The organism is Pseudoduganella sp. R-43, from assembly GCF_049913255.1.
GTDB lineage: Bacteria > Pseudomonadota > Gammaproteobacteria > Burkholderiales > Burkholderiaceae_D > Rugamonas.
Genome location: NZ_CP183988.1, coordinates 1,693,498 through 1,924,183 on the forward strand (window position 1 = coordinate 1,693,498; position 230,686 = coordinate 1,924,183).

The window sequence follows — 230,686 nt, forward strand, 5'->3', positions numbered from 1 at the left end:
CTACTCCGCCATCTACGGCAAGAACCGCGAAGTCCTCGGCTTCAACAACATCGAGCTGATTACCGACCGCTCGCTGGAATTGAACCTGCAGGAAATCACGGAGGTGAAGAAGGCGTGGCCTGACCGCGCCATCGTGGTGTCGCTGATGCTGCCTTGCGAGGAACATTACTGGGCCGCGATCCTGCCGAAAGTCGAAGCTACGGGCGCCGACGGCATCGAGCTGAATTTTGGCTGCCCGCACGGCATGCCGGAGCGCGGCATGGGTTCCGCAGTCGGCCAGGTTCCGGAATACGTGGAGCAGGTGACGGCGTGGTGCAAGAAGCACACCAGGCTGCCGGTAATCGTGAAGCTGACGCCGAACATCACCGATATCCGCCGCCCGGCGCGTGCTGCCAAGGCCGGTGGCGCCGATGCTGTTTCGCTGATCAACACCATCAACTCCATTACCTCGCTGGACCTGGACAAGATGGTGGCCTTCCCCAACGTTGGCGGCGCCAGCACCCACGGCGGCTACTGCGGCCCGGCCGTCAAGCCGATTGCGCTGAACATGGTGGCCGAGATCGCGCGTGATCCGGAAACGCGCGGCCTGCCGATTTCCGGCATTGGCGGCATTGGCAACTGGAAGGATGCGGCCGAATTCATCGCATTGGGCGCCGGGTGCGTGCAAGTCTGCACGGCTGCGATGCTGCACGGCTTCCGCATCGTGCAGGAAATGAAGGACGGCCTGGCGCGCTGGATGGACTCCAAGGGCTACCAGACGCTGGACGACTTCATGGGCAAGGCGGTGCCGAACACCACGGACTGGAAGTTCCTGGATATGAACTACAAGTCCATCGCCCATATCAACCAGGACGACTGTATCAAGTGCGGCCGCTGCTATGTGGCCTGCGAGGATACGTCGCACCAGTCCATCTTCCAGTTGATCGATGAGGCAAGCGGCACGCGGACGTACAAGGTCAACGACGAGGAATGCGTCGGCTGCAACCTGTGCGAAATTACCTGTCCGGTGCAAGGTTGTATTACGATGGTCGCAGTCCCCACGGGCAAGCCTTACATGAACTGGACACAGGACCCGCGCAACCCGCGGGCCGAGATCAAGGAGACTGCATGAGCGACAATCCCCAGTTGTGGAACGAAGACCTGGCCCCGACCAATGAATCGCAGCGCACCTGGCGCTGGTATCACTTCGCTGCACTCTGGGTTGGGATGGTCATGTGCATCCCCGCCTACACGCTGGCGGCCAGCCTGATTGAAGGCGGCATGTCGGCGGGACAGGCTGTCCTCACCGTTTTCCTGGCCAATACCATTGTGCTGCTGCCGATGCTGCTGATCGGCCACGCCGGCACCAAGTACGGCATTCCGTACGCGGTGCTGGCGCGGGCCTCGTTCGGCACCTCCGGCGCGCGGCTGCCGGCGCTGATGCGCGCCATCGTGGCCTGCGGCTGGTATGGCATCCAGACCTGGTTCGGCGGGCAGATGATCTATACGCTGCTGGGCGTGATGATGGGCAGCGAGATCGGCGGTGCAAAGATCGGCGGCCTTGGCATCAATGGCGCCCAGCTGCTCTGCTTCATTGCCTTCTGGGCGATCCAGTTCTGGTACATCGTGCACGGCATGGATGCGATCCGCAAACTGGAAACCTATACCGCGCCACTGAAGATCATCATTTGCTTCGTGCTGCTTGGCTGGGTGTACCAGAAGGCGGGCGGCTTCGGTACCTTGCTGGAGCAGCCTTCGCAATTCGTTGAAGGCGGCAAGAAGGCCGGCCAGTTCTGGCCGACGTTCTGGCCTTCGCTGACAGCGATGATCGGCTTCTGGGCTACGCTGGCTTTGAATATCCCGGACTTCACCCGCTTCGCGAAAACGCAGCGCGACCAGGTGCTGGGGCAGTCGGTCGGCCTGCCGGTGCCTATGGGCCTGCTGGCGGCGCTGGCGGTGATCGTTACGTCCGCCACGGTCGTCTTGTACGGCAAGGCGATCTGGGACCCGGTTGACCTGGCCAGCCGCATGACCGGCGTGGCGGTGCTGGTCGCGCTGGTGGTCCTGTTGATCGATACGATCTCGGTCAACCTCGCCGCCAACCTGGTTGGCCCCGCGTATGATTTTTCCGCCCTGGCGCCAAAGCATATTTCCTATCGCACCGGCGGCTACATCACGGCCGGCATCGCGCTGGCGATGATGCCATGGAAGCTGCTGGAAACCACGCAGGGCTATATCTTCACCTGGCTGATCGGCTATTCGGCCCTGCTTGGCCCGATCGCCGGCGTGCTGATCGTCGACTATTACCTGATTCGCAAGACGGAGCTGAACGTCGGCGCGCTGTACGTCGACAACGGCGAATACAGCTATACAAACGGCTGGAATTCCGCTGCACTGCTGGCCTTCGCGTTTGGCGTAGCACCCAACGTGCCGGGCTTCCTGAATGCCGCCTTTCCGGCATCGTTCGGCGATGTCGGCGAGGGCTTCAAGCTGATTTATACCTATGCATGGTTCGTCGGCATCGCGATCGCGGCGCTGGTGTATGGCATCTTGATGAAGGGCAGGGCGGCCAAGGCCGTACCGCCACCCATTCCGGAGAAAGCATAAATGGCAACTTTGATTCGTGGCGGGACTGTAGTGAACGCGGACCGTGCCTTCCGCGCGGACGTGCTGTGCGAGGAGGACAAGATCGTCGCAGTTGGTCCCGCGCTTGAAGCGCCGGCCGGGGCGGAAGTGATTGATGCAGGCGGCCAGTACGTCATGCCGGGCGGGATCGACCCGCACACGCACATGAACCTGCCTTTCATGGGCACCGTCACCCAGGACGATTTTTTCACCGGCACCGCAGCCGGTCTTGCGGGCGGTAACACGACCATCATCGACTTCGTCATTCCCAACCCGCAGCAGCCGCTGCTCGAGGCTTACCACCAGTGGCGCGGCTGGGCCGAGAAGGCGGCCGGCGATTACACCTTCCACGTGGCGATCACCTGGTGGTCGGACAAGGTGCACGAGGAAATGGGCACGCTGGTGCGCAACCACGGCGTCAACAGTTTCAAGCACTTCATGGCGTACAAGAACGCCATCATGGCGGACGACGAAACGCTGGTGAAAAGCTTCCGCCGTGCACTGGAATTGGGGGCAATCCCGACTGTGCATGCCGAGAACGGCGAGCTGGTTTACCAGCTGCAGCAGGACCTGCTGCGCCAGGGGATTACCGGCCCGCGTGCGCATCCGCTGTCGCGCCCTCCAGCCGTGGAGGCGGAAGCGGCCAACCGCGCCATTGCCATTGCCAACGTCTTGAACACCCCGCTGTACATCGTGCACGTGTCGTGCAAGGAATCGCTGGACGCGATCACCCGCGCCCGCGCCGCAGGCCAGCGCGTGTATGGCGAAGCGCTGGCCGGCCACCTGATCGTGGACGACAGCGTGTACGACCATCCGGATTTCGAGTTTGCGGCAGGCCACGTCATGAGCCCTCCGTTCCGCAGCCGTGAGCACCAGAAGGCGCTGTGGCAAGGCCTGCAGGGCGGCAACCTGCACACCACGGCGACGGACCACTGCACCTTCTGCGCCGAGCAGAAAGCGGCGGGGCGCAACGACTTCACCAAAATCCCCAACGGCTGCGGCGGGGTCGAAGACCGCATGGCGGTGATCTGGGACGAAGGCGTCAACAGCGGCAAGCTGACGCCGTCGGAGTTCGTGCGTGTGACGTCTGCCAATGCGGCGCAGATCTTCAATATCTATCCGCGCAAGGGCCTGGTTGCCGCCGGCTCGGACGCGGATATCGTAGTGTGGGACCCGGAAGGCACCCGCACGATTTCGGCCAAGACCCAGTTCGCGAAGGGCGGCTTCAACGTCTTCGAGGGACGTACAGTCAAAGGGATTCCAAGCACCACCGTGGCGGCCGGCAAGGTCGTGTTCCATCGTGGAGATTTGCGGGCGGTCGAGGGCGCCGGGCGCCACGTCGACCGTCCCGCTTTTGCGCCCGTAACGGCGCGCTAAGGAGTGCATCATGAGCGATCTACGTATCAATAGCGACCGCCTGTGGGATTCGCTGATGGAACTGGCCAGGATCGGCGCGACGCCGAAAGGCGGCGTCAAGCGCCTGACGCTGACGGATCTCGACAAGCAGGGGCGCGACCTGGTGACAAGCTGGGCGCGCGCCGCCGGCTTGTCGATCACGGTCGACCAGATCGGCAACGTCTTCATGCGCCGCGATGGCGAAGACAACACGCTGCCGCCCGTCATGACCGGCAGCCATATCGACACGCAGCCGACCGGCGGCAAGTTCGATGGCAACTATGGCGTGCTGGCGGGGCTGGAAGTGGTCCGTACCCTGAACGACAAGGGCATCAAGACGCGTGCACCGGTCGAGGTCGCGTTCTGGACCAACGAGGAAGGCTCGCGCTTTGTACCCGTCATGATGGGCTCTGGCGTATTCTGTGGCGCCTTTACGCTGGAACATGCGTACGCCGCCAAAGACACTGAAGGCAAGACAGTAGGCGAGGAGCTGGAACGCATCGGCTACAAGGGCGACCAGGTGCCCGGCCAGCATCCAATCGGCGCATACTTCGAAACCCACATCGAGCAGGGGCCTGTGCTGGAGGATGCCGATAAAGTCATTGGCGTCGTGCCCGCCGTGATGGGCCTTTCGTGGTACGACTGCACGGTGACCGGGATGGAGGCCCATGCCGGCCCGACTCCAATGCACTTGCGCAAAGACGCGATGCAGGTGGCGGCACAGATCATCCCCGAGGTGGTGGCAATTGCCAACCGCTACCCGCCATACGGCCGCGGTACGGTCGGCATGATGCAGGTCTTCCCTAACAGCCGCAACGTGATTCCCGGCCAGGTCAAATTCAGCATCGACCTGCGCAATGTGAACGAAGAGCTGCTGAACAAGATGCACGAAGACATGCTGGCCTTCATCGACAAGACTTCCGCTGAGACGGGCCTGCCTGTCAAGATTGAGCGTGTGTCGTACTATCCGCCATGCCCGTTCCATCCAGACTGCGTTGGCGCTGTCCGCAAGGCGACCGAGAAATTAGGCTATTCCACCATGGACGTCGTTTCCGGTGCGGGCCACGACGCGATCTATGCGGCCCGTGTCGCTCCCGCTGGCATGATTTTCGTCCCCTGCAAGGATGGCATCAGCCACAACGAAATCGAAGACGCCAAGAAGGAGCACTTGGAGGCAGGGTGCAACGTGCTGCTCCACGCCATGCTGGAACGCGCCGGTATCGCTTGAGTTACCTCAACAGCGTGGCGGTATCTACCTTGATATGTATCGGTGCCGGCATATAGTGAAGTTATGGCAGATACCGCAAAACTCTTCTTTACCGGGCGCAGCCAAGCTGTTCGGTTGCCCAAGGATTATCGCTTCGAGGGGACTGAGGTGTTCATTCGGCGCGACCCGGTGACAGGCGATGTGATTCTTTCCCCCCGGCCGAATACTTGGGACGGGTTGTTCGCACTTTACGAAACCACAGTTGTGCCAGCAGACTTCATGAGCGGAATTGAACGTGGTGCACAAGAAGGGCAGCGCGATCCATTCGATGAAAATTCATGAGACCGCATCTGCTCGACACCAATATCGCGAGTCACGCGATCAGAGGCGATAAGCCTGGCGTCATTACCCGACTGGCGCTGTTGCCGTTGAGCTCAGCTTTCGTTTCGGTGATCACGGAAGCGGAACTGCGGTACGGCCTTGAGAAGTGCGGGAATCCAGACGGCCTCGCTGCTCGCGTCAATGCATTTCTGGTGCGTTCAACTATCTTGCCCTGGACCAGGGATGCGGCGAAGGCTTATGCGTATCTCCAAGCCAAATACGAGCGCAATGGTCATCCATTGGCACGAATGGATATGTTAATAGCGGCCCATGCCTGTGCCATCGGAGCAATCCTGGTGACGCGCGACAAGTCGTTTGCAATGTTGAGCGCCGATCTGGAGATTCAGGATTGGCTTGACTGATTCGTTACCTGCCGAAGGCGATACGGGTGATGGCGACCGTTGCTTCGTGCGCAAGGTCCTCTAGTTCTTTATGCTGCGGGCGGGTCTCGGAGATGAACAGCATGGTGCCCAGCATCTGCGCCACGATCAGCGTGCCGCGGATTTCGCATTGCTGCATCGACAGGGCTGGATCGATTTCGTGGATCAGGTTGCGCAGCGTCCGGCGGGCGCGGGTCATCATCGTGTCGAACAGCTTGGTGGCGACTGGATGGCGGTTCGCCAGCGCTGCGATCTCGAAGAACAGGCCGCTCGACACCTGGTCGCGCAGGTCGGCCAGGAAGTAATCGATGATCGATTCAAACAATTCCACGCGCGGACCGATACCGGCTGCGGCAACGCGTTCGTCGATACCGGCCTGGTAGCGGGCGAAAGTCTGCTCCAGCAGCGCTTCGATCAGCGCGTCCCGGCTCGGGTAGTAGTGCTGCACTGTCGACAGGCTGACGCCTACCTGCTGCGCCACGCTGCGCATTGCCAGCGCCGCATAACCGTCGTGCGCCAACAACAACCGCGCTGCCTCCAGGATGGCGCTGGCGCGCTCAAACCCTTTGGTGGTGGTGTTGGATTCCTTTGCCTGCAGGGGCGTGTCTGACTTTTTCCTCATAAGACTCGAATTATCCCGTTGATTGACAAATAGGTCAACTGACCGATACTATTTCGGTCAACTGACCTATAACTTCCAACGGAGACCACGCCTGATGATCCCTCGCACCTTATTCACCGAAGAACACGACATGCTGCGCGAATCCGCGCGCCGCTTCATGGAAACCGAAATCGCCCCGCACCACGAGCGCTGGGAAGAGCAAGGCTATGTTGATCGCGATGCCTGGCTGAAGGCCGGCGCTGCAGGCTTCCTGTGCCCGACCATGCCGGAGCAGTACGGCGGCGTTGGCGTGGACCGCCGCTACAGCATGGTGCTGATCGAAGAACAGGCGCGCGTCGGTGCGTCCGGCCCCGGCTTCATGTTGCACTCGGAAATCGTGGCGCCCTACATCCTGCACTACGGCAGCGAATACCTGAAGTCGCACTACATTCCCAAGCTGGCGACCGGCGAGATGATCGGCGCCATCGCGATGACCGAACCGGGCACCGGTTCCGACCTGCAGGGCGTGGCGACCACCGCGATCCGCGACGGTGACCACTACATCATGAACGGCTCCAAGACCTTCATCACCAACGGCTGGAATGCCGACGTGGTGATCGTGGTTGCCAAGACCGATCCGACTGCCGGCGCCAAGGGCATCAGCCTGTTCGTGGTCGACACTTCGATGGAGGGCTTCAGCAAGGGCAAGCGCCTGAAGAAGGCAGGCATGAAGGCGCAGGATACCTCCGAGCTGTTCTTCGAAAATGTGCGCGTGCCGGCGAAGAACCTGCTGGGCGAGGAGGGCGCGGGCTTCAAATACCTGATGCAGGAACTGCCGTGGGAGCGCATGCAGATCGCCATCATGGCCGTGCAAGCTGCTGAATCAGGCCTGGAATGGACCGTGCAATACACGCGCGACCGCAAGGCCTTCAAGCGTCCGATCGCCGAGTTCCAGACCATCGCCCATACGCTGGCCGAGATCAAGACCGAGGTCCAGATGTGCCGCGTGTTCGTGGATCGCTGCATGGAGCTGCTGATCGAGGACAAGCTGGATGCCGCCACAGCATCCATGGCTAAATACTGGACCACCGAAATGCAATTCCGCGTTCTGGACAAGTGCGTGCAGCTGCACGGCGGCTATGGTTATATGTGGGAATACCCGATCACCCGCGCCTGGGCCGACGCACGCGTACAGCGCGTGTACGGCGGCACCAACGAAATCATGAAAGAACTGATCAGCCGCACGCTGTAAGGAGACCAGCTTGGAAGCTTACATCTTTGACGCCGTGCGCACGCCGCGCGGCAAGGGCAAGAAAGACGGCTCGCTGCACGGCGTAACGCCGCTGCGCCTGGCGGAGACTGCGCTGCGGGCGCTGGTCAGCCGCAACAACTTCGACAGCGCGCTCATCGACGACGTGGTGCTCGGTTGCGTGGAGCCGGTCGGCGAGCAGGGCGCCTGCATCGGCCGGGTTGCCGCGCTGGCTGCCGGCTACGCTGAATCGGTCGCGGGCGTGCAGATCAACCGCTTCTGCGCGTCCGGCCTGGAGGCCTGCAACATGGCGGCGGCGCAGGTGATGTCCGGCCAGTCCGACATGGTGGTCGGCGGCGGCGTGGAAGCGATGTCGCGCGTGCCGATGGGTTCTTCGGGCGGCGCCTGGCCGGTCGACCCGCAAAGCGCTTTCGATTCCTACTTCGTGCCGCAAGGGATTTCGGCGGACGCGATTGCGACCATCTGGGGCTATAGCCGCCGCGATGTCGACGCCTACGCCGTCGAATCGCAGCAGCGCGCGTATCGCGCCTGGCAGGAAGGCCGTTTTGCACGTTCCGTGGTGCCGGTGGTGGACCGCAATGGCCTGACCATGCTGGCGCGCGATGAGCTGGTGCGTCCCGAAACTACCGTTGAATCGCTTGGCGCGCTGAAAGCATCGTTCGCCGACATGGGCGCCAACTTCGGCTTCGACTTGGTCATCACGCAACGCTATCCGCAGATCGAGCAGATGCAGCACGTGCACCATGCCGGCAACAGCTCCGGCATCGTGGACGGCGCCGCAGCGGTGCTGATCGGCACGCGCGAATCCGGCGAGCGCGCCGGCCTCAAGCCGCGTGCCCGCATCCGTTCCTTCGCGTCGATCGGCAGCGAACCTTCCATCATGCTGACCGGGCCAAGCTACGCTGCCGAGAAAGCGCTGAAGCGCGCCGGCATGAAGGCTTCCGACATCGACCTGTACGAACTGAACGAGGCATTCGCCTCCGTGGTGCTGCGCTTCATGGAAGTGATGAACGTGCCGCACGGGAAAATGAACGTCAACGGCGGCGCCATTGCCATGGGACACCCGCTGGGCGCAACTGGCGCAATGATCCTTGGCACACTGCTGGACGAGCTGGAACGCCGCAACCTGCAAACCGGCCTGGCCACGCTGTGCGTTGGTGCCGGCATGGGCACTGCCACCATCATCGAGCGCATTTAAGGGAGGCAGACAATGATTGATTACAGCCTGGATTCCCACGGCATCGCGACCCTCAGCTGGAACATGCCGGGACGCAGCCAGAATGTGCTGAACGAAGAAAGCTGCAGCGCGCTGTGCGAACTGGTAGACCGCGTGGCCGCGGATGCTGCCGTCAAGGGCGTGCTGATGACGTCCTCCAAGCCGGACTTCATTGCTGGCGGCGACCTGGAGTGGCTGCTGTCCGCCAGGACCGCCGAGGTTCTGTTCGAACGCGTCGTGTGCCTCGATCGGGCGCTGCGCAAGCTGGAGACTTGCGGCAAGCCGGTCGCGATGGCGCTGCCAGGCACCACGCTTGGCGGCGGCCTGGAGGTGGCGCTGTGCGGCCATTACCGCGTGGCGGCTGACAATCCGAAGGCCCGTTTCGGCCTGCCTGAAGTCACCCTTGGCCTGTTGCCGGGCGGTGGCGGAACGCAGCGCTTGCCACGCCTGGTCGGCATCCAGAAATCGCTGCCGCTGCTGTTGGAAGGCAAGCGCCTGACTGCCGGCGCTGCGCGTGAGCTGGGCATCCTGAATGAAGTAGTCCCTGCTGGCACCGAGCTGGTTGCGGCACGCGCATGGGTCGAAAGTGCGATCCCTGCGGGCGGCGTGCATCAGCCCTGGGATGCCAAGGGCTTCAAGATTCCGGGCGGCGCCGTGTCGTCGCCGGCAGTGCAGCAGGTCTTCATGGCGGCCAACGCCATGTTGCGCGCCAAGACCTATGGCAACTATCCGGCGCCGCGCAATATCCTGTCCTGCGTGTATGAAGGCCTGATCACGGACCTCGACACCGGCTTGATGACGGAAGCGCGCTATTTCGTGCAAACCGTGTTGTCGCCGGAAGCGAAGAACATGATCCGCACGCTGTTCTTCAGCATGAACGAGGCGAACAAGCTGGCTTCGCGTCCAAAGGATGTGCCGCAGCAGAAGTACACCAGGATCGGCGTGCTGGGCGCCGGCATGATGGGCGCGGGCATCGCCTATGTCGCCGCCAAGGCGGGTATCGAGGTAGTACTGGTCGATACCGCGCAGGAGGCCGCAGAACGCGGCAAAGCCTACTCGGCGGGACTGCTGGCGAAACAGCAGCAGCGCGGCCAGGTCAGCGCCGACAAGGCGGAAGCGCTGCTGGCGCGCATCACGCCGACCACCGACTTTGCGTTGCTGGCAGGCGCTGAACTGGTGGTGGAGGCAGTGTTCGAGGATCGCGGCATCAAGGCCGACGTGACGCGCCGCGCGGAAGCGGTACTCGGAGCCGATGCGATCTTCGCGTCCAACACTTCCACCTTGCCCATCACCGGCCTGGCAGAAGCGAGCGCGCGGCCGGCCAACTTCATCGGCCTGCACTTCTTCTCGCCGGTGGATCGCATGGCTATCGTTGAGATCATCGTCGGCAAGCAGACTTCCGATGCAACGCTGGCGCGCTCGATGGACCTGGTGCGCGCGCTGGGCATGACGCCGATCGTGGTCAACGACTCGCGCGGCTTCTACACCAGCCGCGTGTTCTCGACCTATGTGCTGGAAGGCCTGGCGCTGCTGGCGGAGGGCGTGGCGCCCGCGCTGATCGAAAACGCCGGCCTGCAGGCTGGCATGCCGGTCGGTCCGCTGGCGCTGACCGATGAAGTCTCGTCCGAATTGATCTGGAAGATCGACCGCCAGACCCGCCTTGACCTGGGCGATGCCTACAAGGCGCGTCCGGGCCACGAAGTCGCCGCACGCATGGTGGAGCTGGGCCGCATCGGCAAGAAGGCCGGCAAGGGTTTCTACGACTATCCGGAAGGCGGCAAAAAGGTCCTGTGGAGCGGTCTGGCGGAGCTTTTCCCCCGTGCCGAAGTTCAGCCCGACGTGAGCCAGGTGGTCGAACGCCTGACCGTGGTGCAGGCCGTCGAAACCGCGCGCTGCATGGACGAAGGCGTGCTGCGTTCTGCGCGCGACGCGGACGTCGGTGCTATTCTCGCATGGGGCTTCCCGCCATTCCGCGGCGGTCCATTGAGCATGATCGACCATGCTGGTTCGGCGGCCTTCGTGGCGCAGTGCGAACGCCTGGCGGCCGCCCACGGCGACCGCTTTGCGCCACCTGCGCAGTTGAAGGCGATGGCCGCTACGGGTGCGGCTTACTACACGGAGCGTTGAGATGGGTGTGCTGTCCGGCGTCAGGATTATCGAAATTGCGGGCATCGGCCCGGGTCCGTTTTGCGGCATGCTGCTGGCGGACCTGGGCGCGGAGGTGATCGTCGTGGAGCGTCCCGGCCCGGCGGAGATTCCGACCGCCGGCATCCTGCGCCGTGGCAAGCGTTCGCTGGCGCTGGACCTCAAGGAACCCGGCGCGATCGACACCGTGCTGCAATTGATCGAGGGCGCGGACGGCCTGATCGAAGGCATGCGGCCCGGTGCGATGGAGCGCCTTGGCCTGGGTCCTGAGGTATGCCTGGCGCGCAATCCTCGCCTGGCCTATGGCCGCATGACCGGTTGGGGCCAGGACGGCCCGCTCTCGCAGTCGGCCGGGCACGACAACAACTACATCGCGCTGTCCGGCGCGCTGCATTACGCTGGGAGCGGCGAAGCGCCGCCGGTCGCACCGCCAACGCTGGTAGGCGACCTTGGCGGCGGCGCGCTTTATCTTGCGCTGGGCATTGTCTCCGCTATCCTGCATGCACGCGGCGGCGGCAAGGGACAAGTGATTGATGCCGCCATCGTCGATGGCTCGGCGCACTTGATGAACCTCCTGCTTGATTTGTCCGGCGCGGGCCTGATGCGCGAGCAGCGCGGCACATCGGTGCTGGATGGCCCGCATTGGTTCAATACTTACCGTTGCAAGGACGGGCGCGACATCACGGTCGGTGCCCTGGAAGCCAAGTTCTATAGGCTGCTGCTGGAAAGACTCGGCCTGGCCGGAGATCGCCGCTTTGCGTCCCAGCACGCGGCGGGCCAATGGCCGCTTCAGCGCGCCGCGTTTGCGGAGTTGTTTGCGATGCGCACGCGCGACGAATGGTGTGCCCTGCTGGAGGGCAGCGACGCCTGCTTCGCTCCAGTGCTGGCGCCATCGGAAGCGGCGCAGCATCCGCACATGCAGGCGCGCGGCGTTTATTCCAGCGAAGGCGTATTGCAGGCGAACGCCGCGCCGCGGTTCTCCGCCACGCCGGCACCGGCGGCGCCAAATGCGATTCCCGCCATCGGCCAGCACAACGAGGAAATCTTGTCGCGGCTTCGCTGATGGCGCTAGAATCCCCTATTTCATGAAATTTAAACAACTCCTGCTGGCGCTGCCGCTTGCGTGTCTGATGCACCTCGCCTCCGATGCCATGGCCCAGCCCTCGCCTGAGTCGGCCCTGGTGCAGGCGCGCGCCGGATTCACCACCAAAATTATTCGCCAGGGCGAGAAGTTCCCAGCCCTCCCTGCGCCACCGGCAGGTGTCTTCGAACGCGTGCACTACAAGTCGCCGGCTGGCGCCCTGGCAGCTTATGTCACGCCGAAGCCGGACGGCAATGGCAAGTATCCCGCAATCATCTGGATCGCCGGCGGCGACAGCAGTTCGCTGGAAGAGATGTGGAAGCCGAGGCCGCGCGAAAACGACCAGAGCGCAGCGGCCTATCGCAAGCCCGGCCTCGTGCTGATGCTGCCAAGCCTGCGCGGCGGGAACGACAATCCGGGCCGGCGCGAAGGCTTCTACGGTGAAGTGGATGATGTGATCGCGGCCGCGGATTACCTGGCCAGTTTGCCGTATGTGGACCCGCAGCGTATCTACCTGGGCGGGCACAGTACGGGCGCAACCTTGGTGATGCTGGTCGCAGAAAGCACGAAACGGTTCCGCGGCGTCTTTGCTTTCGGGCCGGTAGCGGCGGCGCATTATTACGGCGAAGACTACAACTACTATGACATCAAGGATATGCAGGAAGCGAAGCGCCGCGCTCCGATCCTGTGGATGGATTCAGTCCGCAGTCCGCTGTTCGTACTGGAGGGGGCCGTTGGCGGCAACGTGCAGGACCTGCAGGAAATGCGACAGAAGAACAAGAACAAGGCCATCCGCTTCATGGAAGTGGCGAACAAGTCGCACTTCAGCATCCTTGCTCCCGCCAACGACATGATTGCGGCAAAAATTGTCTCCGCCGCGCGTAGTGGCGGCGAAGTCGATATCAGCCCGGCAGATATCAGCGACCTGTCGCAGCGCCGCTAACGAAACTGCGGAGGAAGTCGAGCAGCACCTGCGCTGCGACTTCCGCATCGTCGGCGGTCATGGTCTCCAGCGGGTTGTGGCTGATGCCGCCGTTGCCGCAACGTGTGAACAACATGCAAACGTCGGTGATTGCGGCAATCGCCATCGCATCGTGGCCGGCGCCGGACAGCAGGTCGAATCGTGGCAGGCCGCTGCGCTGGACTGCATCGCCCAGCTGCTGCATCAGCCACGGCGCACATGGGGCGGCCTTGGCTTCGACAATCTTCTCCACCTTGAATTCGATATTGCGCCGCGCGCAAATTGTCGCCAGGCCGTCCAATACATCGCGCACCGCCGCCTCGCGCACTGCATCGTCGGCAGCGCGGATGTCGAGCGACAGCTTGCAGGCGCCGGGAATGACGTTGACGGAACCGCCCGGCACCTGGAGCTGTCCGACCGTGCCGACCAATGCTTCGCCCCGTGCGCAGCGCTGCTCGACCAGCAACACGATCTCGGCTGCCGCCGCGGCTGCGTCTTTGCGCATATGCATCGGCGTGGTACCGGCATGGCTGGCGACGCCGTGCAGCTCGACCAGGAAGCGCGAACTTCCCGCGATGGCCGTTACAACACCGACTGGCAGGCCCCGTTCCAGCAATACCGGGCCTTGCTCGATGTGGACTTCGACATAGGCGGCGATATCCTCGCGCCGCCGCGCTATCGCAGGAATGGCTGCCGCGTCGTGGCCAGCGGCGGCCAGTGCGTCGCGCATCCTGATGCCGTCGGCGTCCACAGCATCCAGCAGGGACATGTCGAACTTGCCGGTGACCGCATTACTGCCGAGGAAGGTGCTGCGGAAGCGCACGCCTTCTTCTTCCGCAAAGCCGATCACCTCAAAATTGAACGGCAGCCTCTCGCCCTTGGCGTGCAGGTGGCGCACGATTGCGATCGGCAGCAGGATGCCAAGCCGGCCATCGTACTTGCCTCCGTTGCGCACCGTGTCGTAATGGGAGCCGGTGAGGACGGTTTTCGCACCCGGCGCGCCGGACTGGTAGCGGCCAACGACGTTGCCGACAGCATCAATCTCGACCTGCATGCCGGCCTCGCGCATCCAGCTGGCCAACTGCGCGGCGGTGGCGCGGTGAGCATCGGTCATGTAAGCGCAGGTGAGGGCGCCAGCCTCGTCGCTCCACTGTGCCAGGTCTTCCGACCATTGCATGATCTGCGGGCCGAACTCCAGCTTCACGCCCAGCAGGTCGTTCAAGCGTATTTCGGCAATGCGGTGGATCTGGCGCAGGCACTCCGCCATTTCGTCGGCCTTCTGGTTTTTCAGGCGGCGCGCGAAGGCGGCGATGACGGCTTCACGCGTCAAGCCTTGTCCAGTCGGGCCTTTGACCGCCAGGATGAACGGGAAGCCGAACTTCGCGTTGTAGTCGGCGTTCAGCTTGTGCAGGGTGGCGAATTCCTCCGCGCTGCACAGGTTCAAGCCGGACCTGGCCTGTTCGCTGGTTGATTCGGCTGTCAGTTCGCCTGCGATGGCCGCCTTGCCCGCCAGTTCCGGGTGCGCGCGGATCAGGCCAAGCTGCTCGCCTTCAGTCGCGCTGGTGACCACGCCTTGCAAGGCCTGTTTCAACGCCGCCAGCGTCGCAAATGGCCGCTGCGCCGCCGCCCGTTCCGGAATCCAGGGCGAATGCTCATAGATGCCGCGCAGGTGGTCGATAAAAGCAGCCGGACTGCAGGAGTTCAGTTCAGTAAGAGTCGTGGTCATCGCATTTGTCCTATCTTGAACAATCGATCATACCCAGTCCCGAGCGCCCCGCCATAATCGCTCCTTTATACCTGCAATTATGAAAGTCGGGGTCAGGTCTGGCAATCCGCCACATTTTTCGCATAGCGAAAAATGTGGCGGATTGCCAGACCTGACCCCGACTTTCAATTAGAGCGCCTTGGCGGCAGCAGTGACCTGGTCGCGCAGCCATTTGTGCTCGGGGGCCTGGTGCACACGCTCGTGCCACAGCTGGTAGAAGCGCATCGGCGGGAACTTGACCGGGGGCGTAAAGACCTTGAGCGGCAGCGAGTTTTCGTAGAAGCGCAGGAACTGGCGGCCGGTGGTCAGCACCAGGTCGGTCTGCGCCAGCATGTACGGGATCAGGCTGAAATAGGCTGATTCCACCGCCACATTGCGCCGCATGCCCTGGCGTTCCAGGAAGGAGTCGATCACGCCGCCGTAGCCGGGCACCATTTGCGATGGTGCGACGTGGGGGAGGGTGAGGTAGTCGTCCAGCGACATCGCATCGCTGGCGGTGCGCTTGGCATAGGGGCTGCCGGCGTGCATGGCGCAGATGATCGGGTCTTCGAACAGCTTGGAGATGTGCAGGTGCTGCGGCGGCTCGTCCCAGTTGGCGATGACCAGGTCCATGTCGCCGTCCGACAGCAGCCGCAGATAGTCTGTACCGGGACCGATTGAGTGGATCACCACGCGGCTCCTGGGCGAGCCTCGGCGTAACAAGGCCACCACGTTCGGCAGGAACTGGCTGTCCAGGTAGTCGGGTGCGGCGATATTGAAGGTGCGCGCTTCCTCCTGCGCCACGAAGGGCGTCTTCTTCACGAACAGCGATTCCGTTTCGTCCAGGATGCGCTTGGCCGGCTTGAGCAGGCTTTCGCCGTGCTGGGTCGGCACCATGCCGCGCGCGCCGCGCACCAGCAGCGGGTCGCCGGTCAGTTCGCGCAGCTTGCGCAAGGACGCCGAAATGGAGGGTTGCGGCTGGTTCAGCTTGAGCGCCACGCGCGATACGTTCTTCTCGACCAGCAGCAGGTAGAGAATGCGAATGAGGTGAATATCGAGGTGTTGCGGCAGGCCGGACATCTTGCTTACGTATATGAATTCGAATATCTTGAATATACGACATATTTCATGTTGTGGGGGCTCGAAAACGCGTATCTTCGATAGATTGCCACTTCTTCAACTCAAGGATTTACATGGATTACCTGCTGCCCTACGGCCTGGAATGGGCGAACCTGCTGGTACGCTGGCTGCACATCATCACGGGCATTGCCTGGATCGGCGCGTCGTTCTATTTCGTCTGGCTGGACAATTCGATCCGGCCACCGGCGCCGGGCTCGGACCTGGCGAAGAAGGGCGTCTCCGGCGAATTGTGGGCCGTGCACGGCGGCGGTTTCTATAACCCGCAGAAATACCTGGTGGCGCCGGCCGAACTGCCGAAGGAGCTGCACTGGTTCAAGTGGGAGGCTTACAGCACCTGGCTGTCGGGCATCGCGCTGCTGACCATCGCCTATTATTTCAACGCGCAGGCGATGATGGTGGACAAGCAGGTGGCGGATCTCTCCAGCCCGCAGGCTGTCGGCATTGGCATCGGCTTCCTGGTGGCAGGCTGGGTGGTGTACGACGCGCTGTGCCGCTCGCCGCTGGGCAAGAGCGAGAAGTGGCTTGGCCTGGTCGTATTCCTGCTGCTGGTTGCCGCGGCCTATGCGCTGACTCACCTGCTGAGCGGGCGCGCTGCCTTCATCCACATCGGCGCCATGATCGGCACCATCATGGTGGCCAACGTGGCGATGCTGATCATTCCAGGCCAGCGCAAGATGGTGCAGGCGATGCAGGCGGGCAGCCTGCCCGATCCGATCCATGGCATCAAGGCCAAGCAGCGCAGCGTGCATAACAACTACTTCACGCTGCCGGTGCTGTTCATCATGATCAGCAACCACTACGCGATGACTTACCAGAACAAGAATGCCTGGCTGGTGCTCGGCTTCATCATGGCGGCCGGCGTCTTCATTCGCCACTTCTTCAACCTGCGCCACAAGGGCCGCATCGAATGGCGCTATCCTGTCATTGGCGTAGCGCTGCTGCTGGCGGTTGCCGTGGCGATTGCGCCGTCCAAGCCTGCTGCCGTGAAGCCAGCCGCCGACCCTGCTGCGCAATTCGCGAAAGTGAAAGCGATCGTCGATCAGCGCTGCCTGGCCTGCCATTCGGCCACACCGACGCAGCCCGGCTTTGCCACGGCGCCGGCTGGCGTGATGTTCGATACGGCCGACCAGGTGCACCAGCGTGCAGCCCAGATTCACAAGCGCGCCGTGGAGCAGAAGGACATGCCGATCGGTAACCTGACCAATATGACCGAAGCGGAACGCGCCGAGCTGGGCGCTTGGTTCGCCGCAGGAGCGAAATAATGAACGACAAACTCACCCGGTGGATCGACGACCATTTCGACGAGGAAGTGTCCTTCCTGCAACAGGTGCTGCGCGTGCCGACCGATACGCCGCCCGGCAACAATACGCCGCATGCGGAAACCGTGGCGGGCATGGTAAAAGCCTATGGCTGGAACGCCGAGAAGCACGCCGTGCCGGAACAGGAAGTGCGGGACTACGGCATGGAGTCGATCACCAACCTGATCATCCGCCGCCCGTATGAAGCCGGCGGCCCGACGATCGCGCTGAATGCCCACGGCGACGTGGTGCCGCCGGGCGAGGGCTGGACGTATCCGCCCTACGGCGGGGTGATCGACGACGGCTATATCTACGGCCGCGCAGCAGCGGTATCGAAATGCGACTTCGCTACCTACATCTTCGCCGTGCGCGCGCTGGAAGCGCTGGGCGTCAAGCTGAAAGGCGGCGTGGAGCTGCATTTCACGTATGACGAGGAATTTGGCGGCCTGCTTGGCCCTGGCTTCCTGCTGCGCGAAAAGCTGACCAGGCCGGATTACGTGATCGCGGCAGGCTTCAGCTACAACATCGTTACCGCGCACAATGCCTGCCTCCAGCTTGAAATCACGGTGCACGGCAAGTCAGGCCATGGCGCCATGCCGGAAACCGGGCATGACGCGCTGCAGGCGGCAACGAAGATCCTGAATGCGGTCTACGGCCAGTTGCCTGAGCTGAAAAAGATCAAATCGAAGGTGCCAGGCATCGATTCCCCGACCATGCTGGTGGGCCGCATCGACGGCGGCACCAATACCAATGTCGTGCCGGGCAAGGTCGTGATGAAGCTGGACCGCCGCATGATCCCGGAAGAGGACCCGGTGGCGGTGGAGGCGCAGGTGCGCAAGCTGATCGAAGAGGCAGTGCAGGGTGAACCCGGGATTCGTCTCGAGATCAAGCGCCTGTTGCTGTCGCACGCCTTGCGTCCGCTGCCGGCCGGCGAAAAGATGGTGGCCAGGCTGCAGAAGAACGCGCGCGAGGTGCTGGGCGAGGATATCCCGGCGGTCGGCACGCCGCTGTACGCCGATGCGCGACTGTACGGCGAACAAGGCATTCCCGCAGTACTATATGGCGCAGGGCCGCGCAGCGTGCCCGAATCGAATGCCAAGAAGGCAGATGAAAAACTGCTGCTGGAAGATTTGCGCAAGGCGACCAAGATCGTGGCCCTGACTTTGCTGGACTTCCTCGCAGCCGAGTAAGGGGGAGTGGCAATGTTTGAACGCAAGATGCTGGCCGGCTGGGGCGATATGGATTTCAACAGCCATATGGCCAACACGGCATACCTGAACAAGGCGGGCGATATCCGCATGATGTTCCTGGGCGAGAATGGGTTCCCGATGGCGGAATTCAAGCGCCTGAATATCGGCCCGGTCGTGATGAAGGACGATATCGCGTATTTCAAGGAAGTGCTGCTGATGGATACCATCACCGTCACGCTGGCGCTGGCCGGGATGTCTCAGGATGGCAGCCGCTGGATGCTGCGCAGCGACGTGTATCGCAGTGATGGCAAGCTGTCCGCCCGGATCAACAGCTCGGGCGGCTGGCTGGACCTGACGGCGCGCAAGCTGGTCACGCCGCCGCCGGCGCTGCTGGCAGCCTGGCACTCGCTGTATCAGACAGACGACTTCCAGGCGTTGCCAAGCAGCGTGGCGAAACCTACTTGAGGGTGCTCTCGAACAGCTTGTAGATGCGGCGGTACTGGTCGTACCAGCTCTCAGGCTGGACGTAGGCATGGCGTTCCATTGGATACGCCGCCAGTTCCCAGTTGTCCTTTTTCAGTTCGATGAAGCGCTGCGCCATGCGCACCGAATCCTGGAAGAACACATTGTCGTCCACCATGCCGTGGGCGATCAGCAGGTGGCCTTTCAGCTTGTCCGCGTACTCGATCGGCGAAGATTTGCGGTAAGCCTCCGGGTCGATGTCCGGCGTATTCAGGATGTTGGCGGTGTAGCCGTGGTTATAGGTGGTCCAGTCGGTCACCGGGCGCAGCGCGGCGCCTGCCTTGAACAGCTCCGGTTCGCGCAGCAGCGCCATGAAGGTCATGAAGCCGCCATAGCTGCCGCCGTAGATACCGACCTTGTCGATGTCGCCCTGGTGGTTCGCTGCCAGCCATTTGGCGCCGTCCACATAATCGTCCAGTTCAGGATGGCCCATCTGGCGATAGATCGCCGTGCGCCAGTCGCGTCCATAGCCCTTCGACGCGCGGTAATCCATGTCCAGCACGATGTAGCCCTTTTCAACCAGCAGGTTGTGGAACATCTGCTCGCGGAAGTAGTTCGGGAAGCGGTTGTGCGTGTTCTGCAGGTAGCCTGCGCCGTGCACGAACATCACGATCGGGTACTTCTTGCCCGGTTCCAGCGTGGCCGGGCGATACAGCTTGGACCAGATCGGCTGGCCAGCGCCGTGGGTCGACGGCACGGCCACCATCTGCGGCTGGATCCATTCGCGTGTCTTGTATTCGGCGCTGCGGGTATCGGTCAGCCTGGTTGCTGCGCCGCCGGTAGCAGGCACGGTAGCCAGTTGCGAAGGGACGTAGGCCGATGAATAGTGGACCAGCAGCTTGCGCTGGTCAGGCGACAGGTCGAACTGTTCGACGCCTCCATTGAGCTGGGTGACTTCGCGCACGGTGGCGTCCTTGGCTGAAGCGGAGCACACCTCGTATTCGCCGGGCGTGCGGCGGTTGCACAGCATATAGGCCAGGGTGCCGTCGGCGTTCCACTTCACGTTCGATGCTTCCCATTTGCCGCTGGTCAGGGCGCGCTGCTTGCCGTCGGCGCCGAGGGTGTACAGGTGGGCGTATCCGGTTTCCTCGGACATGAACCACAGCGTGTTGTTGTCCGGCAGCCAGCCGAAGTCGTTGTAGCTGTAGTTGATCCAGGCATTGTCGGTCAGGCGGTGCAGGGACTTCAGCTTGGCGCCTTCCAGGTCGATGCCGGCCAGCCAGCGGTCTTTATTGTCCACGGTGCGCAGCATGACGGCGACCTTGGCGCCGTTGTCGCTCCAGGCAATGCCGTCGCCTTCATCGGCTTCCAGGCGGGTGGCGCGGTTGCCCTTCAGGGCCGGCTGCTTGGCTGCTTCGCGCAGGCTGGCCAGCGGGTCGGTGGCGATGCCCGGCAGGGAATCGAAGGACAGGTCCTTGATGGCGCCGGTGCGCAGGTCCACCAGTTTGAGCGATTGCGCCAGCGGCAGGTTGCGGCCAACGCGAGCACGCTGGTCGTCGAATTCTTCGTAGCCCGACTCGGTCACGTAGCGCGGCATCTTGCCGACGCGGCCGTTCTCGCTGCTTTTCGGCGAAGTGGCGACCACCAGCCAGCGCCCATCTGGCGACAGAGATGAGGCATCGATGGATACCTTGTCGCCAAAGTAAAGCGGCGCCGGCGCGCGGGTGGCGTCGGCAGCGCGTTCGGCTTTGGCGCGGGCGCGTGTCTCGTCGCGTTCATCCTTCTGGCGCTTGAGGGTGGTGATCAGGCGCAGCTGCAGGTCGCGCAAGTAGTCTTCATCCGGTGCGGCGGCCGGGTCCTTGGCGGCGCGCGGCAAGGCGACAGGGGAGAGCAGGCGCTCGGCGCGGCTCCAGCTGAACCAGTCGTTGCCGACCTTGAACTGCACGCTGCGGCCATCTGCCGAGTACTGGGGGGAGGAAGCGTTGGCAGTGCCGCGGCTGATCTGCACCAGGGCGCCGGATTTCAGGTCGCGTTCGAACAGGTCGCCGTTGCGCAGCACGATGGCGCGGGTGCGCTCGCGATTGAACACCATGTTCGGGCTGTCCTGGTTGGACAGCTCGGAGTCCGCCACCAGGCGCGGCTTGTCGCCGGCCTGGAAGGTGTCGCGCAGCGAGGAGCCGACGCGCTTTTGTTTATAGAAAATCTGCTTGCCGTCCCAGCTCCACCATGCCGCTTCAACTGGCGTGCCGATCCAGTCCGGGTGGGACATGGCCTGGTCGAGGGTGATGGGGGTTGGGCTAGTGGCAAATGCGGGGGCTGCCAGCAGGGCTGCCAGCAAGGGAAGTGCAAGTGGTCGCATGGTCTCGAAAGGGAAATGAAGAACTTCGAGGAAGGATTCTAACAGCCGCCCCCTGTACGAAAAGTATCAGGCTTGTAACAGGGTAGCGCCGGCGCCGCCGGGCCTCTAGAATGTCGGGCATTCAGCACATTCAGGAGACAAAATGGCAAAAAGCCATGTAGCGGCGCTGGTCCTGGCCTTGATGGCCGCCGGCGCGATGGCGCAGCAGCAGCCTGCCATGCAGTGGGAAACCGCGGCATTGGCGGGCTCTTATAAAGAAAACATCAGCGAGGATGAAAAGGTCGCCGGCCTGTCCAAGCTGTGGTCGGAAGTCAAATACAACTTCGTCGATACCGCCACCCTGGAAAAGCTGGACTGGGACAAGCTGTACCTGGAAGCCCTGCCGCGCGTGCGCGCAACGCGCAGTACTGAAGACTATTACCGCGTGCTGACGGAACTGGTGGCCAGGCTGAAAGATGGTCACACCAACGTGATGGTGCCAAACGAGCTGTCCGACCGCATGGGCGGCCTGCCGCTGCTGGTGACCCGGCCGGTCGAAGGCCGCGTCATCGTGACCGAAGTCCTGGACCCCGGCTTGCGCGCCAAGGGCATCATGCCCGGACTGGAAGTGGTGGCGGTGGATGGCGCCGAAGTGAAGGCTTACGTAGCCCGCGAGATCACGCCGTATGTGAGTGCCTCCTCGCCGCAGGACGAAGCACTGCGCGCCTTCGGCACCCAGTTCCTGCGTGGTGCGGCCGGCTCGGCCGTGCGCGCGACCTTCCGCGATGCTGCTGGTAAGCAGTTCGACCAGCAGCTTGCGCGCGTGGGCCGGGAAGCCCGCAAGGCCGCTGCCGCCAACTTTCCTTCGTTTGAGTTCAGCATGCTGCCGGGCGACGTTGCCTACGTTGCGTTGAACAGCTTCGATGACAACAGTGCGGCAGACGCCTGGATGGCCGCCTTCGCCGACATTGCCAAGTCTTCGGCGCTGGTGATTGATGTGCGCCGCAATGGCGGTGGCAATTCGGAAGTGGGCTACAAGATCCTGTCGACGCTGGATGACAAGGCTTTCCTGACCAGCCGCTGGGCCACCCGCGACTATAAGCCGGCCTGGCGCGCCTGGGAAAAGGCACAGCCGATGTACGCCGAAGCTTCCGATGTGGTGCAGCCCGACCCGCAGCGCCAATACAAAAAGCCGGTGCTGGTGCTGACCAGCGCAGCGACCTTCTCGGCGGCGGAAGATTTTGCCGTGGCTTTCGATGTCATGCAGCGCGGTACCCTGGTGGGCGAGGCGACCGCTGGCAGCACCGGCCAGCCGCTCTTCATCAAACTGCCGGGCGGCGGCAGTGCGCGCATCTGCACGAAACAGGATACTTATCCGGACGGCCGCGCCTTCGTCGGCGTGGGTGTGCAGCCGCAGCACCTGGTCAAGCAAACGGTTGAAGGCGTACGGGCAGGCCGCGACGAAGTCCTGGAAGCAGCCCTGGCTTCACTGCAGCCCAAATAGAAAAAAGCCACCGGACCAGGTCCGGCGGCTCTCTGTGCGAAGCAACAGCTTAGAAGTGGTAAGCCACGCCAGCGCTGATGTTGTTCGAGCCGCTAATTGGACGCTGCCATTCAACACGGCCGCTGATTTCTTTGGTGAACTGGTAGCTCACGCCAACGCCGAACAGCGCTTTGTTTTCGTGTTCTTTTTCGCCAAGAGCCTTGGCTTCAACGCGGTTGTAGCCCACGCGGCCGTACACGGCAACTTGGTCAGCCACTGGTACGGAGCCGATTACGGACAGTGCCAGTTGGTTGGTTTTCAGGTCAACGCCCAGGATGTCCCACTTACCCAGGTTGCGGTAGCCGGCTTCAATGGCGAAGTTCTCGTCGAACTGGTAGCCTGCGAAGATGCCGTAGGAGGCTTTACGGCCGTCCAGGTCTTCGTGCTTGCTCGAGCCCACGTCGCCGCCGACGTAGAACGATGGTTCAGCTGCGGATGCAGCGAAGGATGCTACTGCCAGCAGGGTGGCAGCGGTGATTTGCTTGATCATTTTAAGTGTTCCTATTTCTAGTTAGGTTGCCTGCTCTTGATACAAGGCAACATACTATTCTAGCAATGTTATTTTAATGTTGCAAGTGTACTGTGCTTGCATACAGTATAATTTCAGCATGCCTGGTTTTATCCTCACCCGCGCCTGGCGCGACGCCCGCGACGGCACGGAAATCGAGTTCTGGCTCGCGACCGACGACGGCCCCCGCAAAATATTGCTGACAGCACAAGCTTCGGTGGCTTTCGCCGAGGCTTCGCTGCGCGAAACGATTGCGACCCTGGTGGCGGGCATGCCGGGCATCGACATTCGCGAAGTTGCACTCAAGACATTCCAGCGCGAGCCGGTGGTCGGCATCTACGCCAGCCATTACAAGCAGTTGCTGGCGCTGGAGCGCAAGCTGGGCGAGCGCGGCATCCGCCTGTACGAGGCGGACATCAAGCCGCCGGAACGCTACCTGATGGAACGCTTCATCACGGCCGGCGTGGACTTCGAGGGTGGCAAGCTGCGTCCCGCGCCGGCATACCGCCCGCACCTGCGCATGGTGTCGCTTGATATCGAAACCAGCGCTTTCGGCGACCTGTACTCGATCGCGCTGGAAGGCTGCGGCCAGCGCCAGGTCTACATGCTGGGCGAACAGCCGGCCGCGCCGCCCGCGGTGGATTTCGACCTCGAATACTGCCCGACCCCGCGTCGCGTGATCGAGAAACTCAACGAGTGGTTCCGCGTGCACGATCCGGACGCCATCATCGGCTGGAGCGTGGTGCAGTTCGACCTGCAAACGCTGCAAAAGAATGCCGAAAAATACAAGGTGCCGCTGCTGCTGGGCCGTGAAGGCCGTCCGGTCGAATGGCGTACCCACCAGGCGCGCGACGGCTACGTGTTCGCCACCATTCCTGGCCGCATCGCCATCGACGGCATCGAGGCCTTGCGCGCCGCGTCATGGAGTTTCCCTTCCTTCAGCCTGGAGAACGTGTCGCAAGCCTTGCTGGGGGAGGGCAAGGAAATCGGCAGCGACTACGACAAGATGGCCGAGATCGAGCGCCGCTTCCGTGAAGACAAGCCGGCCCTGGCCACCTACAACCTGAAAGACTGCGAGCTGGTGACGCGCATCTTCGAGAAGACGCGCGTGATGGACTTCATCCTGGAGCGCTCCCACGTGACGGGGCTGGTGCCCGACCATATGGGCGGTTCGATTGCCGCTTTCAGCCACCAGTACCTGCCGCGCATGCATCGCGAAGGCTATGTGGCGCCGAATGTCGGCGAAATTCCGGCCGTGGCGTCGCCCGGCGGCTTCGTGATGGATTCACGCCCCGGCCTGTACGACTCGGTGGTGGTGCTGGACTTCAAGAGCCTGTATCCGTCCATCATCCGCTCCTTCCTTGTCGACCCGGTCGGCATGGTCGAAGGCGAGGCGGAGGCGGAAGCCGGCGGCGATTCCGTACCCGGCATGCGCGGCGCCCAATTCTCGCGTACCCGCCACTGCCTTCCTGCCATCACCACCCAGCTCTGGCAGGGCCGCGATGCCGCCAAGCGCGAAAAGAACGATGCCCTGTCGACCGCGCTCAAGCTGCTGATGAATTCCTTCGTCGGCGTGCTCGGTTCCACCGACTGCCGCTTCTACCACCCGCAGCTGATTTCCTCCGTCACCTTGCGCGGCCACGAACTGCTCAAGCTCACGCGAGAGCTGGTGGAAAAGGAGGGCTATGAAGCGATCTACGGCGATACCGACTCCATCTTCATCTGGCTCAAGCGGCCGCATGAAACGGAGGAGGCGCTTGCAATTGCGCGCGCGCTGGTTGCCAAGATCAACAAATGGTGGAAGGATCGCTTGCACAGGAAATACAAGCTGCAGAGCTACCTGGAGATCGAGTTCGATACGTACTACCGGAAGTTTTTCATGCCGACGATCCGCGGTACCGACATGGGCAGCAAGAAGCGCTATGCGGGACTGACCAGCGACGGCGACATCATTTACCGCGGCCTGGAAGTGGCGCGCAGCGACTGGACCCCGCTGGCGCAGCAATTCCAGCAAGGCCTGTTTGCCCGCATTTTCCGCAACGAGCCTTACCAGGACTTCGTGCGCGAATATGCGCGCGATACGCTGTCCGGCGCCCACGATGAACTGCTGGTGTACCGCAAGCGCTTGCGCCATCGTCTCGACGAATACCAGGTCAACGTGCCGCCGCAGGTGCGCGCCGCGCGCCTGGCCGATGAATTCAACAAGGCACAAGGCCGGCCGCTGCGCTACCAGAACGGAGGCCGTATCAGCTATGTCGTCACCACCAGCGGACCGGAGCCGCTGGAAGTGCAGCGCTCACCGATCGATTACCAGCACTATCTCGACAAGCAACTGCAGCCGATCGCCGACGCCATCCTGCTGCCGCTGCACGACAGTTTCGCTGCCCTGACCACGGCGCAGCAGGCACTGTTTTAGTTGCGCGGCATCGACAGGCGCATGACCCATTTGGTGAAGAACAGCAGCAAGACAGTGCCGGCCAGGTCGCCCAATGCCATCACGGCAAAGCCTTGCAGCAGGTGGCCGCGCCCCTCGTACAGGGCAAACCAGATGTGGTGCAGCAGGGGGCTGGCCACGGAATAGGCGAAAGCGCACGCCAGCACCTGCCAGGCGGCCAGGCTGGCGAGCGAGCCTTGCAGGTCGAGCCAGCGCCTGGCGCCAAGGTAGACCAGGTAGGGCGCCGCGCTGGCCAGGATGCCGCCGGCAAAGGCACGCACAGGATCATGCGGGAAGAGGACGAGGAAGCAGTAAAGCCAGGAAACGGCCAGCAGGCCTATCGCGCCTGCTTCGGCAAAAAGCAGGGTGGCCAGCAAGCGCACGCCGGCCGGCAGGTAGATCCAGTTGATCCCTTCGGCGAACTCGAGTTGCTTGAACAGCAGTTCATTGATCAGCAGCGCGGCGCCGAACATGACCATTGTGGCGAGGATCATGGAAAGGTTCTGGCGGATGCTTGCCATGCTGATAGCTTGTCGTGGACGAATCGCCAAATCTTACCGAAAATGCGTGGCCCGGCGCAATCAGCCGTCAAATGGCCATGACAAATTGCGCGCCCCCAGCAACAGAGCAGCGATCGTGCATCAATGCTGCATTGCGATGCACAAGCTGCCCGGCCGTCGCGCCGGGCGTGCGTCGCCGTCAGCTTGAGGCATTCCTCCCGTGGGCTAGCGCGCAGGTGGCCACGCCTGCCACAAGCAAGGCCATTGCAGCGGTCTCGATTGCGGTTGGCCAGCGCGCTTCCCAAAGGAAGCCATACAGCGCCGCAAACAGCGTCTCGAACACGATCATCTGGCCGGTCAGCGTCAGCGGCAAGGCACGGCTGGCATAGTTCCAGAAACCGTTGCCGATGATGGAACAGAGTATGGCAACGCTGGTCACGACCGCTGCGAAGTACAGCCATTCCGAATTGCTGTGCTGCGGCGCTGCGGACGACAGGGCCGGCACCGCCAGCAGCAGCGCTTCGGCGCCGGTGACCAGGCCGGTGAGCATGCTCCATTCATGCGGCGTGACGGTCCCGAGGCGCGCCAGCCAGCGGCTGTTGCCGACTGCGTAAGCCGTCCAGGAAGCGAGGGCGCCGCTGGCATACAGCACGCCAGCCAGCGATCCGGTTTGAAGGTGCTGCCAGCTGATGCAAAACAGGCCTGCGGTGCTGAGGGCAATCGAAGGCAGCAGGCTGCGCAAGGGGACGGCGCCGGCATCGCGGCTGCCGACCAGGGTGATCACCACCGGCAGCAGGCCGATCACGATCGAGGCCATGGCGATGCCGCCAGTCTGCACCGCCTGCGCCAGGAAAAAGTAGTAGACGATATTGCCCGAGAAACTGAGCCAGGCGAGCGCCTTCCACTCGCGCCAGGCCAGCCTGGCGAACAGGCCGCGCCACGAGCGCGATACCAGGATGGCTGCGATCAGGCCGTAAGCGACGTAGCGCCCAGCCGAGAGCTGGATCGGCGTGAAGCCGCGCGTCAGTTCGGGCGCGAGAAAAACCAGTCCCCAGAATGCACCGGCGATGATGCCGGCAATAATGCCAAGTGAAATATTCAACGTCCATCTCCCAAATGGGACATGGTGGACGTCGCGCACTGCATGGTCTTGGCGCGGCCTACTGGATTTTTGTCGCAGGCTCCCGTCCCTGGCGACGATACGCCGCCGGCGTGGTGTCGAGCCGGCTGCGCATGGCGCGGGTGAGGGCGCTCTGGTCGCCGAAACCGCTATTCAATGCAATGTCCGCAATTGGCAGGCCGGTATGGCGCAGCAGTTCGCAGGCGCGATTGAGGCGCATGGAGAGAAGCCAGGCGCGTGGGCTGGTATTCAGCTGGTCCTGGAACAAGGCGTGCAGGCGGCTTACGCTCATGCACGCAAACTGCGCCATCGACTCGGTCGTCCAGGGCAGTGCAAGATTGGCTTCAGTATGCGCCAGCAGGGCGGCCAGGCGCGATTGCAGGCGTGGCGGCTCAAGCATGAGCGTATCCAGCATCAGCGGAACCCAGCCCTGGAGCAGCGATGGCGGCGCGGCGTGCGCTGCGACGGAAAGCTGCATGAACTCGACCAGTTTGCGCGCCGCAGGGCTGATGTCGGCAAATGGCCGCTGCGCGATGCGCTCCCAGATCGGGTGCACCATGGTGGCTTGGTCGACGTCGACGATCAGGGAGTGATTCGCCACGGCGCTCTGCTGCGAATGCCATGCACCCGCCACGACGACAGCACCTCTCAAGGGATTCAGGAGCGCGCCTTTGCCTTCGATGTCGAGCTCCACTTCGCCGGACAGTGGCAGCACCAGCTGGGCAAACGCGTGCTGGTCCGCCGCCCACCGCTCGCCGTAGCTGCGGATGTCGATAGCGGAGGAAGGCGGATGGATGATAGGCACTGCGACACCTGAAATGCTGGATTGATGGCTCCAGTTTACTAAAGTTCGCTAAAGTGTGGCCAGAATGTGCGGAGCCTGTTGAACAGGTCTTGTCTCCTTGCTATAACTTTTGCCGAGACATGGAGGGACACCTGGATGAAGGAAGTTGTGACAGCATTCGCGGCCCTGCTGGCCGCCGCCATTCCTGCCGTGGCCGCGGATTCCTCGCCGCTTGCCTATGAATGCCTGCGGGCTGCGAGCCCGATCATTATTGACGGAAGGCTGGACGACCCTGCATGGAAAAATGCGCCATGGACTTCCGATTTTGTCGACATCGAAGGCGAGCGCAGGCCCAAGCCGAAATTCCGCACCCGCGTGAGAATGCTGTGGGACGACCAATACCTGTATATCGCGGCCGAACTCGAAGAGCCGGAGGTGAAGGCGACGCTGACCCAGCGCGACTCGGTCATTTTCAAGGACAACGATTTCGAGGTCTTCATCAAGCCGCTGCCTGCCACCAAAAGCTATTACGAATTCGAGATCAACGCCCTCAACACGGGCTGGGACCTGCACCTGCCCAAGCCTTACAACGAAGGCGGACAAGCGGATAACAGCTGGGACATCAAGGGACTGAAGACGGCCACCGCCGTGTACGGAACCCTGAACCGGTCCGGCGACAAGGACCGGGGCTGGAGCGTGGAAATCGCCTATCCGCTGGATGCCTTCGCCTCGCGCCAGGCAGTGCCGCATCCCCGCCCTGGCACCACCTGGCGCATCAATTTCAGCCGAGTGGAATGGACCGCGGGCCAGCCAAAGGAGGACAACTGGGTATGGGCGCCGCAAGGCGTGATCGACATGCACGTGCCCGGCCGCTGGGGCTACCTGCGCTTTTCCGAAAATATTTCCACACTAAACAAATAGTCGCAAATCCGCCGCACTCTTGTTTACTAATCAAAACTAAACTTCATTCATTCTCTGAAAGTTTGTTGAAGTGCCATAGCCTCCTTTGTAAGAATTCTCCTTGAGTGGACGCGATCCCATCGATGTGCAGACGGCATCATCGTCGTTTAGTAAATCGAGGATCCGAGGCTTGCTACCGCGATATAAAGCCCGCAAGAGGGCATAACCAGGAGACCCGCATGACGTTCAGAACCCATCTCGCATCACGGCAGCGCGGCTGCCGCGCGACGCCCATCGCCATGGCGGTGAGCGTGGCACTGCTTTCCCTTGCAAGCGCCCAGGCGCAGACCGCGTCCACCGGGCAGGCGTCCGAGCAAAAGGCCGACCCGAATACCGTGGTCGTTACCGGTTACCGCTATGCGATCGAGAAGAGCCTTGACCAGAAGCGAGACGCCAATTCGATCGTTGAAGTGATCACCGCCGAAGATATCGGCAAGTTCCCGGACAAGAACGTGGCCGACGCGCTGCAGCGCGTGCCGGGCGTGGTGGTGACCCGCAGCGGCGGCGAGGGCAAGAACGTCAGCGTGCGCGGCCTGTCGTCGGAACTGACCCTGACCCAATTGAATGGCAACTATATCGCCACCGCAGAATCGAATGGCGATCCATCGCGCTCGTTCAATTACACGCTGCTGCCATCGAATATGCTGTCCAGCGCGGAACTGTTCAAGACCCCGGAAGCGCGCATCGATGAAGGCGGAGTTGGCGGTACCGTGATCTTGCATACCCGCCGTCCGCTGGAAGTAAAGTCCGGTTCCGGCTTCGTTTCCGCCGAGGGCACCTGGGCCGACACCACCAGGAAGACCGACGGCCAGTTCTCCGGCCAGTACGCCTGGCACGACGAGGACAACCGCTTCGGCATCCTGGTCGGCCTGACCAGCCAGAAGCGCACCACCCGCACCATGGGCGCCAGTACTGAGAACTGGCAATGGTATGGCGACGATTACGACGCCCACCCTGCCACCGACGTCAATGGCAAGCCTTCGGACCTGAGCTCTTACTGGTGGGGCCAGTCGGGCTTCTACGACCAGGGCGGCAAGTACTACGCCAACTTCATGATGCCGACTTCGGTCAACCTGAGCGTGAAGAACGAGGAGCGTGAACGCAAGGGCGGCCAGATGACGCTGCAGTTCAAGCCGGTCCGCAACCTGACCCTGACTGCCAATTACTTCCGTTTCGACCTGAAGCAGAATTCGCAGACCAATATCCTGAAGGTGCCTGAGTGGAATTTGGCCCGCTACAGCGGCGACGGCAACTGGCCGGGCGGCCGCATGCTGGATGGCCTGACTTTCGACCGCAGCGGCACCCTGGTGACCGGTGCGCAGTACAGCGTCCACCCCGGCAAAGCCTATTATTGCAGCGAGGCGCAAGCGGCGGCGGCCGGCCAGCAGCCTGGCGGCTGGGGCCCGGACGATTGCACCATTCCGACGCCGCAAATCACCGGCAGCTACAACCACGAGAAGTCGCTGTCGCAGACCGCCGACTTCGAAGCCGAATGGCGCGGCAAGTCGATGGACGGCATTTTCAAGTTCGGCCGTACCTGGGCCAACGGTGGCCCGCAAATGCAGATGACGATGCCGATCAAGCCGCGTGTCCAGAATGCGGACGGCAGCTGGACCCTCGGCAACTACGCCAGCTCCTGGAACACAGTCGGCACGCCGGCCATGGTGTTCTCGCCGGAGCTGATGGCCAACCTGGCCAAGGGCATCGGCGAAATCGACCTCGGTTCCACCTCATCCTCGTGGACGAAGAACAGCACCCAGCAGAAGTACGCCCAGGCCGACATGACCTGGCATGCCGACAGCAACTGGCTGGATTCGCTGCAGTTCGGCGCCAAGTATCGCAAGGGCGGCACCCATCGCGCCACCGGAAACAACTACTGGGTTTGCAAGGGCGCGGATCCAAAGGATTACGACATGCGCTACCAGGCAGGCTGCGATTCGAGCGCGAACAAGTTCCAGCCGCAGTTCCTGTACGGCCAGTCCCTGGGCAACCTGGCAGGCGGCATCAATGCCAGCGCATTCCCGGCGATTGACTACCCGGCCTATATCTCTTTCCTGAACCAGAACTATGGCCAGATGCAGACGCGTAACGAAGACAACTTCGTCTACAACGTGGACGAAAAGATCTCTTCGGCATATCTGCAGGCCAATGTGAAGGCCGATCGCCTGCGCGGCAACGTCGGCGTGCGCCTGGTGCGTACCCGGCAGCACGCCGATTCGACCGACCAGGTGGAAAGCTACAAAGACTACTTCTTCAACGGCGCCAATGGCAGCCCGGCACCTTGCCAGGCCGGCGGCTTGCCGGCTGCCGGCGCGCCTGCCGGTTCCGGCTGCACCAGCGGCTTTACCCGCCTGCCGGACAGCATCGCCCGTGATTCGTCGTTCGTGGTCAGCTCGCTCGACCGTACCTACAACGACGTGCTGCCAAGCTTTAACCTGGCCTATGACCTGACCTCGAACCTGCTGCTGCGTGCCGCCGCCTCCAAGGTGATCTCGCGTCCAAGCTACAACGACATCGCTTCGCCAGGCGCCCTGCGCTATTACAGCCAGGAGTACGTCAACGACCGCCGCCTGATCGGCGGCGGCGACCAGCAAGGCTGGTTCGGCGAAGGCAGCAACAAGCAGCTCGAGCCCTACAAGGCCAAGCAGGTCGACTTGGGCCTGGAGTGGTATTTCCATCGCGGCTCGGTGCTCGGCATCGACTTGTTCCGCAAGAACGTCAGCAACTTTGCGGTGCCGGTGGTGCGCGACGTGACCCTGAACGTGGGCGGCCAGAACGTGACCGTGCAGCGCTACTCGACCAGCGCCGGCGGCCGCGACGGCGTGTCGAAAGGCGTTGAGCTGTACGCCCAGCATACGCTGGACATGGGCCTGGGCTTCCAGTTCAACTACACCTACAACAAGACCAACCAGGCCGACATCACGATGGAAGATGGCACCAGGATCGGCAAGTCGCCGCTGGTCGGCAGCGCCAGGAACCAGGTGAACCTGACCGTGTTCTACGAGACCGACAAGTTCCTGGCGCGTGCGTCGTACAACCGTCGCGGCGAAGTGGTCGATGGCCTGGTCAACGGCTTGAACGTGTATGAAGAGCCGTACTACCAGGTCGACCTGAACGTGGCCTACAACATCACCAGGGAGTTGAGCCTGACCGCCTCGGTGCTGAACCTGACCAGGGAAGAGACGCGTTCCCACCTGGGTAACGACACCAAGGACCGCTTCTACTCCAACGGTTATGCCGGCCGTATTGCCTACTTTGGCTTGAACTACAAGTTCTGATGCTTCCCTCTTTCCTCCCCATGCCGTGCGGCTGGGGAGGTTTTTTCCTGTTTTGGGCCTGCCATGAACCAGCACAACCGAATCAGCAAGATCACCATCGCCGGCGGAGGGAGCGCAGGCTGGCTGGCCGCGGCAGCCCTGGCCACCTACCTCGGCAAGGGAGCCTCGGTGCGCCTGGTCGAGTCCGAGGAAATCGGCATCGTCGGCGTAGGCGAGGCGAGCGTGCCGCATATCCGCCTGTTCAATGGCCAGATGCTCGGCATCGATGAAGCAGAGTTCATGAAGCGCACCCAGGGCACGATCAAGCTCGGTATTGAATTCAAGGACTGGAGCCGCATCGGCGACAGCTATATCCATGGCTTCGGCACCATAGGCCGCTCGGTCGGGCCGCTGCCTTTCCACCAGTTCTGGCTGAAACTGTTCCAGTCCGGGCGCGCCGCGCCCATTGGAGAATACTCGCCGCAAACCGTGATGGCGCCGCAAGGCAAGTTCGCGCCCGGCGATCGCCGTGCAGCCCAGGGCTCGCCGCTGGCCGACATCGCCTATGCCTACCATTTCGACGCCAGCCTGTATGCGCGCTTCCTGCGCGAGCTGGGCGAGCAGCGCGGAGTGCAGCGCATCGAAGGCAAGATCGTTGGCGTCAAGCAGCGCGCCGACGACGGCTTTATCGAATCGGTGACGCTGGAAAGCGGCCAGGTAGTCGATGGAGAATTGTTCATCGATTGTTCCGGCTTCCGCGCGCTGCTGATCGAGCAGACGCTGAAAACCGGCTATGTGGACTGGTCGCACTGGCTGCCATGCGACCGCGCCATGGCCGTGCCTTGCGAAGGCGTGGCGCCGATCGCACCGTACACGCGTTCCACCGCCCGCACGGCAGGCTGGCAGTGGCGCATCCCGCTGCAGCACCGCACCGGCAATGGCTATGTATATTCGAGCCGGCATATCAGCGATGACGAAGCGGCTGCGACCCTGCTGGCGAACCTGGACGGCAAGGCGCTGGCCGAGCCGCGTGCGCTGCGCTTCACTACCGGCATGCGCCAGAAATTCTGGAACAGGAATGTGGTGGCGCTGGGGCTGGCCAGCGGTTTCCTCGAACCGCTCGAATCCACCAGCATCTACCTGGCGCAATCGGGCATTACCCGCCTGCTGGGGCTTTTCCCCAAGCGCGACTTCAACCCCTTGCTGGCGGAGCGCTTCAACCGCGAATCGGCGTTCGAATATGAACGGGTGCGCGATTTCCTGATCCTGCACTACAACGCCACCGAACGCAACGACTCGCCGTTCTGGGACTACTGCCGCACCATGCCCGTCCCTGACAGCCTGCGCGAGACGGTCGACTTGTTCCGCTGCGATGGCCGCTATTTCCGCAACGGCGAGGATTTCTTCGCCTTGCCAAGCTGGGTGCAGGTGATGCTGGGGCAGCGCATCATGCCGCAAGGCTATCATCCGATCGTCGACGACATGCCCGAAGAAAAGCTGGTTGACGTGGTCGAAAGCATGCGGGCGATGCTGGCCAATGCGGTCGACGCGATGCCGGTCCACCAGGATTGGATTGAGCGCCACTGGAAGGCGGCCGCGCCATGAGCACCCACCTGTACTGGCGTTCCCTGGCGGCCCTGATGCTGGGCCTTTGCCTTGCCGTGGTCGCCGTTGTGGCGACGGCTGCCACGCCAGGGCGCAGCGTAATCGATGGCGGTTGGGCCTTCCGCCTCATGCCCGGCAACGCGCAGCTGGCTGCGCATCCCGAAGCCTTGCCATGGCATGCGGCGAAAGTGCCAGGTACCGTGCATACCGACCTGCTTGCGAACAAGCTGATCCCCGATCCCTACGTTGGCGCGCCGGAAGCCGGCTTGCAATGGATCGGCCTGGCGGACTGGGAATACCGCACCCGTTTCGAGGCACCGCGCAGGGCAAAACGCAGCGACCTGGTATTCGAAGGCCTGGATACCTTCGCCGAGGTTTGGCTGAATGGAGAGAAGTTGTTCGAGGCGGACAATGCCTTCCGCACCTGGCGCATTCCGGTGCAGGACAAGCTGCGCGCGAAGGGCAACGAATTGCGCGTCGTCTTGCGTTCGCCGATCAGCCGCCTGCTGCCGGCCGTGCGGGCCATGCCGCGCAAGCTGGCCGGAAACTATCCCTCGCCCTATGGCGACGAATCGGCGGACGCGATGACAGCCAATTTCGCCCGCAAGCCGGGTTATCACTATGGATGGGATTGGGGGCCGCGCTACGTCAGCGCCGGCATCTGGCAACCGGTTGTGCTGGAAAGTTGGGACGCCGTGCGCATCGATAACCTGCAACTGAGGCAGGACCGCGTCGACCAGGCGCGCGCCGACATTGCCGCGGTCGTGCTGGCCGAAGCGGTGCGCGATGGCGCCTTCGACTTGCGCCTGTGGCAGGTCGCGCCGGACGGCAAGCGCTCGCTGGCGGCACTGCGACGCGTCGAGCTGCGCGCTGGCGACAACCGCATCGAACTTCCCGTGCGCATCGACCGCCCGCAACGCTGGTTCCCCAATGGATATGGGGCGCAGCCGCTGTACCGCTTCGAGCTGGAAATCGGCGACGGCAAGGCGGTTGCGGCCAGGGCCCGCGCCCGCACCGGTTTGCGCAGCGTCGCGCTGCGCCGTGAAGCGGACGACAAGGGCAGGAGTTTCTATTTCGAGGTCAACGGCATTCCGGTATTCGCCAAAGGTGCGAACAGCATCCCGTTCGACATGTTCCAGCCGCGCGTGGGCAAGGCGCAATTGCGCCGCGTGCTGCAATCGGCGCGCGACGCCAATATGAACTTCCTGCGCAGTTGGGGCGGCGGCTATTATGAAAGCGACGATTTCTTCGATCTCGCCGACGAACTTGGCCTGCTGGTATGGCAGGACTTCATGTTCGGCGGAGGCATGCAGCCGGCCTACGACGACGCCTTCCGCGCCAATGTGATCGCGGAAGCGCGCGACAATGTTCGGCGCCTGCGCAACCATCCGAGCCTTGTCCTGTGGTGCGGCAATAACGAGGAAGAAATCGCCTGGAAGTACTGGGGGCCGGGCAAGGCAATGACGGAAGCCGATCCGGAGTTCGCCGGCAAGGTGTGGAATGGCTATGTGCAGCTTTTCGGAACCGACCTGCGCAAGGTCGTGGCGGAAGAGGGGGGCGGGATTTCCTATTGGGCCAGCTCGCCCAGCGACGACCTGGCCGAAGTTGCCAATACGCCGGCCAGCGGCGACATGCATTACTGGGAAGTGTGGGGCAATCCGGCGTATCCGCCGTCGAAGTATCTGGAGATCACGCCGCGCTTCATGTCCGAGTACGGTTTGCAGGCGTGGCCGGTACAGCGCACGATCGAGGCTTTCGCCAGCCGTGGCCAGCAAGGCATCGCCACGCCGCTCATCGAGGCGCACCAGAAATTCATGGCAGGGAAGGGCAATGAACGCCTGATGAAGTACGTGAATTTCGAGTTCGGCGACCCGAAGGACTTTTCCAGTTTTGTCTATTTAAGCCAGGTGGCGCAGGCGGAAGGCATCGAGCTTGCAGCGTTGCACCATCGCGCCAGCCGGCCATACACAATGGGATCGCTGTACTGGCAACTCAATGACGTCTGGCCAGGAGCCTCGTGGTCGAGCGTGGACTGGTTCGGACGCTGGAAGGCGTTGCATTTCCATGCGCGCCGTTTCTACGCGCCTGTGGCCGTGGCAGCCCTGCGGAACGCTGAAGGCAGAACGAGGGTCAGCCTGCTCAACGACCGTACGCACCATGTGCGGGGCGAGCTGCGGCTGCGCCTGATGACGCTGGACGGCAAGCTGCTGCGTGACGAGCGCAAACCGGTGGAACTCGCACCGCTGTCGGCGTCGCAGTTGGCCAACTATAGCGACGCCGAGTTGCTTGGAAATGCTGATCCGGCGTCGACGGTCGCGGTCTTCGATTTGCAGTCGGAGGGCGAACCGGCCTCGCGCCGCGTGGTGTACTTCATGGCTGCCAAGGACATGCGCTGGCCCGATCCCGGCCTGCGCTCGGAATTGCGCCGGGACGGCGGCGGCGCCAGGCTCGCACTGCGCGCGACGAAGTTGGCCCGCGCAGTGTGGATCGACTTCGGCGACACCGATGCAGGGATTGCCGACAACGCGATGACGCTGCTGCCCGGGGAAGCCGTGGACCTGCACATTGCTTCCAGTGCCAGCCTGGCGACGCTGCGCACGGCGCTGCGACTGCGCTCATTGGCCGATGAGCTGCGTGTTTACTAAAACTGGCTAAAGATGATTGCTTCCGGCTGCTTTTGTTGACGCCTGCAAAAGGCGGCTGATATAAAACTTACCTATACCGGGAGCGAGAAAAGGCATTTCCGCTCGACGCTTGAAAGCGCCAGAATAGGCGTTTAATAAACTGAACATTGGAGACTCTTCATGCACTTGATTCCTTGCCCAGGGGTGCAGCCGTGAGCCAGGTCACTTTGCGCGACATCGCCGAAGCTACCGGGCTGTCGATCGGCACGGTCTCGCGCGCGCTGAAGAACCAGGCCGGCATGACCGAAGTCACCCGCAACCAGGTGCGCCAGGCCGCGGAGAAAATGGGCTACGACTTTGGACAGCTCAAGAAAGGGCGCATCCGCCGTATCGCCTTCCTCCTGCACAGCCAGCACAACACGCTGGCATCGAGCCAGTTCTATTCGCCGGTCCTGCATGGCGCGGAAGCGGCGTGCCGGCGCGAGGGTATCGCCCTGTCCTTCATCGCAGTAGGGCCGGCCGAACCGGTGCAGGGCCTGATCCGCGTGCACCAGCCAGACGCCATCCTGTGCGCAGGATTCTTCGAACCGGAAGTGCTGGCTGCCCTGCAGCAGTCCGGCAAGCCTATCGTGCTGGTGGACATGCACCGCCGCGGCTTCACTTCGGTCAACCCGGACAATGTGCGCGGCGGCTACCTCGCCACCCAGCACCTGCTGCGCTGCGGCCGCAAGCGCATCGCAATGATGTCCGGCTCGCTGGCCCACTACAGCATCCAGCAGCGCAACCGCGGCTTCCGCCAGGCGCTGTTCGATGCCAAGGTGTTTGCCGACCCGGAGCTGGAAGTCATCGTCCCTACCATGGGGGAGGGCGACGAGGCGGTGGTGGAAGCCATGCGCAGCCTGCTCAGTCTTCCCAAGCGGCCCGATGCCCTGTTCTGCTACAACGACAGCACCGCATTGGTCGCCATGAAGCATTGCCTGAACGAGGGCATGAAGATCCCGCATGACATTGCCATTGTCGGCTTCGACGATATCAGCAGCGCTGCCGCTGCCATTCCTCCGCTCAGCACTGTCCACGTCGACAAGGAGGACCTGGGGCGGGCGGGCATCGAATTACTGCTCCAGAAACCAGACGAAAACCCCTTTCAGATAACCATGCCAGTCGAATTGATCGTGCGCGAAAGCAGTTGCGACGACTAGCGTACCCACCAGGCCAAACATGAACAAACTCCCGAATTTCCGCAACCCGGACGTCCTGCTCGATCACGCGCGCCACACCATGCGCTTTTACCACCCGCGTGCGCTCGACCCTGCCGGCGGCCTGTATCACTACTTCAAGGATGATGGCACCGTCTACGACGCCGCGCACCGCCACCTGGTCAGCAGCACGCGCTTCGTGTTCACCTATTCCATGGCTTATCGCCATTTCCGCGATCCGGCCTACCTGGAGGGCGCACGCCATGCGTTGCGCTTCCTGCGCGAGGTGCACCGCGACCCGACGGGCAGCGGCTACGCCTGGATGCTCGATGGCCGTGACGTGGAGGACGGCACCCAGCACGCCTATGGCCAGGCCTTCGTGCTCCTGGCTTATTCGCATGCCACCATGGCCGGCCTGGAAGAGGCGCGCGGCTGGATCGGCGAAACCTTCGAGCTGATGGAAAAGCGTTTCTGGAACCAGCAAGACGGCCTGTACGCCGACGAAGCGAGCCGCGACTGGAGCGAGCTTTCGAGCTATCGCGGCCAGAACGCGAACATGCATGCCTGCGAAGCACTGCTGGCGGCGCACCAGGCCACCGGGGAGCTGCGCTACCTGGAACGGGCCTACACCGTGGCCTGCAACATCACCCAGCGCCAGGCTGCCCGTTGCGGCGGCCTGATCTGGGAGCACTACGACGCGAACTGGCAGCCGGACTGGCGCTTCAATATCGACGATCCGGAAAACCTGTTCCGCCCGTGGGGCTACCAGCCGGGCCACTTCACCGAGTGGGCCAAGCTGCTGCTGCAGCTGGAAGCGCGCGGCAGTGTGCTGGGCAAGGACCTGGGCTGGCTGCTGCCGACCGCGGAACGCCTGTTCCAGACCGCTGTGGACAAGGGATGGGATGCCGTGCATGGCGGCCTGGCTTACTCGCTGGCGCCTGACCTGACCGTGTGCGATCCGCACAAGTATTTCTGGGTGCAGGCCGAAAGCACGGCGGCTGCCGCTATGCTGGCCAAGCGCACCGGCAACGACGGGTACTGGGACTGGTACCAGCGCCTGTGGGCCTATAGCTGGACCCACTTCGTCGATCACGAGCATGGCGCCTGGTACCGCATCCTGTCCGGCGACAACCGCAAGCTGAGCGACGAAAAGAGCCCGGCCGGCAAGGTCGATTACCACACCATGGGTGCCTGCTATGACATCGTGGCGGCGCTGGGGGCGGGCGATCATGCATGACGCGCCAGTGATGCTGTGCGCTGGCGAGGCGCTGACCGACATGATTTACCAGGGCGACGAGCGCTGGGTCAGCCGCGTTGGCGGCTCGGTGTGGAACGTGGCGCGCGCGCTGGCCGTGCTGGGCGAGCGCACCGCCTTTGCCGGCGCAATCAGCCGCGATCGTTTCGGCGACGCCTTGTGGAGCGCCAGCGAGGCCGTAGGCCTGGACCTGCGCCTGCTGCAGCGCGTTGAACGCTCGCCGCTGCTGGCGATCGTGGAGCAGGGCGAGCCGCCGAGCTACTTCTTCATTGGCGACGATAGCGCCGACCTGCATTTCGATCCGGAGGCACTGCCTGAATACTGGTCGCGCGATTTGCGCTGGGCGCATTTCGGCGGCATCAGCCTGGCGCGCGAGCCGCTGGCGTCGAACCTGGTCGCGCTGGCCGAGAAGCTGAAAGAGCAGGGCGTGGCCATCAGCTATGACCCGAACTACCGCAACCTGATGGATGACCGCTACGCGCCAACCCTGCGCAGCATGGCCGAACTTGCCGACGTGATCAAGGTTTCCGACGACGACCTGCGCGGCTTGTTCCCCGGCGTGCCGCTGGATTCGGCCCTGCAGCAGCTGCGCGCCGCCGCGCCTTCCGCGTGCTGCTTGCTGACCCGCGGCGGCCAGGGCGCAAGCCTGTTCCATGGCGAGCAGCGTGCCGACGCGCGCGCGCCGGCGGTCTCGGTGGTCGACACGGTCGGCGCGGGCGATGCCAGCGTGGCCGGCCTGCTGCACAGCCTCGCACGCCATCCGGGCCGTTCGCTGCAGTCACACCTGCATGCGGCGCTGGCGGCGGGTTCCGCTGCCTGCCTGCAGTCCGGTGCAACCCCGCCGCCGCCCGCAGCCATGCAGCAGCTGTTCGAATTGCTTGAAGGAGAGGCACCGTAATGAAAGCAATCCGCTTTGCCATTCGCTCCGTCCTGCTGGCGGCATGCGCCCTGCCGCTGGCTGCAGCGCCGGCCGACATGCCGGTCAACACCTTCATCGGCACCCAGGACGAAGGCAATACCTTCCCCGGCGCCTCCGCACCCTTCGGCATGATCCAGGTCAGCCCGACCGGCGAACATTACGCCGGCTGGCACTATAGCGATGCGCGCATCCGCGGCTTTGGCCATTCCTTCCTGTCCGGCGCCGGCTGCTGGGAGCAGGGCGGCCAGCTTTCGGTGCTGCCGGTCACCGGCAGCATCGGCCCCGGCGGCGATTTCGACACCAAAAAGGCGGAAAGCTTCAATTACAAGCGCTATGCAGCCAACTACAGCCACGAAGGCGAAGTTGGCCAGGCAGGCTTCTACAAGGTGCAGCTCACCAGCTATGGCGGCATTACCGCCGAGGCCACAGCGCTGACCCGCGCAGCCGCGGAACGTTATACCTTTGCCCCCGGGACCGCCAGCGGCCACGTGCTGCTCAACCTGGGCCAGGCCAACGAGCGCCATTCCGTGGTCGGCAGCGAAGTGCGCGTACTGGACGAGCGCAGTGTCGAAGGCAAGATCGTCACCAGGAGTTTCTGCGGCGGCGCCCAGTACACCACCTGGTTCCGCATCGTGTTCGACCAGCCCTTCGTGGCCAACGGCATCTGGGATGACCGCGGCGGCTGGCCAGGCGTGAAGGGACCAAGCCAGCAAGGGGACAGCCGTCCGCATGGCGTGTGGCTGACATTCGACCTCAGGAACGGCCAGGCCGTGACGGCGGTCAGCGCCATTTCCCACGTTGACGCGGAAGGCGCACGCATCAACTTGAAGGCGGAAGGCATGGCCGGCGGCAAGCCGCTCACGTTCGACGCAATGCGGGCGCAGGCGCAGGCGGCGTGGCAGAAGGAACTGGGCACGGTCCGCATCGAAGGCGGCAGCAACGATGACCGCACCGTGTTCTACACCGCCCTGTATCATGCGCTGCTGCAGCCGCTGACGGGCAGCGATGCCGATGGCCGTTATCGCGGCTATGACGATGCGCTGCATAGCGCCAGGGACTGGACCTATTACGAGTTCTTCTCTCTGTGGGACACTTACCGCGCGCAGAACCAGTTGCTTGCCTTGCTGCGTCCGCAGCGCTCGCGCGACATCGCCAATTCCGTGCTGAAGATCCGCGAGCAGGGCGGCTGGCTGCCGCGCTGGGGCTACGCCAACTTCGACAGCAATGTGATGACTGGCGACCCGGTCACGCCGTTCCTGGTCGACCTGTGGCGCTTTGGAGCGTTGCAAGGACGTGAGCGCGAAGCGTACGCCGCGCTGCGCGAAAACGCCTTTGGCGTGCCGCCGTCGCGCATCCGCGCCGAGGGCCGCGCAGGCAATCCGAACTACCTGAGCCAGGGCTTTGTCCAGTATGACCGTGGCTTTGTCGCCAAGGGCATGGACATCGACCCGCACCACGGAGCGTCGGCGACGCTGGAATATGCGCTGGCCGACAGCTCGCTCGCGATCATGGCCAGGGCGCTTGGCCAACGCAAGGATGCAAAGCTGCTCGAACAGCGCGCCCTCAACTGGCGCAAGATTTGGGATCCGTCGGTTGTCGACGCACCAACCGGGCAGCGCGGCTTCCCGCGTCCGCGCACGCTGGATGGCAGCTGGTTCACCGACTTGAACGGCAGCTATGACCCGCGCGCCGAGCGCGGCTTCCACGAGGGCACCGCCTGGCAGTACCAATGGCTGGTGCCGCAGGACGTTCCGGGCCTGGCAGAGGCTATGGGCGGACGCGCCAAGGCCTTGCAGCGCCTCGACCAGTTCTTCGATTACGACGCCGTGCTGGCCGATCCGGCGGCCGTGCGCAAGTCGTGGGTGGTGGGCGCCTACAGCTACTACAGCCAGTTCCGCTACAACCCGAATAACGAACCGGACCTGCACGCGCCATGGATGTACACTCTGATGGGGCAGCCGTGGAAAACCACCACCGTGCTGCGCGCGGCGGAAACCCTGTTCGGTAACGGTCCCGGCGGCGTCACCGGCAACGACGACCTGGGCACGATGTCGGCCTGGTACCTGTTCAGTGCCCTGGGCCTGTATCCGGATGTGCCGGGCAGCGGCCGTTTCCTGCTGCACGCGCCGCGCTTTGCGCGCGCCGAGATCGACCTGCCGCAAGGCCGCACCCTGCGCATTGAAGCGCCGCAGGCCAGGCCGGGCGAGCGCCGCTTCGTGCAGTCGGTGCAGTGGGGCGGCCGGCCGCTGTCGCGCGTGTGGCTGGATTGGGAACAACTGCAGGGAGCTGGCACCCTGTCGTTCAAGCTTGCACCGCAGCCTGATACGGCCGGCTGGGGCACGCAGGGCCGTGACCTGCCGCGCCCACCAGCCGGCATGTAAACATAAAAACTGAGGAGACATTCATGGCATCCACCGTACCCAACGCTACGCCAACTGCACCGCCAGCGGCGGCAGGCGGCGCTCAGAACGGAACGAACACCGGCGCGCTGGTCATCGTCACACTGCTGTTCTTCATGTGGGGTTTGATTACCTCGCTGAACGACGTGCTGATTCCGCACCTGAAGGCGATCTATACGCTGTCCTATTTCCAGGCGATGCTGGTGCAGCTTTGCTTCTTCGGCGCTTACTTCATCGTATCGCTGCCGGCGGGCGCCCTGATCCGCCGCATCGGCTACCAGAAGGGTGCGGTAGCCGGCCTGCTGATTGCCGCCGGCGGCTGCGTGCTGTTCTATCCGGCTTCGTTCGGCGGCTACGGCCTGTTCCTGCTGGCGTTCTTTGTCCTGGCGTCGGGCATCACGGTGCTGCAGGTTGCCGCCAACCCGTACGTCACCGTGCTCGGGCCGCCGCGCACGGCCTCCAGCCGCCTGAACCTGACCCAGGCTTTCAATTCCCTCGGCACCACCATCGGCCCTTCCGTTGGCGGCATGCTGATCCTGTCGGCGGCCGGCGTGGCGGGCGCCGCGGCTGATGCAGCCACCGTGCGCGGCCCCTACCTGGCCCTGGCCGGTGCGCTGGCCTTGCTGGCTGTGCTGTTCTTTGTCGCCAAACTGCCGCAGATCGCCGACACCGAAGACGTTTCGCTGGCGGGCGAGGGACACGGTTCGGCCTGGGCCCACCGCCACCTCGTGCTGGGCGCCATCGGCATTTTCCTGTACGTTGGCGCGGAAGTCAGCATCGGTAGCTTCCTCATCAACTTCCTGGGCGAGTCGCACATTGCCGGCCTGGCCCACGCCGAAGCGGCGCATTACGTCAGCATCTACTGGGGCGGCGCCATGGTGGGTCGTTTCATCGGCTTCGTGGTGATGCGCGTGGCCAGCCCGGGCAAGACGCTGGCCGTCAACTCGCTGGTGGCAATCGGCCTGGTGCTGGCGGCGACCTTCGGCAAGGGCAGCGTGGCAATGTGGGCCATCCTGGCGGTGGGCCTGTGCAACTCGATCATGTTCCCGACCATCTTCAGCATGGCGCTGCATGGCCTGGGCAAGTACACCGGCCAGGGCTCTGGCATCCTGTGCATGGCCATTGTCGGCGGCGCGCTGGTGCCGTTCGCGCAGGGCGCGCTGGCGGATGCCATCGGCGTGCAGGCATCGTTCATGCTGCCTGCCGCCTGCTATGCCTTCATCCTTTACTTCGGCGCGAAGTATTCTTCGATGTATGCGGCCCAGTAGTGTCCTGGCCGTCCTCGCGCTGGGCGCAGCAAGTACGCTGCACGCGGAAACCGTGGAGCGCATGGTGCTCTCCCGCGGCGGCGTGGTGCTTGAAGTATCTGCACCGGCCAGCGGCATCGTGCGCATCCGCATGGGCCGCGGGAAATTGCCGGAAGATGCCTCGTGGGCGGTGCCGGCTGCAAGGCGCAGCGCGCGCCTGCCGCTGAAAGTCACGCGCCGTGGCGAACAGGTGCTGCTGCGCACGGCGAACATCGCCGCCCGCATCGATTTGCGTACCTTGCGGACGGACGTGCTCGATGGCGGCGGCCGGCTGCTGCTGGCCGACCTTGCCGGACGGGCCGCGCTTTCACCCGATGGCGGCTTCCGCATGCGTGGGCGCATGGGCGGCGACGATCATGTCTTTGGCCTGGGAGACAAGACCGGGACCTTCGACCGCAAGGGTGGCGCCTACACCATGTGGAATACGGACACCTACAAGTTCACGCAGGCGACAGATCCCCTTTACAAGACCGTTCCATTCTTCCTGGCCGTGAGCGACCGTGGGCAGGCCCATGGCCTGTTCCTCGACAACACCTGGCGCACCACTTTCGATTTCGGCAAGACCGAACGGGGCGTGCTGTCGATCAGCGGCGAGGGTGGACCTGTCGATTACTACGTCATGGCAGGCCCCGCACCGAAGGACGTGCTGCAGCAATATGCCCGGCTGACCGGCTCGGCGCCGCTGATGCCGCAATGGGCGCTGGGCTTCCAGCAGTCCAAGTGGAGCTACAAGACGGACGCCGAAGTGCGCGCGATCGCGCGGCGCCTGCGCAGCGAAAGGCTGCCCTCGGACGTGATCTACATGGATATCGACTATCAGGATCGCTCGCGCCCATTCACCGTCAACCGCCAGGCCTTCCCCCACGTGCGGCGGCTTGCCGACGACCTTCGCACGCAGGGCATCCGCCTGGTGCTGATTACCGACCCGCATATCGCCAATGCTCCAGGCCAGGGCTACGCCGCCTACGACAGCGGTGCGGCGCAAGACCTTTTCCTGAAACTGCCGGGTGGCCGGTACTACTCGGGCGATGTGTGGCCCGGCGCAGCCGTGTTCCCCGACTTCAGCCGCGCCCAGGCGCGCCGCTGGTGGGGCGAGCTGTATGCCGGATTCGTGAGTGACGGCGTGGCGGGCTTCTGGAACGACATGAATGAGCCTTCGATCTTCAATGCTCCGGGCAAGACCATGCCGCTCGAGGTCGTGCACCGGATTGAAAGCGACGACTTCGCGCCGCGCAGCACCTCGCACGCGGAAATGCACAACGTCTATGGCCAGCTCAATTCGCGCGCCACGTACGAAGGCCTGCTGCGGCTGCAGCCGGACGTGCGTCCCTTCGTGCTGACCCGCGCCACCTACGCCGGCGGCCAGCGTTATGCGGCAACGTGGACCGGCGACAACGTCTCGAGCTGGCAGCACCTCAAGATGGGCATGCAGCAGCTGGTCAATCTTGGTCTGAGCGGTTTCTCCTACGCCGGCAACGACATTGGCGGCTACGCCGGCGAGCGGCCGTCGCCCGAATTGCTGACGCGCTGGTTCCAGCTTGGCGCCTTCATGCCGCTGTTTCGCGCCCATGCGGAAACCGGCCGGGCCGACCAGGAACCCTGGGTTGGCGTCGCGGCGCAGGTCGAGATCCGCCGTCGTTTCATCTCGGAGCGCTACCGCCTGATGCCCTACCTGTATGCCGCAGCGGAGGAAAACAGCCGCAGCGGCATTCCTCTGCTGCGGCCAGTCTTCCTCAACTTCCCTTCAGTACTGGCGCATGGCGACCGGCTTGGCGGTTCGGAGGACCAGTTCATGATCGGCGGCGACCTGCTGCTGGCGCCATCGCCGATGCTTGAATCGCCGGGCGACTACAACGTGGAGCTGCCCGGCAAGGGCTGGTACGACTACTGGACGGGACGGCGCCTGGACGGCAAAGGGCTTGTCGTCAAACCGGATATCGCCCAGTTGCCGGTCTATGTGCGCCCGGGTGCGATCATCCCCCGCCAGCCCCTGGTGCAAAGCACGGCCTTCATCCCTGAGGGCAGGCTGGAACTCCATGTTTATCCTGGTGCCGGCTGCCAGGGCGACATCTACGCCGACGATGGCGTCAGCCTGGCATACCAGCGCGGCGGCTTCCTGCGCCAGCGCATCCGCTGCGAGCAAACGCCATCGGGCCTGAAGCTGTTGTTCGAGCAGCGCGAGGGGAGCTGGAGGCCGTGGTGGAATGGCATGGCGCTTTATGTCCATGGATGGGATGCCGAGGCCGCGCCGCAAGCGTATGCGGCCGGCGGCGCACTGGCCACTTCCGTGGATCGCGAGCAGAATGCGGCCGTGATCCTGGCGCCGGACCTGGCAGGCGGGGTGGTCGAAATCGACCGGCAGCGAGCGGTTGACCCTCAGGGGCCGCCCCAGCCACCGGCAAGCGCCTTGTAGACCACGACCAGCGAAACGGCCGCACCGGACTGCGCCTGCGCCAGCCGGTCGCGCGCCGACAGCAGTTCGCGTTCGGCATCCAGCACCACCAGGAAATCGGTCGAACCAACCGCAAAGCGCTCGCGCGCAATTTTGGCCGCCTGCTCGGAAGCGACGACCGCGTCGTACAGCAGCGCGGCCTGCTGCTGCGAGCGCGTGTAGTTGATGAATGCGCCCTCTGTTTCCTCCAGCGCCGCCAGTACGGCGCGCTCGTAGTTCACCACCGCCGCATCGGCGCGTGCATCAGATGCGGCAATATTGGCGCGGATGCGGCCGAAGTCGAGCAGGTTCCACGCCAGTTGCGCGCCGAGGTTATAGGCGTAGGACGCGCCCTTGCCAAGGTCGCTCGCATGAGAGGCGTTCTGCCCCAGCGTCCCGCCCAGCGTGATGGACGGGAACCATGCGCTGCGAGCGACGCCGGCATTGGCTGCCGCCGCGGCCAGTTGCGCTTCCGCCAGCTGCACGTCGGGCCGGCGGCGCAGCAGGTTTTCCGGCGTGCCGATGCCGCCGATATCGAAGGATTTGAGCCCCGGCAGCGGGCGCGGCTCGCCCAGCTCCGCATCCAGCCCGGTCGGCGGCAGGCCGCAAAGCACGGCAAGCCGATAGCGCGTGCGGGCTAGCGCCGATTCGAATGCAGGCACCGAAGCGGCAGTCGAATTCACCAGCGAACGAGCGCGTTCCGTATCGAGCGCGGTGCCGCGCCCAACGCTCTCGCGGGCCTCGACCAGCTGCAAGGCGGCGCGCTGGGTCTCCAGGGAAGCAACGGCAACGCGCAATTGCTCCTGCAATCCCCGCAAGTTGAAATAGTTGCGCGCCACTTCGGCCGCCACGCTTAGCTGCGCTGCCCGATAGCCCGCCTCGCCGGCCAGGACGCCGGCTTGCGCCGCGCGCCGCGCGTCGCCCAGGCGGCCGAACACATCGACTTCCCAAAGCACGTCCAGGCCTACTAAATAAGCATTGTCGGTCTTGGGAACGCCGTTGCTATCCTTGGCCCGCACGCGTGCTGCCCCCGCGTTGAGGTTCACGGTCGGCCACAGGTCGGCGTCGGCGAAGCGTCCGATTGCGCGCGACTCGGCCAGGCTGGCAGCCGCGCTGCGCACGTCGGTATTGGCCTTCAGTGCGCGCAGGACCAGGGAAGACAACTGCTCGTCCTCGAAGCGGCGCCAGAATTCGGCCACCGGTTCGCTGTTCGCTGCCTGGCCGGGGGCGTTGACGAAGCCCGCCTGCGCGGGAGGCTGGTAGCGCGCCAGTTGCGGCGCATGGGAGCAAGCGCCAAGGAGCAGCGCCGCAAGCAAGGATAAGGTGCTTTTCATGATTTTCCCTCGGGCGGCGGACTGGCGTCGTCAATGCCGGCGTGGAAGGGGTGGGCGGCGGCGTCGACCGCGCGCCGCACTTCGGCCGCGTGTTCACGGCGCTTGGCTGTGCTCTTGCGCACCATGCTGTAGAACACCGGCGTCAGGAAGATGCCGAAGAACGTCACGCCAACCATGCCCGAGAAGACCGCAATGCCCATGGCCCGGCGCATTTCGCTGCCTGCGCCGCTGCCGAGTATGAGCGGGACGACGCCGGCGCAGAATGCGATGGACGTCATCAGGATCGGTCGCAGCCGCAGGTGGCAGGCTTCAAGCACCGCTTCGACCATGGGCCTTCCGCGCTCTTCCAGCTCCTTGGCAAACTCCACGATCAGGATCGCATTCTTGCAGGCCAGGCCGACCAGCACCACCAGCGCCACCTGGGTAAAGATATTCAGGTCCCCGGTCTGCCCGAAGGGCGGCCAGTGCGACAGCCAGACCCCGAACAGCGCGCACAGTATGCACATCGGCACGATCAGGATGATCGCCAGCGGCAGGCTCCAGCTCTCATATTGCGCAGTGAGCACCAGCACCACCAGCACAACGGACAGGAACAGGACCGCCGCCAGCGTGGGTATCTTTGCGCCGATCACCGGCAAGGTCACGTCGCGCGTCAGGCGGTCCTGGTAGGTCAGGTCGGTCCATTCAAAGCCCATGCCGCGCGGCAGGCCCTTGATCAGCTTTTCGATTTCCGCTTCCGCCTGGCCGCTGGAGAAACCCGGCTTGGGAGCGCCATTCAGGTCGGCGGCGGGAAAGCCGTTGTAGCGGGTCACGCGTGTCGGTCCAAAGGTAGGCTGGACCTGCATGAGGGCGCCGAGTTGCACCATCTGCCCTGCGTCGTTACGGGTTTCAAGGCGTGCGATGCTATCTGCGCTGGAGCGGTAGGGCGCGTCTGCCTGCACCACCACCTGGTAGGTTTTTCCGAAGCGGGTAAAGTCGTTGACGTACAGGGAGCCCAGGTTGATCTGCAGCGTATCGTAGATCGACTGCAGCGGCACACCCATCTGCTTTGCCTTGGTCCTGTCCACATCGGCGAACAACTGCGGCACATTGATATCGTAAGTCGAGTAAGGCGTCGCGATGGTCGACTTGGGATTGCCGTAGATCGGCCCGAGTATGCCCCACACGCTGCCATAAAGCGCTTGCTCGCCCTGGCTGCTGCGGTCCTGCACCATCAGCTTGAAGCCGCCGGCGGCACCCAGGCCCTCCACGGCTGGTGGCGGCACCACGAAGATACGGGCGCCCTGTATCTGCTGCATGGCGCCGTTCACCTTGCCCAGGATGGCGTCCTTGGACAGTGCGGCCGAGGTTCGCTCTTCGAACGGCGTCAGTCCCAGGAAGACAATGCCCTCGTTTGGCGCCGCCGAGAATCCTGCAATCGAAAGACCGGGGAAGGCGATTGAATCGCGGATGCCCGGCACTTTGCGGGCGATATCGCTCATTTCCCGAATCACCTTCTCCGTGCGATCGAGGGTCGCCCCGGCCGGCAACTGGGCTACGCCGATCAGGTATTGCTTGTCCGGCGCCGGCACGAACCCGCTGGGAATGGCGCCGAACAGCACTGCGGTCAGGGCCAGAAGCACGCCATAGACAAGCAACGCCGCAGATTTTCGCTTCAGGATGGCGTCGACGCCGCGACTGTACTTCTTGCTCTGGCGCTGGAAGAAGCAGTTAAACCAATGGAAGAAGCGTCCGAACAGCTTGTCCATCCAGATCATCACGGTATCCTTGGGCGCATCGTGCGGACGCAGGAGCAGCGCCGCCATCGCGGGCGAAAGAGTCAGCGAGTTGATCGCGGATATGACTGTGGAAATTGCGATGGTGACGGCGAACTGCTTATAGAACTGGCCGGACAGGCCGGGCACGAAGGTCAGAGGGATGAAGACTGCGCACAGCACCAGCGCAATCGCCACGATAGGCCCGCTGACTTCGCTCATCGCCTTGTGCGTTGCGGCGTGCGGCGTAAGTCCGTCCGCGATATTGCGCTCGACGTTCTCCACCACCACGATCGCATCGTCGACGACAATGCCGATTGCCAGCACCAGGCCGAACAGCGTCAGAGTGTTGATCGAATAGCCGAGCAGCAGGAGCACCCCGAAGGTGCCGACAATCGACACCGGCACCGCCAGCAGGGGAATCACCGAAGCGCGCCAGGTCTGGAGGAAGATGATCACCACAAGCACCACCAGCAAGATGGCCTCGACCAGGGTGTGCACCACCTTTTCAATCGAGGTCTGCACGAAGCGTGTCGGGTCGTAGACGATGTCGTAGTCGACGCCCTGCGGGAAGGACTGTTTTAGCCGGGCCATGGTGGCGCGGACATTGTCGGAGAGCGCCAGCGAGTTGGATCCGGGCGCCTGGAAAATACCGATCGCCACGGCATCCTTGTTGTTCAACAGGCTGCGCAAGGCGAAGGTGCTTGCGCTCATCTCGACGCGGCCGATGTCCTTGATCCTCACGACCGCGCCGGTGCGCGTATCGCTGCGAACAATGATGTTTGCAAAATCCTCTTCCTTGACCAGCCGTCCCTGCGCGTTGACCGCCAGCTGGAATTCCGTGTTGTTCACGGCCGGCGGCGACCCGACCACGCCCGCCGCGACTTGCGCGTTCTGCTCGCGAATCGCCTGGATGACGTCGCCCGCAGTCATGCTGCGCGAAGCCAGTTTCTGCGGATCGAGCCAGATGCGCATTGCGTAATCGCCGCCGCCGAAGAACAGCACGGACCCCATGCCGGGAATGCGCAGCAGTTCGTCGCGTACATACAGGTTGGCGTAGTTGCGCAGGTAAAGCGTGTCGTGGCTGTTGTCCGGGCTGGCCATGTGCACCACCATGGTCAGGCTGGAGGACTGCTTCTCCGTCGTCACGCCGATCTGGCGCACGATGTCCGGCAGGCGGGGAAGGGCGCGGTTGATCCGGTTCTGTACTGCCGTTTCGGCTTGCTCCGGCACCGTGCCGATCTTGAACGTGACCGTAATGCTCATGCTGCCGTCGGCCGTGGCCTGGCTCTGGAAGTACAGCACGTTTTCCAGCCCATTGATCTGCTCTTCGAGCGGGGCCGCGACCGTCTCCGCAATCACGCGCGGATTCGCGCCCGGGAATTGCGCGCGTACCACCACCTGCGGCGGCGCCACCTCGGGATATTCCGAAATCGGCAGTTGGAAGATCGCCAGCAGCCCTGTCAGGAAAATGAAGATCGAAATGACGGTTGCAAGGCGCGGATGCTCGATGAAATGTTTTGAGAAGTCCATGGCTCCTCCTCAACCCTTGGCCGGTGCAGGGGCTCCGGGCGGCGGGGCAGGGATGGGCATGCCTTGCTCATTCACTTTCAGCACCTGCGGCGTGACGGGCGCGCCAGGGAAGGCGCGCAGCAAGCCGTCCACGATCACAAGTTCGCCTTCCTTCACGCCTTCCACCACACGCATGCCGTCGATCAGTGCTCCGGGCTTGACCTCGCGCTGTTCGACGATATTGTTCTTGCCTACCACCAGCACGACCTTGCGGGTCTGGTCGGTGGTGAGCGCGCGGTCCGCAATCACGGTGGCCATGTACTTGCCGCTGCCCACCAGCTTCAGGCGCGCGAACAGTCCCGGGGTGAACAGGCCGTCCTTGTTTTCGAATACTGCCCGCCCGCGCAGCGATGCAGTGGCGGGATTCAGCCGGTTGTCGACGAAGTCCATCTTGCCTTCGTGGGGGAAACCCTCTTCATTGGCCAGGCCGAGGTAGATGACGTTCGGCGTATCGCGCGACGAGGCGCGGGTACCATCGCGGGCTGCGCGCATGTATTTGAGGTATAGCGCCTCGCTGGCGTCAAAGTATGCGTAGACCTTGTCGGTCGAGACGACCGTTGTCAGTACCGGCTCGCCCGCATTCACCAGGTTGCCTTCGGTGACGTTGGCGCGCGAAGTGCGGCCTTCCACCGGAGAGGTAATGTTGGTGAATTCCAGGTTGAGGCGCGCCTGCGTGAGCGCCGCCTCCCCGGCACGTATCGACGACTGCGAATTGGCGACGGCAGCGCGCAGCTGGTCCAGTTCCTGCTGGCTGACGCCACGAACGGCGACCAGTTTTTCCGCACGCGCGAATTCGGATTTGTTCAATTCGAACTGGGTGCGGGCGGACTGCAACTGCGCCTCGGCTCGCGCCACCTCGGCCGCGTAGGGGCGGGGATCGATGGTGAAGAGCGGCTCGCCTTTCCTGACGACCTGGCCCTCCTTGAAATGGACTTTGACCAGGTTGCCGGTCACGCGCGAGCGCACGTCGACTGTGTGCGGCGCTTCCAGCCGTCCTGTGAATTCATCGAACTCCTGGACCTGCCGCTTGACGACCGGCGCCACCGAGACGGCGGGCGGACCTCCGGCTTGTTTGGAGGGATCTTCCTTGGCGCCGCAAGCGGCGAGAAGTGCCAGGACGGCAAAGGGGACAAGACGTGCTGCCAGCGTATTCATAGCTCGAACCTTCCAAACTGCGTTGCACAGCGGGGAAACCGATTCTTACAGCGTGATACTTACGGCGGGTTTTCAGGAAAATAGCACAAAAATAGCAGCGTGGGCAGGACACGCTTCCACCTTATTAAGACAGGAAATCGCTCGCGGACATGGTTCCCGCGAGGGCTCCGGGTTTCAGCACATAGGCCGCTGTATCCGGCGGCAGCGCCATGTCGCCATCAGCCTTGTTCGGGGAGCTGGTTTCGCGGTCCACGCAAGAACATGGCGGACAACTGGCCGATCTTTTTGGCGAGCGGCCGTGCGCCGCAATTGGCCCGGGCTTGCCGCCCGACGCAATGGAAGTGCTTGCCCTGCTGGACCCCAAGCAGGATGTCGAAGTTTCGCTGAAAGGCTTCGGCGAGCGCGTGCTCAGAACCTTTTTCACGCCGCAGAAATTCGCCATGCGGCGCATGGTGATTGCGGCCTCAGGCAACAATCCCGAAGTGGGGCGCACATTCTACGAGAACGGCCCAGGCAAGGGCATGAAGCTGGTCGCCGGCTATTTTGAAGCTGTGATGAAAGCAGGGAAGTTGCGCATGGCCGATCCCCATGTGGCAGCAAGCCAGTTCCGTGCCCTGCTCGATTGCGAATTGGAAGAGCGCGGCCTGATGAATGCCTTGCCCGAGTTTCACGATGCGCAGGTTGTTGCAACGGTAGCCCGCGCCGTGGACACCTTCATGCGCGCTTACCGCCCGGACTGAAGCCTGCGGTTATTCGCCCAGCGCTGTTTTTTCTTCGGCGGTCAGGCGCTTCGCCTTCACCACGACGATTGGAGTGGTGCTTGCTTTAACGCTGGCGACTTGAGCGGCCGGTGCCAGCAATTTCGGCACGGCGGCGGTGGCTGCGGCAGACACGCCGATCAGGATCAAAGCGCCCAAGAAGATGAATTCCATATGCTTACTGAGTTCCATACTGTTCTCCATAAAATGTAATTCCTTGGAAACATTATGTGGCAGTGCAGCATATAACTCAAATTCAAAGTTTCGATAATCGTCATTCGCAAAGAGAATGACTCGGTTGGCGCAGGGGAACCCCCAATGTGTTGTTCCGCACAGAACCGCCCAAAGCGTCGAGCCTAAACTGAAACAAAGAAACGCCAAGCTATTCGCGCATGTTCGGCGACCAGTTTATGCCACCAAATAGGCAGACACCATGCCCAGGGTTCCCGCCAATCCGGCGCAAGCCGCCTCACCCCGTTCACCACCGGCTATCGAAGTCAGCGGAGAAGGAGAGCGCCACGCACTGTCGGGCTCGCTCGTCATTGGCACCCTCACCACAGCCAGGAACTCGTTGAAGAGCTGGTCGAAGCCCGGGCCGTCGTGCACCCTTGATGTGGCCGGGATCACGCAGCTCGATACGCCGGGTGCCTTGTTTCTTTCAGCCCTCCGCAAACTGGGCGTGGCGCTCACCGGCGTGCGCCCGGAACACCAGACCCTGTTCGACTTGATCGACTCGCTCGATCTCAAGCCGCTGCCGGCTGTAGCAGCAGTTCCGCGCTGGCGCCAGCGGGTGATAGCGTTGGGAAAAAGTGCCCATGACACCTGGCACGAGGCGCGCTCTTTCATTACTTTTGTCGGCTGTGTCGCAAGCTGGACCTTCCATGCCCTGTTACACCCCACTTGCCTGCGTCCGGCGTCGATCTCGCGCCATGTCCGGGAGACCGGGATCCAGGCCTTGCCCATCATCGGCTTGATGGCGGTCATGATTGCAATCGTCATCGGCTACCAGGGTGTCGCGCAATTGCGCCAATATGGCGGAGAAGACCTCACCATCAACCTGGTCGCCGTCTCGGTGTTGCGTGAAATGGGCGTGTTAATCACCTCCATCATGGTGGCGGGCCGCTCCGGCTCCGCCTACACGGCTGAAATTGGCGTCATGAAGACGCGCGACGAAGTCGACGCGCTCACCGTGATGGGGCTGGAACCGATGCAGATGCTGGTCGTGCCCCGCGTGATCGCACTGGTCCTGACCTTGCCTGTGCTGGCCTTTTTTGCCGACATCATGGGCTTGATCGGCGGAGCGGCCATTGCACAAGTGCTGCTGCAGGTGGCGCCGGCGCAATACCTGGCGCGCTTGCCGCAGGTCGTCAGCCTCAGCGACCTGAATGTCGGCTTGTTCAAGGCGCCGGTATTCGCCTTCTGCATTGCAGTCATCGCGTGCATGCACGGGTTGCGGGTCAAGGGTACTGCCGAAAGCGTTGGCCGCGAAACCACCCGTTCCGTCGTGAAGTCGATTTTCCTGGTGCTGGTGCTTGATGCGCTCTTCTCGATCCTGTTTGAAAAGCTTGGAGTATGAAACCCGCCGCCACGCCCATCCTGTCTGCCCGGGGCATCGTCAACCGCTTCGGCAAACAGCTCATACATGACAAGCTTGACCTTGACGTCAAGCGTGGAGAAATCATTGGCATCGCCGGCGGCTCCGGTTCCGGCAAGTCGGTGCTGCTGAAGACCCTGATTGGCCTGCACCAGCCGGACGGCGGCGAAGTCTTGCTCGACGGCGTGGCGATCAGCACCATTTCAGCCCATGAGCGCGCCTTTGCGTTTGGTGTCCTGTTCCAGCAAGGCGCGCTGTTTTCCTCCCTGTCTGTGGCCGACAACATCATGCTGCCAATGCGCGAACATACGAGCTTGCAGGCCGACGACCGTGAGCAGATCGCCGCGATGAAACTGGCGCTGACCGGCCTGGAGGCGGACAGCGGCCTCAAGTTTCCGTCCGCACTGTCGGGCGGCATGGTCAAGCGCGCCGCGTTTGCCCGTGCCCTGGCGCTCGATCCTCAGATTCTTTTCCTCGATGAACCGAGCTCCGATCTTGATCCGATTGCCGCTGCAGGCATTGACGCCCTGATCCAGCAGCTCAATCGTAGTCTGGGGATCACGGCCGTCATCGTCACTCATGATCTCACGACCCTGGTGACCATCTGCGACCGCATCGCCTTGCTGGTTGACCGGAAGCTGACGATCGATACCGCCAGCCAGTTGCGGAAATCCAAACATCCGTGGATACACGACTTCTTCCACGGGCCGCGCGCCGAGGGCGCAATGTCCGCCAGGGAGGTGAGTCATGGAAACTGACAGGCGCTATTTCATGGAAGGGCTGTTCATCATCGCCTTTGCCGTTGCCGCCGCCTTGTTTGCCGTCTGGCTAGGCAGCCCGGGACAGCGCGATGATGTGCTGTACCGCATCCACTTCCCCGAATCGGTCGGCGGCCTGACCGTCGGCGACCCGGTGAAGTTCCGCGGCGTCGATGCCGGCACGGTCAAGTCGATCATCAATGATCCGGACGACCCGAGCCTGGTGCAGGTAGACGTGCGCTTGCGCAAAAATACACCGGTCAAGACAGACACCCGGGCCAGCCTTGCGCTCAAGGGCATTACCGGCGTCGTTTATGTCGAGCTGAGTGGCGGAGGAAAAACCGCCAAGCCCCTGCTTGCTGTGACGGCTCCGGACAAGATTCCCGAGATCCCGTTCCAGAAATCAGGGCTCAAAGCCATGCTCGATGAACTGCCCAAGGCCGTTGAAAAATTCATGGCGATCGAAAACCAGGCCAAGAAGGTCGTGACGGACGTTGGCGCCTTGACTGAGAAGGTCAAGGCTAATCCCTCTCTGCTGCTGCGCCGTCCTGACAAGGACAGCAATGACGGCGCCAAAAAATAGCGGCAATTTAAGAGCAGTGACAGTGCATCGAGATTTGCAACGGATATCGCGATAAGACTGAAGTCAACACAATTGAAAGACCATTGAGCTTCGTTCGTTTGAGGTGGAGCCGTTGACTTTAGTGCGTTGTCATTCATACTGTCTATATATACAGCATGCGCTCGGGTGTAATTGCAAATTGACAACAATTGCTCTTATTGATCAGCAAATGTCGTAATGCCTAACTCAATGAATGACCTAGCTGTAGTATTGTGACGCGATGGAAACACCAAAAGAACTTGATTTCAGCATTGATGCGTTCAGCCCTGACACCATACCAATGTCTCGGCTAGCTGAATACATGCAGCAGCTGGCCGCCTTGTACGGGAGCGAGCCTGCTGTGCATTTTCGAACAGTTCGACCAGGAAGCGCAATTCTCAGCGTGCTGATCGACACCGCCGCTGTCGATTGTGTTGAATCTAGGCTGCGTATGGTTCACGACGCTTCGGCACCCGATGACCTGAAGAAGGCCTATCAAAACCTCAATAATATGCTGAAGGCTGACAAGGCAATCGGAGAGGTTAGGCAGACGACCGGAGGAGTCGTCTTAGCCTTCCCTGGTAGAGACACCCCGATCCAAAAGACGTTCCGTGTCAAAGAAGCAGGCGTACTTGACGGCGTCGTCATTCGAATTGGTGGCAAAGACAACACTATCCCCGTTTGGTTGAAGGATGTCGACGGCACGATTCACAAATGCGAAGCAAACAGCGATATGGCGCGAGAGTTGATTCGAAATTACCTTTCGACCCCGATTCGCGTTTCGGGGCAAGGCGATTGGCTGCGCGGCGAAGATGGGGTTTGGTCGCTTGAGAAGTTTCGAATCAGTGGCTGGGAACCTTTAGACGATGTGTCGATAACGGACATTCTTAATGCAGCTCGGTTAGCTAAGGGCAATGGATGGAACGAAGTTGATGATCCAATCAAGGAGCACCTGCTGATACGAGGATCGGATTAATGGTAATTTTTGACGCGGGCATTCTCATAAAACTGCTTGATCCGCGCACATCGGATATTCAGCGCGATAAGCTGGACTATCTAGTAGTTCGATTGCAAAGATCGAAGACTAAGATATTGATTCCAACGCCGGCCCTTTCTGAGTTCTACGTCAAGGCTGACCCAGACGTTTTGGCTTCCTTCAAAGGCCGTTCGGCCTTCATCATTGCTCCCTTTGATGAAAAGGCTGCAATCGAGTGCGCGATAAGCGTCAGAGACGCGGTTCGTTCCGGTAAGAAGAAGGGTGTCCAAGATGCCGCACCCTGGCAGAAAGTGAAGTTCGACCATCAGATAGTCGCGATTGCCAAGGTTCACAGGGCTACCTGTATTTACTCCGAAGATGAAGGGCTGCGAAACTTTGCTGCATCACTTGGGCTGAGCGCTCAATGCACAGAAGAATTGCAAGAAAATCCGGAGTCTAAACAGCAGAAACTTGACTTGAACATGGAAGGCGACGGGGCAATCCCCCCACCAAATGATAGCCGCAGAAAGTAGAGATGGCACGACACTATGTCGAAGCTGGGCGCATGACCATCAAGAGCGCTTGCCTGGCGGTTTGCATCAGCCAGACCTGGTTTGTTAGGTGCTACGCGAGGTCAGTAAACCTCGGCTGGCATAAGGGACACTGGGACAACAGATTTACTCCATATCGTTATCAATAACTGATCAGTGTGAGATGGGAAACCGTTTGGGTTTAAAAGTATCTTTGGTCGGGGTGAGAGGATTCGAACCTCCGGCCTCTACGTCCCGAACGTAGCGCTCTACCGGGCTAAGCTACACCCCGACTGGTGTGAGCTAATTCTACACATAATTTTGTGGATTTATCAACTCCCTTGCCGGTGATATAGTGCGGCTTTGAATTAACTTCATTTGCATCATGGGAATCACCATTTATCACAACAATTCGTGCAGCAATTCGCGCGGCGCGCTGGCGCTGATCCGCGAAGCGGGCATTGAGCCGGAAATCGTTGAATACCTGAAGGCGCCGCCATCGCGCGAAGTCCTGATAGACCTGATTGCGCGAGCCGGCCTGACGGCGCGCGGCGCCATGCGCAACAAGGGTGAGCTGTACGACCAGCTTGGCCTGGCAGACGAATCGCTGCCGGAGGATGAGCTGGTTGACGCCATGATGGCGCACCCGGAACTGATCAACCGTCCCTTCGTGGTGACCGACAAGGGCGTGCGCCTGTGCCGTCCGCCGGAAACGGTCAAAGAGATCCTTTAAGTGCGCAAAGCCTTCGTTACCGCTTTGCTGGCGCTGGCCGCCAGCGCGCATGCCGACACTTCGGAATGCGAGATCCACAAGCTGGCCACCTACCCATTTCCGCATCGTCCGACGGCGGAGCAGGCCGCGGCATTGAAGGACTGCAATGCTGACAAGCTGTATTACGGCATCGGCGTGCATTTCGATTATGTGAAGGCGCGGCACTGCGCCTTTGCGGCGGATAGCCAGGATGTCCTGATGATGCTGTACGCGAACGGCCTGGGCGTGCCGCGCAATTATGCGGTGGCGAAGATGGCGGCCTGCCGCGCCGATGCCACCGAGATCGAAGCGCGCCTGGCGCGTTTGGCGCGCATGCAGACCGGCAAGGAAGGCCCATCGCCGAAGATCGACATGTGCGATGACGCGGCAAAAAGCCATCTGCTGTCGCGCTGTGCCGCGATCCGGCTGGACCTGGCCGACCAGGACCGCAACGCACGCATCGACACCATTTCGGCACGCTGGAACGATGCCGAGAAATCCGCTTTGCAGCAGGTGCGGCGTCACGGGACAGACCCTGCGCAAATTGAGGAAATCCTCAACTCCTTGCTGGATTTCGAGGCCGGCAAGCTGCCATCCTTCATGGCAGAAGATGCCGCGGCAGCCGAGCGTGAAATGAGCCAGATGAAGATCCCGGCCGAGAAGCAGCGCAGCTGGCTGGCCTACCGCGATGCATGGCTGGCGCTGGGCAAGCTGCGCTACCCAGCGGTCGCACCGCATGCGTGGAAGGCATACTTCGCCAAGCGGCGCATAGCCGCGGTCAAGGCGCAGTAAGAAAAAAGGCGCCGATTGGCGCCTTGTTCTTTAGTGGCTGCGGTCCACCGAGAAGCGGGCCAGTTGCAGCAAGGCTTGTTTGTAGGTGCCGTCCGGCATGCCTGCAATCGCGTCGATGGCGCGCTGCGCTGCCACTTCGGCGGCGCGACGGGTGTAGTCCAGTGCGCCGCTATTAGTGATCGCGGCCAGGATGGTATCGAAGTGCTGCTCGTCGCCGTTTTCGATGCAGGAACGGACCAGGGCGCGCTGTTCTTCGCTGCCGTTTTCCATCAGCCAGATCAGCGGCAGGGTAGGTTTGCCTTCGCGCAGGTCGTCGCCCACGTTCTTGCCGATCTCGCTTGCGTCGCCTGCGTAATCCAGCACGTCGTCGATCAACTGGAAGGCGGTGCCCAGCGAGCGGCCGTATTCGCCTGCTGCGGCGATGTCGGCGTCGGAAGCGCCCGCCACCAGTGCGCCCAGTTCCGCCGCCGCCTCGAACAGCTTGGCGGTCTTGGAACGGATCACCTGCAGGTAGCTTTCTTCGGTCACGTCCGGGTCGTGCATGTTCAGCAACTGCAGCACTTCGCCCTCGGCGATCACATTGGTCGCATCGGACAGGATCTGCATCACGCGCATGGAATCCAGCGACACCATCATCTGGAAGGCGCGCGAATACAGGAAGTCGCCCACCAGCACGGAAGCGGCATTGCCGAACAGTGCGTTGGCAGTCTGGCGGCCGCGACGCATTGACGATTCGTCAACAACATCATCGTGCAGCAGGGTTGCGGTGTGGATGAACTCCACCACTGCGGCCAGCTCGTGATGGCCGGCGCCCTTGTAGTTGTATGCATTCGCTACCAGCAGGACCAGGACTGGTCGGATACGCTTGCCGCCCGCGCTGATGATATATTCAGCGATCTGGTTGACCAGTGCCACTTCCGAGTGAAGGCGCTGGCGGATCACCGTATTGACCGCGTCCATATCGGCGGCAATGGTGCTCATGATGGTGTTCTGGGCGTTGTTCGACAAGGCAAACCTACTGGTAAGGTTGGTAAGAGTGCCGCGATTATACGTTACTCGTTGCCGACATACCACGACGGCCGCCCGTCGACAATACCTTTTGACCAGTTTCCCGAAACTATGTATAATCAGCGGTTCCCCGGCTTTCGTCTGTTGTTTTTGGGCGTCGAGCAAGCGGGACTTATTAACAATTCAAGAGGTTTCCAATCATGTACGCGGTCATAAAAACCGGCGGCAAACAATACAAAGTTGCTGCTGGCGAAAAAATTAAAGTAGAACAGTTGCCGGCTGACATTGGTTCCGAAATCACTATCGACCAGGTTCTCGCCGTTGGCGCGGGCGACAGCATCAAGTTTGGTGCTCCTCTGGTTGCAGGTGCATCGGTTCTGGTGAAAGTAGTTGCCCAAGGTCGTCACGACAAGGTACGCATCTTCAAGATGCGTCGTCGTAAGCACTACCAGAAGCGTCAAGGCCACCGCCAGAACTTCACCGAAATCCAAATCGTTTCGATCAACGGCTAATTGCTGCTTGCCCGAATTTACCGAGCTATCAAGGAGTAACTAAATGGCACACAAAAAAGGCGGCGGTACTACCCGCAACGGTCGCGACTCTGAATCAAAACGCCTGGGCGTTAAAGTGTACGGCGGCCAGTCCATCAATGCTGGTGGCATCATCATCCGTCAACGCGGCACCCCAGTGTCCGCTGGCGAAAACGTCGGTACCGGCAAGGACCACACCCTGTTCGCACTGGTGGACGGCGTTGTGAAGTTCGTGACCAAGGGTCCGGACAGCAAGAAGTACGTTACCGTCGTAGCTGCTGCTTAAACCAGCAAATACAGGTACAGTAAGGCGAAAGCCTTCTCTCCAAAAGGCTCTGCCAGTGGTAGGGCCTTTTTAGTTTTCAAGGTGGTCTTATGAAGTTTATTGACGAAGCACGCATCGAAGTTATCGCCGGCAGCGGCGGCAATGGCTGCGCCTCTTTTTGCCGTGAAAAATTCCGTCCATTCGGCGGCCCTGATGGCGGCGACGGCGGCAAAGGCGGCAGCATCTGGGCGGTAGCCGACCGTAACGTCAATACGCTGGTGGACTATCGCTATTCCAAGATGCACCGCGCCGGCAACGGCGAATCCGGCCGTGGCTCCGACTGCTACGGCAAGGGCGCAGACGACATCTTCCTGCGCATGCCGGTCGGCACCCTGATCATCGACGAAGTCACCGGCGAAATCATCGCCGACATGACCGAACATGGCCAGATGGAACTGCTGGCCAAGGGCGGCGAGGGCGGCTGGGGCAATATCCACTTCAAGACCTCGACCAACCGCGCACCGCGCCAGAAAACCGACGGCAAGGAAGGCGAACGCCGCGAGCTGCGCCTGGAGCTGAAAGTGCTGGCCGACGTTGGCCTGCTGGGCATGCCGAATGCCGGCAAGTCGACCTTCATCACCGCGGTATCGAATGCCCGTCCGAAGATTGCGGACTACCCGTTCACCACCCTGCACCCGAACCTGGGCGTGGTGCGTGTGTCGCACGAAAAATCGTTCGTGATCGCGGACATTCCTGGCCTGATCGAAGGTGCCGCCGAAGGTGCGGGCCTGGGCCACCAGTTCCTGCGCCACCTGTCGCGCACCGGCCTGCTGCTGCACATCGTCGACCTGGCGCCGTTCGAGGCGACTGTCGATCCGGTCAAGGAAGCCAAGGCCCTGGTCAAGGAACTGCAAAAGTACGATCCTGCGCTGGGCGACAAGCCGCGCTGGCTGGTGCTGAACAAGCTGGACGTGATTCCGGAAGAAGAACGCGCCAAGCGCGTCAAGGACTTCGTCAAGAAGTTCGGCTTCAAGGGTCCGGTATTTGAGATCTCCGCACTGTCGCACGAAGGCACGCAGGAACTGGTCAACGCCATCTACCTGCACCTGGAGCAGCAGCGCTATTCCGAGCAGCGCTCGGAAGAAGTGCAGATGACCGAAGAAGCCCGCGGTATCTCCTCCATCGACCCGGACGACCCACGTTTCAAAGTTCTCGATTAAAATCGAGACAACCTCTTATCTTTGCCGCCCCTGCCAACCGCGGGGGCGAGCATTGTCTGCGGCAAGCCGGCATCACCCCGCCCGGCGCATCACCAGAAGTTTCGCGTACCTTTTGTTTGATCAGACTTTTGCCGTCCTATGAATTCGCTTATCCAGAACTCCACCCGCATCATCATCAAAGTGGGCTCCTCGCTCGTCACCAATGACGGCCGCGGGCTCGATCATGCCGCTATCGCCCGCTGGGCCTCACAGATTTCCGCCCTGCGTGCGCTGGGCAAGGAAGTCGTGCTGGTCAGCTCCGGCGCCGTAGCAGAAGGCATGCTGCGCCTGGGCTTCGAAAAGCGACCGACGGACATACACGAACTGCAGGCATGCGCCGCCGTGGGCCAGATGGGCCTCGCGCAGATTTATGAAACCAGCTTCCGCGAGCACAGCATCGGCACTGCCCAGGTGCTGCTGACCCACGCCGACCTGGCCGACCGCGAACGCTACCTGAACGCGCGCTCCACGCTGACCACCTTGCTGCGCCTGGGCGTGGTCCCGATCATCAACGAGAACGACACCGTCGTCACCGATGAAATCAAGTTCGGCGACAACGACACGCTCGGCGCGCTGGTGGCAAACCTGATCGAAGCCGACGCGCTGATCATCCTGACCGACCAGCGCGGCCTGTTCAGCGCCGACCCGCGTAAGGACCCGGCGGCCTACCTCATCACACATGGCCGCGCCGGCGACCCTGCGCTGGAAGCGATGGCGGGCGGCGCCGGCTCCGCGCTGGGACGCGGCGGCATGCTGACCAAAATCCTGGCCGCCAAGCGTGCGGCCAAGTCCGGCGCCCATACCGTGATCGCCTTTGGCCGCGAAGCAGATGTGCTGACCCGCCTGGCTGCAGGCGAGAATATCGGCACCGAATTGTCCGCGCAGACCGGCCACCTGACGGCGCGCAAGCAGTGGATGGCAGACCACCTGCACACCGCAGGCCAGGTTGTGCTGGATGCCGGTGCCGTACAAAAGCTGGTGAAAGAGGGTAAATCCCTGCTGCCGATTGGCGTGACAGAAGTACACGGTGAATTCGGCCGAGGCGCGGTCGTCACCTGCATCGGCGAGGACGGTCACGCCATCGCGCGCGGCATCAGCAATTACACCAGTGCTGAAACCCGCCGCATCAAGCGCAAGCCCTCCGCCGAGATCGAAGCCATCCTCGGCTATGTCGAAGGACATGAGCTGATCCACCGCGACAATATGGTTTTACTCTAAACCGGTAAATCAGTGTCAGACCCGCGGGGTCTGACACTAACCCGCGGCGGCCGCTGGCCAGGTGTCTGACCCTGCGGGTCGGACACCGAAGTTCCGGTTTTCAGGCGTTGGCGGGGGCGGGCGTCTTGCCCTTGAATTCGCATAGGTCGGCGATGATGCAGTTCCAGCACTTGGGCTTGCGCGCGACACAGGTGTAGCGGCCGTGCAGGATCAGCCAGTGGTGCGCATCCATCAGGAATTCTTTCGGCACGAACTTCATCAGCTTCTGCTCGACGATGTCGACGTTCTTGCCCGGCGCGATGCCGGTGCGGTTGGAGACGCGGAAGATATGCGTGTCGACCGCCATTGCTACCTGCCGGAAGGCGGTATTCAGCACCACGTTGGCGGTCTTGCGGCCTACGCCCGGTAATTGCTCCAGTTCTTCGCGTGTCTGCGGTACTTCGCCGCCGTATTGGTCCACCAGGATCTGGCAGGTCGCAATCACGTTCTTCGCCTTGGTCTTGTACAGGCCAATGGTGCGGATGTATTCGGTGAGTTCGTCGAGGCCCAGGTCCAGGATCGCCTGCGGTGTGTTCGCCACCGGATAGAGCTTGCGCGTGGCCTTGTTCACGCCTACATCGGTCGCCTGCGCTGATAGCAGCACGGCGATCAGCAGCTCGAACGGCGTCGTGTATTCCAGTTCGGTTTCGGGATTGGGATTCGCCTCGCGCAGGCGTTCAAAGATCTGTTGGCGTTTGGCGTTGTTCATTTATTCTTGTCGGCTTCGGCGCGCTGGTGGGCGCGCTCCATGGCGGCGGCGATGATCTGGCGCTTGCGTTCCTTTTCCGCCAGCTCGGCTTCATTTTCCGGCGTCAGGCGTTCCACGGCAGCGGCTTTCGCGTGGGCCTTGGCGGCAAGGCGCGCATCGTTTTCTTCGCGCTCGCGGATCAGGCGCGCCAGGCGGAAGTCGTGGCGATCGCGCGCCTCGTCGGCCTGCGGTTGGGTCCAGGCATCCCAGCCGGTGGTTTCGGTCACCGGGTACATCACGATGCAGTCGACCGGGCAGGCCGGCACGCACAGGTCGCAGCCGGTGCACTGTTCCGGGATGATGGTATGCATCTGCTTGGCCGCGCCCATGATGGCGTCGACCGGGCAGGCCTGGATGCACAGCGTGCAGCCAATGCATAGCGATTCGTCGATGAAGGCCACCGCGCGCGGGCGCTCGAAACCATTGACGGGATTCAGCGGAATGACGGGGCGCCCGGTCACGCTGGATAAGCGGCGGATGCCTTCGGCGCCGCCAGGCGGGCATTGGTTGATGTTCGCTTCACCGGACGCAATCGCTTCTGCATACGGTCGGCAGCCCTTGTAGCTGCACTTCGTGCACTGGGTTTGCGGCAGCACGTCCTCGATGCGGTCGGCCAGGGTTTTCGGATCAGTCACGGCGAAAAGCGGAACGTTAAAGCGCTATTATCCAATATCTGCGCGGGCTTTGCGGAAGTTGCTTCGTATAAACTTGTGTGGAACATGCCGCTTCTTACCGGTCAACGTCTCCACGCTCCGTGAGCTGCGCGAGGAGAGCATCGGCATCGTGACCGCAAATTCGAACGCGACTACCTGCGCCGCCTCGACACCGACCGCCCGACAGCCAATTGACCTGCCTCAAAGCTTGTTAGCTTGGCCTTCCTGCTCGCCTTTCGACAATTTCGAATAGCGCCATCCCGCCAAGCATCGCAATGAAAAAAATCCATGGCTTGCTGCCGCCTGTCGCCAGCGATGCGACTGCCGGACCAGGACAGTAGCCGGCCAGTCCCCAGCCGATGCCGAAGCCAAGATTGCCCAGCACCAGGCGGCGGTCGATGTCGCGTTTGGTGGGAATGTTCATCGGGTTGCCAAGCAGTGCGCGCTGGCGCTTGCTGGCGAAGCGAAACGCGATGGTGCCAACCAGCAGGGCGCCGCCCATCACGAAGGCCAGCGATGGGTCCCATTTCCCGAACAGGTCGAGGAAGCCGATGATTTTGGCCGGGTTGGTCATGCCTGAAACGATCAGGCCAATCCCGAACAGAAGGCCGGCCAGCATGGAAGCCAGCGCGTTCATGCGAAGCTCCTTACGACGGCAACTGTCGCAAAGCCGGCTGCCATGAAGCACAGCGTGGCAACCAGCGAACGGGGCGACAGCCGCGATAGTCCGCACACGCCGTGGCCGCTGGTGCAGCCGGAGCCATAACGCGTCCCCACACCGACCAGCAAGCCGGCGGCGGCCAATGTGAGCGTGCCCGCATCGACCTGCACGGATGGCAATGCGGCGAGGGCGCCATACACTAGCGGTGCGGCCACCAGGCCGCCGAGGAAAGCGAAACGCCAGGCCGCATCGCCTTCCGTGGCCTGGCCAGGGAAGGCGCGCGACAGCAAGCCTCCCACGATTCCGCTGATGCCGGCAATCCGGCCGTTGACCAGCAACAGCATCGCTGTCGCCAGCCCGATCAAGATGCCGCCTGCCAGCGGCGCGTAGTAAGCACTCATTTGCATCACTCCTTGGGACAGTAAAGTTTGTACAGCACCTGCAGCACGGCCATCGCTTCCGCGCTGGCGATGCTGTAGAAAATCTGCTTGCCTTCGCGCCGCGTGGCAACCAGCTCGCCGTTGCGCAATACGGTCAATTGCTGCGACAAGGTCGGCTGCGAGATCCCGGTTGCCGCTTCCAGCTCCCCGACTGAATGCTCGCCTTGCACCAGCTGGCAAAGCAGCAGCAGGCGGTCCTGGTTGGACAGGGACTTCAACAATCCGGACGCGCGACCGGCAGCGGCCTGCAAAGCAACGGGATCAATCTTCATATTATATAAAAAAGTATAATGTATACGGTAATAAAAGCCGGGCACGCAGGCCCGGCCGGCTGAAGGGCAGGCCCTTAGCCGTGTTTCTTGATGAACGCCGCGATCCGCGGGCAGACCATCTCGCGCCAGCGGCGGCCGGAGAAGATGCCGTAGTGGCCGGCGCCCGGCACTACGAAGTCTTCCTGCATATTGGCTGGAATGCCGGAGCACAGGTCGTGCGCCGCCTGCGTCTGGCCGGCGCCGGAAATATCATCCAGTTCGCCTTCGACCGTCATCAGCGCTACGTTCTTGATGTCCTGCGGACGCACGAACACGCCATCGACTTCCCAGGTCCCTTGCGGCAGGCGGAATTCCTGGAATACGGTCTTGATCGTGTCGAGGTAGTACTCGGCCGGCATGTCCAGCACTGCATTGTATTCGTCGTAGAACTTGCGGTGGCTTTCCGCCGGTTCGTCGTCGCCGCGCACCAGGTGCATGTAGAACTCTCGATGCGACTGCGCATGGCGGCCCGGGTTCATGGCGATAAAGCCCGCGTGCTGCAGGAAACCGGGATAGACCTTGCGGCCAAAGCCCGGATAGTTCGGCGGCACAGCATAGATCACGGTGTTTTCGAACCACGAGAACTTCTTTTCCACTGCCAGGTTGTTGACCTGGGTCGGCGACTTGCGCGGATCGATCGGGCCGCCCATCATGGTCATGGTCTTCGGCAGCTTTGGATCCTTGGCCGTCGCCATCAGGGAGATGGCCGCCATGACGGGCACGGTAGGCTGGCAGACGGAAATGACATGCAGGTCAGGGCCGAGCAGGCGGATGAATTCCTGCACATATTTCACATAGTCGTTCAGGTGGAACGGGCCTTCCGACAGCGGCACCAGGCGCGCGTCGATCCAGTCGGTGATGTATACGTCGTGTTCGGACAGCAGCGCCTGCACGGTATCGCGCAGCAGCGTCGCGTGGTGGCCGGACAGCGGCGCCACCAGCAGCACGGTCGGCTGCTTGAGGGCCTTGAACTCCTTCTCGCTCAAGTCCTTGCGGAAGTGGAGCAATTTGCAGAAGGGCTTGTTTTCCACGACGCGTTCATCGATGTGGACTTGCTTGCCATTGACCACAGCCTGCTTGATGCCGAACTCCGGCTTCTCGTATTCCTTGCCCAGGCGGTACATCAATTCGTAGCCCGCTGCGATACGCTGTGAGAACGGTGTGTGCGCAAACGGCGAGACAGGATTGGTGAACAGCTTGGACGAGGCTTCAGCCCACTGCATCAGTGGATGCAGGAGCGAGCGTTGCATTTCGTGCAATTGGTAAAGCATAGTATGTCCCGCCGAAAATTGTGGCAATGCGCAAAGATGGTCCAATTATAGGCCATTTATACATGACCTACAGCATTCCGCAGTACCCCTCAGAAAGTACGTAAACAACGGCTAACACAACATGATTCCAACATAATACGAGGCGGGAAATAAAAAAAGCAGCGTTTCCGCTGCTTTTTTGTAGGATGCGTCCGAAGAACCGGTCGGATCAGTCGAACACCGGAGTTTCCACGCCCAGCACCTTGTGCAGTTTTGGCGACGTGGTGGTGTACTGCATGTGGATCTTCTTGTCCGGGAAGATATATGGTGCAGCGCCGAAAGCGGCCAGCGCGGCTTCGTGGAAGCCCGACAGGATCAGCTTTTTCTTGCCTGGGTAGGTGTTGATGTCGCCCACGGCGAAGATGCCCGGCACATTGGTTTCGAACTTCTCGGTCGACACCACTTTCAGCTGCTTGCGCTCGATATCCAGGCCCCACTCGGCGATCGGGCCCAGCTTTGGCGACAGGCCGTAGAATACCAGCAGCATGTCCAGCGGCACACGGCGGGTCACGCCGTCGGCGCCGGTTACGCGCAGTTCAGACAGCTTGTCATCCTTGGTTTCGATGCCCGACACCTGGCCGATGATCAGCTGCATCTCGTACTCTTCGCACAGCTGCTTCATCTTCGCCACGGAAGCCGGGGCAGCGCGGAAGTCTTCACGGCGGTGCAGCAGCACTACGGACTCGGCCTTGCCGACGAAGTTCAACGCCCAGTCCAGCGCGGAGTCGCCGCCGCCGCAGATGACCAGGTTCTTGCCTTCGAACATGGCCGGGTTTTTCACGCGGTAGAACAGCTGCGAGCCTTCGAAGGCGTCGATGCCGTCCACCTTCATGGTGCGCGGCTGGAACGAACCCACGCCGGCAGCGATGAAGATGGTCTTGGTGATGAACTTGGTGCCCAGCGAGGTCTCGACGTCGAAGCGGCCGTCTTCGCGCTTTTGCACGACAGTCACTTCCTGGCCCAGGTGGTAGGTCGCGCCGAACGGCTCGATCTGCTTCAGCAGGCCGTCAGTCAGTTCCTGGCCGGTGCAGGATGGAACGGCTGGAATGTCGTAGATCGGCTTGTCCGGATACAGTTCCACGCACTGGCCGCCAACGGCGCTCAGCGAGTCAATCACGTGGGCTTTGATCTCCAGCAGGCCGAGTTCGAAGACCTGGAACAGGCCGACCGGGCCGGCGCCGATGATGACTGCATCGGTCTCGTGGAGACCGCCTGGTGGGGTGCTGACGACATTCATAATGATTCTCATTCCATCTGAATAAGCGAACACCGCGTCAGGCGCGGTGTTGCACGGTGAATAACAGGCTGCTGGAAGCGTTTAGCGCTTCAGCAAGTGGGCCTTTTCCTTGACGTCCTTGAACTGCTCGGCTTCCGGCAGGGCAGGCTTGGTCTTGGTGATCGAAGGCCAGTTGCGCGACAAGTCAGCATTGATCTTGATGTATTGCTGCTGGTCGGACGGCACGTCTTCCTCAGCGAAGATGGCGTTGACCGGGCATTCGGCCACGCACACGGCGCAGTCGATGCACTCGTCTGGGTCAATGGCCAGGAAGTTCGGGCCTTCGCGGAAGCAATCTACCGGGCAAACATCGACGCAATCGGTATAGCGGCAGGCGATGCAGGATTCGGTGACAACGTGGGTCATAACAGTCCTATCTATGTTGGAGCGCTGGAAAAAGCTCAGCAAAGCACTGTATTTTAAGGCAATCCGCTATTTCTCACAATTCGGGCTTAGATACAATCTAAATAAGCAAATTCGTGGCGTGACTCTAACAGTCTTGCTTTCAGGCAGCGGAACGGATCAAATCGAGCAGATTTTGCCAGGGCGGCGCGCCAGTCTCGACAAAGCTTAAGCTATGTCGTCGACGGCCATCGTCGGCTGTGATAGTCCAGTGCCCCAGATCGGCGCCAAGCGGGGGCGAAAAATTTTCTGCGGACGCGAAAAAACCACTGGAGGCGAGGGCCGCCTCCAGCGCCGAACCGACTGGACTTGCATCCGTGTCAACTTCGAAGTGCTGGCTGAGGCCGGCGAAGCCGCCTCCACCGGTCGCGGTGATCTTCATTTTTCGACGGTCAATTCTCCATGGCGGGTACTGTAATTTTTGCACCAGGCCGCTAAAGCCTGGCGCTCGGCATCGAGCACGCCTTCCAGGTCGAAGTATTCGGCATGGTTCATGGTACCGCAGCAGGCGCGGCGGTCCTGGCGCGCGTCGGGGGCGTCTTCCACCATGGCCGGCAGTTCCAGGTTTTGCGGCTGGTCCTCGGTCAGCGGCACGGGCGAGACCACCACCTCGCGCAGGGCGAAGCGGTTGCGGATGAAGTTGGCGTAGTCGACAGGCTTGCCGTCTTCCTGCGCAATGCGCAGCATCTGGTTGACCACGTCGGCATACTTGGCGTTGGCGTCGGGTGCTGCGACCAGGGCGCGCAGCACCAGGCTGCACAGGTAGCCTGCCACGCCGTGCAGGCAGGCTGCATCGTCGCGCAGGCCCGGGGCGCGTTCGAACGAGAAGATGTCGGCCAGGATGTCATAGATGGCGCCGGTGAACACCTGGGAGATCGCGTGCACTTCATTGCCGGTTTCGGACAGCTTGAGGTCGTTGTCGGCATTGCGCAGGCCGTTCGGACGGCCGAGTGCGAGGCCGAACTGTTCCGCCATATCGGCCAGGAAGGTCTTGTCGTGCAGGTCAGCCTTGGTTTGCGCGATCACCGCTTCCACCTGGTCGAGCTGGGACAGCGCCAGGAAGATCGCCGTCAGGTCGCCGAAGGATTCATGCAGGCCGCCGGTTTGCGGCGGCGCGCTGTTCAGTATCCATTGTGGTTTCAGCCCGTCCAGCACGGCGTGGCCGGTCTCGTGCGAGACGATATCGAAGGAGCGGCAGGTGAACACGCGCCCGGCGGCGCCGGTCGGCACGAAGTCGCCGAATTTCAGCGCGCGGTCGCTGCGGCTGTAATAGGCGTTCATTACATTCGGCAGCCCATGCGGGAACACCTGCAGCGGATCGGTGTTGCTGCCGCTGTTCCAAGCCCAGGGCAGGGGCGCGCTTGTGTCGGCACGCGATAGCACGCGCTGGTACATGGTCAGGGTCGAGCGCACCACGGCAAAGGCATGCACGGCATCGAACTGGTCGGTGTCCGGCGCCATGATGAAGTCGCCGAAAGCATTCGGGCTGACCGGGGCAATGCCGGGCTGGCCGTACGTGATGCGGGCGTCGCGCGGACCTTCCAGGATCACGCCGGGCAGGAAAATCTTGCGGGTGCCGAGTTCGCTGACGGAAGGGTCCTGCTTCCAGATCAGCACGCGGGCGCCAGCGGGCGGTGCGGCGGCGGGACGCGTTGGCAACGCGGTATCTTTCAGGCGTGGCAGGCTGGGCTGCTGTAGCAGTTGCGCCGACTTACGGTGTGCGCGGTACAGGGCGGATGGTGTCGGCACAAAGCTGACAGGCAAAGTCATGCACATATTCTCATCCATGATCACTCTCCCAAGGGCGGTTGAATGACCATGGTTACCCTGTCTGTGGCATCGCCCTTTGATCCAGCACAAAGGTGCGTGCGTTAAAATAGCGCCTTTTGTGCTTTTTGATTAGCAGAGTATGGCCGATATCAACATCACCCAGGCCCACAGCCTGGAACCTGCGCAAGCGCGCGCAGCAGCAGAACAAGTCGCACAACGTATCGCCAAGGAATTCGACCTGGCCTGCCAATGGCACGGCGATACCCTGAAGTTCGGCCGCAGCGGCGTGGAGGGCACGCTGACCCTGGCCGACAGCGCAGCCCATATGAATATCAAGCTCGGCTTCCTGATGGGTGCCTTCAAGAGCGCCATCGAAGGCAAGGTGGCCGAGAAGATGCGCGCGGTATTCGCTCCGGCCTAAGCGGCCCTGGTGGGTTGGCCCACCGTCTCGCTCATCGCCACCGCAGCACGCTCCAGTTCCTGCCTGCCTGGCTCATGCTTGCCGCTGCCTGCCATGCGCTGCTCGATGTGCAGCAGGCGCTTGCTTCTTCATCGTTCCAGGTCCTTTCTCATCGCTAGGGCGGCTCGGCAGGCTGGATCTTCCTCGCCAAACTTGCACGATTTCTTGAGCGCTTCGAGGGCTTTCTGCCTGTTGCGCGGATTGCTCTTGTCCCCGCCAAGGATAAACCCGTACATCGAACAGCCCCATGGGTCGTTTGCCGCACAAGTTCGCTCGAACGTGCGCGCAGGGCAGCTTTGCGCGTCCACCTTCGCTGGACGTTCCGGCATCAAGGTGGCTGCACGGTTGGTGGGGATGCCACGCCTAATTTGCAGGATCGCTGGAACAGAATGTCCGACGCGCGATCATCCTGCTCCGATGCTTGCAGCGCAACCCCTAACCAATAACAATATTCGCCTTTGCCGGCCTTGCAAGCAGCCATGCATGCCGGCTGGCTGGACGCGGTCTCGCATTGCGCTTTGACGCCGTGGTTGTAGTCTGGCTGGCTGGTTGCAGGCATCAGGTCGGCAGGGCATCTTGCGAGATCGCCTGCCCAGTCCTTGCTTGCATTTATCTCCTTGACCAGCGCCGAAGTGTTTGATTCGGCCCACGCTGAAGGCAGCATCAAGCAAAGCAGCAGGAACATTAACTTCTTCATTCTTCTTCAAGGAATCGATGTAAAACGTAGGCGTCGACCAGTCCAAGTTCGCGATGACGGAAAGCTTGCGGCAAGATGCCGGCGATGTTGAAGCCAAGCTTGCGATACAGCGCCAACGCCGCGGCGTTGGTACTGACGACGTAATTGAACTGCATGGCGAGGAAGCCTTCGCGACGCGCCTGTGCCAGGCTGTGTTCGACCAGCGCGCGGCCGATGCCATTCCCATGCGCCGGTGCGGCGACGGCGTAGGTGGCGCTGGCGACGTGGGCTCCGTGGTCGGGATTGTTGGCGCCCATTTTGTACATGCCGAGAATGACGTCTCCCGCGCAGGCAACATAGGCCGGGTGGCTGCCGAACCAGTGCAACTGGAAGGTGGATTTCTCAAATCCCTGGCCAAACGGGAATGCGTCGCCGCCTGCCAGCAGCGGCTGGAAAATGCTCCACATTGAATCAAGGTCGCGCGGTTCGGCAAGGCGAATCGTCGTCGCTCGCTCGAGCCGGTAGTGCACATCGACGCCATTGCTGATCTCACCGCGCTGCCAGCCTTGGGCCAGATAGAAGCGATCGGCGCGCGTGTCGGCCGCAGTGGAGAGTTTGATGGATTGGGCGCCGCTGGCAAACAGCCATTGCGTCGCCAGTTGCAGCAAGCGCTTGCCCGCGCCCAATCCTTCAAATGCCGGCTCAACGAATAGTGCCCAGATCGAGTTGTCTTCGCGCGCAGCGTAAGAAAAGCCGATTACTGCTCCTTCGCGTTCGCACACCCAGCCCTGGCCAAGGCGATCCAGGTAATCTTCATACATCTGTTGCGTAACGCGAGCCGGATTGGAAAGTGCGTTTTCGCGCACGGCCAGCCTGATCGCACTCATGGCGGGAATATCGGCAGTTGTCGCGCGGCGGAAAAGAAGTGTCATGCGTCGGGATTGGCTTATAAAAAGCGCAACTCTAGCATGCAGGTGGAAGAGGTGGCGAGCTCGCGCGCCTGCTTGCACATTGGCGGCGTGTGCTACCGACAGCGATGCGCGAACGTCGCCAAGGCTGTCCTCTTCAGCATTGTCCTGACAATTATCTTGTGCAGAGGCGTGACCGGCAACATGTACAAGCGCCCCAGCCAATTGTGCACATGGACGACAGTGGTCACGCTGACCGCACCTTGCGGCGCTTTGCAGACGGATAGCACCACGTTCAGGTGCTTGTCCGAGTCGCCCAGCAGCACTTCATCCTGCGACAGGTAAAGCAGGGAGAAGATGCCGACGCGATCGCCGATACGATATTCGCTTACCGGTTTGGCCGCGCGCAGCGCGCCCAGGTGGCCCAGGTTTTTCAGCCCGGCCAGGCCGGCCAGCCAGTTGCGCAAGGCCATGAGCCGGTTTACCCAAGCTGGAGTCTGCTCCACAACGTGCAAGTACAGCTCCAGCGCGGAGACGTTGGCGTCCGGTGAGACGATCTGGTAGCAGTCATGGAAGTACGCGCCCGGCAGGCGCAGGCTGGCCTGGCTACCCGCTGGCGCTGAGGCGGGAGTAACTTGGCCGCGCATCATTTGCGCAGCAGCGCCCACAGGGAATAGCCGCCTGTCACGGTGCCGACTGGAACGTTGAACAGGGCGACAATGCTGAAGATGATCAGGGGCGTGCGCGCGGCGCGCGAACCCTTCAGGTAAGCGATGGCTGAGCCGATTTGCAGCAGGCAAAGCGCAACCAGCAGGCCAAGAATGATGGTGCCCGCACCCGTGATGAATTCAACGACACCCGGAGCATTGCGTACGATCTCCGCCAAGGCGTGGAAGAAGACGGCCAGGCAGGCCACCAGTAACAAGGAAAGGAAGCCGAGGACGATGTGGGCAATCGCGGCGATCCTGGAGTGGTTGTCCAGCATTTGACTGTTAATTATTTTGCAAATACTGGAGTGTGCAGCGCCGCGCTGGTTTTGACAAGCGCGGCGTCAAGGCGGGAGGATTACTTCAAGCTTTCGATCAGGTCGATGTACTGCTGCTTGGCGTCGTCCTGGCTGGTGCCTGCCAGTGCCGCCCATGCGTCGAACTTGGCGCGGTTGACGAAGTCGGTCATGCCAGGGCGCTCGCCGGTGGCGTCGCCTGCCGAGCCTTGCTTGAACAGGGCGTAGATCTTCAGCAGGGTCATATTGTCTGGGCGTTCCGGCAGGTTCTTGGAATCGGCCATCGCTTGGTCAAACTGTTCTTGCAGGCTCATGGTGTCTACCTTTGGTTTAGTGGAGTTATGAAGCGCCATCATACAAAAGAAAGCCTGCGCTGCCTTAGAGGGGAGGCTCCAAATTCGCTACTCCTGGGTCACCACGGTTGGCAGGTGCCAGGTTCCGCCAGGTGCGATCGCCTGGCACATGCCGGTCGTGGATGCTGCGGTGAGCTGAAATTGCTTGCCGTTCCAGCGCAGGGTTTTATAGGTCCAGCAGTCACCGAGGCCACGTCCCTTGTGCATCTCGCTGATCTTGCCGGAGGCGTAGTCGCTGCCGGTCGTGGTCACCAGGACTGGCCGGAACGGCGGCTTGTCGTTGACGACCCAGTAGCCAGCTCCTGCGTTATAGGCCGCTATCCAGCAGCGCATGGATACCAGCATCTGATTGGAAGTCAGCCTGACCGCTTTCAGCGAGTACAACATCTCGTCGTCAAAAAGTTCTTCGCAATCGTCCGGCTTCACGCTGGTGCGCAGGGCAGCCACCAGGTTCTTGCGATGGCGATCCACGAAGCGGGAGTCCGCCTGCTGCGTCATGGCGGTTGGCGCGGGCAGGAACTTCGGCTTGGCGACAGCCGGCGGGACGCTTGATTCGGGCCGCGAACCCTTGCGAACCACCGCGCCGGGCGTGCCAACCCGTCCCTGGTATTCGTCCATCTTCAGCAGGACTGCGGTGGCGCCAGCGTCGGATATCTCTCCCCATAGCTCGTCTCCCCGCTTCAGTTCAACGGTGGCATGCTGGGGCAATGCGGCCAGCAGCGCCGCGATCTGAGCCTGTGAAAGCTCGGCCACAAACGTTTCCCGGGCAAATTCCAGCGAACCTGTCGCCGTGTCGTTGATCCACAGTTCAAGCTTGAACTTTGCCGGCATGTGCGCGATCGCTTCCCTTTCGTCATAATGGCCCAGCATGACTTGTCCGCTGACTTGCTGGCCAGGGCCGGCTTGCCTGGTCAGCAGGATGGATGCTGCCTGGTCTTTCTGGAGATTCCCGCCGTAGCCGGCAGCACGGCAGGCGCCGGTGTTGTCGCAGGCCAGTTCCCATGCGTCGTGTTCGAAATACAGGCCGGACGGATTGAAGGCGTGGGCGCAAAGCGGCAGCAGTGCCGCGGCGAGGGCAAATATCAGGCGCATGAATTTTCCTGGCGTGGGCGCCGTGTGCGGCGCACCATATAAAAACGGCGGTTCAAGACAAGCCGCTTGGGCCAGCCTTGAACCGCCGTTCTGGCGGTAAGCCTGAAGAATTACTTCTTCTTGGTTGGGTTCACAGCGGCTTTCAGGGTTGCGCCAGCCGAGAACTTAGGGGTCTTGGATGCAGCGATCTTGATCGCTTCGCCGGTTGCCGGGTTGCGGCCTTTACGGGCAGCGCGCTTGGCGACGGAGAAGGTGCCGAAACCGGTGATGCCAACGGTGTCGCCCTTTTTCAGACGCTCGGTAACGATCGCGATCAGGGTGTTAATTGCGTCGTTAGCGGCTGCGCCGGACATTTCGGTACGCTTCGCAAATTCTGCAATCAGTTCGCCTTTTTTCATTACTACCTCCTTGGTTAATGGAGCGCGCAGATTAGCACATTAATTGAAAAAAGTGTGTACCGTTTTTTGAAGAAGCCCATATAGTGACTGGCTCGCCACGAAATCTGGGGCGGTTTATGGCGAAAACCTCAGCTAGTTTAAGCTTTTCCGCCGCGCCGCCCCAGCCTGGTGCGTCATTGCGCGGAGCCTTCAACGGCGGCGTTCCTGCCTGCCTGGGCGCTGAAACCGGCGTTCACACCGCCGTTTGCGGAAGCGCTTTTCGGCGATTGCTGCGCTGCGGTTTGGCTACCGCTGCGGGCGCTTTTGCTGGCGCTGGCGGAACCGTTGGCCGAGCCGTTTGCCGCGGCGTTGGCATGGCGGGAAGGCGTCGCTGCCTTGCCGCTGGCCGCGCCGTCTGCGCTGCCGCTCACCATGCTTGTGCCGCGCGCCAGGCTGGCGCCCAGGCCGGACGCGCCGTTGCCGCTGCCGGATGCCGAACCGGACTTGCCGCCGTTCGAAGTTCCGCTTGGGGTGTTATTGGCAGTGCTGTTGGAAGCGCCGTTCGCGATACCGCTTGCCGCGCCGTCGGCGTTGCCGCTGGCCGCACCTGCATTACGCGCGACCTGAGCGCCCAGGGAATGTGCGCCCGCTGCGCCGCCTGCCAGGCTACCCGCCAGGCCATTCGCCGCACCATTCGCCGCGCCGTTTGCTGCGCCGCCTGCGTTGCCGCTGGCGTTGCCGTTCGAGGTGCTGCTGGATGCTTTGTTTGCCGTGCCGTTTGCGGTGCCCGATGCGGCGCCGTCCACTGCACCGTTTGCGGAACCTGCACGGTGCGCCACCTTGCCGCCGAGGGCGGATGCGCCTGCCGCTGCGCCAGCCAGGCCGCCTTCCGCACCATTCGCGCCGCCACTGGCCGCGCCGCTAGCCGCGCCGTCGGCGCTGCCGCTGGCAGTACCAGCACCGCGCGTCAACTGGCCGCCGAGCGCAGATGCGCCGCCGGCACCACCGGCCAGGCTGCCGGCGATGCCGTTCGCCGCTCCATTAGCGGCGCCATTTGCTGCACCGTCTGCGTTACCGCCTGCCGCGCCAGCATTGCGCGACAGGTTGCCGGTCAGGTTGGCGGCGCCGTTGGCCGCACTGCTGGCGTCCAGGCCGCGCTGGGTGGCATTGTTAGCCGCCGAATCCGCAGCTGCGGCGCGGGAAGCGGTAGCGGTGACATTGCCTGCCGCATTGCCGGCGATATCCGCGCCGGCGCGATTGCCGCGCATGGTGCTGCCGGCGATATCGCCGGTCATTCCGCCGCGCATGGCGCCCATGCCGCCGCCAAAAGCACCGCCGATACCGCCGCCGATATTCCCCCCCAGTGCGCCGCCGAGCGGGCCAGCCTGGGCGATGGATGCGGCGCTGGCAGCAGCGATAAAGGCAGCGCGGATGATGGTTGCGATGTTGGTCTTCATATCAGTTCTCCTTGGTCTGGCTGCGGGAAATCCGCCGCGTACATACAGAGAACGAACCGGGAAATGGATTTCTTCCATCCATCCGGAAAAAAAATTCAAATTCTTTTCAGCGGAAGGCTGAAGGGGGAACGCGCAGGTTTTCGGCAACCACGCCGCGGCCGGTGCCGTCGCCGGCTGCGCTGGCATCGGCGGCGAGGGCGGAAAGCGCTTCGGCGGCCTGCGCCGGGGAGGGCGAGTGCAAGCGCGGCGCCAGTAGCGCCGCCACCAGGGGCGAGGCGAAACTCGTCCCGCGCACAAGCTTATACGGCGGCGTGCCGATGGCAGCTGCGGCCATCTGGCTGCCTGGCGCGGCGAACATCACTTGCGGGCCGCGCGCAGCTTCCGGCAGCGGGCGGCGCTTCGGATCGATGCCCGTCACGCCGACCACGCCGGGGTAGCTGGCCGGATATAAAGGAGGTGCAGCAGGCCCGTCGTTACCGACCGCAGCCACCAGCAAATGGCCGCGCGCCACCATCGCCTGCACCACACGGCCCAGCATCTGGTTGGGTGGGCCGACCAGGCTGATATTAATGACGCCGACTTGTTCCCTTGCCAGCCAGGCCAGTGCCTGTACGATCTGGCTGGCGGAGCCGCCGGTCGGCTGGTCGCAATATATATCTGCTGCATAGAGTTTCGCGCCCGGCGCCGCGCCGGTGAAGCGCTCGGACTTGCCGATCATCAGGGCGCCTACCGCCGTGCCATGGGGCGCAGGACGGGCCGCTCCGTCGCAGCCCCAGCGCACGATGCGGGCGTTCTCGAAAACCTCGTGGCTGCCATCGATGCCGCTGTCCACCAGGCCAACGCGCACATCGCCGCCAACCGCGCGGGCTGGCGCGGTACGCGGCAAGCTGCCCGCATTGTCTCGCGCCGCTGCCGGATCGGCATCTGGCGCATCGTTCGCACCGGCGCCTGTATACACATGGTTGAAATCGTAGCTGCTATCAGGATCGGCGGCGCGCAGCCTGGCCAGCGCGTCCGCCGTGGCAACGCCATCGGGCACCCGCAAGGTCACCAGCACCTGGCCGACCTCCGGCATTTCCTGCCGGCCGGTCAGCGTCAGCCCGGCCGCGACGGCTGCCGCAAGTCCGGCCTCCGATGGCGACCAGGCCAGGATTTCCTTGCGCACAATAGGAAATCCGGCGGGATCCGGCTCAAGCTGCGCCGGATGCCGCTGCAGCAATTGGCGCATGTTCAGCGCACGGAGCTGGTCCAGCGACACCTTGCCTGGCAGTTCGGCCGTGTCCAGCAATTTTTCGCGCAGCCGGTCGCGCAAGCCGTTGTCGCCAAGACGGGATGGCAGGCCGCCGGGCAACTGGGGCAAGCCAGGCAGGCCGATTTGCGCCGCCGCCGGCCCCGCGCCGGCCAGCAGGCCAAGGGCCAGCAGCAGGCAGCGGCAGGAACGCAACAGGGAATAAGTCGGGCGCAAGGTTGGCATGGTCGGATGATAATATAAGCTACCGGTATCTATTCTGTATTAACGACGGAGAGAGGGAAGAAAATCCCGATCCCGTTCGTTATCTTCATATGATGGACAACGATAGCGCCCTGCACGAGGAAATCGCCACACTGTTGCCGCGACTGCGGCGTTTCGCCCGTACCCTGGCCTGGCACCGCGAGGATGCCGACGACCTGGTCCAGCTCTCCGTGGAGCGCGCCATCCTGCACAGCAGCTCTTACCAGCCGGGAACCCGCCTGGATAGCTGGTTGTTCCGCATTATTAAAAATGCCTGGATCGACGAAGTGCGTTCCCGTACCCGCCGCAGCGAACTGTTTGCGCCGGAGGAGGAAGGCGAGCACGTAGGCGACGATTATGCCGAAGCGCACCAGCAGCGCATGGCGGTGCAAAAAGCCGTCAGCCTGCTGAGCGAAGAGCACCGGCTGGTGGTCGGCCTGGTGCTGGTGGAGGGGCTGCCTTATAAAGAGGCGGCCGAGGTGCTGGATATTCCGGTCGGCACCCTGACCAGCCGCCTGGCGCGTGCCCGCACCGCGTTGCAAGAAATGTTATCGGAACAAGCGAGGACAGTATGAAGAGTTTTTCCGACGAAATCCTGATGGCCTATGCCGACGGCGAGCTGGATGAAGTCACCCGCCGCGCAGTGGAAGAAGCCATGCACAAGGATGCCGCGCTGGCGCGCCGCGTCGCCCAGCACAAGGCCATGCGCAATGACGTCTTTGCCGCCTTTGCCCCGGTGGCGGAGGAAGCGGTGCCGCCAAGGCTGGCGCAGCCGCTGCGCCAGGCCACGGTGGTCAGCCTCGATTCCGTGCGCGCCCGGCGCGAGGCCGAGCAGCAGGCTGCCCGCAAGGCCACTCGTGGCCGGCGCTGGTCATGGCCGGAGTGGGGCGCGCTGGCGGCGATGTTGATGGTGGGCGTGATGGCCGGCCATTACGGCGTCGGCATGCTGCCGATCGACCGCGGCGAAACGGTGGCCAGCCGCGATGGCGTGCTGGTGGCGCAAGGCCGCCTGGCAACGGCGCTGGACCAGCAACTGGCCGGCAGCGGCGGCCCGGTGCGCATTGGCACCAGCTTCCTGGCGCAGGACAACAGCTACTGCCGCAGCTTCACCACGGCCCAGGATATGTCGGGCCTGGCCTGCAAGCAGGGCGGTGCATGGAAGGTGCAGCTGGCGGTGCAAAGCCAGGGCAAGGCCCAGCAGGGGGAATACCGGCAGGCGGCGGCGGACATGCCGACGCAGGTGTTGGATGCGATCGACCAGCGTATTGCCGGCCAACCGCTCGATGCAAAAGCGGAGCAGGAGGCCGTGCAGCGCAAGTGGCAGCGCTAGGCCTCCCGTCGCAGGGCTGGCTTATACGCCCAGCAGTTCCACGTCGAAGATCAGGGTGGCGTTGGGTGGAATCACGCCGCCGGCGCCGCGCGAGCCATAGCCCAGTTCAGCAGGGATGATCAGCTGGCGGGTGCCGCCTACCTTCATGCCTTGCACGCCTTCATCCCAGCCGCGGATCACCATGCCGGCACCCAGGGCGAATTCGAACGGATCATTGCGGTCCTTGGACGAATCGAATTTCGGGCCTTTGCTGCCGTCGTCGTTGCGCAGCCAGCCGGTGTAATGGACGGTGACGTTCTGGCCAGCTTTTGCTTCCGCGCCATCGCCAACCTTGATGTCGTCGTATTGCAGGCCGGATGCGTTAGTGATGATAGTCATTTGGATTCCTTAGAAATGTGGGGCTTAGGCCGCGATTGTAGTCCATTCGCGGCCGATACCCATTAAATGTTGTCGGCAATAACTTGATACAAGACGTTTGACCGTAAAATACTGGTTGGCTTAACCAATAAGCGAGTTTTCATGTTCCGCAGTATCCGTAGCGCAGCAGTTTTATGTGGTTTGCTGGCAGGCGTGCAGCCTGTCCAGGCAAACGTCGTCGTCGTGCTCAATTCGCGCGATGCCACGGTCCAGTTGCTGGACCAGGTAAGCTACAAGAGCCTGCAGACCTTCCCGGTGGGGAAAGAGCCCCACCACCTGATGGCCACGCCCGATAACAAGTCGCTGATCGTCGCCAGCGCCGTGGGCAATGAGCTGGTCTTCCTGGACCCTGTGACCGGCCAGGTGCAGCGCCACGTCAAGGATATCCTCGATCCATACCAGATCGGCTTTTCGCCGGACCAGAAATGGTTCGTCGCGACTTCGCTGCGCTTGCACCGGCTCGATGTCTATTCGTATAACGGCAAGGAAATGACCCTGGCCAAGCGGATTCCGCTGCCCAAGCTGCCCAGCCATATCGCCTTCGATGCCAAAAGCACCACGGCCTTCGTCACCCAGCAGGGCAGCGACCAGGTCAGCGCGGTCGACCTGAAGACGCAGAACGTGCTGTGGACTATCCCGGTCGGCAAGCTGCCGGCCGGTATCGCCATGACGCCGGACGATAAATACCTGCTGGTCGGGATCATGGGCAGCGACTACGTCGAAGTAATCGACTGGCGCACCCGCCAGACCGTCAAGCGCATCAAGGCCGGCGCCGGCACCCACAACTTCCGCGCGCTGGGCGATGGCCGCTACACCTATGTGTCGAACCGGGTGTCGAATACCATCAACATCATCGACCAGAAGACGCTGGAGAACGTCGGCACCATCGACGTGCCCGGCGGCCCCGATTGCATGGAAATCACGGCCGACAAGAAATACATGTGGGCCACGCTGCGCTGGATTAAAAAAGTGGCAGTGATCGACCTGCAGCAGAAGAAGGTCGTCAAGATGATCCCGGTCGGCCGCTCGCCGCACGGCGTCTTCTTCGCCAACTCGTCCGCGAGGATGTAATGCGGTTGCAGGCATGCGTGCTGGGACTGGCCGCTGCGGCGGCCACCGGCGCGTCGGCCGCCGCGCAGGCGCCCGCGCCGGCATGCCGCGGCACGATCTACCTCACCTTCGACACCGGCAGCCAGTCGCAGGCCCACCTGATCGCGACGGTCCTGGCGCGGCAAAACGTCAAGGCCACCTTCTTCCTGGCGAACGAAAAGACCGTCAAGGGCGACTACAGCCTGGACCCGTCCTGGCAAGCCTACTGGCGCGCCCGCGTCGCCGAGGGCCATGCCTTCGGCAGCCACACCTTCGACCACACCTATTACGTGCGCGACGCCGGCAACGGCAAGATCAGCGTCAAGCCGCAATTCGGCGCCCGCGCCGGCAAGGTGCAGGACTGGACTTCGCAACAGTACTGCGCGGAGTTGCGCCGCGTCGACCAGCGCTTCCAGGAACTGACCGGCAAGGCGCTGGACCCGTTCTGGCGCGCTCCCGGCGGCAAGACCAGCCCGCGCACCCTGGCTGCCGGCAAGGCCTGCGGCTACCAGCATGCGGGATGGGCCACGCCCGCCGGCTTCTCCGGCGACGAACTGCCGGTGGAACGCGCCTCCAACGCGCAATTGCTGAAGCGCGCCCTGGACGGCCTGCGCGACGGCGACATCTTCATGGCCCACATGGGCATCTGGTCGCGCAAGGACCCATGGGCGCCGGCCAACCTGGAACCCCTGATTGAAGGCTTGAAGCAGAAAGGCTTCTGCTTCGCCACCCTGAGAGAACACCCGGATTACAGCAAATGATTCAATTCTTCCTGGACCTCCTGGGCCAAGCCCAGGGCTGGCTGTTTGAAAACGCCATCCAGCCGCTGATCTATTACTCCGGCATGGGCGACATCACCGAAGAAGCCTTCGAAGGCACGGAATGGCTGCTGATCGGCATGGCCGAACTGCTGCTGATCTACCTGGTGCTGCGCCCGCTGGAAGCGGCCATCCCGGTGCACCAGTTCAGCGACAAGCGCGCGCGCTGGAATGACTTCATCTACACGGTGCTGCAGCGTATCGGCCTGATTCCGCTGCTGCTGTTCTTTACGCTCGATCCCGTCATGGACGCCATTTCCGGCGCCTTGCACATGGAAGGCGTGCAGCCCTTCAACCTGGAAAACCTGGTCACCAATATGCACCCGCTGGCCAGCTTTGCCGTCTACCTGCTGGTGCTGGACTTTTTCGATTACTGGTTCCACCGCGCCCAGCACCAGTTCAACTGGTGGTGGGGCCTGCACAGCCTGCACCACAGCCAGCAGAACATGAACCTGTGGAGCGACGACCGCAATCATTTGCTGGACGACCTGCTGCACGATGTCTTTATGGCGGTGCTGGCGCTGGCCATCGGCGTGCCGCCAAGCCAGTACGTGCTCCTCGTATCGCTGTCCCGTATCGTACAAAGCTTACAACACGCCAATGTTCGTATACACTTCGGCCGCATTGGCGAACGGCTGCTGGTGTCGCCGCGCTACCACCGCATGCATCACGCGATCGGCGTTGGCCATGAATCGAAGGGCCAGGGCACGCTGGGTGGTTGTAATTTCGCCGTGCTGTTCCCGATCTGGGACATTATTTTCCGCACCGCTAACTTCACGCCGCGCTTCGAAGCAACCGGCGTGCGTGACCAGTTGGCGGGCCGCGATTACGGCCGCGGCTTCTGGGCCCAGCAATGGCTGGGCCTGAAGCGGATGTTTGAATATTTGAGAAAGAAACCGAGTTAATGCGCGCTGTTATCCACGCTTATGGCAGGGCCCTGCTGTCCCAGTTCCACGGCAAGATCTTATTGCTGAGTATTGTTCCTTTCATTTTGTCAGTCGCCCTCTGGGCATTGCTGCTCTGGCTTGGCCTGCAGCCGCTGCTGGACTGGCTGCACGGCCACTTCGTGGAATTCGAGGTTTACCGCGTCACCAGCGACTGGCTGCAATCGATCGGCCTGGGCGGCTTGCGCTCGATCGTGGTGCCGCTGTTTGCGCTGCTGCTGCTGCTGCCGCTGATGATCGTGACGGCCATGATCTTCATCGGCGTGGCTGCCATGCCGTTCATCGTGCGCCACGTCGGCGGGCGCCATTTCCCGCAGCTGGAAAAGAAGCAGGGCGGTTCGATACTGGGCGGCGTCGTCAAGGCGCTGGGCGCCTTCGGCATCTTCGTCGTGGCCTGGCTGTGCATCCTGCCGATGTATATCTTCCCGCCGCTGGCCGGCCTGGCCACGGTGCTGCTGTGGGGCTGGCTCACCAGCCGCGTGATGAGCTATGACGCGCTGGCCGACTATGCCAGCCCGGAAGAACTGTCCAAGCTGCAGCGCGAACATCGCTGGCAGCTGATGTCGATCGGCGTGGTGTCCGGCCTGGCCGGCTCGCTGCCGGCACTGGTGTGGGTGGGCGGCGCGGCTGCTGCCATTGCCTTCTTCCCGATCCTGCTGGCCGCATCGATCTGGGTGTATGTGGTGATTTTCATCTTCACCGGCCTGTGGTTTGAGTATTATTGCCTGCAAGCGCTGGCGCAATTGCGCCATGAACCCTTCGAGGAAAGCCTATGCGAATCGGACTGATCATCATTGGCGACGAAATCCTTTCCGGCAAGCGAACCGACCAGCACTTCCCCAAAGTGGTGCAGCTGCTGGCGGCACGCGGCTTGCAACTGTCCTGGGCCGAATTCCTGGGCGATGACCGCGAGCGCATCACCGCCACCCTGAAGCGCACCTTTGCCAGCGGCGATATCGTGTTCTCCTGCGGCGGCATCGGCGCCACGCCGGACGACCATACGCGGCAGGCCGCCGCTGCGGCACTGAGCTTGCCGCTGGTGTTGCACGAAGGCGCAAAAGACAGCATCCAGCAGCGCGTGCGCCAGGTGGCTGAAGAGAAGGGCGAGGTAGCCGATCTCGCTTCGGCGGAAAATCTGCAGCGCCTGCAGATGGCCGAATTCCCGCAAGGCGCTGCGCTTATTCCAAATCCGTATAACAACGTGGCCGGATTCGCGCATGGAACACATTACTTCGTGCCCGGCTTCCCGGTCATGGCGTGGCCGATGATCGAATGGGTGCTCGACACGCACTACACCGACCTGTTCAATCGTGAGCCTCGCGCTGAGCGATCGGTGTTAGTGTACGAGGCAGCGGAAGCAGCGCTTACTCCGCTGATGCTGGCCCTGGAAGCAGCCTGGCCGCGCATCAAGGTCTTCAGCCTGCCAAGCGTGGGCGATGCGAAGACCAGGCGCCATATCGAGCTTGGCGTGAAAGGCGATCCGCCCCAATGCGAGGCTGCATTTTCCCAAATGTGCCGTGAGCTCGATGCCCTGAACGTGGAGTACGCGAAGCCCTGAAACCACAGTGTGAAAAGGGTGTTAACTGCTCTTGCAACGGCGCTCACAAACGTGTGAAGCGCCGTTGTTTTTTTGCGAAACTGAACCGCGAAGTTTAAATATTTTGCGAGTTGCCCCGTGCAGTGCGCGCCGATGTGGTGCAATGGTAATCAAGCAGAAATACTCTGCGTGTACTGTCCGGTTTGAACACTATGTTAAGCAATCGTCGTTTTCGCCGGCCCCGAGTTGTCGTTCGAGCGGTGCGCAAAATGCGCGCCGGCGCGGCAGCAATTGGATATGGCGGCAACAGGCGGCGTTTGCGCTCGGTACCTATGCCTTCCCAACAAGATCACGAATCAAGCTCCTTCGAACCAAGCCCGCCAACCGAGCCAGCACTGCCACCTCCATCTGAACCGAAGAAGGGTTCGCGCTTGCGCAATGCGCTGATTGTGCTGATCCTGGTGCTGCTGACCGTGGGCGGATTCTGGGGCTATCACGAGACCCGCACCTCGACGATGCAGGCCAAGGTGTTCACCGACCTGGTCGGCAAGCTGACCTACAAGGTGGAGCCGGGACCGAGCAAGTCGATCCGCTTTCCGCACGACAGCCCTTACGACGAACGGCTTGGCTACGCCAACCTGCCGGATTACCTGGACAAGCTGAAAGCGCGCGATTACGAAGTCATGTCGCAAGCGCGCTTCTCGCCGAAGATGGTGGAATTGACCGACATGGGCGTGTTCCCGACCTATCGCGAAAAGACCCGCACCGGCCTGTCAATCTTCGACTGCCGCGAACAGCCTCTATTCACTGCCAGCTATCCGGAGCGCATTTACGGAAGCTTCGAGCAGGCGCCGAACGCGCTGGTGCAAAGCCTGCTGTTCATCGAGAACCGCGAGCTGCTGGACAACAAATACCCGAAACGCAACCCGGCCGTCGAATGGGATCGCCTGTCCAAGGCCATCCTTGAAAAAACCGCGAGCGCCGTGGGCGCCGGCGGCCACCGCGCGGCGGGCGGCTCCACTCTGGCTACCCAGATCGAGAAGTATCGCCATTCGCCGGAGGGCCGCACGGGCTCGATGAAGGACAAGCTGCAGCAGATGATTTCGGCCTCGCTGCGTGCCTATCAGCAGGGCGAAGACACTACCAAGGTGCGGCGCCAGATCGTGGTCGACTACCTGAATACCGTGCCGCTTTCGGCCAAGCCGGGCTACGGTGAAGTGAACGGCGTGGGCGACGGCATGTGGGTCTGGTACGGCCGCGAGTTCGACGAAGTGGGGCGCCTGCTGGGCGGCAAGATGGACCAGCCGGGCAGCCCGCTGGCTTTCAAGGAAGCGCTGTCGCTGCTGATCGCGCAGCGCCGCCCGAGCTACTACCTGGGCGAGGGCGATGAAGACCTGGAGACGCTGGCCAACAGCCACCTGCGCCTGCTGGCCAGCGCCGGCATCATCACGCCGCAGCTGCGCGACGCCGCGCTGAAGGAAAAGCTGCACCCGGCCAAGGGCAACGGCGTGCAGGCTGCGCCGCCGATGACCTATGTCACCAAGAAGGCCTCGAACGCCGTGCGCGTGCACCTGGCCAACCTGTTGGGCGACAACCGCATGTACAACCTGGACCGCCTCGACCTGTCGGTGAACACCACGCTCGACGCGGAAACCCAGAAAACCGTCACCGCCATGCTGCGCCAGTTGCGCGAGCCGGAGACCGCCGTGCAGGCCGGCCTGACCGGCAAGGGCATGCTGGGCAATGGCGACCCGGCCAACGTGGTGTACAGCTTCACGCTGCTGGAGCGCGGCGAGCACGCCAACTACCTGCGCGTGCAGACCGATAACTACGACCAGCCGCTGGACATCAACGAAGGCGCCAAGCTGGACCTGGGCTCCACCGCCAAGCTGCGCACCCTTGTCACCTACATGGACATCGTTGACCAGCTGTACAAGAAGTATGGCCAGATGGAGGTGGCTGAACTGAAGAAGGTCAGCGTCGACCAGCGCGACCGCCTGACCACCTGGGGCATCGAGTACCTGACCATGACGCCGAAGGACAAGCGCAACCTGCCTGACATGCTGCAGGCGGCGCTGGAGCGCAAGTATTCGGCCAATCCTGGCGAGGGCTTCTTCACCGGCGGCGGCCTGCATTACTTCGGCAACTTCAGCAAGGACGACGACTTCAAAATCATGACCGTGCGCGAAGCGCTGCGCCGCTCCACCAACCTGGTGTTCGTGCGCCTGATGCGCGACGTGGTCAAGTATTACTCCTTCCAGATGCCGGGCTCCTCGCAGACGCTGCTGACCGATTCCGACGATCCGCGCCGCGCGGCCTATCTGGCGCGCTTCGCCGACAAGGAAGGCAAGGAATTCCTGTATCGCTTCTACGCCAAGTACAAGGGCAAGAAGACGTCGGAGCTCGATGCCATCCTGCTCGATACGATCCGCCCGACGCCGGTGCGCCTGGCGAATATCCACCGCACCGTATATCCAAACGCGACGCTGGCGGAGTTCGACAAGTTCGTGAACGAAAACCTGAAGGTGCAGAACGATGTGCCGGAAGAGCGGCTGGCGAAGATGTACGAGCAATACGCGATGGACAAATGGAACCTGGCCGACCGCGGTTACCTGGCTGCCGTGCACCCGCTGGAATTGTGGCTGGTGGCTTACCTGCACCAGAACGAAGGGGCTTCGTTGTCCGACGTGGTGGCCGCCAGCGAGAAGGAGCGCCAGGAGGTTTACCAGTGGCTGTTCAAGACCCATCACAAGTACGCGCAGGACAAGCGCATCGCCGGCCTGCTGGAGATGGAGGCCTTCATGGGCATCCACCGCCAGTGGAAGAAGATGGGCTATCCGTTCGATTCGCTGGTGCCATCGTATGCGACCACGCTGGGCGCGTCGGCCGATCGTCCGGCAGCGCTGGCCGAGATGATGGGGATCATCGTCAACGGCGGCGTGCGCAAGACAACGCAGCGCATCGAGTCGCTGCACTTTGCGGAAGGCACGCCCTACGAGACCACGGTGGCGCGCAACAAGTCGAGCAGCAATGAGCAGGTGCTGACGCCGGAAGTGGCGCGTGCCGTGGCCGACGCGATCCGTGAAGTGGTGTCGGATGGTACGGCGCGGCGCGTGAAGTCCGCTTTCGTCGGGTCGGACGGGCAGATCATTCCTGTGGGCGGCAAGACCGGTACCGGCGACCAGCGCTTTGACGTGTACGCGGCGGGCGGGCGCCTGATCGAGTCGCGTTACGTGAACCGCTCGGCCACTTTCGTGTTCAATATCGGGGAGCGCTTCTTCGGCTCGATGACGGCTTATGTGCATGGGCCGGAGTCGAAGAATTATGACTTCACCTCGGCGCTACCGGTGCAGCTGCTGACGGTGCTGGCGCCTTCGCTGATGCCGCTGATCGAGCCGAATGCGCAGAAGGCTGCGCCGGTGGTCACAGCGATGGCGGCTGGCGCGCCGGGCGGCGTGCAGCCGGTGGCCACGGCGGCTTTGGTGGCGGCGACTTCCGCTGCAGCTCCCGCCGCGCCGCTGCGCGCCTGCGGCGCGCGCTAAACCGGTAAACCTGGGTCTCCAGGCCGAGGGCTTGGGTTGTGCGCCGTTGATCTTCGTCGAAAGTCAAAAGCCTCAAACCCCGTCAGCGGCCGCCGCACTGACGGTGTCTGACCCTGCGGGTCAGACACCGGGTTACCGGTTTAAAATGCGCGAATGAAACTCATCACCAAGTTCACCCGCATCAGCCTGCGCGACCTGCTGGTCTCGTTCGCCCCCACCATCCTGCTGATCGCTGGCGCCTGCGCACTGGCCTACTGGATCATCGACCCCACCCCTCCGCGCGTGGTCAAGCTCTCCACCGGTCAGGAAAACAGTGCCTACGAAAACATCGGCAAGCGCTACGCGCAAGCGATGGCCAAGCACGGCATCAAGGTCGTCCTGCAGCAAAGCCAGGGGTCGCAGGAAAACCTGCAGCGCCTGAACAAAGGCGAAACCGACATCGCCTTCGTGCAAAGCGGCTCCACCAACGAAGCCGAAGCCGAACGCACCGGCCTGGTCTCGCTGGGCAGCCTGTTCACCGAACCTGTGTGGCTCTTCATGCGCGAGAAGAAAGCCGTCAACAGCCTGACCCGCCTCAAAGGACTGAAGGTCAACCTCGGCCCCGAAGGCAGCGGCGTGCCGCGCCTGTTCCGCCAGGTACTGCAGATTAACGGCGTCCACAACGGCGACATCATCGCCAGCGACCTGGAAAACACGCCCGCCACGGTGGAACTGCTGGAAGGGCGCATCGATGCCCTGGTATTCGCAGCGGCGCCGGACGACCCGCTGATCCAGATGCTGTTGATGACGCCCGGGATCAAGCTGTTCAACTTCACCCAGGCCGAAGCCTATGCGCGCCGGCTGCCGTTCCTGACCCATGTCACCCTGCCGCGCGGCATCGTCGACCTGGGCCGCGACCTGCCGGCTCGCGACTACCACCTGATCGCACCAACCGCCACCCTGGTGGCGCGCGAAGACTTGCACCCGGCCTTGATCGACTTGTTCGTACAGGCCGCCAGCGGCATCCATAGCGGGGCGGGCTGGTTCCAGCAGCAGGGCCAGTTCCCTTCACCGCGCTATACCGAGATCCCGGTCGCGCGGGAAGCGGCCAAGTTCTACAAGGATGGCCCGCCGTTCCTGCAGCGCTACATGACCTTCTGGCTGGCCAACCTGTTCGATCGCCTGTGGGTGGTGGTGCTGGCCGCCGGCGCCCTGATCCTGCCGCTGTCGAAAGTCGTGCCGCCGATCTACGTCTGGCGCATCCGCTCGCGCGTCTACCGCTGGTATGGACAACTGCGCTCGGTGGAGCAAGGTGTCGATGAGGGCAAGCCGCGCGATGAGCTGCTGCACCGCCTGGACCAGATCGAAGAACGGGTCAACCGTCTCACCGTGCCGCTATCCTTTGCCGATGAGTTCTACGGCTTGCGCAACCACATCGAGTTCGTGCGGCAGAAGCTACGTACAAACACGTAAAACACCTTGAAAGTGTTGTATCCGCGAGACCCTTAATTGACAGTTGCTTACAGTTACCTCAAAGATAAGCCGGGGAGTGAAACTGGTTTAACAACAAGGGGTAGCTATGGCACCAAAAAAACAGGTTCTGGCAATCGCAGTTGCATCACTTTTCACCAATGCCGCATGGGCGCAGGAAGCGCCTGCCGGCGAAACCGCTACGGTGGTGGTGACCGGTACCCGGGTCTCCAACCGCACTGTGCTCGACACCACCGCACCGGTGGACGTCATCAGCGCCGACAGCATCAAGAATGCCGGCGTGCCGGAAGTGACGCAAGCGCTGTCCGTGGCGCTGCCTTCACTGAATTTTCCGCGTCCGGGCCTGGCCGACGGTACCGACACCATCCGCCCGGCCACCCTGCGCGGCCTGGCGCCCGACCAGACCCTGGTGCTGGTCAACTCCAAGCGCCGCCACACTTCATCGCTGGTGAACCTGAATGGCACTATCGGCCGCGGTTCGGCAGCGGTGGACATGAATACCATCCCGGCCGGTATTGTGAAGACCATTGAAGTGCTGCGCGATGGCGCGTCCGCACAATACGGCTCTGACGCGATTGCCGGCGTGATCAACGTGCGCCTGCGCACCGATCGCACCGGCGGCGAAGCCAGCGTGAGTTATGGCCGTCGCGATACCGAGTACAACTTCAATCCAGGCACGCCGCCGGCCGGCGCCACCTGGGGCGTTGAAGATTCGCGCAAGCGCAAGGACGGCAATACGCTCAATCTCAGCCTGTGGAAAGGCATGGAGCTGGGCGAAAGCGGCTTCCTGACTCTCGCGCTGGAGCGCAAGCGGCAGGATCATACCGAGCGTTCCGGCTGGGACGTACGCCAGCAATATCCGCTGGTAAACGGCGCCTTCGATCCGCGCGAAGCGAACTTCAACCGCTTCAACGCCTGGTACGGCGAGCCTGAGCTGACGCAGAGTACCTTCTTCGCCAACGCCGGCTACAACCTGGCAGGCGGCGTCAAGCTGTATGGCTGGACCAGCTACCAGGACCGCGATGCGCGTTCGGGCGGCTTCTTCCGCCGCGCCCAGCAGGACAACAATACGATCGAGATTTATCCAAATGGCTTCCTGCCGATCATCGCGCCGGCAGTATCGGACTTCAGTGCCGCCTTCGGCGCCACCTGGACCGCCGGCGAGTGGGACATGGATGCATCCGTGACTTACGGCGACAACCGGATGGACTTCACCATCGAGAACACGCTGAACCGTTCCCTTGGCCCGTCCTCCAAGACTGTCTTCGATGCAGGCGGTTTCAAATACGACCAGCTCACCTTGAACCTGTCTGGCGTGCGGCAGTACGAAGTAGGCCTGTCGTCGCCGCTCAACGTGGCCGTTGGCGCGGAAGCGCGTCGCGAAGGCTACGCACTGCATGCTGGCGAGCCTGACTCCTGGCGTAACGGTGGAGTGACGCTGCCGCCGCTGCCGCCGCCGGCGGCGCAAACGCCACGGCCTACGGCTTCCGGTTCGCAGGTCTTCCCAGGCTTCCGTCCGAGTGATGAATCGGATGCCAACCGCAAGGCCTACTCGGTATATGTCGACGTGGAAGCGAACCTGACGCAGAACCTGTTGGCATCGGCCGCAGTGCGCGGCGAGCATTACACGGACTTCGGCAACAACTGGTCGGGCAAGCTGGCGGCCCGCTACAACTTCTCGCCATCGTTTGCGCTGCGCGGTTCGGCGCAAAATGGTTTCCGCGCACCGTCGCCGCAGCAGCAGTTCTTTACCTCCACGGCGACCAACTTCGTTGGCGGCGTGCCATACGACATCACCACCTTCAAGCCTAGTGATCCGGCTGCAGTGGCGCTGGGCGCCAAGCCGCTCGATGCCGAAAAGTCGACCAACTTCTCGCTGGGCGCGGTCGGCAAGATGGGCAAGGCCAGCCTGACGGTGGATGCGTTCCAGATCAAGATCCGTGACCGCATCGTGTTGTCTGAGAACCTGCTGCAGGACAATGTGCGGAACTACCTGACATCGCTGGGCTTCATCGGCATCGGCGGCGGGCGCTTCTTCATCAACGGCGTGAACACGACGACGCGCGGCGTGGACGTGGTGGCCAACTATCCATGGAATGCAGGCAACGTGGGCAAGTTCGACTTCACTCTGGCGGGCAATTACACCAAGACCGAAGTGACCAAGGTGCCGGTGACTGCGCAATTGGCCGCGCTGAATCCTGCGCCCCCGCTGTTCGACCGCGTGAACGTGCTGACCTTTGAACATGGCACGCCGCAGACCAAGTTCACGGCCAGCGTGAACCATACGCTGGGCAACTGGAGTGGCACCTTCCGCGCCACGCGCTACGGCAAGGTGTTGCAACCGGATGCGAATCCGGCACGCGATCACTGGATGACGCCGAAGACTTTGGTTGACGTGGAAGGGCGCTACAAGATCACGCAGCGCCTGACTGCAGCGCTGGGTGCGGAGAACCTGTTCGACCAGTATCCGGATCCGTATCCAGCGTTGTTGAATGGCACCGGCAATGCGCCATATTCCAATTACTCGCCGTTTGGCCGCTCGGGGCGCTTTGTCTATGCACGTTTGAACTACGCGCTTTAACCCAGAAGCCGCGGATCGGATAGGCGGCAGTTACACCGGAGAGATGATGGGCATCGGCGATATTGAACTATCCCGATGCCCATTTAATTCTTACGCGCCCGCCCAGGGCAGGCCTGCCTTGCACCAGCCGCCCACGTTCTTGCGGTGGCCTTCGGCATCCTTGTCGCCTTCGAAGCCTTCCAGGATGTCGTAGCACTGGGTGTAGCCGGCCTCGGTCGCCGCCTTGGCCGCATGGCGCGAACGCACGCCAGAACGGCACAGGAACACAATCACTGTGTCCTTGCCAGGCACCGCCGCCGCCAACTGGCCCAGGAAGTCAGGATTGGGCGTCCCGCCCGGATAGACGTTCCACTGCGCCGCATGATGCTGCTCGGCCGGAATCGCCACGCGCCCCACCCAATCGCGCTCGGCATTGGTCCGCACATCGACCAGGCGCACATGCGGATCGCATTTCAGCAGCTCGTATGCCTCATGCGGGGTCACCGCACCGGCATAGGGCAGGGAAGTGTCGCGTTTGCGTGCACGGTCGAGGATTTCGGCGGTGGAACTCATGGTTTTTCCTTTATGATGACTGCACCACAACGATGCATTTGCTTCAATTGGTGCAAATATGCACCACGGTGGTGCGATAATCGGCAGATGCACCCGCATGGTGCGCCTTTTGCGTGTTGGTAGCATGGAATTGGCTGGCATGATATCTGCTTAATGTACCACCAGCGTTCGCCGCACCCAAGTGGTCGCGGCAGTTTTTTCACTTAGGAGATATGTAATGGCACTGACCGCCGCAGACGTTCTGAAGATGGTACAAGAGCACGAAGTCAAGTTCGTGGACTTCCGTTTCGCCGATACCCGTGGCAAGGAACAGCACGTAACCGTGCCTGTGTCCCATTTCGACATCGACAAATTTGAATCGGGCCACGCTTTCGACGGTTCTTCCATCGCCGGCTGGAAAGGCATTGAAGCTTCCGACATGATCCTGCTGCCGGATCCTGCGACCGCCAACATCGACCCATTCTTCGAAGAAACCACCCTGTTCATGCAGTGCGACGTGATCGAACCGTCGGACGGCAAAGGTTACGACCGCGACCCGCGCTCCATCGCCAAGCGCGCTGAAGCCTACCTGAAATCCTCCGGCCTGGGCGACACCGCCTACTTCGGCCCAGAGCCAGAATTCTTCATCTTCGACTCCGTGAAGTGGAAGATCGACATGTCCGGCGCCATGGTCAAGATCGACTCCGACGAAGCTTCGTGGTCGACCGACAAGGACATCGACGGCGGCAACTCCGGCCACCGTCCAACCGTGAAGGGCGGCTACTTCCCAGTGCCTCCAGTCGACTCCTTCCAGGACATGCGCTCCGAAATGTGCCTGATCCTGGAATCGATGGGCATCCCGGTCGAAGTGCACCACCACGAAGTGGCTGGCGCCGGCCAAAACGAAATCGGCACCAAGTTCTCGACCCTGGTCGAGCGCGCCGACTGGACCCAGAACCTGAAATACGTGGTGTGGAACGTTGCCCACTCCTATGGCAAGACCGCTACCTTCATGCCTAAGCCAGTGGTTGGCGACAACGGCTCCGGCATGCACGTGCACCAGTCGATCTGGAAAGACGGCAAGAACCTGTTCGCCGGCGACGGCTATGCCGGCCTGTCCGACTTCGCGCTGTACTACATCGGCGGCATCATCAAGCACGCCAAGGCACTGAACGCGATCACCAACCCAGGCACCAACTCGTACAAGCGCCTGGTGCCAGGCTACGAAGCTCCAGTGAAACTGGCTTACTCCGCACGCAACCGTTCGGCTTCGATCCGTATTCCACACGTGGCCAATCCAAAAGGCCGCCGCATCGAAACCCGCTTCCCGGACCCGCTGGCCAACCCATACCTGTGCTTCGCTGCACTGATGATGGCCGGCCTGGACGGCGTGCAAAACAAGATCCACCCAGGCGAAGCAGCGTCCAAAGACCTGTACCACCTGCCACCGGAAGAAGATGCACTGATCCCAACCGTCTGCGCATCCCTGGAAGAAGCCCTGGATCACCTGAACAAGGACCGTGAGTTCCTGACCCGCGGCGGCGTGTTCACCGATTCGATGATCGATGCCTACATCGAACTGAAGATGACCGAAGTGACCCGCATGCGCCAGACCACTCACCCGGTCGAGTTCGACATGTACTACTCCCTGTAATCAGGGGACGATTGCCGGAATTAACCGGCAGTCAACAAAAGCGCGAGGCCAGCAGCTTGCTTTCCTCGCGTTTTTTTTCGGATGTTGTATAGTCGGGGCATGAACACTCGCACTCTCGTATTACATGGGCTGGCGTTGCTGGCCGTGAGTGGCGCAGCGCAGGCGCAGCAAATTTTTCTCTGCGTGGATGCCGATGGCCGCAAGGAACTGACCGATACCCGCAAGGGGAAGAACTGCAAGACGCTGGACCTGCCGGGCGCCACCATTCCCGCGCCGGGCGGCGCGCGCCGCGGCTCGACGCCGTCCGCACCTGCCGTAGCGCCAGCCAACTTCCCACGCGTGGAAAGCTCGGAACAGAAAGCCCGCGATGCCGACCGCCGCGCCATCCTGACCGATGAGCTCAACACCGAAAACCGTAAGCTGGCGGATTTGCGCAAGGAATTCAACAACGGCGAACCTGAACGCCGGGCCGACGAGCGCAACGCCGCCAAGTACCAGGAGCGCGTAACTGGCCTGAAGGACAGCATCGCGCGTGCGGAATCGAACGTGGAAGCGCTGAAGCGCGAGCTTGCCAATATAAAATGACCCCAGACAGCCCTGCCAGCATCCGGCCCGCTGAACTGGCAGGGCTGGACCTGCTGGCATCGGCCGTTGTCATCGTCGATGGCGGCGGCCATATCCTGTACCTCAACGCGGCTGGCGAAAACCTGCTGGAATCGTCGCTGAAAGCCCTGGCGCGCCAGCCGCTGGGCGGCCTGTTTGCAGCGCCGCTGGAGCTTGAGAACATCATCGCGCAGGCGCGCGAGCACAAATTCTCCGACGTACGGCAAGAGCTGGTGCTGGAACGCAGCGGGCGTGAAGCGCTGCACGTGCACATCATCGCCAGCGCGCTGGACGAGCCGGATGGCGCCGTGATGATCGAGCTGCGCGAGATCGTGCAGCAGATGAAGCAGGACCGCGAAGAACGCCTGATGGACCAGAGCCAGGTCAACAAGGAGCTGATCCGCAACCTGGCGCACGAAATCAAGAACCCGCTGGGCGGCATCCGCGGCGCTGCCCAACTGCTGGAAATGGAACTGCCGCCGCTGCACCTGACGCAGCTGCGCGAATACACCCAGGTCATCATCAAGGAAGCGGACCGCCTGCAAACGCTGGTGGACCGCCTGCTGGCGCCGCACCGCCGGCCGCACATCGTGGGCGACGTCAATATCCACGAAGTGCTGGAGCGGGTGCGCAGCCTGATCCTGGCTGAATTCCCGGTCGGGCTCACCATCCGCCGCGACTACGACGCTTCCTTGCCCGAATTCCGCGGCGACAAGGAGCAGTTGATCCAGACGGTCCTGAACATCGCCCACAATGCCGCGCAAGCGCTGGCGGCGCGCATCGAGCAGGGCGATGCCGAGATCATTTTCCGCACCCGTGTGGCGCGCCAGATGACGCTGGCGAAGGTGCGTTATCAGCTGGCATTAGATTTGCATATCATCGATAACGGACCGGGCATCTCGCCCCAGATCCGCGACCGCATTTTCTACCCGCTGGTGTCGGGCAGGGATGGCGGCAGCGGCCTGGGACTGACGCTGGCGCAAACCTTCGTGCAACAGCACATGGGTGTTATCGAATGCGAAAGCAGGCCTGGTCAAACGGACTTCAGAATCTTATTGCCTTTGCCTTGATCGGAATACATGAAACCAATCTGGATAGTTGACGACGACGAATCGATCCGCTGGGTGCTGGAGAAAGCCCTGGCGCGGGAGAACCTCGCAACGCGCAGCTTTGCCAATGCGCGCGATGCGGTCGCCGCGCTGGAACATGAGACGCCGCAGGTGCTGGTGTCGGACATCCGCATGCCGGGCGACTCCGGCCTCGACTTGCTGCAACTGGTGAAGCAGCGCCATCCCGGCCTGCCGGTGATCATCATTACCGCCTTCTCCGACCTGGATTCCGCCGTGGCGGCCTTCCAGGGCGGCGCCTTTGAATACCTGGCCAAGCCCTTCGATATCGACAAGGCGGTGGAGCTGATCCGCCGCGCGCTGGACGAAAGCCTGCGCGAGTCGAGCATCGAATCCGGGCCGGCCGATACGCCGGAAATCCTGGGCCAGGCGCCGGCCATGCAGGAAGTCTTCCGCGCCATCGGCCGCCTGTCGCAATCGAATGTGACGGTGCTGATCACCGGCGAATCCGGCACCGGCAAGGAGCTGGTGGCGCGCGCATTGCACAAGCACAGCCCGCGCGCCGAGCAGCCCTTCATCGCCATCAATACGGCGGCGATTCCGAAGGACCTGCTGGAATCCGAATTGTTCGGTCACGAGCGCGGCGCCTTCACCGGAGCGCAGACCACGCGCCGCGGCCGTTTCGAGCAGGCCGAAGGCGGCACGCTGTTCATGGATGAAATCGGCGACATGCCGTTCGACCTGCAAACGCGCCTGCTGCGCGTGCTGTCGGACGGGCACTTCTACCGCGTCGGCGGCCATTCGCCGCTGAAGGCCAATGTGCGCGTGATCACGGCCACGCACCAGAACCTCGAGCAGCGCGTGCGCGATGGCTTGTTCCGTGAAGACTTGTATCACCGCCTGAACGTGATCCGCCTGCGCTTGCCCAGTTTGAGGGAGCGGCGCGAGGATATCCCTATCCTGGTGCGCCACTTCCTGGTGCAGAGTGCGCGCCAACTGGGCGTGGAAGCCAAGCGCATGAGCGATTCGACGCTGGCGTTCTTGCAGCAGCTTGAGTTGCCGGGCAATGTGCGCCAGCTGGAGAACCTGTGCAACTGGATCACCGTCATGGCGCCGGGCCAGACGGTGGAAGTGAAAGACCTGCCGCTGGAACTGACGCAAGGGCAGGAGAGCGCCATGCATGCCGCCGTGCCGGCCGCGGCCGAAACCGCGATGCCGCAGCACCACGGCACAGTGCAGCCCTTGGCGCCACCGCCATTGGCTGCATCGCCGGAAGGCTGGCTTAGCCTGCTGGAACTGCAGGCGGCCGGCATGCTGAGCAGCGGCCAGCAGGACGTGATGGACGTGCTGGGTCGCCAGTTCGAATCGGCCCTGATCCGCACCGCGCTGAAGTACACGCACGGGCGCAAGAACGACGCCGCGATCCGGCTTGGCATCGGGCGCAATACCATCACGCGCAAGATTGCCGAACTGGGCATCGACGGCGCCAAGGATGACTGAAACCGGTAAGGCGGTGTCAGGCACAAGTGCCTGACACCGGTCCGCGGCGGCCGCGTGCGGGGTCAGGCCCTGCGGGCCTGACCCCGGTTTACCGGTTTTCAGTTATGCTGCGGGCTTGGAAATTTGAGGAGCCTGCATGCTGATTAACTGCGTCGCCTACCAGGATGGGCGCAAGCTGGCTGATATCCCGGTCGAGGACATCAGCGATTACGTGGCGCGTCAAGACGCCTTCGTCTGGGTCGCCCTGCGCGACGCTTCACGCGCGGAACTCGAAGTGATGCAGGAAGAATTCGGCCTGCACGAACTGGCGGTGGAAGACGCCGGCCGGGGCCAGCAACGCCCCAAGATCGAGGAATACGGCGACTCCCTGTTCGTCGTGGTCAAGATGCTCGAGTTGCGCGAGGACGAGCTGCATGTCGGCGAAGTCGATATCTTCGTCGGCCCAAACTACGTCCTGTCCAATCGCTCCAATTCCACCAAGGACTTCCTTGGCGTGCGCGCCCGTGCCGAGCGGGAACCGCACCTCTTGCAGCAAGGCTCCGGTTTCGTGCTGTACGCGCTGATGGACGCTGTGGTCGACCGCTATTTCCCGATCATCGACACGCTGGAAGTCGAACTGGAAAAGATCGAAGAGCGCATCTTCATCCGCGGTTCGCAGCAGGACAATATCGAGCGGCTGTATGAGCTCAAGCGCAAGGTGATGACGGTGCGCCACACCGTCGCCCCCTTGCTCGATGCCATTGGCAAGTTGCACGGCGGCCGCGTGCCGGCGGTCTGCCGGAACACGCAGGAATATTTCCGCGATGTCCACGATCACTTGCTCCGCATCAACTCTGCCCTCGATACCATGCGCGAGACCATCGGCACCGCAATCCAGGTCAACCTGTCGATGGTGGCGCTGGAAGAAGGCGAGGTCAACAAGCGCCTGGCCGCCTGGGCTGCAATTTTCGCCGTCTTGACCGCCTTCGCCGGCCTGTGGGGCATGAATTTCAAGCACATGCCCGAGCTGGACTGGCGTTTCGGCTACCCGGCGGCCCTGACCTTGATGGCTGTTGTTTGCGGCGCATTGTATCGACGCTTTAAGAAGGTGGGCTGGCTGTAGCGGTATATAATTTTCAATAAACAACCTCTGGTGGGGCTGGGCATGGTTGATGACGCAATGTTGTTCGACGATGATGAAACGCCAGCCCCGGCCGCGTCCCTCCCGCCCTGGGAGATCCTGGTCGTCGATGACGAGCAAGCGGTACACCAGGTCACCGAGCTGGTGATGTCGGACTTCGAGTTCGACGGCCGCCGCGTCCATTTCTCCCATTGCTATTCCGGCAGCGAAGCGCGCGCGCACCTGGCCCGGCCCGGCCAGTTTGCCCTGATCCTGCTCGACGTCGTGATGGAGTCCGAGCACGCCGGCCTGGAGCTGGTGCGCTATATCCGCGAAGAGCTGGGCGACCGCAACGTGCGCATCGTATTGCGTACGGGCCAGCCTGGCCAGGCGCCGCAGGCGCTGGTGTTGAAAACCTACGACATCAACGATTACCGCGAAAAGACCGAGCTGACGCACGCCAAGCTCAGCACCGTGTTCTATTCCGGCCTGCGCGCCTATCGCGACCTGATGCGGCTGGAGCGGGCCCGCCTTGGCTTGCGGCGCTCGATCGACGCCATCACCCATGTCTGCGATTCGGACAACCTGCGCCATTTCTGTTCCGCAGTACTGGAACAGGCCTCGGCATTGCTGGGCCGGCAGGCGGAAGGCGTCTGCGCCAGCCGCATGAATGCCTACGCTGCGGCGCGCCAGCCAAGCCGCCTGCAGGTGCTGGCGGTGACCACGGCCTACGCCGACCTGGCCCTGGAGGAAACGCTGGACCATTTGCCGGCGCAGGTGCGCGATGCCTTCCTGCGCTGCATGGCGGAGCAGGCCGACCATTATGGGCCGCGGTACTACGCTTGCTACTACCGCACGCGCGACGGCAACGAGAGCCTGCTGTACATGTCTTTCAGCGAAGCGCTGGAAACGGAGGAGCGCGAACTGCTTGGCCTTTTCTCGGCGAATGTCGCCATCACCTACGAACGGCTGCTGGCGCGTGAGGAACTGGAGGCGACCCAGGAAGCCATCATCCACATCCTTGGCGAGGCGCTGGAAAGCCGCTCGGCAGCGTCCGGCGGCCATGTGGAACGCGTGGGCGAGATCGCCGCCATGCTGGGCGCAGCGGTCGACATGCCGGAAGACGCCGTGCGCCAGCTGCGCCAGGCCGCCCCGCTGCACGATATCGGCCATGCCGGCATCCCGGACGACATCCTCAACTTGCCCGGCCCGCTCGACGCGGCGCAGCGCACGCGCATGCAGGGCCATAGCGACATCGGCTGGCATATGCTGTCCTCGTCGACCCAGCCGGTCCTGCAACTGGCAGCGCGCATCGCCCACGAACACCATGAGCGCTGGGATGGCGCGGGCTACCCGCAAGGCTTGCAGGGTGCCGATATCAGCCTGGCAGCGCGCATCACCGCGCTGGCCGACTTCGTCGACGCCATGGTGAGCCCGCGCAGCTATCGCCCGGCGCATACGCTGCAGCATGCGCTGGATGAGGTGCGCGAGGGCAGCGGCAGCCGCTTCGATCCGGCATTGGCCAGCCTGCTGTTGCAGCATAAAGATGACCTGCAAGACCTGTACCGGCGCCACCCACCCCATTAGGAGCCCGTGATGGAACTATTCGACGCCAACGACGCGCGCACCCTGGCCGAAGCGGCGTTGCGCTCGATTACCGATTCCACTGCGCGTGCGCGCGGCGAGGAATTTTTCCGCGTACTGGTGCGCGACCTTGCGGCGGCGCTGGACGTGACCTATGTGATCGCGGGCCGCGTGATCCACATGCCGGACGGACAGGAAGGCATCCGCACCCTGGCCGTGTGGGGCGGCGAAGAGTTCCTGCCGAATATGGAATACAGCCTGGAGCACACGCCTTGCCACAACGTGACCGACCAGACCATGTGCTTCCACGGCTGCGGCATCCAGCAGGATTACCCGCTCGACACCCTGCTGGTGGACATGAAGGCGGAAAGCTACGTCGGCATGCCGATGGTCGATACCGAGGGCAAGACCCTGGGCATCCTGTCGGCCATCGACACCAAGCCGATAGATGAAAACAGGCGCTTGCTGGCGCTGTCGCTGCTGTCGATCTTCACCGCGCGCGCAGCGGCCGAGCTGCAGCACCAGGATCGCGAGCACCTGCTGGAGGAAAAGGTCTCGCGCCGCACCGAGGCCCTGCGCGCGGCGCAGGCCAGCCTGGTGGAGCAGGAAAAGCTGGCGGCGCTGGGCGCGCTGGTGGCCGGCGTGGCGCATGAGGTGAACACGCCGGTGGGCGTGGCGCTGACCGCCGCATCGGCCATGAGCAGCTATACGGCGCAACTGGTGCAGGCATTGGAAGCGCCGAAAGTGAGCCGCTCCGACCTGGTCAACCTGGCCGCGCGCTTGAACGATGCGGCAGCGCTGATCGAGCAGAACCTGCACCGCGCCGCCGCCCTGATCGGCAACTTCAAGCAACTGGCAGTGGACCAGGGCACCGAGCATGTGAGCACGCTGGCGCTGAAGGATTATGTGCAGGGCGTGGTGTCGGCGCACAGCCCGGAATTGCGCAAGGCCGGCATCAAGGTGGAGGTGGAGATCGACCATCTGCTGCGGCCACGCCTGCCGCCCGGGAAGTTCTCGCAAGTGCTGTCCAACCTGCTGATGAACGCCGCGCGTCACGCCTACCCGGATGGGCAGGGCGGCACGGTGACCGTTCGCGCCAGCACGGCCGACGGCTGGCTGGAGATGGACTTCATCGACCAGGGCGTGGGACTGGCCCCCGGCGTGAGGGAAAGGATTTACGAGCCCTTCTTCACGACCAAGCGCGGGCAGGGCGGCTCAGGACTCGGCATGCATATTGTCTACACCATCATGCAGCAGATGGGCGGCGCGGTGGAAGTGCACAGCAAGCCCGGGCAAGGCTGCCGCTTCCACCTGCAGATGCCGTTTGAAGTCAGGACTTCTCCGCCGCCTGCATAGACAGCGCCACCGCTTCCGCCACCTTGATGCCATCCACGCCGGCCGAGAGGATGCCGCCGGCATAGCCCGCGCCCTCGCCGGCCGGGAACAAACCGCGCGTGTTCAGGCTTTGCAGGTCGTCGTTATTGCGCTTGATGCGGATCGGCGAGGAGGTGCGGGTTTCCAGGCCGGTCAGCACGGCATCGTGCTTGAAGTAGCCCTTGACCTGCTTGTCGAAGGCCGGGAAGGCTTCACGCAGCGCGACCACGGCGTAGTCCGGCAAGATGGTGGCCAGGTCGGTCCAGGTGATGCCGGGCTTGAAGGAAGGGACTACGGCGCCAACGTCGCTCGACGCGCGGCCGGCCACGAAGTCGCCCATCAACTGGCCCGGCGCATTGTAATTGGAGCCGCCCAGCACATAGGCCTTCTCTTCCAGGCGGCGCTGCAGTTCGATGCCGGCCAGCGGGTGGCCAGGGTAGTCTTCCTCAGGGCTGATCGACACCACGATGGCGCTGTTGGCATTGCGCTCGGCGCGCGAGTATTGCGACATGCCGTTGGTGACCACGCGGCCCGGCTCCGAAGCGGCCGCCACCACGGTGCCGCCCGGGCACATGCAGAAGCTGTATACCGCGCGGCCATTGCTGGCGTGATGCACCAGCTTGTAGTCGGCCGCGCCCAGGATAGGATGGCCGGCATTCGGGCCGAAACGGCACTGGTCGATCAGCGATTGCGGGTGCTCGACGCGGAAGCCGATCGAGAACGGCTTGGCCTCGATGTAGACGCCGCGCTGGTACAGGGTTTCGAACGTGTCGCGCGAGCTGTGGCCGATGGCCAGCACCACATGATTGGTTGCGAGATATTCGCCGCTGGCCAGGTGCAGGCCGCGCATCTGGCGCACGCCGCTTTCCTCGCCGATGTCGAAATCGGTCACGCGCTGCTCGAAGCGGATTTCACCGCCCAGGGCGGTGATTTCCTCGCGCATGTTTTCCACCATCTTCACCAGGCGGAAGGTGCCGATGTGCGGCTTGCTGACGTAAATGATTTCTTCCGGCGCGCCGGATTTGACGAACTCGGTCAGCACCTTGCGGCCATAGTGCTTGGGATCGCTGATCTGGCTGTACAGCTTGCCGTCCGAAAAGGTGCCCGCGCCGCCTTCGCCGAACTGCACGTTCGATTCAGGGTTCAACACGCGCTTGCGCCAGAAGCCAAACGTATCCTTGGTGCGCTCGCGCACGGTCTTGCCGCGTTCGAGGACGATAGGCTTCAGGCCCATCTGGGCCAGGATCAGGGCGGCGAACAGGCCGCATGGGCCCATGCCGATGACCACCGGGCGCGGCTGCTTGCCGTCGGCGTTGACGCCATGCGCGACGAACTTGTAAGCCATGTCCGGCGAGACCATCAGGTGCTTGTCGTCGGCGCGCCTGGCCAGGATGCCGGCATCGTCCGTGGTTTCCACATCGACCGAGTAGATCAGCGAGATGTTGGACTTCTTGCGCGCGTCATAGCTGCGTTTATAGACGGTAAAGCCCAGCATCTGCTGCGGTGAAATCTTCAGGCGGGCCAGAATGGCTTTGGCCAGCTCCGGTTCTTCGTGGTTGAGGGGGAGCTTGATTTCGTTCAGTCGCAACATGGTGGTCTTTCTCTCTCGGATGGGGCGCGCAACGGGCCCAAAGGCGACATTTTACCCGCTTCCTCCAGATTGATTTGTGTTGGTTGCACGCCATAAGGCTTTGCCGATTCGCCGCCGCCTTCCTGGCGACTCCGGCACAATCCGCTTTTTTCATTATTCATTGCTGAATTGACATGCTTTGATTCACAAGCCGCACCCGGCGGCGAGTACAAAAAACAGAGAGTCAAAGAGGAAACGATGATGAAAGAAACCATCCTGTCGCGTTCAGTGCGACTGATGTTCATGGCCGGCCTGGGCGTTGCAGTCCAGCCGGTGATGGCTGAGGAGAACATCCAACGGGTCGAGATCACCGGCTCGGCAATCAAGCGCGTTGCAGTGGAAGGCGCGCTGCCGGTGCAGACCCTGTCCAAGGCGCAGATCGAGCAGACCGGTGCCACCACGGTGGCCGACCTGGTAGCAACGCTGCCGTCGATGCAGGGCTTCGTGACGTCGTCGGCGTCGATCAACGGCGGCGGCGGCGGGGTGCAGACGGCTTCGGTGCATGCCATTGGCACCGGCTACACGCTGGTATTGCTGAACGGCCGCCGCATTGCACCTTACAGCTCGGGCTCCGCGGTCAACCTGGCCTCGATCCCGCTGTCGGCGGTCGAGCGGGTCGAGATCCTGACCGACGGCGCTTCGGCCCTGTACGGTTCCGACGCGATTGCCGGCGTGGTCAACTTCATCCTGAAGAAAAACCAGACCGACGCAAACATCGAGCTGACCTACAACCGGCCCACCAAGGGCAGTGCAGGCTCCACCTCGAACGTGGCCATTTCCAAGGGCTTTGGCGAGCTGGAGAACGATGGCTTCAACGTGCTGCTGGCCTACAGCCACGACACGCAGAAGGAGCTGAGCGCGAGCGACCGCCGCTTCTCGGCGCCGGGTGGGGTGCATGCCTTCGGCGAGGGCGGCAAGGCCTATTCGCTGTATCAGGTATCGGCCAATTCGATCCCGGGCAACGTCAATGCGCGCACCAGCAACGGCAATGTGCTGTTCAATCCAAGCCTGATCAATACTGGCGCCTGCGGCGCGCCGAACACCTTCAAGGTGGGCGACCGCTGCATGTACAACTACGGTTCGGTGGTCGAACTGTTGCCGGAACTGAAACGCGACGGCCTGTTTGCCTCCACCAACATCAAGCTCAATGCCGATTGGACCTTCTTTGCCGAAGGCCTGTATTCGAAGTTCACCAGTACGGCACGCTATGCGCCGCCGGCCCAGCCGCTGTCGTTGGATATCAATTCCGCGCTGTACAAGGCCAACGTGGTGCCGGCGCTGGTCAAGCTTGGCGTGGACCCGGCGACGGTGAATTCCGCCACCATGAGCTTGCGCCTGGTCGATGCGGGAGGCCGTACCGACGACTGGAAAACCGAAGCGAGGCACCTGGCGCTCGGCGTCGAAGGCCGGTTGGGCGGCTGGGACCTGACCGCCTCGTACACGCATTCCGAAACCAAGGCGGAAGACCACGCGGTAGCTGGCTACACCAGCAGCGACAAGCTGGACGCATTGATGGCCTCCGGCGCCTACAACCCCTTCATTGTGCCGACTGAGGAAACGCGCGCCGCGCTGGCTTCTGCCGTACTGCACCAGCAACTGGATGAAACCACCTCGAAGATCGATGTCGTGAACCTGCGGGGCTCGCGTCCGGTATTCGAGGCGCCGGGAGGGGCCGCCATGCTGGCTTTGGGCGGGGACTTCCTGCGCCAGAAATATGTTTACGATCCAAGCGCGATCACCATGGGTGCCAACAGCCTGCAGCCGAACTTTACCGATAGCCCGATCGGCGGCATCTCCGGCTCCTTGCCGACCGATGCCTCGCGCAAGAACTGGGGCGCGTTCGCCGAACTGGTTGTGCCGGTGATGAAAGGCCTGGAGCTGACTGGCGATGTGCGCTATGACAGCTACGACGCGGTGAAGGACAGGATGAACTTCGACAGTACCGGCAAGCTGGTCGCGCCGGGAACCAAGGGCAATGAGGCCAGCAAGACCACCTACAAGCTGGCCGCGGCCTGGCGTCCGGCCGATTCCGTGCTGGTGCGCGGCTCATACGGCACAGGCTTCAAGGCGCCGGTGATGACCGATATCACCAACCCGCTGCAAGGCGGCGGCTCGTCGAATGCGCATCCATGCCCGATTACGTCAGGTCCGCTGATGCCGCTGTGTAACGGCACCTCAGAATATAACCTGCTCAGTGGCGGTAATCCGTATTCCGGCGCCACCGGCTTGAAGCCGGAGACTTCGAAACAGGCTTCCATTGGCTTGCGCGTGGAGCCGATGCGCGAACTGTCCATTGGTTTCGATTTCTGGGATGTGAAGATCAACGACCAGATTTCCAAGTTGCCGGAGAACGAAGTGTTCAACAATCCGGCCAAGTATATGGGCCTGTTCGTGTCCTACTACGACCCGATCCAGAAGCAGGATACGCTGGCCGCTGCGCTGACGCCATTTAACCTGGCCAAGTCGCACTACCAGGGCATCGACTGGGACCACACCTACAAACTGGGCAAGCTGGCGTTCAACTGGACCGGTACTTATATGAAGAAGGCCGATTTCCAGACGCTGGCGACCGACCCGGTCGAGAACAGCGTGGGGCGTTTCGATTCGTATAACTCGGTGACCTTCCGCTGGATCAGCAAGGTGGTGGCGAGCTGGAAGCAGTCGGATGTGCTGACGCATTCGCTGACCGGGGTGTACAAGTCCGGCTATCACGATATGCCGATCAGCGCGGACAGCCTGGCGGTGCGGGATGAGGCGGGCAATTTCGTGGCGTCGAACCGCAAGGTGGATGATTACCTGGTGTGGGATTGGCAGACGCGCTATCGCTTCAATCCGAACCTGGTGCTGACTGGCGGCATCAAGAACCTGTTTGACCGTGAGCCGCCGTTCTCGCAGCGGATTGCGGGTGGCGGTAACCAGATGGGGTTTGATGCGCGGTATACCGATCCGCTGGGGCGGCAGGTTTATCTGGTGGGCAACTACAAGTTCTAAACCGGTAAACCTGGGTCAGACCCGCAGGGTCTGACCCCCAACGGTCTTGAAGCCTGGGGGTGGGTTCGAGGCTTTTGATCTTCGCAATAAGTCAAAGGCCTACAACCACCCCCGCGGCAGTTGAGTCGACCGGGTCTGACCCTGCGGGTCAGACCCGGGTTTACTGGTTTTCAGATCCCGCCCCAGGCCGCAGACAGGATCGACACCGCCGCTAAAGCCGCCGTCTCCGTCCGCAAGACCCTCGGCCCGATCGACAAGGGCAGGACCCCATGCCGCAAAGCCTCAGCCTCCTCCTCATCGGAAAAGCCGCCTTCCGGCCCAACCATGATGCTGAGCGCCTGCGCCGGCTGGTGCCTTGCCCAATTGGCCAGCGACTCCGTCGCGCGCGGGGTCAGGATCACGCGCTTGTGCAAATCCTGCCGCGCAATCCACTCGCGGAACTCGAGCGGCGCCGCCACCGATGCCAGCCGGTTGCGTCCGCACTGCTCGGAAGCCGACACCACGATCCCATTCCAGTGTTCCAGCTTCTTCTCCGCCCGCTCGGCCGACAGCCGCACCACGCAGCGCCGCGCCGCCAGCGGCTGGATGCCGGCCACGCCCAGTTCCACCGCCTTCTCGATAATCCAGTCCATCTTCGAGCCCTCGGGCAACGCCTGGGCCAGGGTCACGGCAAACGGCAGTTCCGCTTCGCGCGGGTCGAAGACCTTGATCTCCGCCCAAGCTTTCTTTTTTTGCACATCTGTCAACACTGCCGTATACTCGCCGCCATCGCCATTGAACAAGGTCAACGTGTCGCCCGGCTCCATGCGCACCACGTTGATATGGTGGGCAACGTCGGCTGGCAGCTCCAGTTGCTGGCCTGCGGCAAAGGGCTGTTGCACGTGGAAACGGGGCATATGGTCACTTCGGAAAGGTTGAAATGCACCAATTTTAAGCGTTGCTGTCACGCTCTGGTAAAATATCGGGTTCCATAGGCGGCGTCTGCCGCAGTGCACCAAATACTCAACCTTCCTCGAACTACGATGAAAACTTCGCTCCCTTTCACCAAAATGGCCAACGCGATCCGTGCGCTGGCAATGGACGCTGTGCAGAAGGCCAATTCCGGCCACCCAGGCATGCCAATGGGCATGGCTGAGATTGCCGTAGCACTGTGGAGCGGTCATCACCGCCACAACCCGACCAACCCAGCCTGGGTCAACCGCGACCGCTTCCTGCTGTCCAACGGCCACGGCTCGATGCTGCACTACGCGCTGCTGCACCTGTCGGGTTACGACCTGCCGATGGAAGAGATCAAGAATTTCCGCCAGCTGCACTCCAAGACTCCGGGCCACCCGGAAGTGGGCTACACCCCAGGCGTGGAAACCACCACCGGCCCGCTGGGCCAGGGTATCGCCAACGCGGTCGGCATGGCGCTGGCTGAGTGGCTGCTGGCATCCGAATTCAACAAGCCAGGCTTCGACGTGGTCGACCACTACACCTACGCCTTCATCGGCGACGGCTGCCTGATGGAAGGCATCTCGCACGAGGTGTGCTCGCTGGCCGGCACCCTGGGCCTGAAGAAGCTGATCGCCCTGTACGACGACAACGGCATTTCCATCGACGGCAAGGTTGAAGGCTGGTTTACCGACGACACGCCTAAGCGTTTCGAGTCCTATGGCTGGAACGTGATCAAGAACGTCGACGGCCACGACGTGGCAGCGCTGTCCGCAGCCATCGAACAAGCGAAGAAATCCGACAAGCCAACCCTGGTTTGCTGCAAGACCATCATCGGCAAGGGCTCGCCAAACCTGCAAGGCGGCGACAAGGTGCACGGCGCACCGCTGGGCGACAAGGAAATCGCCGCAGTGCGCGAGTACATCTCCTGGGGCGCCGAGCCGTTCGACATTCCTCACGACGTGAAGGAAGCGTGGGACTTCAAGGAAGAGGGCGCGAAATTCGAAGCCAGCTGGAACGAGATGTTCGCCAAGTACTCCGCCCAGTACCCAACCGAAGCTGCTGAACTGACCCGCCGCATGAAGGGCGAACTGCCAGGCAACTTCCAGGCAACCCTGGACGCCGCCATCGCCGCCTGCGTCGAAAAGAAAGAAACCATCGCCACCCGCAAGGCATCGCAGAACGCAATCCAGGCCCTGGCGCCAATCCTGCCTGAATTCCTGGGAGGCTCGGCCGACCTGACCGGCTCCAACCTGACCAACTGGAAAGAATGCATCGCCGTTCGTTCCGGCGTGCCGGGCAACCACATCAACTACGGCGTGCGCGAGTTCGGCATGTCCGCCATCATGAACGGCGTTGCCCTGCACGGTGGCTATATCCCGTTCGGCGCGACCTTCCTGACCTTCGCCGACTACAGCCGCAACGCGCTGCGCATGGCCGCGCTGATGAAGCAGCGTTCCCTGTTCGTGTTCACCCACGACTCGATCGGCCTGGGCGAAGACGGCCCGACCCACCAGTCCGTGGAACATGTGTCCTCGCTGCGCCTGATCCCTAACCTGGACAACTGGCGTCCGGCCGACACCGTCGAATCGATGGTCGCATGGGGCGAATCCGTAAAGCGCGCCGACGGCCCGTCGACCCTGATTTTCTCGCGCCAGAACCTGCCGTTCATCGAGCGTTCCGCTGAAGTCCTCGCCAACGTCGCCAAAGGCGGCTATGTGCTGTCCGACGAAGCCGGCGCTAAGGCCATCCTGATCGCCACCGGTTCCGAAGTGGAACTGGCCATGAAAGCCGCCGCCGAACTGAAGGCAGCCGGCACCCCGGTACGCGTGGTTTCCATGCCGTCGACCGACGTGTTCGACCGCCAGGACGCAGCCTACAAGGCATCCGTGCTGACCAAGGGCCTGCCACGCGTGGCGATTGAAGCGGGTGTCACCGCCTTCTGGTACAAGTATGTTGGCCTGGAAGGCGCGGTTGTCGGCATCGACACCTTCGGCGAATCCGCACCGGCTGGCGTGCTGTTCAAGCACTTCGGCTTCACCGTCGACAATGTTGTGGCAAAAGTCAAAGCAGTCATCTAATTTCTATCATCAGGAGTAAACAGCATGACGATCAAAGTAGCAATCAACGGTTATGGCCGTATCGGCCGCAATGTCCTGCGCGCTTTCTACGAAGGCGGCAAAAAGCAGGACATCCAGATCGTGGCGATTAACGACCTGGGCAACGCCGAGTCGAACGCCCACCTGACCCGCTACGACACCGCCCACGGCAAGTTCCCAGGCACCGTCACGGTGGAAGGCGACAACATGATCGTGAACGGCGACAAGATCCGCGTGTTCGCGCAACGCAATCCAGCTGAAATCCCATGGGGCGAGCTGGGCGTGGACGTGGTGCTGGAGTGCACCGGCTTCTTCACCACCAAGGAAAAAGCTTCGGCCCACCTGAAAGGCGGCGCCAAGAAAGTGATCATCTCCGCGCCAGGCGGCAAGGACGTTGACGCGACCGTCGTGTACGGCGTGAACCACGGCGTGCTGAAGGCTTCGGACACCGTGATCTCGAACGCTTCCTGCACCACCAACTGCCTGGCCCCGCTGGTCAAGCCGCTGAACGACGCCATCGGCCTGGAAACCGGCCTGATGACCACCGTGCACGCCTACACCAACGACCAGGTGCTGACCGACGTGATGCACGAAGACCTGCGCCGCGCCCGTTCCGCCACCCAGTCCATGATCCCGACCAAGACCGGCGCTGCTGCCGCTGTCGGCCTGGTGCTGCCGGAACTGAACGGCAAGCTGGACGGCTACGCCATCCGCGTTCCGACCATCAACGTGTCGATCGTCGACCTGTCCTTCATCGCCAAGCGCGACACCACCGTTGAAGAAATCAACAAGATCATGAAGGAAGCTTCGGAAGGCGCACTGAAAGGCGTGCTGACCTACCAGACCGAGCCGCTGGTTTCCGTCGACTTCAACCACAACCCGGCCTCGTCCAACTTCGACGCCACGCTGACCAAGGTGTCGGGCAAGCTGGTCAAGGTATCGTCCTGGTACGACAACGAGTGGGGCTTCAGCAACCGCATGCTGGACACCACCGTCGCTCTGATGAGCGCCAAGTAATTCCTGGCTTCAGCGACAAGAAAGCGCCCTGCGGGGCGCTTTTTTTTTTTCAAATTCGCAAATTCGGGGTCAGGTCTGTCATTTGGACATCTACGAACATCCTTTGATCTTGATCAATACGCGAAACGCACAACTTTTGCTCCTTGATCGGCATCAAAGGATAGCGCTAGCTGTCCAAATGACAGACCTGACCCCGAATTTATCCTGCGAGGCGGGCGAGGCGGCGAGCTTCGTCGCGCACGGCGTTGCGTAGCTCTTCCGGGCCTTCGATCGTGAAATCGAAATTCAACGAGGCCAGCAGGCGCGCAAACCAGCTGTAGCTGGTGGTCGTTGTCTTCAGGCGCACCCCGCCTTCCACTTCCGCCAGCGGGCCGATATAGCGGCCGACTTCCCTTGCGGCGCTGGCCAGGTCCGCGTGCAACAGTACTTGTACCGGCAGGGGCCGCGGCAAGGTCGCCATGGCGTGCTGCAATTGCGCGGCGGCGTCAAAGCTGTCGGGCTTGTCGAACACGGCACCGGTTTCGCTCACCTCCGCAATACGGTCCAGCCGGAACGAGCGGATTGCCAGTCGCAGCCGGCACATTCCCACCACATACCAGCGTGTATGGCTGAACACCAGCCCGTAAGGATCGAATTCGCGCTGCATGGCTTCACCGTCTTGCGGCGTGTAGCGGAAACGCACGCGGTGCTGGGTCTGCGCGGCCAGTGCCAGCGCCGTCAGTTCGCCGGTCAGGGCAGGACGGGCGGCGCCGGAATAGGTCCAGCGCTGTTCTGGCGTGTCGAGTACCGCGGTCTCGCGCAAGGCTTGCACGCTGCCTTGCAGGGCTGGCGGCATCACGCGTTCCAGCTTTGCCTGTGCGCTGGCGACCGAGGGCGCGGTATCGGCCAGGCGCAGCGAGCGTACCGCCATCAGTCCCAGCGCTACGGCGGACGCCTCGTCATTGGTGAACATCAGCGGCGGCAGCTTGAATCCCGGCACCAGCATGTAGCCGCCATAGCGGCCTCGCTCAGCCGTGATCGGAATGCCCAGCTCTTCCAGCATGGCGATGTAGCGGCGCAGCGTACGGCGGTCGATGCCGAGCCGCTCGGACATGTCGGCGCCGGAAATCTGCCGCTGGCTTTGCAGCAGTTCGAGGATGGAGAGGGCTTTGATGGCGGGTTTCGACATGATGTGGCAATCATTGCACGAAATCAGGGCGGATATTGTCCTATATTAGTCAGACAATGCCTCATCCCCAACAAGAACAATGAGGCAAGCACATGGAAACCATCCTGTACCACGGCGCACCGCAGGGCTGCGCATTCGGCGTGATCGTCGCCCTTGAATGGTTGTGCCGGCCGTACCGGCTGGTGCGGGTCGACCTGCCGGGCTTGCCGGTGCCGGTCATGCAGGCGGGCGGCAGGATGCTGCGCGATTGCCGCAGCATCCTGCGCCATATCGGCCAGCAGAAACGCTACCTGCTGGGCTACCGTGCCGGCACGGCGGAGGCGCGCAAGCTCGACACGCTGCTGGATTACCTGCACGAAGGGTTCGATGGCGGCCCGGCGCGCATGGCGCTGGCCTGTGCCGCGCTGGACGAAGTGCTGGCTAGCCAGGAGTGGCTTGACGGCTGCAAGCGCACCGTGGCGGATGCCTGCCTGGTGGCCGTGGTGCGCTGGGCGCAGCGCGAGGCGGGACTGGAACTGGCGGCTTATCCGGCGTTGCAGCGCCATGTGGCGGATCTGCATGGCGATCCGGCCGTCTTCTTTGCCGATGCGATTGAAGCGCGGCGGCCGGCGGTGAGCAGCGGCCGCTTCCTGGGCAGCGCATCGGCCGATGCGCTGCCCATGGCTGCCTGATCAGAAGAAGCGGTACTCTGCCGTCAGGCGGATGCGGCGGCCGGCCACGTCATCCAGGTTTTGCGGGACGATGCCGCCGCCATCGCGGTTGACGGCCTTCAGGTCCAGCGGCGGGCGCTGGTCGAACAGGTTGCGGATATTCACCGACAGCGTCAGGTTCTTGATGCCGTTATAGGCGAAGTTGTAGTCCCAGCGCACTTCGGAACCGACACGGCATACGCCCGAACCCCATTCGTTCGCTTCGCAAGCTTCCTTGGTGTATTCCTCGTCGAAGTAGTCGCCCTGCAGCTTTTGCGGGCTGAAATATACTGCGCGCAGGCTGTTGGTGTAGGCGCCGGTGGTCAGCGCCGCCATCAGGTTGGCGGTGAATTTGGAGTAGTTATAGCGGCCCGCCAGGTTGTCACCCCAACTGCCGCCATTGCGCGTCGGAGCAAAGTTGCGCAAGTCGATCAGGTAGGTGGCATTGCCGTTGATGTCGAGGCGGCCGGCCGGTACCGTGAAGCGCGAAGCCAGGCCCAGGTCGACGCCGCTGGTCTTGGTCTTCGACACGTTCTCGAACATGCCGTTGGTGGAGGCCAGCGGGCCAGCGGTCACGCCATAGGTCGCGCGTTCGGCGGCGCTGAAGGTCGTGTCCTGCGCGAGGGGCAGGCGGGTGATCGTGCCCGCTGGCAGGGAGTCCTCCGCCGACAACAGCTCGGAGGTGTTCTTCAAGCCGATTTCGTTCTTGCGCTCGATACGGAAATAATCGAGCGCAATCGAGGTGCCTTTCACCGGCTCCAGCACGAAGCCCAGCGTGGCGCTGCGCGAGGTTTCCGGCTTCAGGTTCGGGTTGTTGCGCACGATGGACGCCACGCCGGTCGCGCATTCGTTGCCTTCCACCGTGTCGGCGCGCGCCAGCAGCAGTGCAACATTGGGATCGCTGGGCGGCAACGCGTCGGCCTGGGTGCGCAAATCGTTGGCCAGGGCCTGTGCCTGGTCGCAGCGTTTCGGATCGGTGACGCCGTTATCGAAGGCGAACTTGCTCGATTGTGCGCTCTCGGTCAGGTTCGGTGCGCGGAAGCCGGATTCCACGGTCGCCCGCAACAGGAACGATTCCGCGGCTTGCCAGCGTGCGGCCACCTTTGGGGAGAAGCGGCCGGAAAAGCCAGGGAATTTGTCGTAGCGCGCGGCGCCGATCAGTTCAAGCTTCTCCAATACCGGCAGGCTGACCTCGGCAAACAGCGACTCGTTGGTGCGGCTGGCATTGGCGGCCGACGCGCCATTGCTGACGATATCGCCCGCCAGCAAGTTGGCCGTCGGCATGATGCGGATCTTTTCATGCCGTACATCGCCGCCTACCGCGACACTGACCGGGCGATTGGCGATGCTGCCGGCCTGGCCGTTAGCCTTCACATCGATGAAGGTTTGCGTGATCTTGCCGTCGTAGCCGTTTTCCGGGAACAGCCTGGCGATCACGTCGGGCGAGTTCATCTGGCCCAGCTTGTAGTCGCGGTTGAAGAAGTTCGCGTCAGGGAAGAGCGCCGGGTCGCGGTCTTCGCCGATCACCTGCCTGAAACCGCTGACGCTGAAGAAGCCGCCGCGGCTGCGGTCCTTGGTCTTGCCGCCCATCACGCCCAGTGCCGCCTCCCAATCCCATTTATTCGGCAGCGTGCCTTTGATGCCGGCCAGCGCGCGGTATTGGTCGCTGGTCGACTTGCGGTAGGAAGGGTCATCGGCGAAGCGGTAGCGCAGTTCGAGCTCTTCGCCGCTGGTGTTAAGCGGATGGGTGGCCGGCAGGCCGCGAGAGAAAAAGCTGCGTTGCTGGCCTGAGCTCGGGTCACCCCAAACGGCGACCGGATTGGTCGAACCATAGGTGGCGAAGGCACCGCCGTAGTCAGTAGTGGTGTGCGAGTACAGGACTTCGGCAAACCCTTCGGTGCCCTCATTGATCTTGAAGCGGCCGGAAATCAGGCTGTTGACACGTTCGGCACCCGGTTGGGCCTGGAAGCGGCTGAAACGGTCGTAGATGCACAGGCCGCCCGCATTCAGGGTGCTGCAGCCTGGCAGCGGGCCCTGGCCGATCAGGTTGCCCGGGAAACTGTAAGTGGAAGGCTGGCCGCGGTTGCCGAACATCTGGCCGCTCTTCGGCGCCAGCGCGCCGAAATAGTCGCCGTAGGTCGGGTTGATATCGTCCACCACTTCGCGCCAGAACACGCCGTTGCGCTTGTAGTACTCGATATTGGCCAGGATGTTGAAGCGGTCGGTGTCGAGGTCGCCCATGCCGCCGGTCACGCTGACGGTGCCGTTGCGTATCATTTGCTGCTCCACGGAGCGGGTGAAGCTGCCGCTGGCCGTCAGGCCGCGGAAGTCGGAGCGGGTAATCACGTTGATCACGCCGGCAACGGCGTCGGAGCCGTAAATGGCCGAGCCGCCGTTGCGCAGGATCTCGACGCGCTCCACGGCGTCAAGCGGCAGCGAGTCCAGGTTGGTGAACACCTCGTTGTAGTCGGCCAGCGGATAAGGTGCGACGCGGCGCGAGTTCAGCAGTACCAGGGTCGATTGCTTGCCGAGGGCGCGCAGCGACACGGACGAGGCGCCGCCGGCGAAGGAGTTGCTGCCGCCGGCATCGGTGAGGGCGGAACGGTCCGACGAGGTCAGGGTGTTCATCAGTTCCTTGACCGAGCTGACGCCGAGGCGCTTGATGTCCTGCTGGCGGATGACTTGCACCGGCTGCGAGGTTTCGGACTCGATGCGGGCAATGTTCGAGCCGGTCACGATGACTTTGGGGATGGGCTTGTCGCTGGCTTCCTGAGCCAGCAGGAATGGCGATACAGGCAGAGTCAAGGCTACTGCGATGACACTGCGTTTCGGCAGGATTCGCTTCACTATTGTTCTCCCATAGATGTTGCACAAAGGCCATGCATGTGTCGCATGGCCGCACGATTCAATCTAGGAAGCAGACGTTATAAGCTCAATAATTTTGGTGGAAATGCACCTGAATCGGTGTTCATGGCGTGGTGTAGAAGATACATTCCCACAGCTTGCGCACATTTTCAGCGTGCGCTGCCGCTTTCTCCGGCGCCACCCGCGACTGGTCCTGGCCTTGCAGGCGCAACTGGTGTTGCCACTTGCGCATGTCGCGGTAGGCGTCAGCCACCGCGCCCGCCAGCGCGGCCTCCACCAGGCCCAGCTTGCCGGCCAGGTGCAGCAGGGCGATGTTGCCGATGTTGCCGGTCAGCTCGCTGTATTGTGCGGCGTGCTGCAGCACCAGGTATTGCACGATGAATTCGATGTCGATCATGCCGCCCTCGTCCTGCTTGAGATCGAACAGTTCGCTGCGGTTGGGGCGGGCGTCGCGCATTTTCTGGCGCATGGCCAGCACTTCCTGTTTCAGGGCGGCAGCGTCGGGGCGTTCCTTGCGCAGCACCTGGCAGCGGATCTGTTCGAAGCGCTGGCCGATGGCGGCGTCGCCGGCACAGAAGCGGGCGCGCGTCAGGGCCTGGTGCTCCCACAGCCAGGCCGAAGTCTGCTGGTATTTTTCAAACGAGCCGACGCTCGATACCAGCATGCCGCTGGCGCCGTCCGGGCGCAGGGCGGTGTCGATGTCGAACAGGATCCCGGCCGGGGTGTGCGAAGTCATCCAGGTGATGAAGCGTTGCGCCAGCTTGGCGTACAGGCCGGGCGCGTCCTGGTCTTCATCGTCGAACAGGAAGATCACGTCGAGGTCGGAGACATAGCCGAGTTCCTTGCCGCCCAGCTTGCCATACGCGATCACGGCGAACTTGGGCACTTCCACATGGCGCTTGGCAACGGTCTGCCAGGCGGCTTTCACCACGGCGGCGACGATCACGTCGGCCAGGGCGGACAAATGGTCGGCCAGCTTTTCCACCGTCAGCGAGCCGGCCAGGTCTTGCGCCAGCAGGTGGAACAACTGGGCGTGGTGCACTTCGCGCAGGATGTCGAGCTGGCGCTCGGTATCGCCGGGGGCGGTGGCCAGTTGGCGCTCCAGCTCGGCTGCCGCGGCAACCGGGTCGAACGTGGCACTGAGGATGCGGTCGTCCAGCAGCTCGTCGAGCAGGATCGGGTGCTGGGTCAGGAATTTGGCGGCCCAGCCGCTGGCGTGCATCATGGTGATGACGCGTTCCAGCGTGTGCGGGTATTCGGTCAGCAGCGACAGGTAGGAGGAGCGGCGTGAGATCGCTTCCAGGAAGTCGAGCAGGCGGCCCAGCGTGCCAAGCTGGTTGCCTGCGCTGTTGCGCTCGGCGGCGCGCGCGATCTGCGGCAGGGCGGCGTTGACCAGGGCCACCAGGCGCTGGCGGCTGGCGTCGGGCAGGGTGGCCAGCTTGGGTGCTTGCCAGGTGGCGATCAGGCGCTGGGCTGCGGCGGCCGGGTCTTCGTAGCCGAGGCTGGCAAAGCGTGCTTCGATGGCTTCGCGGTTATCGGGATCGGCGCATTCATTGCTGGTGGCGGGATCGACATCTTCGCTGCCGTTGCCGCTCTTGTCGGCGAAGATGGCGTCAAATTGCTCGGCGACGTACTGGCGGCGGGAATCCATTTCAGCCAGCAGGGTGGCGACGTCAGGCAAGCCCATCATCTGCGCCACGGCCAGGCGGTCGGCCTCGTTCGGCGGCAGGGTGTGGGTCTGGGCGTCGTCGAGGTATTGCAGGCGGTGCTCGAGATTGCGCAGGAAGGTGTAGGCGTCCATCAGGCGTGCGACCACGTCGGCGCCCAGCAAGCCTTTTTCCGGCAACTGGCGCAAGGTGCCGCGCGTGGAGCGGCCGCGCAGCTCGGGATCGCGCCCGCCGCGGATCAACTGGAAGACCTGGGCCAGGAATTCGATTTCGCGGATGCCGCCGCGGCCCAGCTTGACGTTGTGGCTGCGTTCCGGGTGCAGCCTTTCCTGGCGCGCCACCTCGGCACGGATCTGGGCGTGCATGGAGCGGATGGCGTCGATCACGCCGAAATCGAGGTAGCGGCGGAAGCAGAACGGGCGCACGATGGCGTCCAGGGCTGCGATGTCTTGCGCGCGGCCGGTGACGGCGCGCGCCTTGACCCAGGCATAGCGTTCCCATTCGCGGCCTTGCACGATCAGGTAGTTTTCCACCATGCCCAGGCTGGCCGCCAGCGGGCCGGAAGCACCGTTCGGACGCAGCGCCATATCGACCCGGAAAGTGAAGCCGTCTTCCGTGATTTCCGCGATAGCGGCAATCAGCTGCTTGCCGAGGCGGACGAAATACTCATGGTTGGAGAGCTGGCGCTGGCCGGCACCGGCCGCAGTTTCGCCGTCTTCCGGATAGACGAAGATCAGGTCGATGTCGGACGACACGTTCAGTTCGCCGCCGCCGCCTTTGCCCATCGACAGCACCATCAAGTGCTGCTCTGCGCCCGATTCGGCGCCCATCGGCACGCCGTGCGCTGCCCGCATGGCCGCGTCCAGCTCGGCCAGGTGGCGTTCGATCACGAAGTCAGCCAGCCTGGTCATGGTGGTGACCACTTCGTCCAGGTCCGCCTTGCCCTCCAGGTCGCGCCGGATCAGGGTGGCCAGCACCAGGTTGCGCAGGCGGCGCATGCCGCGTGCAAGCGGCAGGTCGCCCTGCTCGTTTGCCAAAACATCGGCAAAGTTCAGCGTGGCAAGCGATAATTGCGCTAGAGCATCTATTTTGGCCTGGCGGGAGGAATCGGCAGCCAGCCAGCGCTGGTAAAAGCGGGATGCGGAAACGAGTGCGGAAGTGCTCATTGACAGATGTTAGAGAGTGTAAAAAGTCTGCGAAACCGTGCCTATTGGAACATAGTTTAACGGGGCGGTGCGGTAAAATGCTGTATTGATAAGGGCCTGGCTTGAGCGTATTGAAGGACAACCTGGTAGAGCAAATCGAGGCAGTCGAGGCCCCGCTCAAGGAGCGCTGGCATCGCCTGCAGGCCGCCTATCGCTTCTGGAACCTGGCCACCCATCACGTCCTCGGCTTCACCATCAAGCTGGTGCTGCTGCTGTATTTCGCCTTCACCATCGTGTTCCTGGCCCTGCGCTGGGTGGTGTTGCCGAATATCGACCATTACAAGCCCGACATCGAACGCCTGGCCAGCCAGGCGGTCGGCAACCCGGTGGCGATCGACCGCATCTACGCTTCCTGGAAGGGCCTGCGCCCGCAACTGATTTTGGGCGACGTGGTCATGCGCGACGCGCGCGGCCAGCAGGCGCTGCACCTGCCGAGCGTGTCGGCCACGCTGTCGTGGTGGAGCGTGCCGGCCGGCGGCCTGCGTTTTGAATCGCTGGAATTCCACCGCCCCGAAGTCGCCGTGCGGCGCGAGGCCGATGGCAAGCTGTACGCCGCCGGCATCTATATCGACCTGGAAAAGAAGGGAGATGGCAAGAGCGCCGACTGGCTGCTGTCGCAACGCGAGGTGGTGGTGCGCGACGGCCGCATCGTCTGGACCGACCTGCAGCGCGGCAGCGCGCCGCTGCAGCTCGAGAATGTCACGGCCCTGATGCTGAACAAGTGGCGCCGCCACCAGTTTGCCTTCAAGGCCACGCCGCCGGCCGCGATGGCGGCGCCGCTCGATGTGCGCGCTGATTTCAGCCACCAGCCGTTTTCCCGTATTTCGGACGTCAAGCACTGGAAGGGCGAGGTGTATGCGGAACTGCGCCATGCCGACCTGGCGGGCTGGAAGCCTTACCTGCCCGGCAAGCTTGACGTGCAGTCCGCCAGCGGCGGCGTGCGCGCCTGGCTGAGCATCGATAATGCGCGCCCGGCGGCCATCACGGCCGACGTCGCGCTGGACAATGTGGTGGCCACCCTGGGCAAGGATTTGCCGCAACTGGACGTTGCGGCCCTGCGCGGGCGCGTGACCGCCAGCGAGGAACATGCCGCCACCCTGGTGGCCACGCCCGGCACGCCGGCTGCCATCACGCGCTCGCTGGAATTGAAAGACGTGACGCTGCGCACGCGCGACGGCGTCGAGCTGGCGCCGACCACCGCCTCGGCACGCCACGTGACGGCCGCCCAGCAGCCGTCCTGGACCGAAGTCAAGGCTGCCGCGCTGGACCTGGAAATCCTGTCCGAACTGGCCACCCGCCTGCCGCTGCCGCAAGTGCAGCGCGACCTGCTGGCGGAAGCTGCGCCGCGCGGCCGCGTGCGCAACCTGGTGGCTGAATGGCGCGGCCCGTTGTCGGCAGCCAGGGACTACAAGCTGAAGGCGGACCTGGACGCGCTGGGCATGGAGGCGCTGGCTGCGCGTCCCGCCGTGCCGCGTTCGGCCAAGGCCCTGCCGATGCCGGCGCTGCCCGACATTCCCGGCTTCGCGAAACTGAGCGGCCATGTCGAAGCCGGCGAGCAGGGCGGCAGCGTGGCCTTCGATGCGCCCGGCTTCACGCTGGCGATGCCGGCCTGGTTCGACGACGAGCCAATGGAATTCGAGCAGTTCAAGCTGAACGGCAGCTGGTCGCTGGCCGATGCCAGGCAGCTCGCGCTCAAGCTGGAGCAGCTGGAGCTGGTGCAGGAGGGCATGAACCTCAGGCTGGCCGGCAGCCACAGCTTGCCGCGTGGCCCGGGCGCCAAAGGCCCCGGCGTGTCCGACTTCACCGGCAGCATCGACAACTTCACCATCAACCGCATCGGCCGCTACCTGCCGAAGCAGACGCCGGAGCACACCCGCCAGTGGCTGGTGGGCGCGCTGGAAGACGGCATGCTGCAGGAGACTTCGCTGCGCCTGCGCGGCGACCTGTCGCACTTCCCGTTCAAGGAGGGCTCGCCGGACAGGGCCAAGGGCGAATTCCGCGTGGCGGGCCGCATCGTGGACGGCCGCCTCAACTATGAACCGGGCTATTTTGCCAAGGATGGCAAGACCCCGGTCTGGCCGCTGGCGGAAAAGATCCGCGGCAGCATCGTGTTCGACCGCGCCCGCATGGAGATCAAGGCCGACACCGCACGCACCCTGGGCGTCGCGCTCTCCAATGTGAAGGCGGTGATTCCCGACCTGAGCACCCACGACAGCATGCTCGACATCGACGGCACGGCTGCCGGCGCGATGCAGGACTTCCTCAAGTACGTCACGGCCAGCCCGGTGCTGGAGTGGATCGGCCACTTCACCGAGGAAACCACGGCCAGCGGCAACGCCAGGCTGGCGCTCAGCCTGCACTTGCCGCTGTCGCACATCGTCGACGCCAGGGTGCAGGGCAGCCTGCAACTGCAGGGCAACGACGTGCTGCTGTGGCATGACATGCCAACCGTGGCCGGCGCCACCGGCAAGATCGAATTCAATGAGAAAGGCGTCAACCTGAACAACCTGGCCGGCACCTTGCTGGGCGGCCCGCTGTCGGTGAGCGGCGGCAGCCAGAAGGATGGCAGCATCCAGGTGCGCCTGGGCGGCACGGCGACGGTGGACGGCTTGCGCAAGCAATACCCGAGCGCTGCGGTGCAGCGCCTTGCCAACCACCTTGGCGGCGGCGCCAGGTTCAGCGGGCTGGTCACGGCGCGGGATCACAAGTACGAAGTGGCGATCGATTCAAGCATGCAGGGGGCGAGCCTGGACTTCCCGGCGCCGCTGAAGAAAGCCGCGGCCGACAGCATGCCGCTGCATTTCCAGCTCAACGGCGGCAGCGCCAACGAGCAGGGCGTGGCGCGCGACGATATCCGCGTGACGCTGGGCAGCGCCTACGCTGCGCGCTACCATCGCCAGCGCGTCAACAAGGGGGCGTGGAAGCTGGTCAACGGCGGCATCGGCGTCAACCTGCCGGCGCCGGAACCGGACAGCGGCATGATGATCAATGCCAGCCTGAAGTCGCTGAACGTGGATGACTGGATCGACCTGGCGGCCGAGATCGCCGGCAAGGACGAGCATGAGCCGGCCGCTGGAGCGGCCGCCCACGACGCGGCCGACGGCGCCGATATCTCGCAGTACGTGGTGCCGGAAACCATGGCCGCGCGTGCTGCCGAGCTGATAGTCGGAGAGCGCAAGCTCGATAACGTGGTGGCCGGCGTCACCCACAGCAAGGGCGTGTGGCAGGCCAGCATCGATTCGCAGCAGGCGGTCGGCTACATCACCTGGAACGAATCGCCGACCGGCAAGGGCGTGGGCAAGGTCACCGCACGCCTGTCGTCGCTGATCGTGCCCGAATCGCAGGCGGCGGAAGTCAAGGATCTGCTGGAAAGTTCGACCAATGCACCGACCATCCCGGCGCTGGATATCGAGGTGCAGCGCCTGGAATGGTTCAACCGCCCGCTGGGCCAGCTCGAACTGCATGCCTACAACGCGCTGATCACATCCGCACGCGAATGGCGCATCAGCAAGCTGTCGCTGGTCAATGCCGATGGTGAATTGAACGGCACCGGCCGCTGGCAGAGCAAGGATGGCCAGCACAACACCTCGCTCAACTTCAATATGGATATCCATGACGCCGGCAAGCTGCTCGAGCGCTTCGGCTTCAAGGACACGCTGCGCAACGGCAAGGGCAAGCTGAGCGGCGATATCGCCTGGAAGGGCTTGCCCTACCATATGGACTTGCCCAGCCTGTCCGGCACGCTGGCGCTGAACGTGGAGAAGGGCCAGTTCCTGAAGCAGGACCCGGGCGCCGCCAAGCTGCTCGGCGTGTTGAGCCTGCAAGCCTTGCCGCGCCTGCTCAAGCTCGATTTCAACGACGTGTTTTCGGAAGGCCTGCAATTCGACGGCATCACCGCCAACGCCACCATCAACCAAGGCATCGTCAAGACCGATAACCTGAAGATGCACGGCGTGCAGGCCACGGTGCTGATGGACGGCTCGGCCGACATCGCCAATGAATCGACCAACCTGCGCGTGGTGGTGATCCCGCAGGTCAACCTGGGTACGGCGCCGCTGGTGTACGCGCTGGCAGTCAACCCGGTGATTGGCCTCGGCAGCTACCTGGCGCAGCTGTTCCTCAGCGCGCCGGTAATGAAGGCGCTGACCTACCAGATGCAGGTGACCGGGCCGTGGAAGGCCCCCGTCATCACCAAGATCGAAAATCCGAAGGAGCCGACGCCATGACGAATGTAGCCAATAAGGTCTCAGCGATCCAGATGGTATCCACCCCCGTGGTGGAACAGAATATCGCTACCGCCGCCCGCCTGATCGGCGAAGCTGCCGCCCAGGGCGCCAAGCTGGTGCTGCTGCCGGAATACTGGGCCATCATGGGCATGAGCGACAGCGACAAGGTGGCCAGGGCGGAGGCGCTGGGCAAGGGCCCGATCCAGGACTTCATGTCGGCCATGGCGCGCGAGCATGGCATCTGGCTGCTGGGCGGCACGCTGCCTCTGGCGTCCGACGATCCTGAACGTGTCATCAATACCACGCTGGTCTACGATCCGCAGGGCAAGCATGTTGGCCGTTACGACAAGATCCACCTGTTCGGCTTCACTAAGGGAAACGAGTCTTATGACGAGGCGCGCACCATCGTGCCGGGCAAGGCTGTCGGCACGGTCGAGACGGCAGTGGGCAAGGTCGGCATGTCGGTCTGCTACGACTTGCGCTTTCCCGAGCTGTACCGTGCCATGGGCCCGCTCGACCTGATCGTGGTGCCGGCAGCCTTTACCTACACCACCGGCAAGGCGCACTGGGAAATCCTGTTGCGTGCCCGCGCCATCGAAAACCAGTGCTATGTGCTGGCTGCCGCGCAGGGCGGGACGCACGTCAACGGCCGCCGTACCTGGGGCCATTCGATGCTGATCGACCCGTGGGGCGAGGTCAAGGCTGTGCTGGCGGAAGGCGAGGGCGTCGTGACGGGGGAACTGGACCCGGCCTTCGTACACGGCGTGCGCGAGAGCTTGCCAGCGCTGAAGCACCGAATCCTCTAAAATTCGGCTAAGAGCACATTTCAAAGAATTCTTCTCATATGAAACCATTCGACCCTAACCTGTCCGCCATGGCCGCAGCGAAAGATATCTTGCTGACGCCTTTTGGCCTGGATGAAAGCAAGCTGCTGACAGCACTCGGCAGCATGTTCACCCATAAGGTCGACTACGCCGACCTGTACTTCCAGTTCACCAAGAACGAGGGCTGGAGCCTGGAAGAAGGCATCGTCAAGACCGGTTCGTTCTCGATCGACCAGGGCGTCGGCGTGCGCGCCGTGTCGGGCGACAAGACCGCCTTCTCCTATTCCGATGAGATCTCCGAAGCGGCGCTGCTGGACGCTGCCGCGGCAACGCGCACCATTGCCCGCGCTGGCGCCGGCAAGATCAAGGTGGCCGGCAAGATGACGCCGGTCGGCGGCCGTTCGCTGTACATGCCGCATGACCCGCTGGTGTCGCTTGATGCGGCATCCAAGGTTAAGCTGCTCGAACGCGTGGAGAAGATGGCGCGCGCCAAGGATCCGCGCGTGGTGCAGGTGATGGCTGGCCTGGCTGGCGAATACGACGTAGTGCTGGTGGTGCGCAGCGATGGCGTGCTGGCGGCCGACATCCGCCCGCTGGTGCGCGTGTCGGTGACCGTGATCGTGGAACAGAACGGCCGCCGCGAAGTCGGCTCTTCCGGCGGTGGCGGGCGCTATGAATACAGCTATTTCACCGACGCGCTGCTGGACCAGTATGCGACCGATGCGGTGAAATCGGCCCTGGTGAACCTTGATTCGCGCCCGGCGCCGGCCGGCCCGATGACCGTGGTGCTGGGCCCGGGCTGGCCGGGCATCCTGCTGCACGAAGCGATCGGCCACGGCCTGGAGGGCGATTTCAACCGCAAGGGTTCTTCCACTTTCTCCGGCCGCATCGGCGAGCGCGTGGCAGCCAAGGGCGTCACCGTGGTCGATGACGGCACGCTGGCCAACCGCCGCGGCTCGCTCAACATCGACGACGAGGGCAACCCGACCCAGTGCACGACGCTGATCGAAGACGGCGTGCTGAAGGGTTATATCCAGGACACCATGAATGCGCGCCTGATGAAGATGAACGTCACCGGCAATGCGCGCCGCGAGTCGTTCGCGCACCTGCCGATGCCGCGCATGACCAACACCTATATGCTGGGCGGCGACAAGGATCCGCAGGAAATCCTGGCTTCTGTGAAGAACGGCATCTACGCGGTCAACTTCGGCGGCGGCCAGGTCGACATCACCAACGGCAAGTTCGTGTTCTCGGCTTCCGAGGCCTACATGATCGAAGACGGCAAGGTGACCTATCCGGTCAAGGGCGCCACCCTGATCGGCAACGGCCCGGACGTGATGAACCGCATCACCATGATTGGCAACGACATGAAGCTCGACCCGGGTGTCGGCGTGTGCGGCAAGGAGGGGCAGAGCGTGCCGGTCGGCGTCGGCCAGCCGACCCTGCGCCTGGATGGCGTGACAGTCGGCGGCACCGCCTAAGAACGGGTGCAGCGCAAAGACCGGGTAAAATACCCGGTTTTTTTTGCCTGGGACGGAAATCACATGAACAATTCGAGCAACAAACCCTTCGTGATTGGCGTCGCAGGCGGCAGCGGCAGCGGCAAGTCGACGGTCACGCGCGAAGTGCTGAAATCCTTTGGCTCGGAAGTGGTGTCGGTTGTCCTGCAGGACGACTACTACCTGGACCAGACCCATATGTCGCCTGAAGACCGGCGCAAGGTCAATTACGACCATCCGGAAGCCTTTGACTGGGCCCTGATGATCGAACACCTGCAAAAGCTGCGTGAGGGCCAGTCGATCGAGATGCCGGTGTACGACTTCTCCATCGACAACCGCACCACCCGGACCATCACGGTCAAGCCGGCGCCGGTGATCGTCGTCGAGGGCCTGTTCGCGCTGTACGACGCCGACCTGCGCAAGCAGATGTCGCTGAAGATCTTCGTCGACACCGCGGCTGACGTACGCTTTATCCGCCGTCTGCAGCGCGATATCGCGGAGCGCGGCCGCAGCACGGAGAGCGTGATCAACCAGTATATGGAAACCGTGCGGCCGATGTACAAGCAGTTCATCGAGCCGACCAAGCGCCACGCGCACGTGATCCTGCCGCACGGCGCCAACGGGCCGGCGGTGGACATCATCACCACCAAGGTAGCGAGCCTGATCAAAGGCGAGTGATCAAAAAAAAACCGCGCCCCGAAGGGCGCGGCTGTCAGGGGCGATGTGCCCCGCCTGCTTAGAACTTGTAGCGCATGCCAATGTTGAAGTAACGGCCCAGAGCGCCGCTGTAGTCCAGCGGGTTGTAGCTTTGGGCGCCATAGGTCAGTGGATCCAGCGGAGCCTTCTTGTCGAACAGGTTGTTGATCGAGCCGAACAGTTCAGCTTTATCGCTCAGGCGATAACGGCCCACCAGGTCGAACGTGGTGAAGGACGAGATCTTGCAACCTGCTGGAGCTGGCTCACCGTTAGCGAAGTGGGACGCGCAACCATCCGGGTCATCCTTGAAGTTGATGTTGTCCAGCTTGTCGCGGTAGGTCATGTTCAGCGACATGCGCAGCGCATCACGTTCCCAGGTAACGCCCAGGTTCACGCGGTTGTCTGGCGTACCCATGCAGTTGGTGGCGTCGCAGTTACCGTGGGTACCAGCGAAGTCACGCTTGCTGCCATCCTTCTCTTCGCGCTCCATCTTGATCAAGTGGGTCCACTTGGCGTCGATAGTCAGGGTGCCATTGCCGTCGCCCAGCGCGAAGCTCTTGCGTGCATCCAGGTCGACACCGCGTACGATGGTCGAAGCCGAGTTCACGTAATTGGCCAGCACGGCGGTGATAGCACCTGGGTCGCCAGGAATGTTGGTGGCGGTCGACGGGTCACGTGCGACGTGGCCAGCAGCGATTGCGGCATCGGTCTGCTCCTGGTTGATCTCGTTGGTACGCTTGATCTGCCAGAGGTCGAGTGCGAAGCTGGTACGTGGCATCGGATCCCACAAGATGCCCACCGAGTAGCTCTTCGAGCGTTCCGGCGACAGGGCCGGGTTCGGGCTGGTAATGATCGCGACCGAAGCAGGGTTACAGGCCGATGCTACGCCCAGGGCGCAACGTACCGGGTCGGTTGCGGTGGAGAACGCCGCCAGGCCGCCTTTACCGTTTTCTGCTGCGCTTGGCGCGCGGAAACCACGCTCCGCATTCGCACGCAGCGCGAAGTTGCCGGTCGGATTCCATTTCAGGCCCAGCTTCGGCGTGTAGGAATTGCCGACGTCGGAGAAATGGTCCCAACGAATTGCGGTTTGCGCTTCCAGGGTCTTATGCAGCGGGATCGCCATTTCAGCGTATACCGCGCTTTCGTTGCGCTTGCCGTCATAGGCCGAGTAGCCGAGGCCGATGATGTTGCCTTTGTCGGTACCCTCGGTCGGAGCCAGGCGGGTTTCGGCGCGGCGGTATTCTGCGCCGAATGCCAGGCCAACCGAACCAGCTTCCCACTTGGCGATTTCACGCGAAGCCTTGAAGTCGATTTGCGAGATGCTGGTTGCTGCATCGTTGGAAATGTTCGGCGACAGGGCGGCGTACAGTTCGCGCGAGTTCAGGCCGGCGTTCTCGCCGATGCGCCAGAAGCTGCCGGCAGGCAGGGCTGCGTAGCGCGCGTTGCCCATGGCCGCGGCGACGTTGGCTGCGGTCGGGTTCAGCAGGGCGAAGGTAACATCGCGCTGCAGGTAGCCGCTACGCTCGTTGCTGACCTTGGTTGCCGAGTACAGGTAGGCGGTGTCGATATCCCAGCCGGCAGCAGTACCCTTCACGCCGATCAGGGCGCGATAGAAGTTGGAGTCGACGTTGCTGACACGTGGGCCGACGTCCGCAGCAAGATAGCGCAGGCGGGCGGCGGTGCCGAAGTAAGGGTTGTCAGGGTGGGTTGCACCCAGAGCCACGGCCGCGTTGCTGACCGGACCTCCAGGATAGCCAACGCTGCCGGAAATGCCGGATGGCGTGCCGCTGGCGATCGATTCGCTGCGGTAGGCATTGCCTTCGAAGTAGGCTTGCCAATCCTGGCTCAGGTTGACGGTGGCACGGGTGAACAGGTTGGCAGTCTTCTGGCGTGGCTGAATCTGGCCGTATTCCTGCGCAGCGTCGGTCAGGCAGCCGCCCAATGGGTCACCTTGCGGATGGCTGGTCAGCTTGCTGCAGTCGGCGCCTGGGAAGGTGCGGGTGAAGCCCACGCCAGCCAGGTTGCTGCGGCTGTAGTAGTCCAGAGTCGTTGGATTGCGAACGTTACCGACAATGGAACTGCCGGCCAGGTTGTTGTCGACGATGGCGCCGGTGCCGCCCAGCGATTCCTGGGCGCTGAAACCGAAGTCGCGCAGGTCGCTCTTGCCGATGGCACCGCGGTCGCTGCGGTCGCGGTTCCATACTTCGCGCTTGAGACCGAACTCAGCGTTGAACAGCACGTTGTAGCGATCGCTGTCCAGGTCGCCGAAGCCGGTGGTCAGTGCCAGGCGGGTATCGCCGCCATCGCGTTCTTGCGACAGGCCTTGGCTGGCGCGCACGGTGGTGCCCTTGATTTCCTTGCGCAGGATGATGTTGACCACGCCGGCAATCGCGTCCGAACCGTACAGGGCGGAGGCGCCGCCTTTCAGCACTTCAACGCGCTCGACCGCCTCGGCCGGGATCACGTTCAGGTCGGAGAACACTTTCTGGCCGTCGTCAGCCAGGCCGTACGGTGCCATGCGGCGACCGTTCAGCAGTACCAGGGTGGAAGCTGCCCCCAGGCCGCGCAGAGAGATGCCCGATGCGCCGGAAGCGAAGCCGTTACCGAAGGAAGTCGGGACCGAACCCTGGTTGTCGACTGCCAGCGTTTGCAGCAGTTCGGCGACGGTGGTCTTGCCGGACTTTTCAATGTCCGCACGCGACAGTACCTGGATCGGGTTCGAGGACTCGGCTTCGGCACGGCGGATGTGCGAGCCGGTGATTTCAACGCGCTGGATTGGCGCGGTGGCCTGCTGGGCTTGGGCGGCCACAGAAGACAGCAGCAGCGGCGCAGCCAGGTAAGGCAGGCAGCGGCGCAGATTCACAACCAGTTTCTTTTGTTGCATTGAACATTCTCCAAAAGGTGGGGATAACTCTTTTGCAAGAGATCTATCTTTTATAATATTTTTCAATTGGCAAGGGAATAGGGCGTTACAAAAAATCTTTGCCGAAAATAACTTGCAAATGAAAAGTAGTATTTGCGCAAAACAGGCCAAATGTCGCGAAAATGTAGCGAAATCGAGGGAATTCACCTGTGTATACGACTTTTTCGGTGGTTTCACTTAATCTTTCGGCTTTCTTCCCGCGCGGCGATTGTGTAACAAGCGGTTCGCGTAAAAACAACAGAATTACCGGCAGAAAGCTAAACAAGCCGACCAATTAAAGAACCCCAATTGTTGGATGCCAACAATTGGGGTTTAGTTTTAGATACCGTATTTCTCTTTAGCTTACGTATTATTACGCACGAGTCAGAAGCTGTAGCTGGCGCGCAGGTAGATGGCGCGGCCGATCGGGTCGGAGTAGCGCGGGTCATACCCCTTCTGGAACACGGTGCCCTGGTTGGTGAACGGCGGGTCCTTGTCCAGCAGGTTCTTCACGCCGCCAGTCAGGGTCAGGCCCTTCCAGCCGGTGTAGGTCGCCGACAGGTTCCACAGCTGGTAGGAGTCGACCTTGTTGAAGAATTCCGGCGCCACGAAGTTCTGGTCTACATAACCGGACTTGAAGTTCTGCGACAGCGTCGCGCTCCATGGGCCTTCGCGCCAGGTCAGCGAGGCGTTGTGGCGCCAGCGCATGATCGGGCCGTTGTCGCCGTAAGTACCGACGTTCTGGATGAACGCGCCGTCGCGCTCGTTCTGGTACTTGTAGCTGTGGACCCAGGTACCGTCCAGGGTGAAGCTGAAGTTGCCGTATGCGGTGCGGCCGGAGCTGACAGTTGCACTCAGGTCGATACCGTCGGTCTTGACCCGGCCCAGGTTTTCGTTCAGGTCGAGGATGGCGAACGGCGAGCCGTCCGGGTTGCGCAGGAAGCGATCCTTGTACTTCGCATAGTTGCCGTAGATCGCTTGCTCCGGCAGGGCGCCGATCTTGTCCTTCAGGCGGATGTTCCAGTAGTCCAGCGCAATGGTCGTATTGCGCACCGGCTCGAACACGGCGCCGAAGGAGAAGGTCTTGGATTTTTCCGGCGTCAGCGCAGCATTGCCGCCTTGCAGCTTGAACTGCTGCAGGTCGCAATCGCGCAGCGGGTTGGCTCCAGGCTGCGGCACGCCGCCCGGGCACAGGATCGGGTCGTCGTAGGAGTTGCTGGTGTCGTTCTTCGACTGCGGCGCGTTCTTCTCGAACAGGGTCGGGGCGCGGAAGCCGGTGCTGGCCGATGCGCGCAGCAGCAGTTGCTGCATCGGCTGGTAGCGCACGCCCAGTTTCGGATTGGTGGTGCTGCCCGCATCGCTGTAATGGTCGTAGCGCACCGCGGCCTGGATGTCGAGGTCCTTGATCAGCGGCACGCTCAATTCGCCGTACACCGCTTTCACATTGCGCGAACCGGTCTTGGACTGCGAACCGGACAGGCCGGAGCTGGACGCCTGGCCCGCGATATCGCGGTTCACGTTGAAGTCGGCGTCTTCCTTGCGGTATTCGGCGCCGAGCGCGACCGCCATGGCGCCGCCGGCCAGTTGCATCACGTCGCGCGAACCTTTGATGTCAAAGGTAGTGGACTTGTTCTTGGCGTCCTGCACCTTGCCGCGCAGGGCCACGCTGGCCAGGTAGGCACGGCCGGCTTCATTTTGCAGGCCGAAGGGATTCAGGATGCCGTTCTGCACGCCGGCAGCGAAGCCGGCGTCCTGCACATAGCCGCCGGTAAAGTTTTCTTCAGACTTGCTGACCGAGTGGTTCAGGCCGGCCTTGTAGTCCCAGCCTGCGGCGATGCCTTCCAGCGCGGCCACCAGGCGGTCGCCTTCACCCTTGGAGTTGATGCGGCGCTGGCCGGCTTCCGTTGGACGCCAGTTGACCGACAGCGGCTCGCCCGACAGGTTAGGCTGGGCCGGCACGCCGCCCGAATTACCTGGATAGTAAGGGCTGGTGATGGGCAGCGACAGGCCGGTCTGCGGCGGCGGCGCGGTGCGCGACACGACCTTGTTACGCGAGTGCAGGTATTCCAGGCTGGCCGTGGTATCGGCGTTCAGCTTGAATGCTGCCTTGCCGAAGAAGACCAGGCGGTCCTGCTCAGGCAGGTCGTCGATCTGGCGCGTATAGTCCTGGCGGCAGGTGCCATCCGAGGCGCGCGGCAGCGAGAGCGGCGGGTTGCAGCCGCCGGCAAAGCCGGGGTTGCCGGTGGCTTCGGTGACCGGATCGAAGTAGTTGCCGGGGAAGGTAGTGCCGGAGGTGCCGTCCGATACAGTCATGCCGCGTTCGGGGATCACGGCAGTCTTCGAGAAGTCGCGCTGTTGCGAGGTCAGTACATCCTGCTTCTGCCAGTCCAGCACGCCCATCAGGTTCCAGCCATCCTGGTCGAGGTTGCCGATGCCGCTGACGATATTGGCGCGGCGTTCCTTGCCGCCCGATTCGCGCGGCAGCATGGTCTCGGCCGTGACGGTGGTGCCGGTCACGGAACGCTTGGTGATGAAGTTGATGACGCCGCCGATGGCATCGGTACCGTAGATGGCCGAAGCACCGTCGCGCAGTACTTCGACCCGCTCCAGTGCCGCCACCGGGATCACGTTCAGGTCGACGCTGGCACCGTCATAGGGGTGGTTGGCGATGCGGCGGCCATTCAGCAGCACCAGGGTCTTGTCGCCGCCGAGGCCGCGCAGGTCGGCCACGGCCTGGCCGCCGGTCGGCAGGCCGCTGGCGTTGCCGCCCACCACGTTGCCGGCACCCATACTGGTCTGGTTGGACGGGATGCGGTCCAGGACTTCCTGGGCGGTGGTCAGGCCTTGCTTGGTGAATTCCTCGGCCTTGAACACGGAAAGCGGCTGGGAGGTTTCCGACACCAGCCGCTTGATGGACGAACCGGTCACTTCGACGCGGATCATTTTTTCTTCAGGAGCCTGTTGCTGCGCCATGGCCGGCAACACCGCCAGTGCGCCGAATGCTGACAACAGGGAATAGATCATGGATTTAGCCTTGATTGTAGCCAACGTACTTCTCCTCAAATAGAAGGTGTGCCAAGACCGACGGAAGTGCTTGAGTTAGGCACTTGCAAAGGTTGAACAAATTCTATTTGATATCTGATAACAATCGCCAAAAACTACTATTCGGAAACTCTTTTGTGTTGCGCCTGCGCGTCTACTTCCTGCTTGCAAGCGAACTCAAGCCTCGCTTGCAATGGGCGCTAACTGTTGTTATAGTGGATCGAAATCCGCGGAACTCTACCCATGCACCTGCACTTTTTTACCGGCTTTTTTTACTTTAGCAATTCCAACCCAAAGGCGGTGGAGTAGCGGCCGGTTCACGTAGCAGCAAAACGAGATCCCAGCAGATACAAGACAAACCGCCAGTAATGGCGGTTTTTTTTTACCGATTTTATTTAAGTCTCAGGAGAAACCATCATGCAACGTACCGACGACCTGCGTATTCGTGAAATGAAGGAGCTGACGCCACCGTCGCACCTGATTCGCGAATTTCCCTGCACGGAAGCGGCATCCAACACGGCCTCCCAAGCGCGCGTCGCGCTGCATCGCATCCTGCATGGACAGGACGACCGCCTGATGGTGGTGATCGGCCCATGCTCGATCCACGACCCGAAAGCCGCGCTGGAGTATGCGCGGCGCCTGGCGCCGGTACGCGAACGCCTCAAGGGCGACCTGGAAATCGTGATGCGCGTGTACTTCGAAAAGCCGCGTACCACGGTGGGTTGGAAGGGCATGATCAACGACCCCTACATGGACAACAGCTTCCGCATCAACGATGGCCTGCGCATGGCGCGCGAACTGCTGCGCGACATCAATGAGATGGGTCTGCCGGCCGGCACCGAATTCCTGGACGTGATCAGCCCGCAGTACATCGCCGACCTGATCTCCTGGGGCGCGATCGGTGCCCGCACCACCGAATCCCAGGTGCACCGCGAACTGGCTTCCGGCCTGTCCTGCCCGGTGGGCTTCAAGAACGGCACGGACGGCAACACCAAGATCGCCGTGGAAGCGATCAAGGCCGCTTCGCAGCCGCACCACTTCCTGTCCGTGACCAAGGGCGGCCATTCGGCGATCGTGTCGACCAACGGCAATGAGGATTGCCACATCATCCTGCGCGGAGGCAAGACCCCGAACTATGATGCGGCCAGCGTGGAAGAAGCGTGCAAGGCCATTTCCGGCTACGGCCTGGCAGCGCGCCTGATGATCGATGCTTCGCACGCCAATTCCTCGAAGAAGCCGGAAAACCAGGTACCGGTCTGCGCCGACATCGCGCAGCAGGTGGCGGGCGGCGATACGCGCATCGTTGGCGTCATGGTGGAATCGCACCTGGTGGCTGGACGCCAGGACCTGGTGCCAGGCAAGGAATTGACCTACGGCCAGTCGATCACCGATGGCTGCATCGACTGGGATGCCAGCGTACTGGTGCTGGAAAACCTGGCTGCCGCAGTGCGCCAGCGCCGCCTGCAAGGCGAATAAACCTGCGGTTTGAGCCTGCCCCAAGGGGCGGGTTCGATCTGCGAAGGCTGCAGGCTGAAAAAGCAATAAAAAAACCCCACCTGCGCATTGCGCAGGTGGGGTTTTTTGCACTCAGGCTACTTCAGCGATCAGTACTTGTACGTTGCGCCAACGTAGTAGGTACGGCCGATCGCGCTGGCGTAGCGTGGGTCGTAGCCCAGCTGGTGAGAACCAGTGTTACGCAGCGACAGCGGTGGGTTGCGGTCGGTCAGGTTCTTCACGCCGAAGGTCAGGTCCAGGCCCTTGATGGCGCGGAAGGTGGTCTGCCAGTCGAAGGTGGTGTAGCTTGGCACGTCCAGTTGCACGTCCACGCACTCCGCCGCTGCGTCGTTGGTGTTGACCGCGCAGTTGTCCACGTCGTGGTGCTTGTCCTTGTAACCATTGCGGAAGTTGCCGGTCAGGTTGTGGGTGAAGCGACCAATGTCGTAGGTCAGGCTGGTGGCGATCACGTTGCGGAACTGCACAGCGTTATCGACGCCGTACACGTTCAGGCTCGACTGCCATTCGTCGTCGGTACCTGGAGTGGTGTACTTCGAGTGGTACAGGTAAGTACCGGCCAGGCGAGCGGTCAGCTTGCCTTCCCAGACTTTCTCGCGGAACTGGAAGTCGTAGTCCACGCCCTTGTTTTCCTGACGGCCGATGTTGATTGGCAGCAGTTTGATAGCCAGTTTGTCCAGGCCGGTGGAGGCCTTATGCTTCACCGTGTACAGTTCGATGTACTTGTTCGGGTTGGTGGCGATCAGGTCTTCGCTGACGCTGGCAACCGCATCACGGATTTCAACCGACCACAGGTCGATCTTGGCGCTGAAGTTCGAAGTTGGCTCGAATACTGCACCCAGGGTCCACTGGCGCGATTTTTCCGGCTTCAGTTCGGTGTTGCCGCCCTGGAACACTTCCAGCTGGCCGCGGGTGTCGCAGTATTGGGCCAGTGGGTGGTTCTGCAGGCCATTGGCTGCGCTCAGAGGGCAGTTGTAGGTACCGCCGGTCACGCCGAAGTCAGCCAGTGGCTGGCCGATCTGGGTCATGGAAGCGACCTTGAAACCGGTGCCGTAAGCGCCACGGAATACCATGGTCTTGGTTGGCTGCCAGCGGGTGCTGACCTTGAAGGTGCCTGCGGACTGATCTTTGCCCAGGTTGCCGCCATGCAGGTCGTCGCTCAGCTTGGTCACGCGGTCATAGCGCGCCGAAGTGGTAACCGACCAATCCTTGGTGATTGGGGTCTCCAGTTCGCCGAACACGCCGCCGCTCTTGCGCGAGAAGGCGAATTCCGGCTGCACGTCGTCGAACAGGATTTCGGCATTTGCCACAGCCTGGTTAGCCAGCTGAGAGAACTTGGTCTTGCGAATGTCTACGCCCATACCCAGCATGGCAGGGCCGGCCGGCAGGGAGAAGGCTTCGCGGGAACCGTGCAAGTCCCAGCCGTACACTTTAACGTCGGTAGTGTTGTAGTTGCCAACGTATTGGGTGGAGCGCAGCACGTCCTGCATGTCCTGAGGCATTTCGCCGAGTGCGTATGGGAACGGGTCCAGTTTGCCGGCCGCAACAGCTGCATCGAACTTGTCGGCCAGCGGGAAGCCGCCGAGGTAGTTCTGTGGTTGCTTGTTGCGAGAGTAGACCACAGCGGAATTGATATCCCAGCCTGCTGCCGAACCTTCCACGCCAGCGACGATGTTGCTTGCCTTGCTCTGGTAGTCGTAAGCGCGGCCACCCAGGTCTTGCAGACGGTACTTGACGGTTGCCGAGGTCATGCCGTTGAGCTGCTCAGCGGTCAGGTAAGGCTGCACGTATTTGGTGAATAGCGGGCTCGACTTCGCCAGCGAGAATTCAGCTGGGTATGGAGCGATGGTGGCGTAGATATCCGACTTGTTGTAAGAGATATCGGAGAAGGCTTTCCAGCCGGTGTTGCCCAGTTTCAGGCTGCCAGAGGCCCAGAAGCCATCGCGCTTGATTTCAGGAGAGATTTCCACCGAGGTGGTGTAGTCGAAGTAGCACTGGCCGTCGCCCAGATCAACGTGAGCGGCTGGGCACTTGCCGTTGAGCTTCAGGTAAGGGTTGACCGAGACCGAGCTCTTCTCGCCGGCGCTGTCCAGGTAGCCAACGGTCACGTTCGGAGGGATCGACCGCGAAGAACCGTTGAAGAACTGCAGTGGCTTGCCGGTCTTGGGATCGTTGAAATTGATGATGCCGGTCTTGGCGAAGTCGCGCTGCGAAGCCTTCAGGCGGTCGGCGTCCTGGTGGCTGTAGGACATGAACAGGCTGTAGCCATCATTCTCATAGTCGCCGAAGCCTTTGGAAATGGACACGGTGCGGTCGGTGCCGCCTGGGTGCTGTGGCTTGCTGTATTTAGCGTCGATGGTCAAGGGAGCTGCGCCCTTCTTCATGATGAAGTTAACCACGCCGGCGATCGCGTCTGCGCCGTACAGTGCGGAAGCACCGTCGGTCAGCACTTCGATACGCTCAACGGCTGCCAGCGGGATGGTGCTGATGTCGATGGTGGTGCCGGAGGTCGCAGGTGCGATACGACGGCCGTTAACCAGGACCAGGGTGTAGGATTCGCCAACACCGTGGATGGATGCGGTGGTCAGGCCGCCGCCGCCGCCGCCGACCGAGTCGGACGACGCGGTGAAGCCCTGCATCACAGGCAGTTGCTGGATGAAGTCGGTGACCGAGGTGACGCCGGTGCGCTGGATATCCTTCTGGCTGAATGTCTGAACCGGCAGCGATGCCTCAGCAGCGATGCGCTTGATCGAGGAACCGGTGATTTCCACGCGTTGCATTGGCTGTTCAGCTGCTTCTTGTGCGAATGCGGCGTGCATGCCAAGCGCCAGGCCCCCCGCGCAGATCACGCGGACCGAGCGGGACAGAATGGTTTCCTTCAACATATCTTTGATACTCCCAAGAATTACAAACTGTTTAAGGCCGTTGCCAGCCCTTAATTTTTGTTTGACGACAAACAGTGCAACTTGTGGTCTCTGCTTTACGTCCGCGCTTATCAAATCATTCATTGACGAACTGTGTCAATGAGAACCAAGTCGCAAGTTATCGAGACAACTTCAGCTTTGGCGCTGGCTTGGAACGATGGAAAAGACGTAAATTGGCCTGAGTTAGGAGATTTAGTGATGGGATGGCGACAATTTGAGCAATTGACATTGAGCTCGAATTTGCCGAAATGCAGCTTTTGAAACGGAAGGAAGTGTGCCCGATTTGCCACAAAAATTACAGAAACGATAAAAAGCCCCGCCCGGGCAGGCGGGGCTGGTCTTAGCGTTGCAGCTTAGAACTTGTAGGAGGCGCTCACATAAAACTGGCGACCCAGTGCCGACGAATAGGATGGGTTGTAACCCACCTGGTGCGAGCCGGTGTTGCGCAGGGTGAACGGCGGGTCGCGGTCGAACAGGTTGATGATGCCGCCGGTGATTTCCAGGTTCTTCACCGGGCGGTAAGCCGTCTGCAGGTCGAAGGTGGTGTAGCTCGGCACCTGCAGGGTGATGCCATAGCATTCGCCCGGTTGGCCAGCCACGATCACGGCGCAGTCATCGACGGATTGTTCCTTGTCGGTGTAACCGTTGCGGTAGCTGGCGCTCAGGGTATGGGTCCATTGCGCCTGCTCGAAACTGGTCGACGCGCGCACCACGTGGCGGAAGCTGACCTTGTCGTTCGAACCGTAGCGGTTCAGGCTCGATTCCCACTGGTCGTCGGTGCCTGGCGTGGTGTAGCGCGAACGGATCAGCCAGGTGCCGGCCAGGCGGCTGGTCAGCTTGCCGTCGAACAGCTTGGTCTTGTGGGTGAAGTCATAGTCGACGCCGCGGTTTTCCACCTTGCCGATATTGATCGGCAGCAGCTTGATGGCCAGCACGTCCTTGCCGGTCGAGCCGATGTGCTTGGTGGTGAACAGCTCGGCATACTTGGCCGGGTTGTCGAAGATCAGGCCTTCGGAGACGGCGGTCACCTGGTCGCGGATTTCCACGTTCCACAGGTCAAGCGACATCGACAGCGAGTTGGTCGGCTCGAACACGGTGCCGATGCTCCACTGCTTGGATTTCTCCGGCTTCAGGTCGGGGTTGCCGCCCTGGAAGGCTTCGAACTGCTGGCGTACCACGCCGTTGCAGTAGGAGGCCAGCGGGTGGCTGGTGCCAGTCAGCGGGCACTGGTAGTTGCCGCCAGTGACGCCCCAGTCTTCCAGCGGGCCGGCGATTTCCTGCATCGAGGCAGCGCGGAAGCCGGTGCCGGCTGCGGCGCGGAACAAGAGGTTCCTGGCCGCGGTGTACTTGGCGCTCAGCTTCCAGGTGGCAGCGTTTTCCTTGTTGCCGACTTTTTGGCCGGTCAGGTTGTTGTCGATGGCGCCGATCTGGTCGTAGCGGGCGGAACCGGTCAGTTCCAGCGCTTTGCTGACGGGCATGACCAGCTCGGTGTAGGCGCCAAAGTTGTCGCGCTCGTAGGCGCTGTCCACCTGCGGGTTGTCGAACAGGATCTGGGCGTTCTTGGCCACGTCGGCCTGGTTGACCTTGAACGAGGTGTTGCGGTAGTCGACGCCGACGCCGACCTGGGCCGCGCCGCCTGGCAGGGTGAACGCTTCGCGCGAGGCACGGGCATCCCAGCCCTTCATTTCCACGGTCTGGGTGTTGTAGGTGCCGTTGAATCCGGTCGACAGCAGGGTGTCGCGCATGGCTTGCGGCATTTCGCCCAGGCCGTATGCGAACGGGTCGATGCTGCCGGCGTCGATCGCAGCCTGGAACTTGTCCGCCAGCGGGAAGCCGCCGACGTACTTCTGGGTCTGCTTGTTCTTGGAGTAGGTCAGGGCCGAGTTGACATCCCAGCCTGCAATCGCGCCGTCCACGCCAGCCACCAGGTGGGTCGCCTTGGTGCCGTAGTCATAGGTGCGGTTGCCCATTTCGTACAGGCGGTACTTGGCCACGACCGAGGTGGCCCCGGCGTCCTGTTCGGCGCTCAGGTGTGGCTGGATGTACTTGTTGTACAAAGCCGAACCCTTGGCGACCGAGAAGTCGGCCGGGTAAGGCGCGATCGAGGCGACGACTTTCGCTTCGGTGTAAGCCAGGTCGTAGAAGCCCTTGAAGCCGGAATTGCCGAGCTTGACGCTACCGGACGAGAACAGGGCGTCGCGCTGCGATTTCGGGTTGATCTCGATGGTCGAGGCGCTGTCGAAGTAACAGTTGCCGTCGCCGTAGAAGTCGGCATTGACCGCGGCGCACTTGCCGCCGTGGGCCAGCGCATACGGGTTCAGGTTGACGGTCTTTTCCACCGGCTGGCCTGTGCCTGGGTCGATCTCGCTGGAGTTGTACGTCACGCCGGCGTTGGCTGGCAGCGAACGGGAAGAGCCGTTGATGAACTGCAGCTGCTTGCCGTTGGACGGGTCGGTGAAGTTGATGATGCCGGTCCGCGCGAAGTCGCGCTGGGACGCCTTGAGCTGCTTTTGCTCATCGTGGCTGACCGAGAAGAACACGCTGTAGCCGTCTTCATCGATGTCGCCAAAGCCCTTGCTCAGCGAGATGGCATTGCTGGCGCCACCGCTCTGCTCAGGGCGCGAGTACTTGGCGTTGATTTCCCAGTCGGTGGCACCCTTTTTCAGGATGAAATTGACCACGCCAGCGATGGCGTCGGCGCCGTACAGGGCGGAGGCGCCGTCGGTCAGCACTTCCACGCGCTCGATGGCCGACAGCGGGATGGAGTTCAGGTCGATGGTGGTGCCGGAGTTGGCCGGGGCGACGCGGCGGCCGTTCAGCAGCACCAGGGTGTAGGCGGCGCCGATGTCGTGGATGGAGGCGGTGGTCACGCCGCCGCCGCCGCCGCCGACCGAGTCGGCCGCCACGGAGAAGCCCTGCATGGCTGGCAGTTGCTGGATGAAGTCGGTTACGGTGGACACGCCGGACTTCTTGATGTCTTTCTGGCTGAACGATTGCACCGGCAGCGAGGATTCGGCAGCAATACGCTTGATGCTGGAACCGGTGATTTCAACGCGCTGCATCGGCGCTTCGGGGCTTGCTTCCTGGGCAATGGCGGCGGCGCTGCCGATGGCCAGGCTACCGGCGAACATCACGCGCAGGGTGCGCGACAGGGCTTTCTCGATGATCATTGATAAACATCTCAGTAATAAATTAATGGGAGTGTTATCAGATCATCGGCGGCTTAGTTTGGCAATGGATGTTTGATAAGTGAAACAAATGAAACATTAGGCGACAATAAAAAAATCCCCGCCAACTTGCGCGGGCGGGGAGCGGGAGTCGTGCTAAAGGTGGGTTACTTGAACTTGTAGCTGGCAGTCAGGTAGAAGGTACGGCCCAGCGGGTCGGTGTAGCGACCGTCGTAGCCAACCTGGTTGCCGCCGCCGGTGTCGCGGATCGACAGCGGCGGATCCTTGTCCAGCAGGTTGCGGATACCACCGGTGATCGACAGGTTCTGGTTGAAGACGTACTTCGACTGCCAGTCGAGGGTGGTGTAGGCCTTGACCTTGCGGCCCTCCATGTCGACGTAGCCGCCCAGTGTGCCGTCGTCGTTGACCGAGCGCACGCGGCCATCGTCGGCCGTGTAATTCTTGTCGGCGTAGCCGGACTTGTAGTTCACGGTCAGCGAGTTGGCCCACTGCTCGCTCGACTTCAGCGAGAACACCAGGCGCGAAATCCAGCGGAAGGTCACGTCGTCGTAGGAGTCGAAGCGTGCGATGCTGCTTTCAGTCTTGTTTTCGCCAGGCTTGTCTGCGTCAGGCACGGTCTTTTCGGCCTTCAGCATATAGGTGGCGGACCAGTTCGTGGTCAACTTGCCGATCGGGGTGGCGGCGCGGAAGGTGGCATCGAGATCGATGCCGCGATAACGCGAGCTGGCCAGGTTCAGCGGCGACTGGGTCATCACCAGGACTTTCGATTTCTGGATCGGATCGAAGTAGATGGTGGCGTACTTGTTGGCCAGTGCTTCGGTGCCGAACAGCATGTCCTGCGACAGGTTCTGGATCTGGTTCTTCAGGCGCACGTCCCAGAAGTCCACGCCCAGCGACAGCGAGTCCATCGGTTCCAGGCGCATGCCGATCGACGCCTGCTTCGAGGTTTCAGGCTTCAGCGCATCGGCGCCGGTGCCTGGGTTACCCACGGTCAGCAGGCCGTATTCCTGCACGCCGCGGCAGTAAGCGAAGCGTGGGTCGGCCGCGTTCTTGATCGGGCAGGCGAAGAAGTTCGACGAGCCTGCGTTTTTCAGTGGGTCGGAGATGTCATTCATGGTCGGCGCCTTGAAGCCGGTGCCGTAGGAGCCACGCAGCATCACTTCTTTCGAAGGCTGCCAGCGGGCGGACAACTTGAAGGTAGTCTTCGAGACGTCTTTGCCCTGCTTGCCTGCCAGTGACGGATTGCCGTTTACGTCATAGCTGGTATTGCGCTTGTCGACCGCGTCGTAGCTGTCATAACGCGCCGAAGCGGTCACGTCCAGGCCTTTGATGACAGGCATTTGCAGCTCGCCGAATGCACCCCAGTTGTTGCGCTTGGCATCCAGCGGCTGGGAGCCAGTGCTGCCGCCGATGACGGTGTCGGTCCAGCCCGGATTGCCTGGGCCAGGGCCCATCACGATCCTGCTCGGCGAGTCTTCATACTTCTGCATGGTGTAGTCGGCACCCAGGCCCAGGGCGGCATTGCCGCCTGCCATGGCGAACACTTCACGCGATGCGTGGGCGCTCAGCACGTCCAGCTTGGACTTGGTGGTCGACAGGTTTTCATGCAGCACAGCCGGCGCCAGGATGGAAGCGGCATTCGGGTCGAAGACGTAAGGGTTGTAAGCGCCGGACTGGACCAGGGCTTCGAACTTGTCGCCGCTCATGTAGCCGCCTGCAGCCTTGTCGGTCTGCTTGTTCTGCGAATGGGTGTAGGCTGCGCCGACGTCCCAGCCAGCGAACTCGGAGTCCAGGCCGACGGAGAAGTGCAGGGCCTTGGTGCCCCAGTCATCGGTACGGCCGCCCGCGTCACGCGCACGGTAGTACAGGTAGGCGTCGGTCACGGCGTTCGGGTCGATGCCCTGGCCAGCCAGCAGCGGCTCAACCGACTTCTTGTAAGGCACGATGTAGACCGGGCTGATGGTCTTCACGTGGGTTTCCGGATCGGTGCTCATGGTGGTCAGCGGCTGCGCCGGTGCCGCGTAGCGTGCGGTGCTGGTGAACTTGGAATAGACGAACTCGCCGGTCAGGCGGGTCTTGTCGGAGATCTTCAGCGCGCCGGAAGTGAACAGGCTGTCACGCTTCAGCTCAGGCAGCAGTTCCACGGTTGCCGCATAGTCGTAGCGGCAAACGCCGCTGCGCGCGAACGTGTTGGGGCCGCTGCACTTGCCGTTGTTGACCAGGTCCGGCGAGAACGTTGCTTCGACATCGGGACCGTTGAACACGTCGGCATTGGCCGGGATCGAGTTGATCGAGTTCTGCCAGGTCGCATATTGCTTGCCGTCCTTGCTGAACTTGACCACGCCGGAGTTGGCGAACGGGCGCTGGGTGGCGTTCAGTGCCTTGCTCTGGTCGTGGCTGTACGCCAGCATGACGTTGAAGCCGTCGCTATCATAGTTGCCGAAGCCTTTGGTGATCGAGACGTTGGCGCTCTGGCCGCCTTTATGTTGCGGGCGGTTGTAAGTGGCGTCGATGTTCAGGTCGTTCTGGTTTTTCTTCAGGATGAAGTTGACCACGCCGGCGATGGCGTCCGAGCCGTACAGCGTGGAGGCGCCGTCGGTCAGGATCTCGACGCGCTCAACCGCTGCCAGCGGGATCGATGCCAGGTTGACGGCGCTGCCGGTGCCATAAGGCGCCATGCGCTTGCCGTTCAGCAGCACCAGGGTATAGTCGGTACCGATCGAGTGCACCGATGCGCTCTGCACGCCGCCGCCGCCGCCGTTGATGGAAGCGGACGAGGTGATCATGCCCTGCATCGAAGGCAGCAGGGCAACCAGGTCGGCCACGTTCTGCACGCCGGTTTGATCGATGTCCTTGCGGCTCAGGGTTTGGATCGGCAACGCACCCTCTTGGGCAATGCGTTTGATCGACGAACCGGTAATTTCAACGCGCTGGATGGCAGCGTCAGTTTGCTGGGCGAAAACTGGTGCACAGACTCCGGCTGCCAGCAAGCCGCTGGCGCAGGCCAGGCGGATTGCATACGACAGGCTGTTCTCTTTCATCATAATTCTTTGATCTCCCAGAAGGTGGACTGTTCTTTGCATTTGCGCAAAACCTAGCAATAGGCTGCTAGTACTTTCTTGCAAGTGTTCTCGTCTTGCAATCTTTTCGATACAAAAAGCCACAGACTGTTACGAAAGCGCAACAATGGCTGGCTCCAGGCGTGTGGGAAGTTGGCCTGAGATGAAGATCTTTACTGTAGTTGGAAGGATTTGGCTCCTTTTTGCCAGAAAGGCGCAATCGCTCTGCTACTGAATATTTCTTATTGTAACTATTCAGAAACATGCGCCTTGTGTACACAACTTGCGGCAGGGGTGAAAAAAAACGGCACCGAAGTGCCGTTTTGGGAGTGCTTCAAGCCTCGTGGCTTAGAAGAACTTGTACTGCGCGCCGAGCTTGAAGTAGCGGCCAATGGCGCCGGAAGCGTCCATCGGGTTGTAGCTCATGCCGCCGTAGGTCAGTGGGTCCAGCGGCGCGATCTTGTCGGTCACGTTGTTGATCGAAGCGAACACCGTGAACTGCTGGTTCACGTTGTAGCGCGCCGACAGGTCCAGGGTGGTGAACGAGGCGATCTTGCAGCCGTTGGTGCCCGGCTGGCCGTTGGCCAGGGTGGAGGCGCAAGGATCACCGGCGAACTTGACGTTCTCCATGCTATCGCGGTAGTTGACGATACCGGCAACGTTCCAGTCACGGAAGTCCCAAGATGCGTTCAGGTTCATCTTGTTCTTAGGCGTGCCGGCGCAGTTTGAAGTGTCGCAGTTGCCGTGGGTGCCGTTGAACTGGTACACGGTAGTGGCGGACTCGTGACGCTTCCAGGTCGCGGTATGGGTCCATACGAAGCCCACAGTTGCGCGGCCGTACTCGCCCAGGCGGATGCGCTGCTTGACATCCAGGTCCACGCCGCTGACTTCGGTGAAGCTGGAGTTGCGGTACGGCGCCTGTGTCAGCACCAGGGTGCCCGAATTCGGGATCACGACGCCGTTGACGACCAGGTTGTTGTCGTTGCGGATGGCGGTTGGCAGGGCAGCTGCTTCGTTGTATGGCAGCGGGTTGATCTCGTTGCTACGCTTGATCTTCCACGCATCGAGCGCCAGGCTGGTGCCGTCGAACGGGTCCCACACGATGCCCAGGGTCGAGCCCTTGGAGGTTTCAGGTTTCAGGGCAGAGGAGCCAACCTTCACAGCTGCAACCGGAATGCCGCAGTCGGTCGAGGTAGCACCGCCAGGTGCCGGCGTTTTGCCGTTCGGGCAGCGGATTGGATCGGTAACGGTGGAAGTGCCGGTCGATTGCGACAGCGGGGAACCTTCCGCTGGGCCAGGAGCACGGAAGCCTTCGGTGTAAGTACCGCGCAGGGCGAAGGACTTGACCGGGGTCCATTTGAAGCCGGCTTTAGGCGTAGTGGAATTGAAACTGTCGTACTTGTCGTAACGTACGGCAGCGCTCAGTTCCAGGCCTTTCAGCACCGGGGCGGCCAGTTCGAGGAAGACTGCCGATACCTTGTTGTCGCCGAAGGCTGCAACGTAGGAAGAGTTGATCGAACCGTCGATCGAGCCGGACAGCGACGGGTTTTCCAGCTTTTCACGGCGGTGTTCGGCGCCGACTGCCAGGCCCAGGTTGCCGCCTGGCAGGGCGAACAGTTCACGCGAAGCGTGGAAGTCGATCACGTCCAGCTTGGTGGTCGAATCCGAGGTCGCGTTGGTGACCAGGGCAGAGTACAGGGCAGCCGAGTTCTTGGACGCTTCGGTGCCGATGTAGTACCAGCCGTACTGGGTCGGATCGCGCATTGCCGTGCGCAGCACGTTCAGGTTCAGCATATTGCTGTAGTCCAGGTGCAGCTTGGACTTGGAGTGGGTCAGGCCAGCGTCGTAGTCCCAGCCGGCGACCGCGCCTTTGATTCCCACCACGAAGCGATTGAACTCGTTGTTGGCCGAGCGGGTGCTTGGGCCGATATCAAACGCGGTGTAGCGCACGCGGGTCGCCACGCCATATGGGTTCTGCGGGTGGTTTGCGCCCATCAATGCCAGCGCGCCGTAGTTGACGAAACCCAGCGGGTTGGCGGCATTCGGCGGGAAAGCCACCGTTGGCGTGATCGATGGCGGCGTCATGGTGAAGGCGGTATCGCGCTTCGAGTAGCCGGCTTCAGCGTACACCTGGGTGTCGCCATTGACCTGCCAGGTGCCGCGCGTGTACAGGTTGACCGATTCGATCTCCGGCTGCATGTCGCGGAACTGATCCTGATGCCACAGGCAGCCGCCGTTGGCGCCGGTCTGGTCCTTGGTGGCGCTCAGGGTGGAGCAGCCAGGCAGGCCGACGTAATCCAGGGTGGCCGGATTGCGGATCGCGCCGGCTGGACCAGCCGAAGCGTTGTTGTTGCCGGCGATGTAGCCGCCGGCGAACTGGGTGCCGACCGGGAAGCCGTACGGACGCAGGTCGCCCTTGCCGATGTGGCCGCGGTCCTTGCGGTCGCTGTTCTTGATACGGTCCGAATCCGTGAACTCGGCATTGACCACCCAGTTGTACTTGTCTTCGTCCAGGTTGCCCAGCCCGTAGGTGATGGAAGCCTTGTTCTGCTTGCCGTCGTCGTAGCGCGACCAGCCGGTATCACCCTTGACTTGCAGGCCCTCGAAGTCCTTGCGCAGGATGATGTTGACCACGCCGGCGATTGCGTCTGCGCCGTAGGTGGAGGAAGCGCCGTCTTTCAGGATTTCAATGCGCTCGACGATCTGCATCGGCACCGTGGACAGGTCGGTAAAGCTCTTCTGGCCGTCGTCGGCACGTGCGAATGGGGCCATGCGGCGGCCGTTCAACAGTACCAGGGTCGACGTCGCACCGAGGCCGCGCAGGGAAATCGCGGTGGAGCCAGCAGCGAAGCCGTTGCCGAAACCAGTCGGCAGCGAACCGGCGCCGTCAACGGTCAGGGTCTGCAGGTATTCGGCCACGGTTGCCTTGCCGGACTTCATCAAGTCTTCCTTGCTGATGACCTGGATGGGCGATGCAGTTTCCTGGGTCGCACGCTTGATGCTCGAGCCGGTCACTTCCACGCGCTGCATTGGCGCCGGGGCTTCCTGCGCAAAGACAGGGGCGGCTATGGTGGCCAGCATACCGCCGGCGCAAACCAGCCGTACGGAACGAGCCATGATTTTTTCCATCATGTTTGCTATCTCCAAAAATTTGGAATAAAAAGACGAGCTACAGCTTTTGACTACTGCTTCGGCGCTCCCATTGGAAGGAACCATCTATGTGATTCCTCGGGGAAAGATGAGAGCATTTGGACTAATATTGCGTCAATTAAAAACTGGCCAACGATACAATTTTGAGAAGATCCGTCTCATTTATGAAACGATAGCAAGTGAACCAGTTATAGATTGATTACCGAGGATGATTTCATTTTTAATACGTCGCATCTGGCAAATGGCGCCGACACTGCTGGGTGTTGTGTTACTGGTGTTCGTGCTGTTCAACTGGGTAGGTGGCGATCCTGCCTATATCCTGGCCGGCAAGATGTCCGACGCCGCCAGCATCGACAATATTCGCCGCCAGCTTGGCGTGGACCAGCCCTGGTACGTTCAGCTGGGAATTTTCCTGAAGCAGATCGCGACTTTCGATTTTGGCCAGAGCTGGGCCACCGGGGAAGCGGTATCGGACATCATCACTTCCCGCCTGGGGCCTTCGCTGACCGTGCTGGTGCCGCTGACCTTGCTAGAAACCGTGCTGGGCATTGCACTGGCCCTGGCGGTGGCCTTCGTGCGCGGTTCGCTGGCCGACCGCGCCGTGATGGTCGCTTGCACGGTAGGCATGTCGATCTCCATCCTGGTCTATATCATCGTGTTCCAGTATTGGCTGGCCTACAAGGCGGGCTGGTTCCCGGTGCAGGGCTGGGGTGCCGGCTTGCCGGAGAACCTGCGCTTCGCAGCGCTGCCCATCCTGATCGGGCTGGCTGTGTCGCTGGCGCCGACCTTGCGCCTGTACCGCAGCTTCGTGCTGGACGAAGTCGGGCAGGATTACGTGCGCACGGCGCGCGCCAAGGGCTTGCCCGAGCGGCGCGTGATGTGGCTGCATGTGCTGCGCAATGCGGCGATCCCGATCATTACCCACGTGATGGCGAATTTGCCAGCCATGCTGATCGGCGCCTTCCTGCTGGAGCGCTTCTTCGGCATCCCGGGCATCGGGCGCGAAGTGATCCTGGCGGTGGAGCGTTCCGATTTCCCCGTGATCAAGGCGATTACCGTCTACGTAGCCGTGGCGACCATGGTGTTCAACCTGCTGACCGATCTGCTGTACCAGGCTGTCGATCCGCGCGTACAGCTCAAGTAAGAAGGACAGCGCATGCATGCCATTCATGACTCGGCCGGACTGTGGACCCTGGCCTGGCGCCGCCTGCGGGCAGACCGGCTTGCCATGGCGGCGCTGGCGGTCGTAGCCGGCTTCCTGCTCCTGCTCGCAGCTTCCGCCAGCGGCATCGTAGCAGCCGACTGGGAAGAGGAGGTTGCGCTCAACTATGCGCCGCCGACATTTGCTGCGCCGCCTGCGGTGCAGGTGGCGCACGATGCCGCCGCCGGGACCGACAACGCCGGCAGCGCAGCGCCACCCCCCAATGAATTCGACCCGCTGGCGGAAGACCTGCGTGAGCTGCGCGCCACCTTGGGCAAAGCGGTCGCCGAGCCCGCTGCAGGACGGGCTCCGAGCCTGCCGTTCGGCGCTGACAAATGGGGCCACGACATCATCAGGAAAACCATCAAGGGCGGCGAAACCTCGATCGTGGTCGGCCTGGCTGCGGCCACGCTGGCAGTTGGCCTGGGCACGTTGTTCGGCGCCGTTTCCGGCTTTTACGGCGGCGTGGTGGACGATTTCTTGAACTGGTTCTACAACGTCTTTACCTCGATCCCCTCGATCCTGATGATCCTGACCGTGGCCGCCGTGCTGCAGCAGAAAGGTGTGCTGACCATAGTCCTGATCCTTGGATTGACCGGCTGGACCGGCCCATACCGCCTGATCCGCGCCGAATACATCAAGCACAAGGCGCGCGAATACGTGCTGGCTGCCGACGCCATCGGCGCTTCGGCCTGGCGCAAGATGTTCAGCCACATCTTCCCGAATGTCAGCCACGTGGCCCTGGTGCAGCTGTCGATCCTGGTGGTGGGCTTCATCAAGGCCGAAGTGATCCTGTCCTTCCTTGGCTTTGGTGTGCCGGTCGGCGTGGTGAGCTGGGGCTCCATGCTGAACGAGGCCCAGAATGAACTCGTTCTCGGCAAATGGTGGCAGCTGACTGCTGCCGCCAGCGCCATGGCCTTGCTGGTCACGGCCTTCTCCCTGTTTGCCGACGCCCTGCGCGACGCGCTCGACCCCAAGGTGAAATGACATGCTGCTACAGGTCCGCAACTTGCGTATCCGCTTCCGTACCGACAAAAAGAACACTGTCGAGGCGGTGAAGGGCATTTCCTTCGACATCCCGCATGACCGTACGGTCGCCCTGGTGGGCGAGTCGGGCAGCGGCAAGTCGGTCAGCTCGCTGGCTGTCATGGGCCTGCTGCCGCCGCAAACGACCCTCATCGACCAGCAAAGCAGCGTGCTGTTCGAGGGCCGCGAAGTGCTGCACCAGCCGGCACGTGAACGCCGCGCCATGTGCGGCAGGGATATTGCGATAATTTTCCAGGAACCGATGTCCTCGCTGAACCCCGTGTTCACGGTCGGCTTCCAGGTCGGCGAAGTGCTGCGCCTGCATATGGGCATGGACCGGCGCAGCGCCCGCGCCCGCACGCTGGAGTTGCTGGAAGAGGTGGGCATCCCCGATCCGCCGGCCAGGATCGACGCCTATCCGAGCCAGTTGTCGGGCGGCCAGCAGCAAAGGGTGATGATCGCCATGGCGATAGCCTGCAGGCCCAAGCTGCTGATCGCCGACGAGCCCACTACCGCACTGGATGTCACGATCCAGAAGCAGATCATGGAACTGATTGCCGGGCTGCAGAAGAAACACCGGATGTCGGTGCTGTTCATCACCCACGACCTGGGCCTGGTGGCGGAAATTGCCGATGACGTGATCGTGATGCGGCACGGCGAAGTGCGCGAAACTGGCGATGCGCGTGCGGTGTTCGCCGATCCGAAAGACCTGTACACGCGCGCGCTGCTGCACTGCCGGCCATCGCTCGACGCGCGCCCGGTGCGCCTGCCGGTGATCAGCGACTACATGGAAGGGCGCTTCGGCGCTGCCGTGCAGCAGGCGCAGCGCGCGCGCGGCAGCGCTCCGGGCGATGAGATCGTGCTGGACGTGCGGGGCCTGAAAAAGAGCTTCTGGCTGCGCGAAGGCCTGTTCGGCAAGCGCGAATTCCAGGCTGTCAAGGACGTCTCGTTCACGCTGGCGCGCGGCAAGACACTGGGCGTGGTCGGCGAATCGGGCAGCGGCAAGTCCACGCTCGGCCTGACGCTGCTGCGCCTGCACCAGGCCAGCGGCGGCAGCGCCCTGTTCAAGGGGCGTGACCTGCTGGCGATGAGCGACAAGGAGTTCCGCCCGTTCAAGCGCCGCATCCAGATCATTTTCCAGAACCCGTATGCCTCGCTGAACCCGCGCTTTACCGTGGGCCAGATCCTGCTGGAACCGATGCGGCTGCACAGCATCGGCGCCGACGACGCCCAGCGGGTAGAGCTGGCGCTGGCGCTGCTGGAGCGGGTAGGGTTGCCTCAGCAAGCCTACCATCGCTATCCGCACGAATTCTCCGGCGGCCAGCGGCAGCGCATTGCCATCGCGCGCTGCCTGACCATGAAGCCGGAAATCCTGGTATGCGACGAGTCGGTATCGGCGCTGGACGTGTCGGTGCAGGCCCAGGTGCTGAACCTGCTGCAGGACCTGCAGGACGAATTCGGCCTGTCCTATATTTTCATCTCGCACGACCTGTCGGTGGTCAGGTACATTTCCGACCAGGTGATGGTGATGCACAAGGGTGAAGTGGTGGAAATGGCCGACTCGGACGAACTGTATCGCAACCCGCGGCACCCCTACACGCGCTCGCTGCTGGCGGCTATCCCCAGGGCTGCTTGATCGCCCCCAGCAAAGCTGGCACACTGGTCATTCGCGCCGCATACCGCGGCGCCCCGGCCGGAGCAGGTCTTTGCGTTCGAACAAAGTTGCCTCCATCGCATTATTGGTCAGCGTGGCGTTAGCGAGCATCGTCAGCGCCGTGCTGCTGGTGTTCGCCGCTTATTCCTATTCCTCGGAGAGCAGCAAGCGCTGGCAAGAGCTGCAGCGCGTGCTGAACATCAGCGCCGACCAGTTGGCGCTGGGGGTAGCCATGCCAGCCTGGAATTTCGACGACAAGCAAGTGTTGTCCATCATGCGCGCCAGCATGAACCAGCGCGACCTGCATGCCATCGTGTTGTACGGCACGGGCAGCAAGCGTGAGCTGGTGGTGCAGCGCGGCCCCGGCGACAAACTTGAAACCAGCCTGCCGCTGGCAACCACGCCGGACATGCTGGTGGCCCAGCGCCCGGTCGTCGTCGATGGCGCCGCGATCGGCACCATCAAGGTTTTCGCAACGCCAGCCTATATGCTGCAGCAATTGCAGGACCAGCGCCGCGCCAACCTGATGGCGATCCTGGTGCTGGCCGCGGCGCTGGTCACCAGCCTGTACGGCTTGCTGTGGTTCCTGATCCTGCGGCCACTGAAGGCTGTAGGCCAGTACGTCATGGGCGATACGCCGCAAAAGGCCTGCTTCTACGGCGAACTGCGCACCCTCAAAGAGTCCATCCACAAGATGTGGGAGCTGCTCGACAGCCGCTACCGCGCGATGCGCGAGAGCGAGGAACGCCTCAGCGTTGCCACCCGCGCTGCACGCATCGGCATCTGGGACTGGGACGTGGTCTACGACGAATTGATGCAGGACGACGAGATCATGCGCCAGTACGGCCTTGGCAGCCGGCTGGGCGGCGGCAACTACAAGGCCTGGCTGGAGCGCGTGGTGCCGGAAGACCGGGAGCGCGCGCGCGCCGAAGTGGCGGCCGCCTTGAACGGCGAGCGCGACTTTTCCCTGCAATTCCGCATCCGCCGGCCTGACGGCACGCTGCGCCACTTGCGTTCAATGGCTCGCTCCTTCCGCGATGCGCAGGGCAAGGTGGTGCGCATGGTCGGCGTCAGCATCGACGTCACCGAGGCTACCGAAAGCGAGCAGGAGTTGCGGCGCCACCGCAGCCACCTGGAAGAACTGGTGAGCGAACGCACGGCAGCCCTGTCGGTAGCGGTCGCCGAAGCCCAGGCGGCCAGCCGCGCCAAGAGCGTGTTCCTGTCCACCATGAGCCATGAACTGCGTACGCCCCTGAATTCGGTGATCGGCTTTTCGCGCCTGATGGCGCATTCGACCACCATGTCGGCCGATGAAAAACGCAATATGGCGATCATCCACCGCAGCGGGCAGCATTTGCTGGCCTTGATCAACGACATCCTCGAGCTGTCGCGGATCGAGGCCGGCGGCGTCAGCTTGCACCGGGAAGCGGTCGACGTGGCGCAGCTGCTGCGCGATGTGTGCGATATGGTCGGCGAGCGTGCCGTGCAGGCCGGGGTGGCGTTGAAGATGGAATGCGGCGCCTTGCCGCGCGCGCTGATGATGGATGGCGCCAAGGTGCGCCATGTGCTGCTCAACCTGGTGACCAATGTCCTCAAGCATGCGCGCCAGGGCACGATCACGCTGTCGCTGCGGCCGACGGGCTTGCCCGGCGGGCGGCATGGCCTGGCGTTTGCAGTATGCGCGGGACAGGCTGGCATTCCAGAAGACCCCGGCCTTGGCCTGGCGATTTCGCGCCAGTACGTGCGCATCATGGGCGGCGAGCTGGAAGTCGAGCCCGGGCCGAGGCCGGGAGCGGGCACGGTATTCCGCTTTACCATCGAGGCGGAAGAGGCCGATGCCGGCGAGCCCCTGGCGCGCCTGCCGCAGCTGGCGCCGATGCACCAGGGCCGGCGCATCCTGGTGGTGGATGACGGTGTCGAGGGCCGCCACCTGTTGCGCAGCATGCTGCTGCCGGCCGGCTTCGAGGTTCAGGAGGCGTCCGATGGCATGGAGGCACTGGATGTCATCGCCAAGTCGCAGCCGGAACTGGTATTGATGGACTGGCGCCTGCCAGTGCTGGACGGGCTGGAAGCAACGCGCCGCCTGCGCGCCGATCACAGCCTGCCGCAGCCGCGCGTGGTGTTGATGGCGGCAACGGCCTTTGGCGGCGAGCGGCAACAGGCCCTGGCGGCCGGCGCCGACGACTTCCTGCACAAGCCGGTGGAACAGGACAGGCTGTTCCGGATGCTGCAGCAACAGCTGTCGCTGCAGTACGTCGAGGGAGCCCTGCCTTAGCCCTCGTTTTGCGCTACCATAGTCGAACTATGGCTAACCTAATATCCTTGTTGCAGCAGTATGGTGTCCTGATCGTCTTTGCCGTGGTGCTGGTCGAACAGATGGGGTTGCCAATTCCTGCCTATCCGGTGCTGATCGTGGCCGGTGCGCTGGCCATCGATAATGGCAATAGCGCGCCGTTTCCGGTGGTGCTGGGCGTTGCCATGCTGGCATGCCTGCTCAGCGATTTCTTCTGGTTCCGCGCCGGCCGCCGTTTTGGCAAGCGCATCCTCAAGCTGTTGTGCAAGATTTCGCTGTCGCCGGACTACTGCGTCAGCCAGACGGAAGACAACTTCCGCAAATGGGGGCCGAAGTCGATGGTGGTGGCCAAATTCATCCCCGGCTTCAACACCATTGCCCCACCGATGGCAGGCGCGCTGGGCACCGGCGTGCCCACCTTCCTCGGTTTCAGCCTACTGGGCGGCCTGCTGTGGAGCGCCACCGGACTGCTGATCGGGGCCTATTTCCATGCCGACGTGGACAAGGTGCTGGACGTGCTGTCGACCATGGGGTCGACCGCGCTGACGGTGCTGGCTATCCTGCTCGGCCTGTTCGTGCTGGCCAAGTTCATCGAGCGGCGCCGCTTCCAGAAGGCCATGCAGACCGAGCGCATCAGCATCGACGAACTGAAAGAGTTGCTCGATTCGGGCCATGATCCGGTAATGGTCGATGCCCGCAGCGCCACCGCACAATTGCTGGATCCGCCGGTGCCGGGCGCCCTGCTGGTAGGCGCCAGCGACCCGCTGGCCGTGATCAAATCCCTGCCGAAGGACCGCCACATCATCGTCTACTGCAGCTGCCCGAACGACGTCACCGCCGCCAAGGTCGCCAAGCAGCTCCACTCCCACGGCTACAAGCGCGCCAAGCCCTTGCACGGCGGCCTCGATGCCTGGAATACCGCCTTCCGCAGCGAGGGCGAATCCGCCGTGATCGCCGAACAGACCCCCGACAGCCTCACCCCCGCCGACTCCCGTCATTAATTAAAGTCGGGGTCAGGTCTGGCAATCCGCCAAAAAAGGCACGTGCGTGCCTTTTTTGGCGGATTGCCAGACCTGACCCCGACTTTTTTTACGCAAGCTGGAGTAGTCATACTACCGTCGAAATATCGCGTAATGTAGTGTGTATACCTAATTTTTACGTTTCTTGTACTCAAACTACAAAGAATTCCTTGCGTCTCGGCTAACAAATCCCTTAGGATTAAGGCTCAACTTAATCGCTTGTGCCCATGACTGCCCAGACCATCCCTGTCACGCCTGCCTTCTTCCAAAGCCCGCGCCTGCTGGCCGATGTGGGTGGGACCAATGCCCGGTTTGCCCTGGAACTGGCGCCAGGCAGGATTGAGCATATCCACGTGCTGTCCGGCGCAGCTTATGCAACGCTGGCCGATGCGCTAAGGGCTTACCTGGCGCTGCCGGATGTGGTGGCGGCTGCCGGCCTGGGCGTGCGTCATGGTGCGATTGCGATCGCCAATCCGGTCAATGGCGATTACGTCAAGATGACCAATCACCATTGGGAGTTTTCGATCGAGGCATTGCGCCTGGAAGTGGGCTTCGAGGTGCTGGTGGTGGCCAATGATTTCACCGCGCTGGCGCGCTCGCTGCCGCTGCTGGCGGATGACCAGAAGCGCCAGGTCGGTAGCGGCACGCCGCAAGCCGGCGCGCCGCTTGGCCTGATCGGCGCCGGCACCGGCCTTGGCGTGTCGGGCCTGATCCCGTCGGCAGCCGGCTGGACCGCACTGCTGAGCGAGGGCGGCCATGTCAGCTTCCCGCCGATGAATCCGGAAGAGGTGGCGATCCTGCAATACGCCTGGACCGAATTTCCGCATGTGTCGGCGGAGCGCTTGCTGTCCGGCGTCGGCATCGAACTGATTTACCGCGCGCTGGTGGCCCAGCGCGGCCATGAGGAGCCGGTACTGCCGGCGCCGGAGATTGCGCGCCGCGCGCTGACCGGCGAGTGCCCGCTGTGCGACGATGTGATTGAGCACTTCTGCACCATGCTGGGCACCATTGCCGGCAACCTCGGCGTGACACTGGGCGCGACGGGCGGCATCTATATTGGCGGCGGCATCGTGCCGCGCCTGGGCGAGCGCTTCGACCGTTCCGGCTTCCGCGCCCGTTTTGAGGAAAAAGGGCGCTTCAACAAATACCTGGCGGCGATTCCTACCTATGTGATCACTGCCGAGTACCCGGCTTTTGTTGGTGTTTCGGCAATCCTGGCCGAGCGCCTGGCCGGCTAAGCGAGCAGGCTTTTACACTTCTCCTGACTTTTATCAGGTACAATTGGCCAAGTTGGATGAAGCGGCGCCTGTCGTCCGCCTTGTTTTCGCCCTGAAAACGCTCTCCACCTGAGACTCTCGCCCCGGCGCGTAGCGGTCCGGCGCCTTCTTACTTAGTTACACAACCAAATGTAGTGTATGGATAATGCAGAGGCTAAGAAAGTCCTCGAAGCTGCGCTGCTATGCGCCCGTGAACCCTTATCGATCCACAGCCTGAAAAAGCTGTACGTCGAAACCGACGACCAGGGCAATCCGCTCGGAGCTGGGGTCGGCGCTGATACGATCAAGGAATTGCTGGAAGAGTTGCGCCAGGATTGGCAAGGGCGCGGCATTGAGGTGGTCAGCCTCTCCAGCGGCTGGCGCTTCCAGAGCCGGCCTGAAATGAAGTTGTACCTGGATCGCCTGAATCCGGAAAAACCGCAGAAATATTCGCGCGCCACGCTGGAAACGCTGGCCATCATCGCTTACCGCCAGCCGGTGACCCGCGGCGATATCGAGGAAATCCGCGGCGTTGCGGTGAACTCGCAGACGATCAAGATGCTGGAAGACCGCGGCTGGGTCGATACGGTCGGCTACCGCGATGTGCTGGGCCGCCCGGCCTTGCTGGGCACGACCAAGCAGTTCCTGGACGACCTGGGACTGGAATCGCTGTCCCAATTGCCGCCGCTGCAGCAGATCAGCGATACGCAGAATGAAAATCCGCTGGAAGTACTGGAGGCTCGCTTGACCGAGAACTTCGAGAAGGCGGCGCAGGAAGCACAAGTAGTAGAAGAGAAAGAGGCGACGCCAGACGAGGCGCCGCCGGTAACAGATGACCCGGCGCCCGATAACGTCGAGCCCTTAGCAGAAACGAATAATGAACAAGCCTGATAACTCCCCAGAAACCGGTACCCCGGCAGCCGCCGAGACCGCACCCGCCAAGCCGAAACGCCGCACCAAGGCGCAGATCGAGGCTGACAACGCTGCCGCCCTGGCGGCCGGCGAAACGCCAAAGCCCAAGCGCCGTACCAAAGCCGCGGCCGAAGCTGTGGCGGGCGAGCAGCCTGCTGCGAGCGCGGAAGCCGCTCCGGTCAAAAAGCCGCGTGCCAAGAAGGTTGTAGTGGCGGAAGCGGCACCGGTTGCGGAAGCAGCTCCAGAGCCGGCCGCACCGGCACCTGCGGGGGCAGCGCAGGCCGGCGAAAGTGGGGAAGGCCAGGGCAAGGATCGCGGCCGTGCGCCGCGCGGCCCGCGCCAGATGCGCGAACAGCGCGCACTGCGCCAGGCTGAAAAGGCTGCCGTGGCGGCAGCGGCACTCGGCGCCGAAGCAGTGCCTGCCGAGGGCGCCGCGCTGGCCGCCGCTGAGGGCGGCGACGGTGCGAGCCCATGGCCAAGTGCAGTCCCTGCTGAAAAGCGCCACGACAAGCATGGCAAGCACAAAGGCAAGAAGGGCAAGCACGGCAAGCAGGCGCATGGCGAAGGCCAGGGCGCGCAAGCCGGCGAAGGCGGCCAGGTTCAAGGCCAGGGCAAGGGCGGCCAGGGCAAGCAGCGCGTGCCGGGCGCCTTCGGCAACAAGATGAAGGCCAAGGACAAGTCGTCCGAAGCCGATGCGGTGTTCTCCTTCGTGACCTCCGACGCGTTCGACCGCGACGAGGGCGGTTCCGGTAAGCCGGTCAAGGCGCGCCGCGACCTGACGGCGGAAGACGATGCACCGAAGTTGCACAAAGTGCTGGCGGAAGCAGGCATGGGCTCGCGCCGCGACATGGAAGAGCTGATCATCGCCGGCCGCGTGTCGGTGAACGGCGAGCCGGCCCACATCGGCCAGCGCATCCTGCCGACCGATGCGGTCCGCATCAACGGCAAGCTGGTGCAGCGCAAGGTTTCCAAGAAGCCGCCGCGCGTGCTGGTCTACCACAAGCCGGCCGGCGAAATCGTGTCGCACGACGACCCGGATGGCCGTCCATCGGTGTTCGACCGCCTGCCGACCATGAAGACCGGCAAATGGCTGGCCGTTGGCCGCCTGGACTTCAATACCGAAGGCTTGCTGCTGTTCACCACCTCCGGTGACCTGGCGAACCGCCTGATGCACCCGCGCTACAACATCGACCGTGAATACGCGGTGCGTACCCTGGGCGAGCTGGAAGAGGGCATGCGCCAGAAACTGCTGGCCGGCGTCGAGCTGGAAGACGGCATGGCGCAGTTCACCAAGATCGCCGATGGCGGCGGTGAAGGCGTGAACAAGTGGTACCGCGTGGTGATCGGCGAAGGCCGTAACCGCGAGGTGCGCCGCATGTTCGAGGCGATCGGCCTGACTGTGTCGCGCCTGATCCGTACCCGTTACGGCGCGCTGACCTTGCCTTCGAACTTGAAGCGCGGTCGCTGGGAAGAGATGGAAGAGAATTCGGTGCGCGACCTGCTGACGGCTGTCGGCTTCAAGAAAGAAGGCAGCGCCGGCGCTGGTGCTGGCGAGGGTAAGAAGCCGCAGGGCGGTCCGGGTCAAGGCCAGGGCAAGCGTGAACGTGAGCGCGAGCCGAATGGCAACCGCATGGATGTGAGCAACAAGAATGCCGATCCTTTCCCGCAGGCGCCGCGCGGTGGCCGCAACCAGGGGCAGGGGGCGTTCTATGGTGCGCCGCGTCATGGCGGCGGCTTCACCGGATTCGGTGACCAGCAGCCGGGTGGCCGTGGCGCCGGTGGTGCTGGCGGCGGCAAGGGTAAGGGTAAAGGCAAGGGGCAGGGTAGCGGTCCTCGCCAGCCGGATCCGCTGATGACGACTTTTGGCTTCGCTGGCCAGGGCCACGGCCACGGCCAGGGGCAGCAGCGCCGCGGCGGGCACCAGCCGCGCGGCGGGGCTTCGGACCATGGCATGCCGCGCCGCCGTAAGGGCTAAAACCGGTAAACCGGTGTCTGGCCCGCAGGGTCAGACACCTGCCCAGCCAGCGGCAGTAGCGTACAAGTGTCTGCCCCCCGCGGGTCGGACGGGGCGGCCGTCCGACTGCAGTGCCGGTTTAAGGTGTTGGTTTTTGAGCACCTTCCTATTGTTACACCCTCGTCCGATGTGGTATGCGGCATTGCAGCGAAGTCAATAAGGCGCTATAATGAGCAGCCTAGTTAAAGTTCTTCGCAGGTATTTTTGCCGAGAGTGCTTTCATCTGGCTGCAGTAACGAAAGATGGGCAGTTGCCCATTTTTTTTTGGTTGAATCGTTTTAAGTATCTGGAGATTTCTTTTGCAACTGCCTGAATTGATTGAAAAAACCGTCGCTGGCCTCGGCTACGACCTGGTCGATTTCGAACGGGCCGAACGCGGACTGCTGCGTGTTTATATCGACTTCACGGCGGAAGATGCAGAAGAAAAGGGCCCGATCACGGTTGAAGACTGCGCCACGGTGAGCCACCAACTGTCGCACGTGCTGACGGTCGAGAACGTTCCTTACGAACGCCTCGAAATTTCGTCGCCTGGCCTGGACCGTCCGCTGCGCAAGTTCAGCGACTTCGTCCGCTTTGCCGGCTCCGAAGCGATCGTCAAGCTGCGCATGGCCATTCCAGGCACTGCAAATCGCAAGTCCTACCAGGGCATCCTGACGGAGCCTGAAGGCGATCAACTGGGTATTGAATTTGAAGGTAAAGAAGGTCCTGCGGTGCTGAATTTCACGCTCGCGGACATTGACAAGGCACGCTTGGTGCCGCAGGTGAATTTTGGGAGCCGCAAAGCATGAGTCGCGAAGTATTGTTATTGGTTGATGCGCTGGCGCGCGAAAAGAACGTCGACAAGGAAGTCGTGTTCGGCGCGCTCGAGTTCGCACTGGCGCAAGCCACGAAGAAGCGCTATGAAGGCGAAGTGGATATTCGCGTTTCGATCGACCGTGAAAGCGGCGAGTTCGAGTCCTTCCGCCGCTGGCACGTAGTGCCGGACGAAGCCGGCCTGCAACTGCCTGACCAGGAAGTGCTGCTGTTCGAAGCGAAAGAGCAGATCCCTGACATCGAAGTCGATGAATACATCGAAGAGCCGATCGAATCCGTGGAATTCGGCCGCCGCTTCGCCCAGGACACTAAGCAAGTGGTCCTGCAGCGCGTGCGCGATGCTGAACGCGAGCAGATCCTGCAAGACTTCCTGGAGCGCGGCGACGCGCTGGTCACCGGCACCATCAAGCGCATGGAACGCGGCGATGCGATCGTCGAATCCGGCAAGATCGAAGCCCGTCTGCCGCGCGACCAGATGATCCCGAAGGAAAACCTGCGTATCGGCGACCGCGTGCGTGCCTACATCCTGCGCGTTGACCGCAATATGCGCGGCCCGCAAGTGATCCTGTCGCGCACCGCGCCAGAGTTCATCATGAAGCTGTTCGAACTGGAAGTGCCGGAAATCGAACAAGGCATGCTGGAGATTAAATCCGCTGCGCGCGACGCCGGCGTGCGCGCCAAGATCGCCGTGCACACCAACGACAAGCGCATCGACCCGATCGGTACCTGCGTCGGCATGCGCGGTTCGCGCGTGCAGGCCGTGACCGGCGAGCTGGGCGGCGAGCGCGTGGACATCGTGCTGTGGTCGGAAGATCCAGCGCAATTCGTGATCGGCGCGCTGGCACCTGCCAACGTGTCCTCGATCATGGTTGACGAAGACAAGCACGCGATGGACGTGGTGGTTGACGAAGAAAACCTGGCAATCGCCATCGGCCGCTCCGGCCAGAACGTGCGCCTGGCTTCCGAGCTGACCGGCTGGAAGATCAACATCATGACCGCGGAAGAATCGGCCGACAAGCTGGCGACCGAAACCGCTGCAGTGCGCGCACTGTTCATGGAAAAGCTGGATGTGGACCAGGAAGTGGCCGACATCCTGGTGGAAGAAGGCTTCAGCAGCCTGGAAGAAATCGCCTACGTGCCGATTTCCGAGATGCTGGACATCGAAGCGTTCGACGAAGACACCGTCAACGAGCTGCGTACCCGTGCCCGCGACGCCCTGGTGACCGAAGCCATCGCTTCGGAAGAAGGCCTGGAAGGCATGGAAGAGCAGCTGGTTGGCCTGGAAGGCATGGACCGCGTCACCGCGGGCAAGCTGGGCCTCGCAGGCATCAAGACCCTGGCGCAATTTGCCGGTCTGGCCTATGACGAGTTCGGCGCCATCCTGGCATTGTCGAGCGACCGCGCGCGTGAACTGATTTCGAATGAGTTTGAGAATGTGACCGACGATGAAATGAAGCTGGTCGACGGTAAGTACGATGATCGCGCCAAGGCCCTGCAAGCCAAGGCCTGGGCATCGTCCGAAGCGGCCAAGGCCTAAAGAATGGCCTGAACAGCAGTAGCAGCTTTATTTATCATCGAGACACATAGAAAAGAGGACTGAATGGCGAGTAACAACGTAGCCCAATTTGCCACCGAACTGAAGATGCCTGCAGATTTGCTGCTGTCGCAGCTGAAGTCTGCTGGCGTCGAAAAGAGTTCGGCGTCAGATCCATTGTCAAAAGATGATAAGGACAAGCTGCTGGAACACCTGCGCCGTACCCACGGCGCAGGAGCAGAGCCGGGCGAAAAGAAAAAGATCACCCTGACTCGTAAAGAGACCACGGAGATCAAGCAGGCCGACGCCTCCGGCAAGGCCCGCACCATCCAGGTCGAAGTGCGCAAGAAGCGCACCTTCGTCCAGCGCGACGACGTGGTGACCACCACCGCCGCCAAGCCGGCCGCGCCGGTGATCGACGCTGCCGAACAGGCGCGCCGTGAAGAAGAAGCACGCCGCCAGGCCGAGCTGATCGCCCGCCAGGAAGCGGAGCTGAAAGAGAAACAGGAACGCCTGGCCAAGCTCGACGAGGAAAAGGCTGCCCAGGCCAAAGCCGCCGAAGAGGAAGCCAAGCGCGTAGCGGAAGAACAGTCCAAGAAAGCTGCAGCCGACAAGGCCGCCGCCGAAAAGGCCGCTGCTGCCGCTGCTGCCGGCGCCGCGCAGAAAGCCGCTGCCGAAGAAGAAGAGAAGAAGCGCCTGGCCGATGCCGAAGAGTCCAAGCGCAAGCACGAAATCGCCGCCAAGGAAGCCGCCGAGCGCGCCGAAGCGACCGAACGTGCCCGTAAAGCTGTTGCAGACGAAGTGGCCCAGATCAAGCTGATGATGAGCCAGCCGCGTCGCGTCATGAAGGCTCCTGAGCCGGCTCCGGCCGCTGCTGCAGCCAAGCCGAAAGTCGCCGAAGGCACCCTGCACAAGCCAGCCGACAAGAAGCCTGCCGCTACCGCAGCAGCTCCAGCCGGCGACAAGAAAGAAGGCAAGCCAGGCGACAAGAAATCCATCAAGTCGGCCAACGTGGCTTCGACCTGGCAGGATGAAAAGCGCCGTGGCGCCCCGGGCGGCGGTGCAGGCAAAGGCCGCGGTGGCAACACCGGCGCCAATGCAGGCGGCCGTGACGGCTGGCGTGCAGGCGGCAAGGGCGGTCGCCGCGGCGGTCATCATGACGATCGCGAAACCAACTTCCAGCAGCCGACCGAGGCGATCGTGCATGACGTGCACGTGCCGGAAACCATCACCGTGGCCGAACTGGCGCACAAGATGGCGGTCAAGGCATCCGAAGTCATCAAGCAGCTGATGAAGCTGGGCCAGATGTGCACCATCAACCAGGTGCTGGACCAGGAAACCGCGATGATCGTGGTGGAAGAGATGGGCCACAAGGCCTTCGCTGCTGCCGTCGACGATCCGGAAGCGCTGCTGGCCGACCAGGGCGAGCACGCCGAATACGAAGCAACCCCGCGTGCACCAGTGGTGACCGTGATGGGCCACGTCGACCACGGCAAGACCTCGTTGCTGGACTACATCCGCCGCGCCAAAGTCGCGTCGGGCGAAGCCGGCGGCATTACCCAGCACATAGGCGCTTACCACGTGGAAACCCCGCGCGGCATCATCACCTTCCTGGATACCCCGGGTCACGAAGCCTTCACGGCCATGCGTGCCCGCGGTGCGAAAGCAACCGACATCGTCATCCTGGTGGTGGCGGCCGACGACGGCGTGATGCCGCAGACGAAGGAAGCAATCGCCCACGCCAAGGCAGCAGGCGTGCCGCTGGTGGTGGCGATCAATAAGATCGACAAACCAGGCGGCAACGTTGACCGCGTGACCCAGGAGCTGGTGGCCGAACAGGTGGTGCCGGAAGAATACGGCGGCGATTCGCCGTTCGTGCCGGTGTCCGCCAAGACCGGCCAGGGCATCGACGACCTGCTGGAGCAAGTGCTGCTGCAAGCCGAAGTGCTGGAACTGAAAGCCCCGGTGGAAGCGCCTGCGCGCGGCCTGGTGGTGGAAGCTCGCCTGGACAAGGGCCGTGGTCCTGTGGCCACCATCCTGGTGCAATCTGGCACCCTGCGCCGCGGCGACGTGGTGCTGGCAGGTTCGTCCTTCGGCCGCGTCCGTGCGATGCTGGACGAGAACGGCAAGTCGATCGCGGAAGCAGGTCCTTCCATCCCAGTGGAGATCCAGGGCCTGACCGAAGTGCCGGCCGCCGGTGAAGAAGCGATGGTCATGGCTGACGAGCGTAAGGCCCGTGAGATCGGCCTGTTCCGCCAAGGTAAGTTCCGCGACGTGAAGCTGGCCAAGCAGCAAGCCGCGAAGCTGGAAAACATGTTCGACCAGATGGCCGAAGGCGAAGTGAAGAATCTGCCGCTGATCATCAAGACCGACGTGCAAGGCTCGCAGGAAGCGCTGGTTGGCTCGCTGCAGAAGCTGTCGACCTCCGAAGTGCGCGTACAGATCGTGCACGCAGCGGTGGGCGGCATCTCGGAATCGGACGTCAACCTGGCGACCGCCTCCAAGGCAGTCATCATCGGCTTCAACGCCCGTGCCGATGCACAGGCGCGCAAGCTGGCCGAGACCAACGGCGTCGACATCCGCTACTACAACATCATTTACGATGCGATCGAAGAGGTCAAAGCGGCGCTGTCGGGCATGCTGGCGCCGGAGAAGCGCGAACACGTTACCGGCCAGGTCGAGATTCGCCAGGTCATCCACGTCTCCAAGGTCGGCGCGATTGCGGGCTGCCTGGTTACCGATGGCGTAGTCAAGCGTTCGTCTTCCGTCCGCCTGCTGCGCAACAACATCGTGGTGTGGACCGGCGAGATCGACTCGCTCAAGCGCTTCAAGGACGATGCGAAGGAAGTTCGCGCCGGCCTGGAGTGCGGCCTGAACCTGAAGGGCTACAACGACATCGTCGTAGGCGACGTGCTCGAAGTGTTCGAAGTGCAGGAGATCGCCCGTACCCTGTAACAGCAGGACGGCGCGATACACGGCGGGTGCTTCCCGCCTCGCGAGAGCGGGGCAGGGCACCCGCCTTTTAGTTTTATGAAAACCGGCAAACCGATGCCCGACCCGCAGGGTCAGGCACCTGGCCCACGGCAGCCGCGTATCGGTGTCTGACCCTGCGGGTCAGACACAGGTTTACCGGTTTAAAAGGAAAGAAAATCATGGCAAAACACAGCAAATCCATCCCCCAGCGCGGCCTGCGCGTGGCGGATCAAATCCAGAAAGACCTGTCCGAGCTGATCGCCTTCGAAGTGAAGGACCCGCGCGTCGGAATGATTACCCTGTCCGAAGTGCAGCTGACGCCCGACTATGCGCATGCGAAAGTCTTCTTCACCACCCTGAAGGACGATCCCGAGTCGATCAAGAACACCCTGGCCGGCCTGGCCGCCGCCGCCGGCTACCTGCGCAACCAGCTGGGCAAGCGCCTGCACATCCACACCTTGCCGCAGCTGCACTTCCTGCACGACATGTCCGCCTCGCGCGGCATGGCGATGTCCGCCCTGATCGACAAGGCCAACGCCACCCGCGCCGCCGACTTCGAAGAAGACAAAGACGAAGAATGACCGAAGCACGTGTAAAGCGCGTGCGCGACGCTGTGAACGGCGTGCTGCTGCTCGATAAGCCGGTTGGCCTGTCCAGCAACGACGCCCTGATCAAGGCCAAGCGCTTCATGAACGCGAAAAAAGCCGGCCACACCGGCACGCTCGACCCGTTTGCCACCGGCCTGCTGCCGCTGTGCTTCGGCGAAGCGACCAAGTTCTCGCAAGACCTGCTGGAAGCCGACAAGACCTACCTGGCCACCGTGCACCTTGGCGTGCGCACCGACACCGGCGACACCGAAGGCCAGGTGCTGGAAACGCGCGACGTCGGCGCGACGCTGGCAGACATTGAAGCCGTGCTGCCCCGTTTCCGCGGCCCAATCAAGCAAGTACCGCCGATGTACTCCGCGCTCAAGCGCGATGGCAAGGCCTTGTACGAATACGCCCGCGAAGGCATTACGCTTGAGCGCGAGGCGCGCGACGTGGTGATCCACAAGCTGGAAATCGTCGGCTATGAGGCGCCGTTCCTGCGCATTGAAGTCACCTGCAGCAAAGGCACTTACATCCGCGTGCTGGGCGAAGACATCGGCGCCGCCCTGGGCTGCGGTGCGCACCTGAATGCCCTGCGCCGTACGCAAGTCGGCGCGCTGACCACCGACAAGATGGTCGCGCTGGAAGACCTGGCCGCCCACGCTGCGCCACGCGAGCTGCTGGCGCCAGTGGACGCTCTGCTGTCCTCTTTCCCGCGCATCTTGCTGAACGCCGACCTTGCGAAACGCTTCCTGCACGGCCAACGCCTGCCGCTCGGCAAAGAGCCGAGCATTGCCGTCCCCACGCCATACGAGGGCCGGGTGCGCATTTACGATGAAGCCGGCCGCCTGCTCGGCACTGGCATCTTCGGCGAATATGCCATCCTGGCGCCGGAGCGCTTGATCGCAGCTGCGTGAAGGCGTACTTTGAACTCGGCGCACCTGACGGCCTCCGCTCCAGGTTTCTCGCCGATGCCGCCGAATTCGAAAGCTGGCTTCTTGACCTGGCAGGAGAACTATCCGGCGAATATCCGCCTGCGGCGCTGGCCAAGCTTGCGGACATTTCACTGCGCGGCGCTGCAGCGCTGAAGACTGCCCATCTGGACGAAGCATGCCTGATCGACCGCCTCATGCACGATTACTGGATCTTCTGCACCATGACCGCCCGGCATGGAGAGCAGGACGTCACGCCGGCGACCGGGCATTGCTACCCGATGGAGCTCGCGCGGGTCCTGCCGGCTGCCAGCCCCGAAGTGTGCGAATACTATCGGCGCCTGTTCGCGGGCAACACGCTGGCTGAGTGCAGCGGCCATACTTTTCGATCGGCAGACGGCGTGTTCCGCTGGTCCTGGCTCTTGCCGCATGAGGTGGCGGATTTTTGCGACAGGTTGCAGGACCATGCACATTCCGAAAGCGAAGATGCAGTACGCGAGACTCTCGCGCTACTCCGTATGGCAAAGGACGAGCGAAGCAGTCTGCTGATTTCGATTGCCTGAGCGCCCAGGTTTTTTGCCACTTGTCCCCGCATAGCGCCGTTCGGCCCCTTTTTTTCCAGGCTCAAGGAAGAGGTCCGAGAATGAACCACCAATTCATTCGAAAGGCTCACCATGAAACTGCTGAAGCTTGCCAGCCTGGCCGTGCTGGCTTCCCTCGCCGCCCAGGCCGGCGCCGCTGCGCCGCGCATCCAGGATGACCTGTACCGGGCCGTCAACGGCGCCTGGATCGAGACCACCACTATTCCCGCCAGCCGCACCGAGTCCTACGGTGCGGAGCTGCCCGATATCGTCGATCAACGCGTGCGCGAAATCGTCGAGGAGCTGTCCGCGCGGCCGCAGCGCGCGGGCAGCATTGAGCGCAAGATCGGCAGCTACTACGCGGCCTACCTGGATACCGGACGGATTGAAAAGGCAGGCTTGGCGCCGGTCCGGCCCTTGTTGGCCGAGATTGACGCGATTGGCAATCGCCGTGAGCTGGCCCGGTGGATGGGACGGGCGCAGGGACGCATCGAGACGCCGCTGTGGCTGTGGGGCGGCTTTGCCGACTTCAAGGATCCGACGCTGAACCGCGTCATGATGTGGCAAGGCGGGCTTGGCTTGCCGAGCCGGGATTACTATCTGTCGCCGGACGACGTTCCGATGGCGAAAGCGCGCGCGGCCTACCGCGAGTACCTTGCGGCGCTGGCGGCGCTGGCGGGCCAGCCGCAGCCCGCAGCGATGGCTGCACGCGTGTTGGCGCTTGAACAGCGCATTGCTGCAGTCCAGCTTCCGCTGGCGCAGGCGCGCGATCCGGCGCTGATGCACAACCCGATGAACGCGCGCGAGCTGCTGCGGCATGCGCCCGGCATCGACTGGCCGGCCTTCATGCGCGCCGCCAGCATGCCCGCGGACGAAGCGGTAACGGTGGCGCAGCTTGCGCCGGCCAAGGCGATTGCCGCGCTGTTCGCCGCAGTTCCCCTGGACGACTGGAAGATGTACTTCAAGCTGCGCAGCCTGGACGAAGCGGCACCGGTATTGCCGAAGGCTTTTCGCGACGCCAGGTTTGCTTTCAGGGGCAGGGCCCTTGGCGGCCTGGGCGCTGAAGCGCCGCGTGCCGAAAGCGCGATCATCGAGCTCAGCTCGGCCTTGAGCGAACCGTTAAGCAAAGTGTATGTCGAACGCCATTTCCCGGCTGCGCACAAGGCGCGCGTGAGCGCCATGGTCGATCACCTGCTGGGCGCCTATAGCGAGGTGATTGCCGACAGCAGCTGGATGTCCGCGGCGACACGTGAGCAGGCATTGGCCAAACTGTCCAAATACCAGGCCAAGATCGGGTATCCGGAGCAGTGGCGCGATTATGCCGGGCTTGTCGTGCGTGACGGCGATGCCCTTGGCAACCGTCACCGAGCGCGTCGTTTCGAGTGGGAATACAAGGCGGCGCAGGCGGGCAAACGGATGGACCGCAGCGCATGGGCAATGTCCCCGATTGCCGTCAACGCTTTCTACGATCCGATGCTGAACGAAATCAACTTGCCGGCCGGCCTGCTGCAGGCGCCCTTGTTCGACATGGCAGCGGACGATGCGGCCAACTACGGCGGTATCGGGGTCCAGATTGCCCATGAGATCAGCCACGGTTTCGATTCGATGGGCGCGCAGTTTGATGGCGATGGCGTCATGCGCAACTGGTGGACCGATGCCGATCGCAAAGCTTTCGAGGAAATCGGGCAGCGTCTGCAAGCGCAGTACGCGCGCTACGAGGCCTTGCCGGGCAAGTACGTCAACGGCGCCATGACGCTGGCGGAGAATATGGCCGATCTGGCCGGGCTGCAGGTGGCGTTCCGCGCGTATCAGCTCGCATCTGCCGGCAAAGTCGTGCCGCTGGTGGACGGCTTCAGTGGCGAGCAGCGCTTTTTCCTGAACTTTGCAAAAAGCTGGCGCAAGAAGGCGCGCGACGAACGGGTGCTGCAGCTGCTGGCGTCCGATCCCCATGCGCCGAACGAGTTTCGCGCCAATGGGCCGGCAGTGAACGTCGACGCCTTCCATGAGGCGTTCGCCACCAAGCCGGGCGATGCCATGTTCAAGCCGGCGGATGAGCGTATTCGGGCGTGGTGAGGCGCATAGCTCGCTTATTGCATAAAAGTCACCTAGAATGCGGTACTCGAATCCTTTGCCTGCCACCTGCATGCGTCAACCCTTCTTCTTCCCGCGCGACAGGCAGTTCTGGATCTTCCATGGCAGCGCGCTCGCCCTTGGCTTTGCGGTGTCGGCATTGATGATCTATTTCGCCGGCTACCGCGTCGCCAGCAAGCTGCTGGCAAGCACGGTGTGGATGCCGGTATACACGGTGGCAGTGCTGTGTTTCCGCTGGCTTTACCTGCGCCGCGCATGGCAGCGACTGTCCATGGGACGCCTTGTTTTCATCGCGGTGGGCTACAGCGCGGTGGCGGGCATCGCCATCGGGGGGCTGGTCGTGTCGCTTGTCGCTCCGCCGTTCATCGGCGATGTGCGTGTCCAGTACCAGGCTCTCGGGATGTCGTTCGATCCCCGGCGCTATTACTTCGATTCGTTCGTTGAACAGGCGGTGCAAAGCCAGCTCTTTGTCTGCATCTGGTGCTTCATCTATACCAGCGTCACCTCGATGCGACGCATTCGGGAGACGGAATTGCAGACCTTGCGTCTGCAAAACGGCTTGAAGGAAGCCCAGTTGAGCAGCCTGTCAAACCAGCTCAACCCCCATTTCCTGTTCAACGCCTTGAACAACATCCGTTTCATGATGCATGAGGACGTGCAGTTGGCCGACCGCATGACGACGTCGCTGTCGGACATCTTGCGCTATTCACTGGAAAGCAGTCGCCATGACAAGGTGAGCTTGCGGCGTGAGCTGGCCATCATCCACCAGTACGTGGACATCGTGAAGATCCAGCTGGAAGAGCGCATGGATTTCGCGATCCGCATTCCCGAGCAATTGCACGGCGCCCTGGTGCCGCCGATGGTGCTGCAGATGCTGGTTGAAAATGCGGTCAAGCATGGCCTGGAGAACCTCCAGCGCGGCGGCAGGCTGGCGGTGGACCTGGCCGACCGCGGTGATTGCCTCGTATTCGAAGTCTGCAACGATACGCCGCAACAGGCGCCCGGCAAGACAGGCGGCATGGGTATCGGTTTGCAGAATATCGAACGCCGCTTGAAGCTGCTGTATGGCGAACTGGCCGCCATGCTGGTCGAGCGCAGCGCCGGCCAGTTTAAAGTGACCGTGACATTACCCAAGGAATATGCAAAGTGAAAGCTGTTGTCGTTGAAGATTCCCGCCTGGCGCGCGAAGGGCTGGTGCGCATGCTGCAGGCTTTCCCCGCGATGGACGTGATCGGACAGGCGGACCATCCGAGCACGGCGCTGGCATTGATGCGGGAGACGCGGCCCGAAGTTGTTTTCCTCGACATCCATATGCCCGGTGCCACAGGCTTTGATTTGCTGGAGCAGCTCGATTATGTGCCGCGCGTGATATTCACCACCGCCTATTCGGAACATGCCATCCGTTCCTTCGACTTCCATACGGTCGATTATCTCCTGAAGCCGATCAGCGCCGAACGCCTGGCCCTGGCCATAGCCAAGCTGACGGGTGCCCCCGGCGCCTCGGACGAGGGTGAGGCGCACAAGCCGGAACTGGAATTTAACAGCAGGATCTTTATCAAGGATGGCGACCGCTGCCACCTGGTGTCGCTTGACGCGATCCATTACATCGAGAGCTGCAGGAACTACGTACGGGTGTTCTTCGGCGAGAAGAGCGCCTACGTCAAGAAGTCGTTGAACAGCATTGAGGCCCGCCTGCCCAGGCAGTTCTTCTTCCGCGCCAATCGCCAGCACATCGTCAACCTGCAGTCCATTGTGCGCATCGAGGAGTCGATGAATCTAGGCTACGACGTGACCCTCGCCTGCGGCAAGGTGCTGGAAATTTCGCGCCGCAACGCAGCCGAGTTGAAAGAGCTGCTCAGTTTCTAAGTCGCGCCACACCATGCTATACTAGTGGGTTCAGTGCTTCCGCACGTGCAGAATTCCTGTCAATACACAAATCATGTCTAATACTAAACGCGCAATTCGCAACATCGCCATCATCGCCCACGTTGACCATGGCAAAACCACCCTGGTGGACCAGCTGCTGAAGCAATCCGGTACCTTCCGCGAGAACCAGCAGGTTGACAACCGCGTCATGGACTCCAACGATCTGGAGAAAGAACGCGGCATTACCATCCTGTCGAAGAACTGCGCCGTTGAGTACGAAGGCACCCACATCAACATCGTCGACACCCCAGGCCACGCCGACTTCGGCGGCGAAGTGGAGCGCGTGCTGTCGATGGTCGACTCCGTGCTGCTGCTGGTCGACGCGCAGGAAGGCCCGATGCCTCAGACCCGTTTCGTCACCCGCAAGGCGCTGGCCCTGGGCCTGAAGCCGATCGTGGTGCTGAACAAGATCGACCGTCCCGGCGCGCGCGCTGACTGGGCGATCAACCAGACCTTCGAACTGTTCGACAAGCTGGGCGCAACCGATGAACAGCTGGACTTCCCGATCATCTACGCATCGGGCCTGAACGGCTACGCCGGCCTGACCGAAGACGTGCGCGGCGGCGACATGAAGCCGCTGTTCGAAGCGATCCTGAAGTACGTGCCGGTGCGCGACGACAATCCGGACGGCCCGCTGCAGATGCAAATCACCTCGCTGGACTACTCGTCCTACGTGGGCAAGATCGGTATCGGCCGTATCAACCGTGGCCGCGTGAAAGCAGGCCAGGACGTGGTCGTTGTCGACGGTCCAGGCGCTACCCCGATCAAGGGCCGCATCAACCAGGTGCTGAACTTCAAGGGCCTGGAGCGCGTGCTGGTTGACGAAGCTGTCGCAGGCGACATCGTCCTGATCAACGGTATCGAGGAAATCGGCATCGGTTCCACCGTGTGCGCGGCCGACACCCCTGATCCGCTGCCAATGCTGACCGTGGATGAACCAACCCTGACCATGAACTTCATGGTCAACACCTCGCCGCTGGCTGGCCGCGAAGGCAAGTTCGTGACCTCGCGCCAACTGCGCGACCGCCTGGACAAGGAACTGAAATCCAACGTGGCACTGCGCGTTGCCCCGACCGATGACGACACGATCTTCGAAGTGTCCGGCCGCGGCGAACTGCACCTGACCATCCTGATCGAGAACATGCGTCGCGAAGGTTTCGAAATGGCCGTGTCGCGTCCACGCGTTGTGTTCAAGATGGTGGACGGCGTGCGCCACGAGCCGTACGAAATGCTGTCGGTTGACGTCGAAGAAGCCAACCAGGGCGGCGTGATGGAAGAACTGGGCCGCCGCCGTGGCGACCTGCAGAACATGGAATCGGACGGCAAGGGCCGTGTGCGCCTGGAGTACCGTATTCCTGCGCGCGGCCTGATCGGCTTCCAGGGCGAATTCATGACCCTGACCCGCGGTACCGGCCTGATGTCGCACGTGTTCGACGCCTACGCTCCGGTCGACACCTCCAAGGGTGAAATGGCTGGCCGCCGCAACGGCGTGATGATCTCCCAGGACGACGGCCAGGCCGTTGCCTATGCGCTGTGGAAGCTGCAGGACCGCGGCCGCATGTTCGTGGTGCACAACGACCCAGTGTATGAAGGCATGATCATCGGTATCCACTCGCGCGACAACGACCTGGTCGTGAACCCGATCAAGGGCAAGCAGCTGACCAACGTGCGCGCTTCCGGCACCGACGAGGCAGTGCGCCTGGTTCCGCCAGTCCAGCTGTCGCTGGAATACGCAGTGGAATTCATCGAGGACGACGAGCTGGTGGAAATCACGCCTAAGTCGATCCGCCTGCGCAAGCGCTACCTGAAGGAACACGAGCGCAAGCGCGCTTCCAAAGAAAACGCGTAATCGCCTCAGCGCATCGCGCCAGCCCGCCGCCTCGCAAGAGCCGGCGGGCTTTTTCTTTGCGCCTGCGCGTAACAAGCAATCACCGGATTGATCGTTTGCGCATTGCAGCAAGCATATCCTTATTCGTAGAACGCCTTTAACTGCGGGTTTTTTTCAACACTTTGATCATCGTAGTGATTCTTTGGCAGAGCCGTGATTTTTCGTTACAGGGCTCACTTAGAATCGGCTCACCAAGCAAGCAAAACTACAACAAGGAGATCACCGTGAGTCAGCCGCAGTACAGGAAAGTCCGACTGTTCAATCGAACGATGTACATTTTGGTATCGCAACTGGTCGCCAGCGGCGCCTTTGCGCAGGAGGCGGAGCAGCAAGCGACGCATGTGGTGACCGTCAGCGGCACGCGTGCTTCCGTGGCGTCGGCCATCGAACGCAAGATCCGCAGCAGCACCGTCTCCGATTCGCTGGTGGCGGAAGACGTGAACCAGTTCCCGGACAAGAACGTGGGCGAGGCGCTGTCGCGCATCACCGGCGTGCAGTTGACCCGCGATTTCGGCGAAGGCTCGCAGGTCTCCATCCGCGGCGTTGAGCCGGACCTGAACCGGGTGGAGATCAACGGCATGTCGGTGCTGGCCACGGGTGATGGCGGCGGCCGCGGCGCGGAATTACGCGAGCTGGCATCGGAACTGATCCAGTCGATCGACGTCTACAAAGGAACCACCGCCGACCTGACGGAAGGCGGCGTAGGCGGTACGGTGGTCATCACCACGCGCAAGCCGCTGGACTTCACCAAGCCCACCCTCAGCACTACAATTTCGGCCGAACGCGCGACGAGCCGTGGCGGCGCGCAGCCGCGTGCCAGCTTGCTGCTGGCCGACAAATACCTGGACGGCAAGCTGGGCCTGATGGCCAATATCGTCTACGACAAGGTTTTCACCCGCAACGACTACGCGCGCAATACTTCGTGGCGCTTCCTGCGCGACTGGGACTTCTCGCCGGAGAAGACCGTCACCAGCCTTGACCCGGCCGTGGCGGCTGTGAGCACGCCTGCCGGCTGCGCGTCGACGACGCTGACCTCGGCCCAGCGCACCGCCTGCAACGCGCAATGGTCCGACTATTCGCCGGGTATTTCGCGCTACGGCATCTGGACCCGCGACCATCAACGCACTTCGGCGGAACTGACGGCGCAATACCAGTTCACGCCGGGCTTGCGGGCCTTTGTCAGCTACGAAGGCAATGACCAGGACCAGCGCCTGAATGACCGCAACTTCGGCACGGACCTGGGCAACGTCAGCCGCCTGTCCAATGCCGGCACCGCGCCGGTGTATAACCCCGCCACAGGCGTCCCGACCACCGCAGGCAGCTGCGTGGGCGTCCCAACCACGAACACTCCCGCAGGCGTCACGGTGCAGAACCATTATGTGACCCAATACACAGTCGGCAACTGCCTGTATGTGGGCGGCGCCGGCGGACAGGGCGCCTTCGGTACGTCGGCGCGCGACTTCTCGCTGAAGGTCCGCTCGGATTACCTGTCCACGGGATTCAACTGGAAGACCGGCGCCTGGGAGGTGGACGGTTTGCTGAATACGTCGAAGTCCAAATACAGCTCGCAGAGCAATAATATTTCGATGACGCAGAATGCGCCCGGCCTGAAGGTGTCGCTGGATGCGCAAGGCTTGCCGCATTTCGAATTCCCGTCAGGGTATTCGCCGGATGCCAACACCTCCTATACGCAAGTACAGCTGCAATACCGGCCTTCGGAAACCAAGAACACGGAAGACCAGGGCAAGCTGGATTTCAAGTACAAGCTGGATAACCCATTCTTCCGCAAGCTGTGGTTCGGCGTGCAGGGCCGCCGCTCGACGGCGCAAAAATATGGCGGCGGCGGCTACCTGGCCAGCAACGGTGCGAACCTGGCCTCGACTGCGGACGACGTCAACGTATTGCAGGCCAATGTCAACCAGACGCTGATCTACGATCCTTTGAACAAGACCGGTGTCGTGCGTGCTGCGGACGTGCAGCCGTTTATCTCGTCGACTTCTTCGACCAAGTACATCAATGCGGCGCAGATGGAAGCGCTGGTGGCCGCCGTGCGCGGAACTTCGCCGGGCACCTTCTTCAAGGGCTTCGATGGCGTCAGCAACATGCCTTCGGGCTGGTTGAGCCCCAACTACCAGGCAGCGGCGCCTTATTTCGATACGTCGAATTTTACCCACCAATACCTGTACAACGCACCGGGCAGCGACGGCAAGACCTATCCGCAGATTCCTGCATTCAAGGCGGAGGAACGCGTGCTTGCCGGCTACGGCCGCCTGGACTTCAGCACCGAGCTGGCAGAGCGCCAACTCTTCGGCAACATCGGCGTGCGTTATGCCCGTACCCAGGAAAGTGCCACCGGTCTGGCGAAATACCAGGTGCGGGTCGCCACCGCGCCTGGCAGCACGTCTTTCGTCGACCGCGTCATTTCCAACGGCATCGCTACCGTCGACAACACCTATCACGACTGGATGCCGAGCGTGAACGCCGGCTTGTGGCTTGTCCCCGACACTTTCCTGGTCCGCACCGCCTGGGGCAAAGTGCTGGCGCGTCCGAAGATCGACTTGCTGGTGCCGAACGCCACCTGTACCGCAGGCAGTGGCCTGGCGCAATTCGGGGGCGATGGCGTTGACGACTGCAAGGCCGGCAACCCTGACCTGAAGCCATACCGCGCAACCAATACTGACCTGAGCCTGGAATACTATCCAAGCAAGGATACCCAGTTGAGCATGGGCCTGTTCAACAAGAAGATCACCAGCTACATCGTCGACAAGGCGGTAGTGCCCAAGGTCGACTTGTTCAAGGATGGCGTGCTGTTCGACGTGACCCAACCGATCAACGGCCAGGGCGCAACCACCAAGGGCATCGAGCTGACGGCACGCACGGCCTTGACCATGCTGCCTGGCTGGCTCGGTGGTTTCGGCATCGATACCAACTACACGCGCATGAAGTTCAAGTACGCTGCCGGCACGGCGCTGGTGAATGCCCTGGACGGGACCGAGCTGCCATATCCGGGCTTGTCGAAGAACAGCTACAACATCGCCTTCTGGTATGACCGCAATGAGTACAACGCACGTATCGCATATACTTATCGCGACCGCTTCTTCACCGGCGGTAATGACGTGTCGGGTAATCCGAACTTCCAGGAGAAGACAGGCTTCCTGGATGCGAAATTCCAGTACCGCTTCAACAAGAACCTGACCTTCTCCATCGAGGGCAAGAACTTGACCGACCAGGAACAAGTCACCGATGCCGGCGACCTGTTCCGCGTGAACGAGCTGGCCTTCTCCGGACGTCGATATTTTGTGAGCCTGACTTATACGCACTAAGGAGTAAGATGGTTGCACGCTTCCTTGTAGTTTTGCTGGCTTTGCTGGCGATGGGGGAGGCGTCTGCCAATCCCCTGGTCCTGCAGCGCGCCGATCCACAGGTGCTGCTGCAGGACGACGGCAATTACTATCTCGCCGCCACCGTTCCAGAATATGACCGCATCGAGCTGCGCCGCGCGCCCACGCTGGAAGGCCTGGGCAAGGCCGAAGCACATGTGGTCTGGCGCAAGCATGCGAAAGGCGAAATGGGCGCGCATATCTGGGCTCCCGAGCTGCACCAGATCGGCGGCAAGTGGTACATCTACTTCACGGCCGGCCGTTCGGATGCGATCTGGGAAATCCGCTTGTACGTGCTGGAGAATAGTTCGCCCGATCCCTTCAAGGGCGAGTGGATAGAGCGCGGCCAACTGAAGACCGGCAGGGAGTCCTTCTCTCTCGATGCAACCACCTTCGCGTTGCGCGGCCAGCGCTACCTGTTGTGGACGCAGAGCGATCCCGATCCTGCCAGGAAGGCGACCAACATCTATATCGCGAAGATGGATTCGCCGCTGTCGATCAAGGGCCCGGCAACCATGTTGTCGACACCCGATTTCGCGTGGGAGAAGAAAGGCCATAACGTGAACGAGGCACCGGCTGCGCTGGTGCGCAACGGGCGCGTGTTCGTGACTTATTCCGCCAGCGCGACGGACGCGAACTATGCCTTGGGGATGCTGACCGCGCGCGACGATGCCGACCTGCTCGACGCTCGCTCGTGGAGCAAGTCGCCCGAGCCGGTACTGCGCAGCAGCGTTGCGAACGGCCAGTTCGGACCGGGACATAACTCCTTTACCACAACACCGGACGGCAAGACGGATATCCTGGTCTACCATGCGCGCAATTACCGCGACATCAAGGGCGATTCACTGCTCGACCAGAATCGCCACACCCGTGCGCAGGCAATTCGCTGGCGCGCCGACGGTACGCCGGATTTCGGCGAGCCGGTGCCCGACGATGCCGGGGCTGTGGCCCCCAAACCGCTGTTCCGCGACCCGGTGCATGACGGCGCGGCAGACCCGGTCGTCATCTGGAATCCGTTCGTGGGGCGGTGGTGGATGTTCTATACCAACCGCCGTGCCAACGTCCCGGGCCTGGCTGATATCGCCTGGGTCCACGGTACGCGCATCGGCATTGCCGAATCGGATGATATGGGGGCGCATTGGCGCTACGTGGGCACGGCCAACATCACGCTGCCGGAGGAGCTGGGCGGGGCCGGTGCGACGCAATGGGCGCCGGACGTGGTGCGTGCGCCCGATGGCCGCTATCACATGTTCCTGACGGTGGTGCCGGGCGTCTTCAACGACTGGAAGCATCCGCGCCATATCGTTCACCTGACCAGCGGCGATTTGCGCAACTGGGGCGATGCGAAGGAAGTGCCGTTGGCTGTGCCGAAGGTGATCGACGCCAGCGTCGTAGCGCTGCCCGAAGGCGGCTGGCGCATGTGGTACAACAATGAGGCGGACAAGAAGTCGATCTATTTCGCAGACAGCGCGGACCTGGTGAAATGGACTGACCGCGGCCGCGCCATCGGCGACCAGGCCGGTGAAGGGCCAAAGGTATTTCGTTGGAAGGACAGTTGGTGGATGGTGACCGATGTTTGGCAAGGCCTGGGCGTGTACCGCTCCTCAGACGCCTTGAACTGGAAGCGCCAGCCGGGCTACCTGCTGCAGCAGCCAGGCAATGGGGAGGACGACCGCGCGATCGGTGGGCATCCGGATGTAGTGGTCAGCGGCGAGCGCGCATTCCTGTTCTATTTCACGCATCCGGACGGGAAGGGCACGCGCCGCTCCAGCATCCAGGTGGTGGAATTGGCCAGCGACGGCCAGGTACTGCATGCCGAGCGCGATGCTGCGGCACGCGTCATGCTCATCCCTCAATAAGTTCGCGCCAGCGCTGGCGGTAGGCTTGCAGGCCGTCCAGCGCAAGCGCTTCGGCGGCTTGGCCCTGCAGTTGGGGCGTGCCTTCGCGGCGATGCAGCAGCCAGCCGCCGCAAGTTGTTCCGCTGGTATCGTTAGTTGCCAGCACGTGGCCGGTGCGCAGCGCTGCCAGCACCGGAGCGAAGTACGCATTTCCGGTAAAAGCTCCCTCGACCACCACATCGCCGCGCACGCCCAGCGCATCCAGGCAGTAATCGCACATCAGGACGAGGTACAGCGTCGCCAGGGCTGAACGTTCCGCAGCGCTCGTCGGCGCCGGTCCGGCAATGCCGCCATTGCGCCGTGCGAAGGGGCCCGCCTGGGCGAATGCCGGCAGCGCGAACGTGGCCTGGTGCACGATGGCCGCCAGGTCGCTTGCCAGGAAGTCCGTCGGCGGTGTGCCGTCCGTGCCGCTGGCGATCGCGCCGAATTCCCTTCCGCCCATGAAGCGCATGCAGGGCACCGGTTGCGCGAAAGCGCTGCTGTTGGCCAGCATGTCCGCCTTCTCGCGCAAGCCGTCGAGCGCCATGCCGGGGGCGGCGGCGATGACCCAGGTGCCGGTGGAGAGCACGGCTGGGGCGGCAGGCGCGCCAAGGTGGCGCAGCAGGGACGCATTGCTGTCGTGGATGCCGCACAGTACCTGGCAATCGACCGGCAAGCCGGATTGCGCCGCCAGTTCGGGCTTGAGCGTGCCAAGCGCGTGCCAGGCGGGCTGCAAGGGCGGCAGCAGTGCATGCCAGCCCATGCGCTCCACCAGGGCGGTGTAAGCCTGCCTTGCGGGCTGCCACAAGTCGGTATGGCAGCCCAACGACGTCACTTCGCCCGCCGCCACCCCGCACAGGCGCCAGGCCCAATACTGCGGATACATCAGGATGTGCTGTGTTTGCGCGAACTCGTCGGGGTAGGCTTGTGCCAGCCATGCCAGCTGGCTGCCCAGGTTCAAGCCGGCGGGCAGGCGCGGCGAGTAGCTGCTTGTGTAGGCAGGCCGCAGCGCATCGTAGCGTTGCACGTGTGCGGCTGGAAGCACGTATTCATAATCCAGTACCGGCAGCACCAGGCCGTCGCGGTTGACCAGCGCCGCCGTGGCGCCATGCGTGACGGGTACGATGGCGCCAATAGCGGCCTGGCCGGCAAACTGGCGCAGCACGCCCAGCATCCAGTGCCAGATGCCTTCCGTGTCGTGATGCGGATAGGGGCCATCCTGCAGGATGGTATTGGACCGGCGTTGCTCGGTAAGCTGGCTGCCGTCAGCGGCGATCAGGGTCAGCTTGGCGTTGGTCTTGCCGATGTCGAGGACGACGGTGGCGCGCCGGTCGCTCATTTCGCCACCTTGCGACCGCGCAGCAGGCGCGGCAAGGCAATCGCCACCAGCAGCAATACGCCAACGGCAATCGTCATGTAAATGCCAGGCACGTTAGCCAGCGACAGGCCGAAGGTGACGGCACCCAGCGTCAACACGGCAAGCATCACGCCGCCGATGGTGCCGATGCCGCCGGCGATGCTGACGCCGCCGAGGATCACCATCGTGATCGCTTCGAGCTCCCAGCCCATGGCGATGTTGGGGCGCGTGCTGCCTATGCGGCCGGTCAGGAGGAAGGCGGCCAGGCCGGCCATGGCGCCCGCCAGGACGAACAGCATGAAGCGGTAGCGTTCCACGGCGATGCCGGAAAAGCGCGCCGCCACCGGGTTGTTGCCGATAGCGTAGATGCGCCGCCCCCAACTGGTGGCGTGCAGCACGAAGGCGAACAGGGCGGCACACAGCAGCAATACGGTGAATTCACGCGGCAGGACGCCGAAGAAATAGCCCTGGCCCCAGTCGGCCATCAGCTGCGGGTAGCCGGTGAAAGCCTGGTCGCCCAGCACCACGCTGGCGAGGCCGCGGAACACCGACACCGTGCCGATCGTGACGACGATGGAGGGCAGGGCGAAATGCGTTACCAGCACGCCATTCAGGGCGCCGCATGCCATGCCGGTCAGCAGGGCTACCAGGAACAGGGATTCCGGCGGCCAGCCGGCGCTGTTGGCCAGGCCCATCGCAACGGAGCTGAGCGCGAGGATGCCGGCCACGGAAATGTCGATCTCGCGGCAGATGATCAACAGGGCCATTGGCAGCGCAAGAAGGGCCTTCTCGCTGAAGTTGAAGGTGCCGTCGGCCAGGTTGTCCAGGTCCAGGAAATGCGGCAGCAGTGTGCCGTTGACGGCGAACACCGCGACGAGCAGCAGGGCGAGCATGGATTCCCAGCGCCCGAGCAGGGCGCCGAGCCGGAAGCCGGGACGATCGAGGATGGTGTAGCGAGAGGTGCTTGGAGCGGTCATGGTCTGGGCGGAGTTCATGCGGCACTCCTGGCGGGATTATTCAGGTGCAGCTGCAGGATCTGGCGCCCTTTGCTGCGGCCGCCGCGTGCATTGATCAGCACCGCGACCAGGATGACGATGCCGGTCAGTGCGCTTTGCCAGAATGGCGATACCTTGACCACCGGCAGGGCGTTGCCGATCACGGCGAGGAACAGCGCGCCGAGGACCGCGCCCGTCACGGAACCGCAGCCGCCGGCAATGCTGATGCCGCCGATGACGCAGGCTGCAATCACGGTGAATTCGAAGCCGTAGGCGATTTCGGTATAGGCCACGGCGTAGCGCGCCACCCACAGGTAGCCGCACAGGCCGGCCACGGCGCCGGACAGGCCGTAAGTCCACAGCAGCCGGCGCGCGATCGGAATCCCGACGTAGCGTGCCGACGCCGGCTCGTTGCCGATGGCGTACAGGTCGCGGCCAAAGCGGCTGTGGCGCGCTACGTACCATGCGCCGAGGGCGGTGGCTGCAGCGATCCAGACCAGGTGGGTCAGGCCGAGCAGGCGCTCAAGCGGGAAAGCGATGAATTGCGCCGGCATCTGGTGCGAGTTGACCCAGGCGCCGCCGGACAGCACGAAGACCAGGCCGCGATAGACGCTCATGGTGCCGAGCGTGACGACGATCGGCGGCAGTTCAAGGTAGCCGACCAGCCAGCCATTGAGCAGGCCAAGCACAAGGCCCAGGGCGGTTGCCGCCAGTATCACGAAGGCAAGCGGCAAGCCTGGATTTCGCGACGCCAGCAGGGCAGCGGCCATGCCGCACAGGGCAAGGGTGGACGCCACCGACAGGTCGACGCCGCGCGTCACGATTACCAGCATCTGCGACAGTGCCAGCATGACCAGCAAGGTGCTGTCGGTCAGCAGGTTGGCAAGGCTGGGCGCGGTCAGGAAGACCGGTGCGCGCCAGCCGACCAGCAAGGCCAGGGCGGCAATCGATAGCGCAAGCTGGGCTTCGCGTTGCTTCAATACTTTCATGCAGTCTCCATCTCCAATCCGGACGCGGCGGCCACCACGTTCTCGGGCGTGGCTTCGCCGCGCTTGAATACTTGTCGTACATGACCCTTGTGCATGACCAGCACGCGGTCGGCCAGGCCCAGTACTTCCGGCAGTTCGGAAGAAACCAGGATGACCGACAAGCCTTGCTCGACCAGCTGGCTGACGAAGCGGTGCACGGCGGCCTTGGAGCCGATGTCGATGCCCTTGGTCGGTTCGTCCAGGATGATGACTTTCGGCTGCGTTGCCAGCCATTTGCCCAGCACGACTTTCTGCTGGTTGCCTCCTGAGAGTTCGCTCACGTTCTGCAGCAGGTGGCTGGCCTTGAGTTCCAGCTGCTCGCTGTAGTGGCGCGCAATTGCGCATTCCTCGGCACGCCGCCGGCGCAGCAAGAAGCCAACGCGCGAAAGGATCGGCAGCGTGATGTTCTGCAGAATCGGCATCGACAGATGGGCGCCCTGGTGCTGGCGGTCTTCCGGCACGTAGGCGATGCCGTGACGGATCGCGTCCAGCGGCCCTCGGATGTGCAGCGCCTTGCCTTCCAGCCTGATGCTGCCGCTGACGTTGGCGGTCAGGCCGAACAGGCCCTGCATCACTTCCGAGCGGCCGGCGCCGACCAGGCCATAGAAGCCGAGGATCTCGCCGCGCCGCAGCTGGAAGCTGACCTGGTCAAATTCGGTGGGGTGGCACAAGCCTTCCACCTCCAGCAACACTTCGCCCGGCTCCACGCTAGCCTTGGGGTAGGCCTCGTGCACCGCCCGTCCAACCATGAGGGCGACCAGGCCGGCTTCATCGATGTCGGACAGCGCACCAGCAGCGATGAACTGCCCGTCGCGCAGCACCGTGTAGCTGTCGGCGACGGTAAATATCTCATCGAACTTGTGCGAGATGAAAATCACCGCCGTGCCGGCCGCGCGCAACTGGCCGATGATGCGGTACAGCTCCTGGATCTCATGCTGCGAGAGGGAAGCGGTCGGTTCGTCCATGATGACCACGCGCGCTTCCTGAGACAGGGCGCGGGCGATTTCGACGAAGTGTCGCTGCGCGACGCTCAGGTCCTTGACGCGGGCGCGAACCGGCAACGACACTTCGAGCCGCGCGAACAGGCGCTCCGCTTCCGCTTCGATCAGCTTCCAGTCGATACGGCCCGCGCGGCTTGGGTGGCGGCCGACGTAGATGTTCTCGGCTACGGTCAGCTCGTCGAACATCACGGTTTCCTGGTGCACGGCAGTGATCCCGGCGCGCATGGCATCCTGCGGACAAGTGAATGCCACGTCCTGGCCGGCGAGGCGAACGACGCCTTCGTCCGGCGTGTAGATCCCGGTGAGAGTCTTGACCAGGGTCGACTTGCCGGCGCCGTTCTCGCCCACCAGGGCCATGACTTCGCCTGCGCGTACAGAGAGGCTGACCTTGTTCAGCGCCACGATGCCGGCAAAACGCTTGCTGATGCCAGACAGTTCCAGCACTGGTGCCTTGTTTTCCTGCATGGCGCTCAGAAGATGCTGGAGAACTGGTCGACGTTCTCCTTGTTGTAGGTGAACGGCGGCGCCATGGCGGCTTCGCCGTGCGCGTCGAGTGCAATCGCGCCCATGCGGCCGGCGTTGATGCTGCCACCGGCCTTGGCTTCCGGATCGCCCTTGACGAAGCCGTAGGCCGCATACGTTGCCGCGTAGCCCAGGTCGATCGGGTTCCAGATCGCGAACTCGCGCACTGCGCCGCTCTTGACGTGACCTGCCATTTCCGATGGCAGGCCAAGGCCGGTAACGAAGACCTTGCCGACCAGCTTTTCGTCCACTACTGCCTTGCTGGCTGCGTTGATGCCGACGGTGGTCGGGGCGATAATGGCTTTCAGTTGGGGATTGCTGCGCAACAGGCCGATGGCTTCGCGGTAGCTTTTGTCGGACTGGTCGTCGCCATACACGGTGGCGACCAGCTTGAGTTTGGCAAACTCTGGCTTGGCCAGTTCGTCCTTCATCACCTTGATCCAGATGTTCTGGTTTGTCGCCTGGGCCGATGCGGACAGGATCGCGATGTCGCCCGCGCCGCCGATGGCGTCGGAAGCCATCTGCACCTGCTTGCGGCCGATCAGCTGCGCATTGGAAGGATTGAGGTGCATCTGGCGGCCTTCTTCGGCCAGACCGCTGTCGAAGGAGATCACCTTGATCCCGCGCTGCATGGCCTTCTTGGCGATCGGCACCAACGCGTTCGGGTCGTTGGCCGAGATCACGATAGCGCTAACCTTCTGGCTGATCAAAGAGTTGATGATCTCGATCTGGCCTTCCGCGCTGGGCGTGGTGGGGCCGGTGTAGATAATCTCCACGTTCTTCAACTGTGCCGCCGCCTCGTTGGCGCCGGCATGGGCGGCATCGAAGAAACCGTTGCCGAGGCTCTTGACCACCATCGCGATGCGGATTTTCTCGGGCGCTTTTTGGGTGCAACCGGCGACGGCCGCCAGCATGCCTGCGGCGAAGGCCGCAATGACTAATCTCCTGGATTTCAATGCGAAGTCTCCGTGTGGTAAAGCGCTGCAGGCTGGAAGTCGAAGTTGGGTGCGAATGCGGCTGGGCTGATTGTTTGCGGCAGTGCCTCTGGCGCCACCGTGACAACGTTGACGCCGGATTGTTCCAGCAGCTGCACGGCGTAGTCGGAGGCATTGGTGTCGGTGATAACAGTCGAAACGCGATTCAGGCCGCACAGGATCAGGCCCGCTTTCTTGGCGAACTTGGAGCTGTCGGCCAGCACGATCAGTTCCTCGGCCTGGCTGATCAGGCGCTGCTCGGCCTGGATCAAGAGCGGATCGGCCTCCATCAGGCCAAGCAGGGACAGGCCGTACACGCTCATGAACATCTTGGCGGCGTAATGGTGCTGGGTGATGTCGTTGTCGAAGGGGCTGAGAATCACGTTCTGCTCGCGATACACTTTTCCGCCCGGGAGAATGATTTCGTTATCGCTCGAGACCAGCAGGCGCTCCGCCATCAGGAAGGAATTGGTCAGGATCTTCAGGTGCTTGTCGGTCAGGAACTCGGCCATCATGAAGGTCGTCGTTCCGCCGTTGATGATGATCGTTTCGCCATCGCCGCACATGCTGGCGGCATAGCGTGCAATGGCGCGCTTGCGCTCCGCATGGCACTGGATGTTGTTCTGGAAGGTTTCGCTCGTGAGCGGGAAGCCGCGCTTTTTCTGCGGCAGGTTGGCTGCGCCGCCCCTGGTACGCGTCAGGAGGTTGCGGGCGGCCAGCCAGCTGATGTCGCGCCGCACCGTGGCAGGCGAGGCGCAAAGCCATTCGACCAGTTGCGGAACGCTGGCTGTCGTATGTTCCGCGAGCAGCTTGAGCAAACGTTTACGGCGCTTGTGATTCACCATCTTCGTCTCCTTATGTTGTGCCTTCCCTCGGTTCCGGAGCCGGGCCGGGTGGCTACTTTATTAAATCGAGGCTAATCAATCCGCCGGCACAGGTCAATCAAGTGATGATCAATTCGCTGATTATTTCGGGATTTGCTGTGACTGATAACCAAATGCGATCAACGATATGATTATTTCGTTCTTGGTCATCATGTTGATTGCTTTCGCATTGACACTCCACCGGCGCCTGATTTCTACTGGTTTCCAGGCAAATCAACCAACCAATACGGAGAAAGTAATGCAAGATTCAAGGCAGAAGGCGGCGATTGCATCGCTGTGGGACGATGCGAAGGCGGCCGCCATGAGCGAGCCGGAGCTGCTGCTGTACCGTTCCAACCTGCTCGGATCGGACCTGCGCATCACCAATTTCGGCGGCGGCAACACCTCGGCCAAGGTGATGATGGAAGATCCACTGACCGGCGGCCAGGTCGAAGTGCTGTGGGTGAAAGGCTCCGGCGGTGACCTGGGCAGCATCAGGAACGACGGTTTCTCGACCCTGTACATGGACAAGCTGCAGGCGCTCAAGCAGCGCTATCGCGGCCTTGAGCACGAAGACGAGATGGTGGGCTACCTGCCGCACTGCACCTTCAACCTGAATCCGCGCGCGGCTTCGATCGACACGCCGCTGCATGCCTACATCGACCGCAAGCATGTAGACCACATGCATCCCGATTCCGTGATCGCAATTGCGGCCTGCGCCAACAGCAAGGCGTTGACGCAGAAGATCTTCGAAGGTGAACTGGGCTGGCTGCCATGGCAGCGCCCGGGCTATGACCTGGGCCTGAAACTGGAGGCCCTGTCGCAAAGCCAGCCGGAGCTGAAGGGCATCATCCTGGAGGGCCACGGCTTGTTCACGTGGGGCGACAGCGCCAAGTCCTGCTACGAAACCACGCTGGCCATCATTAAGCGCGCCGAGGAATGGCTGGCCGCGAACATCCGGCAGCCGGTCTTCGGCGGCGCGGCGATCGCGCCGATAGCTGCGCAGGAGCGCGCCGACCTGGCCGCGCGCCTGATGCCCATCCTGCGCGGGAAAATCAGCAAGACCGAATTCAAGCTGGGCCACTTCGACGACAGCGACGCCGTGCTGGAATTCGTCTGCAGCCGCGACCTGAAGCCGCTGGCTGCGCTGGGCACGTCCTGCCCCGACCACTTCCTGCGCACCAAGATCCGTCCGTTTGTGATCGACTTCGATCCTGCCCGTCCGGATTTCGAGGCGCTGGTGGCGGGACTGGATGCCAGCCTGGAAGCCTACCGCGCCGACTACACGGCCTACTATGAGCGCTGCAAGCGGGCCAACAGCCCCGCAGTGCGCGACGCCAACCCGATCATCTACCTGATTCCCGGCGTAGGCATGCTGTCCTTCGCCAAGGACAAGGCAACCGCCCGCATCGCAGGCGAGTTCTATGTCAACGCGATCAACGTGATGCGCGGCGCGAATGGCGTCGACAGCTACGTCGGCCTGCCGGAGCAGGAAGCCTTCGACATCGAATACTGGCTGCTGGAAGAAGCAAAGCTGCAGCGCATGCCCAAGCCGAAGTCGCTGGCCGGGCGCATTGCACTGGTGACGGGCGGCGCCGGTGGCATCGGCCAGGCGGTGGCGCGCCAGCTGCTGCAGGAAGGCGCTTGCGTGCTGCTGACCGATATCGACAATGAGGTGCTGGCCGAGGCGCACCATGCGCTGTCGAAGGTGGCCGGCAAGGACAATGTCGCGAGCATCGTCGCCGACGTGACAAGCGAGCAGGCCGTGGAGGCGGTGCTGCGCGAATCGGCGCTGCGCTTCGGCGGTGTCGACCTGCTGGTGTCGAATGCCGGTATCGCGTCGTCTGCGCCGCTGGAGGAAACCACCCTGGAGATCTGGCAGCGCAACCAGGACATCCTGGTCAAGGGCTACTTCCTGGTCAGCCGCGGCGCCTTCCGCGTCATGAAGCAGCAAAAGCTGGGCGGCAGCATGGTCTTCGTCGCCAGCAAAAACGGCCTGGTGGCTTCGGCCGGCGCGTCGGCCTACTGCACCGCCAAGGCGGCGGAAATCCATCTGGCGCGCTGCGTGGCGCTGGAGGGTGCCCCGCACGGCATCCGTGTCAACGTGGTCAATCCGGATGCGGTGATCCGCGGCTCGCGCATCTGGGATGGAAAATGGAAGCAGGAACGGGCACAATCGAACAAGATCGATGCGGACGACGTGGAGGCCTTCTACCGCGACCGCAGCATGCTGAAACGCAGCGTGCTGCCGGAAGACATTGCGGAAGCGGTGTATTTCCTGGCTAGCGACAAGGCTGGCAAGAGCACCGGCAACGTGCTCAATGTCGATGCCGGCAACGCGGCAGCCTTCACACGATAAGCAGCGCAACAAGGAGACATGATGACGGCAGTAGTCAAGCAGGACCAGGTGGCGGAACATAACGCCACCCAGCAGGCGGGACTGGATGCGGATTACGCAGCCCTGGGCGGCATGCTGGGACGGCGCGGCGTGGATATCGAGCAGCTCACCGCCGTGGCGCAAACCTTTGCGGTGGCCTTGCCCAGCTGGGGCGTCGGCACCGGCGGCACGCGCTTCGCGCGTTTCGCGGGCAAAGGCGAGCCGCGCAATGTGGTCGAGAAGATGGAAGACTGCGGCGTGATCCACCAGCTGACGCGCGCAACGCCGACCGTTTCGCTGCATTTCCCCTGGGACCGTACCGACGACCCTAAAGCGCTGCGCGAGCAGGCCGCGTCATATGGCCTGGGCTTCGATGCGGTCAACTCCAATACTTTCCAGGACCAGCCGGGCCAGCAGCATACCTACAAGTACGGCAGCCTGACTGCGCAAAGCGCTGAAGCGCGCGCGCAGGCAGTTGCGCACAATATCGAGTGCATTGAGCTTGGCAAGGCGCTGGGCTCGAAGGCGCTGACGGTATGGGTGGGCGATGGCGCCAACTTCCCGGGGCAGCATAACCTGCGCGGGGCGCTGGAGCGTTACCTGGACAGCATGCGCGACATCTACGGCGCGCTGCCGGCGGATTGGCAGGTATTCATCGAGCACAAGCTGTTCGAGCCGGCCTTCTACGCCACCACCATCGCCGACTGGGGTACCAGTTTCGCCTGCGCGCAGCAACTGGGCGAGAAGGCGAAATGCCTGGTCGACCTGGGGCACCACGCGCCCAATACCAATATCGAAATGATCGTGGCGCGGCTGGCGCAGTTCGGCAAGCTGGGCGGATTCCACTTCAACGACAGCAAGTACGGCGACGACGACCTGGATTCGGGCAGCATCAACCCGTTCCAGCTGTTCCTGGTGTTTAACGAGCTGGCCGATGCTGCGCAGCGCGATGCGGCATTGCAGCCCGCCTATATGCTGGACCAGTCGCACAATGTCACCGATCCGATCGAAAGCCTGATGAATAGCGCGGCCGAAGTGCAGCGCGCCTTCGTGCAGGCGGCCCTGGTCGACCGCGCGGCGCTGCGCCGCTACCAGGAAGCGAACGACGTGCTGCAGTCCGCGCAGACGCTGAAGCAGGCCTACCGCACGGACGTCAGCCCGATCCTGGCCATGGCAAGGCTGCGCTCCGGCGGCGCAATCGATCCGGTTGCGGTATACCGTGCTTCCGGCTATCGCGAACAGGCGGCGGTGCGTCGCCCGGCCAAGGCCGGCGCCAGCAGCAGCGGCATCGTTTAAGGCGTGCTGCGCTACCTTGCCGCCGTACTGCTGGCCTTGGCCCAGGCCTGTGGCGCTGCGCACGCGGCAAGTGCCGCCACGGTGGCCGAATTTGGTGCGAAAGGCGACGGTGTCACGCTGGATACGGTCGCTATCCAGCGCGCTATCGATGCTGCCGCGTCGAAGGGCGGCGGCACCGTCAGCTTCCGGCCCGGCACTTACCTGACCGGCTCGATCTTCGTCAAATCCGGCGTCACGCTGTACATCGGCAAGGGCGTGACCTTGCTCGGGTCCCAGCGCATCGAGGACTATCCCGTCATGCCGACCCGCATTGCCGGAATCGAAATGAGCTGGCCGGCCGCGCTGGTCAACCTCTATGGGCAGAAGGGCGCGGCGATTGAAGGCGAGGGCACGATCGATGGCGACGGCAAGGTTTTCTGGGACAGCTACTGGACGCTGCGCAAGCAATATGAGCCGCGCGGCCTGCGCTGGGCATCGGATTACGATGCCCGGCGCCCGCGCCTGGTGCAGGTTTTCAACAGCAATGACGTCAGGGTGGGCGGCGGCCTGCTTCTGCGCCGTTCCGGCTTCTGGACCCTGCATATCTGCTATTCGGAGAACGTGACGGTGGACGGCGTCACCATCCGTAACAATGAGGGCGGGCGCGGGCCGTCGACGGACGGCATCGACATCGATTCGTCGCGCAAGGTGTTGGTGCAGAACGCTGATATCGCCGTCAACGACGATGCACTCTGCATGAAGGCTGGCCGCGACGCGGACGGCCAGCGTGTGGCGCGGCCGACGGAAGACGTGATCATTCGCAATTCCATCGTGCGCGACGGCGCCGCCGGCATCACGTTCGGCAGCGAGACTGCCGGAGGCTTCCGCAATGTGGAGGCCTACAACATCACCGTGGAGCGCGCGGTACCCGTCGGCATCCTGTTCAAGTCGGCCCACACACGCGGAGGCTTCGGCGAGAACCTGCGCCTGCACGACTTCACGATGAAGGACGTTGCGGTGGTTCTGCGCATTACGATGAACTGGAACCCCAGCTACAGTTACGCCGCCATACCGCCCGGGATGAAAGACGTGCCGCCGTACTGGAAAGTGCTGGCGACGCCGGTGCCGCGCGAAAAAGGCATCGCGCATTTCCACGACGTGGAGGTCAGGAAGATCAAGGCAACCGGCGCTGCCACGGCCTTTGAAGTCAGTGGCTACAAGGAGGCGCCCCTGCAGCGCTTTACCCTCGACAAGCTGGAAATTCAGGCTGCCAAAGGCGGCCATCTGTACGACATCGACGGCTGGCGCATCACCAACAGCCGGCTGGAACTGGGTGCGCCGCTCGAGATGGAAGACGCCCGCGGCGTGCAAGGCCTGCCGCAAGGGAGCTTCATCGTGCGTCCGGCTGCGCCGAGGGTGGATCCATCGAAAAGGAGTTTTGAGGAACAGGACAAGACATGACGACGACCCGAGCATTCCGCATGAAGCTGAAACCCGGCATGGTGGAAGAATACCGCCGCCGCCACGATGAACTGTGGCCAGACCTGGCGCAGGCGCTGGAAGAGGCTGGGATCTACGACTATTCGATCTTCCTCGACGAAGAGACGCTGCACCTGTTTGCGGTCCTCAAACTCAGGCCGGATCACAGCATCGATGCACTGCCGCAGCAGCCGGTCATGCGCAAATGGTGGGATTACATGGCGGACCTGATGGAGACGGTGCCCGGCAACCGTCCCCGCGAATGGCCCCTGCAGCCGATGTTCTACTTCGCTTGAGGCGTCGCCAGCAGGCCGCGTGCGCGCAGCCACTCCTCGGCGCGCCTTGGCCAGGCCGAAGCCGTGCCAAGGTTGTCGCGCATGCCCATGCCGTGCGAGCCCTGTTCGAACAAATACATTTCAGTCGGCACCTTGTGGCGGGTCAGGGCCTGGTAGAACAGGACGCTGTTCTCGACCGGCACCGACTGGTCAGCCTGGGTGTGGATCAGCAGTGTCGGCGGCGTGCGCGGGTTGACCTGCTTCTCAAGCGACATCAGCTCGATCAGGTCCGGCGACGGTGCCGCGCCAAGCAAGGCTTTGCGCGAACCCTGGTGGGCGGCTGGGCCGTCCAGCGTGATCACCGGGTACATCAGGACCAGGAAGTCGGGCCGCGCGCTGACGGCGTCGAGCGCTGCGCCGGTGCGGCCGGCGGGATGGTCGAACAGGGTGCCGGCGCTGGCCGCCAGGTGGCCACCGGCGGAACTGCCCATGACGCCGATGCGGTTCGGGTCGATGCCGAATTCGGCTGCGCGCGAGCGCACTAGGCGGACTGCGCGCAGCACGTCCTGCAGCGGGGCCGGGTGGCCGAACTCCTGCATCCGGTAATTCAGTACGAAGCTGGTGACGCCGAGGGTGCTGAGCCAGTTGGCATATTGGTAGCCTTCGCGCATGGCGGACTGCCGCACGTAGCCCCCGCCCGGCGCGATGATGACGGCGGTGCCGTTGGGGCGGTCGATCGCGGCGGGAACGACGGTCAGCGTCGGCACGCTGGTATTGGAGATATAGCCGTCCTTGCGCACTTCGGCGCCGATATTGCGTGCACCCGGCACGCCTTCGGGCCACAATGGCAGTTCGGCGGCTTGCGCGAGCAGGGCGCCGGCGGACAGGATCAGGAACAGCAGTGTTTTCTTCATAGGGAGTCCAGGTGGTGAATCGACGAATTCTTGTTGCGGCTTTGGCGCTGGCCCTGGCCGGCGACGCGGCGGCAGCCGATATGTTCAATGGCCGCGATTTCAGCGGATGGGAACTGCGCACGGAGCCCGCGGCGGCAATCGATAGTGTATTCAGCGTCCAGCCGGGCGGTGTCATTGCGGCCAGCGGTTCGCCGCTCGGTTTCCTGGCGACGAAAGCCAGCTACCGCAACTACAAGCTGCACGTGGAATGGCGCTGGCCGGGAAAGACCGGCAATGGCGGCGTGCTGCTGCACATCAGCGAAGGCCCGTTGGACCGCGTCTGGCCTCTGAGCCAGCAGGTCCAGACCAAGTTCGGCGCTGTGGGCGACCTGCTGCCGATGGCGGGCGCCAGCTTCGCCGAACCACTGACCGGCGACAAGCCGGCGCTCAAGGCACATATTGCGCCAGCAAGCGAGAAGCCGGCAGGGGAGTGGAATGCCGCCGATATCGTCAGCCGCGACGGCGTGATCGAAGTGGCCATCAACGGCGTGCTGCAGAACCGCATCAGCGGCGCGGCGCCGCGCGAGGGACGCATCGGCTTCCAGCTGGAGGGCACGCCGTACGAGCTGCGTGCGGTGACGGTGACGCCTCTCGACTGAGGCGGCGCCACGCCTCATTTCCGCTTCAGCCATTCCTCGGGCACCGGCACCACCACGATATTCATCGAGCGTCCGTTGGGTGACAGCATGGCCGACTGGATCTCGATCTTCGTCCCGTCGGCATTGAAGGTCGGATGGGGATGATCCTGGGCGGTGTCCTTGTGGCCGGTGGTCAGCATGATCATCTCGCGCGTACGGCGGTCGATCAGGTAAAGGCTGCGGCTGAAATCGTCGCCGACGGCAAAGCGGCCGTCGGGCGAGCCATGCACGTGCCACAGGCCGCTGCCTGAAGGGGTTTGGCCGGCGATGGTCATTTCACGGGTGCGCAGGTTGACGATGGCAAGGCCGGTTGGTTTTTCGCGCGTGCCGCTGTTGCCCCAGCCGGCATCCTGGCCAGGATTTGCGCCATACACACCGGTGGCCGGCGTCGCGACACCGCCTCCGCCGCCCGCCACGGGCCGATGGCCCATGATGGCCATCGCCACCTCGTCCTTGCCGATCACCGCCTCGTGCGTTACCCATTCATACGGCGCTTCCGGATACAGCGGGCGCAAGCCGCTGCCGTCGGCCTGCACGGTCCAGGTGCGCTGCGGCGACTTGCCGCCGGTCTCCCAGCAGAAGACGATCTCGCCCGCCTGCCACAGGTTGGCCTGGATATGGCCGATCTGGAAGGGGACCGACACTACGTGGCGGATTTCTCCCGTCTGCAGGTTCATGCGCGCGATGCCGTTCGGCCCGGCGCCCATATTGCGCGGGCCGAAATTGGGTTCGATCCTGGTGCCTGGCTTCAGGTGGGGGGCTGCAGCCTCTTTGCCGACCCTGAAATAGACCCATTCCTCGTCCGCATCCAAGGCCATGTCGCCGCCGGCCTCCAGCTCTGCGGGCGTGATCCCTGCCACGCGCTGGTATCTGGCTGCAGGCTGCATGGCGCCTGCCTGGCTGTCGGCCAGGACCCGTCCCAGGTCGACTTCAACGATCTGCACCCGGCCCGGCGTGCCGTCCTTGCGCATGAAATACAGCTTCATCGACTTGCGGGCCAGGTTCAGCATGCCGAGGTAGCCGCCTTCGGTCACCTGCACCAGGTCCCCGGTCGCTTCGTTGACGGCCATCGCTTCGCCGTGCACACGGTTGGAACGGAACACCAGCCATTTGCCGTCGGACGTCCATTGAGGGTGCGTCGGGTAGATCTTGGCGTCGCCATGCGGCTGGCTGGTGAGGAAGGTCAGCATGGTGCCGGTAACCGGGTCCTTGACGACCTTGCGCTCGGAAGCGAAGCGCTTGCCGATCTGCGCCTGCGCAGTGGTGGAGAGGAAAAACGCCACGCACAGCATGGCGCAGGTGGTCAATCGTTTCATCTTGGTCTGGTTCGCCTGTTGAAGGAATTTGATTGTCGGCGCTTTCTTTTGATCATATTGCTCATTTTCTTGATTCTTTAAACCGGGGGCGTTTTGGCCGAAACGCGCTCGCTTAGAATTGGCCGCATGAACAGCTTCCAGAAGGCGCTTGCCAGCGCCGCCGCCTACATCCTCCTGCTGGCGGGCTGCGCCCAGCAGCCTCCCGCTGCCGTCAACACCGACCCGGCGCGGGCTCAGGTCACGCTGCCGGAACCTGCCAACCCGGCATTGCCGTCGCTGATCCTGATCGGGGATTCTACCGTGCGCAATGGCCGCGACGATGGCCAGGGCAAGGGACCGCAAGGGCAGTGGGGCTGGGGCAATCCGATTGCCGCCTATTTCGATCCCGCCAGGGTGAATGTGGTGAACCGCGCTGTTGGTGGGTTAAGCAGCCGCACCTACCTGACGAGCGGTCACTGGGCGAACACGCTGGCGCTGGTCAAGCCGGGCGACGTGGTGATCATGCAGTTCGGGCACAACGACAGTTCGGCCATCAACGATACCTCGCGTGCGCGCGGCACCATCCGCGGATTTGGCGACGAAAGCCAGGAGATCGACAACCTGTTGACCGGCAAGCACGAAACGGTGCGCAGCTACGGCTGGTACCTGCGCATGTACATCGCCGCCATCCGCGAGCGTGGTGCGACGCCGGTGGTGGCGTCACCGATCCCGCGCAAAGCCTGGGATGCGGAAGGCCGCGTGGTGCGGGCGCGCGGCGATTACGCCGGCTGGGCGGAGGCTGTGGCGCGCCAGCTGAATGTCGGTTTCATCGACCTGAACGAACTTGTGGCGCGCCAGTACGATGCACTGGGCCGCGACGAGGTGACGAAGCTGTTCCCTCAGGTGACGCCGGATGAGCGGGTGCACACCAACCTTGCCGGCGCCGAACTGAATGCGCGCACCGTGGTGGCAGGCATCAAGGCGCTGCGGCTGCCGGTACTGCTTGCCGCGCTGTCGAACCGCGCGGACAGCATCGCCGCCGCCGAGGACGAGCGTCCGGTGGTGGATGCCGCCAGGATCAAGGGCGAGCAGCCGCGCGATCCGCGCCTGCCCAGCATTTTCATTGTGGGCGATTCCACCGTCAGGAGCGGCGGCCAGAACGGCGCTATCGGCTGGGGTGAACGCATCGCGGCTTACTTCGATACTTCGCGTGTGAACGTCGTGAACCATGCGATAGGTGGGCGTAGCAGCCGCACCTTTTTCACCGAAGGGCGCTGGGAGCGCGTGCTGGGCCAGTTGAAGACGGGCGATGTGGTGCTGATCCAGTTCGGCCACAACGATGGCGGCCGCATCGGCGACCCGGCCAACAAGAACAGGGCATCGGCTACCGGTACCGGGCCGGAAACCGTCACCGATACACGTCCGGACGGCAGCCAGGAACAAGTGCATACCTTCGGCTGGTATATGTCGCGCTACGTGCAGGACGCGAAGGCACGCGGAGCGCGCGTGGTGCTGCTGTCGCCTGTGCCGCACAGGGATGCCTGGGAGCAGGGACGCGACTTTGCCAATTTTGCCGAATGGGACCGCGAAGTCGCTGCGCGCGAAGGCGCATTGTTCGCAGACCTCACCATGACGGTCAGCGACGGCTACCGGCGCCTGGGGGCTGCAGCGGTCAATACCTTCTTCTCCGACGCCCGTACGCATACCAATGACGCCGGCGCGCGCTTCAATGCCGAAAGCGTGGTCGCGGCCCTGAAGTCCTTGCCCGAAAATCCGGTTGCCGCCTGGCTCTCCCAGCGGGAACCGCAAGTCTGCACCTTTTCCGGCGAGCGCGGGAAGCTGCTGTATGCCGACGATTTCACTAGGGGACTGGCGCAGTGGCAGGCGGAGTACAGGCGCGGCGCATCCGGGGCGCCGGCGGCTCGCATCGGCGCCGCCAAGGGCCTGTTGGTCATGGACCTGCCGGGCGACGCCACGCTGTGGTTCAAGCCAAAGCTGAAGGGCGATATCCTGGTCAGCTACAAGCGCAAGGTGGTCATGGCCGGTGGGACGAACGACCGCCTGTCCGACATGAACCAGTTCTGGATGGCCAGCGATCCCGCCAACCGCAAGCTATTTACCCGCGACGGCACGTTCGCGCAATACGACAACCTGTCCCTCTACTACGCTGGCATTGGCGGCAACGGCAATACCACAACACGTTTTCGTAAATATGACGGCAAGGGCGAACGCGTCTTGCTGGCGGAGCGCAACGATGCCGCGCACCTGCTGCAGCCGAACAGGGAATATGCCATCGAGATCGCGGTGCGCGATGGCTGCACCCGCATGACGGTGGACGGCGAAGAATACTTCAACTGGCGCGATGCCGAGCCGCTGCGCGAGGGCCACTTCGGCTTCCGCAGCACGCATTCGCACCAGCAGATCCGCGATTTCAAGGTTTACCTGCTGAAGTGATAACAACGAGAGACAAACGAATGAACCGAAAGAACCACCTGCTGACCGCTATCCTGGTTGCGCTGGCGTTGCCGGCGTATGCTGCCCCGCAAGCTCCGCTCAACGACGTGACAGCGCCGCTGCACCTGATGAAGCCGGACTACCCGACCCCGTACGGTGCGCCGTCCGTGGCGGACGTGAGCAAAGTGCTGGACCGCGTCTTCACCTACCTCGACGCGGTGACCCCGGCCAAGGTGATCGACCAGAACACCAAGCAGGAGATCAGGGATTTCAGCAAGATCGACGACAATACGGTATTCGCCCAGGGCGATTACCGGCTCACCAGCTACGAGTGGGGCGTCACCTACGCGGGCATGCTGGCAGCCGGCGCCGCCACCGGCGAACAGCGCTACGTGGATTACACCAATAAGCGCGTGGCCCTGCTGGCCGGCCTGGCCAGGCCGACCCTGGCGCGCCTGAAGGCTAATCCGCAAGCCAAGTCCCCGGTGCTGCGCACGCTGGAACCGCACGCACTGGACGATATCGGGGCGCTGTGCGCAGCCTTCGTCAAGGCCAAGCGCAACGGCCTGCAAGCTGATGTAACGCCGCTGCTCGATGCCTGCCGTAATTTCATCGGCAGCAAGGAGCATCGACTGGCCGACGGTACGCTGGCACGTTTGCGCCCACAGCCAGATACCCTTTGGCTGGACGATATGTTCATGGGCGTGCCGGCTTGGGCGCAGTTGGGCAAGCTGACCGGCGAGCGCAAATACTTCGACGAGTCGGTCAAGCAGATCCTGCAGTTTTCGCAGCGCATGTTCAATCCCCAGAAGGGTATCTACATGCACGGCTGGGTGCAAGGCATGGAGGTACATCCGGAATTCCACTGGGCCCGCGCCAACGGCTGGGCGGTGATGACGATGGTGGAAGTGCTGGACGTTCTGCCGGAAGACCATCCGGGACGCGAGGCGGTACTCAAGCAATTGCGCGCGCACGTCAAGGGCCTGACGTCATACCAAGATGGCACCGGCTTCTGGCACCAGCTGCTGGACCGCCCGGACAGCTATCTCGAAACCTCCGCCACCGCCATCTACGCCTATTCGATGGCGCGCGCCATCAACAAGGGCTATGTCGACCGCATGGCTTACGCTCCGGCCGTCATGCTGGCCTGGAATGCTGTCGCCACCAAAGTCAACGCCAAGGGTCAGGTGGAGGGCACTTGCGTCGGTACCGGCATGGGATTCGATCCTGCCTTTTATTATTACCGCCCGATCAATGTGTTCGCTGCTCACGGGTATGGGCCGGTGCTGCTGGCCGGTGCGGAAGTCATCAACATGCTGAAATCGCACAAGTTCGAAATCAACGACAGCTCGCTGCAGCTGGTCACCCGCAAGTAAGCGGGGAAAGCACTGCGGCCGCGAGCCGCAGTGCTTATTTCCTCGATTTTTCGTAGAACTCTGCCTCGATAATCGACAGCACGCCGCGTGGCGCGCGATTGGCGCCGGTATCCGGCACGGCGTTCGCGTCGACTTCGATCAATTTCAGGGCGTCGCTGTCCACCGTGGGCCCGGTCAGTTCGATTTTTACGCTGGAGCCGTGGACCGGCCGCAATGGCAAGGTGACGTAGCCCAGGCTTTTCGGCGTGTCGCCGGCAAACACTTCTTGACCATCGACCGTGATGCGGATCGGGTAGCTGCGCTCGCGCCAGCCGGACAGGCGCAGGCTGGCGGCGGTCAGCGTTGCAGGATTTTCCAGCTCATAAGCGATCCAGCGCTTGCCGGCTTCCTGGCTGCTGGTCCAGCCGGTGGTCTCGTCGTCGTCGATGGTCCTGGCGGCGGCCGCGTCGTTGCTGCCTGCCGTGGTGCTGGCCACGCCGACCGATACGCGCGACACCTTGAACGATGGACCGGCCGGCGTCGGGCCGCGTTCCAGGTAGGAGGGCAGGCCGGCAGCGGCGCTGCCGACAACCAGCCCGCCTTGCTGTGGAACCGCATGCGATTGCAGTGTGACGGCTGCTGGCTGCATTCCCTGGGCGCTGGCGCGCAGGGTGATGGCGCCGGGCCGGGTCGTGCTGCGCACCAGGACTCGGTTGACGCCGCCCTCGACGGGGAGGCTGGTCTTGAGGATGTAATTGTCCGGACCTTGCGCGATGCCGCCGCGCCATTCGGCCGGCCCTTCCAGCCTGAAGTCGACCATGTCCAGCGCGACCGGGTTGCGGCGGCCTTCGGCGTCGATGGCTTCCACTTCGAACAGGGCCATGTCTGCCCCGTCGGCGCGCATGCCGCCAGGACCGGTGACGGCTTTCAGGCGCAGCGCGACCGGCGCTCCGGCTGTGTGCAAAGTCGCCTCGGCGACCGGCCTGCCGTCGGTCGAGTAACCGATGGCTTTCAGCTCGCCCGCTTCGTAGGCCACGGAAGGGAAGGTATGCAGGAAGCCGGCGCTGCGCTGGCCCCTGCCAAGGGAGCGTCCGTTCAGCAGCAGTTCGACTTCCGCCGCGCTGGAGACGACCGTGACGTCCTTCTTTGTCGCAGGGGCGTAGTTCCAGTGACCGATGATATGGAGCCGCGGCTTCTCGACATCGACCCAGCCATCCCACATGACCTGGTGGGCAAAGTAGCCGTCCTTCGGAATGCGCATGGCGTCCACTTCACCGCTGCGGCGGTAGTTCTCCGCGCCGCGATGATGGGTATTGGTGTCCGAGAACACGATATTCACGCCGCCACTGTTGACGCGGCGGCCGGTGCCAGGACGTTCGGCGTAATAGTCGTACCAGCGCAGCACGTCCTCGATGGCGTGCGTGTCCTGGTTTCGGTTGTAGGCGCTGGCGTCTTTCCCTTTGTGCAGGGGACCATCGCCGTTCTTGTGGAAAGGCGGGGAGAAATCGTCCCAATACTTGCGCAGCGCTTCGTCGCGCGAATACTCCATCGACCAGAAAGGCTGGCGCGCACTCTTGTTCACGTAGAGCATTTCGCCGCCGTATTCGTTGAAGCGGCTGCCCAGCATGTCGCGGCTGCCGGAAGCGCGGCCGCCGTGCGGATCGAACTGGTTGCGCAGCGCTTTCATCTCCTGCATATGCTCGTCCGAAACGCCACGGTTGCCGGATTCGTAGAAGACGATGCTTGGATTGTTGCGGTTGTAGATGATGGCGTCGCGCATGAGGGCGATGCGCTGTTCCCAGCGGCGCCCCGTCACGTCGGCTTCGGAATCGCCAGCCGGCATGGCCTGCATGATGCCCAGGCGATCGAGCGATTCAACGTCCTGCTTCCACGGCGTGGTGTGCATCCAGCGCACCAGGTTGCCGTTGCCTTCGACGATCAGGCGGTTGCTGTAGTCGCTCAGCCAGGGCGGCACGGACATGCCCACCGCCGGCCATTCATTGGAGGTGCGCTGGGCGTATCCCTTGAGCTGGATTACGCGGTCGTTCAGCTTGACTACACCGAAGTCGAATTCGGTCTTGCGAAAGCCGGTGCGGGTGCGCACCGTGTCGACCGCCTTGCCGTTGACCTTGAGCGTCGTATCGACGTCGTACAGGTAGCCGTAGCCCCAGCTCCACAGGTTCAGTTGTTCGACACGACCTCCGGCGCTGACGGTGCCGGTGGCGCCGGCGGCAAGCGTCTGCACCGGGCCGTTGAAGCTGGCTACCTGCCTGCCGTCACGGTCGCGCACTTTCACCTCATAGGCGAAAGTGCGCGGCCGTCCCGTTTCATTGCGGACCTGTGATTCGGCGTGGATATTGGCCGTGCGCGCCGCGACGTTGATGCCCTTGGCATAGACATACACGCCAGTGGTGCCGAGCGACGAGTAGAGGGGCAAGGTCTGGTAAAGCTTGCCCGCCACGTGCAGGCGGACGTTCTTCGGGATGCCGCCGTAGTTGGCGTTGAAGTTCTTGTCCGACCACTGGAAGCGCTGGTTGCTGGCCTTCTCTCGATAATCCCAGGCGTTGTCCGTGCGGACGGCGATCACATTGTCGCCAGGCCGGATGGCATCGCTGATGTCGACGCCAAACGCCATCACGCCATTTTCATGCAGGATCAACTGCTTGCCATTGACATACACCTCCGCCGCCTGCCGCACGCCTTCGAACTCGAGGAAGATCTTGCCGCCGGCAGATCCGGGCGGAAGGCGGAAAGACTTGCGGTACCAGGCGATGCCGGTGGAAAGGTCGGCGATGTCCTTCTTGAAGGCGTCGTCCTCATTCCAGGCGCGCGGCAGCGTAACCGGCTTCCATGCCTGGTCGTCGAAGCCGGGCTGGCTGGCGCCGGCAGGGTCGCCCACCAGCAGGCGCCATCCGGGATTGAAGTCGTAGACGCTGCGCTGTGACGGCGCCGCCTGCGCGACAGCTGCCGCCACGCAGGCGGCCATCAGGGTAAGGCAGGGGAGTGTGCGGAATGTCATGGCTTGGCGGCGGCAATGGTGGAGAGCAGGAATTCCAGTTCGGCCGCCCACGTGGCGTAGCCTTCGGTGGTCAGGTGCAGCTTGTCGCGGCTCAGGCCTTTCCAGTTGTCGCCTTCAGGCGTGAATTTCGATGCGAGGTCGAGGTAGAGCACATTGCGCCCGTCGGCCATTGGCACCAGAAGCTTGTTGGCGGCGGCCATCTTGTCGTTGGCGCGCGCATTGGGCAGGATGCTGCACAGGACTACTTTCACGCCGGGGAATTTGTCCTGGATCGCTGCAATCACGGCGCGCACACCGGCGGCAATGTCTTCCGGCGAATCGCCAACATTATTGGTGCCGATCATGAGCACGGCAATTTTCGGCTTCAGGAAGGACAGGTCGAAGTTCTGCAGGCGCCACAGCACGTGCTGGGTTTTGTCGGCGCCAAGGCCGAAATCAAAGGCGCGGTCTTCGAAGCGCTGCTTCCAGACCGGAGCGCCCGCGCCCCAGCGCCATTGCTCGGTGATCGAATCGCCGATGAAGATCAGCTCCGCCGGCCGGCCCTTGCACAGCGCCAGGTAGTCGGCGAAATAGCTCTGGTAAGGCACGCGCGCTTCGTAATTCTGGGCGCTCGCGACCGTGGTAGCCGGTCCGGCTGCCGCGTTGAGCGCCGCGATGGCGCTGGCCGGTGCGGCGAATACGGTACCGTGGCGCATGCGCTGCAGCGTGCCCTCGTCGGGGAAGTGCATGCGATCGCTGACGTCCTCCCAGTTGACCAGGTCGCGCGAGCGCATGCCGCCATAGCGCTTGGCCTGGTAGGCGTCGTAGTAGACCAGGTATTCGCCGTTGGCCTTGATGGCGGTTGGTCCCTCGACCCAGAGGCCGGGCGGGGTGAAGGGCTTGCCGAGCGTGCCAAAGGGCCCTTGCAGGTCGGGCGCATCGGCCAGTTGAAGGTATTTGTGGGCCGGGACACTGGTTTCATCCTTCACCAGCAGCAGGTTGCGGCCGTCCGCACGCAGGAAGGTCGCGTCGATCACGCTGAAACCGGGATCGTAGAACAACCGGGTGGGCGTAAAGGTGACGAAGTCCTTCGTAGTGGTGGCGTACATGCGGTGGTTGTACTTGCCTTCCGGCGAGGCTGCCGGCGCAGGGAACTTGCCCGGCACGGTGGAAGCCCAGAACAGCAGGAACTCGCTGCGCTTTGCGTCCCACACGATTTCCGGCGCCCAGGTATTCAGAACGCCGGGTTCGTGAGCCATCACCGGCAGCTCCTTCTGCGCCGACCAGTTGACCAGGTCTTTCGAAGAGGCGTAGCCGATATTGTTTTCGTTCCAGCCGCTGGTCCAGACCATGTGGTAAGTGCCGTCCGGACCGCGCACGATGCACGGGTCGCGCATCAGTTTTGCCTTGCCCACCTTCGGCGCCAGGTAGCTGCGCCCGAAGCCGACTTTCTCCCAACGGTAGCCGTCAGTACTGCTGGCGAAGTGCAGGCCGTCTACTCCATTGCCGGTGAAATAGGCGAACAGCCAGGCGTCGCCGGCATTGGCATCGTCGCCAGGTGGCCGTTCTGTGGCCCGGTTCGGGCTGGCCGGGACGGCAAAGCGTTCGGGCGGCGCAGGATGGGCTGGGTCGATGACCGCGACATCGGAAGCGATATCGGTTTGCAGAGGAAGCCGGTTGTCGCGAATGCCCTTGATCACCAGCCTGGCCAGCTCGTAACTGCCGTAGTTATTGTGGTGGGTGTTGTCGATCTTGCCGGGAGCAGGGGAAGCAAAGGCCGCCTTCGAACCTTCAGGGCCGAGCGCTTCGTAAAACACCTTGCTCATCGCGTTCAGGTCGATGAAGGGCGTCTTCAGTTCCGTCGCGGACTGGCGCGCCGCCTCGGCATAGTCGGCGAGGGAAGGGACGATCTTGCCGCTGGCGTCGAAGTTGCGGCGCTCCATCGGCGAAATGATGACGGGCAGGCCGCCACGCTTGCGGATGGCTTGCACGTACTCGCGGATCTCTTCCTTGTAGGTAGTGAAAGGAGCGCCCTTGCCATCCTTGATCTGCTTCTGGTCGTTGTGCCCGAACTGCATCAGCACCACGTCGCCCGGATGGAGCTGGCTCAGGACCTTGTCGAGCCGGCGCCGCGCCAGCGAATCGCGGTAGGTTTCGCCCGACTCGGCATAGTTGGCGACTGCGACGCTGCCCGGCTTGAAGAAGCGGGGCAACATCTGGCCCCAGCTGCTATACGGCTCCTGCGGCTGGTCGCTGACCGTCGAATCTCCAAGCAGGAAAACCGTGCGGCCGTTTGCCGGCTCGATATCCAGCGATTGCAGCGATGGGTTGTTGCCATTGAATTCAAGCGTCAGGCGGTTATCCCAGGCCCAGGCCTCCTGCACGGTCTCGCGCGGGACTTTCAACTGGACTTCGCCGGCGGCGACATCGTTTGCTGCGGCGATGGGGGGAGTGCGGATATTGACGGCGAAAGTCTTGACCTGAGACTGGCCGGGGGCCGTCTGCACGTTCTCCAGCATCAGGCGGCGCAGCTCGGCCTTGACCGTGGTGCTGGCGGCAGCGGCGCCGCCAAGCCTGACGGTGACCTTGTAGCTGCCTTCGGGCAGGTCGACTGAAAAGTAGAACGGCTTGCCGCCGCCGGGCGCCGCACCGGGTTCGAAGCCGTAGCCGTGCGCAGCGGTGTAGGCCATATCGGGAGTAACGGCAATGACAGCGGCGCTCCTGGCGGCAACGGGGGCGTCGCCGAAAGCGAAGTGCCGGGGCTGCGGCGCAGCGGCGCTTGCAGCCTGTGCGAACGTGCCGGCGGCAAGCAGGATGGTGGCAGCAAGGCGTGGCGCGGGCATCATTTCCTCCCCGCCGCGATGCTGACGGACCCCGCTGCGATGCCCGGAGCGGAAGCCCGCAGCGTGATGGCACCGTTGGCGGCGCTGGCTTTCACTACCGCCAGGCAGCGGCCAAACTGCGGTTTGCACTGGTTGGACTGGTAGGAATCGTGGCTCGTGTTATCGCCATTATCGACGGCAGCCAACATGCCGGGACCGTCAATGCTGAAGGTGATGGCGGCCGTGGCATTCGGATGGGGGACGCCTTTGGCATCGACAACCTGCGCCCAGACGAAGGCCGCGTCGTCGAAACCATCGCCCAACTCGCTGCGGCTGGTGGTGAGCTCGATGCGCGCAGGCGCGTCGGCGGTCTGCAGCTCGTCCGAGGCCACTTCCTTGCCGCCGTTCCGCGCCACGGCGCGCAGTTTGCCGGGGGCGAACGTGACGTCCCACTGGCGCGGGGAATCGTTCTTCGGTTTGGCTTTCACGCCCAGCGAAGCGTCGTTGAGGAACAGTTCGACCTCCTCGGCATTGCTGTAGACCTGGACCTTGGCATCGTCGTAGGTATGGATGTCGGTCGGGGTCCAGTCAGCGCGCAGCGGCCCGACGCCGCCGTTATCCTGGCTGCGCACAATATGCACCACCGGCTTGCTGGACCACCAGCTGCGACGCTGCAGGCCGCGCGGCTTCCAGTTGCCGGCGCGGTCGAACAGGCCCTGGTCGTAGGTCGTCATCGGCCAATCGGCCTCGCCCAGGTAGTCGAAGCCGACCCACAGGAACTGGCCCGCCATGAAAGGATTGTCGCGCAACGCCAGCCAGGCTGAAAGGGCATGGTTGTTTTCGGTGCCGATCACCTTGCGCGCCGGCTTGACCTTGTGCGCCGCCACCAGTTCGTTCTCGCGGTAGTTCTGGCCGACGATATCCATCATTTCGGCAAAGCCGTTCTCATACACCTTGGATAGGCCGGGGCGGAACAGCGCCATGGTGACGGGGCGTGTCGGGTCCAGCTGGTGCACCAGGTCCTGCTGCTGCTTGTACTTGCGGAAGCCTTCCGGGTTGTCCAGGTTGTCGTGGATCTCGTTGCCCACGCTGTACAGGATGATGCTCGGGTGGTTGCGGTCGCGCAGAACCATGGCGCGGGTATCGGCTTCCCACCAGTCGGTGAAGAAGCGGTTGTAGCCTTGCTCGCCGTTGTGCTTTGCTTCGTTCCAGGTATCGAAGGTCTCGTCCATGACTAGGAAGCCCATCTGGTCGGCCAGGTCCAGGAATTCCGGCGCCACGGGATTGTGCGAAGTGCGGATGGCGTTGACGCCCGCCTCGCGCAGCAGCTCGAAACGGCGCCGCCACGCATCCAGCGGCACGGCAGCGCCCAGAGCGCCGGCATCATGGTGCAGGCAAACGCCTTTGATTTTGAGGTTGACGCCGTTCAGCCAGAATCCGGTATCGGCATCGAACCGGAAATCGCGGATGCCAAAGGTGCTGGTGTGCTGGTCCAGCACCGTGCCGCCATTGCGCAGCGTGGCCACGGCGCGGTACAGCTTTGGCGATTCGAGCGACCAGCGCTGCGGCGCGGCCACTGGGAGGTCCAGCGCGATGTCGGCGGAGGCGCCGGCAGCGATTTGCCGGCGCACCTCGCCGTCCTGCACCGCCTTGCCATCGGGGTCGTAGATGGTTACCTGCAGCGTGTATTCGCCGGCGGCGCTGCCGGTGTTGCGGACGTCGGAACGCAGGGCGAGCTTCGCGCCAGCGGCACTGATTTCAGGCGTGGTGACATACACGCCGCCGTCGCCGAATTGCACGGCCTCGGTGCTGACGAGCCGTACGTGCCGGTATATGCCGGCGCCAGTGTAGTAGCGCGAGGCCGGCTGGGCGGAGTTGTCGGCACGTACGGCGATGGTGTTGGACTGGCCTTTGCCGAACCTGAGGTGGGGCGTCAGGTCGTAGGCAAAGCTGCTGTAGCCGTAAGGACGCTTTCCAAGCAGTTTGCCGTTGATCCAGACTTCGCTGTTGGACATGACGCCATCGAATTCGATGCGCACGCGGCGCTTAGCTTCCGATTGGGGGAGCGTGAATGTCTTGCGGTACCAGCCGACGCCGGCGGGCAGGTAGCCGCCGCCACGGCCGCTGGGATTGGCCTGGTCGTACGGACCTTCGATGCTCCAGTCATGCGGCACAGCCAGGGTGCGCCATTTGCCGTCGTTGAAGGCCTGCTTCTCCGCCCCTTTGGCGTCCGCCTTCAGGAAACGCCAGCCGGCGTCGAAGTTGACGGTGGAACGGCCGTCGGCCAGGGCGTGGCCGGAAAGCGCAGCTGCCAGCAGCGCTGCAAGTAATCTGGTCTTCATGTCTCGTTGGCTTGTTATGATTTGGTTGGAAGCTGTGCGCCAGCGAGCGCCAGGTTCTGGATAGCCGCGAGGCCCCATTGCGCGGTGTCGTTGGTGGTCATCCATGGCACTTCGCTGACCGGCACCAGCACGTCGGGACCCTTGATCGTGGTGCAGCGCAGCGCTGGCGTGCGGCCGCTGAAGAACTCCTGCCACGCCCTGCGCGCAAGTTCCGCATCGTTGCGGCGCCAGGCCGCGTAGGCAGTCAGGCGCGAATGGCCGACCCGCAAGGCATTGGTGCCGCCATGCGGCCCGCCAAGTTCGCGTTGCTGCTCCGCAGGATTTGCGTTGTAGAGGGCGCAGTAGCGCAGCCACGCTTGCTCGAAGCGCGGCTGGTCGAGCATTGCAATCAGTTCGGCGAAGATTTCCGGCGCGCCGAAGGCGACGTTCAGGTGGCTGGCGGTGACTTTGCCGCCCTGGGTGTTGTGCAGATGGCCGCTGCTGCGGTCGTAGCCCATGGCATTGGCGCTGAAAAAGCCTTGCGGCATGGCGGCGATGTCGCGCATCCCGGCCAGCAGCATGTCGCGCCAGCGCTTGTCGCCGGTGCGCTCCCATTCCACCAGCCAGGTGCCGGCCAGCGAGCTCCAGTCGGTGCCGAAACTGGCGCGCGCCGTGTACGGTCCTTGCAGCGCGCCGGCGCGTTTGCGCAGCGGGTCGACGGCGGCCAGGCTGGCGTCGGCATCCAGCAGTTCCCGCATGATGTCGCCGATGCGTTCGTCGGCTGTCAGGTAGTAATAGTAGCGGCGGTACAGGGCCTGGCTGATACGCAGCTGCTTGGCGCTGCAGCCCCAGTGCTGCACGTTGTGGCGCGAGCCTAGGCCGGCGAAGCGGCCCAGATGGTAGGTGTCCACTTCGCTGGTGTGGCGCGCCATGGCTTCGGCCAGGCGGAAGATATCGGCTCGGCCGGTGCGAAGGAATGAGTACCAGAGCCACAGGTCGGGCGACAGTTCGGAATTGTCCCAGGCGTAGCCGCCGACGTCGTAGCGCCAGGTGTGGCGGTCGGCATCGTAGGTGTGCATGACGTCGCCGTAGTCCCAGAAGCCGTACCAGTGGCGCTGTTCGACCTCGTTGCGGTAGAAGTCGAAGCGCTTGTCCAGCTCATTTTCGAGCTCCGCGCGGGCGGGGCAGGAGCGGTCGGGCAGGTCCCACATCGGGCCAAACACGCCGGTCGCCAGGTAGCGGGCGGGCGAGACCACCAGTTGCGGCGGGGTTTGCACGGCGGCGGCCATGCGCACCATCTGCTCGCGCTGCGGCGTCGCGGCCAGCGCCCACAGCGTGATCTCGCTGCTGCGTGCCACGCCGACCGGTGTGCCGAAGCCTTTTTCGTAATCCTCGTAAGTGATCTCCAGGCCTTCCAGTTCCTGCTCGTGGGTTTCCATGCCCATGCCGTCGTGATAGAAGCGCAGGTCCATGGCCTGGGCGTCGGGAGACCACATCCACATCGTCACTTCGGCTTTTTCCGTGTGGGCGCTGCGGATGTCGAGCTGGGTGGGGTGACGCTGCCAGAAGTCGCGCAGGCCGAATACGACGCCGCCGCTGGCGCCGCCGACGTAACCGCAACCGGCGGCGCGACGGCCCCACGCGGCGTTGATCCAGCCGTGGCCAGGCTTGGTGCGCTTGCGGATCTGGAAACCGTCTGCCGACAGTTGCGACAGCGTGTAGTCGCCCCAGGCAGGGATCAGTTGCAGGCGTTCGCTGACCTGCTTGTTCATTTGCCCTAGCGGCGGCACGGGCAGGCCGGCTACCTGGGCCTGGCGGAACGCTGCGCCGGGATCGCGGCGCAAGCCAGTCAGCCCGCGCACGCCTTCACCCCACAGGCCGCCGTCCCCGCCGCTGAAGCGCACGTGCCGGTCGTGCGGGGCGTCGCGCATGGGAACTTCAAAGCGAAGGCCGATCCCGCGCAGGAAGTCCTTGTTTTCGTCTCCGTCGAACACGAAGGTGTGCATGATGCGGATGGATTCGGCGCCAGCGTAGAAGTACAGGCGCACGGTGAAGGGCAGCCAGGCGCGGTTGGCGCTGCGGTGGCGGCCTTCGATCTTCGCGACGGTGCGCAGGGGGCCGCGCTGTTCGATAGTAGTGCGTTCGATGGCGCTGGAGAAATGCTGCTGCCGGGTGGCGCCGTCGCCGGCGTCGGGCTGGTCGTCGCAGAGCGCCACCAGGCGGCACGCCTGCGCGATGGACCTGCCGTCGCGCGTGATGCTGCGGATCAGTTGCTCGCCCCTGCGCGGCAGCACGCAGCGGATGATGCCGGTGTCGATCGTGAACGCGTCCTGCGCTTCCTGCACCACGATGGCGGCGGCAGGACGGGAAGCGGGCTTGCCGGGCCGGACGCTCAGGGAGCCGCCGACGAGGAGGGAGGGCTCGGCCGGCATCGCATGGGCGGTCCACTTCAGCGAGCCGTCGGGCCAATAGGCGAGCGGCCAGCTTTGCATGGGGTGTTCACCGGCAGCGCTGGCGAGGACGAAGGTTTGCTGTTGTTTCTGTTGGCCGCGCGGCCACGGAACGGTAAAGGTCGTGCCAAGCGACAGCGCTGGAGCGGCGCCTTCGAGCCAGCGCAGGGGGACGTCGGGTTCCGAGGCAGCGGCAAGTGCCGCGGCATTCGCGGCCGTGTCGGAACTGTGCGCCGCCCCGCCGGCCCCGCTGGCATCGCCCGCACCGGCAGGGCCGGCGATGCCGGCCAGCGAAGCGAGCGCGGAGGCCTGGATAAACTGTCGTCGTGTCAGCTGCGCCATATCATTGAGCGCCCTTGTACGAGACCTTTAACGGCGACTTGATGCGCGCGGTCTCGGCGGCGATATGGCGATCCCAGTCAGCCTTGCTGGCGAACGGGCTGCCGCGCGACCATGCCGCGCCGGCGTAATAGCGCAAAGGCTTGCCTGAAACGACAGGCGCGGTGACCAGTTCATTCAGGTCGTCCTGCGCGTAACCCTCGGCGGACGGCAGGATGACGGCCACGCCAAACGCACCATTACTTTTCTGCTCGACCCACTGGCTTAGCGAGCCTGCGGCGCGTCCCGTCGTCACGACGGCCTCCTGGCCCTTGTCGGCCGGATTCCGGTTCAGCCCCAGGGCCGCCGTCAGCGAGGGAACGCCGTTGAACGTGAAAGTGCTTTCAACCTGGTCGAAATAGTGTCCCGCGTCGACGGTGAAGCGTTTTGCTTCCGAGACCTTGACGCCGGCTGCATCCCAGCTGTCGTAGGACAGTTCGAAGACTGCTCGCACCGGTCCGTTTGCCAGCACCTTCCATTTTGCATAATTGCGCGCGGTGGACAGTGTCATGCCATCCCAGATCCCGGTACCGCCGGCCCCGCGCGAGCGGCCGACGTTGTACATGTCCATGCCTTCGCCTTCGTCATGGTGATAATGGTCGTGCCCCTTGTTGTACCAGCGGTCGACGATCGGGTATTCCACGCGTTTGAACCAGATATCGAGACCGCTCGTGACCAGCACTTCCTTGCCGCTGCCCGGTTCTGCCGGCGCGCCCAGCGCTGGCCCGTAGGTGCGGTGCGCCACCTTGTCGTTCTCCCACGCGAAGTCGTCCAGGCGTTCCGGCACGTAGCGCGCAAACACCTTGGAAGGGAACGGGGGCGACACGGCGCCGCTTTTCTCGACGGTGAAGGTAGCGCTACGCTCACCAGCCGCGAAGTCGTGCTGGAAGATCAGCTCACCGTAGGCGATGCCTTTGCCCTCGGGATCTTTCGCTTCCGGCAGAACGTTGGTCACCTGGTAGGGCAAGGCCTTGCCCGACGCATCACGCACCGTGATCTTCTGCAGCAAGGCCCCGGGCAGGGCGCGATTGACTTCTGCCCATGGCACAGCGATCGTCTCGGAGGGGCGCGCCTGCGCCAGTTCATGGCTGGCAGTGATGGTGAGGCGTTCGGCGGCATGCGCGCTGCCGGCAGCGGCGAGAATAAGGAACAGTGCTTTGGCGCGCATGGTAGGCTGTGTTAAGGTTGATGTGATCACAATAGTGTTCCGAGTATTGGATTTCGCGCAGGGAGTGTCAACGGAGCAGGGCATAGTAATCATGTAAATGATCAGATACACGCTGAGGGAGAATTGCATGGCCGACCAAACCAACCTTGCAGCGCAAGCAGTGGAGTACTGGACCGACGCCTGGCAGCGTTCGATCCTCTTCATGGACGTGCTGTATCGCCGCGGGACCGAGCGCAATGCGCGCGAACGCGAGACCGCGCCGCATGTGCTCAATTTCGAATTCGAGACCGTTATCGATGGCCGTACGCTTCCGCGGCCGGTGAATTATTCGCTGATGCGGATCATCCCGCCTGAGGGCGTGGAGATCGACGAGAGCAAGCGACCCTTCATCGTCGTTGATCCGCGCGCCGGGCATGGCCCGGGCATCGGCGGAATGAAGCAGGACAGCGAAATCGGCGTCGTCCTGAAGGCGGGCAATCCCTGCTATTTCATCGGCTTCCTGCCGGCGCCCGTGCCGGGGCAGACCATCGAGGACGTCTGCCATGCGGAAGCGCAGTTCATCGAGCAGGTGGCCTACCTGCATCCGCAGGCGGAAGGCAAGCCGGCCCTGATCGGCAACTGCCAGGCCGGCTGGCAGATCATGATGACTGCGGCGTTGCATCCCGAGCTGGCTGGGCCTCTGGTGCTGGCCGGCGCGCCCTTGTCTTACTGGGCTGGCGTGCGCGGCAAGAATCCCCTGCGCTACCTGGGCGGGCTGACCGGCGGCACCTGGATGACGTCCCTGGCGGGCGACCTTGGCAACGGCAAGTTCGATGGCGCCCACCTGGTCAGCAACTTCGAAAACATGAACCCTTCCAATACCTACTGGAAGAAGGGCTACCACGTGTATGCCAATGTGGACACCGAGGAGAAGCGCTTCCTCGAGTTCGAGCGCTGGTGGGGCAATCCGGTGCTGCTGAACGCGGAGGAAATCCAGTTCATCACCGACAACCTGTTCGTCGGCAACCGACTGAGCAACGGCACCATCCACGACACGGCCGGGCGCCGCATCGACCTGCGCAATATCCGCTCACCGATTGTAGTGTTCTGCTCCTGGGGCGACGACATCACGCCGCCGCAGCAGGCGCTGGGCTGGCTGCTTGACCTGTATGAAGACGATGCGGCGCTGGTGGCTGGCGGGCAGACCGTGGTGTACACATTGCACGAATCGATCGGGCACCTTGGCATCTTCGTGTCGGCTTCCGTCGCCAACAAGGAGCACGATGAATTCGCGCGCTCGATGGACTTGATCGACGTGCTGCCGCCGGGGCTTTACGAAGCGGTCTTTATCGACAAGGCCGGTGACGGCGTGCACAGCCCCGAGCTGGCAGCGGGTAATTACGTTGTACGCTTTGAAAGGCGCGACTTGAACGAGTTGCGCGCGCTCGGCGGCAACGACGATGAAGATGAACGCCGCTTTGCCGCGGTGGCGCGGCTGTCAGAAATCAACCAGGGGCTGTATCGCACTTTCGTCAGCCCGTTCGTGCAGGCCGCAACCAATGAGCAGTCGGCAGAGTGGATGCGGCGCATGCATCCCTACCGCATGCGCTACGAGCTGTTCTCCGACATGAATCCTTTCCTGGGCGGGATCAGCGCCCTGGCCGAGCAGGTGCGCGGGCAGCGCAAGCCCGTTGCGCCGGATAACTTCTTCCTGAAGATGCAGGAGGCGGCTTCCGAGCAGATCGTGGCGGCGTTGGATCAGTACCAGGTGATGCGCGACCAGTCGGTGGAGCAGTTCTTCCTGTCCACGTATGGCCAGCCGCTGCTGCAGACGCTACTGGGCTTGCGCGCCGATTCGGCCAATATCCGCCGCCGCATCGGGCGCGATATTGCGCGCGAGTCGGTGGTGGCCGCGCGCCGCACCGAAGCGGCCAAGCGCCTGGCGAGTGGAGGCGAAAGGGAGGCGGTGGTACGGTCGATCCTGTATATCGCCCGTAGTCCCGAAGTGCGCGTGGCCGACGAACGGGCCTTTGGCGTGCTGCGTGAACTGCGCACACTGCTGCCGGCGAAGGAGCGCGTATCGCTGGCCCGCTTCAAGGAAGTGGTGCAGGAACAGAACATGATCCTGCAACTGGATGAAGAGCGCGCCATGTCGGCGGTGCCAAAGCTGCTGGCCGACGTCGACCGCAAGCGCGCGCTGGAAGGCATCCGCCAGATCATGACCGCCTCCGGCGCCCTGTCAGGCGAAGCGGCCCGCCGCATGTCCCGCGTCGAAGAACTCTTCGCTTGAAAGTCGGGGTCAGGTCTGGCAATCCGCCAAAATGGCGGATTGCCAGACCTGACCCCGACTTTCGCTATAATATGCGGCCCTTCTTGTTGACCTTTGCATTATGACCACCCCGATCGCCCCCAAGCCTTCCCGCCGCCTGTCCGTGGCGCCGATGATGGATTGGACCGACCGCCATTGCCGTCATTTCCATCGCCTGATCTCGCAGTACACCTGGCTGTACACGGAGATGGTGACGACCGGGGCATTGGTGTACGGCGATGTTGAGCGCCACCTGCGCTTCAATGAGGAGGAGCATCCGGTGGCGCTGCAGCTTGGCGGCTCCGATCCGAAGGATCTTGCCATTTCCGCCAAACTGGGCGAGAAGTGGGGTTACGATGAAATCAACCTGAATTGCGGCTGCCCGTCGCCGCGGGTGCAAAAGGGGGCCTTCGGCGCCTGCCTGATGACCGAGCCGCAGCTGGTGCGCGATTGCGTCAAGGCGATGAAGGATGCGGTCGACATCGAGGTCACCGTCAAGCACCGCATCGGCATCGACCATGAGGAAAGCTACGACTTCGTGCGCGATTTCGTCGGTACCGTGGCGGAAGCCGGCTGCACGACCTTCGTGGTGCATGCGCGTAACGCTATCCTGAAGGGCTTGTCGCCCAAGGAAAACCGCGAGATTCCGCCGCTGAAGTACGAATACGCCTACCAGCTCAAAAAAGACTTCCCCCAGTTCGAGATCCTGATCAACGGCGGCATCAAGACCCTCGAAGAAATCGATACCCACCTGCAGCACGTGGATGGCGTCATGCTGGGCCGCGAGGCTTACCATAACCCTTACCTGATGGCTGCCTTCGACCAGCGCTACTACGGGGCGAGCGAGCCGCCGCGCAGCCGCCAGCAGGTGCTCGAGGCGATGATGCCGTATATCGAGGAGCAGCTTGCGAAAGAGGGCGGCAAGGGCTTGAAGATCAACACCATCACCCGTCATATGCTGGGCCTGGCCCAGGGTTTGCAGGGCGCGCGCCAGTATCGCCAGACCTTGTCCGATGCCAGCAAACTCGCGGCAGGCGATCCGGCAATCCTGCTCGACGCTTTCAGTCGAACCAAGTAAACGCGAGTTGTCCTGCGCATTCACTTCCGATTTGCGCTGCTGCTGAGCTGTTTCTCCGAAGGAAGTTCAATTGCCAACAGGGTAAGCAAAATTTGCTTGCCCTGTGGAAACCTCACGTCTATAATTTCCTTGATACACACTTGCAATTTGCGGTTCCTACCGCGTTTTTGGGATGAAATACGACAGGTTTCATCCCGCGGCGATAGCGGTCTTTGCATTCGCAGTCATAGTTTGCTACTGTCGATACTTGCGTAGCAGCAAGGGTCAGTGGATGTGGTTAATGTTTCACTAAAGCATCCTTCAGGCAATCGAAAATCTTCTAATTAAGAGCCGAAATGAATTTGAGCAAAATGAAAGTAGGGGCCCGCCTCGCCCTCGGATTTTTCCTGGTACTGGCGTTTCTCGTCATTATCACCATCGTCGGCATCTGGCGCATGGCTCAGATTCAGGACCGCCTGGATCATGTGGTGAGTGTGAATGCTGTGGCTACCCGGCTGGTGGTCGACATGCGTAACAACGTTGAAAACGTCAGCGACCTGAAGATCCTGACGCTGATGTCCGAACCTTCCGACATGGAGCCGGAACTGGCCCGCATCAACAAAGAGCTGAAGGATTACCAGGACGCCGATGCCAAGCTGAGCGCCCTCTACGCCAAGGATGCCACGCCAGAAGAAAAAGCACTGCTGACGCAAGTGAAGGCGCAGGAAGCGCTGGTGCTGCCTGCCGTGAAGAAGGCATCCGAACTGTGGCTGGCCAATGATGCCCTGGCCGCAACCAAGATCTACCTGAAGGAAATCAAGCCGGCGCAGAAGAAGTGGACCGAAGCATTGGTCCAACTGGCTTCGCTGGAAGACAAGATCAACGAAGAAATGAAAGTGGAAGCCGCTGAAGGCTTCTCGTCGGCACGCCTGTTCATGATCGTGGCAGGCCTGGCCGCCACGGTAGTGTCGATCTTCGCAGCCTGGGTCATCACCCGCGGCCTGCTGAAGCAACTGGGCGGCGAGCCTGACTACACGGCGTCGATCGCTGGCGCCATCGCCAATGGCGACCTGTCGGTGCAGATCGACACCTCGTCCACCGACAAGGATTCGCTGCTGGTCGAAATCAAGGAAATGCGCGACAGCCTGGTGGATATCGTTGGCCAGGTGCGCCAGGGTACCGAAACCATCGGCACCGCTTCGCGCGAAATCGCTGCCGGCAATATCGACCTGTCGTCGCGTACCGAAATGCAGGCTTCGTCGCTGGAGAAGACTGCTTCCGCGATGGAAGAACTGACCTCCACCGTGAAGCAGAATGCCGACAACGCCCGCGAAGCCAACCAGCTGGCAGCATCGGCTTCCGACGTGGCGCTGAAAGGCGGCCAGGTGGTATCGCAAGTGGTCGAGACCATGAGCTCGATCAATGCTTCCGCCAACAAGATCGTCGACATCATCGGCGTGATCGACGGTATCGCCTTCCAGACCAATATCCTGGCGCTGAACGCCGCTGTCGAAGCAGCGCGTGCCGGTGAACAGGGCCGCGGCTTCGCCGTGGTGGCATCGGAAGTGCGCAACCTGGCCCAGCGTTCCGCTGGCGCCGCGAAAGAAATCAAGTCCCTGATCGGCGACTCGGTCGAGAAAGTGGAACGTGGTTCGAAACTGGTCGGCCAGGCTGGCGTGACCATGGATGAAGTGGTTGCTTCCGTGCGCCGCGTCACCGACATCATGAGCGAAATCGCCAGCGCTTCGCAGGAACAGAGCGCCGGCATCGAGCAGGTGAACCAGTCCATCATCGAGATGGATGCCATGACCCAGCAGAACGCTGCGCTGGTGGAAGAAGCTGCTGCCGCTGCGCAGTCGCTGCAAGACCAGGCTGGCGAGCTGTCGCGCGTGGTGTCGATCTTCAAGCTGGACGCTGAAACCGAATTTGCGCTGACCGCCGCCAAGCCGGCCGTCACCCAGACCGCTGTTGCCGTGGTGCCGAAGGCTCCGGCGAAACGCGCGGCTCCCGCCAAGCCGGGCGAGCGGCATGCCGCGAGCGCGCCAGTACCGAAGAAAGTGGTGGCCGCCACCGCCGGCAGCGACGAATGGGAAGAATTCTAATAATCGGGGACACACCCGCAGTCTTTTATAAATTTTGATTGGGATTTGAAATGAACAAGCGTCTGATTGGTTTTATCGCAGCATCCATCGTTTCCGTTTCCGCATTCGCGGGCGAAACCCCAGCAGTATTCGATGCCAAGAACTGCAAGGCTGAATACCCGAAAGCTTCCTTGATGAACGAGGAACAGGGCCAGGTCACCATGTCCTTCCTGATCTCGGCTTCGGGCGAGGTGATGGATTCCAAAGTGGATAAATCCAGCGGCTTCAAGAACCTGGACAAGGCGGCAGTCAAGGCCATTACCGCTTGCAAATTCAAACCAGGCACCAAGGACGGCGCCGTAGCCCAGACCTGGACCAAGGTCGACTACGTCTGGTCCCTGTAAATCATTTCTTTTCTCATTCGGTAGGGGAACATCATGATGACCAAGTTGAGTGTTATCACTGCAGCGCTCGCAATGGGCGCATCGGCCTTCGCGGCCGAAGTACCAGCATCGTTCGATGCCAAGAATTGCAAGGCTGAGTATCCAAAAGCGTCCCTGATGAATGAAGAGCAGGGCACCGTGAGCATGTCCTTCCTGGTTGCCGCCAACGGCGACGTCAAGGATTCCAAGCTGGACAAGTCATCCGGCTTCAAGAACCTGGACAAGGCTGCAATGAAGGCGCTGAGCGCCTGCAAGTTCAAGCCGGGCACCAAGGACGGTGCGCCGGCCGAGACCTGGACCAAGGTGGACTACGCCTGGAAGCTCGACTGACCGGTGTTCCTGTACAAGAAAACGGCCCCTCGTGGGCCGTTTTTTGTTAATCTGCGGGTATTACGTCTGGATAGCCCGTATGAAAGTTCTGTTTCTCGTTCCACTAGCCGGCATTTTGCTATCCGGTTGCGCCATGTGGCGCGACCCGAATGACCCGGTGCGCAACAAGCAGTATGTTGTTGTCGTCAATTCCATGACCTGGCCGAATGCGGCGAGCGGCAAGCTGGACGGTACTCGCACCGCCTGGCAGCTCCAGGAATTGAGTAATAACGAGGAAATCTTCCCCTTGGCCCAGCTCAAACATTGCCCGGATGCCCTGCCTTGCGCCTGGGGCGTGCTGCTTGCCTCGCGCAACGTCACGCGCTACGCCTTCGAGCGCGGCGGCATTACGCTCGACTTGGGGCTGAACGTCGACGTGCACCGCCGCCAGCAAGACCGCCGCCGCAACTTCCATACATCGATCGCGGTGCCGGCCGACGTGCCGGCCCTGAGCTACCAGCACGTGTTGCAGGAGACGGTATCCCTGCCGTATGGCAAGGTGTACCGGGTCGACATGGATTATGGGATCACTTACCGGCTATGTGCCCAGCGCGTCGATGCGGCGGGCAAGGCGGTCGACAATTGCGACATCCCGTATATTTGAGTTGCCCGCGGTAAGCATTTGTAAAACCTGCGACATGCGCGCGATTTTTCCCTATAGTTGAATCCTGGGAAGGAGAATGCCATGAAAACCTTGATGATCTTGCCGGTGCTGGCCCTGGGCCTGGCCGGTTGCGCCACCCAACAGCCGGTGCGCTATGCCTCCAGCAATCCATATGAATGGCGGACGGTTTCGGTGACGCCGGTGCCGAACGGTACCGCTGCGCGTTCCGGTTCGCAGGTGACCTATTCGAGCGAGCCGGTGTATGTTGAACAGCAGCCTGTGTATGTTGCGCCGCAGCCAGTCTATGTGGCGCCTGCGCCTTACTATGCGCCAGCGCCGGTGTATGCTTACCCGCCGGTGACAATTGGCTTTGACTTCCTGTTCACCAACCGCCATCGCCACGGCTATCGTGGCCGTCGCTGGTAATCAGTGGAAGAAGAGGGGGATGTGCGTCAGCACGTCCGCCGAGCACAGCAGCCAGGTTGCAGAGGCCACCAGGCTAAGCAGCACAGCGCTGCTGGCAAATGGATGGTGGGACATGGGATGCTCCTGCCTAAGATTATGATCTCATCTTAATCAAGTGCAAACAAAAAAGGCATCGGAGAGCTGCCGATGCCTTTGTAGGACTATTGCTCGTCCGCTATTTTTTACCCCATAACACGACAGGCGCCTCCGGCGCGGTATCCAGGGCGTTGGACAGGTTCAGCCAGTCGTTCAGGCGGTCCGGCTCCTTCAGCGTAATGCCGGCGCCGTCGATATAGCCAACCTGCTCCAGGAACCGGGCATCCATCTTGGCTTTGGAAACGGTCGGCGCCACGGCGACCATGCGATCGTATGCCTTGCGCGCCTTGTTTTCCCATTTGTGCAGGGAGGATTCGTCAAAGCGGTTGGCTTCGAAGTAGATGGTGAGCGAACCGTCCGGGTTGCCAAAGCCGACAATGCCGGCCCCCTTGCGGATGGTGGTGGAATTGGCGAGGTCGAACAGGTCGGTCGGGACGAACACGCCGGCGCGCCCGCCAATGGCAGGCAGGCCAACCGGGGTGTCCTTGCTGTAAGTGGATAGTTCTTTCAACTCAGACATGACTTCTTCCATATTTGCAACGTTCTCTGAGTCGATATTCTATCCCCAAAACAAATGCTGTAGCACAACGAATGTTGCCTAAATTTTCGTGTGGTAACGCAGGCGCGAACGATGCGTCGGTCGCAGCAGGATGCGTTCGGGCGGTTCGCGCAGCAGGTCGCGGGCCGGGTCAGGGAGTGCTTCCAGCGCTGGCGGCTGGCAGCCCGGTGCGGCGCTGCCCAGCCAGACCAGGTGCGGGCCATCGCCGCGCACCGGCAATTGCGGGAAGTTGTTCGGCATGTCGAGCGTGACAAGGGTGCCGGCGTCGCGCCAGCCGGCATCGCGCCAGGCCGCGAAGGCCGGCGCTGCCAGTGCGGCAAAGCGCTCCAGCTGGCCGGGCTTCACCGAACAGAGGACCGCTACCGCTTCGCCCTGTGCGCCTTCAGACTCCAGCACCGGATCGACGGCGGGCATGACGGGCACGCCGCTGCCGGGTTGCAAAGGGCGGAGCAGCAGCACGTTGTCGCTGTCGGTCATCAGCCCGTTCAGCGTGGCTTTGTGCTCCTTCCACACCGGGCCGTAGTAAAACGCGGCGTTGACCACGGCGCGCTGCTCCCAACTGGTGAAGCCGCGCATCCAGAGGAAGCTGTTCGGGTTGCCGCGCTCGGTGAACTGGCCGAGCGCCAGCGCGCCCAGCTGCTGGAAGGCTTCCGGGAACAGGGTTTCGAAATAGCGTGAGAACGCTGCCTGCCCGCCTTCTACAGTCGTGTAGCGGCGGAATTCAATGACGGGGTAGGTATCCATGCCGCCAGCTTAGGCGGCAATGCGGTCGGAATGCGCCCTATTTTCCAGTTCGAATGTGTTGCCAGGTCGGGCCGTACGAGCCGAGGACCACGGGCAGGTTTGTGAGGCTTTGCAGTTCATCGACGTATGCGTCGGCGTCGGCGATGGGCATGTCGGCGTAATTGGGGCTCGCAGCGCGCAGCTGCGCGCACAGCGCTTCCTGGTGACCCAGGTCGGGCTGGCTGGCGAGGGAGAGGTCGCGGATTTCACCGCCGTGCAGCTTGTAGCTGTGGGCCCAGCGCAGTTCGGCCCCGCCCCGGAATGCGTCGAGGTGGCTGACCAGCAGGCCTTCGATGCGGCCCGCGGCGGCAAGCGCGTAGCGCAGCAGGACGGCGTCTGGATGGCCGCGGCGGAAGCGGCCTTGCCAGCCGCTGTCGGCGTTATGCGGTTCTGCCAGGGTTTGCAAAGCCTGGTCCTCGGTTGGCATGGGGCCCTGGCCGTGGCGGGTGAGGTAGCTGCGCATTGTGCCGAAATGGGTGATGCGTTCGGCCAGGCCGTAGCCGGCCAGAGCGGCTTCGGCGGCAACGGGGCTGGTGCTGCTCCACGTCGTATGCGGATGGAAGCCGTGCCACTCATCGAGCAGCATTCCCTGGGCGCCTTCCATCACAATGCTGCCGGGACGCGCTAGTTGTGCGGCGATCTGTTCGGGCGCGGAGGGAGCTACCTTGGAGATTAGGCGCTGTGCGTGTTCAAGCCACAGCAGCCCGAAACCTGGATCATCCAGAATTGCAGCGTCTTGCGGATCCAGCGCAGCCGCGCCGGCGGGCAGCGCAGCGCGCAGGTGGTGGCGCATGGCTTCCAGCTTGTCGCGGACGCGTGAGCGATGCAGCAAGTCGCCATAGCGCAGCGCCTGTTCGGGCTGGGTCAGCGCATGGCCCACCGTTTCGCCGAAGCCTACGCCACAGCTTCCGTGTGCAGCGGCGCCGCGCGCGCGTTCGCGCAGGTGGCCGGCTGCTTCGTGGTATGGCGTCGTGACGAGGCAGCGGGCGTCGATGAGCAGGCGGTCCAGCGCATCGCTGATGCCCGCGCGCTGCAGGTAGGTTTCTTCGACCAGCAGCGCGGTCGGATGGACCACGACTGGCGCGGACAAGACGGTCGCAACGCCGGGATTGAACGTTCCGGCGCCGAACTGGGAGAAGGTGTGATGGCGGCCGTCAGGCAGGACCACATTATGCCCGGCCTGCGCGCCACCGTTGAAGCGAACTACCGTGTGTGCCGACCTGGTACGGCAAAGGTAATCCGTGAACAAACCTTTGCCGCAGTCGCCAAAGGCTAGTCCGATGACCGATACGATCCTGCCCTCAGCCAAACAGACGCCTCCACCAAGGGCGTTCGCCGAGCGCCACGGCCGGCGACGATACCGGAATGTCGTGCGCCGTGCCCTTATCCAGCAGCGCTGCATATGGGCGCAGGGCGCGGACGATAGCGGACACGCGGCCGCCGTCGATGCCTTCGCCGGACAGCACGCCTGGCAAGGCGTCCAGCTTCGGCAAGGCGCCTTCGGTCAGGGCCACGATGGAGGCGGCAACTGCGCAGGCATCTTGCGGCGCTTCCATGCAGATCACATGATCGCCCAGCAGCTCGCGCCAGCGCGCTTCGCATCGCTGGCGGCGCTGCAGGTCGGGAATCAGGAAGAACAAGTGGAAAGTCTCGGAAGCGGCTGCGATCACCTCTTCAATCGGCAAGTCCTGGTCAAGGCGGTCGCCGACCAGTGCTTCGACCTGGTGGCGCGACACCGCAGGGTAGGGCAGTTCATCGCCGGTCAGGAACAAGTAGCCTTTCTTGCGGCGCTTGGCCCAGCAATCGAGGTCGGTGTGCTGGGCCGCCATGTAGAAGGCCAGTTCATAGCTCTCCTCGCCCGAGCCGCCCCCGCCGCCTTCGATATAGCTCCAGGTCAGCCACTGGTCCATCAATTCCGCGGTCGATTCGAACTGGCCGACCTGCAGAGGCGCATGGTCGGATACCGCATCGCCGATTGCCATGAACTGGATTTGCGGGTCCGGGACGCCGCAAGCCATCAGTAAGCGCATGAAGGTCGGCAGCTCTTTCGTCGCCAGCTGCTGCGGGATGTCGCCCATCGAACCGGTGACGTCGAGCGCGAACACAATGCCCAGCGAATTCGGATGATCGGGATTATCGCGCGACTCGCGCATCTTGATGCCCTTGGGGTTCATCAGCGGATGACAGCTGCGCTGCTGGAATACTTCAGTACGCGATGCGGATGCACGGTCGGCGACCAGGGCGGCGTGTGCGGAGAAGGAGTAGTTACCGTGTCCCAATTTGGCTCCTTTGGATACGTTTAGGGTGTTGGGTGAAAATGCAGGAAGCGCGGCGGGCCGAAAGCGGCTGCCGCTGCGCTGGTGACTTCGTAGTGCAAGCCTGCGGCACCTTGCGCCCGCAGCCAGCGGGCGTCGGAACAGGCGCGCTGCAGCAGCTGCGCCAATGGCGCCGGTACCGACGCCGGCAAGGCTGGCGCGTCGTCTCCAGCACGCTGGCCGGCGAGAAGGGCGCGCATGCTCCACGCCGACTGCAGCAAGTCGCGCGACTGGTCGCCAGCCCGCTTCGCGCCTGACCAGCCGATCATGAACACACCATGGTCGGCAGGGTGCACCAGCATATGTTCCAGGCTCACCGCGCCGTGGCTCCAGCCGATGCTGTGCACGTGCGCCAGCGCTTCAAGTACGCGGCGCCACATCCAGACCACATGGCGCGCATCAAGACCGGTTCCATTAAGCCGGTGGACTTCGGCCAGGCTGCCCCAATAGCCCGGTGGATGGCGCAGTACGTGTACCGTGCCGCCATTGCCGTCCGGGCCCAGTGCGATCGATTCGGGCAGGCGCTGCGAGAAATATGCGGAGCCCGGCGAGGTGTCCGCCTGCAGTTGGCGCAGGATGTCGCGCTCGCGCCCCAGCTTGACCGCGTCGGCGTATTTCAGCACCACGTGTTCGCCCAGCCGCCCGCAGCGGCGTGCCAGCACGACACGCGAACCGGCGCCTTCGTATAACTGACGGATGATGCGGTAGCGCCGTTCGCCGCAGCGGGCATCCTGGCCGGCCGGGTCGTTCTGGAAGCGCAGGAGCGCTTCGCGGAAGCGCGCCACGTCGACGACGGCATCGGAACGGGTGACGGTGGCGGCGCAATAAGGGCACTCGACGGTGCGCCAAATGGCCTGGCGTGGCAGCACTCCGCCACACTGCGAGCAACTCAAAGACTGGAAGTCCACACGAATCCTGGAGGGTTGTCTGAAATTAATTATATTTCAGGGATGCCAAATTACCAACCGGGGGGCGGAGCGGAGGCCTTAGCCTGGGCGACCACTGCTGGTATCTATGCTTGCCATCTGCAAGATTTAAGATATACTTCGATGTGTACTATTTATTGTACAAGTCTTGGCTGTTCACAATACACCTGCGAATACGACGACACCTGCGATCACTGACTACTGAAAAAGTATTGAACGAACGGAGTACCAAATGAGAATCATCAACTTTTCTGATGCTCGCAACAGTCTACGGGCTGTCATCGACCAAGTGGTTGAGGATGCTGACGTAACGGTTATTTCGCGCCGAGATGCGCCAGATGCAGTAGTCATGTCCTTTGATCATTACAGCAGCCTAATGGAAACTGTACACTTGTTGAGCTCGCCGGCTAACGCGGCTCATCTTGCAAGATCCATCGCGCAGGCCCGCTCTGGCAAGGCGAAGCATCGGGAACTGGTAAACATTTCCGATGTAGAGGAACAGCAAAATGCGCAATCTGAAGTTCACAGATGAGGCTTGGGAAAGCTACATCTACTGGCAAACGCAAGATAAGAGAACTCTCAAACGTATTAATGACCTGATTCAAGCTGCCCGGCGGGAACCTTTTGAGGGCCCCGGAAAGCCTGAGCCACTGAAACATAGCCTGGCTGGTTGTTGGTCAAGAAGAATTGACGAAACGAACCGACTTGTATACGAAGTTTATGACGATGAGTTGGTCATCATTTCGTGTCGCTATCACTATTGATAAACCGGGGGAGCTAAGGCTCCCCTTCTTGTTTCCCCAGTCTGTCGAACAATAGGTTGTGTGGCAGATGAGTTTCAGATTTGCTGGATGCCGCTTCGATTCTCAATGAAATCAAAGGTTAAGAAAATTTAGGGGTGAATAGGCCCCCCACGATGAACTGCAGGGAAACTCCACGAAATAGTTAATCTTCAATCGCTGCGCTGCGCAGTAACACAGCGAATCAGGCCGGAAATTTGTGCCTGCGATACGATATGGCCACCAGCTGCGGCCTTCGCAATCCACATCAGCCCTAAATTGTCGTCCTTGGGAACGCCCGTGCCCTCGACGTAAGCACGGCCCATCCAGTGCATCGCGCTCACATCGCCCTGCTTGATCGCGAGTTCGAGCCAGTACAGCGCCTCCTTGTGCTTCTCTAGGTCACGAAAAAGTAGTGCCAGATCGGACTGGGCCTGCGCATGGCCCGCATCTGCAGCTAATACAAGCTGTAAATCCTCGGCAGTTAGCGTCACCCATAGGTGAGGAAGTATTGAATCCAGCACAACTGTCGATACTTCATTTGCTTTGACATGGTTCTCGGCGCCCCGCTCCACCGAACCGTCGGCAAATCTGCGCCAAAACGTGCGCTTGCTCCAACCGGTCAATGTGATGGCGGTGCTAATTTTGATCTGTTGGTTCATTTCTCATCTTCAGTAAAGTTTGCCAGCGAACATTTCACGAATGTTCTGGGCAGGAACTGACGGGGTAATAGTTGCCATGGCGCATCAAAGGCTGTGCCAAGTCCGGATGATACGCTGATTGTCGTGCCACGCCAAAACGGTGGCGCAGCATGGACCTGCGCCACCGGGCGTGATGCACCAAAGATATTGCCAAAAAACGGCAAAAACATCGCGAATTTGGCCTGGCACGCTCATTGCATAGTATGCGGTGTGCAGCAAAACTTTGAGCCGATGAGGCTCCCAACACTCAACAGGAGAGAAGCATGAAATTCGCACAATACAAGAAGCAAGCACAGCAGGGTTTCACCCTGATCGAACTGATGATCGTTGTGGCGATCATTGGTATTCTGGCAGCTGTTGCCCTGCCTGCTTACCAGGACTACACCGTTCGTTCCCGTGTTGCTGAAGCAATTACTGCTGCCGATGCCGCTAAAGTTACCGTAGCCGACAACGCTGCTAACGGCACTCCGTTCGCAAACGGCCTGAATCCAGGCGCAGCTACGCAAAACATCGCAACTCCACCTGCCGTGTCCACTGCCGGTGCAATTACCGTCGTAACGACCGCAAAAGCTGGTGGCGTAACCATCGTCATGACCCCATTTGATGGCGCTGGCACCGGCGGCACACCAGGCACCGCGCTGGTCGAAGGCACTGTTCCAACCAACCAACTGACCTGGACCTGCCACGTAGTGGACACCACCAAATGGAAGTACGTACCAGCAAACTGCCGTCAAGCTGCTGCTACCGCTCTGCTGTAATTAGCGAAGACTTCTGGTTTCATCAGTCGAGCTGGAGGATGTAATATCTTCCGGTTCGATTCAAAAAATGCCCGCTTTTGCGGGCATTTTCATTTGTCGCCCATAAGGTTGGGCCATGGCAAAGTATTCTTGAGCGTTGGCGGCTGACACATCAGCCTCGGGCAGTCCTGCTATCATAATCGCTATGCCCGGTACGGCAACTACATCGCCCATTTGCCCTGGCACGCTCATTGCTAAAGATCCTGTGTGAAGTAAAACTTTGAGTTGCTGTCGTTCTCAATACTCAGCAGGGGAAATATGAAATTCGCACAATACAAGAAGCAGGAACAGCAAGGTTTTACCTTGATCGAATTGATGATCGTCGTGGCGATCATTGGTATTCTGGCGGCAGTTGCCTTGCCCGCCTATCAGGACTACACCGTTCGCGCGCGGGTGACTGAAGCAATTGCTGTTGCTGATGCCGCTAAAATTGCCGTAGCCGACAACGCTGCAAATGGCACTCCGCTTGCGACTCCGTTTAATGCAGGTCAGGCGACGCAAAACATTGTAACTGCGACTTCCATCAGCGCTACCGGTGTAATTACTGTTAGCACGAGCGCGAAAGCAGGCAGTTTAACGATCACCATGACCCCATTTGATGGTACAGGCGCCGGTGGTGCCCCGGGTGCCCCGCTGGCCCAAGGCGTTATTCCAGCGCGCCAACTGACTTGGGCTTGCAGCGTTAATTCGGCAGATAAATTCAAGTACGTGCCAGCAAACTGCCGTCAAACAGCAGCTAACGCTCTGTTGTAATTGCCGGCTGATTCGGTTTTGGCAAAATGCCCGCTACGTGCGGGCATTTCTTCTTTATGCGGTCACGGCGACGGCAAGGTTAAATTGCTGGACGCCTTGTGTGTCGCACTGTCGCGAAGTATGGACGAAAAAAAGGCCGCAAGCGCGGCCATTTTCATCGTTCGTTTTCAGCTAAAGAAATTGGGGTGGCTGATGGGGCTCGAACCCACGACAACAGGAATCACAATCCTGGACTCTACCAACTGAGCTACAGCCACCACTGAAAACTTCTTTTCCATCGCACCGTAGCGCGACAGAGCCGAGATTATATAGGGACTCCGATAATCTGGCAAATATATTTCAAACGGCCACGGAATCGACCTGAGGATGCAGTCCGAGCAGGCTGGCAAACTGCTGCTTCAGAGCCTCTGCGTTGCCGCTGGTGTAGCCATGCAGGTGGGCTGGCGTGCCTCCTGGACGCAGCAGGCCGGCGCCTTCCAGCAGGCGTGCCAGTTGGCGGGCTACGGCGTCGCCGGTGTCGATCAGCGTGACCGCGGCAGCGTCGCCGCGTGCCGCAACGAGCTGCGCGATGGCGTCCCGCACGAACGGGTAGTGCGTGCAGCCGAGGACCAGCGTATCGGCGCCTTGCTCCAGCAGCGGTTCCACATAGCCCTTCAGCATGGCTGCTGTTTCGTCACCGGTCAGATCGCCCTGTTCGATGCGCTCTACCAGTCCGATGCAGGGCTGCAGCAGGAAGCGCGTACCGTTTGAGCCGGAGATCTGTTCGCGCAACGCCAGGAACTTCTCGCCGCGCAGTGTGCTTGCCGTTGCCAGGACTGCGACCGTGCCGTTGCGGGTGGCGGCGGCGCCAGGCTTCAGGCCCGGTTCCACGCCAACCACGGGCAGAGAAGGATAGGCGGCGCGGACAGCCTTGATGGCGGCCACGGTGGCGGTATTGCAGGCCACCACCAGCGCCTTGGCGCCCTTATCGAGCAGGAAAGCCGTCACCGCAATTGCGCGCTGCACCAGCCATTCGTCCGTCTTGGCGCCGTAGGGGGCAAAGGCGGAGTCGGCGAAGTACAGCACGTGCTCGTGCGGCAGCTGCGCATGGATATGGCGCAGCACGGAGAGCCCTCCGACGCCGGAGTCAAAGACGCCGATCGGCGCGTCGGCGGAGGAGGGGATCGGATGGACCATTTATGCTGGCTGCGCCGCCTTCAGGGACTCGATCTTCACCTGCCACTCTTTCGGGCCGGTGTTGTGCACGGAAGTGCCGGTGGAATCGACGGCGACGGTGACAGGCATGTCGACCACGTCGAATTCATAGATCGCTTCCATGCCCAGATCTTCGAAGCCGACAACCTTGGCGCCCTTAATCGCCTTCGACACCAGGTAAGCAGCGCCGCCGACAGCCATCAGGTAAGCCGACTTGTGCTTCTGGATCGATTCGATCGCGGTTGGGCCGCGTTCTGCCTTGCCGACCATGGAGATCAGGCCGGTTTTCTCCAGCATCATGTCTGTGAATTTGTCCATGCGGGTTGCGGTCGTCGGGCCGGCTGGGCCAACGACTTCTTCACGCACTGGATCGACCGGGCCGACGTAATAGATTACGCGGTTGGTGAAGTCCACCGGCAGTTGCTCGCCCTTGGCCAGCATGTCCTGGATGCGCTTGTGGGCGGCATCGCGGCCGGTCAGCATCTTGCCGTTCAGGAGCAGGGTCTGGCCCGGCTTCCAGGACGCCACTTCTTCCTTGGTCAGGGTGTTCAGGTCGACGCGCTTGGACTTCTCGGTGTCGGCAGCCCAGGTGACATCAGGCCAGTCGGACAGCTTTGGCGGCTCGATGTAGGCCGGGCCGGAACCATCCAGCACGAAGTGGGCGTGGCGGGTAGCCGCGCAGTTCGGGATCATGGCGACCGGCTTGGATGCTGCGTGGGTCGGGTACATATTGATCTTCACGTCCAGCACGGTGGTCAGGCCGCCCAGGCCTTGCGCGCCGATGCCCAGGGCATTGATCTTGTCGCACAGTTCGATACGCAGCTCTTCCAGCTTGTTCTGCGGGCCGCGCTTTTTCAGCTCGAACATGTCGATGTCTTCCATCAGCGACTCTTTGGCCAGCAGCATGGCTTTTTCGGCGGAGCCGCCGATACCGATGCCCAGCATGCCTGGCGGGCACCAGCCGGCGCCCATCAGCGGCACGGTCTTCAGCACCCAGTCAACCAGCGAGTCGGAAGGGTTCAGCATGACGAACTTGGTCTTGTTCTCGGAGCCGCCGCCTTTGGCCGCAACGGCTACTTCCACGGTGTTGCCTTCCACCAGTTCCATATGGACCACGGCCGGGGTGTTGTCCTTGGTGTTCTTGCGCTCGAAGTGCGGGTCGGCCACGATGGACGCGCGCAGCTTGTTGTCGGAGAAGTTGTACGCGCGGCGCACGCCTTCATTGACGGCGTCGGTCACTGTGCCCTTGAAGCCTTCAAAGCGCACGCCCATGCCGATCTTCAGGAAGACGTTCACCATGCCGGTATCCTGGCAGATCGGACGCTTGCCTTCCGCGCACATGCGGGAGTTGGTCAGGATCTGGGCGATCGCATCTTTCGCGGCCGGGCTTTGTTCGGCTTCGTACGCGCGCGCCAGGTGCTGGATGTAATCGGCAGGGTGGTAGTAGCTGATGTACTGCAGCGCGGCGGCGACAGATTCGATCAGGTCGTCTTGCTTGATGATGGTCATGATTGGCTCGTTGGCTAATTAGTGGTGCTTGGAATCGTTGTGCGTCAGGGTGGTGATGCGATCGGTGTACGCAATCGCCATTGCGGACAGCAGGAATGCGATATGGATCACGGTTTGCGCGATCAGGACCTTGGGCTCGTAGTCTTTCGCGTTGATGAAGGTCTTCAGCAGGTGGATCGAGGAGATGCCGATTATCGCCATCGCCAGCTTGGTCTTCAGCACCGAGGCGTTCACGTGCGACAGCCATTCCGGCTGGTCCGGGTGGTCTTCCAGGTGCATGCGCGAGACGAAAGTTTCGTAGCCGCCCACGATCACCATGATCAGCAGGTTGGAGATCATGACCACGTCGATCAGGCCCAGCACCACCAGCATGATCACGGTTTCGGTCAGCTTGGTGGGAGCGCCTTCAGCCCCGTGGAAGGTCACGGCGATAATGTGTTCCAGCGAATGGGCGTCGCCCAGCGCCGCGCCGATCAGGTCCTTCAGTTCGACCCAGAAATGGAACACATAGACGCACTGCGCCAGGATCAGGCCCAGGTACAGCGGCAGCTGCAACCAGCGGGACATGAAGATAAAGGCGGGGATAGGGCTAAGGCGTTTGCCGTTGGAGTTCTGAGGTTCGGTCATCTGGGGATATTGGTGGAGCGTTTGAAAAACAGCCGATATTCTACACTCGCAACGGTGGCGTGGTAGCGGGGCGGCTGTGCTACATTGCCGTTTTGTCTAATTTGCCTGAAGATTATGAAGCTCGATTGGGTGCAGGGCCTGCGCGGGTTCGCCGTGCTGCTGGTGGTCCTGACACATGGCCGCTTTTTCCTGGACGGTACGCCGAATGAAGGATTGGCCACCGCGCTGTTTTTGCCAGGGGCGATGGGCGTCGACCTGTTTTTCCTGCTTAGCGGCTTTATCATGGTCTACACCACCCAAGGCGCAGGCGGCCCGCGCGATGCGGCGCTGTTCGCGGCCAAGCGTTTTGCGCGCATCTGGCCGGCCTATGTGGTGGTGACGCTCGCCTGGATCTTCATCAAGCGCGATGGCCTGTGGTTCTTCCAGGATGCGGAACACCTGCAGGCACTGTTCCAATCATTGACCTTGCGCCCGGTGACGGCGCAGGATGCCCCGTTCTTTGGCCTGGTGTTCCCGCTGGCGTGGACGCTGGCGTTCGAGATGTACTTTTACCTGGTGTTTGGCGCCAGCTTGCTGGCAGGGCGCTTGCGCTGGCTAGCGCTGGCAAGCTGGATGGTGCTGACGCTGATCTTGCTGCCCTTGGCGGCAGGCGGGCCGACGCTGGACGTGCGCCAGTACCTGATGTTCGACACTCCTTACCTGCACCTGGTGACCAACCCGATCATCTGGGAATTCGTGGCTGGCATGGGGATCGGATTGCTTTACCTGAACCCTGGCATCCGCTTCCCCAGCGCGGCGCAGGCCTGGCAGGCCGTGGCTTGCAGCACAGGCTTCGTGCTGTGGTGGGGCTGGTCCGGCGTGGGCGGCTTCCACGGGCCGACAGGGTGGGGTTGGCCGCTGGCGCTGATGCTGCTGGCGCTGGCCATCGCCAGCAAAACGGTCACGCTGCGCACGCCCGGCTGGCTGCAATGGGTCGGCAACGTCTCCTACTCGATGTACCTCACTCATTTTCTTGGCCAGGTGGTCTTGACCCGCTGGCTGGACCAACACTACCTGCACACCCGAAGCTGGAATGAGGTCTATCTCGCGCTGTTGCTGACGATTCCGCTTGCTTCGGCTTCGCACTGGTTGCTGGAGCGGCAGCTGGGCGGATGGGCGCGGCGCAAACTGGTATTGCTGGTCGACCGCGCGCTGCCAGCGCCGCCTGTACCAGAGGGGCAGGATGTGATTAAAATGGCAAAAGTAGCGCCTCGAAAAATGTAAGGGCGCAGTAAGCGACAAGCTCTATTGTTGCAAGCAAACCATCACTAACCGGAGACAAGCATGACCAACCAGGGCGCAGACCAACAGGGACCAATGGAATCGCGTATTTTCGCGCCGCCAGCGGCATTTGTCGAAAAGGCTGCCGTATCGGGCATGGACGCATACAAGGCGCTGTGCGACGAAGCGGAGCGCGACTACGAAGGCTTCTGGGCGCGACTGGCGCGCGAGCACGTGGAATGGCAAACGCCCTTCACCCGCACGCTGAACGAAGACAACGCCCCATTCTACAAATGGTTCGAAGACGGCAAGCTGAATGTCTCCTACAATTGCCTGGACCGCAATATCAAGAACGGCCTGGGCGACAAGACCGCGATCATCTTCGAAGCCGACGACGGCCAGGTGACCCGCGTCAGCTACCAGCAACTTCACGACAAGACCTGCAAGATCGCCAACGGCCTGAAAGCGCGCGGCATCAAGAAGGGCGATCGCGTCGTGATCTACATGTCGATGTCGGTTGAAGGCGTGGCTGCCATGCAGGCCTGCGCCCGTATCGGCGCCACCCACTCTGTCGTATTCGGCGGCTTCTCCGCCAAGTCGCTGCAAGAGCGCATCATCGACGCCGGCGCTGTCGCCGTGCTGACCTGCGACGAGCAACTGCGCGGCGGCAAACAGCTGCCGCTGAAAGCCATCGTCGACGAGGCGCTGGCCATGGGCGGCTGCGACACCATCAGGAATGTGGTGGTGTACAAGCGCACCGGCGGCAATATCGCCTGGACCGAAGGCCGCGACATCTGGCTGCACGACCTGGTCGAGGGCCAGGCCGCAACCTGCGAACCTGAATGGGTGGAAGCGGAGCATCCACTGTTCATCCTGTACACCTCCGGCTCCACCGGCACCCCGAAAGGCGTACAGCACTCGACCGGCGGCTACCTGCTGTGGGCAGCGCTGACCATGAAGTGGTCCTTCGACATCAAGCCGGAAGACGTGTACTGGTGCACCGCCGACATCGGCTGGGTCACCGGTCACACCTATATCGCTTACGGCCCGACCGCCGTCGGCGCGACCCAGGTTGTGTTCGAAGGCATCCCGACCTTCCCGCACGCCGGCCGCTTCTGGGAAACCATCGCCAAGCACAAGGTCAACATCTTCTACACCGCGCCGACCGCGATCCGCTCGCTGATCAAGGCCTCCGACGTGGACCCGAAAGTCCATCCGAAGAACTTCGACATCTCCTCGCTGCGCCTGCTGGGCACCGTGGGTGAGCCGATCAATCCGGAAGCCTGGATGTGGTACTACAAGAACGTCGGCGGCGAGAAATGCCCGATCGTCGACACCTTCTGGCAGACCGAAACCGGCGGCCACATGATCACTCCGCTGCCAGGCGCCACCCCGATGGTTCCGGGTTCGTGCACCTTGCCTCTGCCAGGCATCATGGCCGCCATCGTGGACGAAGCAGGGCACGACGTACCGAACGGCAGCGGCGGCATCCTGGTCGTCAAGCGCCCATGGCCATCGATGATCCGCACCATTTGGGGCAACCCGGACCGCTTCAAGGCCGGCTACTTCCCGGAAGAACTGGGCGGCAAATACTACCTGGCAGGCGACGGCGCAATCCGCAACGCCGAAACCGGCTACTTCACCATCACCGGCCGTATCGACGACGTGCTGAACGTGTCGGGCCACCGCATGGGCACGATGGAGATCGAATCGGCGCTGGTCGCCAACCCGCTGGTGGCCGAAGCCGCCGTGGTCGGCAAGCCGGACGAAACCACCGGCGAATCGATCTGCGCCTTCGTGGTATTGAAACGCGCCCGCCCGACCGGCGACGAAGCGAAGCAGATCGCCACCGAGCTGCGTAACTGGGTAGGCAAGGAGATCGGCCCGATCGCCAAGCCAAAAGAGATTCGCTTCGGTGACAACTTGCCGAAGACCCGCTCCGGCAAGATCATGCGCCGCCTGCTGCGCGTCCTGGCCAAAGGCGAAACCATCACCCAGGACGTTAGCACCCTGGAAAACCCAGCCATCCTCGAGCAACTGAAAGAAACCTCCTAAGCCTGAGTAGGCGGTGTCAGACCCAATGGGTCTGACACTGGTTTACCGGTTTCAGGAGAAAACCTTTGCACTCTCCAGAAACGCTGCTATAATTCGGGCCTCTCGCGATCAGCGTGAGAATGCAGGAGAGATGGATGAGTGGTTTAAGTCGCACGCCTGGAAAGCGTGTATAGGTTCATAGCCTATCGGGGGTTCGAATCCCCCTCTCTCCGCCAAGGACACCTAGTGCTTGAAGCACTTAAAGAAAATGCCAGCTAGATTAGCTGGCATTTTGCATTTCAAAGGCCTTTATTTTAAGTTGGGCGAGCACTGGGCTCGCGCTCTCCCTTACCCGGCTTCCAGTGAATTCGGAACGAAGCCCTCATCTGTCAGGGCCTTGATGACGCCGCGAAGCAAAACGTTGTTGGTGAAGCAGATCGCGTATTGTCTTGCGTTGGGATGGATTGGTTGAAGCATCTTGGCAGCGACCAGCTTTTTAATTTGGTACGTCCTCTGCGCATCATTAAGTGCTGGCATCACTTTTTGGAGATCTGCGGACTTCGCGGTCTTCAGGCGAACCACCTCTGCCAGCACATGGTATTCGTCAATAGTGATGAGCTGTCGCTCGCGCGAGATTGCTAGCGCAGGGTGAAGGATTTTTTGCTGAAGGTATTCGTACTTGGTCAGCCTGTCGACTTTTTGAAGTTCGAGCAGAATGCCTTCAAGAACGTAGGTACACCACGTATCGATCCCATCGGTCGTTCCCGTGTCCGCTGCGCTCAACATCTGGTAATAGCGTTCCCTGTCATTGCAGAAAACTGCAGTAGGATTCAGCACACGTCCGCCCTCCTTGACGTTAAATCCGTACTTGATCAGCAGTGCGTAGGTGATCAGGCGTACGACCCTGCCATTGCCGTTGGAGAATGGGTGTATCCATCCAAAGCGATGATGAGCAAGTGCAACCTTGATCAAGTCGTACTTCTGTTTCGCGGGTGTGTTGACGAAATCGGTAAGCTCCCGCATGTACTGCGGAACAGACAGCGCATCCGGCGGTAAATGGTTCGACTTCGCGATTTTGACTGGACCTTCGCGGTATGCGCCTGGGGTCTTGTCTCCCTCGCGCTTCAGATCGTCGACGGTCATGCTATGGAGTTCACGAATAAACGTTTCAGTCAGCGGAGCCCCAGGTTCCATGACATCCTCGACGAACTGCATTGCCCGTTCAATGTTCGAGATCTCTTTGATTTGATCGCTCTCGTCGCCCCCCAGAACCGTAGTCTCGACGTAGTCGGCGAGGGTAGTGTGGTTACCTTCGATTCGCGCGGACCCGAGACTTTCGAGCATGTGAAAGATGTGTTTCAATTGAAAAAACACCCCTTCAGGGGTACTGCCCTCGAGGCGCAGTCGCCTTAAGTATTCCAGCTCAGTTACAACATCGACGAGCGGCGAGTCGTACGCCGGGTTGTAGAGCTGGAGATCGAAGTGCTCAAACTTGGGGCTATCCATATCCGAAGGTTTGATTATCTAAGCAGGCCGGTAGGAGGTAACTCAAATTATTGAAAAAAATTGCTGTGTAATCAAATGGTTGTAAATATTCTTGAAGTACGTTATGTGGAATTATGGCATATGTTATGTAGAAAATCCTCCACCGATAAGTGGAGGCCCTGTTCTTGGATGCCAAGTCAGGAGTCCCGTTGGATCCATAGTCGAGTGTGGAAAAGTTGATAGAAATGCACGTAAACGTCGCTAGGGTGAAATCATGCCCCCATGTTTCCCGCACTTCTGGTGCATGGGCTCCCCTTGACACTGATTGGATAGCCTGGTTTCTGCCAACGCCATCCGTCGAAGGCTCTAATCAGACAATACCGCCGAAACAATCGATCTGCGCAGGACAGTCTTCCCGGCATCGATGCCGCGCTGCGAAAACGCCGGCGGTAAGTCGATGCCATGCGCGTCCTTAGCGGCCTCGCCTGGCGCGTCGCTCGGTGGCGCCACTTCTTTTACCAGCATGGTGGCGCTGTTCTGGACCTCGAAATACTCGTCCCAATGAACAGGGACCTGATGTGAACGGCCATCTCCACCGTGGACCGAAACGTAATGGATCCGTTCAACGCTTCCGAAGCCGCTGGCCGTCACGTGCACTTTCTGGGATCCATCGCTCTCCTCTTGCGTGGATGTCTTCAGGATGCTGCGTGAAACGCAATCCGGATGGTTGAACGTCGTCTCCCCGTGGTAATTGGCAATCGCTTCATGCTCCCAGAAACAGGGTTTTTGCGAGTAGGTGTCTTTGTAAATGTCCGCGTGCGACCGATGCTGCTGGTACAGCGGGATGGCAAGCAACGGGGCGATCCCAAAGTAGAACGACTTGAAGAAATCGTTGTGGTAGCCATTGAAGAACCTCCGTGCCTGCGCGAGTTCGTAGGCATGGAACTTTTCCGGCGCGCCGCTGATATCGGTTTGTTGCATATGCCCCGATTCCAGGACGTTGATCATGTGCGCTTTGTCGAACGCAAAAGTGTCGCCATAACCAATCTGGCTATCCTTGAGTAGCTTCAGCATTTCCTGCTGCGCCAACGGCGTGAACAGCAGCCGGAACTGCACTTCATGATTCCGGTCCGTGGCGCCAAATAGTGCATCGAATTCCCGATTGGCCATTACCGTAAAGGCACTTCCATCGTTGACATCACGGGACTTTGCTTCAAGCTTCTTGATGGCGCGATTCTTCCGCCACTTGTCGAATAAGCCGTCGTCCAGCTTGGAAAGCTCCGACGGGCTACGGCTGAACACGAGATCGGGCGCTGCTTCGTTACCGTAGACGATGAAGGTCCGGTATGCGTATTCGGGGAGCGGACGTTCGATCGACGCATGCAGTGTATCGTGGTGGGTTCGCGTTTCCCATTTACCTTCCGAATTACGGTGCTGTTCTGTCCAGGTGATATGGAGGGAGCCGTGGTAGGTCTTACTGCCCATCCAGTGCGACAACGTTCGCGCAAGAATGAAGGGATTGCCGTTCAGTACGCCGCTATGGGAGAACACGATGGATTGGTCATCGCCCAGGTTTCCGGACCAGCGAAAGCTGTTTCGCAGCTCCTCCATGCGCCCGTTGCTGAAATACGAGTCGAATGCGATGCGAGGCACCGTTTTCTGC

Annotated in this window: 175 protein-coding genes and 3 tRNA genes (2 of these 178 running past the window's edge); 106 read left to right on the forward strand and 72 right to left on the reverse strand. The window is 62.4% G+C overall.

All coding sequences use genetic code 11. The features are described from left to right. The 6 genes from preA to ACN9M3_RS07975 form a co-directional block, all read left to right on the forward strand. A protein-coding gene (gene preA, locus ACN9M3_RS07950) for an NAD-dependent dihydropyrimidine dehydrogenase subunit PreA (RefSeq protein WP_426321633.1) crosses the window boundary here: on the forward strand, nt 1-1,111 show its 3' portion. 176 nt of this gene lie to the left of the window's left edge; 1,111 of the gene's 1,287 nt are visible here — the last part of the coding sequence; its start codon lies off the left edge, out of view; its stop codon occupies nt 1,109-1,111. Next, nucleotides 1,108-2,586, forward strand: a complete 1,479-nt coding sequence (locus tag ACN9M3_RS07955) for an NCS1 family nucleobase:cation symporter-1 (RefSeq protein WP_426321635.1) — start codon at nt 1,108-1,110, stop codon at nt 2,584-2,586. Before preA ends, ACN9M3_RS07955 begins: the two co-directional genes overlap by 4 nt. Next, the gene (hydA, locus tag ACN9M3_RS07960) at nt 2,587-3,981 is read left to right on the forward strand and encodes a dihydropyrimidinase (protein ID WP_426321637.1); all 1,395 of its coding nucleotides are present in this window, start codon (nt 2,587-2,589) and stop codon (nt 3,979-3,981) included. Between the two features lie 10 nt (nt 3,982-3,991). Then, the gene (locus tag ACN9M3_RS07965) at nt 3,992-5,227 is read left to right on the forward strand and encodes a Zn-dependent hydrolase (protein WP_426321639.1); all 1,236 of its coding nucleotides are present in this window, start codon (nt 3,992-3,994) and stop codon (nt 5,225-5,227) included. Between the two features lie 63 nt (nt 5,228-5,290). Then, nucleotides 5,291-5,548: an antitoxin gene (locus ACN9M3_RS07970; RefSeq protein ID WP_426321641.1), complete on the forward strand. Its 258-nt coding sequence runs from the start codon at nt 5,291-5,293 to the stop codon at nt 5,546-5,548. Then, the gene (locus ACN9M3_RS07975) at nt 5,545-5,949 is read left to right on the forward strand and encodes a type II toxin-antitoxin system VapC family toxin (RefSeq protein WP_426321643.1); all 405 of its coding nucleotides are present in this window, start codon (nt 5,545-5,547) and stop codon (nt 5,947-5,949) included. The genes ACN9M3_RS07970 and ACN9M3_RS07975 overlap by 4 nt, the downstream gene beginning before the upstream one ends. A 4-nt stretch (nt 5,950-5,953) precedes the next feature. On the opposite strand, the gene ACN9M3_RS07980 is transcribed toward ACN9M3_RS07975, so the two are convergent. Next, complete coding sequence (locus ACN9M3_RS07980) at nt 5,954-6,589, reverse strand: TetR/AcrR family transcriptional regulator (protein WP_426321645.1); 636 nt, start codon at nt 6,587-6,589, stop codon at nt 5,954-5,956. Between the two features lie 94 nt (nt 6,590-6,683). On the opposite strand from ACN9M3_RS07980, the gene ACN9M3_RS07985 reads away from it, so the two are divergent. Genes ACN9M3_RS07985 through ACN9M3_RS08005 form a run of 5 tightly spaced genes read left to right on the forward strand, consistent with a single transcriptional unit; the run spans nt 6,684 to nt 13,223 of the window. Then, entirely contained in the window at nt 6,684-7,820 is a 1,137-nt protein-coding gene (locus ACN9M3_RS07985; RefSeq protein WP_426169563.1) for an acyl-CoA dehydrogenase family protein, read from the forward strand. A 10-nt stretch (nt 7,821-7,830) separates the two neighbouring features. After that, on the forward strand, nt 7,831-9,036 hold the full coding sequence (locus ACN9M3_RS07990) for an acetyl-CoA C-acetyltransferase (protein WP_426321647.1): 1,206 nt from the start codon (nt 7,831-7,833) through the stop codon (nt 9,034-9,036). A 12-nt stretch (nt 9,037-9,048) separates the two neighbouring features. Continuing rightward, a complete protein-coding gene (locus tag ACN9M3_RS07995) occupies nt 9,049-11,181 on the forward strand; it encodes a 3-hydroxyacyl-CoA dehydrogenase NAD-binding domain-containing protein (protein ID WP_426321649.1) in 2,133 nt (710 codons plus the stop codon). 1 nt (nt 11,182) lies between these two features. Next, a complete protein-coding gene (locus ACN9M3_RS08000) occupies nt 11,183-12,262 on the forward strand; it encodes a CaiB/BaiF CoA transferase family protein (protein ID WP_426321651.1) in 1,080 nt (359 codons plus the stop codon). A 22-nt stretch (nt 12,263-12,284) separates the two neighbouring features. After that, the gene (locus ACN9M3_RS08005; RefSeq protein ID WP_426321653.1) at nt 12,285-13,223 is read left to right on the forward strand and encodes an alpha/beta hydrolase family protein; all 939 of its coding nucleotides are present in this window, start codon (nt 12,285-12,287) and stop codon (nt 13,221-13,223) included. Here ACN9M3_RS08005 and ACN9M3_RS08010 read toward each other — a convergent pair. Both ACN9M3_RS08010 and ACN9M3_RS08015 read right to left on the reverse strand, forming a co-directional pair. After that, complete coding sequence (locus ACN9M3_RS08010; protein WP_426321655.1) at nt 13,198-14,967, reverse strand: allantoate amidohydrolase; 1,770 nt, start codon at nt 14,965-14,967, stop codon at nt 13,198-13,200. The two genes, ACN9M3_RS08005 and ACN9M3_RS08010, sit on opposite strands and share 26 nt — an antisense overlap. Before the next feature lie 168 nt (nt 14,968-15,135). Continuing rightward, nucleotides 15,136-16,065, reverse strand: a complete 930-nt coding sequence (locus ACN9M3_RS08015; RefSeq protein WP_426321657.1) for a LysR family transcriptional regulator — start codon at nt 16,063-16,065, stop codon at nt 15,136-15,138. Between the two features lie 113 nt (nt 16,066-16,178). Between ACN9M3_RS08015 and ACN9M3_RS08020 the strand changes: the two genes are divergently transcribed. The 3 genes from ACN9M3_RS08020 to ACN9M3_RS08030 are packed head-to-tail and all read left to right on the forward strand — an operon-like array spanning nt 16,179 to nt 19,078. Then, complete coding sequence (locus ACN9M3_RS08020) at nt 16,179-17,387, forward strand: urate hydroxylase PuuD (RefSeq protein ID WP_426321659.1); 1,209 nt, start codon at nt 16,179-16,181, stop codon at nt 17,385-17,387. Then, nucleotides 17,387-18,613, forward strand: coding sequence for a M20/M25/M40 family metallo-hydrolase (locus tag ACN9M3_RS08025; RefSeq protein ID WP_426321661.1), 1,227 nt, complete (start codon nt 17,387-17,389; stop codon nt 18,611-18,613). The genes ACN9M3_RS08020 and ACN9M3_RS08025 overlap by 1 nt, the downstream gene beginning before the upstream one ends. Before the next feature lie 12 nt (nt 18,614-18,625). Continuing rightward, entirely contained in the window at nt 18,626-19,078 is a 453-nt protein-coding gene (locus ACN9M3_RS08030) for an acyl-CoA thioesterase (RefSeq protein ID WP_426169586.1), read from the forward strand. Here the strand turns inward: ACN9M3_RS08030 and ACN9M3_RS08035 are convergent. Next, on the reverse strand, nt 19,071-21,434 hold the full coding sequence (locus ACN9M3_RS08035; RefSeq protein ID WP_426321663.1) for a prolyl oligopeptidase family serine peptidase: 2,364 nt from the start codon (nt 21,432-21,434) through the stop codon (nt 19,071-19,073). The two genes, ACN9M3_RS08030 and ACN9M3_RS08035, sit on opposite strands and share 8 nt — an antisense overlap. 142 nt (nt 21,435-21,576) lie before the next feature. On the opposite strand from ACN9M3_RS08035, the gene ACN9M3_RS08040 reads away from it, so the two are divergent. Further along, nucleotides 21,577-22,917 carry a S41 family peptidase gene (locus ACN9M3_RS08040; RefSeq protein ID WP_426321665.1) on the forward strand — a complete coding sequence of 447 codons (1,341 nt, stop codon included), beginning with the start codon at nt 21,577-21,579 and terminating at the stop codon, nt 22,915-22,917. A 49-nt stretch (nt 22,918-22,966) separates the two neighbouring features. On the opposite strand, the gene ACN9M3_RS08045 is transcribed toward ACN9M3_RS08040, so the two are convergent. Then, the gene (locus ACN9M3_RS08045; protein ID WP_426321667.1) at nt 22,967-23,446 is read right to left on the reverse strand and encodes an outer membrane beta-barrel protein; all 480 of its coding nucleotides are present in this window, start codon (nt 23,444-23,446) and stop codon (nt 22,967-22,969) included. A gap of 118 nt (nt 23,447-23,564) precedes the next feature. On the opposite strand from ACN9M3_RS08045, the gene ACN9M3_RS08050 reads away from it, so the two are divergent. Further along, nucleotides 23,565-25,880: a DNA polymerase II gene (locus ACN9M3_RS08050; protein WP_426321669.1), complete on the forward strand. Its 2,316-nt coding sequence runs from the start codon at nt 23,565-23,567 to the stop codon at nt 25,878-25,880. On the opposite strand, the gene ACN9M3_RS08055 is transcribed toward ACN9M3_RS08050, so the two are convergent. From ACN9M3_RS08055 to ACN9M3_RS08065, 3 genes are all read right to left on the reverse strand, one after another. Then, nucleotides 25,877-26,419, reverse strand: a complete 543-nt coding sequence (locus tag ACN9M3_RS08055) for a hypothetical protein (RefSeq protein ID WP_426321672.1) — start codon at nt 26,417-26,419, stop codon at nt 25,877-25,879. The genes ACN9M3_RS08050 and ACN9M3_RS08055 overlap by 4 nt on opposite strands. A 178-nt stretch (nt 26,420-26,597) precedes the next feature. After that, nucleotides 26,598-27,500: a DMT family transporter gene (locus ACN9M3_RS08060; protein WP_426321674.1), complete on the reverse strand. Its 903-nt coding sequence runs from the start codon at nt 27,498-27,500 to the stop codon at nt 26,598-26,600. Nucleotides 27,501-27,558: 58 nt separating this feature from the next. Beyond that, nucleotides 27,559-28,323 carry a helix-turn-helix domain-containing protein gene (locus tag ACN9M3_RS08065; RefSeq protein ID WP_426321676.1) on the reverse strand — a complete coding sequence of 255 codons (765 nt, stop codon included), beginning with the start codon at nt 28,321-28,323 and terminating at the stop codon, nt 27,559-27,561. A gap of 147 nt (nt 28,324-28,470) precedes the next feature. On the opposite strand from ACN9M3_RS08065, the gene ACN9M3_RS08070 reads away from it, so the two are divergent. From ACN9M3_RS08070 to ACN9M3_RS08115, 10 genes are all read left to right on the forward strand, one after another. After that, nucleotides 28,471-29,223: a carbohydrate-binding family 9-like protein gene (locus ACN9M3_RS08070; RefSeq protein WP_426321678.1), complete on the forward strand. Its 753-nt coding sequence runs from the start codon at nt 28,471-28,473 to the stop codon at nt 29,221-29,223. 218 nt (nt 29,224-29,441) lie between these two features. Further along, nucleotides 29,442-32,540 carry a TonB-dependent receptor gene (locus ACN9M3_RS08075; RefSeq protein ID WP_426321680.1) on the forward strand — a complete coding sequence of 1,033 codons (3,099 nt, stop codon included), beginning with the start codon at nt 29,442-29,444 and terminating at the stop codon, nt 32,538-32,540. Nucleotides 32,541-32,603: 63 nt separating this feature from the next. After that, nucleotides 32,604-34,124 carry a tryptophan halogenase family protein gene (locus tag ACN9M3_RS08080; RefSeq protein ID WP_426321682.1) on the forward strand — a complete coding sequence of 507 codons (1,521 nt, stop codon included), beginning with the start codon at nt 32,604-32,606 and terminating at the stop codon, nt 34,122-34,124. After that, nucleotides 34,121-36,769 (forward strand): beta-mannosidase, encoded by a 2,649-nt coding sequence (locus ACN9M3_RS08085; RefSeq protein WP_426321684.1) that lies wholly within the window; start codon nt 34,121-34,123, stop codon nt 36,767-36,769. The genes ACN9M3_RS08080 and ACN9M3_RS08085 overlap by 4 nt, the downstream gene beginning before the upstream one ends. Before the next feature lie 191 nt (nt 36,770-36,960). Further along, nucleotides 36,961-37,947 carry a LacI family DNA-binding transcriptional regulator gene (locus tag ACN9M3_RS08090; RefSeq protein ID WP_426321685.1) on the forward strand — a complete coding sequence of 329 codons (987 nt, stop codon included), beginning with the start codon at nt 36,961-36,963 and terminating at the stop codon, nt 37,945-37,947. Between the two features lie 19 nt (nt 37,948-37,966). Beyond that, the gene (locus ACN9M3_RS08095) at nt 37,967-39,181 is read left to right on the forward strand and encodes an AGE family epimerase/isomerase (RefSeq protein WP_426169617.1); all 1,215 of its coding nucleotides are present in this window, start codon (nt 37,967-37,969) and stop codon (nt 39,179-39,181) included. Continuing rightward, nucleotides 39,174-40,097 (forward strand): carbohydrate kinase family protein, encoded by a 924-nt coding sequence (locus tag ACN9M3_RS08100; RefSeq protein ID WP_426321686.1) that lies wholly within the window; start codon nt 39,174-39,176, stop codon nt 40,095-40,097. The genes ACN9M3_RS08095 and ACN9M3_RS08100 overlap by 8 nt, the downstream gene beginning before the upstream one ends. Next, nucleotides 40,097-42,499, forward strand: coding sequence for a GH92 family glycosyl hydrolase (locus ACN9M3_RS08105; protein ID WP_426321688.1), 2,403 nt, complete (start codon nt 40,097-40,099; stop codon nt 42,497-42,499). Before ACN9M3_RS08100 ends, ACN9M3_RS08105 begins: the two co-directional genes overlap by 1 nt. 23 nt (nt 42,500-42,522) lie before the next feature. After that, nucleotides 42,523-43,785 carry a sugar MFS transporter gene (locus ACN9M3_RS08110; protein WP_426321690.1) on the forward strand — a complete coding sequence of 421 codons (1,263 nt, stop codon included), beginning with the start codon at nt 42,523-42,525 and terminating at the stop codon, nt 43,783-43,785. Next, nucleotides 43,772-46,237, forward strand: a complete 2,466-nt coding sequence (locus tag ACN9M3_RS08115) for a TIM-barrel domain-containing protein (protein ID WP_426169626.1) — start codon at nt 43,772-43,774, stop codon at nt 46,235-46,237. Before ACN9M3_RS08110 ends, ACN9M3_RS08115 begins: the two co-directional genes overlap by 14 nt. Here ACN9M3_RS08115 and ACN9M3_RS08120 read toward each other — a convergent pair. The 3 genes from ACN9M3_RS08120 to ACN9M3_RS08130 are packed head-to-tail and all read right to left on the reverse strand — an operon-like array spanning nt 46,201 to nt 52,070. Next, on the reverse strand, nt 46,201-47,589 hold the full coding sequence (locus tag ACN9M3_RS08120) for a TolC family protein (protein WP_426169628.1): 1,389 nt from the start codon (nt 47,587-47,589) through the stop codon (nt 46,201-46,203). The genes ACN9M3_RS08115 and ACN9M3_RS08120 overlap by 37 nt on opposite strands. Further along, nucleotides 47,586-50,876, reverse strand: a complete 3,291-nt coding sequence (locus ACN9M3_RS08125; RefSeq protein WP_426169631.1) for an efflux RND transporter permease subunit — start codon at nt 50,874-50,876, stop codon at nt 47,586-47,588. Before ACN9M3_RS08125 ends, ACN9M3_RS08120 begins: the two co-directional genes overlap by 4 nt. 9 nt (nt 50,877-50,885) lie before the next feature. Further along, entirely contained in the window at nt 50,886-52,070 is a 1,185-nt protein-coding gene (locus ACN9M3_RS08130) for an efflux RND transporter periplasmic adaptor subunit (RefSeq protein ID WP_426169634.1), read from the reverse strand. Between the two features lie 209 nt (nt 52,071-52,279). Here ACN9M3_RS08130 and ACN9M3_RS08135 point away from each other — a divergent pair, with 209 nt between their 5' ends. Beyond that, a complete protein-coding gene (locus ACN9M3_RS08135; RefSeq protein WP_426321693.1) occupies nt 52,280-52,810 on the forward strand; it encodes a TetR/AcrR family transcriptional regulator C-terminal domain-containing protein in 531 nt (176 codons plus the stop codon). A gap of 9 nt (nt 52,811-52,819) precedes the next feature. Here ACN9M3_RS08135 and ACN9M3_RS08140 read toward each other — a convergent pair whose 3' ends face one another. Beyond that, nucleotides 52,820-53,032: a hypothetical protein gene (locus tag ACN9M3_RS08140; protein WP_426321695.1), complete on the reverse strand. Its 213-nt coding sequence runs from the start codon at nt 53,030-53,032 to the stop codon at nt 52,820-52,822. Nucleotides 53,033-53,261: 229 nt separating this feature from the next. Here ACN9M3_RS08140 and ACN9M3_RS08145 point away from each other — a divergent pair, with 229 nt between their 5' ends. The 5 genes from ACN9M3_RS08145 to ACN9M3_RS08165 all read left to right on the forward strand — a co-directional run bounded on the left by ACN9M3_RS08145 (nt 53,262) and on the right by ACN9M3_RS08165 (nt 57,290). Then, a complete protein-coding gene (locus tag ACN9M3_RS08145) occupies nt 53,262-54,404 on the forward strand; it encodes an MlaE family lipid ABC transporter permease subunit (RefSeq protein ID WP_426321697.1) in 1,143 nt (380 codons plus the stop codon). Further along, nucleotides 54,401-55,180, forward strand: a complete 780-nt coding sequence (locus ACN9M3_RS08150; protein WP_426169645.1) for an ABC transporter ATP-binding protein — start codon at nt 54,401-54,403, stop codon at nt 55,178-55,180. Before ACN9M3_RS08145 ends, ACN9M3_RS08150 begins: the two co-directional genes overlap by 4 nt. Next, the gene (locus tag ACN9M3_RS08155) at nt 55,170-55,763 is read left to right on the forward strand and encodes an MlaD family protein (RefSeq protein WP_426169648.1); all 594 of its coding nucleotides are present in this window, start codon (nt 55,170-55,172) and stop codon (nt 55,761-55,763) included. The genes ACN9M3_RS08150 and ACN9M3_RS08155 overlap by 11 nt, the downstream gene beginning before the upstream one ends. Before the next feature lie 259 nt (nt 55,764-56,022). Then, entirely contained in the window at nt 56,023-56,757 is a 735-nt protein-coding gene (locus tag ACN9M3_RS08160; RefSeq protein WP_426169651.1) for an MFS transporter, read from the forward strand. Continuing rightward, on the forward strand, nt 56,757-57,290 hold the full coding sequence (locus tag ACN9M3_RS08165; protein ID WP_426321700.1) for a hypothetical protein: 534 nt from the start codon (nt 56,757-56,759) through the stop codon (nt 57,288-57,290). Before ACN9M3_RS08160 ends, ACN9M3_RS08165 begins: the two co-directional genes overlap by 1 nt. Before the next feature lie 212 nt (nt 57,291-57,502). Here ACN9M3_RS08165 and ACN9M3_RS08170 read toward each other — a convergent pair. Then, nucleotides 57,503-57,579 (reverse strand) — tRNA-Pro (locus ACN9M3_RS08170). 93 nt (nt 57,580-57,672) lie between these two features. On the opposite strand from ACN9M3_RS08170, the gene arsC reads away from it, so the two are divergent. Beyond that, nucleotides 57,673-58,020, forward strand: a complete 348-nt coding sequence (gene arsC / locus ACN9M3_RS08175) for an arsenate reductase (glutaredoxin) (RefSeq protein ID WP_426169656.1) — start codon at nt 57,673-57,675, stop codon at nt 58,018-58,020. Beyond that, nucleotides 58,021-58,830 (forward strand): hypothetical protein, encoded by an 810-nt coding sequence (locus ACN9M3_RS08180; RefSeq protein WP_426321702.1) that lies wholly within the window; start codon nt 58,021-58,023, stop codon nt 58,828-58,830. A gap of 30 nt (nt 58,831-58,860) precedes the next feature. Here ACN9M3_RS08180 and ispB read toward each other — a convergent pair whose 3' ends face one another. Continuing rightward, on the reverse strand, nt 58,861-59,811 hold the full coding sequence (ispB, locus tag ACN9M3_RS08185; protein WP_426323712.1) for an octaprenyl diphosphate synthase: 951 nt from the start codon (nt 59,809-59,811) through the stop codon (nt 58,861-58,863). Nucleotides 59,812-60,038: 227 nt separating this feature from the next. On the opposite strand from ispB, the gene rplU reads away from it, so the two are divergent. The 4 genes from rplU to proB all read left to right on the forward strand — a co-directional run bounded on the left by rplU (nt 60,039) and on the right by proB (nt 63,110). Next, on the forward strand, nt 60,039-60,350 hold the full coding sequence (gene rplU, locus ACN9M3_RS08190) for a 50S ribosomal protein L21 (protein ID WP_055933037.1): 312 nt from the start codon (nt 60,039-60,041) through the stop codon (nt 60,348-60,350). Between the two features lie 43 nt (nt 60,351-60,393). Then, on the forward strand, nt 60,394-60,654 hold the full coding sequence (rpmA, locus tag ACN9M3_RS08195; RefSeq protein ID WP_155456463.1) for a 50S ribosomal protein L27: 261 nt from the start codon (nt 60,394-60,396) through the stop codon (nt 60,652-60,654). Nucleotides 60,655-60,743: 89 nt separating this feature from the next. Then, the gene (gene obgE, locus ACN9M3_RS08200; protein ID WP_426169663.1) at nt 60,744-61,853 is read left to right on the forward strand and encodes a GTPase ObgE; all 1,110 of its coding nucleotides are present in this window, start codon (nt 60,744-60,746) and stop codon (nt 61,851-61,853) included. 138 nt (nt 61,854-61,991) lie between these two features. Further along, on the forward strand, nt 61,992-63,110 hold the full coding sequence (proB, locus tag ACN9M3_RS08205) for a glutamate 5-kinase (protein ID WP_426321705.1): 1,119 nt from the start codon (nt 61,992-61,994) through the stop codon (nt 63,108-63,110). A 100-nt stretch (nt 63,111-63,210) separates the two neighbouring features. Here proB and nth read toward each other — a convergent pair whose 3' ends face one another. The 10 genes from nth to ACN9M3_RS08255 all read right to left on the reverse strand — a co-directional run bounded on the left by nth (nt 63,211) and on the right by ACN9M3_RS08255 (nt 70,738). Then, nucleotides 63,211-63,858, reverse strand: coding sequence for an endonuclease III (gene nth / locus ACN9M3_RS08210; RefSeq protein WP_426169667.1), 648 nt, complete (start codon nt 63,856-63,858; stop codon nt 63,211-63,213). Further along, nucleotides 63,855-64,532: an electron transport complex subunit RsxB gene (gene rsxB, locus ACN9M3_RS08215; protein ID WP_426321707.1), complete on the reverse strand. Its 678-nt coding sequence runs from the start codon at nt 64,530-64,532 to the stop codon at nt 63,855-63,857. The genes nth and rsxB overlap by 4 nt, the downstream gene beginning before the upstream one ends. 229 nt (nt 64,533-64,761) lie before the next feature. Continuing rightward, nucleotides 64,762-65,187, reverse strand: coding sequence for a YeeE/YedE family protein (locus ACN9M3_RS08220; RefSeq protein WP_426169672.1), 426 nt, complete (start codon nt 65,185-65,187; stop codon nt 64,762-64,764). Beyond that, entirely contained in the window at nt 65,184-65,612 is a 429-nt protein-coding gene (locus ACN9M3_RS08225) for a YeeE/YedE family protein (protein WP_426321709.1), read from the reverse strand. The genes ACN9M3_RS08220 and ACN9M3_RS08225 overlap by 4 nt, the downstream gene beginning before the upstream one ends. Nucleotides 65,613-65,617: 5 nt before the next feature. After that, nucleotides 65,618-65,923 (reverse strand): metalloregulator ArsR/SmtB family transcription factor, encoded by a 306-nt coding sequence (locus ACN9M3_RS08230; RefSeq protein WP_426169677.1) that lies wholly within the window; start codon nt 65,921-65,923, stop codon nt 65,618-65,620. 74 nt (nt 65,924-65,997) lie between these two features. Next, nucleotides 65,998-67,233: a polyhydroxyalkanoate depolymerase gene (locus ACN9M3_RS08235; protein WP_426169680.1), complete on the reverse strand. Its 1,236-nt coding sequence runs from the start codon at nt 67,231-67,233 to the stop codon at nt 65,998-66,000. A 208-nt stretch (nt 67,234-67,441) separates the two neighbouring features. After that, on the reverse strand, nt 67,442-68,509 hold the full coding sequence (locus ACN9M3_RS08240) for an NAD(P)/FAD-dependent oxidoreductase (RefSeq protein ID WP_426321712.1): 1,068 nt from the start codon (nt 68,507-68,509) through the stop codon (nt 67,442-67,444). Nucleotides 68,510-68,590: 81 nt separating this feature from the next. Further along, nucleotides 68,591-68,914 (reverse strand): ferredoxin FdxA, encoded by a 324-nt coding sequence (fdxA, locus tag ACN9M3_RS08245; protein ID WP_028100735.1) that lies wholly within the window; start codon nt 68,912-68,914, stop codon nt 68,591-68,593. A 139-nt stretch (nt 68,915-69,053) separates the two neighbouring features. Continuing rightward, on the reverse strand, nt 69,054-69,332 hold the full coding sequence (locus ACN9M3_RS08250) for a protealysin inhibitor emfourin (protein WP_426169685.1): 279 nt from the start codon (nt 69,330-69,332) through the stop codon (nt 69,054-69,056). Next, nucleotides 69,329-70,738, reverse strand: a complete 1,410-nt coding sequence (locus tag ACN9M3_RS08255) for a hypothetical protein (protein WP_426321714.1) — start codon at nt 70,736-70,738, stop codon at nt 69,329-69,331. The genes ACN9M3_RS08250 and ACN9M3_RS08255 overlap by 4 nt, the downstream gene beginning before the upstream one ends. A gap of 121 nt (nt 70,739-70,859) precedes the next feature. Between ACN9M3_RS08255 and ACN9M3_RS08260 the strand changes: the two genes are divergently transcribed. Beyond that, a complete protein-coding gene (locus ACN9M3_RS08260) occupies nt 70,860-71,141 on the forward strand; it encodes a polyhydroxyalkanoic acid system family protein (protein WP_426169690.1) in 282 nt (93 codons plus the stop codon). 367 nt (nt 71,142-71,508) lie between these two features. Here the strand turns inward: ACN9M3_RS08260 and ACN9M3_RS08265 are convergent, their stop codons facing one another. From ACN9M3_RS08265 to ACN9M3_RS08305, 9 genes are all read right to left on the reverse strand, one after another. Beyond that, nucleotides 71,509-71,877, reverse strand: a complete 369-nt coding sequence (locus ACN9M3_RS08265; RefSeq protein WP_426321716.1) for a hypothetical protein — start codon at nt 71,875-71,877, stop codon at nt 71,509-71,511. Then, nucleotides 71,874-72,788, reverse strand: a complete 915-nt coding sequence (locus ACN9M3_RS08270; protein ID WP_426321718.1) for a GNAT family N-acetyltransferase — start codon at nt 72,786-72,788, stop codon at nt 71,874-71,876. The genes ACN9M3_RS08265 and ACN9M3_RS08270 overlap by 4 nt, the downstream gene beginning before the upstream one ends. 92 nt (nt 72,789-72,880) lie before the next feature. After that, entirely contained in the window at nt 72,881-73,414 is a 534-nt protein-coding gene (locus tag ACN9M3_RS08275) for a DUF2867 domain-containing protein (protein WP_426169698.1), read from the reverse strand. Then, nucleotides 73,411-73,749 (reverse strand): hypothetical protein, encoded by a 339-nt coding sequence (locus ACN9M3_RS08280; RefSeq protein ID WP_426169701.1) that lies wholly within the window; start codon nt 73,747-73,749, stop codon nt 73,411-73,413. The genes ACN9M3_RS08275 and ACN9M3_RS08280 overlap by 4 nt, the downstream gene beginning before the upstream one ends. An 80-nt stretch (nt 73,750-73,829) precedes the next feature. Beyond that, complete coding sequence (locus ACN9M3_RS08285; protein ID WP_028100729.1) at nt 73,830-74,081, reverse strand: acyl-CoA-binding protein; 252 nt, start codon at nt 74,079-74,081, stop codon at nt 73,830-73,832. Nucleotides 74,082-74,168: 87 nt separating this feature from the next. Beyond that, a complete protein-coding gene (locus ACN9M3_RS08290; RefSeq protein ID WP_426321721.1) occupies nt 74,169-75,212 on the reverse strand; it encodes a DUF1176 domain-containing protein in 1,044 nt (347 codons plus the stop codon). Between the two features lie 110 nt (nt 75,213-75,322). Then, nucleotides 75,323-75,610, reverse strand: a complete 288-nt coding sequence (locus ACN9M3_RS08295) for an HU family DNA-binding protein (protein ID WP_057261775.1) — start codon at nt 75,608-75,610, stop codon at nt 75,323-75,325. A 173-nt stretch (nt 75,611-75,783) separates the two neighbouring features. Further along, the gene (locus ACN9M3_RS08300; protein WP_426321723.1) at nt 75,784-77,046 is read right to left on the reverse strand and encodes a hypothetical protein; all 1,263 of its coding nucleotides are present in this window, start codon (nt 77,044-77,046) and stop codon (nt 75,784-75,786) included. A 106-nt stretch (nt 77,047-77,152) separates the two neighbouring features. After that, nucleotides 77,153-78,520 carry a S8 family serine peptidase gene (locus ACN9M3_RS08305; RefSeq protein WP_426321725.1) on the reverse strand — a complete coding sequence of 456 codons (1,368 nt, stop codon included), beginning with the start codon at nt 78,518-78,520 and terminating at the stop codon, nt 77,153-77,155. Between the two features lie 89 nt (nt 78,521-78,609). Between ACN9M3_RS08305 and ACN9M3_RS08310 the strand changes: the two genes are divergently transcribed. Beyond that, the gene (locus ACN9M3_RS08310; RefSeq protein WP_130315233.1) at nt 78,610-79,113 is read left to right on the forward strand and encodes an RNA polymerase sigma factor; all 504 of its coding nucleotides are present in this window, start codon (nt 78,610-78,612) and stop codon (nt 79,111-79,113) included. Continuing rightward, on the forward strand, nt 79,110-79,868 hold the full coding sequence (locus tag ACN9M3_RS08315) for an anti-sigma factor family protein (protein ID WP_426169715.1): 759 nt from the start codon (nt 79,110-79,112) through the stop codon (nt 79,866-79,868). The genes ACN9M3_RS08310 and ACN9M3_RS08315 overlap by 4 nt, the downstream gene beginning before the upstream one ends. Nucleotides 79,869-79,889: 21 nt before the next feature. Here the strand turns inward: ACN9M3_RS08315 and ACN9M3_RS08320 are convergent, their stop codons facing one another. Then, nucleotides 79,890-80,246, reverse strand: a complete 357-nt coding sequence (locus tag ACN9M3_RS08320; RefSeq protein WP_057261771.1) for an FKBP-type peptidyl-prolyl cis-trans isomerase — start codon at nt 80,244-80,246, stop codon at nt 79,890-79,892. Between the two features lie 141 nt (nt 80,247-80,387). On the opposite strand from ACN9M3_RS08320, the gene ACN9M3_RS08325 reads away from it, so the two are divergent. The 8 genes from ACN9M3_RS08325 to ACN9M3_RS08360 all read left to right on the forward strand — a co-directional run bounded on the left by ACN9M3_RS08325 (nt 80,388) and on the right by ACN9M3_RS08360 (nt 92,266). Further along, a complete protein-coding gene (locus ACN9M3_RS08325; protein ID WP_426169718.1) occupies nt 80,388-81,356 on the forward strand; it encodes a cytochrome D1 domain-containing protein in 969 nt (322 codons plus the stop codon). Next, nucleotides 81,356-82,135, forward strand: coding sequence for a polysaccharide deacetylase family protein (locus tag ACN9M3_RS08330; RefSeq protein WP_426321728.1), 780 nt, complete (start codon nt 81,356-81,358; stop codon nt 82,133-82,135). The genes ACN9M3_RS08325 and ACN9M3_RS08330 overlap by 1 nt, the downstream gene beginning before the upstream one ends. Continuing rightward, nucleotides 82,132-83,097 carry a sterol desaturase family protein gene (locus tag ACN9M3_RS08335; protein ID WP_426169723.1) on the forward strand — a complete coding sequence of 322 codons (966 nt, stop codon included), beginning with the start codon at nt 82,132-82,134 and terminating at the stop codon, nt 83,095-83,097. The genes ACN9M3_RS08330 and ACN9M3_RS08335 overlap by 4 nt, the downstream gene beginning before the upstream one ends. Next, nucleotides 83,097-83,924 carry an EI24 domain-containing protein gene (locus ACN9M3_RS08340; RefSeq protein WP_426169726.1) on the forward strand — a complete coding sequence of 276 codons (828 nt, stop codon included), beginning with the start codon at nt 83,097-83,099 and terminating at the stop codon, nt 83,922-83,924. The genes ACN9M3_RS08335 and ACN9M3_RS08340 overlap by 1 nt, the downstream gene beginning before the upstream one ends. Beyond that, nucleotides 83,909-84,694, forward strand: coding sequence for a competence/damage-inducible protein A (locus ACN9M3_RS08345; RefSeq protein WP_426321730.1), 786 nt, complete (start codon nt 83,909-83,911; stop codon nt 84,692-84,694). Before ACN9M3_RS08340 ends, ACN9M3_RS08345 begins: the two co-directional genes overlap by 16 nt. A gap of 311 nt (nt 84,695-85,005) precedes the next feature. Next, entirely contained in the window at nt 85,006-88,215 is a 3,210-nt protein-coding gene (locus ACN9M3_RS08350; protein ID WP_426321732.1) for a transglycosylase domain-containing protein, read from the forward strand. Between the two features lie 153 nt (nt 88,216-88,368). Beyond that, nucleotides 88,369-89,667 (forward strand): TAXI family TRAP transporter solute-binding subunit, encoded by a 1,299-nt coding sequence (locus ACN9M3_RS08355; RefSeq protein ID WP_426169732.1) that lies wholly within the window; start codon nt 88,369-88,371, stop codon nt 89,665-89,667. Between the two features lie 106 nt (nt 89,668-89,773). Further along, nucleotides 89,774-92,266 carry a TonB-dependent receptor plug domain-containing protein gene (locus ACN9M3_RS08360; protein WP_426169735.1) on the forward strand — a complete coding sequence of 831 codons (2,493 nt, stop codon included), beginning with the start codon at nt 89,774-89,776 and terminating at the stop codon, nt 92,264-92,266. 90 nt (nt 92,267-92,356) lie between these two features. Here ACN9M3_RS08360 and ACN9M3_RS08365 read toward each other — a convergent pair whose 3' ends face one another. After that, nucleotides 92,357-92,818, reverse strand: coding sequence for a rhodanese-like domain-containing protein (locus ACN9M3_RS08365; protein WP_426169737.1), 462 nt, complete (start codon nt 92,816-92,818; stop codon nt 92,357-92,359). A 217-nt stretch (nt 92,819-93,035) separates the two neighbouring features. Here ACN9M3_RS08365 and glnA point away from each other — a divergent pair, with 217 nt between their 5' ends. The 7 genes from glnA to ACN9M3_RS08400 all read left to right on the forward strand — a co-directional run bounded on the left by glnA (nt 93,036) and on the right by ACN9M3_RS08400 (nt 101,660). Then, nucleotides 93,036-94,451, forward strand: a complete 1,416-nt coding sequence (glnA, locus tag ACN9M3_RS08370; RefSeq protein WP_090437322.1) for a type I glutamate--ammonia ligase — start codon at nt 93,036-93,038, stop codon at nt 94,449-94,451. A 99-nt stretch (nt 94,452-94,550) separates the two neighbouring features. After that, the gene (locus tag ACN9M3_RS08375; RefSeq protein WP_426321736.1) at nt 94,551-95,036 is read left to right on the forward strand and encodes a DUF4124 domain-containing protein; all 486 of its coding nucleotides are present in this window, start codon (nt 94,551-94,553) and stop codon (nt 95,034-95,036) included. After that, a complete protein-coding gene (gene glnL / locus ACN9M3_RS08380; protein WP_426321738.1) occupies nt 95,033-96,124 on the forward strand; it encodes a nitrogen regulation protein NR(II) in 1,092 nt (363 codons plus the stop codon). The genes ACN9M3_RS08375 and glnL overlap by 4 nt, the downstream gene beginning before the upstream one ends. A 9-nt stretch (nt 96,125-96,133) precedes the next feature. Beyond that, entirely contained in the window at nt 96,134-97,621 is a 1,488-nt protein-coding gene (ntrC, locus tag ACN9M3_RS08385; protein WP_426169747.1) for a nitrogen regulation protein NR(I), read from the forward strand. Between the two features lie 136 nt (nt 97,622-97,757). After that, nucleotides 97,758-98,723, forward strand: a complete 966-nt coding sequence (gene corA, locus ACN9M3_RS08390; RefSeq protein WP_426169749.1) for a magnesium/cobalt transporter CorA — start codon at nt 97,758-97,760, stop codon at nt 98,721-98,723. Between the two features lie 42 nt (nt 98,724-98,765). Then, nucleotides 98,766-100,307 (forward strand): HD domain-containing phosphohydrolase, encoded by a 1,542-nt coding sequence (locus tag ACN9M3_RS08395; protein WP_426321740.1) that lies wholly within the window; start codon nt 98,766-98,768, stop codon nt 100,305-100,307. Between the two features lie 9 nt (nt 100,308-100,316). Then, nucleotides 100,317-101,660, forward strand: coding sequence for a sensor histidine kinase (locus tag ACN9M3_RS08400; protein ID WP_426321742.1), 1,344 nt, complete (start codon nt 100,317-100,319; stop codon nt 101,658-101,660). Here ACN9M3_RS08400 and ACN9M3_RS08405 read toward each other — a convergent pair. Then, entirely contained in the window at nt 101,635-103,269 is a 1,635-nt protein-coding gene (locus ACN9M3_RS08405; protein ID WP_426321744.1) for an NAD(P)/FAD-dependent oxidoreductase, read from the reverse strand. The genes ACN9M3_RS08400 and ACN9M3_RS08405 overlap by 26 nt on opposite strands. Before the next feature lie 237 nt (nt 103,270-103,506). On the opposite strand from ACN9M3_RS08405, the gene ACN9M3_RS08410 reads away from it, so the two are divergent. Continuing rightward, a complete protein-coding gene (locus ACN9M3_RS08410) occupies nt 103,507-106,299 on the forward strand; it encodes a TonB-dependent receptor (RefSeq protein WP_426169758.1) in 2,793 nt (930 codons plus the stop codon). Between the two features lie 170 nt (nt 106,300-106,469). On the opposite strand, the gene ACN9M3_RS08415 is transcribed toward ACN9M3_RS08410, so the two are convergent. Then, complete coding sequence (locus ACN9M3_RS08415; protein ID WP_426169760.1) at nt 106,470-107,195, reverse strand: 16S rRNA (uracil(1498)-N(3))-methyltransferase; 726 nt, start codon at nt 107,193-107,195, stop codon at nt 106,470-106,472. A gap of 126 nt (nt 107,196-107,321) precedes the next feature. Between ACN9M3_RS08415 and tkt the strand changes: the two genes are divergently transcribed. Both tkt and gap read left to right on the forward strand, forming a co-directional pair. Further along, nucleotides 107,322-109,313: a transketolase gene (gene tkt / locus ACN9M3_RS08420; protein WP_426169762.1), complete on the forward strand. Its 1,992-nt coding sequence runs from the start codon at nt 107,322-107,324 to the stop codon at nt 109,311-109,313. A 24-nt stretch (nt 109,314-109,337) separates the two neighbouring features. Further along, complete coding sequence (gene gap, locus ACN9M3_RS08425) at nt 109,338-110,348, forward strand: type I glyceraldehyde-3-phosphate dehydrogenase (protein WP_426169765.1); 1,011 nt, start codon at nt 109,338-109,340, stop codon at nt 110,346-110,348. Between the two features lie 199 nt (nt 110,349-110,547). Here the strand turns inward: gap and ACN9M3_RS08430 are convergent, their stop codons facing one another. Further along, complete coding sequence (locus ACN9M3_RS08430; RefSeq protein WP_426169768.1) at nt 110,548-111,516, reverse strand: helix-turn-helix transcriptional regulator; 969 nt, start codon at nt 111,514-111,516, stop codon at nt 110,548-110,550. Between the two features lie 92 nt (nt 111,517-111,608). On the opposite strand from ACN9M3_RS08430, the gene ACN9M3_RS08435 reads away from it, so the two are divergent. Then, nucleotides 111,609-112,187: a glutathione S-transferase family protein gene (locus ACN9M3_RS08435; protein ID WP_426321748.1), complete on the forward strand. Its 579-nt coding sequence runs from the start codon at nt 111,609-111,611 to the stop codon at nt 112,185-112,187. Here the strand turns inward: ACN9M3_RS08435 and ACN9M3_RS08440 are convergent, their stop codons facing one another. Further along, on the reverse strand, nt 112,188-115,052 hold the full coding sequence (locus ACN9M3_RS08440) for a TonB-dependent receptor plug domain-containing protein (protein ID WP_426321750.1): 2,865 nt from the start codon (nt 115,050-115,052) through the stop codon (nt 112,188-112,190). It abuts the gene before it with no gap. 121 nt (nt 115,053-115,173) lie between these two features. Then, entirely contained in the window at nt 115,174-117,903 is a 2,730-nt protein-coding gene (gene glnE / locus ACN9M3_RS08445) for a bifunctional [glutamate--ammonia ligase]-adenylyl-L-tyrosine phosphorylase/[glutamate--ammonia-ligase] adenylyltransferase (protein ID WP_426321752.1), read from the reverse strand. Nucleotides 117,904-118,004: 101 nt separating this feature from the next. Between glnE and ACN9M3_RS08450 the strand changes: the two genes are divergently transcribed. The 4 genes from ACN9M3_RS08450 (at nt 118,005) to udk (ending at nt 125,169) form a co-directional block, all read left to right on the forward strand. After that, the gene (locus ACN9M3_RS08450; protein ID WP_426321754.1) at nt 118,005-122,168 is read left to right on the forward strand and encodes a YhdP family protein; all 4,164 of its coding nucleotides are present in this window, start codon (nt 118,005-118,007) and stop codon (nt 122,166-122,168) included. Beyond that, nucleotides 122,165-122,974 carry a carbon-nitrogen hydrolase family protein gene (locus tag ACN9M3_RS08455; protein ID WP_426169779.1) on the forward strand — a complete coding sequence of 270 codons (810 nt, stop codon included), beginning with the start codon at nt 122,165-122,167 and terminating at the stop codon, nt 122,972-122,974. Before ACN9M3_RS08450 ends, ACN9M3_RS08455 begins: the two co-directional genes overlap by 4 nt. A gap of 38 nt (nt 122,975-123,012) precedes the next feature. Continuing rightward, nucleotides 123,013-124,473: a metalloprotease TldD gene (tldD, locus tag ACN9M3_RS08460; protein ID WP_426321757.1), complete on the forward strand. Its 1,461-nt coding sequence runs from the start codon at nt 123,013-123,015 to the stop codon at nt 124,471-124,473. Nucleotides 124,474-124,536: 63 nt separating this feature from the next. After that, nucleotides 124,537-125,169, forward strand: a complete 633-nt coding sequence (udk, locus tag ACN9M3_RS08465) for a uridine kinase (RefSeq protein ID WP_426169784.1) — start codon at nt 124,537-124,539, stop codon at nt 125,167-125,169. Between the two features lie 58 nt (nt 125,170-125,227). Here the strand turns inward: udk and ACN9M3_RS08470 are convergent, their stop codons facing one another. After that, a complete protein-coding gene (locus ACN9M3_RS08470) occupies nt 125,228-128,071 on the reverse strand; it encodes a TonB-dependent receptor (RefSeq protein ID WP_426321759.1) in 2,844 nt (947 codons plus the stop codon). A 402-nt stretch (nt 128,072-128,473) separates the two neighbouring features. Further along, nucleotides 128,474-131,113, reverse strand: a complete 2,640-nt coding sequence (locus ACN9M3_RS08475) for a TonB-dependent receptor (RefSeq protein WP_426169789.1) — start codon at nt 131,111-131,113, stop codon at nt 128,474-128,476. A 435-nt stretch (nt 131,114-131,548) separates the two neighbouring features. Between ACN9M3_RS08475 and aroG the strand changes: the two genes are divergently transcribed. Beyond that, entirely contained in the window at nt 131,549-132,607 is a 1,059-nt protein-coding gene (gene aroG, locus ACN9M3_RS08480) for a 3-deoxy-7-phosphoheptulonate synthase AroG (protein WP_426169791.1), read from the forward strand. 128 nt (nt 132,608-132,735) lie between these two features. Here aroG and ACN9M3_RS08485 read toward each other — a convergent pair whose 3' ends face one another. From ACN9M3_RS08485 to ACN9M3_RS08500, 4 genes are all read right to left on the reverse strand, one after another. After that, nucleotides 132,736-135,528 (reverse strand): TonB-dependent receptor domain-containing protein, encoded by a 2,793-nt coding sequence (locus ACN9M3_RS08485; protein ID WP_426169794.1) that lies wholly within the window; start codon nt 135,526-135,528, stop codon nt 132,736-132,738. Between the two features lie 392 nt (nt 135,529-135,920). Continuing rightward, nucleotides 135,921-138,737 (reverse strand): TonB-dependent receptor, encoded by a 2,817-nt coding sequence (locus tag ACN9M3_RS08490; RefSeq protein WP_426169797.1) that lies wholly within the window; start codon nt 138,735-138,737, stop codon nt 135,921-135,923. Between the two features lie 164 nt (nt 138,738-138,901). Further along, the gene (locus ACN9M3_RS08495) at nt 138,902-141,799 is read right to left on the reverse strand and encodes a TonB-dependent receptor (protein ID WP_426169799.1); all 2,898 of its coding nucleotides are present in this window, start codon (nt 141,797-141,799) and stop codon (nt 138,902-138,904) included. Between the two features lie 363 nt (nt 141,800-142,162). Further along, on the reverse strand, nt 142,163-144,931 hold the full coding sequence (locus ACN9M3_RS08500) for a TonB-dependent receptor (RefSeq protein WP_426169802.1): 2,769 nt from the start codon (nt 144,929-144,931) through the stop codon (nt 142,163-142,165). Between the two features lie 241 nt (nt 144,932-145,172). On the opposite strand from ACN9M3_RS08500, the gene ACN9M3_RS08505 reads away from it, so the two are divergent. The 20 genes from ACN9M3_RS08505 (at nt 145,173) to ACN9M3_RS08600 (ending at nt 174,903) form a co-directional block, all read left to right on the forward strand. After that, complete coding sequence (locus ACN9M3_RS08505; protein WP_426321763.1) at nt 145,173-146,108, forward strand: ABC transporter permease; 936 nt, start codon at nt 145,173-145,175, stop codon at nt 146,106-146,108. A 12-nt stretch (nt 146,109-146,120) separates the two neighbouring features. Further along, the gene (locus tag ACN9M3_RS08510; RefSeq protein ID WP_426321765.1) at nt 146,121-147,152 is read left to right on the forward strand and encodes an ABC transporter permease; all 1,032 of its coding nucleotides are present in this window, start codon (nt 146,121-146,123) and stop codon (nt 147,150-147,152) included. Between the two features lies 1 nt (nt 147,153). After that, entirely contained in the window at nt 147,154-148,827 is a 1,674-nt protein-coding gene (locus ACN9M3_RS08515) for an ABC transporter ATP-binding protein (protein WP_426321767.1), read from the forward strand. Nucleotides 148,828-148,897: 70 nt separating this feature from the next. Then, entirely contained in the window at nt 148,898-151,120 is a 2,223-nt protein-coding gene (locus ACN9M3_RS08520) for a response regulator (protein ID WP_426169811.1), read from the forward strand. Nucleotides 151,121-151,149: 29 nt separating this feature from the next. Then, the gene (locus ACN9M3_RS08525; protein ID WP_426169814.1) at nt 151,150-152,139 is read left to right on the forward strand and encodes a VTT domain-containing protein; all 990 of its coding nucleotides are present in this window, start codon (nt 151,150-151,152) and stop codon (nt 152,137-152,139) included. Between the two features lie 245 nt (nt 152,140-152,384). After that, complete coding sequence (locus tag ACN9M3_RS08530) at nt 152,385-153,395, forward strand: glucokinase (RefSeq protein WP_426169817.1); 1,011 nt, start codon at nt 152,385-152,387, stop codon at nt 153,393-153,395. A 177-nt stretch (nt 153,396-153,572) separates the two neighbouring features. Beyond that, on the forward strand, nt 153,573-154,304 hold the full coding sequence (gene scpB, locus ACN9M3_RS08535) for an SMC-Scp complex subunit ScpB (RefSeq protein WP_426321770.1): 732 nt from the start codon (nt 153,573-153,575) through the stop codon (nt 154,302-154,304). Beyond that, on the forward strand, nt 154,291-156,300 hold the full coding sequence (gene rluB, locus ACN9M3_RS08540) for a 23S rRNA pseudouridine(2605) synthase RluB (protein ID WP_426321772.1): 2,010 nt from the start codon (nt 154,291-154,293) through the stop codon (nt 156,298-156,300). The genes scpB and rluB overlap by 14 nt, the downstream gene beginning before the upstream one ends. Nucleotides 156,301-156,638: 338 nt before the next feature. Then, the gene (gene rimP / locus ACN9M3_RS08545; RefSeq protein WP_130315189.1) at nt 156,639-157,127 is read left to right on the forward strand and encodes a ribosome maturation factor RimP; all 489 of its coding nucleotides are present in this window, start codon (nt 156,639-156,641) and stop codon (nt 157,125-157,127) included. After that, nucleotides 157,124-158,689: a transcription termination factor NusA gene (gene nusA / locus ACN9M3_RS08550; protein WP_426169826.1), complete on the forward strand. Its 1,566-nt coding sequence runs from the start codon at nt 157,124-157,126 to the stop codon at nt 158,687-158,689. The genes rimP and nusA overlap by 4 nt, the downstream gene beginning before the upstream one ends. Nucleotides 158,690-158,752: 63 nt before the next feature. Next, on the forward strand, nt 158,753-161,641 hold the full coding sequence (gene infB, locus ACN9M3_RS08555; protein ID WP_426321775.1) for a translation initiation factor IF-2: 2,889 nt from the start codon (nt 158,753-158,755) through the stop codon (nt 161,639-161,641). A gap of 197 nt (nt 161,642-161,838) precedes the next feature. Beyond that, nucleotides 161,839-162,240, forward strand: a complete 402-nt coding sequence (rbfA, locus tag ACN9M3_RS08560; RefSeq protein ID WP_426169831.1) for a 30S ribosome-binding factor RbfA — start codon at nt 161,839-161,841, stop codon at nt 162,238-162,240. Beyond that, entirely contained in the window at nt 162,237-163,163 is a 927-nt protein-coding gene (gene truB, locus ACN9M3_RS08565; protein WP_426321777.1) for a tRNA pseudouridine(55) synthase TruB, read from the forward strand. Before rbfA ends, truB begins: the two co-directional genes overlap by 4 nt. After that, the gene (locus ACN9M3_RS08570) at nt 163,160-163,741 is read left to right on the forward strand and encodes a hypothetical protein (protein WP_426321779.1); all 582 of its coding nucleotides are present in this window, start codon (nt 163,160-163,162) and stop codon (nt 163,739-163,741) included. The genes truB and ACN9M3_RS08570 overlap by 4 nt, the downstream gene beginning before the upstream one ends. A gap of 111 nt (nt 163,742-163,852) precedes the next feature. After that, nucleotides 163,853-165,832 carry a M13 family metallopeptidase gene (locus ACN9M3_RS08575; protein WP_426321781.1) on the forward strand — a complete coding sequence of 660 codons (1,980 nt, stop codon included), beginning with the start codon at nt 163,853-163,855 and terminating at the stop codon, nt 165,830-165,832. 70 nt (nt 165,833-165,902) lie between these two features. Then, on the forward strand, nt 165,903-167,000 hold the full coding sequence (locus tag ACN9M3_RS08580) for a sensor histidine kinase (protein WP_426169842.1): 1,098 nt from the start codon (nt 165,903-165,905) through the stop codon (nt 166,998-167,000). Then, a complete protein-coding gene (locus ACN9M3_RS08585) occupies nt 166,997-167,716 on the forward strand; it encodes a LytR/AlgR family response regulator transcription factor (protein WP_426321783.1) in 720 nt (239 codons plus the stop codon). The genes ACN9M3_RS08580 and ACN9M3_RS08585 overlap by 4 nt, the downstream gene beginning before the upstream one ends. Nucleotides 167,717-167,789: 73 nt before the next feature. Then, complete coding sequence (gene typA / locus ACN9M3_RS08590) at nt 167,790-169,625, forward strand: translational GTPase TypA (protein ID WP_426169847.1); 1,836 nt, start codon at nt 167,790-167,792, stop codon at nt 169,623-169,625. 308 nt (nt 169,626-169,933) lie between these two features. Continuing rightward, nucleotides 169,934-172,987 carry a TonB-dependent receptor gene (locus ACN9M3_RS08595; protein ID WP_426321785.1) on the forward strand — a complete coding sequence of 1,018 codons (3,054 nt, stop codon included), beginning with the start codon at nt 169,934-169,936 and terminating at the stop codon, nt 172,985-172,987. Nucleotides 172,988-172,995: 8 nt separating this feature from the next. After that, nucleotides 172,996-174,903, forward strand: a complete 1,908-nt coding sequence (locus ACN9M3_RS08600) for a family 43 glycosylhydrolase (RefSeq protein WP_426321787.1) — start codon at nt 172,996-172,998, stop codon at nt 174,901-174,903. Here the strand turns inward: ACN9M3_RS08600 and ACN9M3_RS08605 are convergent. The 6 genes from ACN9M3_RS08605 to ACN9M3_RS08630 are packed head-to-tail and all read right to left on the reverse strand — an operon-like array spanning nt 174,890 to nt 181,643. Then, nucleotides 174,890-176,260, reverse strand: coding sequence for an FGGY-family carbohydrate kinase (locus ACN9M3_RS08605; protein ID WP_426321789.1), 1,371 nt, complete (start codon nt 176,258-176,260; stop codon nt 174,890-174,892). The genes ACN9M3_RS08600 and ACN9M3_RS08605 overlap by 14 nt on opposite strands. Further along, nucleotides 176,257-177,273 (reverse strand): ABC transporter permease, encoded by a 1,017-nt coding sequence (locus ACN9M3_RS08610; protein ID WP_426321791.1) that lies wholly within the window; start codon nt 177,271-177,273, stop codon nt 176,257-176,259. The genes ACN9M3_RS08605 and ACN9M3_RS08610 overlap by 4 nt, the downstream gene beginning before the upstream one ends. Next, complete coding sequence (locus tag ACN9M3_RS08615; RefSeq protein WP_426321793.1) at nt 177,270-178,262, reverse strand: ABC transporter permease; 993 nt, start codon at nt 178,260-178,262, stop codon at nt 177,270-177,272. The genes ACN9M3_RS08610 and ACN9M3_RS08615 overlap by 4 nt, the downstream gene beginning before the upstream one ends. Continuing rightward, nucleotides 178,259-179,767 carry a sugar ABC transporter ATP-binding protein gene (locus tag ACN9M3_RS08620; RefSeq protein ID WP_426321795.1) on the reverse strand — a complete coding sequence of 503 codons (1,509 nt, stop codon included), beginning with the start codon at nt 179,765-179,767 and terminating at the stop codon, nt 178,259-178,261. The genes ACN9M3_RS08615 and ACN9M3_RS08620 overlap by 4 nt, the downstream gene beginning before the upstream one ends. Nucleotides 179,768-179,772: 5 nt before the next feature. After that, entirely contained in the window at nt 179,773-180,738 is a 966-nt protein-coding gene (gene rhaS / locus ACN9M3_RS08625; protein WP_426323714.1) for a rhamnose ABC transporter substrate-binding protein, read from the reverse strand. Between the two features lie 38 nt (nt 180,739-180,776). Further along, complete coding sequence (locus ACN9M3_RS08630) at nt 180,777-181,643, reverse strand: DeoR/GlpR family DNA-binding transcription regulator (RefSeq protein ID WP_426321797.1); 867 nt, start codon at nt 181,641-181,643, stop codon at nt 180,777-180,779. 277 nt (nt 181,644-181,920) lie between these two features. On the opposite strand from ACN9M3_RS08630, the gene ACN9M3_RS08635 reads away from it, so the two are divergent. From ACN9M3_RS08635 to ACN9M3_RS08650, 4 genes are read left to right on the forward strand one after another with little or no spacing between them, the layout of a single operon-like run. Beyond that, nucleotides 181,921-184,020 carry a bifunctional rhamnulose-1-phosphate aldolase/short-chain dehydrogenase gene (locus ACN9M3_RS08635; RefSeq protein ID WP_426321799.1) on the forward strand — a complete coding sequence of 700 codons (2,100 nt, stop codon included), beginning with the start codon at nt 181,921-181,923 and terminating at the stop codon, nt 184,018-184,020. A 21-nt stretch (nt 184,021-184,041) separates the two neighbouring features. Continuing rightward, nucleotides 184,042-185,334 (forward strand): L-rhamnose catabolism isomerase, encoded by a 1,293-nt coding sequence (rhaI, locus tag ACN9M3_RS08640; protein WP_426323716.1) that lies wholly within the window; start codon nt 184,042-184,044, stop codon nt 185,332-185,334. A 3-nt stretch (nt 185,335-185,337) separates the two neighbouring features. Further along, nucleotides 185,338-186,774, forward strand: a complete 1,437-nt coding sequence (locus tag ACN9M3_RS08645; protein WP_426321801.1) for a glycoside hydrolase family 28 protein — start codon at nt 185,338-185,340, stop codon at nt 186,772-186,774. Further along, nucleotides 186,771-187,088, forward strand: a complete 318-nt coding sequence (locus tag ACN9M3_RS08650; protein ID WP_426321803.1) for an L-rhamnose mutarotase — start codon at nt 186,771-186,773, stop codon at nt 187,086-187,088. Before ACN9M3_RS08645 ends, ACN9M3_RS08650 begins: the two co-directional genes overlap by 4 nt. Here the strand turns inward: ACN9M3_RS08650 and ACN9M3_RS08655 are convergent. After that, complete coding sequence (locus ACN9M3_RS08655) at nt 187,076-187,981, reverse strand: alpha/beta hydrolase (RefSeq protein WP_426321805.1); 906 nt, start codon at nt 187,979-187,981, stop codon at nt 187,076-187,078. The two genes, ACN9M3_RS08650 and ACN9M3_RS08655, sit on opposite strands and share 13 nt — an antisense overlap. A 14-nt stretch (nt 187,982-187,995) precedes the next feature. Here ACN9M3_RS08655 and ACN9M3_RS08660 point away from each other — a divergent pair, with 14 nt between their 5' ends. Then, nucleotides 187,996-188,619: a 3-keto-disaccharide hydrolase gene (locus tag ACN9M3_RS08660; protein WP_426321807.1), complete on the forward strand. Its 624-nt coding sequence runs from the start codon at nt 187,996-187,998 to the stop codon at nt 188,617-188,619. A 14-nt stretch (nt 188,620-188,633) separates the two neighbouring features. Here ACN9M3_RS08660 and ACN9M3_RS08665 read toward each other — a convergent pair whose 3' ends face one another. Beyond that, a complete protein-coding gene (locus ACN9M3_RS08665; RefSeq protein ID WP_426321809.1) occupies nt 188,634-189,974 on the reverse strand; it encodes a hypothetical protein in 1,341 nt (446 codons plus the stop codon). A gap of 126 nt (nt 189,975-190,100) precedes the next feature. Here ACN9M3_RS08665 and ACN9M3_RS08670 point away from each other — a divergent pair, with 126 nt between their 5' ends. Both ACN9M3_RS08670 and ACN9M3_RS08675 read left to right on the forward strand, forming a co-directional pair. Next, a complete protein-coding gene (locus ACN9M3_RS08670; RefSeq protein WP_426321810.1) occupies nt 190,101-192,407 on the forward strand; it encodes a DUF6250 domain-containing protein in 2,307 nt (768 codons plus the stop codon). Nucleotides 192,408-192,427: 20 nt separating this feature from the next. Beyond that, nucleotides 192,428-193,783, forward strand: coding sequence for a glycoside hydrolase family 88/105 protein (locus ACN9M3_RS08675; RefSeq protein WP_426169884.1), 1,356 nt, complete (start codon nt 192,428-192,430; stop codon nt 193,781-193,783). A 34-nt stretch (nt 193,784-193,817) separates the two neighbouring features. On the opposite strand, the gene ACN9M3_RS08680 is transcribed toward ACN9M3_RS08675, so the two are convergent. The 5 genes from ACN9M3_RS08680 to ACN9M3_RS08700 are packed head-to-tail and all read right to left on the reverse strand — an operon-like array spanning nt 193,818 to nt 205,899. Continuing rightward, entirely contained in the window at nt 193,818-196,781 is a 2,964-nt protein-coding gene (locus ACN9M3_RS08680) for a DUF4982 domain-containing protein (protein WP_426321812.1), read from the reverse strand. Further along, on the reverse strand, nt 196,778-199,606 hold the full coding sequence (locus tag ACN9M3_RS08685) for a GDSL-type esterase/lipase family protein (RefSeq protein ID WP_426321813.1): 2,829 nt from the start codon (nt 199,604-199,606) through the stop codon (nt 196,778-196,780). Before ACN9M3_RS08685 ends, ACN9M3_RS08680 begins: the two co-directional genes overlap by 4 nt. Then, nucleotides 199,603-201,924, reverse strand: coding sequence for a glycoside hydrolase family 2 TIM barrel-domain containing protein (locus ACN9M3_RS08690; protein ID WP_426321815.1), 2,322 nt, complete (start codon nt 201,922-201,924; stop codon nt 199,603-199,605). The genes ACN9M3_RS08685 and ACN9M3_RS08690 overlap by 4 nt, the downstream gene beginning before the upstream one ends. A gap of 14 nt (nt 201,925-201,938) precedes the next feature. Further along, nucleotides 201,939-204,695: a Tat pathway signal sequence domain protein gene (locus tag ACN9M3_RS08695; protein WP_426321817.1), complete on the reverse strand. Its 2,757-nt coding sequence runs from the start codon at nt 204,693-204,695 to the stop codon at nt 201,939-201,941. Nucleotide 204,696: 1 nt separating this feature from the next. Beyond that, nucleotides 204,697-205,899 (reverse strand): DUF4861 family protein, encoded by a 1,203-nt coding sequence (locus tag ACN9M3_RS08700; protein ID WP_426321819.1) that lies wholly within the window; start codon nt 205,897-205,899, stop codon nt 204,697-204,699. Nucleotides 205,900-206,026: 127 nt separating this feature from the next. On the opposite strand from ACN9M3_RS08700, the gene ACN9M3_RS08705 reads away from it, so the two are divergent. From ACN9M3_RS08705 to ACN9M3_RS08735, 7 genes are all read left to right on the forward strand, one after another. Next, nucleotides 206,027-208,168 (forward strand): DUF3141 domain-containing protein, encoded by a 2,142-nt coding sequence (locus ACN9M3_RS08705; RefSeq protein ID WP_426321821.1) that lies wholly within the window; start codon nt 206,027-206,029, stop codon nt 208,166-208,168. A gap of 100 nt (nt 208,169-208,268) precedes the next feature. Continuing rightward, nucleotides 208,269-209,264: a tRNA dihydrouridine(20/20a) synthase DusA gene (dusA, locus tag ACN9M3_RS08710; protein ID WP_426321823.1), complete on the forward strand. Its 996-nt coding sequence runs from the start codon at nt 208,269-208,271 to the stop codon at nt 209,262-209,264. Nucleotides 209,265-209,599: 335 nt separating this feature from the next. Further along, a complete protein-coding gene (locus tag ACN9M3_RS08715) occupies nt 209,600-211,345 on the forward strand; it encodes a methyl-accepting chemotaxis protein (protein ID WP_426321825.1) in 1,746 nt (581 codons plus the stop codon). 50 nt (nt 211,346-211,395) lie between these two features. Continuing rightward, nucleotides 211,396-211,728: an energy transducer TonB gene (locus tag ACN9M3_RS08720; protein ID WP_426169904.1), complete on the forward strand. Its 333-nt coding sequence runs from the start codon at nt 211,396-211,398 to the stop codon at nt 211,726-211,728. A 36-nt stretch (nt 211,729-211,764) separates the two neighbouring features. Next, nucleotides 211,765-212,097: an energy transducer TonB gene (locus ACN9M3_RS08725; RefSeq protein ID WP_426172157.1), complete on the forward strand. Its 333-nt coding sequence runs from the start codon at nt 211,765-211,767 to the stop codon at nt 212,095-212,097. Nucleotides 212,098-212,176: 79 nt separating this feature from the next. Further along, nucleotides 212,177-212,740, forward strand: a complete 564-nt coding sequence (locus ACN9M3_RS08730; protein WP_426169907.1) for a hypothetical protein — start codon at nt 212,177-212,179, stop codon at nt 212,738-212,740. An 81-nt stretch (nt 212,741-212,821) separates the two neighbouring features. Beyond that, on the forward strand, nt 212,822-213,166 hold the full coding sequence (locus ACN9M3_RS08735) for a hypothetical protein (RefSeq protein WP_426169910.1): 345 nt from the start codon (nt 212,822-212,824) through the stop codon (nt 213,164-213,166). A 214-nt stretch (nt 213,167-213,380) separates the two neighbouring features. Here ACN9M3_RS08735 and ACN9M3_RS08740 read toward each other — a convergent pair whose 3' ends face one another. The 5 genes from ACN9M3_RS08740 to ACN9M3_RS08760 all read right to left on the reverse strand — a co-directional run bounded on the left by ACN9M3_RS08740 (nt 213,381) and on the right by ACN9M3_RS08760 (nt 217,827). Continuing rightward, nucleotides 213,381-213,821: a hypothetical protein gene (locus ACN9M3_RS08740; protein WP_426169913.1), complete on the reverse strand. Its 441-nt coding sequence runs from the start codon at nt 213,819-213,821 to the stop codon at nt 213,381-213,383. A gap of 78 nt (nt 213,822-213,899) precedes the next feature. After that, complete coding sequence (locus ACN9M3_RS08745) at nt 213,900-214,604, reverse strand: NIPSNAP family protein (protein ID WP_426321828.1); 705 nt, start codon at nt 214,602-214,604, stop codon at nt 213,900-213,902. A gap of 37 nt (nt 214,605-214,641) precedes the next feature. Further along, nucleotides 214,642-215,952 (reverse strand): adenylosuccinate synthetase, encoded by a 1,311-nt coding sequence (locus ACN9M3_RS08750; protein ID WP_426321830.1) that lies wholly within the window; start codon nt 215,950-215,952, stop codon nt 214,642-214,644. Further along, nucleotides 215,945-216,922 (reverse strand): VWA domain-containing protein, encoded by a 978-nt coding sequence (locus ACN9M3_RS08755; protein WP_426321832.1) that lies wholly within the window; start codon nt 216,920-216,922, stop codon nt 215,945-215,947. The genes ACN9M3_RS08750 and ACN9M3_RS08755 overlap by 8 nt, the downstream gene beginning before the upstream one ends. A 20-nt stretch (nt 216,923-216,942) precedes the next feature. Beyond that, nucleotides 216,943-217,827: a protein kinase family protein gene (locus tag ACN9M3_RS08760; RefSeq protein ID WP_426321834.1), complete on the reverse strand. Its 885-nt coding sequence runs from the start codon at nt 217,825-217,827 to the stop codon at nt 216,943-216,945. Between the two features lie 289 nt (nt 217,828-218,116). Between ACN9M3_RS08760 and ACN9M3_RS08765 the strand changes: the two genes are divergently transcribed. Both ACN9M3_RS08765 and ACN9M3_RS08770 read left to right on the forward strand, forming a co-directional pair. Then, nucleotides 218,117-218,416 carry a type II toxin-antitoxin system Phd/YefM family antitoxin gene (locus ACN9M3_RS08765; protein WP_426321836.1) on the forward strand — a complete coding sequence of 100 codons (300 nt, stop codon included), beginning with the start codon at nt 218,117-218,119 and terminating at the stop codon, nt 218,414-218,416. Then, complete coding sequence (locus ACN9M3_RS08770) at nt 218,391-218,648, forward strand: Txe/YoeB family addiction module toxin (RefSeq protein WP_426321838.1); 258 nt, start codon at nt 218,391-218,393, stop codon at nt 218,646-218,648. Before ACN9M3_RS08765 ends, ACN9M3_RS08770 begins: the two co-directional genes overlap by 26 nt. A gap of 188 nt (nt 218,649-218,836) precedes the next feature. Here ACN9M3_RS08770 and ACN9M3_RS08775 read toward each other — a convergent pair whose 3' ends face one another. Further along, a complete protein-coding gene (locus ACN9M3_RS08775; protein ID WP_426321840.1) occupies nt 218,837-219,325 on the reverse strand; it encodes a tetratricopeptide repeat protein in 489 nt (162 codons plus the stop codon). A gap of 302 nt (nt 219,326-219,627) precedes the next feature. On the opposite strand from ACN9M3_RS08775, the gene ACN9M3_RS08780 reads away from it, so the two are divergent. Further along, nucleotides 219,628-220,122 carry a pilin gene (locus ACN9M3_RS08780; RefSeq protein ID WP_426321842.1) on the forward strand — a complete coding sequence of 165 codons (495 nt, stop codon included), beginning with the start codon at nt 219,628-219,630 and terminating at the stop codon, nt 220,120-220,122. A gap of 60 nt (nt 220,123-220,182) precedes the next feature. Here ACN9M3_RS08780 and ACN9M3_RS08785 read toward each other — a convergent pair whose 3' ends face one another. Beyond that, nucleotides 220,183-220,335, reverse strand: a complete 153-nt coding sequence (locus ACN9M3_RS08785; RefSeq protein ID WP_426321844.1) for a hypothetical protein — start codon at nt 220,333-220,335, stop codon at nt 220,183-220,185. Nucleotides 220,336-220,419: 84 nt separating this feature from the next. Here ACN9M3_RS08785 and ACN9M3_RS08790 point away from each other — a divergent pair, with 84 nt between their 5' ends. Next, nucleotides 220,420-220,914 (forward strand): pilin, encoded by a 495-nt coding sequence (locus ACN9M3_RS08790; RefSeq protein ID WP_426321846.1) that lies wholly within the window; start codon nt 220,420-220,422, stop codon nt 220,912-220,914. Between the two features lie 181 nt (nt 220,915-221,095). Here ACN9M3_RS08790 and ACN9M3_RS08795 read toward each other — a convergent pair. The 4 genes from ACN9M3_RS08795 to ACN9M3_RS08810 all read right to left on the reverse strand — a co-directional run bounded on the left by ACN9M3_RS08795 (nt 221,096) and on the right by ACN9M3_RS08810 (nt 224,244). After that, nucleotides 221,096-221,171 (reverse strand) — tRNA-His (locus ACN9M3_RS08795). 82 nt (nt 221,172-221,253) lie between these two features. Beyond that, entirely contained in the window at nt 221,254-222,090 is an 837-nt protein-coding gene (gene murI, locus ACN9M3_RS08800) for a glutamate racemase (protein WP_426321848.1), read from the reverse strand. Next, nucleotides 222,091-223,617 (reverse strand): fumarate hydratase, encoded by a 1,527-nt coding sequence (locus tag ACN9M3_RS08805; protein ID WP_426169944.1) that lies wholly within the window; start codon nt 223,615-223,617, stop codon nt 222,091-222,093. 18 nt (nt 223,618-223,635) lie between these two features. Continuing rightward, nucleotides 223,636-224,244 carry a TIGR00645 family protein gene (locus ACN9M3_RS08810; protein WP_426169946.1) on the reverse strand — a complete coding sequence of 203 codons (609 nt, stop codon included), beginning with the start codon at nt 224,242-224,244 and terminating at the stop codon, nt 223,636-223,638. 114 nt (nt 224,245-224,358) lie between these two features. Between ACN9M3_RS08810 and ACN9M3_RS08815 the strand changes: the two genes are divergently transcribed. The 3 genes from ACN9M3_RS08815 (at nt 224,359) to ACN9M3_RS08825 (ending at nt 227,774) form a co-directional block, all read left to right on the forward strand. Then, on the forward strand, nt 224,359-225,507 hold the full coding sequence (locus ACN9M3_RS08815) for an acyltransferase family protein (protein WP_426321851.1): 1,149 nt from the start codon (nt 224,359-224,361) through the stop codon (nt 225,505-225,507). 93 nt (nt 225,508-225,600) lie between these two features. Next, nucleotides 225,601-227,559, forward strand: coding sequence for an acetate--CoA ligase (gene acs / locus ACN9M3_RS08820; RefSeq protein WP_426321853.1), 1,959 nt, complete (start codon nt 225,601-225,603; stop codon nt 227,557-227,559). A gap of 124 nt (nt 227,560-227,683) precedes the next feature. After that, nucleotides 227,684-227,774, forward strand: a tRNA-Ser gene (locus tag ACN9M3_RS08825). Nucleotides 227,775-227,886: 112 nt separating this feature from the next. On the opposite strand, the gene ACN9M3_RS08830 is transcribed toward ACN9M3_RS08825, so the two are convergent. Further along, a complete protein-coding gene (locus ACN9M3_RS08830; RefSeq protein ID WP_426321855.1) occupies nt 227,887-229,044 on the reverse strand; it encodes a Fic family protein in 1,158 nt (385 codons plus the stop codon). A 345-nt stretch (nt 229,045-229,389) separates the two neighbouring features. Continuing rightward, a protein-coding gene (locus ACN9M3_RS08835; protein WP_426321857.1) for an MAG1210 family protein crosses the window boundary here: on the reverse strand, nt 229,390-230,686 show its 3' portion. 455 nt of this gene lie beyond the right edge of the window; only the last 1,297 of its 1,752 coding nucleotides appear in the window; the start codon falls outside the window, past its right edge; its stop codon occupies nt 229,390-229,392.

Excerpts from the sequence above, each read along its gene's own strand:
- ACN9M3_RS08035 (WP_426321663.1), bottom strand. The coding sequence starts at position 21,434 with ATGCGACCACTTGCACTTCCCTTGCTGGCAGCCCTGCTGGCAGCCCCC.
- ACN9M3_RS08675 (WP_426169884.1), top strand. The coding sequence starts at position 192,428 with ATGAACCGAAAGAACCACCTGCTGACCGCTATCCTGGTTGCGCTGGCG.
- ACN9M3_RS08495 (WP_426169799.1), bottom strand. The coding sequence starts at position 141,799 with ATGATGAAAGAGAACAGCCTGTCGTATGCAATCCGCCTGGCCTGCGCC.
- ACN9M3_RS08130 (WP_426169634.1), bottom strand. The coding sequence starts at position 52,070 with ATGAATACGCTGGCAGCACGTCTTGTCCCCTTTGCCGTCCTGGCACTT.
- ACN9M3_RS08775 (WP_426321840.1), bottom strand. The coding sequence starts at position 219,325 with ATGAACCAACAGATCAAAATTAGCACCGCCATCACATTGACCGGTTGG.
- ACN9M3_RS08250 (WP_426169685.1), bottom strand. The coding sequence starts at position 69,332 with ATGAAGATCACCGCGACCGGTGGAGGCGGCTTCGCCGGCCTCAGCCAG.
- ACN9M3_RS08155 (WP_426169648.1), top strand. The coding sequence starts at position 55,170 with ATGGAAACTGACAGGCGCTATTTCATGGAAGGGCTGTTCATCATCGCC.
- ACN9M3_RS08260 (WP_426169690.1), top strand. The coding sequence starts at position 70,860 with ATGGCCGATATCAACATCACCCAGGCCCACAGCCTGGAACCTGCGCAA.
- ACN9M3_RS08315 (WP_426169715.1), top strand. The coding sequence starts at position 79,110 with ATGAAGAGTTTTTCCGACGAAATCCTGATGGCCTATGCCGACGGCGAG.
- ACN9M3_RS08080 (WP_426321682.1), top strand. The coding sequence starts at position 32,604 with ATGAACCAGCACAACCGAATCAGCAAGATCACCATCGCCGGCGGAGGG.
- ACN9M3_RS08595 (WP_426321785.1), top strand. The coding sequence starts at position 169,934 with ATGTACATTTTGGTATCGCAACTGGTCGCCAGCGGCGCCTTTGCGCAG.
- infB (WP_426321775.1), top strand. The coding sequence starts at position 158,753 with ATGGCGAGTAACAACGTAGCCCAATTTGCCACCGAACTGAAGATGCCT.
- ACN9M3_RS08505 (WP_426321763.1), top strand. The coding sequence starts at position 145,173 with ATGATTTCATTTTTAATACGTCGCATCTGGCAAATGGCGCCGACACTG.
- ACN9M3_RS08280 (WP_426169701.1), bottom strand. The coding sequence starts at position 73,749 with ATGCTGGACAACCACTCCAGGATCGCCGCGATTGCCCACATCGTCCTC.
- ACN9M3_RS07980 (WP_426321645.1), bottom strand. The coding sequence starts at position 6,589 with ATGAGGAAAAAGTCAGACACGCCCCTGCAGGCAAAGGAATCCAACACC.
- obgE (WP_426169663.1), top strand. The coding sequence starts at position 60,744 with ATGAAGTTTATTGACGAAGCACGCATCGAAGTTATCGCCGGCAGCGGC.
- ACN9M3_RS08615 (WP_426321793.1), bottom strand. The coding sequence starts at position 178,262 with ATGAAAGTATTGAAGCAACGCGAAGCCCAGCTTGCGCTATCGATTGCC.
- ACN9M3_RS08580 (WP_426169842.1), top strand. The coding sequence starts at position 165,903 with ATGCGTCAACCCTTCTTCTTCCCGCGCGACAGGCAGTTCTGGATCTTC.
- ACN9M3_RS08765 (WP_426321836.1), top strand. The coding sequence starts at position 218,117 with ATGAGAATCATCAACTTTTCTGATGCTCGCAACAGTCTACGGGCTGTC.
- ACN9M3_RS08740 (WP_426169913.1), bottom strand. The coding sequence starts at position 213,821 with ATGTCTGAGTTGAAAGAACTATCCACTTACAGCAAGGACACCCCGGTT.
- aroG (WP_426169791.1), top strand. The coding sequence starts at position 131,549 with ATGCAACGTACCGACGACCTGCGTATTCGTGAAATGAAGGAGCTGACG.
- ACN9M3_RS08435 (WP_426321748.1), top strand. The coding sequence starts at position 111,609 with ATGGAAACCATCCTGTACCACGGCGCACCGCAGGGCTGCGCATTCGGC.
- ACN9M3_RS08000 (WP_426321651.1), top strand. The coding sequence starts at position 11,183 with ATGGGTGTGCTGTCCGGCGTCAGGATTATCGAAATTGCGGGCATCGGC.
- ACN9M3_RS08160 (WP_426169651.1), top strand. The coding sequence starts at position 56,023 with ATGGAAACACCAAAAGAACTTGATTTCAGCATTGATGCGTTCAGCCCT.
- ACN9M3_RS08040 (WP_426321665.1), top strand. The coding sequence starts at position 21,577 with ATGGCAAAAAGCCATGTAGCGGCGCTGGTCCTGGCCTTGATGGCCGCC.
- ACN9M3_RS08575 (WP_426321781.1), top strand. The coding sequence starts at position 163,853 with ATGAAACTGCTGAAGCTTGCCAGCCTGGCCGTGCTGGCTTCCCTCGCC.
- ACN9M3_RS08345 (WP_426321730.1), top strand. The coding sequence starts at position 83,909 with ATGCGAATCGGACTGATCATCATTGGCGACGAAATCCTTTCCGGCAAG.
- glnA (WP_090437322.1), top strand. The coding sequence starts at position 93,036 with ATGGCACTGACCGCCGCAGACGTTCTGAAGATGGTACAAGAGCACGAA.
- ACN9M3_RS07955 (WP_426321635.1), top strand. The coding sequence starts at position 1,108 with ATGAGCGACAATCCCCAGTTGTGGAACGAAGACCTGGCCCCGACCAAT.
- ACN9M3_RS08350 (WP_426321732.1), top strand. The coding sequence starts at position 85,006 with ATGCCTTCCCAACAAGATCACGAATCAAGCTCCTTCGAACCAAGCCCG.
- ACN9M3_RS08300 (WP_426321723.1), bottom strand. The coding sequence starts at position 77,046 with ATGAAGACCAACATCGCAACCATCATCCGCGCTGCCTTTATCGCTGCT.
- ACN9M3_RS08145 (WP_426321697.1), top strand. The coding sequence starts at position 53,262 with ATGCCCAGGGTTCCCGCCAATCCGGCGCAAGCCGCCTCACCCCGTTCA.
- proB (WP_426321705.1), top strand. The coding sequence starts at position 61,992 with ATGAATTCGCTTATCCAGAACTCCACCCGCATCATCATCAAAGTGGGC.
- hydA (WP_426321637.1), top strand. The coding sequence starts at position 2,587 with ATGGCAACTTTGATTCGTGGCGGGACTGTAGTGAACGCGGACCGTGCC.
- ACN9M3_RS08105 (WP_426321688.1), top strand. The coding sequence starts at position 40,097 with ATGAAAGCAATCCGCTTTGCCATTCGCTCCGTCCTGCTGGCGGCATGC.
- ACN9M3_RS08485 (WP_426169794.1), bottom strand. The coding sequence starts at position 135,528 with ATGTTGAAGGAAACCATTCTGTCCCGCTCGGTCCGCGTGATCTGCGCG.
- ACN9M3_RS08680 (WP_426321812.1), bottom strand. The coding sequence starts at position 196,781 with ATGACATTCCGCACACTCCCCTGCCTTACCCTGATGGCCGCCTGCGTG.
- ACN9M3_RS08430 (WP_426169768.1), bottom strand. The coding sequence starts at position 111,516 with ATGTCGAAACCCGCCATCAAAGCCCTCTCCATCCTCGAACTGCTGCAA.
- ACN9M3_RS08810 (WP_426169946.1), bottom strand. The coding sequence starts at position 224,244 with ATGACCGAACCTCAGAACTCCAACGGCAAACGCCTTAGCCCTATCCCC.
- ntrC (WP_426169747.1), top strand. The coding sequence starts at position 96,134 with ATGAAACCAATCTGGATAGTTGACGACGACGAATCGATCCGCTGGGTG.
- ACN9M3_RS08770 (WP_426321838.1), top strand. The coding sequence starts at position 218,391 with ATGCGCAATCTGAAGTTCACAGATGAGGCTTGGGAAAGCTACATCTAC.
- ACN9M3_RS08255 (WP_426321714.1), bottom strand. The coding sequence starts at position 70,738 with ATGGATGAGAATATGTGCATGACTTTGCCTGTCAGCTTTGTGCCGACA.
- ACN9M3_RS08270 (WP_426321718.1), bottom strand. The coding sequence starts at position 72,788 with ATGACACTTCTTTTCCGCCGCGCGACAACTGCCGATATTCCCGCCATG.
- ACN9M3_RS08490 (WP_426169797.1), bottom strand. The coding sequence starts at position 138,737 with ATGATCATCGAGAAAGCCCTGTCGCGCACCCTGCGCGTGATGTTCGCC.
- ACN9M3_RS07985 (WP_426169563.1), top strand. The coding sequence starts at position 6,684 with ATGATCCCTCGCACCTTATTCACCGAAGAACACGACATGCTGCGCGAA.
- ACN9M3_RS08360 (WP_426169735.1), top strand. The coding sequence starts at position 89,774 with ATGGCACCAAAAAAACAGGTTCTGGCAATCGCAGTTGCATCACTTTTC.
- murI (WP_426321848.1), bottom strand. The coding sequence starts at position 222,090 with ATGGTCCATCCGATCCCCTCCTCCGCCGACGCGCCGATCGGCGTCTTT.
- ACN9M3_RS08475 (WP_426169789.1), bottom strand. The coding sequence starts at position 131,113 with ATGATCTATTCCCTGTTGTCAGCATTCGGCGCACTGGCGGTGTTGCCG.
- ACN9M3_RS08125 (WP_426169631.1), bottom strand. The coding sequence starts at position 50,876 with ATGGACTTCTCAAAACATTTCATCGAGCATCCGCGCCTTGCAACCGTC.
- rbfA (WP_426169831.1), top strand. The coding sequence starts at position 161,839 with ATGGCAAAACACAGCAAATCCATCCCCCAGCGCGGCCTGCGCGTGGCG.
- ACN9M3_RS08135 (WP_426321693.1), top strand. The coding sequence starts at position 52,280 with ATGTCGCCATCAGCCTTGTTCGGGGAGCTGGTTTCGCGGTCCACGCAA.
- ACN9M3_RS08110 (WP_426321690.1), top strand. The coding sequence starts at position 42,523 with ATGGCATCCACCGTACCCAACGCTACGCCAACTGCACCGCCAGCGGCG.
- ACN9M3_RS08600 (WP_426321787.1), top strand. The coding sequence starts at position 172,996 with ATGGTTGCACGCTTCCTTGTAGTTTTGCTGGCTTTGCTGGCGATGGGG.
- ACN9M3_RS08025 (WP_426321661.1), top strand. The coding sequence starts at position 17,387 with ATGAACGACAAACTCACCCGGTGGATCGACGACCATTTCGACGAGGAA.
- rhaI (WP_426323716.1), top strand. The coding sequence starts at position 184,042 with ATGACGGCAGTAGTCAAGCAGGACCAGGTGGCGGAACATAACGCCACC.
- ACN9M3_RS07995 (WP_426321649.1), top strand. The coding sequence starts at position 9,049 with ATGATTGATTACAGCCTGGATTCCCACGGCATCGCGACCCTCAGCTGG.
- ACN9M3_RS08355 (WP_426169732.1), top strand. The coding sequence starts at position 88,369 with ATGAAACTCATCACCAAGTTCACCCGCATCAGCCTGCGCGACCTGCTG.
- ACN9M3_RS08695 (WP_426321817.1), bottom strand. The coding sequence starts at position 204,695 with ATGGCGCAGCTGACACGACGACAGTTTATCCAGGCCTCCGCGCTCGCT.
- truB (WP_426321777.1), top strand. The coding sequence starts at position 162,237 with ATGACCGAAGCACGTGTAAAGCGCGTGCGCGACGCTGTGAACGGCGTG.
- ACN9M3_RS08220 (WP_426169672.1), bottom strand. The coding sequence starts at position 65,187 with ATGAACGCGCTGGCTTCCATGCTGGCCGGCCTTCTGTTCGGGATTGGC.
- ACN9M3_RS08095 (WP_426169617.1), top strand. The coding sequence starts at position 37,967 with ATGAACAAACTCCCGAATTTCCGCAACCCGGACGTCCTGCTCGATCAC.
- ACN9M3_RS08230 (WP_426169677.1), bottom strand. The coding sequence starts at position 65,923 with ATGAAGATTGATCCCGTTGCTTTGCAGGCCGCTGCCGGTCGCGCGTCC.
- rluB (WP_426321772.1), top strand. The coding sequence starts at position 154,291 with ATGAACAAGCCTGATAACTCCCCAGAAACCGGTACCCCGGCAGCCGCC.
- ACN9M3_RS08020 (WP_426321659.1), top strand. The coding sequence starts at position 16,179 with ATGGATTACCTGCTGCCCTACGGCCTGGAATGGGCGAACCTGCTGGTA.
- glnL (WP_426321738.1), top strand. The coding sequence starts at position 95,033 with ATGACCCCAGACAGCCCTGCCAGCATCCGGCCCGCTGAACTGGCAGGG.
- ACN9M3_RS08805 (WP_426169944.1), bottom strand. The coding sequence starts at position 223,617 with ATGACCATCATCAAGCAAGACGACCTGATCGAATCTGTCGCCGCCGCG.
- gap (WP_426169765.1), top strand. The coding sequence starts at position 109,338 with ATGACGATCAAAGTAGCAATCAACGGTTATGGCCGTATCGGCCGCAAT.
- tkt (WP_426169762.1), top strand. The coding sequence starts at position 107,322 with ATGAAAACTTCGCTCCCTTTCACCAAAATGGCCAACGCGATCCGTGCG.
- ACN9M3_RS08015 (WP_426321657.1), bottom strand. The coding sequence starts at position 16,065 with ATGTCCGGCCTGCCGCAACACCTCGATATTCACCTCATTCGCATTCTC.
- ACN9M3_RS08320 (WP_057261771.1), bottom strand. The coding sequence starts at position 80,246 with ATGACTATCATCACTAACGCATCCGGCCTGCAATACGACGACATCAAG.
- glnE (WP_426321752.1), bottom strand. The coding sequence starts at position 117,903 with ATGAGCACTTCCGCACTCGTTTCCGCATCCCGCTTTTACCAGCGCTGG.
- ACN9M3_RS08275 (WP_426169698.1), bottom strand. The coding sequence starts at position 73,414 with ATGATGCGCGGCCAAGTTACTCCCGCCTCAGCGCCAGCGGGTAGCCAG.
- ACN9M3_RS08720 (WP_426169904.1), top strand. The coding sequence starts at position 211,396 with ATGAACAAGCGTCTGATTGGTTTTATCGCAGCATCCATCGTTTCCGTT.
- ACN9M3_RS08365 (WP_426169737.1), bottom strand. The coding sequence starts at position 92,818 with ATGAGTTCCACCGCCGAAATCCTCGACCGTGCACGCAAACGCGACACT.
- ACN9M3_RS08055 (WP_426321672.1), bottom strand. The coding sequence starts at position 26,419 with ATGGCAAGCATCCGCCAGAACCTTTCCATGATCCTCGCCACAATGGTC.
- ACN9M3_RS08610 (WP_426321791.1), bottom strand. The coding sequence starts at position 177,273 with ATGAACTCCGCCCAGACCATGACCGCTCCAAGCACCTCTCGCTACACC.
- ACN9M3_RS08235 (WP_426169680.1), bottom strand. The coding sequence starts at position 67,233 with ATGCTTTACCAATTGCACGAAATGCAACGCTCGCTCCTGCATCCACTG.
- ACN9M3_RS08310 (WP_130315233.1), top strand. The coding sequence starts at position 78,610 with ATGATGGACAACGATAGCGCCCTGCACGAGGAAATCGCCACACTGTTG.
- ACN9M3_RS08790 (WP_426321846.1), top strand. The coding sequence starts at position 220,420 with ATGAAATTCGCACAATACAAGAAGCAGGAACAGCAAGGTTTTACCTTG.
- ACN9M3_RS08530 (WP_426169817.1), top strand. The coding sequence starts at position 152,385 with ATGACTGCCCAGACCATCCCTGTCACGCCTGCCTTCTTCCAAAGCCCG.
- ACN9M3_RS08715 (WP_426321825.1), top strand. The coding sequence starts at position 209,600 with ATGAATTTGAGCAAAATGAAAGTAGGGGCCCGCCTCGCCCTCGGATTT.
- ACN9M3_RS08500 (WP_426169802.1), bottom strand. The coding sequence starts at position 144,931 with ATGGCTCGTTCCGTACGGCTGGTTTGCGCCGGCGGTATGCTGGCCACC.
- ACN9M3_RS08140 (WP_426321695.1), bottom strand. The coding sequence starts at position 53,032 with ATGGAGAACAGTATGGAACTCAGTAAGCATATGGAATTCATCTTCTTG.
- ACN9M3_RS08290 (WP_426321721.1), bottom strand. The coding sequence starts at position 75,212 with ATGCGCCTGATATTTGCCCTCGCCGCGGCACTGCTGCCGCTTTGCGCC.
- ACN9M3_RS08525 (WP_426169814.1), top strand. The coding sequence starts at position 151,150 with ATGGCTAACCTAATATCCTTGTTGCAGCAGTATGGTGTCCTGATCGTC.
- ACN9M3_RS08395 (WP_426321740.1), top strand. The coding sequence starts at position 98,766 with ATGGTTGATGACGCAATGTTGTTCGACGATGATGAAACGCCAGCCCCG.
- ispB (WP_426323712.1), bottom strand. The coding sequence starts at position 59,811 with ATGAGCACCATTGCCGCCGATATGGACGCGGTCAATACGGTGATCCGC.
- ACN9M3_RS08150 (WP_426169645.1), top strand. The coding sequence starts at position 54,401 with ATGAAACCCGCCGCCACGCCCATCCTGTCTGCCCGGGGCATCGTCAAC.
- ACN9M3_RS08705 (WP_426321821.1), top strand. The coding sequence starts at position 206,027 with ATGGCCGACCAAACCAACCTTGCAGCGCAAGCAGTGGAGTACTGGACC.
- ACN9M3_RS07975 (WP_426321643.1), top strand. The coding sequence starts at position 5,545 with ATGAGACCGCATCTGCTCGACACCAATATCGCGAGTCACGCGATCAGA.
- ACN9M3_RS08470 (WP_426321759.1), bottom strand. The coding sequence starts at position 128,071 with ATGCAACAAAAGAAACTGGTTGTGAATCTGCGCCGCTGCCTGCCTTAC.
- ACN9M3_RS08730 (WP_426169907.1), top strand. The coding sequence starts at position 212,177 with ATGAAAGTTCTGTTTCTCGTTCCACTAGCCGGCATTTTGCTATCCGGT.
- ACN9M3_RS08335 (WP_426169723.1), top strand. The coding sequence starts at position 82,132 with ATGATTCAATTCTTCCTGGACCTCCTGGGCCAAGCCCAGGGCTGGCTG.
- ACN9M3_RS08830 (WP_426321855.1), bottom strand. The coding sequence starts at position 229,044 with ATGGATAGCCCCAAGTTTGAGCACTTCGATCTCCAGCTCTACAACCCG.
- ACN9M3_RS08225 (WP_426321709.1), bottom strand. The coding sequence starts at position 65,612 with ATGAGTGCTTACTACGCGCCGCTGGCAGGCGGCATCTTGATCGGGCTG.
- ACN9M3_RS08700 (WP_426321819.1), bottom strand. The coding sequence starts at position 205,899 with ATGCGCGCCAAAGCACTGTTCCTTATTCTCGCCGCTGCCGGCAGCGCG.
- ACN9M3_RS08635 (WP_426321799.1), top strand. The coding sequence starts at position 181,921 with ATGCAAGATTCAAGGCAGAAGGCGGCGATTGCATCGCTGTGGGACGAT.
- ACN9M3_RS08010 (WP_426321655.1), bottom strand. The coding sequence starts at position 14,967 with ATGACCACGACTCTTACTGAACTGAACTCCTGCAGTCCGGCTGCTTTT.
- ACN9M3_RS08305 (WP_426321725.1), bottom strand. The coding sequence starts at position 78,520 with ATGCCAACCTTGCGCCCGACTTATTCCCTGTTGCGTTCCTGCCGCTGC.
- ACN9M3_RS08815 (WP_426321851.1), top strand. The coding sequence starts at position 224,359 with ATGAAGCTCGATTGGGTGCAGGGCCTGCGCGGGTTCGCCGTGCTGCTG.
- ACN9M3_RS08045 (WP_426321667.1), bottom strand. The coding sequence starts at position 23,446 with ATGATCAAGCAAATCACCGCTGCCACCCTGCTGGCAGTAGCATCCTTC.
- ACN9M3_RS08085 (WP_426321684.1), top strand. The coding sequence starts at position 34,121 with ATGAGCACCCACCTGTACTGGCGTTCCCTGGCGGCCCTGATGCTGGGC.
- ACN9M3_RS08240 (WP_426321712.1), bottom strand. The coding sequence starts at position 68,509 with ATGAATGTCGTCAGCACCCCACCAGGCGGTCTCCACGAGACCGATGCA.
- ACN9M3_RS08690 (WP_426321815.1), bottom strand. The coding sequence starts at position 201,924 with ATGAAGACCAGATTACTTGCAGCGCTGCTGGCAGCTGCGCTTTCCGGC.
- nth (WP_426169667.1), bottom strand. The coding sequence starts at position 63,858 with ATGAACAACGCCAAACGCCAACAGATCTTTGAACGCCTGCGCGAGGCG.
- ACN9M3_RS08165 (WP_426321700.1), top strand. The coding sequence starts at position 56,757 with ATGGTAATTTTTGACGCGGGCATTCTCATAAAACTGCTTGATCCGCGC.
- ACN9M3_RS08780 (WP_426321842.1), top strand. The coding sequence starts at position 219,628 with ATGAAATTCGCACAATACAAGAAGCAAGCACAGCAGGGTTTCACCCTG.
- ACN9M3_RS08050 (WP_426321669.1), top strand. The coding sequence starts at position 23,565 with ATGCCTGGTTTTATCCTCACCCGCGCCTGGCGCGACGCCCGCGACGGC.
- ACN9M3_RS08115 (WP_426169626.1), top strand. The coding sequence starts at position 43,772 with ATGCGGCCCAGTAGTGTCCTGGCCGTCCTCGCGCTGGGCGCAGCAAGT.
- ACN9M3_RS08075 (WP_426321680.1), top strand. The coding sequence starts at position 29,442 with ATGACGTTCAGAACCCATCTCGCATCACGGCAGCGCGGCTGCCGCGCG.
- ACN9M3_RS07970 (WP_426321641.1), top strand. The coding sequence starts at position 5,291 with ATGGCAGATACCGCAAAACTCTTCTTTACCGGGCGCAGCCAAGCTGTT.
- ACN9M3_RS08005 (WP_426321653.1), top strand. The coding sequence starts at position 12,285 with ATGAAATTTAAACAACTCCTGCTGGCGCTGCCGCTTGCGTGTCTGATG.
- ACN9M3_RS08400 (WP_426321742.1), top strand. The coding sequence starts at position 100,317 with ATGGAACTATTCGACGCCAACGACGCGCGCACCCTGGCCGAAGCGGCG.
- arsC (WP_426169656.1), top strand. The coding sequence starts at position 57,673 with ATGGGAATCACCATTTATCACAACAATTCGTGCAGCAATTCGCGCGGC.
- ACN9M3_RS08725 (WP_426172157.1), top strand. The coding sequence starts at position 211,765 with ATGACCAAGTTGAGTGTTATCACTGCAGCGCTCGCAATGGGCGCATCG.
- ACN9M3_RS08510 (WP_426321765.1), top strand. The coding sequence starts at position 146,121 with ATGCATGCCATTCATGACTCGGCCGGACTGTGGACCCTGGCCTGGCGC.
- ACN9M3_RS08100 (WP_426321686.1), top strand. The coding sequence starts at position 39,174 with ATGCATGACGCGCCAGTGATGCTGTGCGCTGGCGAGGCGCTGACCGAC.
- rpmA (WP_155456463.1), top strand. The coding sequence starts at position 60,394 with ATGGCACACAAAAAAGGCGGCGGTACTACCCGCAACGGTCGCGACTCT.
- ACN9M3_RS08265 (WP_426321716.1), bottom strand. The coding sequence starts at position 71,877 with ATGAAGAAGTTAATGTTCCTGCTGCTTTGCTTGATGCTGCCTTCAGCG.
- ACN9M3_RS08330 (WP_426321728.1), top strand. The coding sequence starts at position 81,356 with ATGCGGTTGCAGGCATGCGTGCTGGGACTGGCCGCTGCGGCGGCCACC.
- ACN9M3_RS08405 (WP_426321744.1), bottom strand. The coding sequence starts at position 103,269 with ATGTTGCGACTGAACGAAATCAAGCTCCCCCTCAACCACGAAGAACCG.
- ACN9M3_RS08685 (WP_426321813.1), bottom strand. The coding sequence starts at position 199,606 with ATGATGCCCGCGCCACGCCTTGCTGCCACCATCCTGCTTGCCGCCGGC.
- dusA (WP_426321823.1), top strand. The coding sequence starts at position 208,269 with ATGACCACCCCGATCGCCCCCAAGCCTTCCCGCCGCCTGTCCGTGGCG.
- ACN9M3_RS08515 (WP_426321767.1), top strand. The coding sequence starts at position 147,154 with ATGCTGCTACAGGTCCGCAACTTGCGTATCCGCTTCCGTACCGACAAA.
- rplU (WP_055933037.1), top strand. The coding sequence starts at position 60,039 with ATGTACGCGGTCATAAAAACCGGCGGCAAACAATACAAAGTTGCTGCT.
- ACN9M3_RS08620 (WP_426321795.1), bottom strand. The coding sequence starts at position 179,767 with ATGCAGGAAAACAAGGCACCAGTGCTGGAACTGTCTGGCATCAGCAAG.
- ACN9M3_RS08665 (WP_426321809.1), bottom strand. The coding sequence starts at position 189,974 with ATGAAACGATTGACCACCTGCGCCATGCTGTGCGTGGCGTTTTTCCTC.
- ACN9M3_RS08375 (WP_426321736.1), top strand. The coding sequence starts at position 94,551 with ATGAACACTCGCACTCTCGTATTACATGGGCTGGCGTTGCTGGCCGTG.
- acs (WP_426321853.1), top strand. The coding sequence starts at position 225,601 with ATGGAATCGCGTATTTTCGCGCCGCCAGCGGCATTTGTCGAAAAGGCT.
- ACN9M3_RS08785 (WP_426321844.1), bottom strand. The coding sequence starts at position 220,335 with ATGGGCGATGTAGTTGCCGTACCGGGCATAGCGATTATGATAGCAGGA.
- ACN9M3_RS08340 (WP_426169726.1), top strand. The coding sequence starts at position 83,097 with ATGCGCGCTGTTATCCACGCTTATGGCAGGGCCCTGCTGTCCCAGTTC.
- ACN9M3_RS08415 (WP_426169760.1), bottom strand. The coding sequence starts at position 107,195 with ATGCCCCGTTTCCACGTGCAACAGCCCTTTGCCGCAGGCCAGCAACTG.
- ACN9M3_RS07965 (WP_426321639.1), top strand. The coding sequence starts at position 3,992 with ATGAGCGATCTACGTATCAATAGCGACCGCCTGTGGGATTCGCTGATG.
- typA (WP_426169847.1), top strand. The coding sequence starts at position 167,790 with ATGTCTAATACTAAACGCGCAATTCGCAACATCGCCATCATCGCCCAC.
- ACN9M3_RS08455 (WP_426169779.1), top strand. The coding sequence starts at position 122,165 with ATGACGAATGTAGCCAATAAGGTCTCAGCGATCCAGATGGTATCCACC.
- rhaS (WP_426323714.1), bottom strand. The coding sequence starts at position 180,738 with ATGCTGGCGGCCGTCGCCGGTTGCACCCAAAAAGCGCCCGAGAAAATC.
- ACN9M3_RS08030 (WP_426169586.1), top strand. The coding sequence starts at position 18,626 with ATGTTTGAACGCAAGATGCTGGCCGGCTGGGGCGATATGGATTTCAAC.
- ACN9M3_RS08285 (WP_028100729.1), bottom strand. The coding sequence starts at position 74,081 with ATGAGCCTGCAAGAACAGTTTGACCAAGCGATGGCCGATTCCAAGAAC.
- ACN9M3_RS08295 (WP_057261775.1), bottom strand. The coding sequence starts at position 75,610 with ATGAAAAAAGGCGAACTGATTGCAGAATTTGCGAAGCGTACCGAAATG.
- ACN9M3_RS08605 (WP_426321789.1), bottom strand. The coding sequence starts at position 176,260 with ATGAGCGACCGGCGCGCCACCGTCGTCCTCGACATCGGCAAGACCAAC.
- ACN9M3_RS08745 (WP_426321828.1), bottom strand. The coding sequence starts at position 214,604 with ATGGATACCTACCCCGTCATTGAATTCCGCCGCTACACGACTGTAGAA.
- ACN9M3_RS08630 (WP_426321797.1), bottom strand. The coding sequence starts at position 181,643 with ATGGTGAATCACAAGCGCCGTAAACGTTTGCTCAAGCTGCTCGCGGAA.
- nusA (WP_426169826.1), top strand. The coding sequence starts at position 157,124 with ATGAGTCGCGAAGTATTGTTATTGGTTGATGCGCTGGCGCGCGAAAAG.
- ACN9M3_RS08410 (WP_426169758.1), top strand. The coding sequence starts at position 103,507 with ATGATGAAAGAAACCATCCTGTCGCGTTCAGTGCGACTGATGTTCATG.
- ACN9M3_RS08650 (WP_426321803.1), top strand. The coding sequence starts at position 186,771 with ATGACGACGACCCGAGCATTCCGCATGAAGCTGAAACCCGGCATGGTG.
- ACN9M3_RS08655 (WP_426321805.1), bottom strand. The coding sequence starts at position 187,981 with ATGAAGAAAACACTGCTGTTCCTGATCCTGTCCGCCGGCGCCCTGCTC.
- corA (WP_426169749.1), top strand. The coding sequence starts at position 97,758 with ATGCTGATTAACTGCGTCGCCTACCAGGATGGGCGCAAGCTGGCTGAT.
- tldD (WP_426321757.1), top strand. The coding sequence starts at position 123,013 with ATGAAACCATTCGACCCTAACCTGTCCGCCATGGCCGCAGCGAAAGAT.
- ACN9M3_RS08735 (WP_426169910.1), top strand. The coding sequence starts at position 212,822 with ATGAAAACCTTGATGATCTTGCCGGTGCTGGCCCTGGGCCTGGCCGGT.
- fdxA (WP_028100735.1), bottom strand. The coding sequence starts at position 68,914 with ATGACCCACGTTGTCACCGAATCCTGCATCGCCTGCCGCTATACCGAT.
- ACN9M3_RS08120 (WP_426169628.1), bottom strand. The coding sequence starts at position 47,589 with ATGAAAAGCACCTTATCCTTGCTTGCGGCGCTGCTCCTTGGCGCTTGC.
- ACN9M3_RS08325 (WP_426169718.1), top strand. The coding sequence starts at position 80,388 with ATGTTCCGCAGTATCCGTAGCGCAGCAGTTTTATGTGGTTTGCTGGCA.
- udk (WP_426169784.1), top strand. The coding sequence starts at position 124,537 with ATGAACAATTCGAGCAACAAACCCTTCGTGATTGGCGTCGCAGGCGGC.
- scpB (WP_426321770.1), top strand. The coding sequence starts at position 153,573 with ATGGATAATGCAGAGGCTAAGAAAGTCCTCGAAGCTGCGCTGCTATGC.
- ACN9M3_RS08670 (WP_426321810.1), top strand. The coding sequence starts at position 190,101 with ATGAACAGCTTCCAGAAGGCGCTTGCCAGCGCCGCCGCCTACATCCTC.